The 228244-nt window shown below is 62.6% G+C and carries 209 protein-coding genes, 4 tRNA genes and 1 riboswitch (2 of these 214 running past the window's edge); of the genes, 73 read left to right on the top strand and 140 right to left on the bottom strand.

The window, feature by feature from the left end:
• Positions 1-598: the start of a DUF1553 domain-containing protein gene (locus tag OJ996_RS04780; RefSeq protein WP_264511736.1), read on the bottom strand. 2444 nt of this gene lie to the left of the window's left edge; the window shows 598 of its 3042 coding nt (coding positions 1-598); it begins with the start codon at positions 596-598; the stop codon falls past the left edge of the window.
• A gap of 69 nt (positions 599-667) precedes the next feature.
• Positions 668-1519 carry an SMP-30/gluconolactonase/LRE family protein gene (locus OJ996_RS04775; protein WP_264511734.1) on the bottom strand — a complete coding sequence of 284 codons (852 nt, stop codon included), beginning with the start codon at positions 1517-1519 and terminating at the stop codon, positions 668-670.
• A gap of 157 nt (positions 1520-1676) precedes the next feature.
• Here OJ996_RS04775 and OJ996_RS04770 point away from each other — a divergent pair, with 157 nt between their 5' ends.
• A complete protein-coding gene (locus OJ996_RS04770) occupies positions 1677-2681 on the top strand; it encodes an N-acetylmuramoyl-L-alanine amidase family protein (protein ID WP_264511732.1) in 1005 nt (334 codons plus the stop codon).
• Positions 2682-2698: 17 nt separating this feature from the next.
• Here OJ996_RS04770 and map read toward each other — a convergent pair whose 3' ends face one another.
• From map to OJ996_RS04635, 27 genes are all read right to left on the bottom strand, one after another.
• Positions 2699-3481: a type I methionyl aminopeptidase gene (gene map, locus OJ996_RS04765; RefSeq protein WP_264511730.1), complete on the bottom strand. Its 783-nt coding sequence runs from the start codon at positions 3479-3481 to the stop codon at positions 2699-2701.
• The gene (locus OJ996_RS04760; protein ID WP_264511728.1) at positions 3474-4127 is read right to left on the bottom strand and encodes an adenylate kinase family protein; all 654 of its coding nucleotides are present in this window, start codon (positions 4125-4127) and stop codon (positions 3474-3476) included. Before OJ996_RS04760 ends, map begins: the two co-directional genes overlap by 8 nt.
• Positions 4128-4150: 23 nt before the next feature.
• Positions 4151-5650, bottom strand: coding sequence for a preprotein translocase subunit SecY (gene secY, locus OJ996_RS04755; protein WP_264511726.1), 1500 nt, complete (start codon positions 5648-5650; stop codon positions 4151-4153).
• 101 nt (positions 5651-5751) lie between these two features.
• On the bottom strand, positions 5752-6204 hold the full coding sequence (gene rplO / locus OJ996_RS04750) for a 50S ribosomal protein L15 (protein WP_264511724.1): 453 nt from the start codon (positions 6202-6204) through the stop codon (positions 5752-5754).
• A 77-nt stretch (positions 6205-6281) separates the two neighbouring features.
• Positions 6282-6953, bottom strand: a complete 672-nt coding sequence (gene rpsE, locus OJ996_RS04745) for a 30S ribosomal protein S5 (RefSeq protein ID WP_345783761.1) — start codon at positions 6951-6953, stop codon at positions 6282-6284.
• 15 nt (positions 6954-6968) lie between these two features.
• Entirely contained in the window at positions 6969-7328 is a 360-nt protein-coding gene (gene rplR, locus OJ996_RS04740; RefSeq protein ID WP_264512187.1) for a 50S ribosomal protein L18, read from the bottom strand.
• A 17-nt stretch (positions 7329-7345) separates the two neighbouring features.
• Positions 7346-7885, bottom strand: coding sequence for a 50S ribosomal protein L6 (gene rplF, locus OJ996_RS04735; RefSeq protein ID WP_264511722.1), 540 nt, complete (start codon positions 7883-7885; stop codon positions 7346-7348).
• 27 nt (positions 7886-7912) lie between these two features.
• The gene (rpsH, locus tag OJ996_RS04730) at positions 7913-8311 is read right to left on the bottom strand and encodes a 30S ribosomal protein S8 (protein WP_264511720.1); all 399 of its coding nucleotides are present in this window, start codon (positions 8309-8311) and stop codon (positions 7913-7915) included.
• A gap of 27 nt (positions 8312-8338) precedes the next feature.
• Positions 8339-8920, bottom strand: coding sequence for a 50S ribosomal protein L5 (rplE, locus tag OJ996_RS04725; protein ID WP_264511718.1), 582 nt, complete (start codon positions 8918-8920; stop codon positions 8339-8341).
• 60 nt (positions 8921-8980) lie between these two features.
• Entirely contained in the window at positions 8981-9208 is a 228-nt protein-coding gene (gene rplX, locus OJ996_RS04720; protein ID WP_264511715.1) for a 50S ribosomal protein L24, read from the bottom strand.
• A 22-nt stretch (positions 9209-9230) separates the two neighbouring features.
• Positions 9231-9596, bottom strand: a complete 366-nt coding sequence (gene rplN / locus OJ996_RS04715; protein WP_264511713.1) for a 50S ribosomal protein L14 — start codon at positions 9594-9596, stop codon at positions 9231-9233.
• A gap of 50 nt (positions 9597-9646) precedes the next feature.
• Positions 9647-9916 (bottom strand): 30S ribosomal protein S17, encoded by a 270-nt coding sequence (gene rpsQ, locus OJ996_RS04710; protein WP_264511711.1) that lies wholly within the window; start codon positions 9914-9916, stop codon positions 9647-9649.
• A gap of 40 nt (positions 9917-9956) precedes the next feature.
• A complete protein-coding gene (gene rpmC / locus OJ996_RS04705) occupies positions 9957-10163 on the bottom strand; it encodes a 50S ribosomal protein L29 (RefSeq protein WP_264511709.1) in 207 nt (68 codons plus the stop codon).
• Positions 10164-10190: 27 nt separating this feature from the next.
• Positions 10191-10610, bottom strand: coding sequence for a 50S ribosomal protein L16 (rplP, locus tag OJ996_RS04700; RefSeq protein ID WP_169454389.1), 420 nt, complete (start codon positions 10608-10610; stop codon positions 10191-10193).
• Positions 10611-10655: 45 nt separating this feature from the next.
• Positions 10656-11375 carry a 30S ribosomal protein S3 gene (gene rpsC / locus OJ996_RS04695; protein WP_264511707.1) on the bottom strand — a complete coding sequence of 240 codons (720 nt, stop codon included), beginning with the start codon at positions 11373-11375 and terminating at the stop codon, positions 10656-10658.
• 24 nt (positions 11376-11399) lie between these two features.
• Positions 11400-11795: a 50S ribosomal protein L22 gene (gene rplV, locus OJ996_RS04690; RefSeq protein WP_264511704.1), complete on the bottom strand. Its 396-nt coding sequence runs from the start codon at positions 11793-11795 to the stop codon at positions 11400-11402.
• A gap of 38 nt (positions 11796-11833) precedes the next feature.
• Entirely contained in the window at positions 11834-12553 is a 720-nt protein-coding gene (locus tag OJ996_RS04685; protein WP_264511702.1) for an FtsB/FtsL family cell division protein, read from the bottom strand.
• Positions 12554-12580: 27 nt separating this feature from the next.
• Positions 12581-12850, bottom strand: a complete 270-nt coding sequence (gene rpsS / locus OJ996_RS04680) for a 30S ribosomal protein S19 (RefSeq protein WP_264511700.1) — start codon at positions 12848-12850, stop codon at positions 12581-12583.
• Positions 12851-12868: 18 nt separating this feature from the next.
• A complete protein-coding gene (rplB, locus tag OJ996_RS04675; protein ID WP_264511698.1) occupies positions 12869-13711 on the bottom strand; it encodes a 50S ribosomal protein L2 in 843 nt (280 codons plus the stop codon).
• Between the two features lie 40 nt (positions 13712-13751).
• Positions 13752-14036: a 50S ribosomal protein L23 gene (gene rplW, locus OJ996_RS04670; protein WP_264511696.1), complete on the bottom strand. Its 285-nt coding sequence runs from the start codon at positions 14034-14036 to the stop codon at positions 13752-13754.
• Between the two features lie 23 nt (positions 14037-14059).
• Complete coding sequence (rplD, locus tag OJ996_RS04665) at positions 14060-14668, bottom strand: 50S ribosomal protein L4 (RefSeq protein ID WP_264511694.1); 609 nt, start codon at positions 14666-14668, stop codon at positions 14060-14062.
• Between the two features lie 41 nt (positions 14669-14709).
• The gene (gene rplC, locus OJ996_RS04660) at positions 14710-15351 is read right to left on the bottom strand and encodes a 50S ribosomal protein L3 (RefSeq protein ID WP_264511693.1); all 642 of its coding nucleotides are present in this window, start codon (positions 15349-15351) and stop codon (positions 14710-14712) included.
• Positions 15352-15403: 52 nt separating this feature from the next.
• The gene (gene rpsJ, locus OJ996_RS04655; RefSeq protein WP_035611700.1) at positions 15404-15712 is read right to left on the bottom strand and encodes a 30S ribosomal protein S10; all 309 of its coding nucleotides are present in this window, start codon (positions 15710-15712) and stop codon (positions 15404-15406) included.
• A 35-nt stretch (positions 15713-15747) separates the two neighbouring features.
• Positions 15748-17895: an elongation factor G gene (fusA, locus tag OJ996_RS04650; RefSeq protein ID WP_264511690.1), complete on the bottom strand. Its 2148-nt coding sequence runs from the start codon at positions 17893-17895 to the stop codon at positions 15748-15750.
• A gap of 33 nt (positions 17896-17928) precedes the next feature.
• Positions 17929-18402, bottom strand: coding sequence for a 30S ribosomal protein S7 (gene rpsG, locus OJ996_RS04645; RefSeq protein WP_169454412.1), 474 nt, complete (start codon positions 18400-18402; stop codon positions 17929-17931).
• A 37-nt stretch (positions 18403-18439) separates the two neighbouring features.
• Entirely contained in the window at positions 18440-18853 is a 414-nt protein-coding gene (gene rpsL / locus OJ996_RS04640; protein WP_264511687.1) for a 30S ribosomal protein S12, read from the bottom strand.
• Between the two features lie 1210 nt (positions 18854-20063).
• A tRNA-Met gene (locus OJ996_RS04635) sits at positions 20064-20138 on the bottom strand.
• 120 nt (positions 20139-20258) lie between these two features.
• On the opposite strand from OJ996_RS04635, the gene OJ996_RS04630 reads away from it, so the two are divergent.
• From OJ996_RS04630 to OJ996_RS04620, 3 genes are read left to right on the top strand one after another with little or no spacing between them, the layout of a single operon-like run.
• Positions 20259-20765: a peroxiredoxin gene (locus OJ996_RS04630; protein WP_264511685.1), complete on the top strand. Its 507-nt coding sequence runs from the start codon at positions 20259-20261 to the stop codon at positions 20763-20765.
• Positions 20766-20825: 60 nt separating this feature from the next.
• The gene (locus OJ996_RS04625) at positions 20826-22904 is read left to right on the top strand and encodes a DUF3160 domain-containing protein (protein WP_264511683.1); all 2079 of its coding nucleotides are present in this window, start codon (positions 20826-20828) and stop codon (positions 22902-22904) included.
• Positions 22905-22964: 60 nt separating this feature from the next.
• Positions 22965-24335, top strand: a complete 1371-nt coding sequence (locus tag OJ996_RS04620; protein WP_264511681.1) for an MBL fold metallo-hydrolase — start codon at positions 22965-22967, stop codon at positions 24333-24335.
• 144 nt (positions 24336-24479) lie between these two features.
• Here OJ996_RS04620 and OJ996_RS04615 read toward each other — a convergent pair whose 3' ends face one another.
• Positions 24480-24656: a hypothetical protein gene (locus tag OJ996_RS04615; protein WP_264511679.1), complete on the bottom strand. Its 177-nt coding sequence runs from the start codon at positions 24654-24656 to the stop codon at positions 24480-24482.
• A 95-nt stretch (positions 24657-24751) separates the two neighbouring features.
• Entirely contained in the window at positions 24752-25267 is a 516-nt protein-coding gene (gene uraD, locus OJ996_RS04610; RefSeq protein ID WP_264511677.1) for a 2-oxo-4-hydroxy-4-carboxy-5-ureidoimidazoline decarboxylase, read from the bottom strand.
• 31 nt (positions 25268-25298) lie between these two features.
• Here uraD and pucL point away from each other — a divergent pair, with 31 nt between their 5' ends.
• A complete protein-coding gene (pucL, locus tag OJ996_RS04605; protein WP_264511675.1) occupies positions 25299-26144 on the top strand; it encodes a factor-independent urate hydroxylase in 846 nt (281 codons plus the stop codon).
• 155 nt (positions 26145-26299) lie between these two features.
• Positions 26300-27064 carry a xanthine dehydrogenase accessory protein XdhC gene (gene xdhC, locus OJ996_RS04600; protein WP_264511673.1) on the top strand — a complete coding sequence of 255 codons (765 nt, stop codon included), beginning with the start codon at positions 26300-26302 and terminating at the stop codon, positions 27062-27064.
• Between the two features lie 8 nt (positions 27065-27072).
• Here the strand turns inward: xdhC and OJ996_RS04595 are convergent, their stop codons facing one another.
• The 7 genes from OJ996_RS04595 to uraH all read right to left on the bottom strand — a co-directional run bounded on the left by OJ996_RS04595 (position 27073) and on the right by uraH (position 38086).
• Positions 27073-27855, bottom strand: coding sequence for a hypothetical protein (locus tag OJ996_RS04595; protein WP_264511670.1), 783 nt, complete (start codon positions 27853-27855; stop codon positions 27073-27075).
• A 32-nt stretch (positions 27856-27887) separates the two neighbouring features.
• A complete protein-coding gene (gene xdhB / locus OJ996_RS04590) occupies positions 27888-31592 on the bottom strand; it encodes a xanthine dehydrogenase molybdopterin binding subunit (protein ID WP_264511668.1) in 3705 nt (1234 codons plus the stop codon).
• Between the two features lie 45 nt (positions 31593-31637).
• A complete protein-coding gene (locus tag OJ996_RS04585; protein ID WP_264511666.1) occupies positions 31638-32897 on the bottom strand; it encodes a M20 family metallo-hydrolase in 1260 nt (419 codons plus the stop codon).
• Positions 32898-32964: 67 nt separating this feature from the next.
• On the bottom strand, positions 32965-33705 hold the full coding sequence (gene allE, locus OJ996_RS04580) for a (S)-ureidoglycine aminohydrolase (protein WP_264511665.1): 741 nt from the start codon (positions 33703-33705) through the stop codon (positions 32965-32967).
• Complete coding sequence (allB, locus tag OJ996_RS04575) at positions 33702-35066, bottom strand: allantoinase AllB (RefSeq protein WP_264511663.1); 1365 nt, start codon at positions 35064-35066, stop codon at positions 33702-33704. The genes allE and allB overlap by 4 nt, the downstream gene beginning before the upstream one ends.
• A 664-nt stretch (positions 35067-35730) precedes the next feature.
• Positions 35731-36834 carry a hydantoinase/carbamoylase family amidase gene (locus tag OJ996_RS04570; RefSeq protein WP_264511661.1) on the bottom strand — a complete coding sequence of 368 codons (1104 nt, stop codon included), beginning with the start codon at positions 36832-36834 and terminating at the stop codon, positions 35731-35733.
• Between the two features lie 922 nt (positions 36835-37756).
• On the bottom strand, positions 37757-38086 hold the full coding sequence (gene uraH, locus OJ996_RS04565) for a hydroxyisourate hydrolase (protein ID WP_264511659.1): 330 nt from the start codon (positions 38084-38086) through the stop codon (positions 37757-37759).
• Between the two features lie 155 nt (positions 38087-38241).
• On the opposite strand from uraH, the gene OJ996_RS26370 reads away from it, so the two are divergent.
• Both OJ996_RS26370 and OJ996_RS26365 read left to right on the top strand, forming a co-directional pair.
• Positions 38242-38730, top strand: coding sequence for a TIR domain-containing protein (locus tag OJ996_RS26370; protein ID WP_345783760.1), 489 nt, complete (start codon positions 38242-38244; stop codon positions 38728-38730).
• A gap of 4 nt (positions 38731-38734) precedes the next feature.
• A complete protein-coding gene (locus OJ996_RS26365; protein WP_345783759.1) occupies positions 38735-39247 on the top strand; it encodes an Nmad2 family putative nucleotide modification protein in 513 nt (170 codons plus the stop codon).
• Here OJ996_RS26365 and OJ996_RS04560 read toward each other — a convergent pair.
• From OJ996_RS04560 to OJ996_RS04550, 3 genes are read right to left on the bottom strand one after another with little or no spacing between them, the layout of a single operon-like run.
• Positions 39218-40219 (bottom strand): thymidylate synthase, encoded by a 1002-nt coding sequence (locus tag OJ996_RS04560; protein ID WP_264511657.1) that lies wholly within the window; start codon positions 40217-40219, stop codon positions 39218-39220. The genes OJ996_RS26365 and OJ996_RS04560 overlap by 30 nt on opposite strands.
• A gap of 1 nt (position 40220) precedes the next feature.
• On the bottom strand, positions 40221-41108 hold the full coding sequence (locus tag OJ996_RS04555; protein WP_264511655.1) for a nucleotide kinase domain-containing protein: 888 nt from the start codon (positions 41106-41108) through the stop codon (positions 40221-40223).
• On the bottom strand, positions 41098-41727 hold the full coding sequence (locus OJ996_RS04550; protein ID WP_264511653.1) for a hypothetical protein: 630 nt from the start codon (positions 41725-41727) through the stop codon (positions 41098-41100). Before OJ996_RS04550 ends, OJ996_RS04555 begins: the two co-directional genes overlap by 11 nt.
• Positions 41728-42141: 414 nt before the next feature.
• Between OJ996_RS04550 and OJ996_RS04545 the strand changes: the two genes are divergently transcribed.
• The 5 genes from OJ996_RS04545 to OJ996_RS04525 all read left to right on the top strand — a co-directional run bounded on the left by OJ996_RS04545 (position 42142) and on the right by OJ996_RS04525 (position 46351).
• Positions 42142-43968, top strand: a complete 1827-nt coding sequence (locus OJ996_RS04545; RefSeq protein ID WP_264511651.1) for an Hsp70 family protein — start codon at positions 42142-42144, stop codon at positions 43966-43968.
• A 321-nt stretch (positions 43969-44289) separates the two neighbouring features.
• Positions 44290-44364, top strand: a tRNA-Val gene (locus OJ996_RS04540).
• A 337-nt stretch (positions 44365-44701) separates the two neighbouring features.
• Positions 44702-45166 (top strand): hypothetical protein, encoded by a 465-nt coding sequence (locus OJ996_RS04535; protein ID WP_264511649.1) that lies wholly within the window; start codon positions 44702-44704, stop codon positions 45164-45166.
• A gap of 70 nt (positions 45167-45236) precedes the next feature.
• Positions 45237-45794: a hypothetical protein gene (locus OJ996_RS04530; RefSeq protein ID WP_264511647.1), complete on the top strand. Its 558-nt coding sequence runs from the start codon at positions 45237-45239 to the stop codon at positions 45792-45794.
• 11 nt (positions 45795-45805) lie between these two features.
• A complete protein-coding gene (locus tag OJ996_RS04525; protein WP_264511645.1) occupies positions 45806-46351 on the top strand; it encodes a hypothetical protein in 546 nt (181 codons plus the stop codon).
• Positions 46352-46415: 64 nt separating this feature from the next.
• Here the strand turns inward: OJ996_RS04525 and typA are convergent, their stop codons facing one another.
• On the bottom strand, positions 46416-48260 hold the full coding sequence (gene typA / locus OJ996_RS04520) for a translational GTPase TypA (protein ID WP_264511643.1): 1845 nt from the start codon (positions 48258-48260) through the stop codon (positions 46416-46418).
• A 353-nt stretch (positions 48261-48613) separates the two neighbouring features.
• Entirely contained in the window at positions 48614-49516 is a 903-nt protein-coding gene (locus OJ996_RS04515) for a DUF7452 domain-containing protein (protein WP_264511641.1), read from the bottom strand.
• 328 nt (positions 49517-49844) lie between these two features.
• On the opposite strand from OJ996_RS04515, the gene OJ996_RS04510 reads away from it, so the two are divergent.
• The 3 genes from OJ996_RS04510 to OJ996_RS04500 all read left to right on the top strand — a co-directional run bounded on the left by OJ996_RS04510 (position 49845) and on the right by OJ996_RS04500 (position 51872).
• Positions 49845-50507 (top strand): hypothetical protein, encoded by a 663-nt coding sequence (locus OJ996_RS04510; RefSeq protein WP_264511638.1) that lies wholly within the window; start codon positions 49845-49847, stop codon positions 50505-50507.
• Positions 50508-51110: 603 nt separating this feature from the next.
• Positions 51111-51233 (top strand): hypothetical protein, encoded by a 123-nt coding sequence (locus tag OJ996_RS04505; RefSeq protein WP_264511636.1) that lies wholly within the window; start codon positions 51111-51113, stop codon positions 51231-51233.
• A gap of 408 nt (positions 51234-51641) precedes the next feature.
• Positions 51642-51872 carry a hypothetical protein gene (locus OJ996_RS04500; protein WP_264511634.1) on the top strand — a complete coding sequence of 77 codons (231 nt, stop codon included), beginning with the start codon at positions 51642-51644 and terminating at the stop codon, positions 51870-51872.
• A gap of 60 nt (positions 51873-51932) precedes the next feature.
• Here the strand turns inward: OJ996_RS04500 and OJ996_RS04495 are convergent, their stop codons facing one another.
• Complete coding sequence (locus tag OJ996_RS04495; RefSeq protein ID WP_264511632.1) at positions 51933-52547, bottom strand: TetR/AcrR family transcriptional regulator; 615 nt, start codon at positions 52545-52547, stop codon at positions 51933-51935.
• Positions 52548-52627: 80 nt separating this feature from the next.
• Here OJ996_RS04495 and trxA point away from each other — a divergent pair, with 80 nt between their 5' ends.
• The 3 genes from trxA (at position 52628) to OJ996_RS04480 (ending at position 55103) form a co-directional block, all read left to right on the top strand.
• On the top strand, positions 52628-52945 hold the full coding sequence (gene trxA / locus OJ996_RS04490; RefSeq protein WP_264511630.1) for a thioredoxin: 318 nt from the start codon (positions 52628-52630) through the stop codon (positions 52943-52945).
• Between the two features lie 93 nt (positions 52946-53038).
• Complete coding sequence (locus OJ996_RS04485) at positions 53039-54244, top strand: MFS transporter (protein WP_264511628.1); 1206 nt, start codon at positions 53039-53041, stop codon at positions 54242-54244.
• A 52-nt stretch (positions 54245-54296) separates the two neighbouring features.
• Positions 54297-55103 carry a class I SAM-dependent methyltransferase gene (locus tag OJ996_RS04480; protein ID WP_264511626.1) on the top strand — a complete coding sequence of 269 codons (807 nt, stop codon included), beginning with the start codon at positions 54297-54299 and terminating at the stop codon, positions 55101-55103.
• Between the two features lie 6 nt (positions 55104-55109).
• Here OJ996_RS04480 and OJ996_RS04475 read toward each other — a convergent pair whose 3' ends face one another.
• From OJ996_RS04475 to OJ996_RS04445, 7 genes are read right to left on the bottom strand one after another with little or no spacing between them, the layout of a single operon-like run.
• Positions 55110-55553, bottom strand: a complete 444-nt coding sequence (locus OJ996_RS04475) for a DUF5069 domain-containing protein (RefSeq protein WP_264511624.1) — start codon at positions 55551-55553, stop codon at positions 55110-55112.
• An 11-nt stretch (positions 55554-55564) separates the two neighbouring features.
• Complete coding sequence (locus OJ996_RS04470) at positions 55565-56854, bottom strand: leucine-rich repeat-containing protein kinase family protein (RefSeq protein WP_264511622.1); 1290 nt, start codon at positions 56852-56854, stop codon at positions 55565-55567.
• A 1-nt stretch (position 56855) separates the two neighbouring features.
• Positions 56856-57302 carry a YiiD C-terminal domain-containing protein gene (locus OJ996_RS04465; protein ID WP_264511620.1) on the bottom strand — a complete coding sequence of 149 codons (447 nt, stop codon included), beginning with the start codon at positions 57300-57302 and terminating at the stop codon, positions 56856-56858.
• A complete protein-coding gene (gene rpiB / locus OJ996_RS04460; protein ID WP_264511618.1) occupies positions 57299-57727 on the bottom strand; it encodes a ribose 5-phosphate isomerase B in 429 nt (142 codons plus the stop codon). Before rpiB ends, OJ996_RS04465 begins: the two co-directional genes overlap by 4 nt.
• Positions 57724-58413 carry a histidine phosphatase family protein gene (locus OJ996_RS04455; protein WP_264511616.1) on the bottom strand — a complete coding sequence of 230 codons (690 nt, stop codon included), beginning with the start codon at positions 58411-58413 and terminating at the stop codon, positions 57724-57726. Before OJ996_RS04455 ends, rpiB begins: the two co-directional genes overlap by 4 nt.
• Positions 58414-58455: 42 nt before the next feature.
• Positions 58456-59085: an alpha/beta hydrolase gene (locus OJ996_RS04450; RefSeq protein ID WP_264511615.1), complete on the bottom strand. Its 630-nt coding sequence runs from the start codon at positions 59083-59085 to the stop codon at positions 58456-58458.
• Positions 59086-59092: 7 nt separating this feature from the next.
• Positions 59093-60055, bottom strand: coding sequence for a ring-cleaving dioxygenase (locus OJ996_RS04445; RefSeq protein ID WP_264511613.1), 963 nt, complete (start codon positions 60053-60055; stop codon positions 59093-59095).
• A 131-nt stretch (positions 60056-60186) separates the two neighbouring features.
• Here OJ996_RS04445 and OJ996_RS04440 point away from each other — a divergent pair, with 131 nt between their 5' ends.
• On the top strand, positions 60187-60609 hold the full coding sequence (locus OJ996_RS04440) for an organic hydroperoxide resistance protein (RefSeq protein WP_264511611.1): 423 nt from the start codon (positions 60187-60189) through the stop codon (positions 60607-60609).
• A gap of 74 nt (positions 60610-60683) precedes the next feature.
• On the opposite strand, the gene OJ996_RS04435 is transcribed toward OJ996_RS04440, so the two are convergent.
• From OJ996_RS04435 to OJ996_RS04410, 6 genes are all read right to left on the bottom strand, one after another.
• On the bottom strand, positions 60684-61130 hold the full coding sequence (locus OJ996_RS04435; protein WP_264511609.1) for a DUF5069 domain-containing protein: 447 nt from the start codon (positions 61128-61130) through the stop codon (positions 60684-60686).
• Positions 61131-61151: 21 nt separating this feature from the next.
• Positions 61152-62528 (bottom strand): efflux transporter outer membrane subunit, encoded by a 1377-nt coding sequence (locus OJ996_RS04430; protein ID WP_264511607.1) that lies wholly within the window; start codon positions 62526-62528, stop codon positions 61152-61154.
• 32 nt (positions 62529-62560) lie between these two features.
• Positions 62561-65725 carry an efflux RND transporter permease subunit gene (locus OJ996_RS04425; RefSeq protein WP_264511605.1) on the bottom strand — a complete coding sequence of 1055 codons (3165 nt, stop codon included), beginning with the start codon at positions 65723-65725 and terminating at the stop codon, positions 62561-62563.
• A 99-nt stretch (positions 65726-65824) separates the two neighbouring features.
• Complete coding sequence (locus OJ996_RS04420) at positions 65825-67045, bottom strand: efflux RND transporter periplasmic adaptor subunit (protein ID WP_264511604.1); 1221 nt, start codon at positions 67043-67045, stop codon at positions 65825-65827.
• Between the two features lie 48 nt (positions 67046-67093).
• Entirely contained in the window at positions 67094-67849 is a 756-nt protein-coding gene (locus tag OJ996_RS04415; RefSeq protein WP_264511602.1) for a glucose 1-dehydrogenase, read from the bottom strand.
• Positions 67850-68107: 258 nt separating this feature from the next.
• Positions 68108-68731: a TetR/AcrR family transcriptional regulator gene (locus tag OJ996_RS04410; RefSeq protein WP_264511599.1), complete on the bottom strand. Its 624-nt coding sequence runs from the start codon at positions 68729-68731 to the stop codon at positions 68108-68110.
• A gap of 132 nt (positions 68732-68863) precedes the next feature.
• Here OJ996_RS04410 and OJ996_RS04405 point away from each other — a divergent pair, with 132 nt between their 5' ends.
• Both OJ996_RS04405 and OJ996_RS04400 read left to right on the top strand, forming a co-directional pair.
• Complete coding sequence (locus tag OJ996_RS04405; RefSeq protein ID WP_264511597.1) at positions 68864-70066, top strand: M48 family metalloprotease; 1203 nt, start codon at positions 68864-68866, stop codon at positions 70064-70066.
• Positions 70063-75531 (top strand): WGR domain-containing protein, encoded by a 5469-nt coding sequence (locus OJ996_RS04400; RefSeq protein ID WP_264511595.1) that lies wholly within the window; start codon positions 70063-70065, stop codon positions 75529-75531. Before OJ996_RS04405 ends, OJ996_RS04400 begins: the two co-directional genes overlap by 4 nt.
• 218 nt (positions 75532-75749) lie before the next feature.
• On the opposite strand, the gene OJ996_RS04395 is transcribed toward OJ996_RS04400, so the two are convergent.
• Positions 75750-76673: a thioredoxin family protein gene (locus OJ996_RS04395; RefSeq protein ID WP_264511593.1), complete on the bottom strand. Its 924-nt coding sequence runs from the start codon at positions 76671-76673 to the stop codon at positions 75750-75752.
• Between the two features lie 145 nt (positions 76674-76818).
• A complete protein-coding gene (locus OJ996_RS04390; RefSeq protein WP_264511591.1) occupies positions 76819-79047 on the bottom strand; it encodes an InlB B-repeat-containing protein in 2229 nt (742 codons plus the stop codon).
• Positions 79048-79532: 485 nt separating this feature from the next.
• On the opposite strand from OJ996_RS04390, the gene ilvC reads away from it, so the two are divergent.
• Together ilvC and OJ996_RS04380 are read left to right on the top strand one after the other, a co-directional pair.
• On the top strand, positions 79533-80579 hold the full coding sequence (gene ilvC, locus OJ996_RS04385) for a ketol-acid reductoisomerase (protein ID WP_264511589.1): 1047 nt from the start codon (positions 79533-79535) through the stop codon (positions 80577-80579).
• 251 nt (positions 80580-80830) lie between these two features.
• Positions 80831-82417, top strand: a complete 1587-nt coding sequence (locus OJ996_RS04380) for an MFS transporter (protein ID WP_264511587.1) — start codon at positions 80831-80833, stop codon at positions 82415-82417.
• Positions 82418-82572: 155 nt separating this feature from the next.
• Here the strand turns inward: OJ996_RS04380 and OJ996_RS04375 are convergent, their stop codons facing one another.
• Both OJ996_RS04375 and OJ996_RS04370 read right to left on the bottom strand, forming a co-directional pair.
• Complete coding sequence (locus OJ996_RS04375) at positions 82573-83532, bottom strand: hypothetical protein (RefSeq protein WP_264511585.1); 960 nt, start codon at positions 83530-83532, stop codon at positions 82573-82575.
• Complete coding sequence (locus tag OJ996_RS04370; protein ID WP_264511582.1) at positions 83525-84073, bottom strand: RNA polymerase sigma factor; 549 nt, start codon at positions 84071-84073, stop codon at positions 83525-83527. The genes OJ996_RS04375 and OJ996_RS04370 overlap by 8 nt, the downstream gene beginning before the upstream one ends.
• 84 nt (positions 84074-84157) lie before the next feature.
• On the opposite strand from OJ996_RS04370, the gene OJ996_RS04365 reads away from it, so the two are divergent.
• Together OJ996_RS04365 and OJ996_RS04360 are read left to right on the top strand one after the other, a co-directional pair.
• Entirely contained in the window at positions 84158-85081 is a 924-nt protein-coding gene (locus tag OJ996_RS04365) for a DUF6807 domain-containing protein (protein WP_264511580.1), read from the top strand.
• Positions 85082-85116: 35 nt separating this feature from the next.
• A complete protein-coding gene (locus OJ996_RS04360; RefSeq protein WP_264511578.1) occupies positions 85117-86547 on the top strand; it encodes a Gfo/Idh/MocA family protein in 1431 nt (476 codons plus the stop codon).
• Between the two features lie 94 nt (positions 86548-86641).
• Here the strand turns inward: OJ996_RS04360 and OJ996_RS04355 are convergent, their stop codons facing one another.
• Both OJ996_RS04355 and OJ996_RS04350 read right to left on the bottom strand, forming a co-directional pair.
• Positions 86642-87304, bottom strand: a complete 663-nt coding sequence (locus OJ996_RS04355) for an HAD family hydrolase (RefSeq protein WP_264511576.1) — start codon at positions 87302-87304, stop codon at positions 86642-86644.
• Between the two features lie 63 nt (positions 87305-87367).
• Positions 87368-88072: a DUF1003 domain-containing protein gene (locus OJ996_RS04350; RefSeq protein ID WP_264511574.1), complete on the bottom strand. Its 705-nt coding sequence runs from the start codon at positions 88070-88072 to the stop codon at positions 87368-87370.
• Between the two features lie 120 nt (positions 88073-88192).
• Between OJ996_RS04350 and OJ996_RS04345 the strand changes: the two genes are divergently transcribed.
• The 3 genes from OJ996_RS04345 to aroE all read left to right on the top strand — a co-directional run bounded on the left by OJ996_RS04345 (position 88193) and on the right by aroE (position 94172).
• Positions 88193-89506 (top strand): glutamate--tRNA ligase, encoded by a 1314-nt coding sequence (locus tag OJ996_RS04345; RefSeq protein ID WP_264511572.1) that lies wholly within the window; start codon positions 88193-88195, stop codon positions 89504-89506.
• A 432-nt stretch (positions 89507-89938) separates the two neighbouring features.
• The gene (locus OJ996_RS04340) at positions 89939-93163 is read left to right on the top strand and encodes a PA14 domain-containing protein (protein WP_264511570.1); all 3225 of its coding nucleotides are present in this window, start codon (positions 89939-89941) and stop codon (positions 93161-93163) included.
• 112 nt (positions 93164-93275) lie between these two features.
• The gene (gene aroE / locus OJ996_RS04335) at positions 93276-94172 is read left to right on the top strand and encodes a shikimate dehydrogenase (protein WP_264511567.1); all 897 of its coding nucleotides are present in this window, start codon (positions 93276-93278) and stop codon (positions 94170-94172) included.
• Between the two features lie 6 nt (positions 94173-94178).
• Here the strand turns inward: aroE and OJ996_RS04330 are convergent, their stop codons facing one another.
• A complete protein-coding gene (locus tag OJ996_RS04330) occupies positions 94179-95288 on the bottom strand; it encodes a hypothetical protein (RefSeq protein ID WP_264511565.1) in 1110 nt (369 codons plus the stop codon).
• A gap of 10 nt (positions 95289-95298) precedes the next feature.
• Positions 95299-96423: a hypothetical protein gene (locus OJ996_RS04325; protein ID WP_264511563.1), complete on the bottom strand. Its 1125-nt coding sequence runs from the start codon at positions 96421-96423 to the stop codon at positions 95299-95301.
• Between the two features lie 114 nt (positions 96424-96537).
• Here OJ996_RS04325 and OJ996_RS04320 point away from each other — a divergent pair, with 114 nt between their 5' ends.
• Entirely contained in the window at positions 96538-97359 is an 822-nt protein-coding gene (locus OJ996_RS04320; protein ID WP_264511561.1) for an LOG family protein, read from the top strand.
• A gap of 4 nt (positions 97360-97363) precedes the next feature.
• On the opposite strand, the gene OJ996_RS04315 is transcribed toward OJ996_RS04320, so the two are convergent.
• Positions 97364-97957, bottom strand: a complete 594-nt coding sequence (locus OJ996_RS04315) for a GNAT family N-acetyltransferase (protein WP_264511559.1) — start codon at positions 97955-97957, stop codon at positions 97364-97366.
• Positions 97958-98039: 82 nt separating this feature from the next.
• Here OJ996_RS04315 and OJ996_RS04310 point away from each other — a divergent pair, with 82 nt between their 5' ends.
• Positions 98040-98783, top strand: coding sequence for a copper homeostasis protein CutC (locus OJ996_RS04310; protein ID WP_264511557.1), 744 nt, complete (start codon positions 98040-98042; stop codon positions 98781-98783).
• A gap of 1 nt (position 98784) precedes the next feature.
• Here the strand turns inward: OJ996_RS04310 and OJ996_RS04305 are convergent, their stop codons facing one another.
• Genes OJ996_RS04305 through OJ996_RS04290 form a run of 4 tightly spaced genes read right to left on the bottom strand, consistent with a single transcriptional unit; the run spans position 98785 to position 103902 of the window.
• Positions 98785-100062 carry an MFS transporter gene (locus OJ996_RS04305; RefSeq protein ID WP_264511555.1) on the bottom strand — a complete coding sequence of 426 codons (1278 nt, stop codon included), beginning with the start codon at positions 100060-100062 and terminating at the stop codon, positions 98785-98787.
• Between the two features lie 13 nt (positions 100063-100075).
• Positions 100076-101509 (bottom strand): aldehyde dehydrogenase family protein, encoded by a 1434-nt coding sequence (locus OJ996_RS04300; protein WP_264511553.1) that lies wholly within the window; start codon positions 101507-101509, stop codon positions 100076-100078.
• Positions 101510-101532: 23 nt separating this feature from the next.
• Positions 101533-102756, bottom strand: a complete 1224-nt coding sequence (gene phnA / locus OJ996_RS04295; protein ID WP_264511551.1) for a phosphonoacetate hydrolase — start codon at positions 102754-102756, stop codon at positions 101533-101535.
• Between the two features lie 3 nt (positions 102757-102759).
• Entirely contained in the window at positions 102760-103902 is a 1143-nt protein-coding gene (locus OJ996_RS04290) for a TIGR03364 family FAD-dependent oxidoreductase (protein WP_264511549.1), read from the bottom strand.
• 199 nt (positions 103903-104101) lie between these two features.
• On the opposite strand from OJ996_RS04290, the gene OJ996_RS04285 reads away from it, so the two are divergent.
• A complete protein-coding gene (locus tag OJ996_RS04285; protein WP_264511547.1) occupies positions 104102-105262 on the top strand; it encodes an AraC family transcriptional regulator in 1161 nt (386 codons plus the stop codon).
• A 10-nt stretch (positions 105263-105272) separates the two neighbouring features.
• Here the strand turns inward: OJ996_RS04285 and OJ996_RS04280 are convergent, their stop codons facing one another.
• Entirely contained in the window at positions 105273-107951 is a 2679-nt protein-coding gene (locus tag OJ996_RS04280) for a choice-of-anchor Q domain-containing protein (RefSeq protein WP_264511545.1), read from the bottom strand.
• A 223-nt stretch (positions 107952-108174) separates the two neighbouring features.
• On the opposite strand from OJ996_RS04280, the gene OJ996_RS04275 reads away from it, so the two are divergent.
• From OJ996_RS04275 to OJ996_RS04255, 5 genes are read left to right on the top strand one after another with little or no spacing between them, the layout of a single operon-like run.
• Entirely contained in the window at positions 108175-108792 is a 618-nt protein-coding gene (locus OJ996_RS04275) for a hypothetical protein (protein WP_264511543.1), read from the top strand.
• Positions 108793-108800: 8 nt separating this feature from the next.
• Entirely contained in the window at positions 108801-109130 is a 330-nt protein-coding gene (locus tag OJ996_RS04270; RefSeq protein WP_264511542.1) for a hypothetical protein, read from the top strand.
• Between the two features lie 33 nt (positions 109131-109163).
• The gene (locus OJ996_RS04265; RefSeq protein WP_264511540.1) at positions 109164-109847 is read left to right on the top strand and encodes a hypothetical protein; all 684 of its coding nucleotides are present in this window, start codon (positions 109164-109166) and stop codon (positions 109845-109847) included.
• Positions 109848-109858: 11 nt separating this feature from the next.
• Positions 109859-110794: a DUF6268 family outer membrane beta-barrel protein gene (locus tag OJ996_RS04260; RefSeq protein ID WP_264511538.1), complete on the top strand. Its 936-nt coding sequence runs from the start codon at positions 109859-109861 to the stop codon at positions 110792-110794.
• Positions 110795-110817: 23 nt separating this feature from the next.
• Positions 110818-111162 carry a carboxypeptidase-like regulatory domain-containing protein gene (locus OJ996_RS04255; RefSeq protein ID WP_264511536.1) on the top strand — a complete coding sequence of 115 codons (345 nt, stop codon included), beginning with the start codon at positions 110818-110820 and terminating at the stop codon, positions 111160-111162.
• Between the two features lie 2 nt (positions 111163-111164).
• Here the strand turns inward: OJ996_RS04255 and OJ996_RS04250 are convergent, their stop codons facing one another.
• Positions 111165-112214, bottom strand: a complete 1050-nt coding sequence (locus OJ996_RS04250; RefSeq protein WP_264511534.1) for a PA0069 family radical SAM protein — start codon at positions 112212-112214, stop codon at positions 111165-111167.
• A gap of 116 nt (positions 112215-112330) precedes the next feature.
• On the opposite strand from OJ996_RS04250, the gene OJ996_RS04245 reads away from it, so the two are divergent.
• The gene (locus tag OJ996_RS04245; RefSeq protein ID WP_264511532.1) at positions 112331-113623 is read left to right on the top strand and encodes an APC family permease; all 1293 of its coding nucleotides are present in this window, start codon (positions 112331-112333) and stop codon (positions 113621-113623) included.
• The gene (locus tag OJ996_RS04240; protein ID WP_264511530.1) at positions 113620-114717 is read left to right on the top strand and encodes a hypothetical protein; all 1098 of its coding nucleotides are present in this window, start codon (positions 113620-113622) and stop codon (positions 114715-114717) included. The genes OJ996_RS04245 and OJ996_RS04240 overlap by 4 nt, the downstream gene beginning before the upstream one ends.
• A gap of 6 nt (positions 114718-114723) precedes the next feature.
• On the opposite strand, the gene OJ996_RS04235 is transcribed toward OJ996_RS04240, so the two are convergent.
• The gene (locus OJ996_RS04235) at positions 114724-115755 is read right to left on the bottom strand and encodes a serine hydrolase (protein WP_264511529.1); all 1032 of its coding nucleotides are present in this window, start codon (positions 115753-115755) and stop codon (positions 114724-114726) included.
• A gap of 85 nt (positions 115756-115840) precedes the next feature.
• On the opposite strand from OJ996_RS04235, the gene OJ996_RS04230 reads away from it, so the two are divergent.
• Together OJ996_RS04230 and OJ996_RS04225 are read left to right on the top strand one after the other, a co-directional pair.
• Complete coding sequence (locus OJ996_RS04230; RefSeq protein ID WP_264511527.1) at positions 115841-117037, top strand: SHD1 domain-containing protein; 1197 nt, start codon at positions 115841-115843, stop codon at positions 117035-117037.
• A gap of 51 nt (positions 117038-117088) precedes the next feature.
• Positions 117089-118699, top strand: coding sequence for an ABC-F family ATP-binding cassette domain-containing protein (locus OJ996_RS04225; RefSeq protein ID WP_264511525.1), 1611 nt, complete (start codon positions 117089-117091; stop codon positions 118697-118699).
• 48 nt (positions 118700-118747) lie between these two features.
• On the opposite strand, the gene OJ996_RS04220 is transcribed toward OJ996_RS04225, so the two are convergent.
• From OJ996_RS04220 to OJ996_RS04170, 11 genes are all read right to left on the bottom strand, one after another.
• Positions 118748-121024 carry a hypothetical protein gene (locus OJ996_RS04220; protein WP_264511523.1) on the bottom strand — a complete coding sequence of 759 codons (2277 nt, stop codon included), beginning with the start codon at positions 121022-121024 and terminating at the stop codon, positions 118748-118750.
• 554 nt (positions 121025-121578) lie between these two features.
• Positions 121579-121962 carry a hypothetical protein gene (locus OJ996_RS04215; protein WP_264511521.1) on the bottom strand — a complete coding sequence of 128 codons (384 nt, stop codon included), beginning with the start codon at positions 121960-121962 and terminating at the stop codon, positions 121579-121581.
• Positions 121963-121967: 5 nt separating this feature from the next.
• Positions 121968-122270, bottom strand: coding sequence for a gamma-butyrobetaine hydroxylase-like domain-containing protein (locus OJ996_RS04210; RefSeq protein WP_264511500.1), 303 nt, complete (start codon positions 122268-122270; stop codon positions 121968-121970).
• Positions 122267-122947, bottom strand: coding sequence for a YggS family pyridoxal phosphate-dependent enzyme (locus tag OJ996_RS04205; protein ID WP_264511498.1), 681 nt, complete (start codon positions 122945-122947; stop codon positions 122267-122269). Before OJ996_RS04205 ends, OJ996_RS04210 begins: the two co-directional genes overlap by 4 nt.
• Entirely contained in the window at positions 122947-125187 is a 2241-nt protein-coding gene (locus OJ996_RS04200; RefSeq protein WP_264511496.1) for a carboxy terminal-processing peptidase, read from the bottom strand. Before OJ996_RS04200 ends, OJ996_RS04205 begins: the two co-directional genes overlap by 1 nt.
• Positions 125188-125271: 84 nt before the next feature.
• Positions 125272-126012 carry a PDZ domain-containing protein gene (locus OJ996_RS04195; RefSeq protein ID WP_264511494.1) on the bottom strand — a complete coding sequence of 247 codons (741 nt, stop codon included), beginning with the start codon at positions 126010-126012 and terminating at the stop codon, positions 125272-125274.
• 10 nt (positions 126013-126022) lie between these two features.
• Positions 126023-126586, bottom strand: a complete 564-nt coding sequence (locus tag OJ996_RS04190; RefSeq protein WP_264511491.1) for a polysaccharide biosynthesis/export family protein — start codon at positions 126584-126586, stop codon at positions 126023-126025.
• Positions 126587-126612: 26 nt separating this feature from the next.
• Positions 126613-128799 carry a GumC family protein gene (locus OJ996_RS04185; protein WP_264511489.1) on the bottom strand — a complete coding sequence of 729 codons (2187 nt, stop codon included), beginning with the start codon at positions 128797-128799 and terminating at the stop codon, positions 126613-126615.
• A gap of 145 nt (positions 128800-128944) precedes the next feature.
• Positions 128945-130180, bottom strand: a complete 1236-nt coding sequence (locus tag OJ996_RS04180) for an outer membrane beta-barrel protein (protein ID WP_264511487.1) — start codon at positions 130178-130180, stop codon at positions 128945-128947.
• Positions 130181-130227: 47 nt separating this feature from the next.
• A complete protein-coding gene (locus tag OJ996_RS04175) occupies positions 130228-130809 on the bottom strand; it encodes a hypothetical protein (protein ID WP_264511485.1) in 582 nt (193 codons plus the stop codon).
• Positions 130810-130847: 38 nt separating this feature from the next.
• A tRNA-Gly gene (locus tag OJ996_RS04170) sits at positions 130848-130921 on the bottom strand.
• A 167-nt stretch (positions 130922-131088) separates the two neighbouring features.
• Here OJ996_RS04170 and OJ996_RS04165 point away from each other — a divergent pair.
• Positions 131089-131162, top strand: a tRNA-Gly gene (locus OJ996_RS04165).
• A gap of 18 nt (positions 131163-131180) precedes the next feature.
• On the opposite strand, the gene OJ996_RS04160 is transcribed toward OJ996_RS04165, so the two are convergent.
• Genes OJ996_RS04160 through OJ996_RS04150 form a run of 3 tightly spaced genes read right to left on the bottom strand, consistent with a single transcriptional unit; the run spans position 131181 to position 133250 of the window.
• The gene (locus OJ996_RS04160) at positions 131181-131738 is read right to left on the bottom strand and encodes a DNA-3-methyladenine glycosylase (RefSeq protein ID WP_264511483.1); all 558 of its coding nucleotides are present in this window, start codon (positions 131736-131738) and stop codon (positions 131181-131183) included.
• A 4-nt stretch (positions 131739-131742) separates the two neighbouring features.
• Positions 131743-132498: a Nif3-like dinuclear metal center hexameric protein gene (locus OJ996_RS04155; protein ID WP_264511481.1), complete on the bottom strand. Its 756-nt coding sequence runs from the start codon at positions 132496-132498 to the stop codon at positions 131743-131745.
• A gap of 20 nt (positions 132499-132518) precedes the next feature.
• The gene (locus tag OJ996_RS04150; protein ID WP_264511479.1) at positions 132519-133250 is read right to left on the bottom strand and encodes an RluA family pseudouridine synthase; all 732 of its coding nucleotides are present in this window, start codon (positions 133248-133250) and stop codon (positions 132519-132521) included.
• Between the two features lie 108 nt (positions 133251-133358).
• Here OJ996_RS04150 and OJ996_RS04145 point away from each other — a divergent pair, with 108 nt between their 5' ends.
• Positions 133359-134672: a bifunctional UDP-3-O-[3-hydroxymyristoyl] N-acetylglucosamine deacetylase/3-hydroxyacyl-ACP dehydratase gene (locus tag OJ996_RS04145; RefSeq protein ID WP_264511477.1), complete on the top strand. Its 1314-nt coding sequence runs from the start codon at positions 133359-133361 to the stop codon at positions 134670-134672.
• A gap of 145 nt (positions 134673-134817) precedes the next feature.
• Here OJ996_RS04145 and OJ996_RS04140 read toward each other — a convergent pair whose 3' ends face one another.
• Positions 134818-135426: a class I SAM-dependent methyltransferase gene (locus OJ996_RS04140; RefSeq protein WP_264511475.1), complete on the bottom strand. Its 609-nt coding sequence runs from the start codon at positions 135424-135426 to the stop codon at positions 134818-134820.
• 129 nt (positions 135427-135555) lie between these two features.
• Between OJ996_RS04140 and OJ996_RS04135 the strand changes: the two genes are divergently transcribed.
• Together OJ996_RS04135 and OJ996_RS04130 are read left to right on the top strand one after the other, a co-directional pair.
• Positions 135556-136677, top strand: a complete 1122-nt coding sequence (locus tag OJ996_RS04135) for a phosphotransferase enzyme family protein (RefSeq protein WP_264511473.1) — start codon at positions 135556-135558, stop codon at positions 136675-136677.
• 143 nt (positions 136678-136820) lie between these two features.
• Positions 136821-138167: a PQQ-dependent sugar dehydrogenase gene (locus tag OJ996_RS04130; protein WP_264511471.1), complete on the top strand. Its 1347-nt coding sequence runs from the start codon at positions 136821-136823 to the stop codon at positions 138165-138167.
• Here the strand turns inward: OJ996_RS04130 and OJ996_RS04125 are convergent.
• A complete protein-coding gene (locus OJ996_RS04125) occupies positions 138161-138487 on the bottom strand; it encodes a DMT family transporter (protein ID WP_264511469.1) in 327 nt (108 codons plus the stop codon). The two genes, OJ996_RS04130 and OJ996_RS04125, sit on opposite strands and share 7 nt — an antisense overlap.
• A 22-nt stretch (positions 138488-138509) precedes the next feature.
• Positions 138510-138575: riboswitch (guanidine-III (ykkC-III) riboswitch) on the bottom strand.
• Between the two features lie 72 nt (positions 138576-138647).
• Entirely contained in the window at positions 138648-139196 is a 549-nt protein-coding gene (locus OJ996_RS04120; protein ID WP_264511467.1) for a fused DSP-PTPase phosphatase/NAD kinase-like protein, read from the bottom strand.
• 27 nt (positions 139197-139223) lie between these two features.
• Here OJ996_RS04120 and fdhD point away from each other — a divergent pair, with 27 nt between their 5' ends.
• Positions 139224-139988, top strand: a complete 765-nt coding sequence (gene fdhD, locus OJ996_RS04115) for a formate dehydrogenase accessory sulfurtransferase FdhD (RefSeq protein ID WP_264511465.1) — start codon at positions 139224-139226, stop codon at positions 139986-139988.
• A 48-nt stretch (positions 139989-140036) separates the two neighbouring features.
• Positions 140037-140798 (top strand): hypothetical protein, encoded by a 762-nt coding sequence (locus tag OJ996_RS04110; RefSeq protein ID WP_264511463.1) that lies wholly within the window; start codon positions 140037-140039, stop codon positions 140796-140798.
• Here the strand turns inward: OJ996_RS04110 and OJ996_RS04105 are convergent.
• Together OJ996_RS04105 and OJ996_RS04100 are read right to left on the bottom strand one after the other, a co-directional pair.
• The gene (locus OJ996_RS04105; RefSeq protein WP_264511461.1) at positions 140779-143019 is read right to left on the bottom strand and encodes an FdhF/YdeP family oxidoreductase; all 2241 of its coding nucleotides are present in this window, start codon (positions 143017-143019) and stop codon (positions 140779-140781) included. The two genes, OJ996_RS04110 and OJ996_RS04105, sit on opposite strands and share 20 nt — an antisense overlap.
• 60 nt (positions 143020-143079) lie before the next feature.
• On the bottom strand, positions 143080-144150 hold the full coding sequence (locus OJ996_RS04100) for an alpha/beta hydrolase family protein (protein ID WP_264511459.1): 1071 nt from the start codon (positions 144148-144150) through the stop codon (positions 143080-143082).
• 74 nt (positions 144151-144224) lie between these two features.
• Between OJ996_RS04100 and OJ996_RS04095 the strand changes: the two genes are divergently transcribed.
• Both OJ996_RS04095 and OJ996_RS04090 read left to right on the top strand, forming a co-directional pair.
• The gene (locus OJ996_RS04095) at positions 144225-146324 is read left to right on the top strand and encodes a prolyl oligopeptidase family serine peptidase (protein ID WP_264511457.1); all 2100 of its coding nucleotides are present in this window, start codon (positions 144225-144227) and stop codon (positions 146322-146324) included.
• A gap of 298 nt (positions 146325-146622) precedes the next feature.
• Positions 146623-151554, top strand: a complete 4932-nt coding sequence (locus tag OJ996_RS04090; RefSeq protein ID WP_264511455.1) for a beta strand repeat-containing protein — start codon at positions 146623-146625, stop codon at positions 151552-151554.
• 88 nt (positions 151555-151642) lie between these two features.
• On the opposite strand, the gene sigJ is transcribed toward OJ996_RS04090, so the two are convergent.
• The 6 genes from sigJ to OJ996_RS04060 all read right to left on the bottom strand — a co-directional run bounded on the left by sigJ (position 151643) and on the right by OJ996_RS04060 (position 157489).
• On the bottom strand, positions 151643-152509 hold the full coding sequence (gene sigJ, locus OJ996_RS04085) for an RNA polymerase sigma factor SigJ (protein ID WP_264511453.1): 867 nt from the start codon (positions 152507-152509) through the stop codon (positions 151643-151645).
• Complete coding sequence (locus OJ996_RS04080) at positions 152506-152964, bottom strand: carboxymuconolactone decarboxylase family protein (protein WP_264511451.1); 459 nt, start codon at positions 152962-152964, stop codon at positions 152506-152508. The genes sigJ and OJ996_RS04080 overlap by 4 nt, the downstream gene beginning before the upstream one ends.
• Before the next feature lie 78 nt (positions 152965-153042).
• Positions 153043-153717, bottom strand: a complete 675-nt coding sequence (locus OJ996_RS04075) for a GDSL-type esterase/lipase family protein (RefSeq protein ID WP_264511449.1) — start codon at positions 153715-153717, stop codon at positions 153043-153045.
• A gap of 50 nt (positions 153718-153767) precedes the next feature.
• Complete coding sequence (locus tag OJ996_RS04070; RefSeq protein WP_264511447.1) at positions 153768-155747, bottom strand: SH3 domain-containing protein; 1980 nt, start codon at positions 155745-155747, stop codon at positions 153768-153770.
• Between the two features lie 183 nt (positions 155748-155930).
• Positions 155931-156302, bottom strand: a complete 372-nt coding sequence (locus tag OJ996_RS04065) for a YciI family protein (protein ID WP_264511444.1) — start codon at positions 156300-156302, stop codon at positions 155931-155933.
• An 83-nt stretch (positions 156303-156385) separates the two neighbouring features.
• Positions 156386-157489 carry a Gfo/Idh/MocA family protein gene (locus tag OJ996_RS04060; protein WP_264511442.1) on the bottom strand — a complete coding sequence of 368 codons (1104 nt, stop codon included), beginning with the start codon at positions 157487-157489 and terminating at the stop codon, positions 156386-156388.
• 175 nt (positions 157490-157664) lie between these two features.
• Between OJ996_RS04060 and OJ996_RS04055 the strand changes: the two genes are divergently transcribed.
• Together OJ996_RS04055 and OJ996_RS04050 are read left to right on the top strand one after the other, a co-directional pair.
• Positions 157665-157886 (top strand): hypervirulence associated TUDOR domain-containing protein, encoded by a 222-nt coding sequence (locus OJ996_RS04055; protein WP_264511440.1) that lies wholly within the window; start codon positions 157665-157667, stop codon positions 157884-157886.
• Entirely contained in the window at positions 157883-158224 is a 342-nt protein-coding gene (locus tag OJ996_RS04050) for a DUF3140 domain-containing protein (RefSeq protein ID WP_264511438.1), read from the top strand. The genes OJ996_RS04055 and OJ996_RS04050 overlap by 4 nt, the downstream gene beginning before the upstream one ends.
• Positions 158225-158230: 6 nt before the next feature.
• On the opposite strand, the gene OJ996_RS04045 is transcribed toward OJ996_RS04050, so the two are convergent.
• Positions 158231-159112, bottom strand: coding sequence for a hypothetical protein (locus tag OJ996_RS04045; RefSeq protein WP_264511436.1), 882 nt, complete (start codon positions 159110-159112; stop codon positions 158231-158233).
• 131 nt (positions 159113-159243) lie between these two features.
• Here OJ996_RS04045 and OJ996_RS04040 point away from each other — a divergent pair, with 131 nt between their 5' ends.
• The gene (locus OJ996_RS04040) at positions 159244-159561 is read left to right on the top strand and encodes a DnaJ family domain-containing protein (RefSeq protein ID WP_264511434.1); all 318 of its coding nucleotides are present in this window, start codon (positions 159244-159246) and stop codon (positions 159559-159561) included.
• Here OJ996_RS04040 and OJ996_RS04035 read toward each other — a convergent pair.
• Positions 159558-159722, bottom strand: a complete 165-nt coding sequence (locus tag OJ996_RS04035; protein ID WP_264511431.1) for a DUF4250 domain-containing protein — start codon at positions 159720-159722, stop codon at positions 159558-159560. The genes OJ996_RS04040 and OJ996_RS04035 overlap by 4 nt on opposite strands.
• 128 nt (positions 159723-159850) lie before the next feature.
• On the opposite strand from OJ996_RS04035, the gene OJ996_RS04030 reads away from it, so the two are divergent.
• Both OJ996_RS04030 and OJ996_RS04025 read left to right on the top strand, forming a co-directional pair.
• Entirely contained in the window at positions 159851-160711 is an 861-nt protein-coding gene (locus OJ996_RS04030) for a hypothetical protein (protein ID WP_264511430.1), read from the top strand.
• A 95-nt stretch (positions 160712-160806) separates the two neighbouring features.
• A complete protein-coding gene (locus OJ996_RS04025) occupies positions 160807-161172 on the top strand; it encodes a hypothetical protein (RefSeq protein ID WP_264511428.1) in 366 nt (121 codons plus the stop codon).
• 16 nt (positions 161173-161188) lie between these two features.
• On the opposite strand, the gene OJ996_RS04020 is transcribed toward OJ996_RS04025, so the two are convergent.
• Entirely contained in the window at positions 161189-161671 is a 483-nt protein-coding gene (locus tag OJ996_RS04020; RefSeq protein WP_264511425.1) for a hypothetical protein, read from the bottom strand.
• A 294-nt stretch (positions 161672-161965) separates the two neighbouring features.
• On the opposite strand from OJ996_RS04020, the gene OJ996_RS04015 reads away from it, so the two are divergent.
• Both OJ996_RS04015 and OJ996_RS04010 read left to right on the top strand, forming a co-directional pair.
• The gene (locus tag OJ996_RS04015; protein ID WP_264511423.1) at positions 161966-162445 is read left to right on the top strand and encodes a hypothetical protein; all 480 of its coding nucleotides are present in this window, start codon (positions 161966-161968) and stop codon (positions 162443-162445) included.
• A gap of 76 nt (positions 162446-162521) precedes the next feature.
• Entirely contained in the window at positions 162522-163598 is a 1077-nt protein-coding gene (locus tag OJ996_RS04010) for a hypothetical protein (protein WP_264511422.1), read from the top strand.
• A gap of 25 nt (positions 163599-163623) precedes the next feature.
• Here OJ996_RS04010 and OJ996_RS04005 read toward each other — a convergent pair whose 3' ends face one another.
• Complete coding sequence (locus OJ996_RS04005; protein ID WP_264511419.1) at positions 163624-164730, bottom strand: glycoside hydrolase family 76 protein; 1107 nt, start codon at positions 164728-164730, stop codon at positions 163624-163626.
• A 27-nt stretch (positions 164731-164757) separates the two neighbouring features.
• Positions 164758-165486 carry a cysteine hydrolase family protein gene (locus OJ996_RS04000; protein WP_264511417.1) on the bottom strand — a complete coding sequence of 243 codons (729 nt, stop codon included), beginning with the start codon at positions 165484-165486 and terminating at the stop codon, positions 164758-164760.
• A gap of 164 nt (positions 165487-165650) precedes the next feature.
• Between OJ996_RS04000 and OJ996_RS03995 the strand changes: the two genes are divergently transcribed.
• The 3 genes from OJ996_RS03995 (at position 165651) to OJ996_RS03985 (ending at position 168070) form a co-directional block, all read left to right on the top strand.
• The gene (locus OJ996_RS03995) at positions 165651-166523 is read left to right on the top strand and encodes a hypothetical protein (protein ID WP_264511415.1); all 873 of its coding nucleotides are present in this window, start codon (positions 165651-165653) and stop codon (positions 166521-166523) included.
• Positions 166524-166575: 52 nt separating this feature from the next.
• Entirely contained in the window at positions 166576-167364 is a 789-nt protein-coding gene (gene trpC, locus OJ996_RS03990; RefSeq protein WP_264511413.1) for an indole-3-glycerol phosphate synthase TrpC, read from the top strand.
• Positions 167365-167503: 139 nt separating this feature from the next.
• A complete protein-coding gene (locus OJ996_RS03985) occupies positions 167504-168070 on the top strand; it encodes a hypothetical protein (protein WP_264511411.1) in 567 nt (188 codons plus the stop codon).
• A gap of 3 nt (positions 168071-168073) precedes the next feature.
• On the opposite strand, the gene OJ996_RS03980 is transcribed toward OJ996_RS03985, so the two are convergent.
• On the bottom strand, positions 168074-169651 hold the full coding sequence (locus tag OJ996_RS03980; RefSeq protein ID WP_264511409.1) for an RNA polymerase sigma factor: 1578 nt from the start codon (positions 169649-169651) through the stop codon (positions 168074-168076).
• Positions 169652-169797: 146 nt separating this feature from the next.
• Here OJ996_RS03980 and trpE point away from each other — a divergent pair, with 146 nt between their 5' ends.
• Together trpE and OJ996_RS03970 are read left to right on the top strand one after the other, a co-directional pair.
• Positions 169798-171312 carry an anthranilate synthase component I gene (gene trpE, locus OJ996_RS03975; RefSeq protein ID WP_264511407.1) on the top strand — a complete coding sequence of 505 codons (1515 nt, stop codon included), beginning with the start codon at positions 169798-169800 and terminating at the stop codon, positions 171310-171312.
• Between the two features lie 6 nt (positions 171313-171318).
• Positions 171319-171882 carry an anthranilate synthase component II gene (locus OJ996_RS03970; protein ID WP_264511404.1) on the top strand — a complete coding sequence of 188 codons (564 nt, stop codon included), beginning with the start codon at positions 171319-171321 and terminating at the stop codon, positions 171880-171882.
• 1 nt (position 171883) lies between these two features.
• Here OJ996_RS03970 and OJ996_RS03965 read toward each other — a convergent pair whose 3' ends face one another.
• Entirely contained in the window at positions 171884-172498 is a 615-nt protein-coding gene (locus OJ996_RS03965; RefSeq protein WP_264511402.1) for a CGNR zinc finger domain-containing protein, read from the bottom strand.
• Between the two features lie 60 nt (positions 172499-172558).
• Between OJ996_RS03965 and OJ996_RS03960 the strand changes: the two genes are divergently transcribed.
• From OJ996_RS03960 to OJ996_RS03945, 4 genes are all read left to right on the top strand, one after another.
• Positions 172559-173476: an alpha/beta fold hydrolase gene (locus tag OJ996_RS03960; RefSeq protein ID WP_264511399.1), complete on the top strand. Its 918-nt coding sequence runs from the start codon at positions 172559-172561 to the stop codon at positions 173474-173476.
• A gap of 80 nt (positions 173477-173556) precedes the next feature.
• Entirely contained in the window at positions 173557-174633 is a 1077-nt protein-coding gene (locus OJ996_RS03955; RefSeq protein ID WP_264511397.1) for a M42 family metallopeptidase, read from the top strand.
• A 3-nt stretch (positions 174634-174636) separates the two neighbouring features.
• Positions 174637-176643 (top strand): hypothetical protein, encoded by a 2007-nt coding sequence (locus tag OJ996_RS03950; RefSeq protein WP_264511395.1) that lies wholly within the window; start codon positions 174637-174639, stop codon positions 176641-176643.
• Positions 176640-177587: an AAA family ATPase gene (locus OJ996_RS03945; RefSeq protein WP_264511393.1), complete on the top strand. Its 948-nt coding sequence runs from the start codon at positions 176640-176642 to the stop codon at positions 177585-177587. Before OJ996_RS03950 ends, OJ996_RS03945 begins: the two co-directional genes overlap by 4 nt.
• On the opposite strand, the gene OJ996_RS03940 is transcribed toward OJ996_RS03945, so the two are convergent.
• The 4 genes from OJ996_RS03940 to OJ996_RS03925 all read right to left on the bottom strand — a co-directional run bounded on the left by OJ996_RS03940 (position 177588) and on the right by OJ996_RS03925 (position 184827).
• Positions 177588-179063, bottom strand: coding sequence for a DUF1501 domain-containing protein (locus tag OJ996_RS03940; RefSeq protein WP_264511391.1), 1476 nt, complete (start codon positions 179061-179063; stop codon positions 177588-177590).
• 13 nt (positions 179064-179076) lie between these two features.
• The gene (locus OJ996_RS03935) at positions 179077-181668 is read right to left on the bottom strand and encodes a DUF1800 family protein (RefSeq protein WP_264511389.1); all 2592 of its coding nucleotides are present in this window, start codon (positions 181666-181668) and stop codon (positions 179077-179079) included.
• A gap of 210 nt (positions 181669-181878) precedes the next feature.
• On the bottom strand, positions 181879-182808 hold the full coding sequence (locus tag OJ996_RS03930) for a ferritin-like domain-containing protein (RefSeq protein WP_264511386.1): 930 nt from the start codon (positions 182806-182808) through the stop codon (positions 181879-181881).
• 102 nt (positions 182809-182910) lie between these two features.
• Positions 182911-184827, bottom strand: a complete 1917-nt coding sequence (locus tag OJ996_RS03925) for a RecQ family ATP-dependent DNA helicase (protein ID WP_264511384.1) — start codon at positions 184825-184827, stop codon at positions 182911-182913.
• A gap of 75 nt (positions 184828-184902) precedes the next feature.
• Between OJ996_RS03925 and OJ996_RS03920 the strand changes: the two genes are divergently transcribed.
• Together OJ996_RS03920 and OJ996_RS03915 are read left to right on the top strand one after the other, a co-directional pair.
• The gene (locus tag OJ996_RS03920; protein ID WP_264511382.1) at positions 184903-185178 is read left to right on the top strand and encodes a hypothetical protein; all 276 of its coding nucleotides are present in this window, start codon (positions 184903-184905) and stop codon (positions 185176-185178) included.
• A 62-nt stretch (positions 185179-185240) separates the two neighbouring features.
• Positions 185241-185585, top strand: a complete 345-nt coding sequence (locus OJ996_RS03915; protein ID WP_264511380.1) for an SH3 domain-containing protein — start codon at positions 185241-185243, stop codon at positions 185583-185585.
• 79 nt (positions 185586-185664) lie between these two features.
• Here OJ996_RS03915 and OJ996_RS03910 read toward each other — a convergent pair whose 3' ends face one another.
• On the bottom strand, positions 185665-186504 hold the full coding sequence (locus OJ996_RS03910) for a DUF4394 domain-containing protein (protein ID WP_264511378.1): 840 nt from the start codon (positions 186502-186504) through the stop codon (positions 185665-185667).
• Positions 186505-186697: 193 nt separating this feature from the next.
• Between OJ996_RS03910 and OJ996_RS03905 the strand changes: the two genes are divergently transcribed.
• Together OJ996_RS03905 and OJ996_RS03900 are read left to right on the top strand one after the other, a co-directional pair.
• Complete coding sequence (locus OJ996_RS03905; protein ID WP_264511376.1) at positions 186698-187222, top strand: L,D-transpeptidase family protein; 525 nt, start codon at positions 186698-186700, stop codon at positions 187220-187222.
• A gap of 55 nt (positions 187223-187277) precedes the next feature.
• Positions 187278-188483: a hypothetical protein gene (locus tag OJ996_RS03900; RefSeq protein ID WP_264511374.1), complete on the top strand. Its 1206-nt coding sequence runs from the start codon at positions 187278-187280 to the stop codon at positions 188481-188483.
• 2 nt (positions 188484-188485) lie between these two features.
• Here OJ996_RS03900 and OJ996_RS03895 read toward each other — a convergent pair whose 3' ends face one another.
• Together OJ996_RS03895 and OJ996_RS03890 are read right to left on the bottom strand one after the other, a co-directional pair.
• The gene (locus OJ996_RS03895) at positions 188486-188641 is read right to left on the bottom strand and encodes a DUF3309 family protein (protein WP_264511371.1); all 156 of its coding nucleotides are present in this window, start codon (positions 188639-188641) and stop codon (positions 188486-188488) included.
• A gap of 59 nt (positions 188642-188700) precedes the next feature.
• Entirely contained in the window at positions 188701-188898 is a 198-nt protein-coding gene (locus tag OJ996_RS03890) for a CsbD family protein (protein WP_264511369.1), read from the bottom strand.
• Between the two features lie 308 nt (positions 188899-189206).
• Between OJ996_RS03890 and OJ996_RS03885 the strand changes: the two genes are divergently transcribed.
• Positions 189207-191342, top strand: a complete 2136-nt coding sequence (locus tag OJ996_RS03885) for a CHASE3 domain-containing protein (protein WP_264511367.1) — start codon at positions 189207-189209, stop codon at positions 191340-191342.
• Entirely contained in the window at positions 191329-192444 is a 1116-nt protein-coding gene (locus tag OJ996_RS03880; protein WP_264511365.1) for a hybrid sensor histidine kinase/response regulator, read from the top strand. The genes OJ996_RS03885 and OJ996_RS03880 overlap by 14 nt, the downstream gene beginning before the upstream one ends.
• 3 nt (positions 192445-192447) lie before the next feature.
• Here OJ996_RS03880 and OJ996_RS03875 read toward each other — a convergent pair whose 3' ends face one another.
• From OJ996_RS03875 to OJ996_RS03860, 4 genes are all read right to left on the bottom strand, one after another.
• Positions 192448-194421, bottom strand: coding sequence for an O-antigen ligase family protein (locus tag OJ996_RS03875; protein WP_264512185.1), 1974 nt, complete (start codon positions 194419-194421; stop codon positions 192448-192450).
• Between the two features lie 24 nt (positions 194422-194445).
• Entirely contained in the window at positions 194446-195852 is a 1407-nt protein-coding gene (locus tag OJ996_RS03870) for a sugar transferase (protein WP_264511363.1), read from the bottom strand.
• A gap of 257 nt (positions 195853-196109) precedes the next feature.
• Entirely contained in the window at positions 196110-197021 is a 912-nt protein-coding gene (locus OJ996_RS03865; RefSeq protein WP_264511361.1) for a glycosyltransferase, read from the bottom strand.
• A gap of 56 nt (positions 197022-197077) precedes the next feature.
• Positions 197078-197875, bottom strand: coding sequence for a glycosyltransferase family 2 protein (locus tag OJ996_RS03860; RefSeq protein ID WP_264511359.1), 798 nt, complete (start codon positions 197873-197875; stop codon positions 197078-197080).
• A gap of 84 nt (positions 197876-197959) precedes the next feature.
• Here OJ996_RS03860 and OJ996_RS03855 point away from each other — a divergent pair, with 84 nt between their 5' ends.
• A complete protein-coding gene (locus tag OJ996_RS03855; protein ID WP_264511357.1) occupies positions 197960-199207 on the top strand; it encodes a hypothetical protein in 1248 nt (415 codons plus the stop codon).
• Here the strand turns inward: OJ996_RS03855 and OJ996_RS03850 are convergent.
• The 10 genes from OJ996_RS03850 to OJ996_RS03800 form a co-directional block, all read right to left on the bottom strand.
• The gene (locus OJ996_RS03850; RefSeq protein WP_264511355.1) at positions 199204-200397 is read right to left on the bottom strand and encodes a glycosyltransferase; all 1194 of its coding nucleotides are present in this window, start codon (positions 200395-200397) and stop codon (positions 199204-199206) included. The genes OJ996_RS03855 and OJ996_RS03850 overlap by 4 nt on opposite strands.
• Positions 200394-201272 carry an alpha-1,2-fucosyltransferase gene (locus tag OJ996_RS03845; protein ID WP_264511353.1) on the bottom strand — a complete coding sequence of 293 codons (879 nt, stop codon included), beginning with the start codon at positions 201270-201272 and terminating at the stop codon, positions 200394-200396. The genes OJ996_RS03850 and OJ996_RS03845 overlap by 4 nt, the downstream gene beginning before the upstream one ends.
• Positions 201269-201901, bottom strand: a complete 633-nt coding sequence (locus OJ996_RS03840) for a class I SAM-dependent methyltransferase (protein ID WP_264511351.1) — start codon at positions 201899-201901, stop codon at positions 201269-201271. The genes OJ996_RS03845 and OJ996_RS03840 overlap by 4 nt, the downstream gene beginning before the upstream one ends.
• Positions 201902-201985: 84 nt before the next feature.
• Positions 201986-202750, bottom strand: coding sequence for an FkbM family methyltransferase (locus tag OJ996_RS03835; RefSeq protein ID WP_264511349.1), 765 nt, complete (start codon positions 202748-202750; stop codon positions 201986-201988).
• Positions 202751-202764: 14 nt separating this feature from the next.
• Positions 202765-203595 carry an FkbM family methyltransferase gene (locus tag OJ996_RS03830; RefSeq protein ID WP_264511347.1) on the bottom strand — a complete coding sequence of 277 codons (831 nt, stop codon included), beginning with the start codon at positions 203593-203595 and terminating at the stop codon, positions 202765-202767.
• Between the two features lie 12 nt (positions 203596-203607).
• On the bottom strand, positions 203608-204885 hold the full coding sequence (locus tag OJ996_RS03825; RefSeq protein WP_264511345.1) for a glycosyltransferase family 4 protein: 1278 nt from the start codon (positions 204883-204885) through the stop codon (positions 203608-203610).
• Positions 204886-204889: 4 nt separating this feature from the next.
• The gene (locus OJ996_RS26345) at positions 204890-205477 is read right to left on the bottom strand and encodes an acyltransferase (RefSeq protein ID WP_319800683.1); all 588 of its coding nucleotides are present in this window, start codon (positions 205475-205477) and stop codon (positions 204890-204892) included.
• A gap of 4 nt (positions 205478-205481) precedes the next feature.
• Positions 205482-206705: a glycosyltransferase gene (locus tag OJ996_RS03810; RefSeq protein ID WP_264511343.1), complete on the bottom strand. Its 1224-nt coding sequence runs from the start codon at positions 206703-206705 to the stop codon at positions 205482-205484.
• A gap of 16 nt (positions 206706-206721) precedes the next feature.
• The gene (locus OJ996_RS03805; protein ID WP_264511341.1) at positions 206722-207582 is read right to left on the bottom strand and encodes a hypothetical protein; all 861 of its coding nucleotides are present in this window, start codon (positions 207580-207582) and stop codon (positions 206722-206724) included.
• Positions 207557-209026: an MBOAT family O-acyltransferase gene (locus OJ996_RS03800; protein ID WP_264511339.1), complete on the bottom strand. Its 1470-nt coding sequence runs from the start codon at positions 209024-209026 to the stop codon at positions 207557-207559. Before OJ996_RS03800 ends, OJ996_RS03805 begins: the two co-directional genes overlap by 26 nt.
• A gap of 217 nt (positions 209027-209243) precedes the next feature.
• Here OJ996_RS03800 and OJ996_RS03795 point away from each other — a divergent pair, with 217 nt between their 5' ends.
• Positions 209244-212336 (top strand): GDSL-type esterase/lipase family protein, encoded by a 3093-nt coding sequence (locus tag OJ996_RS03795; RefSeq protein ID WP_264511337.1) that lies wholly within the window; start codon positions 209244-209246, stop codon positions 212334-212336.
• A 15-nt stretch (positions 212337-212351) separates the two neighbouring features.
• Here OJ996_RS03795 and OJ996_RS03790 read toward each other — a convergent pair whose 3' ends face one another.
• The 14 genes from OJ996_RS03790 to OJ996_RS03725 all read right to left on the bottom strand — a co-directional run.
• Entirely contained in the window at positions 212352-213431 is a 1080-nt protein-coding gene (locus tag OJ996_RS03790; RefSeq protein WP_264511335.1) for an acyltransferase family protein, read from the bottom strand.
• Positions 213432-213470: 39 nt separating this feature from the next.
• A complete protein-coding gene (locus OJ996_RS03785; RefSeq protein WP_264511332.1) occupies positions 213471-214628 on the bottom strand; it encodes an acyltransferase family protein in 1158 nt (385 codons plus the stop codon).
• Positions 214629-214726: 98 nt separating this feature from the next.
• On the bottom strand, positions 214727-215890 hold the full coding sequence (locus OJ996_RS03780; protein ID WP_264511330.1) for a glycosyltransferase family 4 protein: 1164 nt from the start codon (positions 215888-215890) through the stop codon (positions 214727-214729).
• Between the two features lie 6 nt (positions 215891-215896).
• Positions 215897-217054 (bottom strand): UDP-galactopyranose/dTDP-fucopyranose mutase family protein, encoded by a 1158-nt coding sequence (locus tag OJ996_RS03775; protein ID WP_264511327.1) that lies wholly within the window; start codon positions 217052-217054, stop codon positions 215897-215899.
• 137 nt (positions 217055-217191) lie between these two features.
• Positions 217192-218322: a glycosyltransferase family 4 protein gene (locus OJ996_RS03770; RefSeq protein WP_264511326.1), complete on the bottom strand. Its 1131-nt coding sequence runs from the start codon at positions 218320-218322 to the stop codon at positions 217192-217194.
• Positions 218319-219176, bottom strand: a complete 858-nt coding sequence (locus OJ996_RS03765) for a glycosyltransferase family 2 protein (RefSeq protein ID WP_264511324.1) — start codon at positions 219174-219176, stop codon at positions 218319-218321. The genes OJ996_RS03770 and OJ996_RS03765 overlap by 4 nt, the downstream gene beginning before the upstream one ends.
• Positions 219176-220387: a glycosyltransferase gene (locus OJ996_RS03760; RefSeq protein ID WP_264511322.1), complete on the bottom strand. Its 1212-nt coding sequence runs from the start codon at positions 220385-220387 to the stop codon at positions 219176-219178. Before OJ996_RS03760 ends, OJ996_RS03765 begins: the two co-directional genes overlap by 1 nt.
• Positions 220387-221004, bottom strand: coding sequence for a DapH/DapD/GlmU-related protein (locus tag OJ996_RS03755; protein WP_319800682.1), 618 nt, complete (start codon positions 221002-221004; stop codon positions 220387-220389). Before OJ996_RS03755 ends, OJ996_RS03760 begins: the two co-directional genes overlap by 1 nt.
• A 1-nt stretch (position 221005) precedes the next feature.
• Positions 221006-222160, bottom strand: coding sequence for a glycosyltransferase family 4 protein (locus OJ996_RS03750; RefSeq protein WP_264511320.1), 1155 nt, complete (start codon positions 222158-222160; stop codon positions 221006-221008).
• 8 nt (positions 222161-222168) lie between these two features.
• The gene (locus tag OJ996_RS03745) at positions 222169-223182 is read right to left on the bottom strand and encodes a putative sugar O-methyltransferase (protein ID WP_264511318.1); all 1014 of its coding nucleotides are present in this window, start codon (positions 223180-223182) and stop codon (positions 222169-222171) included.
• A 69-nt stretch (positions 223183-223251) separates the two neighbouring features.
• A complete protein-coding gene (locus OJ996_RS03740; RefSeq protein ID WP_264511316.1) occupies positions 223252-224391 on the bottom strand; it encodes a glycosyltransferase family 4 protein in 1140 nt (379 codons plus the stop codon).
• Positions 224392-224411: 20 nt separating this feature from the next.
• Entirely contained in the window at positions 224412-225569 is a 1158-nt protein-coding gene (locus OJ996_RS03735) for a glycosyltransferase family 4 protein (protein ID WP_264511314.1), read from the bottom strand.
• Between the two features lie 3 nt (positions 225570-225572).
• Complete coding sequence (locus OJ996_RS03730) at positions 225573-227099, bottom strand: lipopolysaccharide biosynthesis protein (RefSeq protein WP_264511312.1); 1527 nt, start codon at positions 227097-227099, stop codon at positions 225573-225575.
• A gap of 15 nt (positions 227100-227114) precedes the next feature.
• Positions 227115-228244, bottom strand: partial view of a glycosyltransferase family 4 protein gene (locus tag OJ996_RS03725; protein ID WP_264511309.1) — the 3' portion only. It continues 43 nt past the right edge of the window; the window shows 1130 of its 1173 coding nt (coding positions 44-1173); its start codon lies beyond the right edge, outside the window; its stop codon occupies positions 227115-227117.

Raw genomic sequence — 228244 nt, 5'->3', positions numbered from 1 at the left:
CCGCGGCCTTCGCCGCCGGGAAGTCCGTCGCCGCAGCACCTTGGAAGTTCGTGATCTCCTCCGTCGTCGGCGGCAGCCCGGTGAGATCCAGGCTGGCCCGCCGCAGCCAACGCAAGGGATCCGCCGCAGGAGAAGGTTTGAGCTGCTCCTGCTCCAAACGCGCGAGCACGAAGCGATCGAGTGTCTGGGTCCCCCAAGCGGCATCCTGCGGCTGCGGCACCGCCACGCTCTCCGGCAGCGGCTGGAAGGACCAATGCGGCTGATACTTCGCGCCCTCCTCGATCCAGCGCTTGATCAGAGCTTTCTCCGCGTTGGTGAGGCTGAGGTGCGATGAAGGCGGAGGCATGAGCTCCTCCGGATCCTGCGAAAGGATGCGCTGCCATGCCTCCGACTTACCCGGATCTCCCGGCACAATCGCGCTCGCAGTGGCACCCTCCGCCGTGTCCAGTCGCAGGTCCGCCTCGCGCTTCCCGCCATCCGGCCCGTGGCAGGCGAAGCACTTGTCCGAGAGAATCGGCCGGATCTCATACGCATACGAGACCTCGGCCTTGGCGGCAGAAGCGACAGCAAGCGCAGGAATGAGCAGAAATCGCGACATCAGGATCGCGATCTTTACCCTAGCAAAGCGCCAATCGTTTCACAACGACGGCAGATTCACCCAAAGCGGCTACCCGGCGAAGGCGTGGGCGGGGAGGCCCTTGATCCCCAAGCCGCGGATCACGAAAAGGCGACCGGCATCCTCCTCCACCACGCTCTTGTGCAGGCCGGTGGTCACGTAGAGATCGGCAAGATCCGGGCCGCCGAAGGCGCAGGAAGTCGTTTCCAAGCAGGGCAGATCGACCTTCCGCAGCTCCTCCCCACTCAGCGGGCTAAAGCAGGCGACACAGGCGCCGTGGCAGAAGGCGATCCAGAGATTGCCGTCCGCATCGATGGTCATGCCGTCCGGGGAAGCCTCGTGATGCGCGGTCGAAACAACACTGCGAAGATTCGTGAGATGGCCCGCCTCATAGTCGAAGGCGAGCACCTCCTTGCGCGGGGTATCGATGTAATAGACCGTGCGGCCGTCCGCGCTCCACACGATGCCGTTCGAATTCGTGACGGGACCGAAGACCTCGTGAATCGTCCGGTCGGGATCGAGGCGGTAGAGGCGGGCATCACCAGTCTTCTTCACCAGACTGATGGTGCCGGCGAAGAAGCGGCCGTCCGGAGAGCATTTGCCGTCGTTGAAGCGGTTGTCCGGCTTCTTGTCCGGCTCGGGATCGCCGATGGCGCTGAGCTTGCCATTGGCCTCATCGAGGAAATGGAACCCATTGTCCCCGGCGATGACCAGGCCGCCGGCCTCGCGCGGGACCACGGTGCCGACGCGCTCGCCGACCTCCCAAATCTTCTCCTCGCCGCTGGCGGGATCGAAGCGGATCACCCGGTGCGCCTCGATGTCCACATAGAGAAGAGTTCCATTCCACCACAGGGAGCCCTCGCCCCACTTCGCCCGATAATTGCCGACGGTTTCGATCACCATGGCCGGGAAACTACGGGAGGAGGAGCCCGCGAAAAGCCCAAAGGAGGTCAAGCAATTCATGGAAAACGGATTTGTCATGCGCCGCGGAAGGGCGTAGAAATCAGGCCCTATCGACCGGGGGCCGAACCCAAAGCAGCGCCCCCGCGCCTAACTTGTCATGTCGTCCCGACTCGCAAAAAGCCCCCTTATCCTCGCCGTCCTGCTCTGGTTCGGCGTGATCGCTCCCGTGTCCGCGCAGTGGGACACGAAGCCGATCAACGGTCGCGATTATGTCGCGGTGGACGGGATGAAGACTTTCTACGGCTTCGAATCCCTGAGCCGCTCCGGCAACGAGGTGGTGCTGGAGAACAAGAAGATCAAACTGAAGATGCGCGTGGGCGGGCAGGAGTGCCTGATGAACGGCGTGAAATTCGTCTTCAGCTACAAGGTGGAGGAGATGGGCGGGAAGGCATGGATCTCCCGCATCGATCTCGCGAAGCTGGTCGATCCCGTGCTACGCCCGAGCTACATCGACAATGCCGGGAACTTCAAAACGGTGATCATCGACGCCGGCCACGGCGGCAAGGATCCGGGAGCCACGAATGCGCTGGGCACGGAGGCGGTCTATAACCTGATGATCGCCGAGAAGCTCAAGGGCATGCTCGCGAAGCGCGGCTACAAGGTGATCATGACGCGGGAGACCAACCGCTACCTGACCCTGCAGGAGCGGGTGGACGTGGCGAACCGGGTGCGCGACAACGCGATCTTCATCTCGATCCATCACAATTCCGGCGGCAGTGCGGCGCGCGGGATCGAGACCTTCACCCTCTCGCCAATTGGTGTGGCGCACTACGGTCGCGGCCTGAACCAAAGCGATTTCCAAGAGCGTACGGGCAATAGCCATGACTCCGCGAATGTGGCGCTGGCCACTGCGGTGCACGGCTGCATGACCCGCCGGCTGGGCAAGAACACCTTCGACCGCGGCATCAAGCGCGCGCGTTTCAGCGTGCTGACCGGGGTACGTCACCCCTCCATCCTGGTGGAGTGCGGGTTCATGACGCACGGCTACGAGGCGCGCCTGATCCACACGGAAGCTTACCGCAATGCGGTGAGCACGGGCATCGCCGAGGCGATCGAACGTTACCGCGCCGCGGTGACGAAGAAGCCGGTGACAAAGCCCTGAAGCGACGCCTCGGAGTCTTAGAGACCCGGAACGCCGCGCGGGCGCCAGGTGAGCAGCTCTGGCTCGCCATCCGTGACGAGAACGGTGTGCTCGAAGTGCGCGGAAGGCTTCTTGTCCGTGGTGATGACGGTCCAGCCATCATCCAGGATCCGGATGGAAGCCGTGCCCGCATTCACCATCGGCTCGATGGCGAGGGTCATGCCCGGTTCGAGGATCGGGCTCTTGCCCTGCGGGCGGTAGTTCGGGACCTGCGGCTCCTCATGGAGATCGCGGCCGACGCCGTGACCGACGAACTCGCGGACCACGGTGAAACCGAGCGGGCGGACATGCTCTTCAACTGCGCCACACAGATCCGCGAGGCGTTCCCCGGCGCGGGCGTGATTGATCGCTGCGAAAAGGGACTCCTCCGTGGCGACAAGCAGGCGGCGGGTTTCCTCGGCAATCTCACCGACGGCCACCGTGATGGCATTGTCGCCGATGAAGCCGCTTTTCACCACGCCGACATCGAGCTTCACCACATCGCCGGGCTGGATCTTGCGGGGACCGCCGATGCCATGAACGATCTCCTCGTTCACCGAGATGCAGATCTGGCCGCGGAAGCCGCGGTAGCCGAGGAAGGCGCTCTTGCAGTCGCGCTCCTTCATCAGCTCCTTGGCAAGCTGGTCGATCTCCAAGGTGGTGCGCCCCGGCTCGACCGCCTTCACGAGTTCCATGAGGACCTCGCTGGCAGCCTGGCCCGCGACCCGCATCTTGCCGATCTCATGCGGGGTCTTGATCTTAATCTTATGCCGCCTAGCCATGGGACTTGAGGGATTTCACGAGTTCGAGAAGGCGCTTCGCTCCTTCATCGGGACCGCGGGTTGCATCGAAACGATGGAGCAGGCCTTCCTGCTCGTAGCGGGAGACGACGGGTAGCGTGTTCTCCTCGTACTCCGCAAGGCGGGAACGGAAATTCGTAGGGGTATCGTCGGCACGCGGAGCGGGAACGCCACCGCACTCCGGGCAGCGGTCGGCGCCGTTCAGGTCCTGCTTGCGACCGGACCAGCGGCACTCCGGACATTCGATCCGGTTGCCGAGACGGATGAGTAACTCGTCCAGCGGCACTTCCAGCAAGATCGCGGCATCGAGCTTCAGACTCTTGTCCGCCAGCCATGCCGAAAGGAAGTCGGTCTGGGTGATGCTGCGCGGGAATCCGTCCAGCACCCAGCCGCCCTTCTGACGGCCGAGCCATTCGCCCATGATCGAGCACATCAGCTCGTCGGACAGGTATTCGCCGCGCTCAAGGACGGGCGCGGCCTGCTTGCCCAGCTCCGTCCCCTGCTCGACCGCGGAGCGGAGCAGGGCACCGGTGCTGAGGTAGGCGAGTCCGAGATCCTCGGCCAAGCGGCGCCCCTGTGTCCCCTTGCCCGAGGCAGGGGGACCGAGAAGAACGAGTCGATGTGGCATGAGCTCCGGCGGGATGGGGCGAATCACTTGGCGATCCACGCCGCCGCCGCCACCACCACGATCAGGCCGATCACGGCCCAGAGGTAAACCAGCGCGGTGCTGGAAGCTGCATTCCCCGTCTGGGCAAGACGGTCGTAGCGACCCTTGATCTTACCCTTGCGCAGGAAGCCATCGTAGTGGCGCTGCAGCAGGTGGGTCTCCACCTGGCGCATGACGTCGAGCACCACGCCCACCAAGATCAGCAAGCTGGTGCCGCCGAAGAACTGCAGCACCATCGATCCGGGCGGCAGGCTCACCAAGTGACCGATGAAGGCCGGGAGCACGAAGATCAGGGTGAGGAAGATGGCACCCGCGAAGGTCAGGCGGGTCATCGTGAAGTCGAGGAAGTCCGCGGTGGGCTTGCCCGGGCGCACGCCGGGGACGTAGCCGCCGTTGCGCTTCAGGTCTTCCGAGATCTGGGACGGCTGGAACATGGTAGCCACCCAGAAGTAGGAGAAGAAGAAGATGAAGATACCGCCGAGGATGTAGTACCAAGTGCCGCCGGGGTTGAGCTGGGTCTGGAGCTTCACCGCCCAAGGAGCGCCCTTGAAGAACCAGGTGAGCATCATCGCGGGCAGCGAGAGGATCGCCGTGGCGAAGATGATCGGCATCACGCCGGCGTAGTTCACCTTCAGCGGGAGATACTGGGTCTGGCCGCCGAATTGCTTCCGGCCGACGACGCGCTTCGCATACTGGACCGCGATCCGGCGCTGGGCCTGGGTGATGGCGATGGTTCCAGCGATCACGAGCAGGAGCATCGCGATCATGACGACCAGCATGACCGAGCGGAACGGGCTGACGTCATCCCCGGTGACGAAGTGCTGCCAGGTCTGGACCAGCGCACCCGGCAGGGCCGAGATGATGTTCACCGTGATGATGATCGAGGTACCGTTACCGATACCGCGCTCCGTCATCTGGTCACCGATCCACATCAGCAGAAGGGTGCCGGCAACGAGGGTGATCACGATCAGCGCGAACCAAAGCGTGGAAGGATCCGGGACCAGCACGCCGAACTTCGATTCGTCATCGATACCCGGCATGTAGAAGAGGGTCTCCGGATTCGCCAGCGAGCGGGCCACGAAGAAGCTCTGCACCAGCGCGATCACGATCGTGATGTAGCGCGTGTACTGGGTGATCTTCTGGCGGCCGCCATCCTCACGGGCGAGGCGGGCCAGCTTCGGCACCACCGCGGTCATGAGCTGGACCATGATCGATGCCGAGATATACGGCATGATCCCGAGAGCAAAGATACCCGCCTGCTGGAGGCCACCACCGGCGAAGATGGTAAGCATGGCACCGAAGGCGTTACCGCCATCGCCCTGCTGCTTCGCGGCGTGTTCCATCCACTTCTCGATCACGCCGGCATCGACACCCGGGAGGGTGATGTGCACCCCGAGGCGCACGATGATGATCATGGCGAGGGTGAAGAGGATCCGGTCACGGAGTTCCGGCACCTTCCAAGTATTCGCAAAAGCGGAGATCATGGGTAATCGGGATGCAAAAAGCGACGGGTTTGTAAACGCGGAGAGGAAGCGTTCAAGCGCTTCCTCACCGGAGACCCGTCATGTGGGGATCAAACAGAGCATCAGGCTTCGGCTGCTTGGACGCTGCCGCCGGCCTTCTCAACCTTCTCCTTGGCGGAGGCGCTGAGGGTGCCCACGGCGAAGACCAGCTTCTTGGTCAGGTCGCCTTGGCCGAGCACCTTCACGACGTCGCAGGCGCGGTTGATGAGACCTGCCTTGCGAAGGGCCTCTTCGGTGACGGTGTCGCCGTCGTTGAAGGCCTTTTCGATCTGGGCGAGGTTCACCACTTCGACCTTGGTCTTGAAGTTGATGTTGTTGAAGCCGCGCTTGGGCAGACGGCGGTGAAGGGGCATCTGGCCACCTTCGAAACCGACGCGGGTGCCGCTGCCGGAACGTGCCTTCTGGCCCTTGTTGCCTTTGCAGGAGGTCTTGCCGTGGCCGGAGCTTTCGCCGCAGCCGAGGCGCTTGACCCGATGCTTGGCACCCTTGTTCGGGGCGAGAGTGTGAAGTTTCATTCTGCTAAAGAAATGGAGTGGTGGAAGAGCGGGCGACCGGAGGATTCATGCTCCGACCGCCCGGGATCCGGAATGGATTAGATCGCCTTTTCCTTCTTCTTGCCGCGGGATCCGAGGATCTGGTCGCGGGTGCGAAGCTGGGTAAGCGCCTTGAGCGTGGCCTTCACCACGTTCGAGTGGTTGGAGGAGCCCATGGACTTCGCGAGGATATCGCGGATGCCCACGGCTTCGCAGACGGCGCGAACGCCACCGCCGGCGATGATGCCCGTTCCCGGCGAGGCGGGCTTGAGGAGCACCTTGCCACCGCCGAACTCGGCGTAGATTTCGTGGGGGATGGTTCCTTCCACGATGTTCATCGGCTTGAGCGACTTCTTGGCGGACTCACCGGCCTTCTTGATGGCGTCGGCCACTTCGTTGGCCTTGCCGAAGCCGAGGCCGACCTTGCCCTCCTTGTCGCCAGCGACGACGAGTGCGGAGAAGCTGAAGCGACGGCCGCCCTTCACGACCTTGGCGCATCGGTTGATGAAGACAACCTTCTCGGCCAACTGAGGGCCGTCGGTCTCTTGTTGCTGACGGTCGTCGCGGCGGGGACCGCGGGGACCGCGGCCTTGGCCACCACCACCGTAGCCGCCACCACCACCGCGCTGGCCGTAGCCGCCGCGCTGTTGATAGCCGCCACCGCCTTGGTTCTGCTGCGGACCTTGCGGTTGCTGCGGGGCGGGGCTGGGAGTCGAATCTGGAGATACCATGACGATTGCGCTAAATTAGAATTGGAGGCCGGCTTCGCGGGCGGCGTCGGCCAGCGCCTTGATCTTGCCGTGGTAGAGGTGACCACCGCGGTCGAAGACCACGGCGCTGACATTGGCTGCCTTCGCTCGCTCGGCGACGAGCGCACCCACCTTCGCGGCGGATTCCACGTTGGAGGCGGCCTTCTCGATGCTCTTGTCGAGGGTCGAGGCGGAAACGAGGGTGCGACCGGCGGTATCGTCGATGACCTGGGCGTAGACGTGCTGGTTCGAGTAATGCACGGCGAGGCGGGGACGCTCGGCGGTTCCGGCGACCTTCTTGCGGATGCGCGCGTGAATGCGGCGGCGTCCTTCCTTGCGATTGATCTTGCTCATTATAGCGAAAGATTAAGGGGTTACTTGCCGACGCTCTTGCCTTCCTTGCGGCGGACGTGTTCTCCGACGTAGCGGACGCCCTTGCCCTTGTAGGGTTCCGGCGGGTAGTAGCCGCGGACATCGGCAGCGAACTGACCGACGAGCTGCTTGTCGATACCTTCCACCTTGATCTTGGTGTTTTCGTTCACGGTCACGGTGATACCGGCCGGGATCGGGTGAAGGATGGGGTGGGACTTGCCCAGGGACAGGTCGAGATCCTTGCCCTTGACGGCGGCACGGAGACCGACGCCTTGGATTTCAAGGTCCTTGACGAAGCCTTGGGAGACTCCGGTGATCATGTTGTTCACCAGGCTGCGCACGGTGCCGTGCAGAGCGCGGAGGGCGCGGGCTTCGCTGGCGCGGGCGACGATGACGCTCGTATCTTCCGCTTTGACGGAGATACCGGTGGGAAGCGCGAGATCGAGCTTACCCTTCGGGCCTTCGACAACGACGCTGCCGGCATCGACCTTCACACTGACCTTGGCGGGCAGGGAGATCGGCTTGAGACCAACTCGTGACATGGTAGTTTTCCTTTCTCGGGTTGGGGTTTACCAGACGTGAGCGATGACTTCGCCACCGAGCGAGCTACGCTTGGCAGTGGCTCCGGTCATGACACCCTTGGAGGTGGAGATGACGGCGATGCCCAGGCCGTTGAGGACACGGGGCATTTCGTTGGCGCCGCAGTAGACACGGCGGCCCGGCTTGGAAACGCGCTTCAGGTCGGTGAGCACGGGGCGGCCATCGACATAGCGGGCCTTGACCTTGAGCTCCGGGTGACCGGATTCGGAGATGACTTCGTAGCCCCAGATGTAGCCTTCTTCCTGCAGGATCTTGGCGATGTCAGCCTTGATGCGGGAGTAGGGAGCCTTGAACTGCTCGTTGCCAGCGCGGCAGCAGTTCTTGAAGCGGGTGAGGAAATCGGAAATGGGATCGGTGAGAACGGCCATGATGGTGGTTCTGTGGGAGTGTCAGGATCAGGCGGCAGCGCCTTCGGTTGCTTCCGCCTTCTTGATGTCGCGGAAGGGCAGTCCCAGCTCGGCGAGCAGGGCGCGGCCTTCGTCATCGGTTTTGGCCGAGGTGACGAAGATGACGTCGAAACCGATGTTGCGCTTGATCTGGTCGAGCTCGATTTCCGGGAAGATGGACTGGTCGGCGAAGCCAACGGCGTAGTTGCCGCGGCCGTCGAAGTTCTTCGGCGAGATCCCGCGGAAGTCGCGGATGTTCGGCGTGGTGATGTTGATGAAGCGGTGCAGGAACTCCCACATGCGGGCGCCGCGCAGGGTCACGCGCGCTCCGAGGGGCTCACCCTCGCGCAGCTTGAAGTTCGCAACGGCCTTCTTCGAGAAGGTGATCGACGGCTTCTGGCCGGTGATCTTGCCGATTTCCGCGACGGCATCGTCCACCGCGACCTTGCGGTCCGGGGACTTGCCCATGCAGGAGGTCACCACGATCTTTTCAAGCCGTGGGATCTGGTGAGGATTGGCGTAGCCGAGCTTCTCCTTGAGAGCCGGCGCCACCTTATCCGTGTAGTGCTTTTGCAGTACTGGTGTGCTCATTTGATTTCAGCGGGTCAGCGCTTTGGTTGTTGCGCTTAAGCGCGGGCAGAGGCCGTAGCCTCAGCCCAGTTTCTGGACATTGGAGATATGGACGGCGCCGTCCTGGGAGATCAAACCACCATCGGGGTTCTTCTCGGAGGGGCGGGTAGCCTTGATGACGGAGCGGGCGCCTTCGACGACGACCTTGCCCTTGGCGGCATCGACGGACACCACGGTGCCGGTCTTGCCTCTGGAACTGCCGGCGATGATCTTGACCTGATCGCCCTTCTTAACGTGAGTCTTCTTCATTTCAGGAATGAGGTGGGAAGGATCAGAGAACCTCGGGAGCGAGGGACACGATCTTCATGAACTGCTTTTCACGCAGCTCGCGGGCGACCGGTCCGAAGATACGGGTGCCCTTGGGGTTGTTGTCCTTGTCGATGATGACGATGGCATTGCCATCGAAACGGAGCACGGAGCCATCGGCACGGCGGATCGGGAAAGCGGTGCGCACGACCACGGCCTTCACGACGGAGCCCTTCTTGACCGAAGCGGTCGGGATCGAGTCGCGGATGTGGGCGGTGATGATGTCACCGATCCCGGCAGTGCGGGAGCGCTTGCCGAGAACACCGATCATCTTGGCGGAGCGGGCGCCGGTGTTGTCGGCGACCGTTACAAGGGATTCCATCTGGATCATGGCGGGAAAGGCGTAAGTGGTAAAAGGATCGGTAGAACCGGCGGGGAATCTTAGTGCGAGAGCACCTTCTCAAGGGCCCAGCGCTTCAGCTTGGACATCGGGCGGGTCTCGACGATGCGGACCTTGTCGCCGATCTGGGCTTCACCCTTCTCGTCGTGCACGTAGTACTTCTTGGAGCGCTTGACGATCTTGTTGAAGGTCGGGTGCGGGACGCGGGCGACGTGCTCGACCACGAGGGTCTTGCTCATCTTGTTGGAAGTGACGACGCCGACGCGGGTCTTGCGGACGTGCTTGGCGGTCTCCTGGGGCTGCTCGCTCATGGAAATGTTTCGCTAATGGTTGCTGCGGGTGCGGACGGGCTCAGGCCTGCTTGTTGCGGTGGCTGCTGAGCGCGGTTTGGACACGGGCGGCCTCGCGGCGGACCGTGCGGATGCGGGCGGAATTTTCAAGCGTCCCGGTAGCCTTCTGGAGGCGGAGGTTGAAGCCCTCTTCCTTGAGGTCGCGGAGCTTGGACTCGAGCTCCTTCACGGAGAGCTCCTTGGTGTCCTTGGACTTGGTCTTGGCCATGGCAGTAGATCTTTAGAAGGTGGTGCCTCAGGCGTGCGGGTTGCGGACGACGAAGCGGGTCGGAAGGCCGAGCTTGTAGGAAGCAAGGCGCATGGCCTCCTTGGCCTGCGACTCCGGCACGCCGGCAACTTCGAACAGCATGTTGCCGGGGCGGATCACGGCGACCCAGGCCTCGACGGCGCCCTTGCCCTTACCCATACGGGTTTCCGGCGGACGGGCGGTGATCGACTTGTGCGGGAAGATCCGGATCCAGACCTTACCTTTACGCTTGAGGAAGCGGTTGATCGCGATACGGCAGGCTTCGATCTGGCGGTTGGTCATCCAGCCGCGGTCGAGCGCTTGGAGACCGAAGTCACCGAAGGCAACGGTCGTTCCGCGTTGTGCATTGCCAGCCCGGCTGCCGCGGTGCGACTTCCGGAACTTCGTGCGTTTTGGCATCAAGGGCATGGCTCAGTCCTCCTTGGGGAAAATGGTTAAGTTGAAATGTTAGTCTTACTGGTTGCCACGCGGCGGACGCGGGCCACGGGGACCGCGGTTGTCGCGGTCGCGGCGGTCACCGCCACGTTCGGGGCGCGGGGAGCTGCCGTCGTCTTCCTTCTTGTTCACCCAGCACTTGATGCCGATGATGCCGTAAACGGTGCGGGCTTCGGCGAAGCCGTAGTCCAGCGGCACGCGCAGGGTCTGCAGCGGCACCTTGCCTTCGCGGTACCACTCGGAACGGGCGATGTCCGCACCGCCGAGGCGACCGGCGCAACGGATCCGGATGCCGTCGGCACCGAAGTCCATGGCGGTCTGCACGGCGCGCTTCATGGCGCGGCGGAACGAGATACGACGCTCGAGCTGCACGGCAACCTGCTCGCAGATGAGCTGGGCATCCAGCTCCGGCTTGCGAATCTCGACGATGTCGATCTTGACCTGGGCACCTTTGCAGATGTCGGAAAGCTCCTTGGTCATGCGCTCGATCTCCGAACCCTTGCGGCCGATGATCAGGCCCGGGCGGGAGGTGTGCAGGGTCACGCGGACGCTATTCCAAGCACGCTCGATGACCACGCGGGCCAAGGCGGCGAACTGCAGGCGCTGGCGCATGTAGCCGCGGATCTTCAGGTCCTCGTGGAGCTTCTCGGCGTAATCCTTGCCGGAGGCGAACCACTTGGAGCGCCAATCTTTGGAGACGGCGAGGCGGAAACCGATGGGGTTGACTTTCTGGCCCATGATAAGGTGCGGTGAGTGGTGGGATCAGGCGTCCTTGCTGGCTGCCTTCTTGGAAACGTTGATCTTCTTCGGCTTGGCACCGCCTTCGGGAGCCTCGGCCAGGGTGATGTAGATGTGGCTGGTGCGCTTCAGGATGCCGCCCGCCGAGCCCTTGGCACGGGGCGAGAAGCGCTTGAGCACCGGACCCGCTCCGATCACGGCTTCCTTCACGATCAGCGTCTCGGCGCTGAGGGAGAAGTTGTGCTCCGCATCGGCGATGGCCGTCTTGAGCGTCTTGTTGATGAGGGCGGCCGCCTTCTTCGGGGTGAAGGTAAGGATGTCGAGCGCGCTCGACACGGGAAGGCCCTGGATTTCACGGGCGACGTCGCGTGCCTTCTTCGGGGAGAGGCGGACGTATTTGCTGCTGCTCTTGACTTCCATGGATCTGGGTCGGTGAAAGGTTGCGGGAAAAGGGGCCGTCAGCGGCCGGGCTGTGTGATCAGAATGGCGGAATCGCCGAGGCGGACCGGGTCGGCTCCCGGGTCGAGTTCCTCGACAAAGGCACCGCACACGTTGCGGCGGACGTCGGCCACGATGGCGGAGCCGAATGGTTGTTCCCCACGGACGAGGCGGTAAGTGGTGCCGATACGCGCGCCCTGGTTCTCCCCGATGTTCAGGACGAGCAGGCCGCTTTGAGGATCGACGTTCATTACCTTGGCGTTACCGGCGGAACCGGTGGCCGCGGGGGCGGGCTTCTGCACCACTCCCAGCAGGGAGTCAAGCTCCCTGATAGCAGTTTCGACACGAAGCCGGGCTTCCGGGTCTGCGGCCACCGCCTGGCGGAGGTAGTCGGACACCACCGCGATCAGGCGGCTGGAAGCACCTTCGAGGTTCGAGACCCGGCTGCCGAGGATCTGGAGATCCGCGGTGGCCTGGACCAGACGCTCGTCGCCGCCATCGAGGAGGTCGCGGCCCAGCGCCTCGAGACGTTGCCGCACGCGGGCGAGTTGCTCGGAGGCTTCCTTCTCGGCGCGGTTGGCTTCGAGGATGCTTTTCTCGAGCGACTCGTTGCGCTGGCGGAGCGCCTCGATAGTCGATTGGAGCGCGGCCACATCCGCCTCCTGCGCGGCGCAGGTCCACGCCCCCGCGAACAACCCGGAGGCTGCGGCGGTAAGTGCGATGGAACGGCGGAGGCGCATGGCGGCGGAAAGGCGTGCGGACAATTCTTACTTCTTGCCGATACCGCCGTGAGCGCGGAACAGGCGGGTCGGGGCGAATTCACCCAGCTTGTGGCCGACCATGTTCTCGGTGACATACACCGGGACGAAGGTCTTGCCATTGTGCACGGCGAAGTTCAGGCCCACGAAGTCCGGGGTGACCATGGAGGCGCGGCTCCAGGTCTTGATCGGCTTCTTGTCGTTCGCGGCGATCGCCACGTCGATCTTGGTCAGAAGCTTTTGGTCGATGTACGGACCCTTCTTGAGAGAGCGAGGCATAGGTTCGTTAGGTAAAGATTAGCGCTTCTTGCTGTGGCGGCTTTCGACGATGAAGGTCGAGGTCTGCTTCTTCGGCTTGCGGGTCTTCTGGCCCTTCGCGTGGCCCCAGGGGCTGAGAAGGTGCTGGCGACCACCACCGGACTTCGACTTACCTTCACCACCACCGTTCGGGTGGTCGACGGGGTTCATGCACATGCCGCGGACGGTCGGGCGGACGCCCTGCCAGCGGGTGCGGCCGGCCTTGCCGGACACTTCGTTCATGTGGTCGCGGTTGCCCACGGTGCCGATCGTGCAGAAGCAGTTCTCGTTGAAGCGGCGGATCTCACCGGAAGGCATCTTGACCAGCGCCCAGCCGCCTTCGCGGTTGGAGAGCACGGCCTGCTGGCCAGCGGCGCGGGCGACCTTGCCGCCGTTGCCGGGGATCAGCTCGATGTTGTGGATCGCGGTGCCGAGCGGGACGCTCTTGAGCGGCATCGCGTTGCCCACCTTCGGGGCGGCCTTCTCGCCGGACACCACGGTGCCGCCGACTTCCAGGCCGGCAGGGGCGAGGATGTAGCTCTTCTGGCCGTCCTTGTATTGGATCAGCGCGATGCGGCAGGTGCGGTTCGGATCGTATTCGATGCCGACCACGGTCGCGGCCACGTCGTACTTGCCGCGCTTGAAGTCGATCAGGCGGTAGTGACGCTTGTGACCACCACCGATGTGGCGGGTCGTGATACGGCCGGTGTTGTTACGGCCGCCGCTCTTCTTGAGCGGGGTCAGAAGGCTCTTCTCCGGCTTGTGCTTGGTGATCTCGTCGAAGGACGGAAGCACCTTGTAGCGTTCGGACGGGGTATTCGGTGTGAACTCCTTGAGAGGCATGGCTCTGGTGAGGTTGGTTCGGGGTTAGCCGGTTGGAAAATCAGACGAGATCGAGGGACTCGCCGTCCTTCAGACGGACGATGGCCTTCTTCCAGTGGTTGGTGCGGCCCTCGTCGGCACGGCGCTTGCGCTTGGCCTTGCCGGCGTAGTTGGCGGTGCGGACAGCGGAGACCTTCTTGCCCAGCAGGGTTTCGACGGCACGCTTGATGTCGAGCTTGTTGGCCTTGCGATCCACTTCCAGGGTGACCTCGTTGTTGGTCTCCTGGAGCATGGTGGCCTTCTCGCTGAGGCGGACGTTCTTGATGACTTGGTAGATGTCTTTCATGGCGCGGGTTCAGCGATAAGGTTTCAGGCGGTGCGCTTGGCGAGGGTCTCGAGCGCGTCTTCGACGACGAGCACCGAGTTGGCGTGGAGCAGTTCCTCGACGTTCACGCTCTCGACGGTGACCAGCTGCGCCCAGCCGACGTTGCGGGCGGCGAGGTAGGTCTTGTCGTCGAAGCTCTTGGCCACGATCAGGACCTTCTTGGCCTCGACCTCGGCGGTCACGGCGGCGACGAAGGACTTGGTCTTGCCATCGGAGATGGAGAAGGAAGGCAGGGTCTTGATGGTCTCGCCGCGGACGAGATCACCCAGCACGCGGCGCAGGGCCAGCTTGCGGACGTTCTTCGGCACGTGCTTCGAGTAATCGCGGGGACGCGGACCGAAGACCACGCCACCACCCACGAAGATCGGGGCGCGCTTGTCGCCGTGACGGGCGTTACCGGTGCCCTTCTGCTTGTAGATCTTCTTGTTGTTACCGCGGACTTCGCCACGGGTCTTGGAGTTCGCGGAGCCGGTGCGGCGGTTGGCGCGGTAGGCGGTCACGAGATCGTGCACGGCCTGGCCACCCTTGTCGGCTTCGGCAAGCTGGATGTTCGCGCTCTGCGCGGCGTCAGCGGTGAAAGTTTTCGCGGGCATGACTGGGATGCGTTTGAGAGTTACGGTTCAGACGCTTGGCCTCAGGCGGCGGCGGTCTTCTTCTTGGCGGGGCGGACGGTGACGTAGCTGCCCTTGGCGCCGGGGACGGCACCGGAGATCAGGATCACGCCGTCATCCTTGCGCACGGCCACCACCTTGAGGTTCTGGACGGTGCGGGGCACGTCACCCATGTGTCCGGGCATCTTCTGGTTCTTCCAGACGCGGCCGGGAGTGGAGCGGCAACCGATGGCACCGGTCCGGCGGTGCATCATCGATCCGTGGGTCATCTTCAGACCACCGAAGCCGTGGCGCTTCACGGCGCCTTGGAAGCCGCGGCCCTTGCTGGTGCCGATCACGTCCACCCACTGGTCCACCGCGAAGGTGTCGAGACCGGTGTGCGTCTCCGGAGCAGCCTGGTCGGCGGGGAAGCGGAACTCCTGCACCAGATACTTGGCACCGGAGCCGTACTTCTTGAAGTGGCCGAGCGAAGGCTTGTCCGTGCGGGACTCCTTCTTGTCGTCGTAGCCGACCTGGACAGCGGAGTAGCCGTCCTTTTCGACGGTCTTGACCTGCAGGCAGGTGTTACCGCTCACCTCGATGACGGTGACGGGGATCATGGCCTGGCTCTTCTCATCGAAGAGGCGGGTCATACCGAGTTTTTTGCCGAGAAGTCCGAGAGACATGGTGGACAGGAATTAGAAAGTTGGAATTGGAGATCTGAGATCCTCAGGCGGCTCAGATGCGGATGGCGATGTCGACACCGGCGGGCAGGTTGAGCTTCTTGAGCTCATCGACGGTGCGGGCGGTGGGATCGACGATGTCGAGCACGCGCTTGTGGGTGCGGATCTCGAACTGCTCGGCGGACTTCTTGTTCACGTGCACGGAGCGGTTCACGGAGAACTTCTCGATGCGGGTCGGAAGCGGGATCGGGCCGGCCACCTTGGCGCCCGTGCGCTTGGCGGTTTCAACAATCTCCGCGGCGGAACGGTCGATGGCGCGGTGATCGAAAGCGCGCAGGCGGATGCGGATCTTCTGGTTTTCCATGGCGGTGGATTGGTTTGAGATGTTGGGTAAGGTGGTTAGTGGCCGCGGTCGGTGACGATCTCGGCGACGATGTTGCCCGGCACTTGTTCGAAGTGCGAGGGGGTCATCGAGTAGGAAGCCCGGCCGGACGAAAGCGTGCGGACGGCGGTGGAGTAGCCGAACATTTCCTTCAAGGGGACGTTCGCGCGGATGACGGCGAGCTTGCCCTTGCTTTCCATGTTCTGGATCTGGCCGCGGCGGCGGTTCAGGTCGCCCATCACATCGCCTTGGTAGTCGTCCGGAGTGGAGACTTCCACGGCCATGATCGGCTCAAGGAGGATGGACTTCGCCTTCTTGAAAGCATCCTTCATGGCGAAGATGGCCGCCATGGTGAATGCATTCTCGTTCGAGTCCACTTCGTGGAAGGAGCCGCCGAGCACATCGACATGCACGTCGATGACAGGGTAGCCGGCGATGATCCCGTTGGTCATGGCCTCCCGCACGCCCTTGAAGACGGCGTTGTGGAAGTCCTTCGGGATTTCGCCGCCCACGATCTTGTTCTCGATCGTCAGGCCCTTGCCCTTTTCGTTCGGGCGGACCGCCAGGCGCACGTGGCCGTATTGGCCGCGTCCACCGGATTGCTTGACCAGCTTGCCTTCGCCCGGGGCTTCGGCGGTGATGGTCTCGCGGTAGGCGATCTGCGGAGCGCCGGTATTGGCCTCCACCTTGAATTCGCGCTTCAGGCGGTCGACGATGATCTCCAAGTGGAGCTCGCCCATGCCCGAGATGATGGTCTGACCGGTCTCTTCGTCGGTCTTGACCTGGAAAGTGGGGTCTTCTTCCGAAAGCCGGGCCAGCGCATTCGCCAGCTTCTCTTGGTCGGCTTTGGTTTTCGGCTCGACCGCCATGGAGATGACGGGATCCGGGAAAGTGGGAGGTTCGAGAACGACGTCGTAGCCTTCTTTGGCCAGGGTGTCACCGGTGGTGACGTTTTTGATCCCGACCATCGCGGCGATGTCGCCGGCGTAACAGGCATCGATGTCTTTGTGCTCGTCGGCCTGGATCTGGATCAGGCGGCCGACTCGCTCGCTGCGGCGGGTGCGCGGGTTGTAGACCGTGTCGCCCTTCTTGATGACCCCCGAATAGACGCGGAAGAAGACCAGCTTGCCGACGAATTTGTCCGCCCAGAGCTTGAAGGCCAGCGAACAGAACTTCTCGTTGTCGCTGGTGTGGACTTCGATCTTCGTCTCCTCGTTGTCCGGGTCCATGCCGACAGCCGGCGGGATGTCCAGCGGGCTCGGCAGGTAATCGACGACGGCGTCGATGAGGTATTGGACGCCCTTGTTCTTGAAGGCGGAACCACCGGCGACGGGCACCAGCTTGTTTGCGATCGTGGCGCGGCGGATGGCCTGCTTCAGCTCCTCCTTGGTGATCGGCTCCTCCATCAGGAACTTCTCGCCGAGTTGGTCGTCCACATCGGCCACGGCGCTCAGCAGCTCCGCATAGGCGGACTCGGCGATCTCCTTCAGCTCGGCGCTCAGTTCGCGGACCTCGTAGGTCGAGCCGAACTTGTCGTCATCGTTGAAGTGGATCTCGTTCTGGTTCACCACGTCGATCTGGCCGCTGAGGTAGTCCTCGGCACCGATCGGGATCAGGATCCGCACGGCATTCGCGCCGAGCTTGTCCTTCACCTCGTGGAAGACGCTGTCGAAGTTCGCGCCGACACGGTCCATCTTGTTGACGAACACGATGCGCGGCACGTGATACTTCGTGGCCTGGCGCCAGACCGTCTCGGTCTGGGGCTGCACCCCGGCGACGCCGCAGAAAACGACGATCGCTCCATCGAGCACGCGCAGGGAGCGCTCGACCTCGGCCGTGAAGTCCACGTGGCCGGGGGTATCGATGATGTTGATGCGCTGCTCCTCTTTCGGGAAGAGCTTGGTCACGCCCTCCTCCTCGCGCTGGAACCACTTGGTGGTCACGGCGGCGGAAGTGATCGTGATACCGCGCTCCCGCTCCTGCTCCATCCAATCGGTCGTGGCGGCACCATCGTGCACCTCGCCGATCTTGTGGATCACACCCGTGTAGAACAGGATGCGCTCCGTGAGCGTGGTCTTCCCGGCGTCGATGTGCGCCGCAATCCCAATGTTCCGCGTCCGCTCAAGCGGATACGGACGATCAGGACTGTTGGGATTGGAAGACATGGCGGGATGGGACGAAACGCCCCTTTTGACAATTTACCAGCGGAAGTGGGCGAAGGCGCGGTTGGCCTGGGCCATCTTGTGCACGTCGTCGCGCTTGCGGACGGACGAGCCTTGGTTGTTGGCGGCGTCCTTCAGCTCGTTGGCCAGAGCCACGTGCATCGGGGTGCCCTTGCGGCCGCGGGCGTAACCGACGATCCAGCGCAGGGCCAGGGACTCGGAACGATCGGCGGCCACTTCAAGCGGCACCTGGTAGGTCGCGCCACCGACACGGCGGCTCTTCACTTCCACGCGGGGCTTGGCATTCTCGATCGCGCGGGTGACGACTTCGAGAGGATCAACGGTATCGACGCCTTCGCTCGCCTTATCGATGGCGGCGTAGACGATGCGTTCCGCGAGGGACCGCTTGCCGTCCTGCATCACCTTGGAAATCAGGTGACCCACGAGGGAGCTGTCGTAGCGGGAGTCCCGGCGGTCGGGCTTGTGGAAAGTGCGCTTGCGGCGTGACATGGTCGGAAAGGATTAGAATGAAGCTTTCGAAGCGGGATTACTTCTTCTTGCCACCCTTGGCAGGAGCAGCGGCCTGACCCGGCTTCGGACGCTTGGCGCCGTACTTCGAGCGGCTCTGGCGGCGCTTGTCCACGCCGAGGGTATCGAGCGAACCACGGACGATGTGGTAACGGACACCCGGAAGGTCTTTCACACGGCCGCCGCGCACCAGCACGATGGAGTGCTCCTGGAGGTTGTGGCCCTCACCGCCGATGTAGGCGATGACTTCGTAACCGTTGGTAAGGCGGACCTTTGCCACTTTCCGGAGAGCCGAGTTCGGCTTCTTCGGCGTGCGGGTCATGACCTGGAGGCAAACGCCGCGGCGTTGCGGGCAATTGGCCATGGCCGGAGACTTCGATTTCTCGATCGGAGTCTGCCGTCCTTTACGGACGAGCTGATTGATGGTCGGCATTGGATTCCTGCGTGGTTCGGTTTTCGCTCAAGGGCAGTACCGGGCAGGAAGCGAGCGATAAATCCCTCGCAGGAGCCTGTTATCCGGAGCTGCACCCGATAGTGTTTGGAGAATGAAGCCGCCCGCGTGGCATTTGTGCCGGGAACGGGTGGCGATGTGGGGCGGCGAATCTAGGGATCGCGACCAAGCTGGCAAGTCCTATTTCGAGAAAATTTTACGCCCCGAAAATCGTTCAGGAACCCTGATTTTTTAGAGAATTTCCAGCGATCCAATCGGCTCCGGGATCTGCTTCCAAGCCCCTCAAAGTCCCTCTCCTCAGATCCTTACGACTTCGTCCGTCCCTTCCGGCGGCCAAGCTTTCCCCACAAATCCGCCTCCCGGAGTCACGCGGGGGCCCCAACCACCAGAATCCGCCCGGAAAGAAAAATTCACCCTCCCCACCCGGAAAGCACGCCGATCCGGCCGCGACTGGGCGGGCCTTCTCATCTCGCTCATTTCCCTAGGGGGGTGAGTCGAGACGAGACGATCGGGTGCGCCTGCACCGTGAACCGGGCAGTGCAGCAGGATGCTTCAGACGGTCTCGTCTTGTTCATTTCCCTAGGGGGGGGAGACGAGATGAGAGGGATCGGCGTGGGAGGGGACGGAGCAGGTCGCGCAGAAGAGAGGAGAATCGATCCTCCACGTCCTTATCGCGCCATCGTCACTGCCCGCTACCCGCGATCTCTCCCATCCGCTCTGTCCCGTCCGTCCCACTCCCCTAGGGGGTTGGGACGGACGGGACAGAGCATGGGCACGGGAAAAGGGAGACACGTTCGTCATGGCGCGGCTGCTTTCGCCGTAACGCGGTTCACAGGGGAAGGCAGGAGGAGTGAGGAGAAGAGAGAGAAGAAGATATAATAGTTACTTACCACTCCCTCCCTGCCACCACTTCCGCTTTCACGCCACCCACCTTCTGCCGCCGCGCGACTCCCCGCTTCGTCCCGTCCGTCCCACTCCCCTAGGCTAGTGGGACGGACGGGACGGGGATCCTTGATCCGAGGTCAGGAAGCGATCTTCTCATCTCGTGTCACCCCCCTAGGGAAATGGACAAGACGAGACGGAAGCACCGCGCGATAGAAGACAGCCATCACCGCGGCTTCACGAAGTCCCGCGAAAACGCCTTCTGCGGGGATCGCCACTCCGGAACGCTCCGGCGGCGGGGAAAAAGATTTGGTAGCAGAGGGCGGATTTGAACCGCCGACCAAAGGCTTATGAGTCCTCTGCTCTACCCCTGAGCTACTCTGCCGTTACCAAATTTACTCCTGCCCTTGCGGGCGGGGCGAAGGCTCTAGCCCCGCCCGCCGCTTCTGTCCATTGAAAAATCGTTCCCTTGCGGTCGCGATTTCCGATGGCAACCTCAGGCCCCATGAATCCTTTGCGACTTCTCGCCGCCGCCGCCGGAATTGCCATCGCCTCTCTCTCCGCCGAGCCGATCGATACCGGTGCCGCCCTCCCCGCCGTGACCGCGAAGGATCAGGACGGCAAGGACGTGAAGCTGGCCGAGGACGGGGCCAAGGGCTGGACCCTCGTCTACTTCTACCCGAAGGCCGATACCCCCGGCTGCACCAAGCAGGCCTGCTCCCTGCGCGATGCCTACGCCACCATGACCGACAAGGGCGTGAAGATCTACGGAGCCAGCATGGACACCGTGGAAGCCCAGAAGGCCTTCAAGGACAAATACAAGCTCCCCTTCACCCTGCTCGCCGACAAGGAGGCGAAGGTCGCCGACGCCTTCGGTGTCCCGCACGCCGCCGGCTTCGCCAAGCGGCAGGCCTTCCTCTTCAAGGACGGCAAGCTCGTCTGGCGCGACCTCGAAGCCTCCACCGACCAGCAAGCCGCGGATGTGCTGAAGGAGCTGGAGAAGGCAGGCTGAGCCTTCAGATCTCCACCACCCTTCTTGCCCCACCCCAGCCCCTCATGATGTCATGTCATCATGAAGTGGATCCTCGGGCTATGCCTCTGCGCCAGCGTCTCCGCTCGCACGCCCGCGATGGAGCCCTCCCCGGAGGCAGTGGCCAAGCTGGAGGCGAATGGCTTCGTGATCCTCGATCAGCCGCTGCGCCAAGGCTTCTCCTCCTACATCGATTCCACCCGACCCGTCTTCATCACCAGCGATAGCTTGCTGATGGTCTGGGGCCGCGTCTTCGAGGAATCCATGTCGCGGGAGGAGCTGGCGATCATGGGCTCGCTGCGGAGAGGCCTGCCCGCGATGTGGCGGAATCTGCCCGCAGCACCGCTGGAAGAAACGCCCGCAGCCCGGGAGGGCCTGCGCCATGCCCGCCTGACCCTCGCCTGCGCGCAGCGCCTGCTCACCGGCCATCTCCCGGAAGGCCTGTCCCAGGAGGAAGCGGACGAAGTCATGGCCGAGGTGACACGCGTCGAGTCCTACCAAGGCCGGCGCGGGCCCGCATGGCTGGAGTCCGACAAGCTCACTCCGGAATACGTCGCCTATCCCCTTTTCGATCCCGGATCCTACGGCAACGGCAATCCAGCGATGCAGCGCTACTACCGCTGCCGCAAATGGCTGCAGGAGATGCAGATCGATTCGCACGAGGAAGCGCTTGCCTCGATGGTCGAGCACCTCGCCCTCGCCGTGGGGCGGACCGATCCCGCCCTCACACTCGCTTTCACTTGGCCGCCGGGCGACACGGAGCACCCCGGTTTCTTCGATAACTTCGATGGCCGCGACGCCCGGTTGATCCGCAGTCAGGATTGGAATCTCGAATCTGTCCGGTCCCACCTGAAGATCCGCGATCCCCGCTTGGGACGCTTCATGGAGGTGCAGGTCCCCTTCGGTAGCGACGCCGCCCGCGCCCTGCTCAAAACCGGGGAGGCCGGGCAAGCCCCGATGATCGTGGCCGCCGCGCTCGGCAATCCCCTCGCCACCGCGGCTTTGGATGAGCGCTTGCTGAAGCACGCCAAGCGCGAGGGCCGCCATCTGCCGGGTGCGTTTTTCCGCGCCCTGCAAGAACTCAATGTCGCCCCGGATCCCCGCTCGCCCACCTTTATGAAATCAGAGGCATGGCAGCGCAAGCAGCTCAATACTACCCTCGGCTCGTGGGCCGAATATCGCTACGCCCTCCAGCTCTCCAGCCGGGAGGACGCCATCTTCGCAGGTGAAGGCCGGGAGCAGCCGGGATTCGTGGAGCCCGTCCCGAAGTTCTTCCAAAAGCTGGGCGCCGCGGCAGAAGCCCGCGCCACCTACTACTCGGCCATCCCCGCTCTCAAGCTAGCCTCGGTAGACGCAGCCGCCTTCCGGCTCGAAGCGCTCCCGCAGGCCCTGCGCTCTCTGAAGGACGAGGCGGCCTACATCCCGGGCTTGAATGCGATCCAACCTCAGCAAGAGCTGCTCTCGCGTCTCTTCCCGGCCATCTTCGATCACAAGGATTTCTTGGGATTCGAAGGCTCCACCCAGAAGCTCTTCGATGATCTCGCCTCCCAACTCGAGGAGCTCCTGAAGCGCTACTGGGCGGATGATCCCCTCGCCGTGGCCACCCTGCAAAAGGAGGTCCTCGCTACCCCGGACGAGCTCGGCACCAGCCTGTGGAAACTCGCCATGCTGTCCATCCGCCTCGAAGCCATGGCCGAGCGCCAGCTCGCGGGCAGCCCGTGGACCGAGGAAGAAGAGATCTTCATCCAGTCCTACGGCTACGAGTTAGCGCGGATCATGTTCTACCAAGGCAATAGCTACTTGCACCCGGAGGACAATGCCCCGCGCATCGCTCGCTACGCCTCCACCGAGGACGGGATAGGGGTCGATGTTCTCCACGCCGCCACCGCCCGCCCGCGGCTCCTGCTCGTCCGCTACCCCGCTCCGGATGGCAAGGAAGTCCTCTGCCGAGGCGCTGTCTACGCCTATCGGGATGTCCCCCGCCCCGCCGTCCTGCCCCTGAAGACCTGGCAAGCGGAGTCCGAAAAGTCCCCGTGGCCCGCTTGGAGCGCCCCCATCGTCGGGGCCCACATCGCCGCGGAATCTGACCAAGCCCGGGCCCGCCTCTACAAATCCCGCTGAAAATCAGCATTCGACATTTCCGCCCCCGCCCCCATGGTCAGCGGGCCCACACGTTTGAGAATGCTGTTCCGTAGCCTTTGCCGCAGTGCCGAAATCGGCGCGAATTCCTACCTGCTCGACACCGGAAGCGCCCGGATCGTACTCGATGCCGGACTCCACCCGAAGCACGACGGCCTCGAAGGCCTGCCCCGCTACGACCAGCTTGAGGATGGCTCGATCGACTCGGTGGTGGTGACCCACGCGCATCTCGACCACATCGGCTCCCTGCCCGTACTGCTGAATCGCCAGCCACAGGCGAAGGCCTTCTTCTCGCCCGCCGCCGCGGAACTCGCCACGGCCATGCTCCACAATTCCGTGAACGTGATGCAGTCCAAGCGCGTCGAGCTGGGCATCGCGGAGTATCCCCTCTTCACCCACCGCGATCTGGACGAGCTGGAGCGCCACTTCGAGACCCGCGGGATCGAGCGCCCCTTCGACCTCGATCCGGAGGGCCACGTCCGCGCCACCTTCCACGATGCCGGCCACGTGCTCGGCTCCACCGGCATCACCATGCAGTGCAACGGGCACCGCGTGATGTACACCGGCGACGTGAATTTCGAGGACTCCACTCTGATCAAGGGCGCGATCTTCCCGGAAGATCATGTCGATGCCCTGATCATCGAGACCACCCGCGGGGATAGCGCCCGCCGCCCGGACTACACCCGGGAGGATGAGGAACTGCGCTTCGCGGAGGCCCTCTCCCGCGTGATCCAGCGCCGCGGCTCCGTGCTCGTCCCTGTCTTCGCCATGGGCAAGACGCAGGAAGTCCTGACCATGATCCACCGCTTCAAGAAGCGCGGGCTGATCCCGAAGAAGACCCCGGTCTTCATCGGCGGCCTGAGCACCAAGATGACGGTGATCTACGACAAGTATTCGAAGGGCCGCACCCGCCGCAGCGACGATAGCTTCCGCATCCTCGAAGACATGGAGCTGGAGGCCGGCACCAAGAAGCGCAAGGGCCCCATCCCCATGCAGCCCGGCGCCATCTACTGCCTCTCCAGCGGCATGATGAGCGAGAACACGGTCTCGAACCAATTCGCCCAAGCCGGCTTCCTGGAGAACGCGAAGAACGCGATCCACTTCGTGGGTTACGCCGATCCGGATTCTCCGGCAGGCCACATCCGCGTGGGCCAGCAGGGGGACAAGGTGGTGCTCGACTCCGCCAAGCCGCCCGTGGTGCGCCGCTGCGAGATGGAAATCTTCGACTTCAGCGGCCACGCCACCCGCGACGCGCTCTTGGAATACATCCTGAAGGTGAGGCCCAAGAAGGCCTTCCTGGTCCACGGCGATCCGAGGGCCAGCGCATGGTTCAAGGACCAGCTCCGCGAGAAGCTGCCCTCCACCGAGGCCATCATCCCCGAGCCCGGCGTCGATTACCGCATCGGCGAGTAATCAAGGAGAGGGTGCGTCTCGCGCCCCCCGGGAGCGCGAACTTCGCGAAGCGAAGAGGTCCGGCTGACTGCCTTCTTCCCAACCGGACAACTTTAGTCCGCCCGAGTAACTCTAGCAGCCCGCAATTCCCGCGCCCTAGGGGCATCAGGACTTCCGGCTCTCGCGTCGCGCCACCGCGCTTCGTTCACGGCTCTTCGGCAGCGCCGTGGTTGGCTCCGGCGCCACGGCACCGGCGGCACGTGGGCTTGTAGCCCTATTGCGGGAGAGAGAGTCCGACGATTCAAGATCGCCGAACCATGCGAGACAGATGCGTCTTTTCATGGGGGGGGGAGGGGTCAGCGAACCGTAGAATACGGGATATCACGCAGAGATCAAGTACGCGTTTCCGTGATCTCCCCGCACAGCCGTGTAGGGGCCTACTCCTCCACGGCATCGCCCAGCCGCAGCCGGGCGATGTGATGGATCTGCCGTAGCGCCTCGCCGATCTCCTCCCGCTCGCCATGCTCCAGCCGCGCCTCGAAGGATTGCAGGATCCCCGGCTTATCGGTGAGGCGCACGCAGATCACGAAGGGAAAGCCGAAGCGCTCGCGGTAGCGGGTATTCAGGTCGGTGAAGCGCGCGAATTCATCGTCGCTCAGGCGGTCCAGCCCCAGCCCGGCCTGCTCGCGCGCGGACTCCGCACCCAGCCCCCCGGCCCGCGCCAGCTTTCCCGCCAGATCCGGGTGCGCGCGGATCAGCTCCAGCTTCCTCCAATCGGTTGCCGTCTCCACCACCAGCCGCATCGCCGAGATCAGCTGGGCGCGGTCTTGGAACGGCCTTTGCTCAGCCACACGATCGGCTACCCAGGCGGAGTGCTCGTAGACCCCGCCGACATGCCCGACGAATTCCTCTTTCTCCATCGCATTCAGCGCGCTGATCGATAGCCTTTCCATTGCTCCTGAACCTTCCCAACTGTCTCTAACCGTGGCAACGCTCGAATCCAACCGTTACGGCAAGTTCCGTGTCCGCGTGATGAAAGTCATCCGCCACGATGACACCCGTCACGAGGTCTGCGAACTGGAGGCCGATGTCCTCCTGCAGGGCGAGCTCGATGGCTCCTACCTGAGCGATGACAACAGCTCGATCGTCCCCACGGACACGGTGAAGAATACGGTCCATTTCCTCGCCCACGATCATCTGGAAACCTGCCGGACCACTTTCGCCGAGGTCATCGGCGAGCACTTCCTCGGCAAGTATCCGCACCTCGCCGGAGTGGAGGTCGAGCTGCGCGAGCGGAAATGGGAACGCATGCTCATCGGCGGCCAGCCGCACCCGCACTCCTTCACCCATGCCGCGAATGGCGAACCATTCTCCCGCGGCTCCTTCACCCGCGGGCAAGCGCCGCTCCTCAGTTCCGGCATCCGCGGCCACCTGGTGATGAAGACCACGCAATCCGGATTCGAAGGCTACAACCTCTGCGAGCTCACTACCCTGCCGCCCACGAACGACCGCGTCTTCGCCACCCGCCTCACCGCGGAGTGGACCTTCGATCCCACCGCCACCGACTTCTGCAGTGCCGATGACGCCGTCCTCACTGCCGCCCACGAGATCTTCGCCACCACCTACAGCCCCTCCGTCCAGCGCACGCTCTACGAGATCGGAGCGCTGGCCATCGACCGCGCCCCCTCGCTCTCCCGCATCGAGCTCAAGATGCCAAACGTCCACTTCCTCGGCCTCGACCTCACCAAGCTCGGCCGCCCCGGCCAGAAGGCCGTCCTCCTCCCCACCGACGAACCCCACGGCGAGATCGAAGCCGTGATCACGCGCTAGGATATGCTTCGCCGCGACAACCAATGCCGAATGACCAATTCCCGAATGCCGAATGAAGTGTTGAGTAAGGGGAGGAGCACTCAAACCCCAGCCACACCTTCTTCTCACACGCCATTCGTCATTCGGAAATTCCGCATTCGTCATTCATCCCTTCCATGACCCCTTGGCAGGACATCCTCCGCTGCCAGGAATCCGGCACCGACCTGATCCTCGTCACCGTCGCCGCCGCCCGTGGTAGCGTCCCCGCGGATCCCGGTGCCAAGATGCTCGTCACCCGGGATGGCCGGCTCTCCGGCACCGTCGGCGGCGGCCGCATCGAGGCCAAGGCCCTCGACGAAGCCGCCCAACTACTAGACTCACCGGAGCTCACCCGCCTCTACCGCTGGAACCTCCAGCAGGACATCGGCATGACCTGCGGTGGCGAGATGACCCTGCTCTTCGAGCGCATCGCCGCGAAGCCGCCCTGGCACATCGCCATCTTCGGCGCCGGCCATGTCGTGCAGGCCCTCGTCCCTATCCTCATCCCCCTCTCCTGCCGCCTCGATGTCATCGATACCCGGCCCGACTGGCTCCAGCGACTGCCCGCCGCGCGCAATCTAGCCACCCACCACCTCGATACCTTCGAATCCGGCGTCGCCCTCCTCCACGAACGCTCCTTTGTCCTCTCCATCACCAAGGGCCACGGCACCGATGTCCCCGTCCTCCGCGAAGTTCTCACCCGCTTCCCCGCTATCCCCTTCCTCGGCGTCATCGGCAGCGCCTCGAAACGCGCCGCCCTCCTCCGCGACCTCCGCCAAGTCGGCATCACCGATGACTTGCTAGAAAAAGTCACCTGCCCCCTCGGCCTCCCCATCGGCGACAACGACCCACCCGAAATCGCCATCAGCATCGCTGCACAACTCTTGGAGAAGCGCGGCTAGTTGGATTACTAAGAGCTCGCAACATCGTTCCCCTGATCCGTTTCGCTTCGGCCGTCGGCCAATATCACTCCTCTGGATCTCGCGAACCCCGTCGCTGATTCAAGGATCTGCCCGATCCAGATCTGCGCGAAATAGAGAATCTCAGTCAATTCGTGAGCGGTGAGATCGATCGAATCACCCAAGACAAAGGATCTGGACCTGAGAGCAAGCGGCTGAGCCATAATTGCACCTCCCTCGGGCAATTCGATCTGATGGACGTGCCGAGCTTCAAGGGGAAATTCTATTTCTCCCGATGGCGTTGAGATGAACAGACGGATGGAAGCCCATTCAAGTTTCAGAGGCCCACTCTTCACGTCCTCACTTCCAACTCTCCCTAGCCTGTGAACGAAGCACGTTCGAATCGGATAAAAGGTCGCTAACGGTGAATCCAGCTCGGTGGTGATTCCGAACTCCTTGAATAGGCAGGCCAGCTTCTTATCTAGCCCCTTTCTCTCGAACTCCTTGAAAGTGACTTTCGAATTTGGCTCAGCGAATATTAGTGTGCAGTAGAAGATTCTATCAAGAAGAAGACAGAGATGTTCAACCAGCTCACGGAACGCGCTGCCTACGATCCATATTCTAAACTGAGACTTCCATTCCTCAACAACCGAATCAGGCACATCGGGAAGCAACTGGATCCGCGAATCGTTTAGCAGCCGATACTCCAAGCTACCCTTATTATCGGCTGCATTTACGCCTAAACCCAGAAAAACCACTGCCCTGCGGACGCCCGTCAGCGCATCGGCTTCCATCTTATCAAACCTGATTCTGGTAATGGGCCCTTTCACTCGCTGTATTTGGTTCTTACCGTAACCTGATCGGCAGCCCCCTTCACCGCCTCGCCCGTAGCCGGACTCCCCAGATCAAAGTCCCCCTCCCCACCAAACGCCCGCACCGCATCCCGGATCGCCTCCCTCACCGAGATTGCCAGCATGAACGGCGGTTCCCCCACCGCCTTGCTCCCGTGGATCGTCCGGTCCTGCGTCGCCCGCTTCAGCAGCGACACCCGCAGATCCTCCGGCGCATCGCTGATCGCGGGAATCGCATAGGTGCTCGCGCTATGGCTCAGCAGCACGCCCTTCTCACTCCACTTCAACTCCTCCCGCGTGAGCCAGCCCATCCCCTGCACGAAGCCCCCCTCGATCTGCCCGCGGTCCACCGCCGCATTCAGCGAGTCGCCTACGTCGTGCAGGATATCCACCCGCTTCACCGTGCTCATTCCCGTGAAGCCATCGATCTCCACCTCGCTCACCGCCGCACCGCAGGCGTAGTAATGGAAGGGCTTCCCCTTCCCCACGTTCCAATCCCACTTCAAATCCGGCGTCGCATAGAAGCCCGCCGCCGCGAGCTGCACGCGACGTTGGTAGGCCAGCATTGTCAGATCCCCGAAGGCCATCGAGTTCCCGCCACCATGCACCGATCCATCGGCAAAGCGGATCTCATCCTCCGCACACCCCAGCTTCTCCGCCGCCAGCGGCGATAAGCGCTCCCGGATCTGCCGGCAGGCGTCCGCCACCGCCATCCCGTTCAAGTCCGATCCCGAACTCGCCGCCGTCGCCGAGGTATTCGGCACCTTGTCCGTGCGCGTCTGCATCAGCCGGATCTGCTCCGCCGGCAAACCCAGCTCCCGCATCACCACGCCCAGGATCTTGGTATGCAGTCCCTGCCCCATCTCGGTGCCGCCGTGGTTCACCTGCACCGAGCCATCGGCATACGCCAGCAACAGCGCCCCGGCCTGGTTGTAGTAAGTCAGCGTGAAGCTGATCCCGAACTTCACCGGCGTGATCGCCATGCCGCGCTTGCGCTTCGGATGCGCCTCGTTCCACGCCTCGATTGCCGCCCGTCGACGTTCAAACTCCGAGCTCTCTAGTAGTTCATCCCAGATCCGGCACACCCGGTTATCCCCGATCTCCGCGCCGTAGTGCGTGGTGTTCGTCTCGCCGCTGCCGTGGTAGAAGTTCTTCCGTCGCACCTCTTCCGGCGGCAGTCCCAGCCGCAGCGCGATCCGCCCGATGATCTCCTCGATCACCAGCATACCCTGCGGACCGCCGAAGCCACGGAATGCCGTGTGCGAGGTCACGTTCGTCTTCGCTACCCGCCCCTCGAAATGAACGTTCGGAATGTAGTAAGCGTTGTCTAGGTGGAACAAGGCCCGGTCCGTCACCGGCAGCGAGAGATCCAGCGACCACCCGCCGTCCGACCACAGCTTCACCTCCGCCGCCTGCAACATCCCCGCATCATCATACCCCACCCGGTACTTCGCCAGGAAGGGATGCCGCTTGCCCGTGGTCGCCATGTCCTCGTCGCGATCAAGCTGCCAGCGCACCGGCCTGCCCGTCTTCAGCGCCGCCACCGCACACAGCGCCGCGATCGCATTCCCCTGCGTCTCCTTCCCGCCGAAGCCCCCGCCCATCCGCGGCGACTCCACCACCACCTTGTGCCGCGGCACATGCAGCGCCTCCGCCACGATCGTCTGGATCTCGGAGGGATGCTGCGTGGAGCTCGCCACATACATTCCGCCCTCCCCGTCCGCCTCCGCCCAAGCGGCCTGCGTCTCCAGATAGAAATGCTCCTGCCCGCCGAAGGCGAAAGTCCCCTCGATCATCCGCGCCGCAGCCCCCAGCCCGGTCTTCACGTCGCCACGTGCCAGCACATGCGGATCCGTATGGAAGGAGTCCGCCGCCAGCGCCGCCTCGATCCCGAGGATCGGCTTCAGTTCCTCGATCTCCACCACCACCTTCTCCGCCGCCAGTCGGCACTGCTCCAGCGAATCGCCCACCACCAGGGCCAGCGCCTGCCCGTGGAAAAGCACCTCATGCTCTGCCAGCAAGGGCTCATCATGCCGCGATGGCCCGCTGTTATTCGCCCCAGGCAAATCCTCCGCGACCAGCACCGCATGGATGCCCGGCATCCCGCGCGCCTCCGTCACATCCAAGCTTTTCAGAATCCCGCGCGCCACCTTCGACCTCACCGCCCAAACCTCCAGCATCGTCCTGCCCAGCGCGGTATCGTGCACATACTTCGCCGATCCGGTCACGTGCCCCTTCGCGCTCTCATGCGCCATCCCGCTGCCGCCCTCGAATGCCTCGTGCAGCTTCACCCGCTCCGTCGCCTCGTTCGCCACGAACTTCTCGAACAGCCCCTTCACCAGCGAAACCCGGTAGCCCGCCCCGCTGCGCACATCGCTCAAGGGCGTGAAGGCCTTTTCTAACAGGCCCTCGATCTCCGCCGTCAGCGCCAGCGGCTTCCCGATCAGCGCCGCCTCCACCGCCTTCGCCCGCACGGTTTTCTCCGCCACCCCGCCGAAGGCCAGCCGCGCCTCGCTCACCAAGCCCGCCTCATCCACCGCCACGCGAATCCCCGCCGCCACGATCGAGATGTCCATCTCCCGCCGCTTCGAGACCTTGTAGAATGCCACCCTCCCCTCCTGCTTCCGCGGAATCCGGATCGCCCGGATCAGCTCGTCCGCCCTCAGCACCGTCTTCCGATAGCTCACGAAGAACTCATCTAACAAAACCTCCCGCTCGCCTTCCGCCGATACCAGAATCACCGACGCATCCAGCGCCATCAGGATCGGCGCGCTATCCCCGATCGGCGATGCCGTCGCCAGATTCCCTCCCAGCGTCGCCCGATGCCGGATCTGCCGCGAGGCGAACCAGCGGAACATCTCGTCCAGCGCCGGATACTCTCCCGCCAGTGCCTCCTGGATATCCGTCATGCGCGCCGCGCCGCCGATCTCCCACGCATCTTGATAACGCCGGATCACCGCCAGCTCGCGCACGCCATCCAGTGAGATCAAAGCCTCCGGTCTCAGGTGCCGCTTGTTCATCAGCACCGCGATCTCCGTCGCACCCGCGAGGAACACCGCCCCCGGATACTGCTTCATAAAAGCCAGCGCATCCGCCACCCGCGACGGCCGCAGGAAGATCCCCGATCCCACCGTGCTCGATACCGGAGCCTCCGCCACCTCGCCCGCCTGCATCCACGCCTCCCATTCCTCACGCGTCTCGCGCTTCGCCAGAGCCTTCGTCATCGCCTCCCGGATCGGCCGATAGCCCGTGCACCGACAAAGGTTCCCGCACAGCTGATCCGCGATCGCCGCATCATCCGGCGTCTCCTTGCGATGCCACGCCTCGGTCATCGAAGCGATGAAGCCCGGCGTGCAATACCCACACTGCGAGCCCTGGCACTTCACCATCGCCGCCTGCACCGGGTGCAGCTCATCGCCCTTCCCGATCCCCTCCACCGTCCGGACCTCCCGTCCCGCGAAGGCCTGCACCAGCGCCAGACAAGAGTTCACCGCGCGCAGCTTGCCATCGCTCTCCACCAGCAGCACCGAGCAAGCCCCGCAGTCGCCCTCATTGCACCCGCACTTCGTGCCGGTCAGCCCCTGCCGACGCAGGAAGTCCAGCACCGTCTCATGCAGCGCCACACCGCCGACATCGAATGCCTTCCCGTTGACCCGCAAGATCTCCCGATTTCCCGACACGTCCGCTACTCTAGCAGCCACCCGGCCAAGATCACGCTCCAACTCTCACCTCGCGCTCAGCTCCTTCAAGCACCCCGCCAGCACCGTCACCCCCTTCGCAATCGCCTCGGGAGAGCTGTACTCATCCGGCCGGTGGCTATACCCCTTGTAGCACGGAATGAAGATCATCACCGTCGGACACACCCGCGCCATGAATAGCGAATCATGGTAAGCCCGGCTGATCATCCGCTGCTGCGTGCAGCCCGCCTTCGCCGCCTGCGCCTCCACCAGCGCCACCAGCGATGGGTCGCACAGCGCCGGCGGATCCTGATTGATCACCTGCCAATCCACCGTCACACCGCGCCGCTTGCAGATCGCATGCGTGCCATCGCCGATCCGCGCCAGCGCCTTGTCCCGCGCCTCCTTGTTCGTGTCGCGGAAGTCCACCTCCATCTTCACATCACAGGGGATGCTGTTGATCGCCCCCGGCTTCACCTCGACCAAGCCCGTCGTCCCCACCGTATCCGGGCTGCCGCTCTCCAGCGCCGCCTTCTCCACCAGCAGTGCAATCTCCGCCGCCGCCAAGAACGCATCCTTCCGCCCCGGCATCAGCACCGCCCCCGCATGACCACCCTGACCTTTCAGCAGCAAGCGAAACGCCGAAGGTGCCGCGATCTTCTCCACCACCCCGATATCGATCTCCGCCGCTTCTAACAGCGGACCCTGCTCGATGTGCAACTCCACGAACGCCTTGTAAGCTCCCGTCGAAAGCTTCACCGCCCCCAAGCTCCCCCGGCAGCCCGCCGCCTCCCGCAGCTCATCCAGCGAACGTCCCTCGGGATCGCGCAAGGCCTGCGCCTGCTCCGGCGAAGTCGTGCCCGCCATCAAGCGGCTACCCAGACACCCGATCCCGAAGCGCGTCGGCTCCTCGGACGTGAACATGATCAGCTCGATGCTCCGCTTCGGCACATGCCCGCCCTCCTTCAGCACCCGCATCGCTTCCAGCCCGCCCAGCACGCCCACCACCCCATCATACTTCCCCGCATTCGGGATCGCATCCGTATGCGAACCCGTCGCCACCGCCGGCAAACACGGCTCGCTCCCCTCCCAGCGGATGAACAAATTCCCCACCGGATCCTGCCGCACCAGAAAGCCCGCCTCCTTCGCCAGCACCGTCAGCCACTCCCGCGCCGATAGATCCTCCGGCGAGAAAATCACCCGCGTCACCGCCGGAGCCGGATGCACCGAAATCGCCGCCAACTCATCAATCTCCCGATCCAGCCGACTCACCCCTACCTTCATACCTCCCAAGCTGGCAGTACCCATGCCACCTTGAAAAGCCCGCCCTCAAATTCTCGCTTCTTCCACTGCTCACTCGGCACTTCCTGCTACCTCACGGCAGCCGATGCACATCCTTGTAGTAAAGGTAGCTCGCCGGCTCCTCCCCCATCGCCACGAACCACTGCGGGCAATACGGCCCCATCCAGATCGCATCCCCCGCACGCACCGGATAGTACTTCTCGTCCAGGCGATACACCCCCTGCCCGGAAAGCATCAGCAGCCCGTGCTCCATCACGTGCGTCTCCACGAAGGGCAGCGTCGCCCCCGGCTGATAGGTAAAGACGTTCATCGCCATGTCATAGCGCACATCCAGCGGCAGCAGCGTCTGCAGCCTCGCCTTTTCGTTCCCTAGGAAAGGCTCCGCCGGCACGTCCGAGACATGCCCGTTCACCGCTGGCGGCGCTTCCAGATTTTCCACCGGCTCGTACACCTTGCGGAAGAGCGTCACCCGTGTCCCCTCGCTGCCGTGCAGCGCCAGCACGTTCTCGCTCGGCACGAAGGCGAAGCCCCCATCCGCCAGCGTCACATCGCCGTCATCCCACACCACGCGGCAATCCCCCTCCTCCACATACAGCGCATGCTCGTGCTCGTCCGCCGGGAAGAGCGCCATGCCCCCGCCCTCGCCGAAGGCCACCAGCATCTGGCTGACCTCCGCACCCATCGCGGGCGATAGGATCACATACGCGATCGCCCCCTCCCATCCCGGGAAGGCGCTCGGCACATGGCCGTCCGGAGTGATCAGGGCGTGGCGGAGCTCCACTCGCGTGCGGGTCTGTCCAAAGAGGGGCGTCATAAATCGGGCGTCAGGAAGCGGCCGTGCGTGGCGGGCGATACGGGATTCCCCCGCAGCCAGGTGGCCTCCACCCGCCATGCGCAGCGCATCCCCACATAGGGCGATATCGGGTGCCGCGCCAGCAAGTCCTTTGTCTCGATCACGAACTCATCCGCCCGCAGCAGGCAGAAGTCCGCATCCATCCCCTCCGCGATCCGCCCCTTCAGCCCGTCCAGCCGGAACCGCCGCGCCGGATTCCCCGCGAACACCGCCGCCAGCATCTCCCAGCCCACCCCATTCGTCATTCGGGCTTCGTCATTCGTCACTCCCCCCCCCACCGCCTTCTCCACCACCAGCGGGAACCCATGCTGGCTCCCCGCGATCCCCCCCCACATCGAGAACACATCATCCCCCTCCTTCAGCTCCGGCGGCGAGGGCGAATGGTCCGAGCCGATCGTATCGATCATCCCCGCCCGCAGCATCCGCCACAGCCCCTCCACCGTCCCCGGCGAGCGCAACGGCGGCGCACACTTCGCCGCCGCCCCGATCCGCTCCGCCGCCCAGGTATCCAGCAGCAAGTAGTGCGGACACGTCTCCGCCGTCACATCGATCCCCTCCCGCTTCCCCGCCGCGATCAGCTCGATCCCTTCCGGCGCGCTCACATGCACCACATGCAGCGCACAGCCCGTATCCTTCGCACAGGACAGCGCCATCTCGATCGCCGCGATCTCCGCCGCCACCGGACGCGAGCCCAGCCAATCCGCCATCGTCCCCGGCCGCGGCGGCGGGAACTCCCGCTGGTGCGCCGCGATCACCGCCGGGCTCTCCGCATGCACCGCCACCGGCAGGTTGAATTCCGCCGCCACGTGCATCCCCTTCCGCAGGCAGGCCTCGTTCGCCGCCGAAAACTCATCGATCCCGCTCGCGCACAGGAAGGCCTTGAACCCCGCCACCCCGGACCGCGCCAGATCCGCCATCTTCGGCACGGATTCCGGCGTCAGCCCGCCCCACAGCGCGAAGTCCAGCCGGCTGTTCGCCTCCCCCGCCCGACGCTTCGCCATCAGGCTCGCCACATCCAGCACCGGCGGATGCGAGTTCAGCGGCATGTCGATGAAACAAGTCCCGCCCCCCGCCGCCAGCGAGGCCGACCCCGTCGCAAACCCCTCCCACTCCGTCCGCCCCGGCTCGTTGAAATGCACGTGCACATCCACCAGCCCCGGGAACATCACCCGCCCCGTCGCATCGATCTCCACCACCGCCTCCCCCCGCAAGCTCGCACCCAGCTCCGCGAAACTCCCCCCCGCGATTCCCACATCCATCACCCTCACCCCCTCCGGAGTCACCACCGAAGCATTGCGCAGAATCGTGTCGAACCGGCTCATGGACTATCAATGCAAGGGCTTCCTCACCCCCATGGGAAGCAGAAGAGCACACCCCGCACCGATTTTGGCAACGCGTCAGCCCCCCGGGAGCGCGGAGCCTCCGGCCCGCAGAAGCCACCCACAAATCAAGCAGCTCTCACACTCGCTCCAAACCCCACCACCCCGATCCTTCACCCCTCCTCGCCCTCAAAAAACTCGGCACCCTTCGCGCCTTCGCGGTCCCACCACCTCCCAAACCCAACGCGTCAGCGCCCGGGAGCGCGGCGCCTCCGGCCCGCAGAAGCCACCCACAAATCAAGCAGCTCTCACACTCGCTCCAAACCCCACCACCCCGATCCTTCACCCCTCCTCGCCCTCAAAAAACTCAGCACCCTTCGCGCCTTCGCGGTCCCACCACCTCCCAAACCCAACGCGTCAGCGCCCGGGAGCGCGGCGCCTCCGGCCCGCAGAAGCCACCCACAAATCAAGCAGCTCTCACGCTCGCTCCAAACCCCACCACCTCGATCCTTCACCCCTCCTACCCCTCAAAGAACTTGGCGCCCTTCGCGCCTTGGCGGTCCCACCACCTCTCAAACCCAATCTCCCCTCTGCGTTCCTCCGCGACCTCTGCGCCTCCGCGGTAGAAATATCCACCATCCACCATCCACCATCCACCATCCACCATCTACCATCTACCACTCCTCAAAAACCCCACCAACACCCTCAACCCCACAGCCACATCCTCCGGCGCCGCATACTCCTCCGGATGATGACTCAGCCCCCCGCGACACCGCACAAACACCATCCCTACCGGCATCGCCGTCGCCATCATCACCCCGTCGTGACCCGCCCCGCTCGGTAATTCCCGCCGACTCCCCGTCACCGCCTCCACCGCATCCAGCAGCGCCTCCCGCAGATCCGCATCGCAGGGCACCGCCCCGTTCTCCTGCACCATCTCCCAGCCCAGCTCCAGACCCCGGCTCTCCGCGATCCCTGCCAGGATTCCTAGCAGCTCCCCCAGCAGCGCCTCCCGCACCGCATCCACCGGATGCCGGAAATCCAGCGTGAACCGCACCTCCCCCGGAATCGCATTCGAGGCCCCCGGCCGGATGTCCATCTTCCCCACCGTCGCCACCAGCGGCGGCTGCCTCCGCCCCATCGCCTCCACCGCCAGCACGCATTCGCAGGCCCCCGCCAGCGCATCCCGGCGGATCTCCATCGGCGTCGTCCCCGCATGATCCGCCTGCCCCCGTAGCGAAAGCATCAGCCGGCTCTGCCCGCAGATCCCGCTCACCCCGCACACCGCCTCCCCCAACTCCTCCAGCACCCTACCCTGCTCGATGTGCACCTCCACATACCCCCGGCACTCCCCCGGCGCATAATGAAACTCCTCCACCCTCATCATCCCCGCCTCCCCCTGCTCTCCTGCCTTTTCACTGATCACTGCTAACTGATCACTCGGCACTCCGCCTTCCCCCTCTTCCCTGAAAACTGAACACTGAACACTAGCAAACTCCTCCGCACTCCGCACTCCGCACTCCAGCACTTCCCCCACCGAAATCCCATACGCATCCCGCATCTCCAGCACCTCCCGCGTCAGCTCCCCCACACAAGCCCGGCTCCCCAGATACGTCGCATGGAATCTCACCCCCTCCTCATCGGAGAACCCCAGCACATGCACCGGGAACCCCAGCGGACCCGTCACCTCCAGCGCCGCAATCGCCATCAAAACCCCCAGCGCCCCATCATACTTCCCCGCATCGATCACCGTATCCAAATGCGACCCCATCAAAAGCGGCCTCCCATCCAAGGAGGGGGTGCGTCCCTCGCCCCTATCCTCCACTCCAGATTCAGAGTTCAGCGTTCCAAGTTCAGAGTTCGAAGTTCCTCCCGCCTCTCCTGCCTTTCCACTGATCACTGCTGACTGTTCACTCGGCACTCCTCCCTCCTCGCCTTCCCTGCAAACTGAACACTGAACACTAGCAAACTCCTCCCCTCGCGCAGCGAGAATCCCCCTCACCGTCCCCCCAGCATCATAGGAGACAGTCATCCCCGCCTCCTCCATCCACCGCCCCACCACCCGCGACGCAGCCAGATTCGCCGGCGAATGGAAGGTTCGCGTCAAAGCCCCCGGCGTATCCGTCACCTCGCCCAGCGCCTCGATCCGCCCCAACAACCGCCCCAAAGCCTCCTCGAACGAAATCATCACCCCCTACCCTAACACCCCAATCCCTCCCGCCAAACCAAACCCAACCAAACCGCCATCCACGGGAAAACACACCCCACCAAAAACCCGCGGCTCCGCCCCCCCGGGAACGCGGATCTTCAGTCCGCTTGGACGGTCGAGCGAAGCACCGCTCACTCCCCATCACACCCTCGCCGTAGCGAAAGGACTCTCGTCCTTCCGGCTTCTCGCCTCCGCCCCAAACAACGCCCGCCCCAACCCTCCCTCCATTCAAGAATCCAGAATCCAGAATCCAGAGCTCAGAGCTAAAACTTCCTCTCTCTCCGCGCCCCTCCGCGACCTCTGCGCCTCCGCGGTAGACCCTCCCCTGAAAACTGAAAACTGCCCACTAGCAAACTTCTCCCACTGATCACTGCTCACTGATCACTCGGCACTCCCGCGCAGCGGAATTCTTCCTCTCCCCCTCCCCCCGGCGCAGCCGCACTCCGATTTGTGATAGAAGATTAGTGATTAGTGATCTCCCCCTCTAGCTCCCCCGATACGTCGAATACGCATACGGCGAAACCACCAGCGGCACGTGGTAGCTCTTCCCCTCCTCCACCCGGAACCGCACCGGCACCACATCCAGGAACGGCGACTTCGCCCCCAGCCCCGCGAAGTACGCCGCCACATGGAACTGCAGCTCATAGATCCCCGGCACCAGCGCCTCCCCCTCCAGCAGCGGCCCGTCGCAACGCCCGTCCACATTCGTCACCATCGAAGCCAGCACCACCCCCTCCTTCAAAAGCTGAATCCCCATCCCGTAAGCGGGACGACCGTGGGTGGTGTCGAGCACGTGGGTGGTTAGCTTACTCACTGATCCGAAAGTGGCGGAAGCCTCCAACCGGATCAAGCCTTACAACTGAGTCGTGGCTCATTTACAAAACGGTGAGAATGAAACCTCAGAAAGATAATATTGCCATCTAAGAGATCCCGCCTTTTTATCTCTGCGATCCGACACCCTCCCAAGGAATGAGTAATCGCCGTCATCTTTTCATAAGTCATCATCACGCCGACGACGCGTCAGTAGATGCACTCGTTAAATTAGTGTCTAAAAAGGGTTACGATGTAAGAAACAGCTCTATACGTGCAAAACCCGCCAACCAAGACCGACTAGCGCGAGGATTGGTTGATCCAGCAGTCATCAAACGACTGCTGAGAATGAAGATTTCGTGGGCGTCTACGGTTGTAGTTTTGATCGGAAAGGAAACTCATAAACGATCATGGGTAAACTGGGAGATCACCACAGCCCACGAGCAGGGTAAGCGAATTGTTGGGGTCTTTGAACGAGGGGGCACGCAGGCAGATGTTCCCCCAGCCTTTGAAGACTGTGCCGCCGCCTTGGTGAATTGGAATTCAGATTCGATACTAAACGCGATCGACGGCTCCGAGAACGTATTTGAGTCCCCAGAAGGCGGTCTTCGACCGCCGGTCAACGAGGGTGGCCACAGCGAATGTTGATACGATGCCAAGGGTATTTGTTTATGTCGTTGATCGAGATTTTGGATTTGCTCCAAACCCATTTCACGGAATTTGCACTTTAGCTACCTGCAAACCTATCCTTCGAGGCTCTGCCGCGATAGGAGACTGGGTCTTAGGAATGGGAGGGAAAAAACTTAATGCTACTGGCAGATGTATCTTTGGCATGAAGGTCACCACAAAGATTACTTTTAATGAATATTGGACAAATCCTGATTTCCTTTCAAAAAAGCCGGTCAGAAATGGATCGAAAACGATGTTACTAGGCGACAACATCTATCATCAAGACCTCCAGGGCGAATGGATTCAGGCAGACTCTCATCATAGTAATCTTGACGGGAGCCAGAATTCTCACAACACTAGGAACGATACCCAGAAAGACGCCGTCCTCATATCTACCCATTTCTTCTATTTCGGTTCTAATGCTGTCAAGATAGCGAAACCGAATTACAGGCATCTCGCAACAAGACTAAGGCGCCACACGTTTGAGCCAACATGAAAAAATGAAGCGCAATTGTTGATTGCCGCAGAGCTCTAGAGCTAAGCTCACTGAATCAATATCCTGTCTCCGCCTGCAGGCCTCGGCGGTTAAAATTGCCGCGTAATTAAACCATCCAGGCGAAACCCTCAAGCCTGACAACTTATTCAACAGATCTAGAGGCAAATTGCCGGGATCGATTATATCCTCCACCAAACTTGCAAGCCGCCCAACATACTTCTGCGTATCCGCGTAATTATCGTTGAATCTATCCGACTTAGACGGCATCGAGATTTTGCCAACATTCGTCGTCAAATCTAGATCACGACGATAGACATGAAGGCTGTCACTAACATGATTATAAGACCCAAGCCTTAAACCTAGCCAGCCAGCAAGGACCTCCTGAAGCATGGTGAATTGGATAACATTGTGGGGAAAGCCCAAATACACGTCATTACTTCGCATAATTTGAAGCCATTCCAAAGCCCCGTCTCGTATCTTTAACACAGACGACAAATTACAGGGGACGTCAGGCGAGGCGGGAGAGCCATCGTTGAGCGGCAAATCGGACTGCGGATCCCAAATTTGCAGAACAACCTGCCGAGACTGCGGATTGTTTGCCAAACTCTCAAAAGCAACAGCTAGTTGATCGACTGAGAAATGCTTCCTGAGCCTGTAGCCATAGGCACCGTGGTAAGACTCACCCTCTCCCGCAAACCGCGGGAGCGTAGAATTGAAATAGTTGAGAAAAGCAGAATCATTTCGACCTGCTAAAATCCAAACGATTTCTGCTATAGCAAAGGCCGGATTTATTGTGGGTTGACGTGAAACCACCCACCTTTCTCGCGGATCACTTACCGATATCGCGGTGTGAAGCAACTCTTTGAATTCGCCACCGCGCCCGCCCAACAACGGCTGACATCCCCGACTCAGCTCCGCAACAATCCTTAGCCAAACGTCGTCTGCCGTGGGACCATCGAATAAATTAAACATCTCACAATTGATTCTTGATTCTCTGATTTATGTTCCATTTCGGGGGATACCACGGGATGGGAGGTGGCCCCGTCATGCTAAAAGTTTGTTTGATCCGGGTTCTTCCAGCAATACCTAGCACCTCAGGATGCGCGACCCGAGAATATTTGCTTATTTCACAAAACAAGTTCTGACAGTCGATGAGTTGTAATTCTCTTCCCCCCAGGCTTTCAAAGTCGATTGATAATCTCCTAAACTCCTCATGCTGGAGCTCCACCATGATCTTGATGATTTCTTCAGTTGGGAGCCTGGACGAATTCTCAAAGCATTTGCTAATCCCATCGATCGCACCGGGGCCGGCACACACAAATTCTTTCTCAGAAAATCTCAGATGAGGGCTGTAATTGAGGTCAGTAACAAATTGATAAGCCAGAAAGTCCCCGATCGAAGGATAGGACTTAAGAAGATGGAAAGCCTCGACCATCTTTTCACAATCTTGTATCTTTCTTGGCAAGGAATCCTCCATCATCCTCTTCAGGAGATGGAGATGCATATCGTGCTTCTTCTTGAATTCTCCATTCCTACCACCTGAAGGCATGATGTATGCCGCAGAGTAGATTCGTTTACCTTCATTCATTGCGGAGTCGAGAACTTTCCCGTATCCTTGCGGAGTAAACGTTCTCAAGCTCACTTCGCCAAAGGCTTTGACTAACAACTCCCACGTTTCGACTTTATTGAATATCTTGAAGAGAATAGTACGCAGAAACACTTCATCTAGCGTTTGATCGCCGCTATAAATGACATTCCTAATAAGGAACTGACTCACCCTGTCGCTCGCCCTGTAAGCATTAGTAAATTTATAGGCTGCAAGAATTCTATCTTTAGTCCAAGGCGGGGCTTCACCCCTCAAACGTGCGAAAAAGATAGCTTGGCGGGCGCAAGCGAACTTCCAATACTTCTTGAGGACTCACCAGATGGTCCTTATTGTTTTCAAGTTCTGCAGCATACCACCGCCTATATCGAGAGTGCCATTTGGTAAGATGCGGCCTTAACCCTTGGTTGAGAAGATTAATCAACACCTGAACAAGTTCTCTTGTATCTTCCGACGAAGTTAGGTGATGCGCGGGAATCTGCTTAATTAGGTCTCGGACCGTTGAAAACACCTGATACCACGACTTATAAACATCTTCAATAACATCGTGGTCCTCGTCAAACGGCAATGCGATTTTTCGAGTCACGAGCTCGGCATACGCTGCGAATGCTATTTTTTGAGTATCCCTATTAATTTTTATGACCGCTTCCGGCAGCCCGCCAAATTTGATCGTGACAGAATCGATCTCCTGTTTGAGCGCAGATGATCGGCTCCGTGCCACAACCCAGAATATAAATCCCACGATCGCGAGTAAAATCAGTGCCCAATCAAGCCTCATTACTACTTGCCCGTTCTCTATACTCAATGAAACGAGAGAGGGATCCCTAACCTCGGTAACTTCCCCGATATCTTCTTGACTGGTTTGAGGGTCTGCCATCGAAACTTTATTATAGATTGTCTTTTGGTTAGAGGATCGCTATAAACTGATTGAAGTCAATCTTAATACCAAAGTTTCCTCTGAGTCCATATGAAATCATCGGGGCTTCAGGATTATTTTTTAAGATAAAAGAGTCCTTCCGCCATCTCTAGTCCCGACCTTCACTGTTAGATTGGAAGCTGAATTTTCCCATTTGCGGCCGGCAAGCCCTTCCCTCGTGCATCCCTTCCCCAGACCTGCCTATACTCCCTTCACCCCTCGCCGTCCCTTCCTCGAACTTTTCCAAAACCACAGACATTTCCTGACCTTTCTCCCAGCTATTGCCCCCCGATCGCCGAACCTTGAACCCTGAATCGCAACACCGAACAGATGCGGGCCATTGACCCACAAGAGCCCCCTACCCAGCATCCCCCGGTGAGCAGCGAACTGATCCTTGGCATCGACCTCGGCACCACCAATTCCGCCGTGGGCGCGGTGGAATTCGGCTTCCCGATCCTGCTCGCAGATGCCGAGGGCAAGCGCATCACCCCCAGCGCCGTCTGGTTCGGCAGCAGCCCCGGCCCCGCCGCAGAAGGAGAAAGCACCGGCAACATCGAAGTCGGCCGCAAGGCCCTGCGCCGCCGTTCCGCCGATCCCGGCCGCGTGATCACCAGCGTGAAGCGCCTGATGGGCCGCCGCCATGGCGAGGAGACCGAGTTCTGCGTCCCCATGGAGCGCGCCGCCGATGGCAGCGGCGGAGTCCGCGTGCTGGGCCGCAGCCCGGAGGAAGTCAGCGCGGAGATCCTGAAGGAGCTGAAGCGCATCGCCGAGATGCGCCTGGAGCGCCCGGCCACCAAGGCCGTGATCACCGTGCCTGCCTACTTCAATGACGCCCAGCGCGCCGCCACCAAGCGCGCCGGGGAACTCGCCGGGCTGGAAGTCGTCCGCATCCTCAGCGAGCCCACCGCCGCCGCCCTCGCCTACGGCCTCGACAAGCTGGCGGAGAAGTCCCGCGTGGCCGTCTACGACCTCGGCGGCGGCACCTTCGATCTTTCCATCTTGGAGATGCAGGACGGCGTCTTCCAAGTCCTCGCCACCCGCGGCGATACCCGCCTCGGCGGCGATGACATCGACCTGGCCCTCGCCCGCCACGTGGCCGCCACCGCCGGCATCGATTTCGAGGCCCTCCCCGCCGCCGCCCGCATCCGCCTGATCGAGGAAGCGGAGCGCGTGAAGTGCGCCCTCTCCGAGCGCGAGAGCGAGAGCTTCCGCGCCCCCTTCTACGATGGCTCTAGTAGCCTGGAAACCCTCGTGGACCGCGCCGCGCTGGAGCAGATCCTCCGCCCCCTCATCGCCCGCAGCCTCACCTGCTGCCGCCAGGCCCTGGCGGATGCCAATGCCAGCACGGAGGACCTGGATGCCGTGGTCCTCGTCGGCGGCAGCACCCGCATCCCCGCCGTCCGCCAGGCCGTCGCCACCCTCTTCGGCCGCGAGCCGGACCTCTCCCAGCACCCGGACGAAGCCGTCGCCCTCGGCGCCACCATCCAGGCCGGCGTCCTCGGCGGCTCCCTGCGCAAGATGGTGCTGCTCGATGTCACCCCGCTCAGCCTCGGCATCGAGACCTTCGGCGGCCTCATGAACGTCCTCATCCCGCGCAATACCACCATCCCCTGCAAGGCCGGCGAGATGTTCACCAATGCCGCCGCCGGCCAGGCCTCCATGCGCGTCCGCGTCCTGCAGGGCGAGCGCGAGATGGCCCGCGACAACTGGGAGCTCGGCAACTTCGAAGTTCCCTTCGACCCCGCCCCCAAGGGCCAGGCCCGCGTCGGTGTCCAGTTCCGCATCGATGAGAACGGCATCCTCGAAGTCCTCGCCCGCGACGTGAAGACCGGCCAGGACACCATCGTGGAGATCCGCAACTCCGCCGTGGACGTCGATGACGCCGCCGTAGAGCAGATGGTCGGCGAGTCCGTCGACCACGCCTTCGAGGACATGGCGGAGCGCATCTTCACCGAGGCCCGCATGAAGGCCGAGGAACTCCTCCCCGCCGTCGACCAAGCCCTCCTCGCCGCCGCCGACCTCGTCACCCCCGCCCAGCGCCAAGAGATCGAGTCCGCCGCCACCGCCGTCCGCACCGCCCTGGCCGATGGCCAGCCCAACCCCCTCAAAGCCGCCGTCCAGCGCCTCGATCAAGCCACCGAAACCCTCGCCGCCGCCCTAGTCGAACGCGCCATGGAAGAAGCCATGCTCAAACGCCTCTAAGTAGTCCGCTCACTCCGTGAGCGGACGAAGCAGTTCTCAATGCCCGCCACCAAGGGTACCTAGTCCCGGCCTTCAGACGGACGACCCCCCTAGTATCCACCCCCCACCCCCGCCTTTCCACTGCTCACTGCTCACTCGGCACCTGCCTTTCCTTCCAACTCAACACCGATCACTCGCCCCCTCCCCCCAACCGCGCGGCAGCGCGCACCCCGATTTGTGATTAGAAGATTAGTGATTAGTGATTTCTCTCCCCCCACCCCCCCACTTCTAGCTTGCCCGCCCCCTTCCTTCCACAGACAGTCCCCCCGTCCGCAGGCAAAAGCACGAGTAGCTCAGCGGTAGAGCGTCCCGCTTACACCGGGATGGTCGGCGGTTCGATCCCGTCCTCGTGTACCACCTCGCACGCCACGCCCATCCCAAGGCCAGCCCGGCACCCCGAGGTCCCCGCCCATCCCAACGCAAAGAGGACGGGTGAGAACCCTACGCGCAGCGCCTTAAGCGGTTCAACGCCCCAAGAGCTCCGCGCCCAAACCTCGCCCTCGGAAACTTGGCGAACTTCGCGTCTTGGCGTTTCCATTTCCCGCCTTTCCCTCTCTGCGTTCCTCCGCGACCTCCGTGTCTCCGCGGTAGCCGACTCCCGCTGATCACTGCTCACGGATCACCCGGCACTTCACCTCTCTCCCAGCGCAAGCTTGCGGCGTACCCCAAGCAGTGCTTCCCTCCCCGCCCCGACATGCATTTGCGTTTCACCGAAGACGAACTCGATACCCTCGTGGAGATGGTCAGCCTGGCCGCCGAAGTCGCCTCATGGAACGAGCGCCCCGGCTCCGAGGAAGGCGTCGCCGCCTACGAGGCGCTCGAGGAGAAGGTCCTGGAGAAGGCCAAGCACGCCGGCCAAGGCACCCACATCGCCTTCGACGAGGAGAAGCAGAAGCACCACCTGACCCCCGACTATCAGGACGGCTCCTTCTACCAGCAGTGCTACGACGAGTTCCGCAACGAGGTCTTCTGGGAAGAGCTCGTCATCCGCCTTGCCGACCGCGACCTCGCCCGTGCCATCGGCATGCCTGCGTGGACCAAACTCACCGAGGAAGAACGCCGCGCCCAAACCCAGGACATCGAGAAGCGCTACTGGGAGGAGTTCTCCAAGAACGGCATCGAACGCGTCGCCGTCATCTTCCCCCCGAGCGAGGGCTAAAATCCGTTTCGCGGCCGGCAAGCCACGCGCTTCTTGCCTTTATCTCCCGTTTATGAGAGATAGGGGGATCATGAAAGCCGGATTCATCGAACTGCTGGTCGATAGCATCGGTTGGGTGCTGCTGAAGGCGCTCGTATTCGCCATGGCGATACTTTCCGGCGCCGGCATCGGCGTGCTTTCCCTGATGGCCGGCACCGCCTTGGCCGAGGGCAGCTTCGGCTACGCGGGTGGCGGCGAAGTCGGGGTCCAAGGCGGGCTGATGTATGTCCTCGCCGTCCTGCCGATCATCGCTTTCGTCTTCTGGACCGGCATGTGGTTCATCCGCTCCGAGAACGTGGAGGCGAAGCATTGGAACATCCTCGCCACCCTGCAGGCCTTCATGATCACCGGCATCTTCATCATGGCGATCCCCGGTGGGATTCTCCCGAAGATCGTCGCCGCTGCCATCACCATCGCCTTCACGACCGCCATCCGCCGCGCGGTCCGGCGCTACGGAAAGTTTGAGGCAAATCGCGGCCGGAACCATCTGGAAGAGCTGCTCGCCGCCAATGTCGAGCGCCGCGCCGGTCTGGAGAAGAAGTTCGGCACCGTCAGCAGCAGCGCGGAGGATTTGGGGATTCCCATCTGAGCGGAGCCCCCATGAAGCTCGATTTCGCGGATAACTTCGCCGGAGCCGTCGCCGGAACCTTCGGCAACATCCTCGTCTTCCTCGGCGCGATCTGGATGGCGGTCACTACCGGGGCCACGGCCTTGGTCGCAGCGGATTGGGCGGGCGACGGTCTGCTCGACGAAACCGGGGCCGACAACCTCTTCGCGACCCCGCAGGTCCTGATCCTCGGTTGGATCCTCCCGAGTGTCCTGTTCCTCACGGCGGTTTACCTCCGCTTCAGCCGCATCGATGGCAGCGGCGCGATCCGCTGGGGCATCCTCGTCGGCCTCATCTCCTGCGCGATCGTCTGGAGCGCGGCGGACGAGATCGACAGCGGCTGGGTACCAATCGCCGTTGCGTGGACCTCTTTGGCCATCCTTCTCGCCATGATCGGCACCGGCCTCTGGTTCCTCCGCCACTGGCAGATAAGCCGCTGGGCCGGTGAGATGGCCATGTTGCACTCCGAGAACGCCGCCCGCCGCAGCGAGCTGGACCAAGAGGCCATGCCGCTTCAAGACGAAGGGCCGTCCCGATAACGGAACGGCCCTTGCGGGGAAGGCTATTGGGGAAGATGCCGGGTTTGGCGGGTTTTTCCCTTACTTAGCCGCGGTTGCTGCGATCCTCATAGGCGATGCCCTTGGCCGCGCGCTTGCGGGCGTTGGCATCGAGGAGGCGCTTGCGGAGACGGATGTTCTGCGGGGTCGCTTCGACCAGCTCGTCCGCGTCGATGTATTCGATCGCGCGCTCCAGCGAGAAGCGGATCGCCGGGGTGAGCTTGGAAGTCTTGTCCTTGCCGGAGGAGCGCATGTTATCGAGGTGCTTCTCCTTCACCGGGTTCACCGGCAGGTCGCCCACGCGCGGGTTCTCGCCCACCAGCATGCCTTCATAGACCGCATCGCCGGGGGCGACGAAGAGGATACCGCGCTCCTCGAGCATCTGCAGCGAGTACGGCGTGGCGGCACCGGAATCCATCGAGACCAGCGTACCGGTCGTGCGGTTCTGGATCTCGCCGGCGTGCGGGGCATACTCCTTGAAGAGGTGGCTCATGATACCGTGACCGGAGGTCAGGTTGACCAGTTCGGTCTCGAAGCCGATCAGGCCGCGGGTCGGGATGGAGGCTTGGATGAACACGCGGCCGCTGGCCTCGGTGTCCATGTGCTCCATCATGCCCTTGCGGTTCATGAGGATCTTCAGGATGCCTTGGGTATAGTCGCCCGGAGCTTCCACGTAGAGCGTTTCGAAGGGCTCGAGCACCTTACCTGCCTCGTCGCGACGGAAGATCACGACCGGGCGGGAAACAAGCACCTCGAAGCCTTCGCGGCGCATCTGCTCGACCAGCACCGCGATCTGCATCGCACCACGGGCAGAGACGTTGAAGACGCCCGAGGTATCGGTGTCCTCGACGGTGATGGAAATGTTCGTCTTCAGCTCGCGCATCAGGCGATCGCGGATGGCGCGGGAGGTCACGTGCTTGCCTTCCTTACCGGCGAGCGGACCGTCGTTGATGGAGAACTGCATCGACACCGTCGGCGGGTCGATCGCGACGAAGGGAAGCGGCTCTTGCTCGGAGCTACCGGCGAGAGTTTCGCCGATGTTCACGTTCTCGATACCAGCGGCGACGCCCACGATGCCGCCGGCGCTGCAGCCTTCGGAGTCCGTGGTGGCCAAGCCGGAGTAGGAGAAGGTCTTCATCACCTTCGACTGGGTCTTGGTGCCGTCCTCGCGAAGCAACCAGACGGTGTCGCCCTTCTTCACGCTGCCACCGAGGACCTTGCCGACGGCGACACGGCCGACGTAGTCGTCCCACTCGATGTTCGAGACGAGCATGAGGAAAGGTGCTTCCGGATCGGCCTTCGGGGCAGGGATGTGCTCGATGATCTTCTTGAGCAGCGGCACGCAGTCCTTCCGCTCGTCATCGGGATGATCCATGAAGTAGCCGTCGCGGGCCGAGCCGTAGCAGAAAGGAGCGTTGAACTGCTCCTCGTCGGCATCCAGGTCGAGCAGGAGCTCAAGAACCTGATCGTGCACCTTCATCGGCGTGGCCAGCGGGCGGTCGATCTTGTTGACCACCACGATTGGCTTGAGGCCTTCCTGCATCGCCTTGCGCAGCACGAAGCGGGTCTGGGCCTGCGGACCGCCGGAGGCGTCCACGACGAGCAGCACGCCATCCACCATCTTCATCACGCGCTCCACCTCCGCGCCGAAGTCGGCGTGGCCCGGGGTGTCCACGATATTGATCGTGTAGCCTTCCCAGTGAATGGAAGTGTTCTTGGCCTTGATGGTGATGCCCTTTTCCTTTTCGAGGTCCATGGAATCCATGGCGCGCTCTTGTTGGGCTTGATTGTCACGGTAGGTCCCGCCTGCTTGCAGGAGCTGGTCCACGAGCGTGGTTTTCCCGTGGTCAACGTGGGCGATAATGGCGAGATTGCGGACTTTCAGTGACATGGCGGCGTGAACCCCGGGGCAAGGGCGGCGGGGCCTATGGCCCCTTTTTCCCGGATTGGCAAGGGGGAAGCACGTGACGTTCCCGCCGCGGAGACGGAGACAATTACATTTCCCCATTTAGATTCGTATGAATTGCGCGGCAAATAATCAGGTCGGGGGCGCGGGCGATTTCCTCAAGTTGGCCCGTAATCGGGCCGAACGTCGTGAGAAGAACCATTTGCTTTCGACATGCCAAGACCTCGGGGCAGGCCAGCATGCATCCTGTATATCAATAGAGATCAACAAATTATGCTCGCAACTGAAGCCGTAGGGTAGATGCCTTAGCATCTGCCCTACGGAAAAACCCGGATGCCTCAGGGTGTCACGGTTGGAAAGGCGACGACCATGTAACCGCTGGTAACCGGCAGGTCATCTCCGTCTTGGACAAATATCCGCCACTTCCCATCCGAATAACGGACGCCAAGGATCTCATCAACGTTATTAGCTGCGGCGCCCTGCGAGAAGAAATGCTGCACAAAAAGCACGGCGTCCGGCTTGCCATCGGTAAGCGCGTTCGTGATCACCGTTTCACCGTTGGCGGTATTCGCGGTAACAGCCGCGTGACGAAAGGAGATCAGAGAGCCCCCTACCTTGAGCTTAGTAACGTCAAGAATGTTATAAGCTGCCGCTACGTGTGGTTCACCATTTTCTTGGAAAAGGGCCCAGCGGCTCGCGATCGAAGGATGTCGGGAGCCAGCGGGAATGAAGAACAGGCCGATGCTGTTCGGTTGGGCCACGCCGTTCAGGATTGGAACTGGGTTGCTCATGTGGGTGCAGAGCAAGTTCGCCTCCGGGTTGTTTTTCTGTGTCTGGAAAAATGCGAGGCCTCCGTCGAGGTTCTGAGGTGTTACGCTCGTTGTTTTGGAAGCCGGAGCAATCATCACATTAAAGCCAGCGTTCACCGAAATATCTTCGAAATCGCTGTTGAAGATCTGCCACCTTTGAGTGGCGTGATTGTAAAGGACGCTAACATTATGCGGATTGGAAACACCGACCGAGTACTGTGATACGATCAACCGGTGAGAGGGCTTTCCATTGAAGTCGGGGTGGTCAACAGTCAGTGAATGATCGGTTGTATTCGCTGCTGTAGAAATGAAGCGATAGACTCTTGGAGCGGCTGCCCCGTGGGACGAAGCGATAGTAAGAAGAACTACTGCTAGCGATGCCCGCATAGAGTTGGCTGGGAAAAACAGGCGAGGTAACTGAAGAGTTTTCATAAGACGCGGAGTCGACCGCGCCGATCTTTCTACGTGCGGGTCCCCGTCTGGATCAACAATCTTCTTTTTTGAAACCAACCATCAACCGGAAGCGGATAACAGAGGCTTGAAGCAAGGTTGGGTAATGGTACAGTTTGAATAAAGCGCCGATTCCAATCGCCCGCCGTACTAGGGGATCAGGTTTTTCCTGATCCTTTTTTGCGTCTGAGTCCGAACGAACTCGCGGTACGTGTCGTTTCCGAGCACACCGGACAGCCTATCCCGCACGCAGAGCGGCGTGGACACGGGGGCGCTAGACGGAACCGAACACTGGCCCCTGACCCAGCCGTTGAACAAGCTCGCTGCCGAGCTAGACCGCATAGGGATGGGGACTACCGCAGAAGGCGTCCGCGAAGTGTCCGCTGAACTACAAGACCCGGCTCGCTTCAAAGACTATCTGCCGATGGTCGAGTTTGTTCGGACGTTTGTTGAGCGCGAAATGGTTTCCGTGAAGTTCTTCGCGGTCCCTAGCGACCGGGTTCATTGGGTGGAGCTGTCGCCTGAATCTTTGGTCGGCGAAGACTTTAGCGTCCGATTCAAAGATGCGGCTTTGCGAGATGATCTTCGGCGCGCCCTGCGGTGCTTTGCGTTCCGTGAGGACACCGCATGCGTTTCTCATCTGGTCATGCTTTTCGAGTCCTGCGTCAAAGCGTTCGCGAAAGCTGCGGGCGCAGCTCCCGGCAAAAGTTGGAGAGCTACCTGCGAAGCATACGAAAAGAGTAGGGATGCCAATCCTAGCACTTTACCTGTTGGGACAGACAAAGACTTCATGAACGGGGCCTGCCGTTTGAATCGGTTGGTTGCTTTCCAGTGGCGGAATGACTTGGCTCACGGCAACAAGTCTTTCTACGCCACGAATGCGGAGACGCTTCTCCATCTGATTCCAGAGTTTGTGAAGCACCTTGCGTCACGACTCGACGAAGATGGGAACTGGTATTCCCCGCCGACTTAGACCTCGCCCTATCTGAACCTCGAAGCCCGTCCTTGCGGCGGGTTTCTTGCGTCTGCGTATCAGTGCTTTACACGTCAAACTATACCACTCAGCCCAACAAGGGATGAACAGGTTATCACTGCGCAAACGTGCCCACGCCGTCGCCGCTCTGGTCGAGGGTAACAGCCTTCGCAGCACGACCCGCATGACGGGCATCCATCGCACCACGTAGCCAAGCCTGCTTGAGCGGCTTGGCTACGCAGGCAGCGCCTGCCAAGATGACGCTTTCCGCAACTTGCCGTGCAAGCGCTTGGAGTGCGATGAGATTTGGTCGTTCGTCGGGGCCAAGGACAAGAACACAACCGATGAGAAGCGGGCTGAAGTATGGGGCGACGTTTGGACATGGGTTGCCCTGTGTGCCGATACCAGGCTGGTCCCATGCTGGCATGTCGGTAGCCGCGACGGCTACAGCGCGAAAGCTTTCATGAATGACCCTGCGGGCCGTCTCAAGCACCGCGTCCAACTCACCTCGGACGGCCACCACGCCTATTTGCAAGCAGCCGAGGAGCCTTCGGCACGAACATCGACTTCGCGCAGCTGGTCAAGATCTACGGGGATGGTACGATGCCAAAGAGCGGGCCGCTCAAATACAGCCCGCCACGTTTCACGACGGCCCGCAAGACGCCGGTGACCGGGACGCCGAACGATGACGGTGTGAATGCGGTATGGGGCCGCTTCGACCAGTGAGGCGAGGAAGTCCGATAAAGTGGCTACCGATGGTTGGACTTCAGTCAGGCACCTCAAGGCCTGAGAGGTTGTCGTTGATTGCCCGTAGATATCCCTAGACCTCATGGTCTTCCAAAGTGTGGCCCGCAGAACCTACGACTGCTTGCTTCCATGCGTCGCCAAACATGATGGAAAATCAGCCACCAAAAATCGCTCACGTTGTGCCGTTCCTCGTCTGCGGTCGGCAGGGTGTGTCCCGCCTTTTTCATGCAGATCGGACCCAACTCATCACGAGAATTTTATAACCGACCCGTCAGTCTTTGAGCAGCACGCCAACTGCACTCCCGCAGGCCATTTGACAAAGCAGGAAGCGGAGCGAAAAGGTTGTTAGCCTCCGGAGTCAGCCGTGGGCGAGACCCGAAGACTACAATGAAATTGAACTACCTCTTCGCTGCTGCCGCCCTTGCCTTCATCCCCGCTTGTGAGAAAAACGAGACGCCGGAGGTGAAGGAAAAGATCGACGACGCGCTGGACCGCCGTCCGAACGAGGAACTGAAGGACGCCGGTGAAGACATCAAGGACGCGGCCAAAGACGCAGGCAATGACGTGAAAGACGCGGCCAAGGACATCAAGGAAGACGTCAAGGACGCGACCGAGTGAACCCCTGAGATACGAAGCTTTTACCCACCGGCATCCCTAGCAGGTTGCCGGTGTTTTGCTTCAGGCGGGAAAGCGCAGGAGGGCGTGATCCGCCACGGCCCGGAGTTCCGCGGCGGAGCTTCCGCCCGCCGATTGCACCGCCAAACCGTGAATGACCGTGGCGAGATAGGCGGCGAGGGTGGAAACGTCCGTCGCCTCCACGAGTTCCCCTTCTCTTTTCGCGCGTTCGAGGCGCTCGCGAATCGCGAGTTGGGTGCTCGAGCGCATGGTGACGAGTTCCTCGCGAATCGCCTTGGCTTCGTCGCCACAAACCAGAGCACCTTGGATAGAAAGACAACCACCCGGGTTGCCGGGGTTGCTCAGCACATCCACCGCCCCGTCGAGCAAAGCTCTAGCCATCTGGTACGCAGTCGGCATTTCGAGGGCCCGGGTCACGTAGGAGGCGGGGCCGGCCGTGTAGCGCTGCATCGCCTTGCGGAAGAGGGATTCTTTGTTGCCGAAGGCCGAGTAGAGGCTGGGACGGTTGATGCCCATGGCGGCGGTGAGGTCGGCCATGGAAGCGCCCTCGTAGCCCTTCTCCCAGAACACCCGCAGCGCCTTCTCAAGGGCGAGGTCCGCGTCGAATTCGCGGGGCCGGCCCAAAGATGAAAGAGACTTGGTGCTTTCTGTACTCATCGGTAAAAAACTCGCTTGACGCAGCTTGTTTCCGGAGATACGTCTCTACCGTTCGTTACAAAAGTCCAGCTTTGACGACTATGAATACCATTGCACTGACGACGGAGACTTTCGATGCCGCGATCCAAGGGACGGGCCAGCCCGTTCTGGTGGACTTCTGGGCGGAGTGGTGCGGTCCCTGCAAGATGAGCGGCCCGGTCGTGGACGCGCTCGCCACCGAATGGCAGGGCAAGGCGCTGGTTGCGAAAGTGGATGTCGATGCCTCTCGCGATCTGGCCGTACGCTACGGGGTTCAAGCGATCCCGACCTTCATCGTCTTCAAGGACGGCAAGGCGGTGAAGGTCTTGCGCGGTGCGCAGGACAAGCGGATACTAGCCGAGGCCTTGGCGGCGGCGTAATCGCCGGACATTTCTGAGTATGTGGGATAGACATCGGTCCGCGCGGGATCACCTTGCGCGGGCCGATCTGTTGATACGGTGGTCACCCTCTGCATGAGCTCCTCTACTTCACGCGGCGCGTCCTTGCTGCCGATTTTCCTTCTCTCCGCCGCCGGCTTCACCGTTCTCACCACCGAGTTCATCATCGTGGGCCTGCTCCCGGCGATGGCCCGCGATCTACAAGTCAGTGTTCCCACGGCGGGCCTGTTGGTCACCCTGTTCGCCTTCACCGTGGCAGCGGTCGGGCCGCCGCTGACGGCGATCATGGGCCGCTTCGAGCGGAAGCAGCTTTTCGTGGCGACCCTGCTGCTCTTTGCCGTGTCGAACCTGCTTGCGGCTACCGCATCCAATTTCGCGGTGATGGCCTTCGCCCGGTTCATCCCCGCCTTGGCGTTGCCGGTATTCTGGGCCTTGGCCAGTGAAACGGCGGTGGAAATCATGGGGCCGGAGCGCGCCGGGAAGGCAATCTCGATGGTCTCGTTCGGCGTCGTAGCCGCCACCATCTTCGGCATCCCTATCGGAACCTTGGTCGCGGACGCCTTCGGCTGGCGAGTCGCCTTCGGATCGCTGGCGGTGCTGGCCTTGGCCAAGGCAGTGCTGCTGATGCGTTTCCTGCCGATCATGCGGATCGAAAAGGAAGCCATCCCGGTCATGGCCCAGATGGGGATCCTGCGCGACCGCTTCGTCGCCGGGAACGTGCTGCTCTCCCTGCTCGTCTTTGCGGGGATGTTCACCTCCTACACCTACTTGGCGGACATCCTTGAGAAGATCGGCAAGTTCGACGGGGCTACGATCGGCTGGATCCTGATGGGCTTCGGAACGATGGGCTTGATCGGAAACTGGCTCGGCGGAAAGCTGGTCGATCGCAGCGCGCTGGGAGCCTCGGTCTTCTTCTGCGTGCCGATCGCGCTGGCAATGGTCGCCCTCGTCCCAGCGCTTCATTCCTACCTGCTAACGGGACTGATCCTGGCCGTCTGGGGCACGGGACAAGCAGGGCTCTTCACAGCGGCGCATGTGCGCGTGATGAAATCCGCCTCCGCGAATCCCGGCTTGGGAGCCTCGCTGAACATCTCCGGTGCCAACATGGGGATCGGTCTCGGAGCCGTTGTGGGCGGACGCGTCATCGATGCCTACGGACTGGGATGGGTAGGATGGGCCGCGGCCGGGGTGCTTGCCCTGAGCGTGGGACTGGCGCTGCTGATGATGGTCAGCCCGAAGAAGGAGAGCGGCTTGGTGCCCTGCATGGATTGCGATTCCTGAAGGCTCACACAGGACGGCTTGCACTCCGGGGCGAGCGATCCAACTTGGGACCATGGATGCCGAGACAACCTTCGCCGGGAACATGGATCGCTTCACGGGCTTCGCCGGCCAGTACGACGAGCACCGGGCGGCCCCTCCGGCACGGATGGCCAGTCTCCTGATGGAGATTGCCCAAGCCGACGCCAGCGGGACGGTCGTGGACCTGGGCTGCGGGACCGGCCTTTCAAGCCGGTACTGGGTCGGCAAGATCTCCCACATCATCGGCATCGAACCGACCGACTCGATGCGGGCCGAGGCGGAGCGCCGCGGGGGCGAAGGCCTGCGCTACCAGCGCGGATTCTCCCACGACACGGGTCTGCCGGATGGCAGCGTGGATATCGTGACTTGCGCCCAAGCACTGCATTGGATGGATCCGCAGGGAACCTTCTCAGAAGCCGCCCGCATCTTGAAAGCTGGCGGAGTCTTCGCCGCTTGCGACTACGATTGGCCACCGGTCACCGGCATCTGGAAAGTCGACAAGGCCTATGCCGAATGCGACCGGCAGGGGCGCGCACTGGAGCGCGAACTGGGCCTCGCCGATGCCTTGGAGTTCTACGAGAAATCCGGTCACCTCACGAGGATGCATGCCAGCGGTGCCTTCCGCTGGGTGCGGGAGATCCTGCTCCACGACGAGGACGAGGGGGATGCCGAGCGTCTGGTCGGGCTGGCACTGAGCCAAGGAAGCGTACAGACGCTCCTTAAGGCCGGACTCAGCGAAGATGAAATCGGAATCACGCGGCTGCGCGAGAAGGCTGGCAGCCTGATGCCCGGCAAGAAGCGCTGGCTCTGGTCTTCACGCCTGCGAGTGGGAGTGGTGTAAGACGGCTCACGAGAAGCGCGGCGGGCGACCCTCATCCAGTTCGATGAAGTCGAACATGGTAAGCACCGATCCAGGCGGGAAGCCGGACTCTTCCAAGCGGAAGCGGACGCGCTCGGCATAAGCATCGCGCCAGCCGATCTTCATCATGAAGCCGTTCCAAACTTCGATCTCCTCCTCGTTCGGCTCACGGCCCTTCTCAAAGGCCCAAGCAAGGAGTTCCTCGTCACCACCACCCTTGAGCGTCTCTGCCACGAGCTCAGCATAGTCCACGTGGAGGAAGCGACAGCAACGCGCATCATAGCCCCGGGGAACACCCATGGCCTCAACCCAACCGGGAGGGAGTTCGCCACGGACATGGAGGCGGATCTTATCGAGCATCCTGCCGAATTGGACGATGCCCCCTACTGTATCGTAGGGACTGCGAAGGCAGGGGATGATGGTGGCTGGCATGGTATGACGGGTCAGGAAATCACGATCTCCCGGAAGAGCGGGCGCTCCGAGGGACGCGGTGAGAGACAACGTCCGGCAAGTTCCTGCAGGCCTCCCAGATCAGCATCGGCGGAGCGATCGGCGCGCGCAAGCAGCTCTTCCAACAGGCAGCCGAAGGCCCGAACCTCGATCCGCTCCAAATCCGGCGCAAGCCCGGGAGGATGAAAGGAAGCGGCACCGAAGTCCCCGAGCAGCGCATGGGAATGCCCATTCCAGAGAATGTTGTGCGCGTAGAGATCGCCGTGAATCAATCCCCTGCCATGTAGGGCGGCAGCAGCAGCCGCGATGGAGGCGGCAATGCCGCGGACCGACGAAGCCGTGAGCAAGAGATCGGGAGCGTAAACGTCCCGCGTGCAGGTCTGGAAATCAGGCGGAGCGGCCAACGAACGATACTCCGGGCCGATCCACTTCATCACAAGCGCATGCCTGCCCTCCGGATGATCCGCGATTCTCCCGAGCACGGGAATGAGATGCGGATGATCGCCTGCGGCAAGGCTCGCCGCCATCTCGTCGGCAGGGAAGCCGTCACTGGTGACCTCGCCCTTGAACACCTTCACGGCAGCAGGAAGTTCTTCACCAGCGCTTCTACGAAGGGCTTGATAGATCACCCCTGAAGCGCCCTCGCCCAACCTTTCCTGAAGCTCGATGTCGTTCCAGGAAAGGACTTCGGTTTCAAGCGACACGGGAGCGGCAGCCAGCGGATTGCCACTGATGGCGAGCCATGAGAGAAGGGGCAACTGGAAGAGCCAGGAAGGGAGGGAGTGGAAACAGTTCGCGGAAAGGCGAATCAACTCCAAGGCCGTGCAGAAGGCCATCTCCGCCGGGAGCTCCTCCAAGCGGTTGCCCGCGAGCATGAGCTTGCGAAGGCCTGTGCAGCGACCTATCGATCCGGGAAGACGCTCGATCCGGTTGTCCGTCAAGATCAGCCAACGGAGCGATGAAGGCAGCGAGTCCTCCTCGACCTTGGCGATGCGGTTTGACTTGAACCCGACCATCTCCAGCGAAGGGCACGAACCAAGGACCTCGGGGACATGCTCGAATTCGTTCGAAGAGCAGAAGAGAATCTTGAGCTTCGCCAGACGCGTTAGGTCGGCGGGCAGATCCGACAAGCGATTGCCTGTTAGATTAAGGATCTCAAGAGTGCGCGCGAGTTCGAAGATTTCCTCGGGAAAGGAGGTCAGCCCGCAGGAAAGGTCGAGACGGGTGGCCCCTGCCAATTCACCGGCACGAAGCCTTGAGAGCGTATCGGGAAGGTGGCTCATGTCAGCGGATGGCGACGTAAGTGCCATCGAACTCCACACAGACGTTTCCTTCTTCCTCAATGGTGACGGCAAGCTTGATGCGGGCCTTGCCAGTGCGCTCGTAGCTCTTCCGGAAGCGGGCCATGGCCTGCTCAGAAGGGCGATCGCAGAAAGCGCGGATCTTGCCGCGGACGGGGCGGTCGTAAGAAACCTTCGAGCTGCGGATCACGATATGGGCATCCTTGTCACCGAGCTCGAGCCAGAGCAGGCAATAGCCTGCAAGCGTGGCAATCGCCGCGAGGCTACCGCCGAAGGCGGTGCCGAGATGGTTATGATTCACATCCAGCGGCGCGGTGACGATGAGGCGGTCGTCATCATAAGACTCCACGCTAACCGCCATCGCCTTCGTCACCGGGATCTTCCCGTGAAGGAAGGTCTCGATGTCTTCCGGCAGCAGATGCGGCTTCATGCGTCGAGCTGTTGGATCCGCGCGACATGGCGACCGCCCTCGAAAGCGGTGGACAAGAAGATATCGACGATTTCCAAGGCCGTGGCGAAATCCATCATGCGCTCGCCGATGGAGAGCACGTTGGCATCATTGTGCATGCGGGTGAGCCGGGCAGACTCCGCATTCCAGCAGAGACCGCAGCGCACGCCCTTCACGCGATTCGCGGCGATCGCCTCGCCATTCCCGGAGCCGCCGAGCACGATCCCGCGCTCAAACTGCCCGGCGGCCACCGCCTCCGCGACGGGGCGGATGAAGACCGGGTAATCGACGGACTCGGTGGAATCCGTACCGAAATCCGCGACCTCATGACCGGAGGCACGGAGATGGGCGATGATCTCCTGCTTGTAGCGGAAGCCGGCGTGATCGGAACCGATGGCGATCTTCATGGATGGGAGTCGGATGCCCACCACTTCGAGAGACAGGCGCCCGCGATATCGGGGATGGCCATACCGGATTCGGAGTAGTGGGAGCTATCGTTGAAAAGCATGAGACGGGCCCGGACCGGGTCCTTGAAATCGATGATATTCAGCGCAGCGGGATCTTGGTCGAGATTATCCCGGTAGCGGCGGGGATCGAAGCCCAGAAGCGAACTCAGCAGGAGCCGGATGGTGGCCTTGTGCGAAACGACGATGACCGGCTTACCCTGATGGGCCTGGACGATATCCAGCAGCGCGGGAAGGGCGCGGGCGGTGACCGCGAGACCGCTCTCGCCACCGACCGGGGCGAAGGTGAAGGGATCGCGGTCCCATGCCGCGGCCTCCGCCGGGTAGGCCGCCTCCACTTCCTTGCGGGTGAGCTGCTCCCAGTGGCCGTGCGAGATCTCCCGCAGGCCATCCCGCGGGGTGACATTCATGGCATGCGGGGCCGCGAGGATGCGGGCGGTCTCCATGGTCCGGCCGAGCGGCGAGGCATACACCGCATCGACCGGAATCAGGCTGAGGCGCTCGGCCAAGCGGCCCACCTGGGTGCGGCCCTCATCGGAGAGCTCCACATCGGTGGAGCCGGCAAAGCGGTCTTCCGCGGTGAGCACGGTAGCGCCGTGGCGGATCAGGAAGATGCGTGTGACTGACATCGCCCGAAGCAAGCCACTTCCGCGGCCGGATGGCAACCGTGCTCACGTCCATCCCGCGAGGCGCGTGGAGAGCCAATCGATCTCCTCCGGGAAGATCGTGTGATCGTAGCCACGGAAGATTTGCGAGGTGAGGTCCGCACCGCTGGCCTTCAGCGTGGCGATGCTCTCCTCCACCAGTGGAAGCGGGATGTGGGCATCATGCGTGGCGCAGGCAACGAGGACCGGAACGCCGCCGAGATCGGCAGGGCTGCGCGTGAGCTTCGGCGGGCCGACAAGGGCACTGCTCATCCCGGCCACGAGGCCGTAGGCCCGGGGATGGCGCATGGCATATTCAAGCGCGAGACAGCCGCCCTGCGAGAACCCGGCGATGCCGATCTTCCCGTAAGGAATGCCAGCAGCATGGATCTCCGCGACCAAGCCCTCGACAAGGCCGATGGCATTCGAGAGCCAAGGCTCGTTCTCCTCCAGAGGCACGAAGAAGCGCTGCGGATACCAGCTATTCTGGGTCGCCTGCGGGGCGAAGACGGCAAGGTCCTGCACCGGAAAATGATCGGCGAGGCCGATGATGTCCTCGGCATCGGCTCCACGGCCGTGAAGAAGGATCAAGGCACCTTTCGCGGCCGCAGGCTGCGGGCCGAGATGCAAGGTGCGGGTGGAATCGTGAAGGTTCATGATCGGATCAGGTGAAGGATTTGGCGACTTCGACCGGAGGCAGGAGCTGCTCAATCTTGGCGCGGTGCGGTTCAAACTGGCGCGGGAGCTTCAAGGCGGTGCCGAGGGATGCCGCGGGTTCATCCACGGCAAAGCCGGGAGTCTCCGTGGCGATCTCGAAGAGGATGCCACCACGCTCGCGATAATAGATCGAGTGGAAGTAATCGCGATCCATCACGGGTGACACTTGGTAGCCGGATTCTTGCAGTTCGCTTTGCTTGGCCAGTTCCGTGGCATCATCCGGCACGCTCCACGCAATGTGGTGGATGGTGCCCGAGCCGCCGCTGCCGCGCTTCGCGGATGGAGCTTGGATCACGTCGGCATAGCGACCGGAGCCGCCGGGGCCGGCTTCGAAGCGGGCGCGGTCCCCTTCCCGCTTCACGAGGCGGAACTGCATCTCGATGGAAAGCAGCGCTTCCGTGGGAGCGGCAAAGGCGACGGTGAGTTCCGCGGTGTGGAGGCCGCGGATGGCATGCTCCGCGGGGATGCCGGAGCCGGTCCAGCCGCTGCGCGAGTCCTCCGCGACAGCGACGATCTCGACGGGGATTTCATCCGGGTCGACGAAGGCAAGGACCTCTTCACCGAAGCGGGTCTTGTGCTCGACCTTCACACCATGACGCGCGAGGCGCTCCTGCCACCAAGCGAGCGAGGCGGGCGGGGCGGAGAAGACGAGCGCGGTCGTCTGGCCGCTGCCGATGCGGCCGCGGGCCTCATGGCCGGGCCAGTAGAAGAAGGTGACGATGCTGCCCGGCGTGCCGTGCTCGTCTCCATAGTAGAGATGGTAGGCCGAAGGGTCGTCGAAGTTGACGGTCTTCTTCACCTGGCGCAGGCCGAGGAGGCCGGCATAGAAGTCGATATTCTTCTGGGGATCGCTGGCGATGGCCGTGACGTGGTGGATGCCGGTGATCTGTGCGGTAGCGGTTTGAGTCATGGCGTGAGACTAGCTGAAGACCGGCATTCCGGGAAATGCCCGCTTGATAGACTGAGCATGCAGCGGGCGCATGCCCGCGAGACAGTCTGGCCGCTTGCGCGGAAAGAAATCGGCGGTAAATCCGGGACGCGATGAACATTCTATACACGACCCAAGCCACCTCCACCGGCGGCCGCGAAGGAAGCTCCAAGTCCGCGGACGGCGTGCTCGCCGTGACGCTCTCCACACCGAAGGAACTCGGCGGCGCCGGTGGCCCGGGCACGAACCCGGAGCAGCTTTTCGCCGCCGGATATTCGGCCTGCTTCCTCGGCGCCTTCAAATTCGTGGCGGGCAAGGAGAAGATTCACGTACCGGCCGAAGCCAACGTGACCGCGAAGGTCGGCATCGGCCCGCGGGATGATGGCGGTGGCTTCGGATTGGAAGTGGAGCTGACCATCAGGGTTCCCGGACTGGATCCCGCCAAGGTACAGGAGCTGGTGGAGAAGGCCCACGTGGTCTGCCCCTACTCGAACGCGACAAAGGGCAACATCCCGGTGACGACGAAGATTGCTTGAGGATTTCAAAATGAAAGGGGCGCGGCCATCACGGCCGCGCCCCTTTCTTATTTCCTCCAACTACCCTGAAAACTTCAGGCGATGCCGCCGAAGCTGACGTAGTCATCAACATCGAGGTAATCCGCGATGGTGCGGATGTCCTCGCGGGTCTTGCTCAGCTTGCCCACGATTTCCAGGAACCATGAAAGGGTTTCCACATCGCTATCCACGGGGCGGGTTTCCTGAAAACGGCTCCATTGATCGATCTCCCATTGCTCGCGCGGCTTGGTGGCATTCGCTTCGATCCACTCGAGGATCTCGCCATCGCCCTTGCCGGTAGCCACCTCCGCCTTGAGCGCTTCCGGATCGATGCCGGTGAACTTGAAGAAGTGCTGATCGAGCGGGCAGGCGTAGTGATACTCTCCATTCTTGCCGGCGAGGGTGGCGCGGCACTTGTCGAGCAGGCGCGGCAGCAGGACATAGCGGCCGAGACGGGCGCGAACGCTACGGGGCGGACGGAGGGTGAGATCGGTCTGGTTCATACGTTTTTGTTAGAGCAAGGATCACCAACCGCCGCCGAGGGCCTTGTAGAGGCCTACGGTGTTGGTGAGGCGGGCGAGGCGGACCTGGATCAAGGACTGCCGCGCGGAGTAGAGCTCCTGGTGGGCATCCAGCACTTCGAAGTAACTGTCCACGCCCTGCGTGTAGCGGGCATTGGCGAGATCGAAGCGGCGCTGCTGAGCCTCGACGAGGCCTTCGATGGCGGCGATCTGGCTATTGATGCCGGTGCGGGCCACGAGGCCGTCCGAGACTTCACGGAAGCCGGTTTGAATGGCCTTCTCGTAGCGTGCGACCTCGATCTGCTTGCGGACCTGTGCGGCATCGAGGTTGGCCTTGTTGAATCCGCCATCGAAGATGGGCACGCTGATCTGCGGCGTGAAGGCCCATGCGCTGGAGCCGCTCTGGAATAGATCGCCGAGGCTGCGGCTCGCGGTGCCGGCGCTACCGGTGAGGGTGATGCGCGGGAAGAAGGCGGCACGGGCAGCTCCGATATCGGCATTCGCCGCGTGGAGTTCATGCTCGGACTCGAGGATGTCCGGGCGACGGACCAAGAGATCCGAGGGCACGCCGGAGCGGAGATCCGCCACGAGGCCCTGCTCCAGGCTGCGACCTGCGGGCAGGCCATCGATCGATGCGCCGGTCAGGAAGACGAGCGCATTGTGCGTGACCGCGAGTTGCTGGCGATAGGCCGCGAGATTCGCTTTCGCGGTCTGGACCTGGATCTCCACTGAACGGGCATCAAGCTCCGAGACATCGCCGGCATTCAGGCGTGTCTTGGTGAGGTCGTAGGTCTGGCTGACCGAGGCGAGGGTTTGCTCGGAGAGTTCGATTTGCTCCAGCAGAGCGCGCTCGGCGAAGTACTGGCTGGCCACCTCTGCCACGAGTGAGATCTGCACGCCGAGGCGCGCGGCATCACTGGCCAGATAGCGCTCGAGCGCAGCTTGATTCAGGCTGCGAACGCGACCGAAGAGGTCGAGCTCGTAGGACGTGACACCCACCGAGACGTCGTAGTTCCGGGACTCGACCGCCGTCCCCCCGGAGACGGTCGAGCCCGGTGTCCGCCGTCTTGAGCCGGTGGCGGACAAATCGACGGAAGGGAAGAGCGCGCTACGGGAGATGCCGTACTGAGCACGCGACTGCTCGACATTCAGCGCGGCGACGCGGAGGTCGCGATTGTTCTCCAGCGCGTTGCCGACCAGCTTCTTGAGCCGCGGATCGGTGAAGAAGGAGCGCCAGTCGAGCGAGGCGGAGACGGAGCCTCCGCCATGACCCGAGAAACTGACAGGAACGACTTCCACACCCGGCTTATCGAGCGTGGGCACGAAGGAGCAGGAGCTGAAGAGCGCTGCGGTGAGCAGGAAGAGACGGGAAGTTTTCATGCTTGGATCGGTTGGTGATTGCGATGCGCTGCTTAGTTCTCGATCGCAATCGGGGCAGGTTCGGGTTTGGGCTTGGCGCCGATGCGCTCCAGCAGGACGTAGAAGATCGGGGTGAAGAAGAGCCCGAAGATCGTGACACCGATCATGCCGGAGAAGACGGCGACGCCCATGGCCTGGCGCATCTCGGCACCGGCACCGCTGGCCGCGACCAGCGGATATACTCCCGCGATGAAGGCGATCGAGGTCATCAGGATCGGGCGCAGGCGCAGACGGGCTGCCTCCACGGCGGACTCGATGACGCCCTTCCCTTCCTCACGGAGCTTCACGGCGAACTCGACGATGAGGATCGCATTCTTCGCCGCGAGACCGATCAGCACGATGAGACCGATCTGGGTGAAGATATTGTTATCGCCATCGGTGAACCACACGCCTGCCATCGCCGAGAGCAGAGCCATCGGGACGATGAGCAGCACCGCGAAGGGCAGGCGGAAGCTTTCATACTGCGCGGCCAGCACGAGGAAGACGAGCAGGATGCTGAGCGGGAAGATCAGGACGCCCGTGTTCCCGGCTAGAATGCGCTGATAGGTGAGGTCGGTCCATTCCATGGCGACGCCTTTCGGCAGGGTTTCCTTCGCCACCTTTTCCATAAGCGCCTCGGCTTGGCCCGAACTGAAGCCGGGGGCGGGGCCGCCGTTGATCTCGGCAGCGGGGTAGCCGTTGTAGCGCATCGCGCGTTCGGGCCCGTAAGTTTCCTTCACGTCGAGCACCGAGCCTAGCGGGACCATTTGGCCCTTGTCGTTGCGGGTCTTCAAGCGGGCGATGTCCTCCGCGCTGGTGCGGAACTCCGAGTCCGCCTGAGCGACCACTTGGTAGGTGCGGCCGAAGCGGTTGAAGTCGTTCACATAAAGCGAGCCGAGATTCACCTGCATGGTCTCGAAGATATTGCCCAGCGGGATCCCCTGCTGCTTCGCCTTGGCGCGATCAACATCGGCTTCGAGCTGCGGGGTATTCACCGTGAAGCCCGAGAAGACGCCGGCGAGTCCGGGAGTCTGGTTCGCCTTCGCGATCAGAGCCTGGGTCGAGTTGTAGAGTTCGTCGTAACCGAGGCCGGCGCGGTCTTCCACGTAGAGTTTGAAGCCCCCGGTGGTGCCGAGGCCATTGACGGGCGGCGGCGGGAAGATGGCGACGAAAGCGCCTTGGATCCCGTTGAACTCTGCCTGCAACTGCGCGGCGATTTCCTTGCCCGACATGCCCTTGCCTTTCCGCTCCTCGAAGGACTTCAGACCGACGAAGGCGATGCCTGCGTTCGGGCTATTGGTGAAGCCGTTGATCGAGAGGCCGGGGAAGGCGATGGAGTCCGCGACTCCGGGATGCTTGAGCATGATCTCGCCCATCTTGCGCACGACTTCATCCGTGCGCTCCAGCGAGGCGCCATCGGGGAGCTGGGCGAAGGCGACGAGATACTGCTTGTCCTGCTCCGGCACGAAGCCGGAAGGAACCTTCTTGAAGGTCGTGTAGGTGAGGAAGACGAGGCCGCCATAGACGATCATCGCGATCGCACCGCGGCGGACCAAGCGGTTCACGCCATTCGAGTATTTGTTAGACGACCACTCGAAGAAGCGGTTGAAAGGACGGAAGAACCAGCCGAAGGCCTTGTCCATCGCCTTCGACAGCCAGTCCTTCGGTGCGTGGTGATCACGTAGGAGCAGGGCGCTGAGGGCCGGCGAGAGCGTGAGCGAGTTGAAGGCCGAGATGACCGTGGAGATCGCGATGGTGAGGGCGAACTGCTTGTAGAACTGGCCGCTCAAGCCGCTGATGAAGGCGGTAGGAATGAACACCGCGGAGAGCACGAGGGCGGTCGCCACGATGGGACCGGTCACTTCGCGCATCGCGCGTTTGGTGGCCTCGAATGGCGAATAGCCGAGCGCGATGTTTCGCTCGACGTTTTCAACTACCACGATGGCGTCATCAACCACGATACCGATGGCGAGCACCAACCCGAAGAGGGATAGCGCATTGATCGAGAAGCCGAGCATGCTCATCACCGCGAAGGTGCCGACGAGCGATACCGGAACGGCGGCGAGCGGAATGATCGAGGCGCGCCAGGTCTGCAGGAAAATGATGACCACGAGCACCACGAGCGCGATCGCCTCGAGCAAGGTGTGCACGACGGCCTTGATCGAGTGGCGGACGAAGACGGTGGGATCGTAGGCGATCTTGTAATCGAGGCCTTCCGGGAAGTCCTTCTTGAGCCTTTCCATCGTCTCGCGGACGGAGTCGGAGAGGGCGATCGAGTTTGAACCCGGGAGCTGGAAGATCGGGATGGCGACGGCGGTCTTGTTGCTCAGCAGCGAGCGCAGCGCGTACTCCGAGGCACCGAGTTCGATGCGCGCGACATCGCGCAGCAGGGTGCGTTCACCTCGTGCTCCGATCTTGAGAACGATCTCGCCGAACTCTTCCTCCGTGACGAGACGGCCCTTGGTATTGATGAGCAGCTCGGTATCGGTCGCGTTCGGGTTTGGCTGCTGCCCGACGGATCCCGCAGCGACCTGGATGTTTTGCTCTCGTATGGCATTGACGACATCGCCGGCGGTCATGCCGCGAGAGGCCACTTTATTCGGATCGAGCCAGATGCGCATCGCATAGTCGCCGGAGCCGAAGAGCTGGACCTGACCGACGCCGGGGAGGCGCGTGAGGACATCGCGCACTTGGAGCGTGGCGTAGTTGCGGACGAAGATGTCGTCGTAGCGTCCGTCCGGGGAGAGCAGGTGCACGACCATGGTGAGGTCGGGCGAGCTCTTCACGGTGGTCACGCCGATGCGCCGGACTTCCTCGGGCAATTTCGGAAGCGCTTGTGAGACTCGATTCTGCACCTGCACCTGGGCCATGTCCGGATCGGTGCCCAACTTGAAGGTGACCGTCAGGGTCATCACGCCATCGCTGGTGGCCTGCGAGAACATGTAGATCGAGTTCTCGACCCCGTTGATCGCTTGCTCGAGCGGAGTGGATACCGTCTCGGCGATCGTCTTCGGGTTCGCACCCGGATAACTGGCGCGGACCACGACGGTCGGCGGAATCACCTCGGGATATTCGCTCACCGGCAGGCGCCAGAGGGCGATCGCGCCGATGAGGAAGATGACGATGGATAGGACGCCCGCGAAGATGGGGCGTTTGATGAAGAAGTCGGAGAAATTCATAGGAGGGACTCGTTGGCGGCCGGAATCGGGACGAAGCGCCCCCGGCCGCCCGGAGCACAAGGCTCCGGGCAGTTGGAGTTAAGGGGTCCGGTGAATGGCTCAGTTCACCGCCACGGCGGGGTCCACGATCATGCCGGCGGTCACCCGCTGCAGACCGTTCACGATCACGCGGTCACCATTCTGGATGCCTTCGCGGATCACTCGCTTGCCGTTGAGCACGGGGCCGAGCTTCACGCTGCGGTAGTTCACCGTGTTATCGGCGGCCACGGTCAGCACGAACTTCTGGCTCTGGTTGGTGCCGATCGCGCGTTCGCTCACCATCAGCGTCGGTGCCGGAGCACTGACGGGCAGGCGCACGCGGGCGAAGAGTCCGGGGACCAGCTTCTCATCCGCATTCGGGAAGACCATGCGATACACCAGGGTGCCGGTGGAGGGATCCACGCGGTTGTCGGTGGACTCGATGTAGCCGCGGTGCGGGAAGCCGTCCTCATCACCGACCTGCATCTCGACCACCACCTTGCCGTCCTCGGCGGCGAACCCGCCTTCACGACGGATGCGATCGAAGGTCAGTGCGGTGGTTTCATCGGCGTCCGCATAGACATACACGTCGCCCACGGAGACCACGGTGGTCAGCAGGGTCGCGCCACCGGGAGTGCCGGAAACCAGGTTTCCGGCGGTCACGAGGGCGCGGCTGACCTTGCCGCGGATCGGCGAGCGCACGTTGGTGTGCTCCATGTCCAGCTTGGCCGAGGCCAAGGCGGCTTCGGCGGACTGGAGATCGGTGCGGGCCTCGGCGAGACGCGAGTTGCGCGTTTCGGATTCCTCGATCGAAACGGCGCGGGCCGAGACCAGGCTGGCGGTGCGCTTGGCCTCGCTTTCGGCGATGCCGACACGGACCTTCGCGCGCTCCACCGCGGCGACGGCGGAATCGAGTTGGGCCTGATAGTAGCGCGGGTCGATCACGAAGAGCACGTCACCCTTCTCAACGATCTGGCCGGCTTGCAGGCGGACTTCTTCGATGTGGCCGGAAACCCTCGGGCGGACCTCGACCGTTTCGCGGGCATCCACCCGGCCGAGGAGTTCGCGGTGATCGGTGACGGTCTGCTGTTCGACCGGGGCAACGGTCACTTGCGGCAAGTGCGCGGGCGCCGTTACCGCAGCCTCTTCCTTGGCCAAGGCCTTGGGCACGAAATGGAGCCCTGCCGCGGCGGCACCCACGCCCAGCAACATGATTGCCAGGCGGGCGTGGAACTTGGAAGCCGGAGGCTCCGGAGCGTCGGGGAGACGAAACTCCCCTTCTTGGTCTGTCGGGGTACTCATGGAGGTAGTTCGCTGAATGGTAAGTCTGTGAGGCGAAGGACGGGGTGCTCAGCGCATCCCGCCGGAGATGAAAAAGCTCTCTCCTGTGATCCACGACGATTCGGGACCGGCCAGGAAGACAGTGATTCCGGAGATATCTTCCGGTTTGCCGATGCGGCCGAGCGGGGTGATCGCCTCGATGCCCTTCTGCATGTCGCTGCCGATGAAGCCGGCACTCTGCGCACCCTCGGTATCGACCATGCCGGGATTGACCGAATTGACCCGGATCTTGCGGGGGCCAAGTTCGGCCGCCAGCACGCGGGTGACGGCATCCACCGCACCCTTGGTGGCGGTGTAGACCGTGCCGCCGGGGAAGCGGGCGGTGGAAACGGTAGAGCTGATGTTGATCACGCTGCCGCCTTCCTCCGGGAAGAGGGGCGAGGCTTCCTTCACTGCGAGAATGAGTCCGAGGACGTTCAGGTCGAACTGCCGGTGGAAGCTCTCCGGCGTGATCTGCTCGAGCGGGGCCCACTCATAGATGCCGGCGTTGTTCACGAGGATGTCGACGCGGCCGAACTCACGCTTGGTAGCGGCGAAGAGGCTGGCGACTTGATCCGGCTTGGAGAGATCGGCTTGGACGGCGACGGCGCGGCCGCCGGCGCCGGTGATTTCGGCGACGACGCGGTCGGCACCGTCACGGCTGGAGGCGTAATTGACCACCACGGAGGCGCCGGCGGCGGCGAGATCCTTGGCGATGGCGGCGCCGATGCCCTTGGAGGCTCCGGTGACGACGGCTACTTTTCCGATCAGTTGATTCGTGCTCATGGAGGAGGCGGTAGTTGACTGTTTGGTAAATATTTGAGGCAAAAAAAATGCGTGGAAGGACTCAAGGATGGCCGACCGGACCGAAGTAACGGGTCTTTAATGCCAATAAACTCCTTGTAGGGACGACGAGGGAGGACGTGACCAGCCGGAGGCGGACAAAAAGTCTGTAAATGTCTGTGCTTTTGCGGATGTTCATCGCTGAGAATCAAGGATTTGTAGTTGACTATTTAGTAAACAAACAAGGCAAAAAAAGGGAGGTCAGGAGCCCGTGCGGGCGGCATCGGCGGCAGGAACCCCAAGGAAATCCATGACGATCTGAGGGAGGATGCGGAGCGGATCCAAGCTGTTCTGAATGCGGGCCTCGGTGAGGCTGCCTTCGTAAAGCGTGTAGAGGGCTTTGGCCTTGATCAAGGGGTCCCCGGCGGCGACCAGACCGTCGGCTTGGGCATCGCGGATGGCGGATTCCAAGTAGCGAACCTTGCGGCAGAGGGTTTCCTGAACCTTCTGGCGGATCGGGTCGTTCTGGGTGCAGACTTCGGAACCCAGTGAGAAACAGGCGCAACCGATAATCTTGCCGTATTCTTGCTGCATCTCCTTCTGGCAGTCGTAGGCGGACTCCATCATGAGGCGGATGCGCTCAAGCGGCGGATTCGAGGCCGAGAACATCGCGTCGAACTTCGGCTTGATCTCGACCTGCCATAGTTCATCAAGGGCCGCGACCGCAAGATCCGACTTCGATTCGAAGAAGTAGTAGAAGCTACCCTTCTTCACGCCGGCTTTCTCGCAGATGGCGTCAATCGTCACGACCCCGTAGCTGTTCTCCCAGATCAAACTGAGAGCAGCGTCGAGCAGTCGTTGCTTGGCGTCACTTTTGCGTCCCACGCCGGAATAGATAGTTGACCGTTTGGTAAACAACAAGGGGAAAGTTCGAAAATCTTCGCCAAGGTCCGATTGGAGCTCGAGGCCGAAGAAGGATTGAGGGGCCAAGGAACGCCCGCTTGAATCCGCCGCAAGATGAGCCGGACCCTATCTCCCCTGCCGCAGCACCAAGCATTGGTGGACTGGATCCGGAGCAAGGAGCCCGAGGTCTGGGCCTGGCAGTCGGACGCCGAGCGACTGACGCAGGATGCGGAAGAAGTGCGTCTCTCCCTCTTGCGGGATTCCTACCGGATGGATGCGGAGGGCCACCCGGAACTCTTCGCCGAGATCCGGGCAGCGCAGGAAGCCTTGGGCCTTTCGGAGATCCAAGTGCACGCCTACCAAGCCCAAGGGCGGACCGATCCGAATGCCGCCATCTGTTATCTTCCCGGCGAGGCGCATCTCATCTTCACGGGGCCGATCCTGACCCTGCTCAGCGGGATGGAGCTCAGGGCGGTGATCGGTCATGAGCTCGCGCACTACCTTCTCTGGCAAATGGGAGACGGGGCTTACTACTTGGCGGACCGGATCCTGCACCAATCCGCGGCACACGCGCAGGCGGAACCAAGCCACATCCAGAGTGCGCGGCTATGGAGCCTGGCGACTGAACTCTTCGCCGACCGCGGCAGCTATCAGGCAACCGGCTGCTTGGAGACCGCCGTGGCGAGTCTGGTGAAAACCTCGACCGGCTTGGCCCATGTCAGCGGCAAGAGCTACCTCTCGCAGGCAGCGGAGATCTTCTCCAAGTCGAAGCCCAAGACCGAGCAACTGACCCATCCTGAAACCTTCATGCGGGCAAGGGCGCTGCAGCTCTGGGTCGAGGAAGGAGCCGATCTCGATGCCGCAGTGGCGCTGATGCTGGAAGAAGGCGAAGGGCTCGACGAACTCGACCTGACACAGCAAGTGCGCCTCACCGCCCTGACGCGGCGCTTCCTCGAACAACACCTGCGCCCGGCTTGGTTCCGCAGCGATGCGGTGCTGGCGCATGCACGGCTGTTCTTTCCCGATTTCAAGCCCGCGGAGGTGGCGGATGAAGCGCTACTCACCGAGCTGTTAGATCTCTCGAAGGCGCGGCGCGAGTACCTCTGTCAGGTGATGCTGGACTTCTGCGCGGTGGATCCGGACTTGGACGAGCTACCGGTCGCCGCCGGGATCGAACAGTCACGGGCGATGGAAAGCCTGGGTCACTTCGAAAAGCTGGCCACGAAGGAACTCAAAGTGAAAGCGAAGGACCTGAAGCGACTGAAAGAACAATCCGCAACGCTCCTCGCCCAAGCCGCAACGAATCCCACGCCATGAACGAGTCCGCATTCACCCGCTTCCTCGAACAAGGCGTCGCGCAAGGAGGCTTCGAGGCCGATGACGTGCTGGCCGCGGTGCTACCGCTGATGCGCGAGACGCTGGCGATTCATGAAGCCGACAGGGTGGCGCCGCTACGCGGCCTTTCAGACATCGTGCTCCATGAAGACCGCAGGTTGGGCTTCGTATCCGCAGAAGGAATCGAAGCCTCTAACAAGGCCCTGAAGGTTTACGAACTCCAAGCCCCGGTAGGCCGCGGCGTGGAGGTCATCGGCGAGCGGCGCTATGACTCGGACAACGAACAGCACCGGACGGAGGTCACGAATCTGGATGTCGCGGCGGTGGGTGCGGAGATCACGCGACCGATGTTCGTGCCGGGACACGTGGCCTGGGAACACGTGATCGGTCATCACGATGAACTCACCGACATCCACTCGCTGGGCCTGCTCCTGGCGAGCCTGACTTGCGGGCTCGACTTCACGGAACGCGACGAGCTGGAGCGCTTCGCCGATGCGCGGCAGAATCTCTTCTCGATCGCGCCGCGCCTGCACCCGGTGATCGCGGCGCTGATCACGGAGATGACGGAGCTGCACCGCGGCAAGCGCTCGCAGGATCTGGCCACGCTGATCCGGCAGCTCGAGAACTACCGCGAGCAACCGTTGGATACCGACGTGCTGAGCCTGCCGGGCCTCGAAACCGCCACGAAGGGCGGACGCCGGAAGATCATCCAGACGCACCTGCGCGACCGGTTGTTCGAGATCTCCCGCCGCAACCGGCTGATCTACTTCAAGAGCTCGCAGGGCTCGCTGAACCTGACGACCGCTAGCGTGCCGCTGGTGCTGGACTACCGGAACATCCAGCCGGAGCAGCTGCTCTACTGGCACGAGGGAGTGGCAGCCGAGCTGAGCGCCGGGCGCACGCTGCCGCTGCAGAAGTGGCTGCGGACCGAGGAGACCCCGTACCTGCCCGGACAACTGGACAAGCTGATCAGCGAGGCGAGGCGGAGCCGGGCCGAGTATGGTTTCTCGCAACTGCGGCTGGTGATCACCTTCCTGCGCTGGAACAATCTGCGCGAGGCACCGCAGGAGCGGATTCATTCCCCGCTGCTACTGCTGCCGGTGGAGCTGGTGAAGCGCAAGGGCGTGAAGGATCACTACACGCTGGAGCCGCAGGGCAACGAAGCGGAAGTGAACCCCGCGCTGCGCCACCATCTCAAGCAGCTCTACGATCTGGACCTACCGGCGACGGTCGATCTGCGCGAGACCACGCTGAAGGACTTCCATGAGAAGCTGCGGGCGCTGATCCAGAAGACGGAGCCGGGAGTGTCCCTGAGCTTGGTGGACAAGCCGAAGATCCAATTGATCCATCAGCGGGCGCGGCAGAGCCTGGACCAGTACCGCCGCCGGATGGCGCGGCACGCCAAGCGCGCGAAGCGGGCCGGGAGCATCGACTACAGCTACGACCGCAGCGACTTCCGGCCGCTGGGCCTACAGATGTTCCAAAGGCTGGTGCAGCCCTCTCCCCTGCCCCTGCGCGAACTGGCCGGAGCACCGCCACGGCCGCGGACGCCTTTCATGGTGCCACCTACGGAGGCGGGTGTGAGCGAGCGGACGATGTTCACGCTGGTGGAAGAGGCGGAAGGAAATCCCTACGCTTGGGAGTTCGACCTCTGCGCGATCACGCTGGCGAACTTCAACTACCGGAAGATGACGCTGGTGCGCGACTACGCGAACCTGATCGAGCACGACACGGCGAACGCGGCCTTCGACCGGATCTTCTCGATCGAGCCGAAGGCGGTGGAGATGGAAGCGCCGCCGCTGCTGCCGCCTTCCGACCAGCATCTCATCATCTCCGCGGATGCGACCCAGACGGGCGCGATCGCGAAGGCGCGGCGCGGCGACAGCCTGATCATCCAGGGCCCGCCGGGGACCGGCAAGTCACAGACGATCACCAACCTGATCGCGGACTATGCGGCACGCGGCAAGCGGGTGCTCTTCGTCTGCGAGAAGCGGGCGGCGATCGACGTGGTCTTCCACCGCCTGCGACAGCAGGGCCTGGACGAGCTGTGCTGCCTGATCCACGACTCGCAGACGGACAAGAAGGAGTTCATTCTGAACCTCAAGCAGACCTACGAGCAGTGGTTGGCCACGGGGAACGGTGGAAGCGAGGGCGATGCCAAGCGCCACGCGGCGCTGCGGGCCATGGAGGGCGAAATCACGGCGCTGGAGCGGTATCTCACGCAAATCGAAACCGCACCCGCAGGATCCGCGAGCAGCGCGAAGGAACTGCTGCACCGGCTGATCGAACTGCGCGGGACGCACGACGGGAGCGCCTGCCCCGAACTGAGCGCCGCGGAAGAAGAGCGGCTGCCCGGCTACGACGAATGGAAGCAGCACGGCGATGCGGTGATCCGACTGAGCGAGGTGCTGCACGATCTGGGAGCCTCTCCCGTATTTGCGAAGCACCCGCTGCGCTGGCTGGGCGAAGCGATCCTCCAGCGCGATACACCGCTGGACGGACTGGCCGAACGGATGGACGACTGCGAACGCCGGCTGGATGATCTGGACGACGCGCTGCAGCAGACCGGGCTGCCGGTGGAGCACTGGGACACGCTGGAAGAGATCGGGCAACTGCTCGGCTTCGCGCAGCGGCTGCTGCCGATCGCGGAGCGCGGGCTGCTCGACCTGTTAGACGGAAGCGGCCAGCGGTTCGCGGAGTTCACCAAGCTGGCGGCGGATTTCCGCAACAAGCGGCAGGAGCTCGAAGGCGCACGGGCGAAGACGGTGAACTGGCGCGACAAGCTGACGGCGGAGGACACGGCCAGTGCCCGGGCGCTGGAGCCGAATGTACGAGGCTTCCTGAAGTTCCTGAATCCGGCGTGGTGGCGCCTGCGCAAGGTGCTGGCGAGCCGCTACGATTTCTCCAAGCATGCGGTGGCGCCCTCATGGGAGCAGGTCCTTTCCGATCTGGCGGCGGAGCATGCGGCGGCGGCGGCCTATGCGGCGGTGGAATACCGCTGCTCGCAGGAATTCGCCACGCAGAATCCCGATGCGCTGCACGGGGACCTGGCACGCCTCGCTGATCCGGCGGCTGCGCCCGCGGTGGTCGCACTGCGGCAACAACTGCTATCCTCCGAACGCGGTGCGGCGCTGGTGAAGACGCTGGCAGCGCTGGCACCCGGATTCCAAGTGCTGGAGAAGGAACTACGCGAGCTGATCTACCGCGGCGAGGGTAACAGCCTGGCCATGCTGGCCGCGGCGATCCGGGAGATGCGCGAGGAGATGGATGCGCTGCCGGAGCTGCTCCCGGCGCTGCGCGAGCTGACGGGCACGCCTGAAGCGATGCGGCGCTCGGTCCGCGAGTTCTCCTTCACCGCGGAGCAACTGGAAGCCGCGTGCGCGCGGAAAAGTCTGGAGCAACTGTATCGCGAAGACCGGATGCTGCAGCACTTCGACTGCCATGTGCTGCAGCAGAAGCTCGACCGGCTAGCGGTGGCGCATCGCCAATGGCTGGAGCACAACGCCGGATGGATCCGCGCGCAGGTGCGCAAGCGGTTCGTGGAGCACGTGCAGATCTCCAACCAATCGGCCACGGTGCTGACGCCGGAGCAGAAGGTTTTCAAAAAGGCCTACAGCGCGGGACGGCGCGAGCTGGAGCACGAGTTCGGCAAGACGATGCGCTACAAATCGATCCGCGACCTGGCGGCGGGCGAGACCGGCGAAGTGGTGCGCGACCTGAAGCCGATCTGGCTGATGAGCCCGCTCTCCGTGTCCGATGCACTGCCGCTGGATGTGGCGCTGTTCGACGTGGTGATCTTCGACGAGGCGAGCCAGATCCCGGTGGAGGATGCGGTACCCGCGGCGTATCGCGCGCCGCAGGTGATCGTGGTGGGCGACGAGATGCAGCTCCCGCCGACGAGCTTCTTCAGCAGCAGTGGCGGTGATGGCGAGGACGAGATCACGGTGGAAGAGGAAGGCGAGTCGGTGAGCGTGCTGATGGATGCGGATAGCTTCCTGACCCAGTGCGCGAGGAACCTGCCGAGCACGCTGCTGGCCTGGCACTACCGCAGCCGCTACGAGTCCCTGATCAGCTTCAGCAATGCGGCCTTCTACGGCGGCGAGCTGTATACGATCCCGGACCGCCAGCTTTCCATCCACGAAAGCCGGGATCTGGTGGCGGAGACTCCGCTGGAGGCGGACGAACTGCTACCGGCAATCCTCTCCCGCCCGATCAGCTACCTGCGCTGCGGCAATGCGCCCTATGAAGACCGGCGCAATCCGACCGAGGCCGCGGTGGTGGCGCGTCTGGTGCGGGCGCTGCTGCTCTCCGAAAGCAAGCTGAGCATCGGCGTGGCAGCCTTCAGCGAGGCGCAGCAGAGCGAGATCGAATCCGCACTGGAGACTCTGGCAGAGGAGGACCCGAACTTCGGCACGCTGCTGGAGGCGGAGTATGTGCGCGAGGAAGACGACCAGTTCTGCGGGCTCTTCGTGAAGAATCTGGAGAACGTACAGGGCGACGAGCGGGACATCATCCTGATGTCGGTCTGCTACGCGCCGGACCCGAACGGGAAGATGCGGATGAACTTCGGCCCGATCAACCAGCGCGGCGGCGAGAAGCGGCTGAACGTGATCTTCAGCCGGGCGCGGCATCATATGGTGCTGGTGAGCAGCATCCGCCATGCGCAGATCACGAACGACTACAACGACGGTGCGCGGGCGCTGCGGAACTTCCTGCACTACGCGGAGAGCCTCTCGCGCGGCGAGCCCGCGGCGGCGCGGCAGGTGCTGGAGGGACTGAACCCGCTGAAGCGGAAATCGCTAGCGACGGAGAGCTGTGGCGGCCTGATCGCGGGTCAGATCGCGAGCGCGCTGCGCGGGCGCGGATGGACGGTGGACACGGGCGTGGGTCAGAGCCGCTTCCGCTGCGATGTGGCGGTGCGCGCCACGGGTGCCGACAAGCATCAACTGGCGGTGCTGGTGGAAGATGGCGGGAGCTCCGGGGTGCTGGAGCGATTCCACACCCGGCCGGGGATCCTGCGGGCCTTCGGCTGGCAGGTGGCGACGGTGGTGGCGAAGGACTGGTGGCACGATCCGGAAGCCGTGCTGGAACGGATCGAGCGGTTGCTGCGAAAGGAGATTCCGGAGTTGGTGGAGGAAGAGATCGAGAAGCTGCCTGCGGAGGAAGAAGTGAAGAAGCCGGAAGCGGTGATGCCCCAGGGTGCGGATGCTCCGGTGGAGGCCGTGGCTGCGGGTGAAGGAAGAAGGTTCGAGTTCACCGAAGGCAACTCGCGGAAGTTCTGGGCGGTGGCTCAGGAGGGTCCCTCGCTGGTAATCCGCTTCGGTAGGATCGGGACGAAGGGTCAGGCGCAGACGAAGACTTTTGCAGATGAGGCGCGGGCGCTGCGCGAGATGAACAAGCTGATCGCGGAGAAGACCGGGAAAGGGTATGTGGAGGTGGAGGGGTAATGAGCTTGGGGCTCTCGACGCTACAAGGGAGAGCCACCAAACGAGTGGAACGGCGCCCCCGGGGATGACGCGAGCAGCCGGAATGACGAAGTCATTCCTCTACTAGGGATGCCGTAGGCCGCGAGGGTGGGATCGTCCGCCTGAAGGCGGGACTACGCACCCTTGAGAGCGGGCGGCGAGGGTTGGCCCGGCCAAGCCAGGACGTCGCGCTACCGGGCTTACTTCGGAGGGAGACCGGCTTTCTCGCGCTCGAGGATGGCGATGAAGTCGGAGAGCTCCTTGGTGCGGGGGCCGTCCGGGCTCTCGGCAATGGCGCGCTTCAGGATGGCGATGGCCTCATCCTTCTTGCCGGCGGAGGCGAGGGTACCGGCGGCGTGCCCATAGACTTGCTGGCGGAGTTCGCCCTTGATGGTGCCATCGGCGAGAGTGGTTTCAACGTGCTTCATCGCTCCCTCGAGATCTTGCTTGGAGCGGAGTTCGCCGAGCTTGGCCATGAAGGTGGCGAAGGCCTCTTCATTCCCCTGACGGGCGGTGAAGCCGGTGGCATCGGCGGGGTCGGCCGCCTTGATCTCCGCAGCCAGCTCCGGGTAGTTGGAAACGAGCATGGAGTTATCGAGCCCCATGCCTTCCAGCGCCCCGATCAGGAGGCGGGCTTTCTCCACGCCGTCCTTGGAGGAGGCGGAGGCGATCGCTTGGTCGCGAGCGGACTTCTTCGCGAGGAGGGTATCGAGGTGAGGCAGGTATTTGTCCGGACCGCCGGGCTGGTAGCCGGTGGCGGCGAAGGGCTTGCCGCTGGCATCGCAGAGCAAAATGGTGGGATAGCCCTTGATGGGATACTTCTTGATCAGCGCGGCATTCTGCGTGGCGACCGCCTCGCTGACGCGAGACTCGTCCTTGGGGTAATCGAGCTCAAGCAGGACGAACTTGTCCTTGGCCGGGGCGAAGCCGGGTTGCTCGAAGACTTCCTTTCGGAGCTTGATGCACCAAGCGCACCAGTCCGAGCCGGTGAAATCGATGAGCAGGTCCTTCCCCTCCGCGGCAGCCCGCTTCTTCGCGGCCTCGTAGTCGGCGGTCCAATCCTCCCCCGCGGCGAAGGTGGAGCTGAGAAGAGCCGGGATGAGAAAAAGATGGCGGAGCCGCATGATGGAGGGAGACGTCCGATGCGGGGGATGGGTTTATTCGGCCGGAACAAGAGTTCGATCGCCCCCATAAAAACTCAGCGGCGAGGAGCCCGCCATGAACGGGGCATCCTCGCCGGAGTTTTCCCAAGGATGGGGTCCCATCCGTTTACTGGACCTTTACCCGCATGAAGGTCTTGGCATTTGCAGCGCTGGTGCCGGCGCTGCGGAAGGTCTTGTAGGTCCAGCCGGTCTGCGGCGCGGGGAGGCCGGAATGGATGGCGGCGGCATCGGCACCGGTGACCTCGCTGACCTGAATGAGGCTCCAATCTAAAATGTCCGTGGAGGCTTCCACCATGTAGGTCATGCCATCGACGAGGGAGGACCTCATGCGATTGCCATCCGGCGAGAAGACCGCGCCATTCCGGACGGCGATGGTGAAGGTGGCGACGCCCGGGGAGCCCGCGACCGTGGCGAGGGCGGAGGATGAGAGCCCGGCGGAAGAGCCGCTGACGGGGTTGCCATTCAGGGCGAACTCGAGGAGGTTCGAGATGCCATCGTGATCCGGGTCCGCGGCCGGGAGGGCATCGGAACCGGTGAGGTTGTTCGGCGGGGAGGAGGCCCAGTTCGCGAAGCCATTGACCGGGGTGGTGCCGCCGGGCTCGACGATGAAGACGAAGGCGCCGACCTGGCCTTCGATGGCGGAGCCCACGCCGCTGCGGCCGTGGAGGCTGCCGCTGACATTCCCGCCGCTATCCGAGGTGGCGCTGCCGATGAGGGTCATATTCGCCAGGACGGGCTGGGTGCCGGGGCTGCCATTGGTGACGGCCTTCACCCCATCCGGACCGGTGCTGCCGTAGACGAGGTAGCCGCCCGCGGCATTCCCATCCCAGGTGGCGCAGGCGTAGAGATGCACGGTCTGGCCGGCATTCAGCCCGCTGAGGGTGAAGACGTGCGGGTTGTTATTATTCCCGAAGGTGTAGAAGCCGGAGCGGGTGAGCGGCTCCCAGCTCTGATTATTATCGTACGAGCCGACGTGGCTGAAGGAGAAGCCGTAGCCGAGGCCGCCGATATCCGCAACGGAGGCCAGCGGGGTATCCGCCACGTAATTCGCATAGACCGGGGTCCAGCCATTCGCAATCGGGCCGCCGGTGACGGTGAAGTCGAGATAGAGGCGCGTGCGGTTGTCGAAGGTGACCTCGATGGTGTGATCCGAGGTGACCTCGATGAAGGTGTAGAAATCGGTGGGCGGGATGGCGACGCCATCGACGAGGATCTCCGCGACGTAGTAGCCCTCATCCGGGGTGATGGTGATATCGAGGCTTTCCCCGTGCGGGACGGAGCTGGAGCCGCCCGGGCTGACGGAGCCGCCGGGACCGGCGGTGGCTTCGACGTAATATGAATTCAGGCTGAAGGTGGCGGCGATGCTGTGGTTCGCCGTGACATTCGTGAAGGTGTAGGTGCCGAGCACGCCGACGGAGACGCCATCCACCTTCACATCCGCGATCTCGTAGCCGGCATCTGGCGTGATGGTGAAGGGTATGTTCACCCCGAGATTCGCGGCGACCGCGCCGGAGGGGCTGATGCTACCATTCGCGCCCGCGCTGGCATTGATGGTGAAGAGCGTGGTATTCGCGGCGAAGCTGGCGGCGATGGTGTGATTCGCCTGCACATCGGTGAAGGTGTAGGTGCCGACGGCGCCGACGGAGACGCCATCCACGAGGACATCCTGCACGTGGTGGCCGCTGGCGGCGGTGATGGTGAACTGCTGATTGGTCCCGGCGGTGACACCGACAGGGCCTGCGGGGGTGATGCTGCCATTCGCCCCGGCGCTGGCGGTGATCGTCTGCGTGGGGACGAAGAGGAAGGCACCGACCTGGCCCTCCGAATTCGTGCCGACGCCATCCCGGCCGTGGAGGCTGCCGGTGACGGTGCCGGTGGCATCCGCGGTGGCGGTGCCGATGAAGGTGAAATTCTCGATCGTGGGTGCGGTACCGGGGCTGCCGACGGTCTGGGCCTGCACGCCATTCGGGGCGTTGTCCCCGTAGACGACCCAACCGCCTGCGCCGTTCCCATCCCAAGCGGCGGTGGCGTAGAGGGCCACAGTCTGACCCTCGGTCAGGCCGGAGAGGGTGAAGCTGTGGTCATTCGCGAGGCGGCCGAAATTGTAGAAGCCCGAGCGGGTGAGCGGCTGGAGCGCGTTGCCGTTGTCGTAGGTGGCGACGTGGGCGAAGGTGAAATTGTAGCCGGAGCCGCCGACATTCGGGACATTGACCATGGTATCGCCGAGAAATGTCCCGGAAACCGTGGTCCATCCGCTGGTGGAAGCGCCGCCGTTGTTGATGAAATCGAGCTTCAGGACACCTGCGCTGAGGCGCGGGGCGAGGAGGCAGAGCACGGCGAAGAAGAGGCCGAGGATCAGGGAGGCGGGCTGAACTTTACATAAAGTTGCGCTACTCCGGCGAGGATTGCACTGGGTTCGGAGGACGGGGTTCACGATCTTGGTTTGGGTTCCTGGGTTAGGGGGTGCCGGATCCGGTTCCGGCTGGGATTTCGGGTGCAATATCCTTGCACCAATGGGTTCGAGGCGACTTCGAGTCCGGAAGAAGACAGGGGTTTGGGTCGACCTCCTGTGATGAGCGATGCAGGAAGGAACTCCGGACGGCAAGATCAAATTGCACAAAGTTGCATAAGATTATTTATTAAGTTGGATGATAGAATCGAAGAACTCGCTGCGGGGAAGGGCGGGAAAGCCGAGCAGGAAGCGGCTAGGCGTGGGATCGGGTGGCGAAGCGCGCGCTTGACCCTTCGTTATCAAGCGTCCAGCTTGTCCGCCCGCCGCAGCCAGGGGCTACGGCGTACACCAAAGAGAAATCCATCGCCATGGCCGCGAAGATCTACACGAACAAGGACGCGTCGCTCACGCCGCTCAAGAAGAAGACCCTGGCCGTGATCGGCTTCGGTTCGCAGGGCCACGCCCACGCGCTCAACCTCAAGGACAGCGGCCTGAAGGTCGTGATCGGCCTCTATAAGAAGTCGAAGTCCCGCGAGGTCGCCAAGAAGCTCGGCTTCGAAGTCATGGACACGGGTGATGCGGTCAAGGCCGCGGACGTGATCTTCATCGCCACGCCGGACACCGCGATCCCGGACATCTACGCGAAGGACATCGCGCCGAACCTGACGGCAGGCAAGACGCTGCTGTTCTCGCACGGTTTCGCCGTGATGTTCGGCGGCCTGAAGCTGCCGAAGGACATCGACGTGATCCTCGTGGCTCCGAAGGGCCCGGGCCACACGGTCCGCTCGCAATTCGTGGACGGCAAGGGTGTTCCCGGCCTGATCGCGGTGCAGCAGGATGCGACCGGCAAGGCCAAGGAGAAGGCTCTGGCATGGGCCCGCGGCATCGGTGCCACCCGTGCCGGCGTGTTCGAGACGAATTTCCGCGAGGAGACCGTGACCGACCTCTTCGGTGAGCAGACCGTGCTTTGCGGTGGTGCTTCCGCACTGGTGAAGGCGGGCTTCGAGGTGCTGGTGGAAGCCGGTTACCAGCCGGAGATGGCTTACTTCGAGTGCTTGCACGAGCTGAAGCTGATCGTGGACCTGATGAACGAGTCCGGCCTGGCCGGCATGCGTTTCTCGATCTCCGAGACCGCCGAGTGGGGCGACGTTTCCGTGGGACCGAAGATCATCGACGCTTCCGTGAAGAAGCGGATGGCCAAGCAGCTGAAGGACATCGAGAACGGCAAGTTCGCGAAGGACTGGATCGCCGAATACAAGAACGGCTACCCGCGCTTCAACAAGATCCGCAAGGAAGAGGCTGCCCACCAGATCGAGAAGGTCGGTGAGAAGCTCCGCTCCACGATGAGCTGGATCAAGCAGAAGAAGCTCAAGAAGGGTGCCGCCCAGGCGAGCTACATCTCCTCTTCCAAGTAAGAGGTTCGACCGATTTGAAGAGCCCGGTTTCCGATAGGGAGCCGGGCTTTTTGTTTTGCGGGGTGAGGTGCGGATTCAAAGAGGGGTTTTCGCAAGGCCTCCCCCCATGGGTAGGAAGCACCATGGTGGCTGGGATGATTGCGACATGGGCGAAAGGAATTCCGCGGCAAATCCGTTGTCCGCTGCCATTCCGGATGCTTGCCATGCCCCGGAGCGACCGTTAGACACGCCCTCTACTTCCCAAGAAATCCATGACGACTACACACAGCGATGAACCCATCGCACCCAACGCCAAGCGCCTGCTCTGGGCAGGCTTCATGGCCATCCTCGCCGCCGGGGTAGGCTTCTCAGTCCGGGGAGGTATCCTCGGCCAATGGGCAAACCAGTTCGGCTTCACAATGACCGAGCTGGGGACGATCACTGGAGGCGGCCTCGCGGGCTTCGGTTTGATCATCATCATCTTCAGCTTGTTCGCTGACAAGGTGGGCTACGGCAAGCTGATGATTCTAGCGCTGGTCCTCCATTTCGTCTCCGCGGTGCTGACCTTGGCAGCCCCGGCTTTCTTCGCCTCTGGCGGCAAGGAAGCGGCCTACTGGTGTCTTTTCTCCGCCATGTTTATCTTCGCGATTGGCAACGGCGTCTGCGAAGCGGTGGTGAATCCTCTGACCGCCACGCTCTTCCCCAAGCAGCAAACCCACTATCTGAACATCCTGCACGCCGGATGGCCTGCCGGTCTGGTGCTGGGTAGCGTGGCCTCCGCCGTGATGGCAGCCCGCACCGATGATGCGGGCAACGTGGTATCCGCCGCAGTTGACTGGCGGATCCAGATGAGCCTCTTCCTCATTCCCGTGATCATCTACGGGGTGATGATCCTAGGCCAGAAGTTCCCGAAATCCCACGCGGCGCAAGCGGGCGTGACTCTCGGAGAAATGGTCCGGACCATCTTCTTCCCGCTAATGATCGTGCTTCTGGTGATCCACGCGCTGGTCGGTTACGTGGAGCTGGGCACGGATTCCTGGATCAGCAAGATCACGGGATCGATCATGGCCAGCCCAACGAAGGGTCTGATCCTCTTCTCCTACACCTCGCTGTTGATGTTCGTCCTGCGCTTCTTCGCCGGACCGATCGTCCATCGCATCTCCCCGGTTGGCCTGCTGCTGGTGAGCGCGATCCTCGGCTTCATCGGACTGCAGCTTCTGGGCTCTGCGACCAGCGTGGCTCTCTGCGTGATTGCCGCCACGGTGTATGCCTGCGGCAAGACCTTCCTGTGGCCGACGATGCTGGCTGTCGTATCCGAACGCTTCCCGAAGGGTGGTGCCGTCGCGATCGGCATGATCGGCGGGGTGGGCATGCTTTCGGCAGGTCTGATCGGCGGCCCCGCCATTGGTTTCAAGCAAGACAACTTCGCTTCAAAGAACCTCCAGGAAACCTCGCAGCCGGCTTACGAGCGTTACAAGGCAGGCAAGGAGAACACATTCATGGGTTTCAAGACCGTGGGTCTGGATGGAGCGAAGGTCGGCGTGCTTGAGGACGGCGGCAAGGAGCTGGCCCGGGCCGACGAACTCTTGAAGCAACAGGGCAAGGACGACGCCAACCACAAGGCATTGGTTGAGTGGTGGGACGGCGCCAAGGCAACGGCTGAAACGGACAAGGCTGCCGTGACCGGTGCCGGGCTGTTCGGCGGCCGGATGGCGCTGAAACTCACTTCGATTGTGCCCGCGGTAATGGCGCTCCTTTACCTCGGCATGCTGATCTACTTCCGCTCGATCGGCGGTTACAAGGCGATCCAAATCACGGGTGAGCAGGCTTCCGGTGGCGTTAAAGGCCCGGTGGCCTGATCCGACTTAAGTTGAGTTTTGAATTCGAGCGGCGTGGCCTGAGGGTCACGCCGCTTTTGTTTGGGGTTTCCCCGCATCGGGCGTCCCCTCAGGACGCAGCGAGGCCGGGCGTGTGAAAGCCCGGCCCCGGAAGTCGGCAAACTGGAAGTTCCAGCCTAGAAGAGGTCAGCGACGTTCTTCTCCCCCATGAGGAGGAAGACCCATTCGTCATCGGCCCAGCGGGCAACGGACCACTTACCGTGCTTGCCGAAGGCGGGCTCGCCCTTCTCCGGAAGCTTGCAGCGGACATCGCAGCGCTTGAAAGCGACGAGATGCACGAGGTTGTCCTTCTGCCTGAAGCAAACCACGGCCCCGCGCTTGCCATCGATCTTGAGTTCGCGGCAGCCGTAACCATCCATGTTCTTCACCCCCGGCGGGAGACAAGAATTCGGGCACGGCAGCTTAGCGGACTTGAGATGCTCGAAGAGCGCGTGGTGATCCGGATTCTGAAGATCGAGGGTAAAGTCCGGCGTTTCGACCGCTGTGATGGCGCTCGACTCCACTTTGCCAATGCTGATCGGAACCGTTCCGCCATTCGTGCCCGGACCGGTTTCGGCGGGAAGGAGCGGCGCACGCGAAGGCGCGGAAGCATCATCACCCGGGGGCAGATTGACGACCACGGAAGACTTCGGCGGCTCGGAGAGCAGAAAAGCAAAGCCGATACCCGCGGCAGCGGCGAAGGGCATCGCGATCCGCCAAGGCAGGCGGCTCTTGCCCTTCTCCGCAGCAGCCGTGCGGTCCATCGCGGCGATGATCTCGGCCCGCAGGTTCTGCGGCGGCCGGATCGAGGCCATGGCCCCGATGACCGAGCAATCGAAGGTATCCGGATAGGCGGACGACTCGCCACGTTCCACGGCCAAGCCGGCAAGAATCTCCTCACGGAGCGAGGACGGAATGGCCACGGCATTCAGGGCCGTGGCAAATCCGGCATCGCTAGCGCGCTCTTGGGCGAGCCACTCCCCAAGCTCGCGATCCTTCGCGGCCCGGGCGAGAGCCTCGGCAAAATCGGGGTTCTCCGCATCCGCGCCATCCGGGCGAAAACAGCGGAGAATGAAGCGTGCTTCTTCCTTATCCATGGTGGGACTTCAGGGCCTCCGGTTGGAGTTGCAGAATGTTTTTCGGCGCGCTGGACGGTTCGGCGGTCATGCGGCGGCGGAGCATTTCCTTGGCCCGCGAGATGCGGGACATGACGGTGCCGATCGGCACGTCCAGGATTTCGGCGATTTCCTTGTAGCTGTGTTGCTGAAGGTAAAAGAGGGCGAGAGGGGAACGGAAGGTTTCGTCGAGCTCGCCGAGGAGTTCGAGCGCGCGCTGGCCATCCATCTGGCGCTCGGTGTCGTCATCCTCGGCACAGATGCGGCCCGCTACGGCTTCGGTGAGTTCCTCGTCGGAGTAGCGCTTCGACTTCCGGGCGTGGGCCAGGAACTCGCGGTGTAGGGTGGTGAAGAGCCAGGTCTTCGCCTTATCCCGTTCCTTGAGCTGGTGCCCTTTCTGCGCCCAGATGCAGAAGGTCTGCTGCACCAGGTCCGCGGCAGTATCGCCACTCTTGGACAGGGACATGCCGAAGCGATAAAGCGCCTCGTAGTGTGTATCGACGAGTGATTCGAATTCCGACATCAGTTGTATCTGGGAGGGGCACCCAAACGAGTTATTCCGCCATTTTTCATCGCGCAAATCGCGCTCCATGTCCAGTTTGCCGGGATGAGACCCACACTGGCCGCCCTGCTTTTACTCGCTTCCAGCGCCCTCGCCACGGGGGAATTTACGACCGAGGAAGCGGGGGGAAAGGTCACGGTGAAGCTGGATGGTAAGCTCTACACGGAATACCGGACCGACTCGAAGGTGCCCTATCTCCACCCGCTGAGCTCCGCCTCCGGAGCCTGCCTGACGCGGCATTGGCCGATGGAACCGGGCTTCAAAGAAGAGGAGGACCACCCTCACCACCGCGGTTTCTGGATGAGCCACGGGGCGGTGAACGGCCATGATTTCTGGGCTTGGACTACCAAGGAGAGCGACCCGAAGATCGAGCACAAGGGGCTGCGCGAACGGAAAAATGACGCCTTCACCGTGGAGCTGGCATGGACCGCGGCGGGCAAGACCCAGCTGACGGAAGAGCGGACCTATGCCTTCAAGGAGATCGACCCGAAAACCATGGCGATCACGGTGACTTCCAAACTCAAGGCTCCGGAGGCGGACGCCCTCTTCGGCGATACCAAAGAAGGGATGTTTGCGATCCGGGTGGACCGGACCCTGCGCCAGAAGGGCAAGGAAGCAAAGGGCGCGATCGCAGACTCGGAAGGTCGCAAGGACGGCGCGGTCTGGGGCAAGAAGTCGAACTGGGTGGCCTTCACCGGCCCGGACGAGAAGGGTGAGCCCGCGGTGATCGCGGTGCTGGATCACCCCTCGAATTTGCGCCACCCCACTTGGTGGCATGCACGCGACTATGGCCTGCTGGCGGCGAACCCTTTCGGCATCCACGACTTCGAAGGCAAGAAGGACAAACACACGGGCGACCATGTTCTCAAGAAAGGCGAGACCCTGGTGTTCCGTTATGAAGTGGTCCTCCACCACGGCGACCTTGAATCCGCGAAGCTCGCGGAGCGCTGGGCGGAGTTCGCGAAGTAAGCCCTTGCAGAGACTTTCCAAAACCCAAGACAGCCATGAACCGCCGCCGATTCCTCCATGCATCCACCCTCGCCGGGACCTGGTCCCTGCTGGCCCCTCACGCCCTCTCCCAAGGAGCCAACGGCGATCTGCGGGTGGCGGTGATCGGCCTGAACAGCCGGGGCATGGCCCACGTGGACGGCATTCTGAAGGCAAAGGGCGCGCGCTTGGTGGCCCTGTGCGATTGCGACTCCAAGGTGCTGGCCCGCGCGAAGGAGAAGGCGGAGAAGGGAGGCACCAAGCTGGAGACCTACGAGGACTATCGTAAATTGTGCGAGTCCAAGGAGATCGACGCTGTATGCATCGCCACGCCGAACCACACCCACGCGGTGATCGGCGTGACCGCCGCGGCCCACGGCAAGCACGTCTATGTGGAGAAGCCGGTATCCCACAACGTCTGGGAAGGCCGCATGCTGGCGGAAGCGCAGAAGAAGCACGGTGTGATGATCCAGCACGGCTTCCAGCGGCGCTCGGAGACCTGCTGGGCGGAGGCCTTCGAGTGGCTGGGCAGCGGCGAGCTGGGCAAGCTGAAGCTGGCCCGCGGATTCTGCTACAAGCCGCGCCCCGCGATCGGGAAGGTGGATGCGCCGAAGAAGGCACCGAGCGAGGTGAACTACGATCTTTGGTGCGGGCCGCGCGAGATGGCGGAGGTGAAGCGCAAGCAATTCCACTACGACTGGCACTGGCAGCTCGCCTATGGAAACGGCGACCTGGGCAACCAAGGTCCGCACCAACTCGACGTGTGCCGCTGGGCGCTGGGCGATCCCGCGATCCTGCCGCCGGTGGTGCTTTCTGCCGGCGACCGCTTCCTGCACAAGGACGACGGCGATTGCGCGAACACCCAGGTGGTCTTCCTCGGCTACGATCCGGCACCCATCATCTTCGAAGTGCGCGGACTGCCCAAGAAGGACGGCGACTACAAGTCGGGCATGGACGACTACAAGGGCCAAGGCATGGGCAACGTGATCGAGTACGAGGGCGGCTGGCTCGCGGGCGGTCACTCGGCGGGCTGCACCATCTTCGATCGCGATGGCAAGGAGCTGAAAAAATTCAAGGGCGGGCGCTCGCACTTCCAGAACTGGATCGATTCGATCCACGCCGGAAAACAGGATGCGACCCTGAGCGTGGAAAGCGGGCATCTGTCATCCGCGCTGGCGCATATCGGAAACATTTCGTGGGCCCTGGGAGAGAAGACCCCGGCGGCGAAGGTGCGGGAAGCCTTCGAGGATCCGCGTGCTGCAGACGCGATCGAGCGGATGGAAGTCCACCTGCGCGCAAACGGCGTGGACATCGAGAAGGAGGGCATCCGTCTCGGCAAGGTGCTGACGCGGGAAGGCTCCAAGGAGAGCTTCACCGGGGCGAACGCGGAGGCAGCGAATGCGCTGCTGAAGGGAAGCTACCGGAAGGACTTCGAGATCGTGGTATGAGGCGACTCTCTCCAATGTGAGCCCCCGGGTAGGCCTGTGGCAAACCCGGGGCTCTGTCCCTCAGCCCCTTCCGGACCAAGGAACACGGCGCGAACTACCAGAGTTCCCGTAGATAGGAGACATTGACCTCCGCGAGGGAGTCGACAATGCGATCCGGATTCTCGGGTGCCAAGGCATCGGCGGGATGGGTGGTGGTTACACCCAAGGCCTTCATCCCGGCGGCCTTGGCGGCGCGGAGGCCCACTTGGGCGTCCTCAATCACCACGCAGAAAAGCGGATCGGCACCCAGCTTGGCGGCGGCCTTCAGGAACACCTCGGGATCAGGCTTGCCGCGGGAAACATCCTCGGAGGCGGCGATGTCACCAAAGTAATCCGCAAGGCCGGTGAGTTCGAGCACACATTCGACATTCGCACGCGGGGTGGAGGTGCCTATGGCGCAGGGGATACCATTCGCCTTCAGATCCTGGAGCAGCGCCACCACGCCCGGAAGCGGCTCGATCCCCTCCGCGCGAAGGATCTCGCGGTAGAGGCCTTCCTTGCGATCACCGAGCTGTTGGATGCGCTCGCGATCCCCCTCCTCCGCCCAACCGAGAAAGGGCAGGATGCTCTCGTTCCGCTGGCCGAAGGTGGAATGAAAGGTTTCCTGGCTCAGCTCCTGTCCGAGCTCATCCGCCAGCGCGAACCATGAACGACCGTGGGCTTCGTGGGAGTCGATCACCACGCCATCGAAATCGAAGATCACTGCGGAAAGAGGCATACCGGGAAGCTGCGGGGAGATCGGGCACAGGGCAAGTGGAGGAATCGCCCGCGCTATCCGCGGTCAATCCTTCGACTCTTTCTCCCCCAAGATCCGCTGCAGCAGCTCGGTTTGGTACTGCTGGATCTCCATCAGGCGCTCGGAGTGATTGAGAAGGAGATGATCCATCTTCTCATGAAGGTGGCGGATCTCCAGCTCGGCCTTCAGGTTGACCTGGTAGTCCCGCATGGCCTCCTTGCGATCATGATCCTGCTGGCGGTTCTGGCTCATCATGATGATGGGGGCCTGGAGGGCGGCGATGCAGGAGAGCAGCAGATTGAGCAGGATGAAGGGATAGGGATCCACCGCCTTGCCCCCAAATAGCTGGAGCGCATTGAGGATGATCCAGACGGCAAGAAAGCCGCTAAAGAGTAGGATGAACCTCCAGCTCCCGCCGAAGCTCGCGATGCGGTCCGAGAGACGTTCACCGAAGGTGGCGGTACGATCCTCTTCCTCCTCAGTTTCCGGGCGCTCGGCGATCAGCTCGCGACCGCGGATGCTATCGATGACCTCGCGCTCGAGCTCGGTGAGCTCGCCGATCTCATTCTGCAGCGCGTCTTCGATGTAGGCGGAGCGGAGCTCATCGAGGGCGCTGCGGGACACCCAGCCCTCCGCGGGGAGATCCGGGTGGCGCTTTAGAATGAAGGTGCGGAGCAGCGGGCGGATGGCCGAAAGCGGGACGGCGAGATGATCCGGCGTTTCCTGACCGGTGATAGCGCACTTTTTCATGCGGGATCATCCTGAGCAGGCGGCAGGCCGGGTCAAGGCGGCGGCTGCGTAGGGATACGCGCCGGGAAAGCGCCACTCCGCCCTTGGCGAGCGGCGCGGGCCCCCTACAGTGCGCGTCCCATGTCCGTCCGCACGCGCTTCGCACCTTCCCCCACCGGCTACCTCCATGTCGGCGGGGCACGCACCGCACTGTTCAGCTACCTGTATGCCCGCAAGCACGGCGGGGCCTTTGTGCTGCGCGTGGAAGACACGGACGAAGCCCGGAACACCCAGGAAGCACGCGATGCAATTTTCTCCGGCATGAGCTGGCTGGGCCTCGACTGGGATGAAGGCGAGGGCAAGGGCGGCGACTACGGTCCCTACAACCAGAGCGAGCGCCTGCCGATCTACGACAAGTGGTTCGAGGTGCTGCGCGAGGGCGGCCGCGTCTACGAGGACGGCGGTGCCTGGCGCTTCCGCTTCGAGCGCAAGCCGGTGACGATGCACGACCTGGTCTGCGGTGAGGTGACGATCGACTACCGCGACGAGTCGAACACGCCGGACATGGTGATCCGGCGTTCCGATGGCTCGTACGTCTTCCACTTCGTGAACGTGGTGGACGATCTGGAGATGAAGATCAGCCACGTGATCCGCGGCGAGGACCACCTGATGAACACGCCGAAGCACCTGCAGCTTTTTGAAGCGCTGGGCGCACCGGCACCGCAGTATGCGCACATCCCGCTGATCCAGAATCCGAACGGCTCGAAGATGTCGAAGCGCGACGTGGGCGCGGCGGTGGGTGACTACCCGCGGCAGGGCTTCATTGCTGCCGGCGTGGTGAACTTCCTGGCGCTGCTCGGCTGGTCGCCGAAGTCCGACGAGGAACTCTTTACGATGGATGAACTGGTCGAGCGCTTCTCGCTGGAAGGCGTGAACCGTTCCCCTGCCCGTTTCGATCAGGAGAAGTGCGCGTGGTTCAACCAACAGCACCTGCTGAAGCTGGATGGCCCGGCTTTCGCCGAGCTTGCGAAGCCTTTCGTGGAGCAGGCCGGACTGCCGACCAATGGCGACTATCCGGCAGTAGCCGCGATGGTGCGCGAGAAGGTGCGCCTGCTCGCGGAGGTCCCGAATGCGATCGGCTTCCTGCTCCAAGATGACTTCGGCTTCGAACCGGAAGCGGTGGAAAAGGTGCGTGGCAATGCGGCGGCGAAGGATCTGCTGGCAGCTCTGGCCGGGGACTTCGAGGGCTTGGCCGATTGGTCCGCGGATGCGGCGAAGCATCAGATCGGTGAGACGGCGAAGGCAGCCGGAGCGAAGCCGGGACAACTGATGTTCCCGCTGCGCGTGGCACTCAGCGGCAAGTCAGGCGGCCCGGATCTCGGAGATATCCTCGGCACGCTGGGCAAGGAGCGCTGCGTGGCACGCCTCCGGGCCTTCGTTTCGAAGCTCAGTTAAGCGCATCACGATCGGGAGGCGGCTTGAAGCCGCATTCAGTTTGTCAGCATTCCGGTCGCTTGCTTCACAGGCGATTGCTGGTCAAACGCATTTGAGATCTGGCCGCCCGCTCGGGCGGCCTTTCTTCTTCTGATCCGCTGCCTTTTCATAAGTTCATCGCAATCAATTCTTAGCGATGGGATGGAAAGCTGTTATCGAGACTTTCCGGGAATCGGGCATATCGCCACGAAACGAGTCACCGCATCTTTTGGTTCATTCTATCAACCGATTTGGGGGACAAGCCAATCTGTCAGACACCTTCCGATGGCATGGTGAATTGATACCAAGACCGGTTTTGGCGCAGAGGTCGGGCCCTTGACGGAGGCACGGATCGCGAGTCGCTTACAGGGACCCGAATCCCAATCGGGTGAACCCAACCCAAACCAAAAACCCGTGAAAATAACTCAATCGTGGCGGAGCTATGGCCAGCTCCCGACAAGAGTCCTGCTATGCAGCATGGCTCTAACAACCGCCCAAGCGGCGCTCGTGGCGGACTGGACCGCCGATACTTATGTGGATGGCCAGAACTGGGTATCCAATACCGGCGGCATCGTGGCTACACCGGTGGGATTGCCCACCTCCTTCGCCGATGCCTTCCACACCCACAAGGGGGTGGAGACCGGCGGCAGCAACTACTTCACCGTAGCTGCGGCGAACAACCCGCTGGCGAATGCCACGGCGATGACGCTGGTGGTCGTCTTTGAACCGCAGGGCACCGGCAATACCGGGGGGTCCTGGTGGGAGAGCAGCGGCCTGCTCGGCATGGAACAGGGCGGCTCCGGCGGTGACTGGGGACTGGGCTGGAACAACGACCGCGTGGCGGCGGGAACGGGCGGACCGGACATCACGATGTTCTCGAAGGCCCGCGGTATCCCGGAACCGCAGATCGCGATCTTCACATGGAATGGCAGCACGCAGCGTCTCTTCGTGAACGGCAATCAAGTGGACTCCGACTACTTTGTCTCCCCGATTCCACGGGTAGGCGGGAAGTTTGCGATCGGAGCCATGACCGAGAACGGGAACGGGCCTTTCTTCGGGCGAATCGCCGAGGTGCGGATGTACAATACCGACGAATCCGCGAATGCGACCACGCTCTACAATTCCCTGCGGACGACCTACTTCGGCCCGCTGGAACTTGCCTCCTCTACCGTGACCACCACGGGTGGCTCCTTTGTGGTCAAGAACACGACCGGGTCCACCGCCGCAGCACAGACGCCGGGGTCCTACCGGCTGTTCATCGCTGGAGTGGAGGTGCCGGAGGCCAACATCAGCGTGAGCCAGGCGGCGGGACAGACGACCGTGTCCTACACCAGCACGCAGACGCTGAATACCGCCTATAACTTCGAGCTGACCGTGCCGCGCACGGCAAACACCGAGCAAACCTTCTTCGGTACCGCGAGCACCCCGCGCCTCCCGGCAAGCGTGCCTGGCACTGCAGGGAGCGTGGGCACTTGGGGCATCAGCGAAAGCCCCGGGGGCACCGGTGACATCGCAGGGGCCTTGGGCATCTTGACCGGAGCGACCCCACCGACCCCGGTCACTGGTAGTGCACCGGTCTTCAATCACCGGGACCCGGATACGAACAACATCACGCAGGTCGGCAACTTCAACAACGACCTGCCGATCCTGACGAATGCCGCCGGTGACCAAGAGTTCATCGTGGTGGGCAAGACGCAGGTTTCGATTCCGGCAGCGGGACTCTACACCTTCTCCGTGCATAGCGACGACGGCTTCGCCATGCGCGTCACGGGCGCGGGTGGCGGACGCTTCGTCTCGACCGGCGGCGAGGGCAACATCGATCTTGGCGACAGCCAGACGCTCTACCGCGACGGCGGCACCGGGGACTCGAACTCGCGCGGCGTGTATCAGTTCGACGCGGCAGGGACCTACAACATCGAGTATCTGGGCTGGGACGGCGGCGGCGGCGGCTTCTACGAGGTCGCATGGGCCCAAGGCGGATTCAGCACCGACCGCGATACCAATACCTGGTCGCTGGTCGGCACGCCGAGCAATCCGGCGGTGCCACCGTATCAAGAGCGGCACCTCGCCAACCTGCCCGGGCCGGCAGGAACGAACAATGGCTTCGGCGCGCGCGTCTATCGCGACGCGGGAGAATACGGCAGCACTTGGGATGCGAGCAACTTCCTGGCAGCGACGACACGCACCCCGGCCGATGGCATCACAACGGACGCCCAGATGCCCTACATGAACCATCGCGATCCGAACGATGGCGGTGGTGGCCTGATCCCGGGCGATCTCCCCTTCCCCGGCGATACCAACGTGGCGGAAGATCGTGTGGTGACCTCCGCGAAGGGGCGCATCAACATCACGACCGCGGGACCCTATACCTTCTGGGCGCAGGGTGACGATGGCTTCATGCTGCGGATCAAGGCCACCAACGGCGGATCCGACCCCAGCTTCTCCCGCGCCACGCAAGGTGACAACAACGGCGGCGACGGGAAGTTCGAGATGTCGAATCCCAACGAGCTGTTCTTTAACGGTGGCACGGGGAATTCAAACACCCGCGGGATCATCAATCTGGCAGTGGGCACCTATGATCTCGACTACATCCACCTGGAGCAGACCGGCGGTTACTACCACGAGCTGACGGCCGCGGCGGGCTCATGGCCGCACGGAACGAATCCGCCGAACGGCTTCCAACTGGTGGGCTTCGCTCCGGTGACTCCTACCGTGTTGGTTCCGGGAATCGCCGATCCGGGATGGACGGTGGAGACCGGTGAAGTCGGCTTCTACGATAACAACATCGCGGGTGCCGAACAGCGCATCAACGAAACCTTGGCCGATCCCACCGCGCCGGCCAACAAGACCAGCACTTGGGACAAACTCGACTTCTTCGATCCGCAGGACGGCTCGCAGAACGTGTATGCGGGAACCAATCCATGGCCCTTCAATACGCCCGATCCGGAGAATGACTTCTCGATCCGGGCCACGGGTATCGTGAACATCACCGAAGCGGGCACCTATCACTTCGGGTTCCAAGGAGACGATGGTGGCTACCTCTACATCTACGGACACAACGGCACGACCGATCCGGTGATCAGCGGCATCCTGGCCACGAACCTGCCGGCGAATGCCGTGATCGGACAAGCGCCGGGCAGCAGCGTGAACAACGCGATCCGCGTGGATACGCCGACGGGCAACAGCCGCACGATCATCAGCGTGCCGCTGAACGTCGGGCAGTACCGCATCCAGACCCTCGTCTTCGAGGTCGGGGGCGGATTCTACTGGGAAGTTTATGGAGCGAAGGGCCCGCTGGATCCGAGCGCGGTGCTGCCGCTGCTGGTGAAGGGCGGAAATAGCACCATCAACCAGAGCCCCGGATTACCGCTGGTGCAGCAGGGAGCGGCGACGCCTCCTGGTTTCGTCATCAGCAACCTGGTGGTGAGCAAGGGACCGCCGACGACCGCACAGTTCAACTTCGGTTCGCAGAACGGGGTGAACTATTCCGTGGAGGCATCGACCAACCTGTCCTCCTGGACGACGGTGGTGGCGAGCGTGACGGGAACCGGCACGAGCACTCCCGTCTCGGTGAATCTGTCGAGCTTCCCGGCGCTGAACGGACAGTCGAAGATTTTCCTTCGCGTTCGTCAGCCCTGAGGATTTGGCACCGTTGGAACAATAAACCAGCCGTCGTCGGGTTTGCCCGGCGGCGGCTTTTTCACGTCCGGTTGACGAGGGTGGATGGCGTCTTCATGGTTTGCGGCCACGGATGGACGACACGCTGTACACGCTAAAGGATCTCGTATCCCGCGAACACCTGGATGCCGGAAAGGAGAAGCCTGCCCGCCTGGCGGTAATCGGTTATCCGGTGGCGCATTCCTTGTCACCGCACATGCACCAGCCTGCGCTGGATGGGGCGGGGATCGACGCGCGCTACATCAAGCTGGAGGTAGAGCCGGACCAGGTGGGCCGGGCCTTCGCGCGAATGAAAGAGCTCGGTTTCATCGGCTGCAATGTGACGGTGCCGCACAAGTTCGAAGCGCTGGCGGCTTGCGAGACGCTGGATGGCGGTGCCGCGGAGATGGGCGCCGTGAATACGGTGGTATTCCAGGACGGCGAGGCGAAGGGCTACAACACGGATGGCTACGGATTTGAAGAGGCCGTGCGCGAGACCTTGGGGGTAGAGCTCCTCGGCGCTCGCGTGCTGATCGTGGGCGCGGGCGGGGGTGCCGGTGGCGCGATCGCGGTCCACTGCGCGCGGAAGGGCGTGGCGAAGCTGGTGCTGGTAAACCGGACTCTGGACAAGATCGAGGAGTTGGCCAGCAGGCTTCACCGGCACCACGGGGGAACCGAGATCCTCACGGCCGGCTTGGATCAGGGTGGCTTGGCAAAGCAGGCCAGGGAAATTGATCTGATCGTGAATACTTCGTCGCTGGGGCTGAAGGAGGGCGATGGCTCGCCGCTTCCTGCCGGGTGTTTCCGCGAAGGGCTGGCGGTCTACGATACGGTCTACCGGCCGGGCACAGCCTTTCAGGAAGCGGCACGCGCGGCGGGAGCCCGGGTCGGGACGGGCAAGGCGATGCTGCTTCACCAAGGGGTGAAAGCCTTCCAGATCTGGTTCCCGGGAGCGGATCCGGTTTCGGCGATGAGGGTCGGGCTGGGCTGATCGATCTTACTCGCCGGCCTTGATCGGGGTAGACGGAAGATCGAGCCAGTGGGTCGCGAGGAGTTCCTCGATCTTGAAGACGCGGGTTTCGTCGCCGCTGCGGCTCATCTTCACACGAAGACGGATCATGCCATCCGGATCGTTCTCGAAGGCTTTGCTCCCGAAGGGGGCAACTTTTTCCTGCCGGGCTTTGAAGGCGTCTTCGATGGCGCGGCCGAGGGCGCTGGCACGAACGACGCGAACTTCCGGAGAGGGATTGAGGGTCTCACCGGGGAAGCCGGGGCGCTGCCGGTAGAGCACCAGACCGATGCTTTCATCGTTGTGGCCACCGGCGCCGACGCGCTCGCGTGCGAGCAAACGGAACTCACCTTCTCCGGGTCCTTGGGCGGCGAGGAAAAGAGCCCAAGGCTCCGAGCTATAGCGGACCATCGCATCCCAATCGATTTTCCATTCACCCTTCTCCTCGAAGAAGACCGCTTCAAGGAGCTCGCCATTGCCGCGACGCCAGATGGATTCGATTGCGGGCCCCGCGGAAGTCTTGATCATCCCCTGATAAGGAAGGCTCAAATTCTCCTGAACCGGGAGGGCGGGGTTCAACTCATAGTACCGGGTCATCCGCGGAATGAGCTGCTCTGCACGGAGCACCTGCTGGGCACGCCCCGCGGCATCCGTCGAATTGAGGAAAGCCACGACGCGATCGGAGCACTCCTCCATGTGATCCTGAAGAAATTGGAGATCGTCGATCGAAGGCGCATCGCTCTTCTCCACATAATCGGGAGCAGGGGTGGGGGCGGCGGTGGAACCACGCTTGAGGAAAATGGCGGCGAAGGCAACGAGGGCCACCCAAGCCGCCACGAAATACATGAGCACGCGGGCCTTCTTGCGTGCATGTCGGCTGCGCTTGGCCTTGTGCTGATGGTGGTGCGAGGACTCCCCGTGCTTCCGCACCCTGCGAAGGACGCGCGCGGACGTGTCGGAATCGGCTTGGAGCTCCGCTCCTGTCACCGGATCATGACCGCACTCCGCGCAGGGTCCGCGGGTGTCCGGATCGGCAGGCGCCTTGAATAGCTTGCCGCAATGGCAGCAATGGAACCACGCACCGGGAATCTCGCTCACGGGCATCTTGCTAAGGGGAGACCCAGCCATTGTGAAGCAAGTCCGTGATCAGAAAGAAATTCGCGCCGTCCACCGTACGGCGGGTGATTTTCAGCGTCGCCCTCGAAGAGGCCCCTTCCGCAAGAATCAGGGAATCTTCATTGAGATTCCGGGTCAGGATCCGCGCCGCCTCCGACTCGATGGGAGCGAAAGCCCAGATACCGTGGTGGTCGCCCAGATCCGACAGTTGATACGAGCGGAAAGAGGACTCGGGAAAAGCGACCGTGAAATAGTTGGCGGGACTGATGTTGGCCCGCACGGTGGCGTCGACTGCCCCGGAGCCGGACTCCAGATCGGCAATGGTCAAATCCCCGCGACCCTCGCTCGCCTCCCAATCGATCCGTAGCTTGCCGGACTCGCGGACGAAGTAGAAGGCGAAGGGTCTGGCATCGCCCGCAGCGCCACGAATGAAGATCGCCGGCTGGGGAGAGGTTTCCTCGACTCCGGGTTCCAAGCCGACCGAGCGGGAGAAGGCAGGAGTCGCGCCCCAAGGCTGCCACGCCGACGTGAACCGGTCGGCAAGAGCGGAGGAATTGCGAATCAAGGGCAAGGCCTCGCCGGCATTCTTCGCGGCAGCATACCGCTCCAGCAGTTGCTGGGCTTCCACCGAGAGAGTCCCGAAGTTATCGAAGAGGTAATTTCGCTCGGCGGTGACAGGGTCCAAGGGCACCGGAGCCTCTGCAAGCTCCTGAGCCACCTCCTTGGGTTTCTCTCCCGCACGCCTGCTGGTGATCTTCCACCCGACGGCCAAGATGGCTAGAAGGCAGGAGCCTGCTGCCATCCATATCGTCCACTTATGGGCATCACGTTCTTTGTCCCGGCGTGAAGATACGCGGGGAACGGCAGGACCCACATCGCTGGTGGCCTTGAGACGCGCGGGCTGCGCCTCGGGCGGAGCCTCGAGACGGACCACGGGATCGTCGCTGTCGGAAGGCTCTGCGCGACCGCGATTGCTTCCGCCGATGTTGAACCCGATTTCGAGCCCATTGCCTCCCGCGACAGGGGAAGAAGAGGTGCCCCCGCCGATGACGCGGACTTCAAAACCTCCGCGTCCTCCTTCGCTTTCTTCGGGTTCTTTCCTCTTTTCCGGGAGCATGGCTGGGCGCGGAAAGTGGCACTGAAGCGAAGAGGCGGCAAGTCCCGGGTCCGGGGGCATGACGCGGGTTTGGGCGTGGCGCGAATCAACTTTGCGTGTTAGAGAACTTGGACAATGACGCCGCCCAATTGCCCGGATGTCCCCCAACCCGCTCCCGAACAGAAGGTTAGCGAGGAGGAAATCCGCGAGGAAGAGCGCTTCGAGTTGCAGACCTCGGATAGCGGCTTCCTCGCCGGTCCGCGGTCCCGGCTCCATGATCTAGGAACGATTTTCCGGGTAGGGGCGGACTTCCTCCGTGCATTCCGCACGCTTCATTTCGTGGGACCGGCTGTCACCGTGTTTGGCTCGGCCCGGATTCAACCGGGAACTGCCTACTATGAAATGGCGCGGGAAGTCGGCGCAGCCATTGCCAAGCTCGGTTTTACGGTGGTGACCGGCGGTGGCCCGGGCATCATGGAAGCGGCGAACAAAGGCGCTTTTGAAGCTGGCGGGAGATCGATCGGCGTGAACATCGAACTCCCCTTCGAGCAGCACCTGAACCCCTACGTGGACCGCTCGGTCACGATGCGCTATTTCTTCACGCGCAAGACGATCCTGATCAAATACTCCTATGCTTTCGTGGTGCTCCCCGGCGGGGCGGGAACTCTGGACGAAACCTTCGAGACGATGACCCTGATTCAGACGGGGAAGATCCGGAACTTCCCCATCGTGCTCATGGGGAAAGACTATTGGCAGCCCCTGATGGACTTCGTCTATCACATGGCCGATGCCGGCATGATCAGCCCCTCCGATCCCGATCTCATCTTCTTCACCGACGACGTGGAAGAAGCGATGGCGCACCTGCAACGCCACGCGGTCCGGCAATTCGGGCTGCGACGCCACAAGCTGCCCGATCCCAAGCCGGTGCTGGGCGAGAAGGGCGTCTCGGTATCCTGAGACGCTAGAGGAACAGCGGCGCGAGATCCGCAAGCCGGGCCGCGAGATCCGCACCGGCAGAGCCCTCCGGAATCGCATCGAGATCGCCGAGCTTCCATTGATAGACGGCATTGTAGCCGTCCCACTCGCCTTGTGCGCCGGTGGCCTGCATCCATCGGAGAGCCCCGACGTTTTCCGGCATGGTGTACCCGGTGAAGGTCTCGATCCCATGGCGGTAGGCGACGAGCCAGAGGATCGAAAGGAGAAGCGTCCCGACGCCGCGGCCTTGATCCCGATCCAGCACGGTGGCGGAGATCTCGGCATCCGCGGGCTTGTCCTTGGAGCGCCAGAAGCTGGCTGCCCCCAGCCCGGGAAAACCCTCACGGGTGGGATCGAAGACGGTCCAGATCGCGTGATTCGGGAGATCTCCAGTGAGCAGACGGTCCAGCATCGCATCGCCGATGACTTGGCCATCGCGAACCCAGAAGCGCTGGTAGCGGGCATCCGGGGAAAGCAAGCGGTAGCCCTCGGCCACATAAGCCCGATCACCGGGCGTGAGCGGACGGGCGACAACAGGCGTGCCATCGCGCAAGTGGAGTTCGAGCCGCTCCGGAATCATTGATGGAATTCAAGCGGATGCCGGCAGGCGAACGAAGCGAATTTCATGGCCGGGCTCGCGGGGATGATCGCAAGCTTGCCCCATGATTTTGGAGATCTGCGTGGATTCGCTCGATTCGGTGGCAGCTTGTGCCGACGGCGGGGCGGACCGCATCGAGCTATGCGCCTCCCTTACCGAAGGCGGCCTGACCCCCAGCGCCGGGATGCTGGTGCAGGCACGCGCGATGTTCTCCGGAGAAATCGCGATGATGATCCGCCCGCGCGGTGGCGATTTCGTTTACTCGGCGGAGGAACTGGCCGCCATGTGCGCGGACATCGAGCTGGCTCGCGAGCTCGGCGCGGATGCCCTCGTCTTCGGCTGCCTGCTGCCGGACGGCTCGATCGACCTCGCGGCGGCGGAAACCCTGTTAGATGCCTGTGGCGACACTCCGGCCGTCTTTCACCGCGCCTTCGACGTCTGCAAGGATCTGCCCGAGGCCCTCGGCCAACTGATCGAGCTCGGCTTTGAACGGGTGCTCACCAGCGGCGGCAAGCCGACGGTCATGGAAGGCCTCGACGTGATCGCCAGCCTGATGGAACAGGCGCTGGGACAAATCGATATCCTTCCCGGCGGAGGTGTAACCGTGGACCAGATCCAAGAAATCATCGCGCAGACCGGCGTGGACCAGATCCATCTCTCCGCGCGCAGCCTGCGGGAAAGCACCATGGAGTTCCGCAAGCCGGAGATCCCGATGGGCGCTACGCTGATTCTGGGCGAATACGAACGGAAAGTCGCGGACGCCGAACTGGTGACAAAGGCGCGGGGAATCCTGAACCCCTCCGCTTGATTCACTTCCGGCGCACTTCGGATCTCAAGGCCAAGGGCAGGAGCACAAGACAGGACAGAACCCCGAGGGCGATGAAGGTGACGAAGACCCCGTCCCAGCCCCAATGCTTCTTCACCGCGATGGGAAGGAAGCCCGCGAAGATCTGGGCGGTGGAGCCGATGCCATTGATGATTCCCGCAGCGGATGCCGCGCTCCCGGGACCACCGATATCCTGCGCAGCGGTGCCGGAAACGATCGCATCCGCGATGTAGAGGAAGAAGCCGATCAACATCAGCCCACCGACATTCCCCCACAGCCCCGATGAAGCGCTGAAGCCCCGGTAAGCAACCAAGGCGAAGACCATGCCGATCAAGGCGATGAACGCGAGGCGACAGCGGTTCTTCGCGAAGAAGCGGTCGGCAATGAAACCACCCCCTAGCAGCCCGATCACACCACCGATCTCGAATCCATTCGAAACATAGGCCGACTCGCTATCGCCGAGGTGAACCGCCGTGGCGAGATAGTAAGGCAACCACGCGAAGAAGGCGTAGCGCACGAACTTCAAGCCGGTGTAGCTGAAGCCTAGCATCAGCACGGCAGGCTCCCGGATCATGCGCCCGAATCCCTCGCGAGCCCCCCCCTCTCCTTCGCCACCCTCTTCCTGTTCGCCAAAAGAATAGCCGGCGTCCTCCGGCTTCGAGATCAGGAAAAGCCCTTGGATCACACCTACGACAAGCACCGTAATCCCGGTGAAAAGGAAGACCTGCCGCCATCCGTACTGCTCGAGGATGTAGCCGGCACAAAAGTTCGCCGCCAGACTGCCCAGAATATAGCAGGTCAGCCAGAACCCCATCACCCTGCCCCGCTTCGCATCGCTGACCCAGAGCGTGACCAGCTTGCAGCAGTTCGGCCAACCGGTGGACTGGAACAGCCCGTTCAGGGTGAGGGCGATCGCAAGGACCCCGACAAAGGGAAAGATCCCGAAAGCGATCGAGGCAATGGCCGACAACACCATGCCGACGCAAAGCCCGATGCGCGGACCGACACGATCGCCAAGCGCCCCGCTGAGAAACTGGCCGACGGCATAGCAAACGCCGTAGCCCGTCTGAACCGCCGCAATGAGGTCCTCCGAATAACCATCCTTCACCAAGGCATGGGTGGCCACCCCGAGGTGCTTGCGCGTGAAGTAGTAGAAAAAGTAAGCGAGATAGGTGAGGACGACGATCCGGGTCTGGAGCGAGAGCGGCGGAAACGTGGCGGCGAGCTTCCCGGGGTCTGGATTCGTCCGCTGTCTTTCCATCGTCGTGTTCACTCTACCAAGGCAGCGACCAGGTTTTCTCGTGAGTGAAGAATTTGATCGCCTCGATCACGCCTTCTTTCACCCCGAGGCCTGAATCCCGGGTCCCGCCGAAGGGGGTGAGTTCCAGCCTGTAACCAGGTACCTCGTTCACGTTCGTCGTGCCAGCCTTCAATTCCTTGCATGCCTTCAGGGCGAGCGAGAGGTCATTGGTGACGATGCCGCCACTCAGGCCGAAAGGCCCGGAATTGTAGTAGCGGATGGCATCATCGAGGTCCCGGATCGGGAGGATCGGCGCCAGGGGGCCGAAGCTCTCCAGCGCCACCATCTCCGCATCACGGGGCACATCCGCGATGATCGTGGGCTCCAGCAGGGCCCCTCTGCGTCCGCCACCGTGGAGGATCTTCGCACCCATTCCCACCGCGGCCTCCACCCGGCGCTGCAGTTCCATCGCGGAGGGCTCGTGAACGACCGTCCCCACCATGGTCGCCGGATCCTCGGGATCGCCACAGCCGTATTGCTCGCGTGTCAGCGCGACAAAGCGCTCGGTGAAAGCCTCAAGAATGCCGTCCTGGACAAGGATCCGCTTCACCGCGGTGCAACGCTGCCCCGAATTCCGGAACGAACCCTCCGCCGCAAGCTTGGCCGCCAGGTCGGGATCCGCATCGTTAAGGACGATCAGCGGTGAATTCCCCCCTAGTTCGAGACAAAGCCGCTTATATCCGCAGGTTCGCGCGATGTTCTTTCCGATCTCCACCGAGCCGGTAAAGGTAACGATCTCCACGCGGTCGTCCGTGATCATCGGCGTGACGATCCCCCCGATATCGCCCAGGAACAAACTGAGCATAGGGCCGGGTAATCCCGCCTCATACAGCACTTCGGCAAACTTGAGTGCCGTCAGCGGAGTCCGATCGGAGGGCTTCAGCAAGACCGGCGCCCCTGCGGCAATGGCCGGAGCCAGCTTGTGAACCACTTGGTTGAGCGGGTGATTGAAAGGCGTGATCGCCGCGACCAGCTGGACCGGATAGCGGGAGGTGAAGATCTTCCGCGAACGCCCGTTCGGGGTGATGTCACAGGAAAAGATCCGCCCGTCATCGCGCAGCGCCTCCATCGCGGCGAACTCCAGCACGTCCGAGCTACGGGTGGTTTCGTACTTCGCCTCGCGGATGGCGAGCCCGGTCTCGCGGGTGATGAGTGCCGCGAATTCATCGCGGCGCGAGGCAAGCAGGGCGGCCGCCTTGCGCAGGATATCGTGTCGATCCCGGCGCGTCAGCGCTTCCTTCGGGAAGCCAAGCGCGGCCGTGATCGCCTGGTCCAGATGCTCCGGCCCGATGAGCGCGGCCGAACCTGTTAGCGAGCCATCCCACGGATAATGCACCTCGAGCGTCCGCCCGGTGGCGACCGGCTGGCCCGCGATGTAGGAAGGAAGATGAAGCGGGGACCAGGACATGCAGGGACGATGCGCCGCGGATTTCAGACGTGGCAAGCGAAGTGAAAGACATCGAAGTTTCGCGGATCCCCCTCCGCCAAGCGCCGGAGCTCCGGCGTGAGCGGCTTCGACAGAACCAGCGGGACCATCTCCTCATAGCGACCTCCATGCGAGCGCAGCCCGCCTTCGAGCACGGAGAGATCGTGATGTTCCGGCGACTTGCCGACCACCACGTCACGACCGGAGAGAACCACCAGCTCGCCGATCCGATCGGGGGCAAGCTCGAGTTTTTCAACCGCCTGCTCGCGGGTCAGCACTTCGGTGATCCCCTCCTGTGCGAAGAGGTATTCGGCCACGGCATCGCGCATCGCGGGATCCTCCAAATGCACCATCACCAGCGAACCCAAGGCACCGTGATGAACCACATATGGATCGGTGATCGGGCAGATCACGCGGAGGGATTTTCCGAAGCGCTCATGCAACAGCGACTCCACGAAGATCACCTTCGGGTTGCCGCTGCTGTCGTTCTTCGCATTCATCCCGTGATCGGCGGTGAGGGCCACCGTGCACCCGGCATCGAGCAAGCGCCCGATCGCAGCGTCGATGGCAGCATGGAACTCGAGGATCTCCGGAGCCTCCGGGCCGAACTTGTGCTGCATGAAGTCGGTGGTGGAAAGGTAGAGGAAGTCCGCCCGCCCCTGCTCCGCCAGCGCGGCACCCGCTTCCAACACGTAGACCGAGGCATCCCCCGAGTAGATCTCCGGCCGCGGCTTGCCGATGATCTCCGTGGCGCGGTCGATCCCGTGCGTGGCGAGCCGCGCTTCGTCCACCTTCTCCGAGGAGAAGACGATGCCGCCGCGCTCGACCACGCCGTCACCCAGAACCGTGCGGAGCTTCTCCTTCGCGGTGATGAAGGCGACCTTCCGCCCGGCATCCGCAGCGGCTGTTAGAATGGTGCCGCAGCGGCGGAACTCCGGACCGTTCATCATCACCTCCTCGCCCGTCTCCGGATTCAGGAAGAAGTTCCCGCAGATCCCGTGGACCCGCGGCGGAACCCCGGTGACGATCGAGGTGTTGTTGACGTTCGTGAAGGAGGGCAAGGCTCCCCGCACCATCCCGCGGTAGCCATCGCGGGCCATACCGGCCAGCCGCGGCATGCACCCGCGCGCGATGGCACTGCTCAGGTATTCATCCGCACAGCCATCCAGGCAGATGACCGCGACGGGATTCGGAGGGAGGGCGTAGCTGCGACCGTTGACTTGGATCATGACTTAAACAGGAGCGATGCGGGTGGAAAAGTGACGGTCGGCCAGACCGAAGGACATGGTCATGCCGGAGCCGCTGGTACCGGTGGCGATCTGCACACCGGGCAAGACATCGGCACGGAACTCCACATCGCCGAAATGCTTGGCATAGATGCCGTGCCAGCGCTCGGCGATCCTCCAATCGGGAAAGTCGAAGAGCTTGCGCAGCTCGCGGAGCATCAGCTCGTCGATCTCCATCTTGTCGAAGATCTCGATATCACCGCCATATTCATGGGAGTCGCCGAGTACGATCGAGCCGAAGCGATCCTGCGAGGCCATCACATGGATGCCGTAGCGGTCCAGTTCCGGCATCTCCCGGGCCACGCGCGCCTTCACCGCTGCCAGCGAGGGACAGCCGTGGAAGCTCGAGTACTGCCGCAGCGTAAGACCGCTGGCGAGCATCGGGCCCAGCTTCCAGCCCCCAGGCTGAGGCACCGTGCGCATCATCTGGAGCTTGCAGGGCTTCAGCGGGCTGGCCGCGAAGACCTCGGGGAACAGCGTCTCGAAGTCGTGGCCCGAGCAGACGTAAGCTTCGTCAAAGGCATGCGACTCGCCGGACGCCGTGCGCAGCACGCCTTCCCCTACATGGCACACCGCGGTCTTCCACCTGAACTCCACCCCGTGGCGCTCCTTCAGGAAGGGCGGCAGTAGCGCCAGCGCCTCGCGCGGATCGAGATTGATCTCGCTGCCGCTCAGCATACCGGCCCTGGCGACGCCCCGGCGCACACCGGGCACATCGCTCTCCACCCGGGCGGGAGTTAGCATCGAGACTTGATAGGGCGTGCCCTTCATCGCCATGACGAACTCCTCTAGGACGGCGGCCTCATCCTCATGTGCCACCACATGCACACTTCCCGTGGCCCGCGCATAAGCCCCCGTGGCGGCAGTGAACTCCTGCCACAGCTCGCGGCTGCGCAGCGCGGTCTCGAAATGCTCCGAGGCTTGGCCAATCGGCCAGCACATCCCGAAGTTGCGCACGGAGGCGCCGCGCGCCTTGTCGCTGCGCTCGAAGACCGTGACCCGGCATCCGGCACGGGCCGCCGCCCACGCATGGGCGAGGCCGACGATGCCGGCCCCGACGATGGCCACCTGCGGTGCGCTGGTCTTCATGTGAACGGGAGAATGGATTGGACCTGTGAGAATGTCTTGCAAGCCTTCATTACAATTTTGTTTCTTTTGGGAAACAATTTGAATAGGGTGATTCTGGGCTCCTCGCCTTCGTCCGTCTATTGCAGAAAAAGTGGCGAGCCTGGCAAAAACACAAGGTCGCGACCTTGCAATCCCCGCCACGCGAGGGCGTGATGCAGGCATGAGCTGGCGCGTCGGAGTGCGGTTGGTGGACTGGGCCCAAGGATTCGGGAACCGGATCTACGGCGGCATTCTGGACTACCTGCGCGAAGGCCATTCCTTCGAGATGGAGTTCGTGCAACCGAGCGGCGGCGATCTGCACCCGGTAAGGATCGACGAGAACTGGCAAGGCGATGGCTTGCTCGTCTTCCGCTACACGCCGGCGGAAGCACAGGCATGGAAGAAACGGGGCATCAAGGTGGTGAACCTGAGCGTGGAACAAGCGGCGAAAGGTCCGCGATTCCCCCGCGTCACCTTGGACAACCGCGCGGCGGGGAGAATGGCTGCGGAGCATCTGCTAGGACTTGGCCTCCGGGATTTCGCCTACCTGCACGAGCCGAACCGCTGCTACTCCGCCGAGCGGCTGGAAGGCTACCGGCAGAGGCTCGCCGGGGAGGGCCATGAATGCCGGGTACTGGAGCTGCCGTCCTCCACCTTCGCCCCGAAGCTCCGAGCCCGGCAGAACGAGCGGATGGCATGGCGCCTGGTAAGCACCTTGCCGAAGCCTTGCGGCCTCTTCGCCAAGGATGACATCGCCGGTGTCATGGCCATCCGCGCGCTGAAGCAGGCGGGATATCGCGTGCCGGAGGACGTGCCGGTGATCGGCGTCAGCGATGACATCGTCTTCTGCCATGCGACCACCCCGGCCATGACGAGCATCCGCTTCCCCGGGAGGCAGTTCGGCCAGGCCGCGGCAGCTCTGTTAGAGAAGATGATGGGTGGCGAGAAGATCGATCCGGACACGCGCATCGAGATCGCTCCACCCGGAATCAGCGTCCGCGAATCAACCGGCCGGGTGGAGCTGGCGGATCCGGTGGTGACCCGGGCGATGAACTTCATCCGCCGGCAGCCGCTGCATCAACCTCTGGATACCGGGACTCTCTGCCGGGAGGCGGGAGCTTCCCGCGAGCAATTGCGTCAACGCTTTCACGCCACGCTCGGGCGCACGCCGAAGCAGGAGATCGATCGCACTCGCGCGGAAAAGGTTTCCGAGCTGCTGAAGCGGACGAGCTGGACTCTCGACTATCTGGCCGAACACTGTGGCTTCGCGGGCGGGGACGAGCTGTGCCGCTTCATCAAGCGGGTGACCGGCTCGACCCCGGGTGAAATCCGCAGAGGCTAACAAGCGTGCATCAATCCGGCGTGGCCACGCGGAAATAGGCATTCCCCACCCCGCTCATGTCCACCCACACCTCCACCTTCTGGTCGAAGGAATCGCTATCCGCAGGACTGATGCGAGTCCGGTAGCGCGAGGCGGGCCGCCATTCGCTGAGATCGGTGGAGTACTCGACCGTCTCCTCCGGCCCCGAGTAGAGTCCGCTGCGGCGGTAGGTGAGCACGAAATAGTTCCGACCCGTTTCCCGTGCGGTCGAGATCGACGGCAGGGCGGCACGCGCGGCGGCATCTACCGGGGCAGAAGGATCGATGCCGAAGAGATGCTTCAGGGAGTTCGGGATTCCCGACGCATTGGCATCGCCGTCCGGCTGGCTTGTGGCGCCTGCGAGTTGTTCCGGAGTGAAGTTTTGCACGCGCCAATCCTCGAAGGAGAAGCGCTGCAGCTCGAAGGCACCGACATCGGTTCTGTCACCCTCGTTCGCGGAGTGGACGTAGGGATAATCGAAGGTGCGGGCGAAGCCGCGCTGATCGGTCGTGAGACCGAAGGCCATGCCGCGGTCGATCGCGGGACTATCCGACAGCAGGGCGAGGGTGGGCGTGGGGCCGCCGTTGTTCCGCAGCGCGCCGAGACGAGGAACTGTCACACCGACCTGGTCGCCGTTTACGCCATCCGTGAAGTCCGGATTGTAGAAAAGCGTGCCGATCAAATTGTAGCCGCCGCTTACGAAGCCGGGCGCAGCGTGGAGACCGCTACCGCTGACATCGGAACGCTCGTTGCCGGAGACAATGCAGTTCCGCAGGGTGATCGCGGTGCCGGGGTAGTTGAGCCGCGCCCCGATACCCCCGCCTGCACGGCCGGCGTAGCCACGGGTGAGCGTACAGGCGGTGATCGTTACCTCACCCGAAGCCTGGATGCCTCCCCCAAACCCGCCGGTGGCCCGGTTGTTGTCGAAGGTGGAGTTCTCGATCGTGGAAGGAATCTCACCGATGATGGAGAGCCCGGCTCCACCGTTCGACGCGGTGTTGCCCGAGAAGGTGCAGCCCCTCATGATCAGGCCACCTGCCTTGCAGAAAAGACCACCGCCTTCCCCGCTCACGCTGCAGTCCCGGATGTGGCAGTTCTCAAGGGTCAGCGGGACGCTTGCATAAATGCCGCCGCCGCTGAAGTGGCTTCCTTTTGCAAGGGTCAGACCGGTGACGGTGCAGCGCTCGATGCCGCCAAGATGCAGGATCGGCAACTTCGTCGCCTCCGCGGCTTGGAGCGTCAGGTGCTTGGCACCGGGACCGAGGAGCTTGGTATGATCCAGAAGGGGCAGGGCCTTCGAGAGCACGATGGTCCGTTGTGGCTTCCCGGGACCGAAGACGCGGCTGTCGAAGCGGATGATGCGCTCGCCCTTCACCGTGCTGTTCACGTGGGTGATGGCTTCGCGTAGGGAGCAGTGGAGCTTGCCGGGCACGCCGTCGTCGCTGTCATCGGTCGTATTCACCACCACTTCGCTCGCGGTCTGCGGCATCTCCCACAGCTCCACCGCGCCGATGTCGCTGAAGTCGCCACCGGGTGCGGGCTCTTGCCAATGGGCCCGGACCCGACGCGGACCACCATGCTGGTCGGTGGCCAGATCGACGTCACCGATGCGGCTCTTGCCCTTGTCCACCACGTGCACGCTGTTGAGGGTGGGGGGATGGATCAAAGTACTACCACCATAGTAACCGAGCGGGGCGAGGAGAGGCTGGGCCACGCCCGTCACGTCGCCGGGGGCCGTGAAACGGGCATTGCCCGGGCTTCCCACCAAATTGTATCCGAGGGAAGTCAGGGAGCGCGCACCCACGAGGTCCACACCGTTTCCGTTTCCAGCCAGGATCGTGTTTCCTATCATCACCTTCCCACCGAAGAAGTAGGCGGATCCCGACTGATTTGCTGTGATCGTGCACCCGAGGAGGTAGAGGGTCCCGCCGCTCGCACCTAGGGCGGTTCCACTCCGCGGAGCCTTGTTTCCGGAGAAGGTGCAGTTTCTCACATCTGCCGTTCCACCGGTCAGGTACAAGCCTCCTCCATAGAGCTTGCCCGTATTCCCCACGAGCGAACTGTTTTCCAGCAGCAGGCTGCCGGATCCCAGCAGAATACCCCCGCCTCCCGCGTGCACCGTCTGCACGCTTCCATCCACGACGACATTATCGCGAATGACACACCGGCGGATCACCGTGTTGCCGTCTCCTCGCAAGGAAATCGCACCGCCCCCATATCCATCGCCCTCCTGCCGGTTCCCGATCAGCAGACAGTCTTCAATCAGCAGACTGCCACCGCTCTGTCGGGAGATTCCGCCTCCCTCGGATCGGATCCCGTCGGTGATCGTGAAACGGCTGATAGAGACTCCGCCGCTTCGGACCTCGAACACGCCGAACTTCGCCTCGATGCCTTCGCCACGCCGGACCTTGAGGGCGGTGGATCCCGGACCGCGGATCGAGACAGCCCGATTCACGACCAAGCTGCTCTGAAGGTTGATGGATCCTGTGACCGGCACTTCGATCACGTCGCCATTCGCTGCTGCCTCCAAAGCGGCGCGGAGACTTCCTTCACCGGAATCCGCATTGGAGGTCACGGTGATCGTGCCAGCTTGAACACCGGCCACGAGCACGGGGAGTAACGCTAGCCACACGAAGGGTGACCGCCATGAAGGAGGAGCAAGGGTTTTCATACAATGAATTTACGATGTAAATTCACAGTCCCGTGATCTTGAGAAGACCTTTTGTGTGAAAAATCGTTGAAGCCCACCTCTGGCAATGGAGTGCAGAACGCAGATTGAATTGTTCTTTTGAACACTTCATAACCTATTCATTAAGAGTTCTTGATGATTTTTCTGGAACGCTTTTTTGCGGCGGGGTAAAAGCACCTTGCTGTCCCGCATCCCGCCTCCGGCAATGCCACCCGCTCCCGAGCACACGCACCATATCAAGATCCGTAGCACCCAACTGGAAATGAACCCCGGCCCGGCCAATGGTCGCCAGGGAGAAGATGTCGAAGGCAAACTGCGCGCCGCGGAGGAACAGCTCCAGCAACTGGAACAGCAGCGCGAAGCCCTCGAACGCCAGAAGCGGGAAGTCGAAACCCTGAACGTCCGCAAGCGGGAGTTCATTTCGGCTCAAGCGGAGCTTACGGACAAGATGTCCGCCACCGTGACGCGGATCGACCGCGAGGTGATCGACATGCGTCAGGAGATCGAGGAGCTCGAGCAATGCCGCTCCTGCCTGGCCGCGCATCTCAACAAGCTGGAGAAGATCAATCCCGACGCTTGGACCCGCGACAACATGGGTACATCCGTCGAGCGCGCGATGGCGGTGGCGGAGCACGCCGACGACGAATTCTCGCAGGCCGCGGACTACTTCTCGCGGACCCGCAGTGCCAACATCTTCAACGGGGCCAAGGCTCGCCGGATCCTATCCGGAGACTTCGGCCGTCAATTCCGCAGCGGGCTTGCCTTCAACCTGCCGATACTCGTGCTCGGCGGGATTGCCCTGATCGTATACCTCGTGAAATGAACCTCGCCATGCGCCTCTCCCGAAGCCACGCCGACGATCCTGCCATGGACGAACTGCGCGCCCTTGAAGAGGAGGAGCGAAAGCTGCGCGAGAAGATCCAGAACGCGAGCGGCGTGCCGGAGCGCATCCTGCGCGAGGCGGAGGAACAGGCAGCCACCCTTCCTCCGCCGGACGACCTCGCCGACCGCCGGCGTCTACGCGAATTCGAGGAGAAGGCCAGCCGCACCCAGATCCGCAACGAGCGTCGCACCCAAGGCAAGAGCCTCCTCTTGCTCGTGCTCCTGCTCGCGGCCACGGTGGCCATGGCCTCTTGGGTAGTGAAGCTGTTCGTGGCTTGAGGCCCGGAGCGCGACGGTTTAAAGAATGCGGTCATGGGTCGCATCATCGTGTTCCTCGCATTGCTGCTTGGCACCTCGCCTTTTGCCACAGCAACGAGTTACTCCCCGCCCGAGCGGCGAGAAGTCCGTTCATCCAACCGCGAATACCTCCTCGTGGTGGATCCGTCGGGTGACCAGAAGGTTTATTGGGCGAGCGCCCCAACCAAGGAGCTGTGGAGCTTCAAAGCCCGGGTATGGCAGCAGCCCTTCTTACTCTCCAACGATGGCCAAACCGTGGCGGAACTCGAATGGCAGCACATTCAGGAGCCCGATCTGCAGACATCCAATTGCATCACTTTCCACGGATCGGACGGTTCACGAAGCGGCATTCCTTTCTCCAAGATCTGTCCCGATCCACCGAAAACGCAGGACTCGGGGATCATCGGTCCGATCGGAGACTTCTGGCGCACTTGGTATGACGACCTGGATATAACCGAGGACCAGCTCTTCATCCACACCACCACGGGAAAAATCGCGGGCTTCGACATCGGCACTCGGAAGCTAACGGGTATCTCCGAACAACCGGAGGAAGCGGAAACGGAGGATGCCGTCATCTCCAGAGGCTGGATCGCTGCGGCTGCACTGGTGCTTGTTACCTGTGTCGGGGTCTTCTTGGCAGGTCGTCGGAGACGCTCCCGACATTTCCCCTCTAGCCACGGGATGGGTACTAGGCTATGAAGGGCTGAACCATGATCCAAAGACCCGCTCTCCTCGCTCTAGCAGCGCTTTGCACCGCCGCCCATGCTGGCACGCTAACAACCACCAGCGCCCCCGTGACCGGTGCGACGGCAGAGAACGAAAGCCCTCTCCTCTTCCTCGATACCTTCCGCGTGAGCGCCTACGGGAACTTCGGCATGGAGTTCGACCGTAGCCAAGGCGAGCTGGATGCATGGCAGGCCGAAATGCAGACCTTCCTTAGCAAGCCGATCACCATCGCCGGTGATCTGGTGCTGCTTCCCACCTTCCGCTACGAGGGCACCTTCCTGCGCTACGATGGCACGCTGCCCGGCTTCCCCGTGAAGGATGAAGACCTGCACTCGCTGGAACTGCCTCTTTGGCTGCTGAACTACTCGCCACAATCGCCTTGGATCTACGGAGCTTGGATCAAACCCGCGCTCTCCACCGACTTCGACCACATCGACAGCGACGACATCTTCCTCGATGTCGCCGTGGGTGGTGGGTACAAGTTCAGCGACAAGTTCTACCTCGGAGGCGGCGTCGCCTTGTTCGATGCCTTCGGCGACGAATCCCTGGTCCCCGGCCCTGCCTTCTTCTGGGCCCCGCGGGAAGACATCCGGCTCCAGTTGTTAGGCCCCTCCTTCACGGCGGCTTGGGACATGTCGGAAGACTGGCGCCTCAGCTTCGACGTGCGCTCGGCCGGCGGTGTCTGGAACATCGACGACAACAACCAGTCTCGCACCCTCGACTTCACTTCCTATCGTGCGGGCCTCCACATCCATCGCCGCATCCAGGATACCTGGTGGGTGGAGGGCGGCGCGGGCATCACCTTCGGCAACGAGATCGAGCTGAAGACCCCCGATGGCCTGGGCCTCAACGAAGCCGTTCTGGGTGATCTGGACGAAGGCGTCTTCGGCTACCTAGCCGTGAAGAAAGAAGTCTGGTAAGCCGTATCGGGTTTCACCACCCGATGAAGAAGATCCTCCTGTCTCTCGTGATCGTCGCCGCGCTCCTCGGCGCGGCGGCCTTGAAGAGCGCTGAATCCAGAAGGATCACCGTGACCCTGCCGGATGGGAAACCGGCCGCAGGTGCGACGGTTGCGATCAGCATTGTCTCGGGCCCGGCGCTCGAGATCGGAACCACCGGGCCCGACGGAACCTTCGATATCCCTTGGAAAAGGTTCCGACGCGCCCGGAACGGAAGCTGGCACTCAATCATGGCGTGGCACCAGGACTCTGCTGGCAACGGCTACATCGGCCAGAATCACCAGAGGCCCCTGAGCTTCCCCATGGGCATCCAGCTCTACCGACGCTGATCTCAGAACAACTCCCCCTGCCCCGGCATCACCCGCCGGAAGGCCTCTGTGCTGAGCTGAGGCGGTCTCGTCGCCAAACCGAGACGCCGGCAACTCGCGTGGAAAAGCGCCCTGAGCTGCCCCACCGGTTCCCCGCTACCCCGCATGCGGGCACCCGGCACATTGCTATTCAGCTTCCCGCCATGCGTGCCGCGAATGCGCTTGAGGATCTTCTCCTTCCGCTCCGGAAAATGCCGGTCGAGCCACGAGGAAAACACCGGCGCCACCGCCCCCGGCAGGCGGACCGTGGTATAGAAGGCAAAGCTGCCTCCCGCCTCCTTCACCGCCTCCAGGATCGCCGGAAGCTCGCTGTCATTCAGCGCCGGGATCATCGGCGCGGCGCTCACCCCCACCGGGATCCCGTGATCTGCCAGCGCCCGGATCGCATCCAGCCGCGCCCGTGGCGAGGACGCCCGCGGCTCCAGGATCCTCGCAAGCTTCGGATCGAGACTCGTCACCGAGATGAACACACAGGTCGCCTGATGGCGCGCGAGCTCCCCGAGATGATCCACATCGCGCGCGATCAGCGCATTTTTCGTGATCAGCCCCACCGGCTGCCGGAACCGCACCATTACTTCCAGGCAACGCCGCGTGATCTCCAGCTTCCGCTCGATCGGCTGATAGCAATCGGTCACCCCGCTCATCGCGATCATCGCCGGCTTGTACGAGGGCTTCGCAAACGCCGCCTCCAGCAAGCGCGGCGCATTCTCCTTCACCACGATCTTCGACTCGAAATCGAGCCCCGCCGAGTAGCCCAGATACTCATGATAGGTCCGCGCGTAGCAGTACGAGCAGCCATGCTCGCAACCACGATACGGGTTCACGCTGTACTCAAAGGAGAGATCCTCGGAATCGTTCGAGTTCAGCACCGACTTCGAATCATCCCACAGGAAAGTCGTCTTCAGCGGGCGCGGGTCATCGTCCACCCACGCGTCCTCATCCGTGTGCAGGCAGAGCGCTTCGAAGCGATTGGCGGGAATTTCCTGCGCCCCCCGGCCGCGGTGCGGATCCATGCCCGCCATCATCCCCCGACCTTGGAAAGCCGCAATCTAATTTGTTCATTTGAACACTTATAATCCGTTCCAATCGGAATTTGCGGAAGCCCCCGATTTCGCGGATGTGTTAGGCCGTGTCCCAACCGACTCACGCCGGAGCCTTTGCAGCGACCGCCCTCGTGGTGGCCAGCATGGTCGGCGTCGGCGTGTTCACCTCGCTCGGCTTCCAGCTCTTCGACCTCAACTCCGGCCCGCAGATCCTTTTCCTCTGGGCTCTCGGCGGCCTCATCGCGCTCTGCGGCGCCTTCTGCTACGCGGAAGTCGCGGCCATGCTCCCCCGCTCCGGCGGTGAGTACCACTTCCTCCGCTCCATCTACCACCCCAGCCTCGGCTTCATGGCCGGAATGCTCTCCGCCTTCGCCGGCTTCTCCGCCCCCACCGCCATCACCGCGCTCGCCTTCGGCGAATACCTCCACAAGGCCATCGGCGGCATCCCCGTCCAACACGCTGCCGCCGGCGTGATCCTGCTCGGCACCGCAGCCCACGCAGTGAGCACGAAAACCAGCGCCCGCGTGCAAGTCGCCGCCACCGGCCTGAAGCTCCTCCTCATCCTCATCTTCATCGGCGCCGCATGGACGATGGAAGGCAAGGGCGACATCCGCTGGACCCCTGACTTCAAGATCGACAGCCTCGCCGTCCTCACCCCGGGCTTCGCCGTCGCCCTGCTCTACGTCACCTACTCTTACACCGGCTGGAATGCCGCCGTATATGGCCTGGAGGAATGGAACGACCCGCAGAAGACCGTGCGCCGCGCCCTGCTCTGGGGCACCGTGCTGGTTGCCGTCCTCTATGTCGGCCTCAATGCCTCCTTCCTCCACTCCGCACCCGTCGCCGACCTGAAAGGCCAGGAAGCGGTGGGCCACATCGCCGCCACCTCGCTCTTCGGGGGGGAAGCCGCCCGGATGGTCTCCGGCCTCTTCGCCCTCGGCCTCTTCGCCTCCGCCAGCGCCCTGCTCTGGGCCGGCCCGCGGGTGCTCGGTGCCATGGGGCGTAACATGCGCTCGCTCTCCTTCTTCGCCCCGCGCAAGGACGTCCCCCACCTCGCGCTCCTCTTCCAGATGATCGTCGCCCTCGTGCTCGTTTACGCCGCAGGCCTGCGCGATCTCATGGAAGCCACCCAGATCGGCCTCACCCTCTCCACCTCCCTCGTCGTGGCCGGAAGCATGGTGATGCGGATCCGCGCTCCCGAACTCCCGCGCCCGGTCAAGATCCCCTTCTATCCGCTTCCGCCCTTGATTTTCCTCACAATGGCGGGATTCGTCATCGTGTACTCCGCGATCCAGAATCCGAAGACCACCTTGGCCGGTGCCGGGGTCGCGATCTTCTTCGCGGTGGTCTGGTTCCCTCTCAAACTCTTTCGCCGATGAAACGATTGCTCCTCCTGCCTCTCTTCCTCGCCGCCGCCTGTGGACCGAAACAACCGGAACGCGGCCAAACGCAAACCCTTGCCCCAGCCGCCGAGGCCTTCGCACCGGTCGAAGGCCAGGCCAGCGCCAACGACATCGCCCGCTTCCTCGCCGGCCGTCCGGTGAGGCAGGGCGCGGTGCTCTCGCAGATGCAGCAGACCGCGAACTATCAGGACCACGCCAACGACATGGCGACCAAATGGCGGCTCTTCGCTTCCAAGCGCACCGCGGTGCAGCGCGAGTGGTCCGACATCAACGTCCGTCCGCTGGTCGGCAATCCGCGCGCCATCCTCTATCCCTTCGGCGGTCCGGACCTCATGTACGTCACCGCCCTCTTCCCGCAAGCCTCGAACTACGTCCTGTTAGGCCTGGAACCCGCCGGTGGCCTGCCCTACCTCGACAACGCCGATCCCGGCCAGGTGATGGGCTCGCTCAACCGTCTTAGCGTGGCCATGGATGCCCAGATGAAGACCGGCTACTTCATCACCAAGGACATGAAGAACGACCTCGCCGGCGGCCCCTTGCCCGGCGTCGCACCGATCATGCTCGCCAGCCTGGCCCTAATGGATGCCACCGTGGATAGCGTCGAGCCCATCAGCGCAGCAGGCCGTTCCGGTGTGGACATCCGCTTCCGCCTCCCCGGCGGTGGCGCCCGCCGCGCCATCTACGTTTCCGGCGATCTCTCGAATGGTGGCTTCAATGCCTCCTACCGCAGTTGGCTCTCCTCCTACAGCGGCGGCGTGGCCTACTTCAAGGCCGCCTCCTACCTCATGCACGACTCCGGCTTCTCCGGCGTCCGCGACTGGGTCCTCTCGAACACCAATGCCATTGTCCAGGACGACTCCGGCATCCCCTACCGCTACTACGATTCTAGTAAGTGGAACGTCCGCCTCTACGGCAACTACGACGCCCCCATCGCCCTCTTCGCGAAACACAATCAAGCCGACCTCCGCGCCGCCTACGACGCCATCGGTGGCGGCACCCCCGTCCCCTTCGGCTCCGGCTACCACTTCCGCCCGGATGACGCGAATCTCATGATCTCCACCCGGAAGTAAGCAAGCTCAGGCCAAGGCATCCAGGAAGGGCCCGTCTTTCCACGACGGCGCCCTGCCCAGCCGGGCCACCACCTTGTTCTCCGCGGGCCAGATAAACACCCGCCGCCCGGACGAACCGACGAGCGCCACCATCTCCGCAGGCTGGCGCCGGGAGATACAAGCGCTGTTCCAAAAGCCGCTGCCGCGCGGCGGATCCAGCGCATCCTCGATCTCGATCGGGAAGGCCCCGCCCTTCCTCGCATTCACGTTCCGCCAGATCCCACCGCCGAACATCGGGTTCACCGCGGAGGGCCGCGTCATCCGTGCGAACAGTGCCGCATCGAAGCCTTGCGTGGACTCCCCGCGCAGCAGCGCACCCACCGTGCGCCCCAGCCGCCACAGATCCTCCACGCTCATCTCCGCGCCGGTCGAAAGGAAGAAACGCCCCTTCCGGTCCGAGCGCCAATCCGGACTGCTCAGCCCGATCGGCCGCATCACCGCGCGATGCAGGAACTTCTCCAGCGTCTCCCCGCGCGCCACCAGCTTGCGATTCAGCAATTCGGCCAGCACCTCCCAGCAGGCCGGCCCATAGCGGAAGACACTTCCCGGTGAATCGACCACCCTCAGCGACACCGCATTCCGCCCCTTGTCCGTGGGGTTGCGATACAGCGCCGCCACCCCCGCCTCCAGACCCGCCGTCTGCTGGAGCAGCGCCAAGACGGTGATCCGCATTTTCGCCGCATCCCCGCGCCATTCATGGAGGGTCGAGGCCGCACTCTCGTTGTCCGCCAGCCAGCCCTCGCCCGCAGCCCGTGTCGCCGCCAGCGCCGCCAACACCTTCGTCAGGCTTAGCGAGGGCCCGCGCTCGTTCGTGCTCCACCCCGCCACTCTGCGCCCGCCGATCCACGCGCCCCAACCTTTTGCCCCGTGGCCTTTCGCGATCCGGTCCGCCCGCTCCAATGAGCCCGACGACCATGCCGTGCCGGAGGATCCTATCCCACCCGCACATCCTCCACATGCCAATCCAAGCAGGGAGAGAAAGCCGCGCCGATCCATCATGGCATCACCACTAGCCTACATTCCGGCAGGGGAAAGCCACAACTCGCGGGTTGTCTCCCTGCCGCAAATCTGCATCCTGCCTCCGATGAAGTTCCCTTTCCTCCCGGGATTTGCGGTCCTTGCCGCAGCCTGTTTGACGGCCTCCGCCCAAGAAACACGCACTTGGACCGACACCAAGGGCCGCAAGATCGAGGGAAGCTTGATCAAGCATGATCCCACCACTGCTTGGGTCAAACGCGCGGATGGCAGGGAAATCCAGATTCCCAAGACGACCCTCAGCGAGGCAGACCTGACATATCTCAAAAGCGCGCTACCCGCTTCTCCTGCGGCCACTTCCGCCCGCACCGGTAACTTTGCGACGGTAAAGCTCGACCCCTCGAAGTGGACCTCCAAGCCGGAGGGAGTCGATTTCGACGGGATCGTGTTCCAACAGAATCTCGCCTCGGAGCACTTCCTGATTCTCGCCTTGGGAGACGTGAAGCCCGACCTGCTCGCCGCCTATGCAAATGCCGCCGAGCGCTTGTGGGCGGACATCGCCACCGATCTTCCCTCTTTGTCCGAGGCCTTCGGGACCAAGAAGATGCCGATCATCCTGTTTGAGGATACCAAGCACGCCGAAATCTTCGGCTCATGGCACGACAAGCACGCCGAGAACAGCAATACCGCCTCACCCAACTACAAACTGAAAACCGCGGGCGTCACGTCATGCAAGATCGACTCCGAGTTCGCGGCGAAACATGGCCTCACCTTCAAGGCTCAAACCTTCCGGCTCGACACCAAGGACTTCCAGAGCAACCGCCCCACTTGGCCGACCCGCATTCATTTCCTGACCTCGACCCTTTTCCAAGTTGCCTCCGGCGACACTTACTTCCGCCTGATCGAGATGGGCTTCGCCTACCACCGGGAGAAGAAAATCTGCGGCAATATTGAAACCCAGATCGTCGTCCGCGGAACCACCGTGGAAAAGATCAAGAGCGCCCGCGACTGGGCGGCCCTTCCCAAGCGCCTTCTCAAAAGCGGCTCCCGCCCTGATTTTGCCAGCTTCTACGGAATCACCACGGACGAAGCCCAGCCCCGGGACCTTGGCTTCGCCTATGGCTTGATTTCCTTTATCCACGCGGACGCGGCACGTCTGGAGAAGTTCGACGAACTGCTCGCCAGAACCCGGAAAGGTGAGAACCTTTCAGAAGCTGAAGCGGTTGCAAAGGTCCTCGGCTTCGAGTCCTGCGCTGCGCTGGACACGGCTTGGGCCGATTTCATGGCGGGCAGCTCCTTCCAATAAAGCCGAGTTCCTGCGCTTGCCCGCAGCGCCCGGCTCCCCTACACCGGCCCCGTGCTCACGATCCACAAGCTGACCAAGACGCTCGGCGGCCGTACCCTCTTCCGCGATGCGGAACTCTCGATCAACTGGGGCGAGCGCATCGCCCTCGTCGGTCCGAACGGTGCCGGCAAGTCGACGCTCTTCCGCATGATCCTCGGCCAGGAGGACCTCGACGGCGGCACCATCGAGCGCGACGACTACGCCATCACCGGCTACCTCGCTCAGGAATCCGGCGACCCCGGCGACGAGACCGTGCTGGAGATCGCCATCGGCATCACCCCGGAGATGGTCGGCTACCTGCGCGCCATCCGCGAGCACGAGGCCGCGGGCACCACGGATCACCCCGACTACGCCCACGCCCAGGACCAGTTCAATCACCTCAACGGCTACCAGCTCGAACCGAAGGCGAAGAAGATCCTCGCCGGCCTCGGTTACAAGGAGAGCGATTTCCACAAGACCGCCCGCGAATTCTCCGGCGGCTGGATCATGCGCGCCTACCTCGCCCGCCTCCTCGTCCAGGAGCCGGACCTGCTGATGCTGGACGAGCCGACCAACCACCTCGACCTGCTCTCGCTCCTCTGGTTTCAGCGCTACCTGATGAACTACCCAGGCGCGATCCTCATGATCTCGCACGATCGCGACTTCATGGACGCCATCGTGGAGAACGTGATCGAGATCGATCCGGACGCTCAGGAACTCATCGCCTACACCGGCAACTACTCCAGCTACCTCGAACAGCGCGAGGCGCGCTACGAGCAGAAGGTCCAAGCCTACCGGAACCAGAACAAGGAGATCGAAGGCCACCAGGAGTTCATCGATCGCTTCCGCCAGGTCGGCTCGAAGGCCGCGCAGGTCCAGTCCCGCATCAAGTTCCTCGAAAAGATGGAGCGGATCGAGAAGCCGCGTGCCCCGCGCAAGCCCTTCAAGTTCGCCTTCCCGCAGCCGCCACGCTCGAACCAGAAGGTGATCGAGCTGCAAAAGGTGAGCCAGGCCTACGGCGAGCGCCAGATCTACAAGGACCTGGATCTCACCATCGAGCGCGGCGACAAAATCGTTCTCGTCGGCCCGAACGGTGCCGGTAAGTCCACCCTGCTCAAGATCCTCGCCGGCGTGCTGCCGATCAACGGCGGCAAGCGCGAGGTCGGCTACGCCACCAAGCTCGGCTACTACTCGCAGCACCGCTCGGAGACTCTCAACGAGGACAACACCGTGCTGGAGGAAGTGCTCGCGAGCTGCACCACCCTGCGCGAGGAAGACGCCCGCGCGATCCTCGGCTCCTTCCTCTTCCGCCGCACCGATGTGGAGAAGCGCTGCGGCGTGCTCTCCGGGGGTGAGAAGTCCCGCCTCAACTTGGTGAAGTTCCTCGTCGATCCGCCGAACCTCCTGCTGATGGACGAGCCCACCACTCACCTCGACATCCTCTCGATCGACTCGCTGGTGAACGCGCTTAAGGCCTACGAGGGCACGCTCGTCTTCATCTCGCACGACGTGCACTTCATCCGCCACCTCGCGGAGACCACGCTGCACATCAACAATGGCACCGTGACCCGCTACACCGGCGGCTACGACTACTTCCTCGAGAAGAGCGGTCTGAACGACGACCGCGGCGCGGTAACGGCCTGAGCATTCGCCCGGGCTCGCCCCGCACCACGATCTTCGATACGCCGCGGTTTACCGCGGCGTATTGTTATCCGGCATCATCTGCGGCGTCACGGAGGGCCAGGAAAGCTTCACCGTGCCTTCGCTGCCGCTCCACTCGAGCGTGTTTCCACGGAGCGTGCCGTTGCCGAGGTTCAGCGGCATCTCGGGTGCGGGATAGAAGCCGGGGAACCCGATCCCGAGTTGGCGCACGATGGTGGTGGAGCTCCCATCGTTATGGACCCGGACTTCCGTTTCGGTGAAGTCGCCGTCGCCGCTCAGTTGGAATTGGTCGATCCGCCCGACCCCGAAGTTGATGCTGCCGGAGTTTCGGATCCGCTTCGGCGCATAGGTTTCGTCGGCATTCGGATCGACCGAAGTCAGGGAGGAACCGCCCGACCACGTGAAGGTGGTCGCCGCATCCGGGGAATGGGTGCCGGAAGCCGAGACCGTTCCTTCGCAATCGGCCATGTTCGAGAAGAGCCTGCCTAGATACTGCACCGGCATTTCCGGGTTGCCGCGGGAGCCGCGGATGTCCGCGCGGAACTTCACGTTCATCACCATCTTCGCATTCAGGGACCCCTTCCCGCTGACTTCATAGGTGAAGGGCACCGTCCACTCCGTGATCGGCACCACGTTGCTGCGCCGGGTGAAGCCGCCCTTTCTCATGATCACCTCGATATTTCCCCGCGGTGGCGAGGAGGGCATGCGGATGGCGATGCCGTAGTAGGGTTCCCAGCGGACCACCTGCATCTTCTGCCCGCCCCATAGCACCTCGCGCAGCGACTCTCCGGGATCGTCGCCGAAGTCGCCTTCGATCAGGAACTTCGTATAGGGCTCTTTGAGATCCTTGTTCTCATGGAGCACGCGCATGATCGTGGGACACAGGATGTGTCCGGGCTTATCCGGGTGGTCATACCAGGTCAGCTTCGCGTTCGGCCGGCCTTGGTTCGGATACTCGGGGCTCGGGTCGTAGTCGAATTGGTAGGCACTCATCCACCAGCGCGTTGCCATCAGGGAGAAGGCGCGCTCCTTCGGCACGGAGACCGGCGGCTCCTGATTCATCCCGAGCAAACGGTCGAAGACTTTCAGGCAAGGCGTGCCGCTATAGGGCCCGGAGAGCCAGTCCCAGCTCGCATACGAGCCCGCGCCTGCAGCCGTGAAGCCCGCGGCCAGTTCCGCTCCGCCGCCATAGCACGCATCCACCACCACGATCGAGTTCGGTGAGAAGCGCATGCGCTTGCGGACGAACTCGGAGGTCACCGCGTAGAACGGCTTCTTCTCATCATCGACCGCGAAGTTGATCTCGTCGTTCTTGATCATCGCCGCATAGGGACCGTCACTCAGCGCATCAGTCGCATACTGCCGCGTCACCAGCGCGATCCCGATGCTGCCGTCCTTCTTCCGGTAGGGCACTCCGTGCGATTGCCAGAAGAGCGCGGCCATCGGCTTGGAAGCGGACCACTGCAGGATCTGATCGATCGTGGTGCTGGGGAAGGTCCTCACCGCATAGCTCCGCGTGGCCAGCCAGCTGCCGATCGTCGGCGCGGAGTTGGGGAAGCCGGTTTCCAGCGAGAAGGCGGTCACGGCGTTGTTGCTGTCCGGGAGATTGCGGCCCGTCTCCGTCGGTATTTTCGGCGGCGCAGGGGCAGGTGGGAAGGGCTCGGGAGAATGCGGTGCCTTCGCTACGGCAGTCGCCGCGCTTTGCATGGCAGGGCCGGTATAGCGACGTGGCGCCCGCATGAGCGTGGCCGTCGTGCCATCCTTGAAGCGGACCGAGACATTATCGGCAGGGGGCACTACTTCTGCGGAAGCGACCTTGGGATCCTGCAGCGCCCATGCGATCAAGTTCGCTTGCCACTGCGCCAGCGGCAGCGCGGACCACTCGCCCATCTTCGTCGATGCGGAGGTCAGAAATGCGATCTTGGCTCCCGAACTGATGCTATCCGCATAGGTCACGTAGCACAGATCCGGCCCGGAGAGCTCAACCGTGGGCAGCGTCGTCGAGATCCCGGTCTTCACCCTCGCGAACACCTTCCCGCTCGCCTGTGGTGGCAGCCGGAACATCAGCTTCGCCTCGCGCCCGTCAATCGCCGTGGCAATCATCGGCCGCCAAGAGGCGGAAGCCGAAAGGTCGCTGGTAATCTCGAGCACCGCATGACGCGAGCCCGCCGGGATTTCCGACTGCACCGTGAAATGCCCCAAGGCATCGAACCCCGCCCCGCGGTTCTCCGGAGCAGAAGTCGCAGGCAGAACCCTGCCGGCGAGACACAAGCTGAAAAGCGCAACAAGAGGGAGATGGATCTTCATGGGAGGCTCCTTGGTTTGTTCGTCAGGAGAACCGGGATCATGCCCATCCTCTCCTCCCGGTAAATGGACCGAAAGATCCAAGCCCCGCCCTCCACCGCGGCCTTCAACTACTACACCCATCGTAGCGGAATGACTTCGTCATTCCGGCTGTGCGCATCCACCCTTTACATCGCCATCCTCTCCCCAACCCCACCTCAAAAGCCTGGACTGCCCGCCTCCGCCCTCACCTCTAAAGCCCCAACGGGGCGACAAGGAGAAAGCCCAGGGTAAGGAGCATCGCGACGCAACCCTGGGTGACGCACCCCAAAAGTCCGGCTCTCTGAAGGAGGGCGAGGAGGATCCGCCTCATCCCCGCGCTTCGCCCTTCCTTGCTCCTCGCCGCATGCGATTCGACACCTACCATCTAACAACTCAAGCTCCTCCTCGTCCCCTTCGAGACGGTTCACACCAGCCCGGCACCGTGTACCGGGCAAGCACGCGATCCATCGCGTGATAGCGGAAGCTTCATGCTGTGCTCGCTCCGACTTCTCTCGGCATGCGCCTCAATCCCCCCTTCACGGCCACCCCATCGTCATCTGCGAATAGGTCAGCACGAACAGGAACAACGAAAGCAAAGTCCCCGACCCGAACAACAACCACCGCCCTCTCCCCAAGGGCTGTCCCCGCCGGAAAATCCCGCGCAAATACAACTCCGCCAAGGGCCCCAGCAAGAAACACAGGTTCGCACCCACCGCCACGAACACCGCGGACAGGACCGCGGTGAGAGCCGGCATCCCGTACTCCCCCGTCATCGCACTCAGAACAAGCAACCCCGGAACCGCCAGGATCGCATTGTAGAGCAATCTCAACCGCTCCCAGCCGACCACGATCTCCCGCATCGCCAATCTCTGGTCATCGGCCGGAAGGGCGGGACTGAGGGGCGGCGCATACGGGTCCATAGCTTCTAGGGGATGAGCGCCAGACGGCGCAGATAGTCGAAGGTATAAATGCCGGTCGAGTGCCCGTCTGCCCAAAAAAGTTGCAGGGCGTAGCCACCCACTCCCTCGAATCGCTGCAGCTCGAAACCGCGCCCTTCAATCTGCTGGACCGGCCGCAGCACCCGCCCCAGCGCGTCCGGCTCTCCTTGGCAGGCTGCGCAGGGACAAGCCCGCCGGAGCATGTCGAGCGCGAGGTAAATCTCCTCGCCATCGGCGAAGCGCAGCGCGAGTTCGGAGCCGACGACGGCGGCGTGGTCGAGGCGGATCATGCTGGGTAAGAACGATAACCGAAAAGAGCCGAGCCGACACGGACGATTGTCGAACCCTCGGCGATGGCCTCCTCGAAGTCCCCGCTCATGCCCATGCTCAAGCCGGGCAGGGCAAGACCGCTGGTAGTGCGGAGCTGGTCGCGGAGTTCACGGGTCGCCGCGAACCAGCGGCGCGAGTCTTCCTCCGGCGGGATCGACATCACTCCAAGTATTTCAAGGTGCTTCAACCCCGCAAGAGTCTCCGCTGCGGCAAGAAGCTCTTCCGGAGCGAAACCACCCTTCGACTCCTCTCCTGCAACATTCGCCTCCAGGTAGATGCGCGGGCGCTTGCCCTCTTCCCCGGCGATCCGGTCGAGATGCTCGGCAAGGCGCAGGGAATCGACACTGTGGATGCAGGGGAAATCCGCCAACACCTTGCGCGCCTTGTTCCGCTGCAAACCGCCGATGAAGTGCCATTCGATGTCCGCGGGCAGGGCCGCCACCTTCGGTGCCGCCTCTTGCTGACGGCTCTCCCCAAAGAGACGCTGGCCGGCGGCGTAAGCCTCCGCCACATCCTCCGTGGCGAAGGTCTTCGAGACTGCAAGCAACTCCACCTCACCCGGCGCACGCCCGGCCGACGATGATGCGTCGGCCATGCGCTGGTGGAGTTCGGTGAGACGTTCGGCGATTCCGGGCATTAGCGCTCGATCATCCCGGCCATGCGGGCATTCCGAGTGACATCGACGAGGTCGCCGAGAATCTGCACGCCCTCGCGCTTGTGCGGGTCGAGCGCGCTCGGCCATGGCGGGGTCTCATCCAATTCTGCGGTTTCGTCCTTGGCCTTGCGCATGTAACCTTCGGTTTCCGCGGAAGGATCGTACTTCTGGATATCCGCACCCTTCTCGACATCGTCGAGGGTGAGCTTGAAGAAGGTCATGTCCTTCTTGTCCGTGGTCTGGACTCCGGCGAAACGCTCCTTGCGCTCGGCATTGCGCTGCTGCTGCTGGGCGTCGATCTCATCGAGCTCCTTCTTCCGCTCGGCCATGTTGAGCGAAATGCTGTTCTCGCGGATACGTGCCTTCGCCTTGGTGACGTCCTCGATGATGTAGGAGAAGTCCTTCGAAGCGGAAACGCGCTTGGTGCTGAGATCCTTCAAGGTCTGCAGGAAGAGCTGCTCCTTCTTCATCGGGTTGAAGTCCGGGGCACGGCCGATCAGGTCGTGCTCCAGCGGATGATCAAGGAAAGCTTCGCCCACTTCGAGCGCATCGGTCAGGCTCGGCAGCACCACATCCGGAATCACGCCCATCTTCTGGGTCGAGGAACCGGAGGGGCGGTAGAACTTCTGGATCGTCACCTTCAGCGTGCCGGCTTTGTCGCGGGCCTTGAAGAAGGGCAGCATGCGGCTGATGTCCATCGGCTGCTGCACGGTGCCTTTGCCGAAGGTCGAGGACTCGCCCACGATCACGGCGCGGTTGTTGTCCTGCAGGGCACCGGCCAAGATTTCGCTGGCGGAGGCGCTGCTCTTGTCGGTGAGGACGATCATCGGGCCGTCATAGATCGGCTCCTTGCGGTCGGACTCCTTCACCTGGCGCTCGCCGAAGGTGTTCTTCACTTGCACCACCGGGCCGCGCGGCGTGAAGAAACCGGTCATGCGCCGGACTTCCTCGAGCGCACCGCCGCCGTTGTTGCGGAGATCCAGCATCAGACCGTCGATTCCCTCTTCCTTGAGGCGCTCCAGCAGGCGTTCGACATCCACGGAGCAACGAACCTTGCCTTCATCGAAATCGGCATAGAACGACGGCAGCGTGATGATCCCCAGCCGGGTGGCCTCACCGCTCGGGGCCTTCATGTCGATGATCTCCGCGCTGGCTTGCTCGTCTTTCAGCGCGACTTTCGCGCGGACGATATTGATCAGAACCGTCTCGCCCGGAGCACCACCGGCGGGCTCCGCCTTGAGACGCACCGGCGTGGCCTCTTGGCCGCGGATCAGATCGACCACCTTGTCGATCTTCATGAACATGATGTCCACCATCTCGCGCGGACCGTCGCCATCGGGGTCGACCGCCACGATGCGGTCGTTGAGCTTGAGCGTGCCCTGCTTGTCGGCAGGACCGCCGACCACGATGCCCATGATCTTGGTCGCACCGTCTTCCTCGCCTTGGAGCAATGCACCGATGCCCACGAGCTCGTTCTTCATCCCGTCGCGGAAGCGATCCATCTCGCGGGTGCTCATGTAGTCGGTGTGCGGATCGAAGGACCGCGCGACCGCACTGAGGAACATGGCGGCCACGTCCTCGTCATCGACATCCTGCACGACACTGTGGAGGAACCGCTCGTAGCGCAGCGCGATCTTCTCCTTGGGATCCTTGTCGGCCTTCAGCGGGTTCTCCTTGCCCTGCTTCGCCGCCATCTGGGCGATCATGTCGCGGCGCAGCGTCTCGGAAAGCACCGCCTCCTTGATCTGCTGGCGCCAGAGCTGCATCGCCTCCTCCTCGGTCTTCGGCCACGCGGCATCCTTGCGGCTGCGCTGAATCGACTCTTCCTTGGCGAAATCGAATTCGTTCGCGGCCAGCACGCGTTTGCCTTCCGCAACCCGCGCTTCCACACGCTTTTTAAAAGTCCCGTAGATGTCGATCGCCGCCGCCATGCTCTCCTTCTTCATCAGCATCTCGGCGAGATTGTCGCCATACTGCCGGTTGAAGCGGTCGATGTCCTCTTGGGTGAAGTAGGACTTGCCGGAATCCAGGTCGCGCAGGAAATCATCCAGGAACCGCTGGCTCATGTCGTTGAACTTGAGCCGCGCGAAATGGCTGTTCTGCAACATGATCGCCATCTGGCAACCGACTTCGTCAAAGTCCGCCTGTTGCGCGCATGCGGTGAGGGTCGAAGCCGTGAGACCAACCGCCATCGCGGCGCTGCGGATACGTGAGAATTTCATGGGTCGAGAGAACCGGGGCGTAACAATTTTTCTAGCGTCGCACGCAGGCGGGAATTGTCGATTTTTTAAACCCGGCCGGACCGCTCAGGGCAGCTTTTTGGCAGCCCGTTTGCGCTCCAGCCAATTGCGGAAAACTCCCTCCCGGGCTTTCTCCTCCGCCTGCTGGGGGTTCGGGATAGGCCGACCCATCCCATTGGCCCACAATAAGTCCTGACGCTCCAAAGCGCCCAAGGGCCGGATCCCCAAGACAAGGGAAACCTCCTTTACTTCGCCATTCCGTAGCACCCCCAGCTTCACGCTCTCCCGCGGCTTGTGCCGCCGCACGGCATTCGTGAACGCATCGGTCGCCCCCGGCCCGACCCACCGTAACTCGTTGAGTGATATGATCACATCGCCCACCTCCAGCCCCGCCTTGTCCGCCGGACTTTCCTCCTCTACCCCAATAACCTGCACCCCCGTCCGCGGCACCTTGTCCCCCGGCACCGCCACATTCAGCTCCAGCATCCGCACCCCGACGTATCCCTCCCCGTTATTCCGCTGATGATCCTCCACCACTAACTCGCGCAGCGCCTCGCGCAGAAGGATCTTCGTCTCGGCATCCGCCGCCGATTCATGCGCGGCGTAGAACAAATCCATCGCGCGGGCCGGATTCTTGCGACCCCACTCCAAGAGCTTGTCCTTCGATTCAACACGCTCGCGGAAATCATCGCTCGAAAGGGCTGCGACCCAGTCGCCGACCTTCGGCTCCTGACCGAAAGCAAAGGCCGGGATGGCCAGAGCGGCCATCCCGGCAAAGCAACGGATCGCGGAGCGTTCCCGGCGCATCAAAGCGAGGTCATTGGCCCAGCCAGTTCTTCTGCGGCACCGTGATGGTGTCGTTCGGCTCGACGAGGATGTTCATGAACTTGGTCTGGCGCAGGTCATATTCCTTGCGCTGGCCATTGCGGACGAGGCCGACCCGGCCCATGGCACCGAATTCATTCGGACCACCCGCCGCCTGCACCGCGTTGTAGAGCGTCAGGCCGCGGACATACTTCACCGGACCGGTATTGCGGACATAACCACCCACCGTAACCGTCAGTTCCTTCAGCGTTTCATCCGAAGACGAAAGCACTTGGATGGTCGGATGCGTGTAGATCTGGGCCGAGCGGTAAGCCGCCTCAATGCTGGATGCCAAACCTTCAGGCCGAAGACCGGCAGCGCGCACTGTGCCGATAAAGGGCAGACGGATGGTGCCCTGTTCCGACACGGGATAGGTGTTGTTCACGATCGTCATCTCCTCTTGGGGAACACCCGAGATCCGGATCTCGATGGCTTGCCCCGAGGCAATCGTCACTTGAGCCGATGCAGCCCCGGCGAACCCGAGCAGACACGCAATCAACAGAAAAATGCGGTTCATAGGATAAAGACTTTAAAGTGAAGTGATTAGTAGAGGTCTTGCTTGTCGTCCTTCTTAGCCGGGCGTGCTGCGCGCGGCTGCGGGGATGTAGGCGAGGCACTGGACTGGCTGCCGGACGGAATCGGCTGGGATTCCGCGGGAGCATAGTAGGTGTAGTAGCTGGTATAGTACTGATACTGGCTGTCGCTGCGGACATCCACGTTGTTCAGCACCACGCCGATGACGTGACCACCGACGTTCTCCACTGCCTGCTTCACGCGCAGGAGCATGTTGCGGGGAAGCTTGCGGTGCTGCACCACGATCATGGTGAGGTCCACTTCGCTCGCGAGCACGGACGCATCGCTCACGCCGAGGATGGGCGGGGAGTCGACCAACACCAGGTCGAAGCGCTGCTTCACGTCCTGGATGAGTTCCGACATGCGGCGTGAGTTCAAGATCCCTGCGGCATCCGCCGGCAGGATGCCGGAGGGCATGAAGTAGAGGTTATCCACCGGAGTCTGCAGGATCACATCTTCCAGCATCAGTTCGGTGGTCAGATAGTTGGTCAGACCGACCGAATTGTTGATGTCGAAGAAGGTGTGGAGACGCGGACGACGGAGGTCGGCGTCGATCATCAGGGTGGTGTAACCGCCCTGGGCACAGATGTAGGCGAGATTGACCAGAGTCGTCGACTTGCCTTCGCCTGCTCCACCGGAAACCACCGTGATGGCGTTGTCCTCGGGGTTCTTGCGGTTGAACTCGATGTTCGTGCGCAAGATGCGATAGGCCTCCGCATCCGGGCTCATGCCGCTCTGCTTGTAGAGCACGCCGACGTCCTTTGGAATCACGGCGAGCACCGGCACTTGCAGGTAGCGTTCGACGTCTTCGAGCGACTTCACCGAGGTATCGAGATACTCAAGGAAGAAGGCCACGCCCACACCGAAGATGAGCCCAACCACCGCGCCGAGGGCGAGGTTGAGGGTCACATTCGGGCTTACCGGAACTTGGGAAAGGGTCGGCTCTTCATGAATGATGATCGGATCTTCGAAGACCTTGCCAGCCATCTCGTCGTTGATCTGCTTCAGCTTGAGCTGCTCGAGAAGGCTTTGGGCGCTTTCAAAGTCGGCTTGAGCATCGCTGTACCCTTGGCCTTCAAGACCGGCTTTGATCGCCTCGTCTTTCTTCTGATTCATGCGCTGCTCGAGGCGGGCAAGCTGTTCCTTGGACAGTTCGAGTTTTGCCTTGAGCGTTTCGCGCAGATTTGCCGCGGCCTCCACCAAGTCCGCTTCCATGCCTTCAAGCACCTTCGCTTGCGAGATCATGCGCGGGTGACGGATGCCCAAGCCGGAGCTCTGGGCGGCGTCGTAGTTTCGCTTCGCCTCTTGGAACTGGGGGAGCAGGACGGGAATGATGTTGTCCGGCAGGCTAAGGCCTGCGGCATAGGCCATGAGTTGAGGGCCGTCGTACTTGAGCAGCGTTTCGATCTGGCTCTCCAACGCGATCTTCTCTTGTTCCAAGGCAGCGAAGCTACGCTGTGCGTCCTCGGCGCTGTCGTCCGCGGTATAACCGCCCCCGCCGCCTCCCCGGACTCCGGGAGTATGGCCTTCGGGAATGATCTTACCCTGACGGATGATCTGTGAAAGCAGCTTGCGCTTGTCTTCCACCACATCTTCCTGAGCAACAACGGCACGGCGAAGTTGATCCAAAGCCTCTTCGGCATACTCCGCCTGGATCTTGGTACGACGTTCGCGGTAGGCCTCGGACACCGCCTTGGCGATCGCTTGAGCATCTTTCGGATCATTGTAGCGGACCCGGATTTCGATCAACGAAGTGCCGCGAATGTTCTGGGCATCCACGATCCCACGGAGGGTGCGGCGGACGGAGTCGACATCGGATCCCCATCGGCCCACGAGATCGAGCCGTTCAATGGCGGTATCCAGGGTCTTCTGGGCGCGGATCACTTCGAACTCGGTCGGGAAGAAGGTCTGCCCGTTATCGAGGGAGAGGCGGCCGGAATCGGCTTGCCCTGGAAGGACCAAGCTACCTCCGGTCTTCGGTCGGACCTGCACGACCGCCTTACTTTCATACTTCTTCGGCATCACATAGGTGATGACCAGAGCTGTCATGAACACGAGAAGGAAGGTCAGGAGGATCACGCCGTAGCGGTTCTTGATGACCTGCCAGTAATCAATGGCGTGGAGATTGGCCTCCGACGAGTGGGACGATTGGTTCATTAGTCGCGATTGCTGGATGTCTTATTGTCACGGATCGCTCTCCATTCAAACGAAAACTCCCGCAATGGTAGACCACTGCGGGAGCTCGATGTTTAAAATGGACGAGTACTAAACTAGCTCGAAAGAGAAACGATGATGTCTCCGATCAGAACTCGGCACGAACACCGAGGTTGACGCGATTCCGGTCGTAGCTGCGGTTCGGCAGGTCGGAGCTGGAGTCGGTGTAGTTGTAGGACACGTTGCCGTAGAGGTTCTCGGTGAACTTCAGCGAGACGCCCACGTAGGCGTTGATGATGTCCTCGGAAGCGGAGGCAGCGACGGGTGCACTGGTAACCGCGTTACGACCGTCTTCGTAGTCGGTGGTGATGTAGTCAACACCACCGAAGATGGTGAGCGCCTGGGAGAGCTCGTATTCGCCTGTCACACCGATACGGAGCGTCTGGCGGGAATCGAATTCAACCAAAGGACCCGGGAAGACGTTCACGACGGTGTCGTAATCTTCGATCCCGTAGCGCAGGAAGGAGCGCACCATGAACTGCTCGTTCACGCGGGTGTTGAAGGCGAGTTCGGCGTAAGGATCGGTCGTCTCATCGGCACCGACGTCATCCACCTCGCGGAACTGAGCACCGATACGGGCGATCATGATCGTGTTCGGGGTGAAGCGGTGTTCCACACCACCAAGCAGGTAGTGGTTGGTGGAGTCGGAAGCGAGGCCGTCACCGGAGGTTTCCGAGTAGCGGTAGTCAGCCGTGAGCACGGTCTGCTCGGTGAGCTGATAGCGGAACTGGTTATAGACCGTCCATGTGAAGCGGTCGGCGTTCGGCACGGAGGAATCGTAATCCAGTCCCGACAGCGTGAAGCCGGTGTAGGTGCCCAGACGCTCGGACCAGCGGTAACCGACGGAGTTGTCGGTCTGCCAGTAGAGGTATTCACCCACTTGGCGGGAGGTGGCGTAGCCGTAGGAGTAATCCGGCTCCAATTCATAGGAGACGTGATTACGGCTGGAGAAACGGAGACGCTCGCTGAAGCGGTGCGTCAGGTTCACACCGGCACGGGCTTGGCCGTAGATGTCTTCGGAACCGAGAGCCTCGGGCTCGTCGAAGTAGTAGATCGCGCCAACACGGGCGTAGACGTCCAAGGTCGTCTGCGGGGTGATGGAAACGAAGGAGAGGCCGACGAAGGGATTGACGCTGACGGCATCGTCATTAGCACCCACTCCGGTGGCGGTGGGATTCACGTTGTCATCCCAAGTCAGGTTCACGCCCGCGGTCCACTTGAGGGGAATGCTCTCCTGAGCTTCGTCCTGGATGTGGTAAAGGCTGGCCTGAGCGGCACCGATGGCCGAAGCCGCGGCGAGCGTGGAAAGGAAGCTGCGTTTCATGAGGAAATATTAGAACGTTAGGAAACAGGAAGTATTTCGACTTCCAATCACAGTTCCTGATCAGGGATCACGACCGCATTGATGTCGGTGGCGATCGGCGGCACGATCACCGGCGGGATCGTCGGCGGCAGGCCGGGCGGCAGGATCGGCGGACCACCAGGGGTCGGACCGACGGGGCCTTGGCCCGGGAAATCAAGCGGATTGAAGGCCGGCTTCACGGCAACTTCCGGAGCTGCCTTGGAACCCTTGGCGCTGTAACCACCTTCGCCCTTGCTCGGGTCAATGCGGCTCATCACCGCTTGCACGTCGGCGAGAGCCTGCGGGGCCACGGCCACGGCGCACTGGGAAATCAAGCGCATCTTGTCGGGAGCGACGGTCGCGGCGGTCTCGACGATTGCAGCCACGGTCTTCGAATCGGCCTTGGAACCTTCGATGGCCGACTTAACGACCTCGCAGGAGCAATCGGGATTGGCGGCAACTTCCTTCTCGACGATCTGAAGAACTTGCTGGGGCTGGGCAGCCACTGCGTGCTTCACCGAGACGGAGAGCTTGAGGCAATCGACCTCAGCCATGGCGGGCAACATACCCAGCGCGGTGGCTGCCAGCGCGATTCGGAAGGTGGTTTTCATGTTTGGGAATCAGGTCGGGATAATCGGGTCCTATCAGATGGAGCGGGTAGCGGGAATCGAACCCGCATAGCTAGCTTGGAAGGCTAGAGCTTTACCACTAAGCTATACCCGCGAACTTGGGGCGAAGCTAACAGGCCGCCGGAAAATCCCGCAAGCTCTTTTTTGCGTGATTTCCCGAGCATTCGGGGACCCTTACGCGATCACGGGAGGCTGCATTTTGCAGGGATTTCGATTGCATCGCAAGCCCTTGAAAGCTAGTCCCCTTCCCACTCCCAAGCGGCGGGTGTAGTTCAATGGTAGAACGGCAGCTTCCCAAGCTGCATACGAGGGTTCGATTCCCTTCACCCGCTCCACCCCCTCCCACCTCCCAATCAACGACTTACATGAGGATTCCCTCCTTCATGGAAGCGCCATGGTAGTTCTTTAGCCCTCGAAATACCGATCCGCGGGCCGACTGCTATCCCTGCCGCCCGTCCCCTAACCAGCCCGGTCCGCTGCTCGCGAAGAAATGCTGAACCGTGCGCTGAACCGTCGATTCCCAGCGCGGCGGTGAGCTTGCCCGGTCCGCTGCAAAGCGAAAATAGGGCAGGCCTGCCCCGCCGCGCGATCATGAGATCAATGCCTTCCACCGGCTCCAAAGCGCGGAAGAGCACGAAACCCGACATGTCCGGGCCATGGGCGAGCACGTTGAAGAGCCAGTGCACGCCATAGTTCAGGTAAACGTAGGCCGTCCCGGGAGGATGCCCGGCCACGAAGCGCCGGGCTCCGGGCCGGAAGAAAGTGTGGCAGGCCTCGTCCCCCTCCGCCGCGTAGGCTTCCGTCTCCACCACACGGGCCGCGCAGCCGTGCCAACGGAAGACAGCCCCGATCAGATCGCGGGCGCAATCGACCGGATGGCGCTGGAAGAACTCGGGCCCGATCTCCTCCATGGGTTCAAAGTCCGGTCGGGCGGTCGATGAAGAACCACGGAATGTCGTGGTCTTCCGAAAGTCGCGCCGCCAGCGCCTTCACGCCGAAGGTCTCGGTGGCATAGTGGCCGCCATAGCACAAGTTCACCCCCAGCTCCTCCGCCAGCGGGTAGCTCCAGTGGGGTCCCTCCCCGGTGATGAAGGTATCGATCCCGGCGGAGATACAGCTAGCGACTTCCGCACCCGCACCACCGGTCACCAGACCTATCTTCCGTATTATCTCTGGACCTCCGGGGCAGAGATGCACCGGACCACCCACGGCCGCGGACAAATCCTCGATCAATTCACTGCGCACTATCTCGGTTTCCGCGATCAAGCCCAGGCGGAGGCCCTTCCACTCGAAGAAGGTTCCGCTTGGCTCCAATCCAAGGGCGCGGAGCAGGCGGATGTTGTTCCCCCATTCCGGATGCACGTCGAGCGGCAGATGGGAGGAGTAAATCGCCAACCCTCCTTGGATCGCCGTCTTGATCTTCTTATAATAGGCACGCGTGAGCGGTTGGGCACCCTGCCAGAACATCCCATGGTGCACGATCAGCAAATCGGCTCCCCCTGCAACCGCAGCCTCCACGATTGGCAGTGAAGCATCCACCGCCGCGGCGATCCGGGTCACGCTGCCTCCGTTCTCAAGCTGCAAGCCATTGACCGCTCCCGAATAGTCCGGGATCTCGGCAGTCCGGAGCCCGGCATCCAGGAAAGAAACGACATCTTGTAGAAGCGGCATGGCAGAATAGTCGGCGGGACTCAGCCGGAAGCAAAGCTGGCGAGATCGCCCGGCAAGGGCGAGTCCCATTCGAGCATTCGCCCCTGCCAGCCGATCGAGAGCTTGCAGGCATGCAGGGCATGGCGCGGCAAGATCAGCCGGGCAACCGATTCATCGGAAATCTGCCCGGCGAACTGCTCTAAATAGGGTGTGCCATCCGTACCGTAGATCTTATCGCCCACCAAGGGGTGTCCGGCATGCTCGATATGCACCCGGATCTGATGCATCCGCCCGGTTTCCGGGAAACAGCGGACCCGGGCGAAGCGGCCAAGCGCATTGGAGAAACGCTTCTCCACCTGGAAGCCGGTCACGCAGTCGCGACCCGCCGGGTCGACCGCTTGTCGCAGCCAGATCGCGCCCCCCGCCCGAATGATCGACGCCTCCACCCGCAGCGATTCCCACTCCGGCCAACCGTGAACCAAGGCCAGATACTCCTTCTTCACCGCCCGGTCCTGAAACTGGAGGGAGAAGTGTCGCGCCGCGGCGGCATTCTTCGCCACCAGCACCAGCCCGCTCGTCTCCCGGTCGAGCCGGGTCAGGATCGAGAGCCGGGCACCATTCGCCCGCTCGTAGAGAAGGAGTTCTTCCAGCCCCCCCAGCAAGGTCGGCTCCACCTTGCCATTGGCCGGATGCACGGCCAGCGGCGCGGGCTTGTCCACGACGATCCAGTCCTCGGACTCGTCGATCACCCGGAACTCGCAGACGGCGCGCACGGGATGAGTAGCGGGTAGCAAGTAACAGGTAGCGAGGGAAAAAGCCCGGCGGCGCGAGGCGATTTCCCCTTGATACTTGCTACCCGCTACTCGCTACTCCCTCCCGCCATGTCCGCCGACGCGCAGCACACTCTCGCCTCTCCTGCCACGCTTGAAGGAACCTCGCTCCACACGGGAGCCAAGGTCACCCTGACCCTGAAGCCCGCTGCCGTGGATCACGGCTTCAAATTCCGCCGCGTCGATCTGCCGGACCAGCCCTTCATCGATGCCGATGCCGACAAGGTGAAGACCGTCGAGCGCGCGACCACTCTCGCGGAAGGCTCCGTGAAGGTCCACACCGTGGAGCACGTGCTCTCCGCCCTGACCGGCATGGGCGTGGACAATGCCATCATCGAAATGGACGCGAACGAGCCGCCGATCGGCGATGGCTCGGCCCGTCCCTTCGTGGAACTGATCAAGAAGGCCGGGATCGCGCCACAGGATGCCCTGCGCAAGGTCTGGGAAATCCGCGAGCCGATCCACCAGGAGAGCGGCGACGGCACCCTGATCACCATCGTCCCGAGCAAGACCTTCCGCGTCTCGGTGACGAATGTCGGCCCGGACGGCCGCTTCACCCAGTATTTCTCCGCCGAGGTGAACCCGGAGACCTACGAGAAGGAAATCGCCCCGGCGCGCACCTTCGTTTACTACGAGGACGTGAAGCCCCTGCTCGACAAGGGCCTGATCAAGGGCGGCTCGCTGGAGAGCGCCATCGTGATCCGCGGCGAGCAGGTGATGACCAAGGAGCCACTGCGGTACACGAATGAATTCGCACGGCACAAGGCGCTCGACGTCATCGGCGACCTGATCCTCAGCGGCAAGCGCATCCTCGGCCACGTCATCGCCGTGAAGCCCGGCCACGGCCCGAACTCGAAACTGGCAGCCACGCTGAAGCGCGAATACGCCCGCGTGCGCTCGCTGGCCGCGCCCTTCCAGCTTCCCACCGGCGAGACCGTCCTGGACATCAATGACGTCCTCAAGATCCTGCCACACCGCTACCCCTTCCTGATGGTGGACCGCATCATCGACATGGTCGGCGATTTCAAGTGCACCGGCGTGAAGAACGTGACGGTGAACGAACCCTTCTTCCCCGGCCACTTCCCCGGCCACCCGATCATGCCGGGCGTGCTCCAGCTCGAAGCGATGGCGCAGGTCTCCAGCGTGCTGATGCTGCGCAAGCCGGAGAATGCCGGCAAGATCGGCTACTTCATGAGCGCGGACAACGTGAAGTGGCGCCGCCCGGTCCTGCCCGGCGACACGCTCTACATCGAGTCCGAAGTCATCAAGATCCGCGGCAGCATCGGCCAGACGAAGTGCCGCTGCTTGGTCAACGGCGAGGTGGCTTCGGAAGCGGAACTGAAGTTCGCGCTGGTGGGGCAGTGAGTGCCTTGGCTAAGGAGCGGGGACCTTGCTGTCCCCGGAAGGGTCCCTAGGAACTGCTTCGCCCGCGCGGTGCCAGCGACAGCAAGGTCGCTGCTCCTCATTCGCCCAAGCCCGATCCGCTTCTTGATTTCCGCGCGGTAGTTTCTCAGCAACCGTTAGAAAACACCCCCATCCGCCGATCCACCGACTTGTTCGGCGCATCGGGCAGTGGCCTTGCATGGGGATTCTTGATTTCCGCGAGCTTGGTGGCCCCGCATTCGATCAAGCAGGCCATGGCCAGCTCGTGCTCGCGGTCGAAGTAGGAGGTGATAACGAGCACCCCGCCGGGCTTGAGCGCCGCGAGGGCATTTCGGAAGAGCACGAGCCAAGTGGCGGGATCGTGCCAGTAGTTCTGGTGGCGGATGAAGACGAGGTCGAAGGGCGGGAGCTGCTTCATCCTGTCGGTGCGGGAGGCATCCCCGGCGCGGAAGTCGAGCTGCCAGCCAGGCGGGGCCGCGGGGAGCCAACGGGACTTCGCCTCCGCGATCTCCACGGGCCGCAGGTCGATCCCGAGATAGAACAACTCCAAGGCCAAGGGTGCCACCGCTGATAGAAGAACCCCGGACTCGTCGGCGCGACCGCAGGCGAGATTGAGCACCGCCGGAGCAGTCGGCGGCGTCCATGCGGCGCTGCGCAGGCCGAGGCCGAGCAGCTCGCGCAGGCGCTGGAGATCTTCGGCGATGCCGGGGTAAGTATAGGGGATGGCCGGATTCACCGCAGCGCCAGTGAGTTCCCCCGGAGGACGGAATTCAAGTTTGTGTTCCCGGCAAGTGCTTGTTACTTCCCTCGCTTTCCCCTCCCAAACCTGAGCCACATGGTCCCAAGCACGTCGCCCGTACGCCCCGTGGATGCCTCCTTGCAGGCATCGATCGCCCACATCGCCGATCAATTTGCGATCGAGGGGGAATTCGTCCACGGCGAGGAGATTGAAAGCGGACACATCAATTCGACCTACCGGGCGACCTTTGAAACGCCGAATGGCGGACGCCAGCGCTATATCCTGCAGCGGATCAACGAGCGAGTCTTCAAAGACCCCGTCGCCGTGATGCGGAATGTGGAATGCGTGACCCGGCATATCAACTGGAAGGTCCTGCGCGTGAAGAAGGACCTCGGCGGGCAGACGCTCAGCCTGTACCCCGGCCGGGGCGGTCGTTCTTGGGTGATCGGGCCGAACGGCGGCGTCTGGCGCTGCTACAACTCGATCGAGGGCTGCGTGACCTACGACATCATCGAGAACACACGGCAGGCCTACCAAGCGGCCCGTGCCTTCGGCTCCTTCCAGGACTTGGTCAGCGACCTGCCCGCGAGCGAGATCGAGGAAACCATCCCGGACTTCCACCACACCCGGAAGCGCTTCGAGCGGCTGATGCGGGTGGCGGATGCCGATCCGCACGGCCGGGCCGGAGCCGTGGGTGAGGAACTGGAGTTTGTGCGCCGCCGGGAGGACTCCGTGGATGTCGTGCTGGACCTGCTCTCAACCCACCAGATTCCGCGCCGGATTACCCACAACGACACGAAGATCAATAACGTGATGATCGACGCGGACAGCGACGAAGCGGTCTGCGTGATCGATCTGGACACGGTCATGCCGGGCGCCTCTCTCTACGACTTCGGCGATTTGATCCGGACCGCAACCACTCCCGCCGCGGAGGATGAGCAAGATCTCTCGAAGGTGGTCATGCAGATGCCCATGTTCGAGGCACTGGTGGACGGCTACATGGATGCCGCGAACTCCTTCCTGAACGACGCGGAGGTGGAGCACCTCGCCTTCAGTGGCAAGCTGATCACCATGGAGACCGGCATCCGTTTCCTCACCGATTTCTTGGAAGGCGACGGCTACTTCAAGATCCATCGCGAAGGCCACAATCTGGACCGCGCCCGCACCCAGTTCAAACTCGTGGCGGAGATCGAGCGGCAGCAGGAAGCCATGGAGAAATTCGTGCGCAAGGTGCGGCGCGGACGATGAAGTTTGCACATCGTACACGCGGGGAAGTGCAGGCTGCATGGCCAGCGCTCCAGACCGCGAGCTGAGGGCTGGCGAAATGTCTGAGGAATCAAGCACTTCAGTGCGAAGGCCCGCCTTGGTATGCCGCGGGCTAGAGCGCGCGCATGATTTCCTTCCGCAGCGCCTTCAAGTCCGCGTTTTCCCGCATCCTCTTCCGCAGAAGCCGGCCGGCCCGACACTTCAGACGTGTGCGCATGTTCAATCTGGCGCTTGCGGGAATGGCGATGCTGGCGATCGGAGGGCAAAGCGAGGCCGGGGAGCTGGCCACCACACCCTTCGAGCCCACGCCCATCAAAATCGCGGTGGACGACGTCCCAAAACCAACGCCGGACAATAGCCCCAGCAAGCGCCCGAAGATCGAGCCGGTGCCTGAAACCGCGACGCTCCAAGCCCCTGCGGGATTCAAAGTCACCCTGTTCGCCGAAGGAATGAAGCAGGCACGTTGGCTCGCGCTCACACCGGATGGCGACGTATTGCTGGCGCAGAGCCGGGAGGAGAAGATCTCGATCCTCCGGGACACGAATGGCGACGGCAGTGTGGACTCCACGACCACCTTTGCCGACAAGGGGAACGGCGTGAATGTTCCCTTTGGTATGGCCTTCGTGGATGGATACTTCCTGTTAGGAAACACCAACGAGGTGCGGCGTTATCCGTGGAAGAGCGGCCAACTCAAGCTGGACGGCACCGGCGAGCAAATCACCGAGTTGCCGGGAGGCGGCTACAACCAGCACTGGACCCGCAACGTGATCGCGGCCCCCAAGGGCGACTGGATCTACGTCTCCGTCGGCTCGCAATCGAACGTGGACGTGGAGGAAGACCCGCGCGCCGCCGTCCTCAGGATGCGTCCGGACGGAGCCGACCGCACCGTGTTCGCACGCGGCCTGCGTAACCCTGTCGGCTTGGCCATCCACCCGGCGAGCGGCGAGCTCTATGCAACGGTGAACGAACGCGATCGCTTGGGGGATGACTTGGTCCCCGATTATCTCACCAGCGTGAAAGAAGGCGGCTTCTACGGCTGGCCGTACGCCTACCTGAAACCGGAAAATCTCGATCCGCGGCGCATGAAGGATGGCAAGAGTGAGCGCCCCGATCTCGCGGAGAAGACGATCACCCCGGAAGTGCTGTTCCAAGCACACTCCGCCGCTCTTGGCGTATGCTTCTCCAGTGGCGACAAGTTTCCCGGGAAGTATCGCAAAGGGGCCTTCGTTGCCTTCCGAGGAAGCTGGAACAGGAATGCAGGCACGGGCTACAAGATCGTCTTCGTGCCTTTCGATCAGAACGGGAAGCCCCAAGGCCACTACGAAGACTTTGTAAAAGGATTCCTCATCGACGAATCGGAGCCGAGCACCTGGGGTCGCCCCGTCGGCGTGCTGATGCACACCGACGGCAGTCTGCTTTTCACCGAGGAAGAGAACGGTCGGATCTACCGGGTGAGTTACAGCGCTCAGTGACTGGTGCCGGTCATCTTGAGGCCGACGATCGCAACCAGCAGCAGGACCAGGAAGAAGGCGCGGGCGAGCGTGAAAGGCTCACCATGCAGGATCACCGCGGCCAGCGCTGCCCCCCCCGCACCGATTCCCACCCACACGGCATAGGCCGTACCCACGGGCAGATTACGGACCGCCGCGGCGAGTAGCCACATGCTCGCGATGAGCGTCACGACCACGAACAGCGAGGGCCACAAACGCGTGAAGCCGTGAGTCGATTTCAGTCCCGTGGCCCAACAAACTTCGAGCAGGCCGGCAATAATGACGAGTATCCAGGAATTCATGATGCACCTTGATTGAGGTTCAGGTGCGTCGTCTTTTCCTTAACCGGGTACGGCGCGTCTCGTCCGGGCGGCGGGAAAGAAGCACTGCCGGCAGAGTGAGTCAAGAGCCTCCTGATTGGAAAAAGGTCGTGAACCTACTTAGCTCGGCGCATGAGGCGGATCAGCCGGGGCGACCCGGCGGTGTCACCTCGGGCTTGGGGAGTGGCCTGGCATGGACCTCCCTTCGGATCTTCTCGATATCGACGGTCTGAAGGTACTTCCGGATGCCCGGGAAAATTCGCGCATGATGCCCGTGCTTCGGCTCCATCAGTTCCTCGATGGCCTTCTCCCGGGTCCAGTTCTGCACCACCATGCGATACATCGCCACCACCGCGCCGGTGCGATCCGAGCCGTGGTAGCAGTGAATGAGCACGGGCTTCTCCGCGGAGACGAGGATCCGGAGCGCCTTCACGATCTCCTCGTCCTTGATCTCACCGGCACGCATCGTGATCTGGTGGAACTTGAAGCGGGAGGCGACGTCGTTGTCCGGATGCCAGTCGCGCAAGGTAAGCACTTCGCCAATGCCCTGCTTTTCCAAGAGATGGAAATGGCTGTGGGTCGGCTGCGCGGAACGCCAGATCTTCGCATCCACCTGATGCAGGTTCCGCACGTTTGCACAGGCGCTGAGCAGCACGGCGGCGAGAATGGCAATCGGAGCTTTCCCTATCATGTTTCCGAGCATACCCACCAAGCGGGCATGGACAAGCAAGTCATGACACGCAACGCGGAGGGGCAGGAGGCTGCCGATCACGTGGTCGTGGAGGAACCGCTACAGATCACGGTGGATGGTCGTCCTGTTGCAGTGACCATGCGCACGCCCGGCCACGACGAGGAACTCGCACTCGGTTTTCTCCGCACCGAAGGCGTGATCACCGCGGCGGATCAGGTCCGCAAGATCGATCTCGAAGCGAAGGACAATCACGCGCTGGTCTTCTTGGCCGATGGGGTGGAAGTGAACTTCTCGCGGCTGACGCGCCATGTCTTCGGGGCATCCTCCTGCGGCCTCTGCGGAAAGGCCACGATCGAAGCGGTCCGGGAGCAATTACCGCCCTTGAGAGACCCAGCCAGTTTCCCGCGCGAGGCCCTGCTGCGTGCCCCGGAGCTCATGGCCCGGGAGCAATCCACCTTCGCGCGAACCGGCGGCCTGCATGCCGCCGGGATCTTCGGTAGCGATGGTACGATGCACATCGTACGTGAGGATATCGGCCGCCACAACGCCGTGGACAAGGTAACCGGCTGGGCCCTGCGCTCCGGGACGGATTTATCGCGGTGCTTCCTGCTCGTCTCGGGCCGCGTCTCTTTCGAGATCATGCAGAAGGCTTTGGCCGCAGGCATCCCCTTGGTCGCCGCCATTTCCGCTCCCTCGTCTCTCGCGATCGAGTTTGCGAAGGAATCGAACCAAGGCCTCGTCGGCTTCCTGAGACCGCCGGGCTTCAAGCTGTATGCAGGACGAATCGAGTGATCTCTCTTCCTTCTCGCCAATCGCGACCGGACAAACCATGATGTCTCCATGTGTTGCTTCAGCGGAAACGTCGATTATGTGCTCGGAACACGCATCCATGCCCGCATGCTCTCGCCGGGCAGGCAGGCGGTGGCCTATCAGATGGTCTTTTCCGCTGCGGACGACTTGGCGATGATCTTGCCCCTACCGGTGGCGAAAGACACGGGAGAGGATGCCGTGAATTTCATCGATCTTTCGGAGTATCCCAAGTTCTTCAACGACCTTCGCAGCGGATTTCCACGCACACTACTGCGCACCCGGCCCGTGCCAGCGGATGCCAACGGCCCATTCGCCGGTGACACCACCTTGGAGGTGAAGCGCGTCGGCGCCTTCGAGGCTTCTTACGTGCCGACGGTGAAGGACTTCACGCGCTTGGACGAACGCTTCCGCCTCGATCCGGAAGTTTGGAAATCGCTCCCCCAGTATGCCGACCACGGCTTTGCGGTCTTCAAGCTCCGCAAAGGCGAGCAAGAGGTGCATCCCATGGCCTTCAGCTTTCCCACCCGGCATCAAGGAGGCCTCTTCTTCCCCACCGTGCACATTCACGATGGTGAGGTCCACGCCGAGGAAGACTTTGATCATGCATTATACTGCCAAGTGCAGCACACCGGCCTCTTCGCCATGACCAAGTGGACCGAGAGCGAGAAGCTCGCCTCCACCTTCATGCAATCCCACAAGGCCAAGGGCCTCCTCGATCCCGGCGGCCACGTCTACCGCCTGCGCCTGAAAGGAAAGCTGAAGAACGAGGACATCATTCTCGGTGCGGCATGATGCTGATCTCAATGCTCTTGCTCGCCGGGGTATTGCTGCCCTCCGCGACATGGCCGACCGGCACGAGCACGTTCGCCTCCGGGAAGTAGGCCGCAGCCATCCCGCGCGGCATCTCGTAGGGAATCGCTCGGAAGCCTCGCAAATGGCGCTCGCCGTCGCGCCAATGGCTGGTCACGTCGATGCGCTCGCCGGGCTTGATTCCCCTCTCGGAAAGATCTTCCGGGCTCAGGAACACGATGTCGCGCATGCCGGAGATTCCCCGGTAACGATCGTTAAGTCCGTAGACCGTGGTATTGAACTGATCGTGGCTGCGAAGCGTCTGGAGCAGCAGCCGGCCGGGAGCGGCTTCGAAGGCATCCAGCGGTGCCTGCGAGAAGTTCGCCTTCCCGCTCGTGGTGTTCCACACCCGCGTCTTCGCCGCATTCGGCAGGTAGAAGCCACCCGCTTGGCGCACCCGCTCGTTGTAACTCTCGAATCCCGTGACCACCGCTTCGATCCAAGTACGGATCCTATCGTAGTCCTCCGCCAGCCAGCGCCAGCGCACATGCCCTACATCTCCCAGCACCGCCTCGGCAAGCCGCGCCACGATCTCCGGTTCGCTGAGCAGCACCTCCGAAGCCGGCGCCAGATTGCCCTGCGAGGACTGCACCACGCCCATCGAGTTCTCCGTGGTCACGAAACGCCCTCCATCCTGTTCGCTGCGGCCCAAGCACGGCAGGATCAGCGCACGCCGGCCATGGATGAGATGGCTGCGATTGAGCTTGGTGGAGACGTGGCAGGTGAGCCGGGTCTTGCGCAGGGCTTCCGCGGTGAAGGCGCTGTCCGGCGTCGCTTGGGCGAAGTTCCCGCCGAGCGCGAAGAACACTTTCCCGCTGCCTTCATGCATCGCCAGGATCGAGGCCACGGTATCGAGTCCATGCTCGCGCGGGATCTTCACGCCCGCCTGCTTCTCCAGCGCCGCGAGGAAACTCTCCGGCATCTTCTCGAAGATCCCCACCGTCCGGTCACCCTGCACGTTGCTGTGCCCGCGCACGGGACAAAGGCCCGCACCGGGGCGACCCACTGCCCCCAGCAGCAGGTGCAGGTTGGCGATTTCGCGGATCGTCGCCACCGCATTTCGATGCTGGGTCAGCCCCATCGCCCAGCACGTGATCAGCTTGCGCTCGCCACCAACCAGCGCCGCACCAAGCTCCTCCATCTCCGTACGGGAAATACCGGATAACCTCTCGATCTCCTCCCACGGCGTCCCCTCCACCAAACTACGATATTCACCGTAGCCGGATGCGTGCTCCGCGAGAAAATCCTCATCCGCGCCCCAAATCTCCAGCACCGCCTTCGACAAACCGCGGAACAAGGCGAGATCACCGTTCACCTTCACCTGCAGGTAGGTCGAGGCCAACGGGGTCGGCCTGCCGAGGATGCCGCGCACATGCTGAGGATGGGAAAAACCGAGCAAGCCCGCCTCCCGCAGAGGATTGATCGCCACCAGCTTCGCTCCCTTCGTCACCGCTGCCTCCAAGGTCGAGAGCATGCGCGGATGATTCGTACCGGGATTCTGCCCCACGCAGATGATCACCTCTGCCTCCAGAAAGTCATCCAGCGTCACCGTCCCCTTCCCAACCCCGATGGAGTCCTTCAGCGCCAGCCCGCTCGACTCGTGGCACATGTTCGAGCAGTCCGGGAGATTGTTTGTTCCGAAAGCCCGCGCGAAGAGCCCGTAAAGAAAAGCCGCCTCGTTGCTCGCCCGTCCCGAGGTATAAAAGATCGCCTCATCCGGCGAATCGAGCGCCCGCAGCTCATCCGCCAGGATCGCGAAAGCCTCGTCCCAGCTCACCGGCTCATAGTGGCTCGCGCCCTCCCGGAGCAGCATCGGTTCCGCCAAGCGCCCTTGCAGGTCATGCCAAGCGTCCGTCTGCGCCATCAGGTCCGCCACCGAATGCTCCGCGAAGAACTCCCGCCCGATCGTCTTCCGCATCGCCTCGGATGCCACCGCCTTCGCCCCGTTCTCGCAGAACTCCGCCACCGCGCGATCCCTATCCGGGTCCGGCCACGCACAACTCGGGCAATCGAATCCACCCACCTGATTCAGCTCCAGCAGCGCCTTCGTCCCCCGGCCCACCCCGTCCTTGCCGAAGACGTGCTTCAGCGAAGCCAGCACCGCCGGTATTCCCGCCGCACTCTCCTTCGGCCTGTGAAACTCGCCGGGCTCCTTCGCGCTCATCATGATCAAGCTAGCTGAGCGCTATCACGGTGCAAACAGGAAGCGCGTGGGCTGGCAATCCTACTTCATGCGCCCCACCACCCAATCCGCGATCAACTTCAAGGCTTCTTCATCCATCATCACCGGCGGCGGCAGCTTCACGTAGTTCTGGGGAAAGCCATCGGCATCCCGCACGAAGAGATGATTCAGCTCCGGCAGTACCCGCGCCGTGACATCGGTATTCCCTCCCGCCCTGAAGGCCGCTTCTTGCAAAGCGACTTGGCCAGGCTGCGCCTGTTGATCCCGCTCACCCGTCAGGATCAACACCGGGGTCATCACCCGGCGCATGGTGGCGGCCGGATCGTAGGTGAGGAAGAACCGCATCCACGGATCGGCCGCCATCATTCCCTCGATCTTCTGCGGGATCGCCGCGATCAGCGACTCGCGCTCACCGACGGAGAGATTCGCATCACGCTCGTAGCCATTCTTGATCTGGAACTGCAGCGCACTGCGCGGCGGCTCCGCCACTCCGGCGAGCAGCACGATCGCACGCAGGCCATGCTCTTTCTCCGCCACCATCGGCGCGATCACCGCGCCCTCGCTGTGGCCAATGACGCCGAGACGATCGCTCCGCACCTCAGGCTTGGAACGCAAGTAAGCCAAGCCAGCCCGGATGTCCTCCGCGAAATCGGCGCTCGTCGAACCCCTGAAATTACCTCCGGACGAGCCCGTGCCGCGGTCATCCATCCGTAGCACCGCGATCCCGCGCCGTCCCAGCACATCCGCCACTTGCCGGAAAGGGCGGAACCCTTCCAAGCCAATCGCCTCGTCGCGATCCTGCGCACCGGACCCCGTCACCGTGACCATCGCCGCCACCGGCTGGGCCCGGCTCGCCGATTTGGGCAGGGTCAGCGTCCCCGCCAAGACATGCCCGGCCGGGGTCAGCACCTTTACCTCCTCCGCCGTGTAGGGCGCGCCATCAGGAGCCGAATAATCCGAAGCAGCCGCTTGGATCGTCGTCAGCGTCGCCGCGGCAAGCAATAGGCCCAAGGCAATCGCACCCGAATTCCTGCCGCTTTGTCCGATCACGCCGCAGATCCTATGAAACTCGGCAAAGGCTTCAAGGATCGCCTTGCTCCGGACCCCTGCCATGCTCAGAAAAGCGGGGGAAACAGGCAAGAAGCTTCGTCTCCGCATCGCTTACACGCCACATGGCACGCCTCCGCATGAACACCCGTATCCCATCCCTCCTGAGCTGCATGATCCCTTCGCTAGGTCTGGCGGCCGCGATCCAGTATCCGGACACGCGCAAGGCCGATGTCATCGACGAGCTCCACGGCACCCCGGTCCCGGATCCCTACCGCTGGTTGGAGGACGACAATTCCCCGGAGACCAAGGCTTGGGTCACCGCTCAGAACAAGGTCACGGAGGACCTGCTCTCCAAGATCCCGCAGCGCGCCGAGATCCGGAAACGTCTCGCGGATCTCTGGAACTTCGAGCGCACCGGCGCTCCTCAGGAGTTCGGCGGCAAGTGGTTCTTCTCCCACAATACCGGCCTGCAGAACCAATCGGTGCTCAAGGTTTCCGACTCCATCGACGGTGAGGGCCGCCTCCTGCTCGATCCGAACACTCTGTCCGAGGACGGCACCGTCGCGCTGGCGAACTTCACCCCCAGCGAGGATGGCAAGCTGCTCGGCTACTCGATCTCCCGCGGCGGTAGCGATTGGAACGAGATCCTCGTCCGCGATGTCGCCACCGGCAAGGACACCGGCGATCACCTGAAGTGGGTCAAGTTCAGCGGCATCTCATGGGCCAAGGACGGCAGCGGCTTCTACTATAGCCGCTACGATGCGCCCGCCGAGGGCGCCGCCCTCACGCAGAAGAACGAATACCAGAAGCTTTGCTTCCACAAGATCGGCACCCCGCAGAGCGAGGACGTGCTGATCTATGAACGCAAGGACCAGGCGCGCTGGGGATTCGGCGGCGGCCTCACCGAGGACGGCAAATTCCTCGTCATCCACGTGACCGAAGGCACCGACCCGAAGAACCGCTTTTTCTACAAGGATGCGAAGCCGGAAGCCAAGGTGGTCGAGCTGCTGGCGGATGCCGATGCCAGCTACGACTTCGTGGGCAACGAGGGTGACCTCTTCTTCTTCCGCACCGACCTGAAAGCCCCGCGCCACCGCGTGATTGCCATCGACGTGAAGAAGCCGGAGCGGGAGAACTGGAAAGAGATCATCCCCGAATCCAAAGATCTCCTCCAAGGCGTGACCATGGTCGGCGGCAAGATCGCATGCGAATTCCTGAAGGATGCCCGCAGGGTGATCACTCTCTACAATCTGGACGGCAGCAAGCTGCGCGATGTGGAGCTGCCGGGCATCGGCAGCGCCGGAGGCTTCGACGGGCGCAAGGAAGACAAGGAAACCTTCTATTCCTTCACCAGCTACACCGATCCCGGCGCGATCTACCGCTACAATCTGGAGACCGGGGAGAGCAAACTCTGGAAGAAGCCCGAAGTCGGCTTCGACGGCCCGGCCTACGAAACCAAGCAGGTCTTTGTACCCAGCAAGGATGGCACCAAGGTGCCGGTCTTCATCACCCACAAGAAGGGCATCTCGCTCGATGGCAGCCACCGTGTCCTGCTCACCGGTTACGGTGGTTTCAATATCAGCCTCAGCCCCGGCTTCTCGATCGGCCGCGCGGTCTGGCTGGAGCGCGGTGGCATCCTGGCCGTGGCCAACCTCCGCGGCGGCGGCGAGTATGGCAGCGAGTGGCACCTCGCCGGCACGCGCCTGCGCAAGCAGAACGTCTTCGACGACTTCATCGCCGCCGGCGAATGGCTGGTGAAGGAGAAGTACACGCAGCCCTCCAAGCTCGCCATCCAGGGCGGCAGCAATGGCGGCCTGCTGGTCGGCGCCTGCATGACCCAGCGTCCCGATCTCTTCGGTGCGGCCCTCCCCGCCGTCGGCGTCATGGACATGCTCCGCTTCCACAAGTTCACCATCGGCTGGGCTTGGGAGAAGGACTACGGCAGCGCCGAAAATCCGGAGGAATTCAAGGCCTTGCTACGATACTCTCCGTACCACGTCCTGAAGTCCGGCACGCGCTACCCCGCCACCATGGTCACCACCGCGGATCACGATGACCGCGTGGTGCCCGCGCATAGCTTCAAGTTCGCCGCACGCCTGCAGGAGTGCCAGGCGAAGGACGGCCCGCCGGTGCTGATCCGCATCGATACCAGCGCGGGCCACGGCGCGGGCACCGCCCTTTCCAAGATGATCGACCGCACCGCGGATGAGTGGGCATTCCTGGAGGCTAATCTGTAGTTTACCACGTTAAGTTACAAAACCGCCTTATCCACATAAGGCATAAGATACCTACCCATATGGGGTGGCCGATTATCGGCCACCCCATTTTCTTTTGCGCAGAATCGAGATCGAATTGCATTTCAGTGCATTCCCGAAAGCACTGATTGCCAGCACCTTAAGCTGTCATACATCTGGACGAAATCGCCGATTCTTCATCACCTTGTCTCACTTTCACCTCGCTTAAGCCACCTTGCCTGCAATCGTGAAAGCCCCGTGCTCCAAACCCGAGATGCGCGGCGAACCCATCACAGAACCCATGAACCCCGAATCGACCCGCACCCGCTTGGGTGCACTGGCCGCGGCTACTGTTGTCGCGACTTCCGCTGCCCTCACGGCCAATGCCGCTACTTATGCGTGGCAGAACACCGGCACTAACAATAACTGGAGCACCGCCCCCGCCGATACCAATTGGTTCATCGATGCAGGCACCACCTTGTCTCCTTGGACCGATGCCAATGCGGCGGTCTTCTCCGGAGCCACCGGTGAAACCATCGCCCTCACCGGCACGCTTGCACCCGCATCCACCTCCGTGAGCGATGCCGGCACATGGATCATGAACGGCACCGGCGTGCTCGGCGGATCCGGCACCCTTTCCAAAAGCGGCACCGGCACCCTCACGCTCTCGAATACGACTGCGAACACCTTTTCCGGCGGCACCACGATCACCGGCGGCACTCTCGCCATCGGCACCGGCGGTACCGGTGCGAATACCGGCACCGTCTCTGCCCTCGGCACCGGCAGCGTCGCAATCAGCGGCGGCGGCACCCTGAAGCTGTGGATCCAGAACTCCACCGCCTTCACCTACGCGAATGCCCTCAACATCGATGGCGGCAATGTCCTTAGCGAAGACGGCACCAATACCATCTCCGGCCCCATCACGCTGGGTACCGGCGGCGCCACGCTGCGTTCGAAGTGGAATGGCAAGAACCTCATCGCCACCGGCGTCATCTCCGGATCGGCACCAGTCACCATCGCGCGCTCCGCGGACGGTGCCGGCCACGCAGACTCCACGGTGATTCTGACCAACTCGAACACCTACACCGGCGGCACCACGGTAAACTCTGCCCAGCTCCAGCTCGGCAATGCCGTGGCCACCGACAAGGGCACCACCGGCGTGATCCGCGGCACGCTCACCGTGAATAGCCCCGGTGCCGCCATCCTCGGCTTCACGAATGCCCTCGGCTATGGCGCGGGTGTTAAGGTCGATACCTTCAACATCAATGGCGCCACCGTGAACCACACGGCGAACGGCGACAACGGCTGGGGCATCACCTACAACTTCACTGGTGGCACCCTGCAAACCACCGGCACCGGTCGTTTCTCGTTCGGTGGAGGCACTTCCGTCAACACGGCCGCCGCGCTGGCCCCTGCTTCGATCAACGGCAGCGTCTTCATGCGCGACAGCAATCCGGGTAACATCGTGCCCTTCAATGTTGCAGACGGGCAGGCGTTCGTCGATCTCGCGCTGAATGCGAATCTCACGATCGGCACGGGTGGGGCGGGCGTTGGCATTTCGAAGTCCGGGCCCGGAACCATGCTCGTGAGCGGGGCGGGTAACACCTTCACCGGGCCAACAAGCGTCAATGCCGGCACGCTGGCACTCGGAGCCACCGGCTCCCTTGCGAGTTCCCCCATGAGTGTGGCCGGCGGCGGTGCTTTCCGTATCGATAGCGCGGGGAAAACGCTGCCATCCCTCACCGCGGCCAATGGTTCCACGCTGATCCTGCCAGCCGTCCCCGGCGGGACCACCACGGTGACCGGAGCTCTGCATCTCGATAACGGTGCTACCATCAATGTTGCGCCCCTGATCACCGGAGCCACGGTCAATGGCACGTACGATCTCGTCACCGCCGGAAGCATCACCGGCAGCGGGACGGTGATCGCCTCTCCTGCCAGCGCCTTCGGCCCGACCCGCGTGGCCGGCACCGCTTCGGTCAGCGGCAACAAGCTTCGTTTCACCGTCACCACTCCTGGTGCCAGCCTCATCTGGAACAATGCCACTGCCGCCGGAGCCGCCATCGGAACCTGGGACACGAATCTCAGCGCCAACTTCAACAACGGCGGCAGCAACGATGTCTTCAAGGCGCTCGACTCGGTCACCTTCAACGACAGCGTCGCCGCAGGCACGGCCAAGACCATCAACGTGGCAGGAAGCGTGGCCCCGGCCGCCATCACGGTGAACAACAGCAATGGCGACTACACCTTGACCGCACTGGCAGCGAATGCCGGGCAGCTTGACGGAATCGTCGCACTCGGCAAAAGCGGCTCCGCGTCGCTCACGCTGGGAGCCAACCTGATCTATGGCTCCGCGGGAGGATCGGTCGCACTCAGCGGCGGCACTTTGAACCTCGGCGGAAAGGTGCTGCCCAGCCAAGCGGCCTTCACGCTGCTGGGTAATGCCACTCTCTCCAATGGCACGCTGCCAGTGGGAGGAAGCTCCTCGCTCCAGCAGGGCACCATCTCCGGCGTCCTTACCGGCGCAGGCAGCTTCACGAAAACCACCGCGAATACCGTGCTGATCACCGGAGCCACCAACCTCACCGGTGTCGGCACCGTCAGCGAAGGAACCCTGCAGGTCGGCAATGGCAGCAACGCTGGCACCTTGGGCACGCCTACCGTCACGATCCTTCCCGGCGGCACGCTTGCCTTCAACCGGAACGACACCGCCGTGCCCGCGATCACCGCGATCTTCAATGGCACCGGTGCGTTGCTCTTTAACGGCACCAACAACGGCACCAACGGCCAATCGAGCTACGGTCTGAACGGCAACAGCAGCGCCTTCGCCGGCACGGTCCAAGTCAACAACAGCCGCCTCACGCTCGATAACGCGAACGACGCCGGCACCGCACCCATCACCACCGGCACCAATGGCCAGGTCTTCGTGACAGCCGGGACGATCCCGAACCCGATGACGATCTCCGGCACCGGCTGGGGTGAAGCCGCAGGACAACTCGGCGCGATCCGCGCACAAGGCGGCACCCTCACCGGACCAATCACCCTGGCGGGCGATAGCCGCATCAGCACCCACAACGGCAGCTCCACCATCTCCGGTGCGATCGGCGAGGCCGGCGGCGCGCGCAACCTCGAGATCGGCGGCACCAGCGTGGCTACCAACCTGACCCTCAGCGGTGCCAATACCTACACCGGCACCACCACCGTGACGAACGGCACGCTGAACCTGCGTGGCAGCTTGGCAAACACGGCGGTCACCATCGCCACCGGCTCCACCCTCAGCGGGAATGGCAGCATCGGCGGTTCGGTGGCCTTCGCCAGCGGAGCCACCAATCTCGGCGTGAATCTCGCGCTTCCCGGCACCCTCTCCGTGGCCGGTGCCGCCAGCTTCGGCGGCACCACCACGGTGGCGCTGACTCCGAATGCCGGCGTCACCCCGGGCGGCACCATCACGCTGATGACCTATGGCTCCGCCACCGGCACCCCGGCGAACTTCGCGATCCAGAACCCCGCCAATTATCGCCAGGCCATCTTCAATGTCGGTGCCACCGCGCTGACCGTGGATATCGGCTCGCGGGCCCTGACTTGGACCGGCACCGGCGGCCTTGCCTGGGATATCGCCACCACCACGAACTGGACCGCGACTCCCTCGGGAGCGAATGGCTTCTTCCAGGGCGATGCCGTGAGCTTCACCGACGCCGCGGGCGCTGCAAATGCGAACGTGACCACGGCGGCGGCCTTGCTGCCTTCCACCGTCACCATCAACAACAGCACCACGGTGCCCTACAGCATCACCGGCACCGGCAGCATCGGCGGCGGCGCCTCGCTGGTGAAGAACGGCAACGGCACCGCGACGCTCAACCTCGTGATGAGCTACAACGGCGGCACGACCGTGAACGGCGGCACGCTCATCTTCGATGCGAACGGCCAGCAAAACCGCCAGCCGGCAGGGGCTCAGCTCACCGTGAACAACGGTGCCATCCTCCAGTTCCAAGGCGCGAATGTGGGCGGCACCGCAGCGAACTCGCTGAATGCGACCGTGAATGCGGGCGGCACCTTCCGCATCGTCTCCGGCGCCAGCCCCGCCACGAGCCCGTCCATCAACAGCCACGCCCATGTCAACAACCTGAACTTGAACGGTGGCACCCTGGAGCTTCCTTATGCGGGCACCGGCGTACTCTACAACGCGGAGTCGCTTCAATTCAACGGCACGCTCACGGTCGGCGGCAGCACGCCTTCCGCCATCACCTCGTCCGCGGATGCCGCCACCCACGGCTTCGCCCTCTCCGGCGACCGGACCTTCCTGGTTCCGGATGTCACCGGCAATTCCAACTCCGATCTGGTGATCACCGCCGAGCTTGAAAACAGCGATGCCGGTAACGGTGCCCTGACCAAGACCGGAGCGGGTACGCTGGAGCTCAGTGCCGTGAATAGCTACAGCGCGGGCACCACCATCAGCGCGGGGACCCTGCTCATCAACGAGGCCCTCAGCGGTAGCGCCACCGGCACGGGCCCGGTGACCATCGCTGCAGGAGCCAGCCTCACCGGCACGGTCGGATCCACGGGCATCATCCGCACCGGTGCCCTCACGCTGGCGGGTAACTACCGCACCGACATCTCCGGCTTCGATTCGGATATCCTCGAAGTCACCGGCAATATCAACCTCACCGGTGCCACGCTGAACGTGTCGGGCGCCGTGACCGAGGAATACTACGTGATCGGCAGCTACACCGGCACGCGCACCGGGAACTTCGCCACGCTCAACGGCGTGCCTCCGGGCTACTCGGTGTTCTTCGACGAAGGCATCCCCACGAACAAGCTGATCATCCTCGGCATCGCCACCGGCTATCAGGACTGGCTCGCGGGCTTCCCCGGTCTGAGCAATACCGCGGCAGAGGCTGATCCCGACTTCGACGGGCTCGCCAACATCCTGGAGTATGTGCTCGGCGGCGATCCGCGGATCGGCAACGGCTCGGTGGCTCCCACGCAGCAGATCAACGGGGCGAACTTCGTGGTCAGCTTCTCGCGCAACGATGATTCGGAAGCGGATGCCAACCTGACCCTTGAGTGGAACACCGACCTCGGTGCCACCTGGAACCAGATCACCATCCCCGGCGCCACCGCGGGCAATGTGACGGTCGTCGAAAACGGCGCGAGTCCGGACACCATCACCGTGACTATCCCCCGCAACGGCAACACCCGCATGTATGCCCGCTTGAGAGCCACGGAGAACTAAGAATCCCGGTCCATCAGGATCTTCCCATCACCCCCGTCGGCTCCTCCGGCGGGGGTGTTTCTTTTCCACCCATCGCCTCTGCTCGCGGTTAAACACTCCCGACCCCGAAGATCCGCGCCAGCTTCTCCGGATTCCTATGCGCATACATCCGCCCGATCTTACCGTCCTGCGGCTCGAACAAGAGCAAGTCCGTGATCTGCCCGTCCAGAATGTAGATCAATCCGTCCAAGCCATTGTATCTCACCTCCCGCACCTCCGTCGGGATCAAATTCCGCCGCGTCAGGCTATCGTACATCCGCGAAATACGATCGTTGCCGTAGATTGGCAGCAGCGCCGCCCGCACGATACCGCCACCATCCGAGTAAAGGATCGCCTCCGGCAACAGCAGCTCCTTCAAGGCCGCCAGATCCCCGCCGCGCGCCGCTTGCAGGAAAGCCATTGCCAGCCTCTTCCCCTCGCCGGGATCCACCTGATGGCGTGGTGCCTCGGCGCGCAGATGCTTCCGCGCGCGCGACGCAAGCTGACGGCAGGCCGCCGCATCCTTGGAGAGGAAATTTCCAATCTCCTCGAAGGACTCCCCGAAGACATCGTGCAAGAGAAAGGCCGCCCGCTCCAGCGGACTCAGGCGCTCCATCGCATGCAGCATCGCATAGGACACGTCATCGCTGCTCGCATCCCCCGGCTCCTCCGCAATCGGTTCGGGCAGCCACGGCCCGACATAGGTCTCGCGCTTCACCCGCGCCGACTTGAGCTGGTCCAGGCACAGCCGCGTCACCGTCTTGCCGAGGAAAGAGCGCGGCGAATCGACCTCTGCCAAGGGCACACCCGCCCAGCGCAGCCAGGCCTCCTGCACAATGTCATCGGCATCGGCGGAACTGCCCAGCATGCGATAGGCAAGCGAGTGCAGGAAGGAGCGTTGTTCCTCGAAGATCGTGGCGGAGTTCTCCATCATCATGCGGCGGCAGCGGCCGCCACAGGGTGAACCGCCCGGAACGATATCGCCAGACGATTCCAGATGTTGATCGTACCGATCAGCAGGGTGATCTGCACCTGCTCCTGCTCGGTGAAATGGCGGGAAAATTCCGCATACGCTTCGTCCGGCACCTGGCTCTGCGCCACCAGCGTTACCGCCTCCGTCCATGCCAGCGCGGCCCGCTCCTTCTCCGTGAAGAGCGGCGACTCCCGCCAGACACAGAGCAGGTTCAACCGTTGCTCGCTCTCCCCGCTCTTGCGCAAGTCCTTCGAGTGCATGTCCACGCAGTAGGCGCAGCCGTTGATCTGCGAGGCCCTCAGCTTGATCAGTTCCCGCAGATTGTAGGGTAGCTCGTTGGTGGTCACATGCTTCTCGAGCGCAAGCATGGCTTGGAAGGAAGCGGGGTCGGCCGTGTAGTGATTGATTCGTGATTTCATCTTCTGGTGAGCCGTCGGCTCACCATCACGGACGACATAGCCCCGACGAACGTGACACGGGTGGCGAAGAAATTTTCTTCAGCGCGCTCCCGCCGGCACGCTCAGCAGCGGCGTGAGAATCTCCTTCCATACCTCATACCCCGCCGGGCTCATGTGCAGGCCGTCCTCCACGAAATACTTCGGGATCGGCTTGCCCGCTTCATCCAGATAGCGATCACAGGATCCCGCCACGTAGGTGATCCGCTCATCCTCCTGCGCCGCCTTCTGGAAACGCTCGTTCAGGTTTTGCTCCTCCTTGCGGATCGAGATCCGCGCCGGGCTCGGCCGCACCGCCAGCACCAGCAGCTTCGCCTTCGGCGCGCGTTGGAACAAGCGCGTCCGGAACTGCTTGAAGTCCGCCTCCACCTGGTCCGGAGACTTCTTGTCCCACAGGTCGTTCCCCCCGCAGTAGAAGACCACCAGCGACGGCTCGTAACGCAGCAGGCAGCGCTCGAGATAGTGATTCACATCCGAGATATGAGCACCGCCGAAGCCCCGGTTCAGCGCCTCGATCCCCGGAAAATACTTCGGGATGTCCAGCAGACGGATGCTCGAGCTACCAATGAAAACGATTCCACCCGTCGGCGGCGGAGTCTTCTCATCCGCGGCATCAAAGGCTTCGATCTCCTTCACAAAGCGGACCGGAGCCGGGTCCTGAACGGCTTGGACCACAGCTCCTAACAACAGGACGAGCACGGCGGCGATTCGTTTCATGCGCTCCACTCTACGCAAGACCGCGCCGGAATCCTATCCCGGATCGTGCCCTAGTTCTCCACGATCCGCAGCCCGGTAGGTGCGGATGGTGGCGAGCTGGCCCCCTGCAGCACGATCCCCGAGGTGGTATGCGTGCCGATCGAGGCCGAAGCCGAGATGTAGGAGAGGCTTGTCACCGACGCTTGTTCGGTGCGGAAAGCGTAGTTGTTCGCGATCGTCACCGGCGTCCCATTCGGCGGCGTGACCGTGGCCGAATAAGTCCGCGCCGTGACATTCACCGTCATCTGCACCCGGTAGGTCACCCCGGCTTGATAGCTCAGAACGTTGGCCGCCGCATAGCCGCCCCCGTTCCGGGCATCGAACACTCCCGTAGGCCCGAAGCGGACCACAGCCGCAAGATGGCTGAAAGCCGATGGCGTCGATGCCGAAAGCCCCGTGAGCGCATCGATGTTCGTCGCCGAGGGCCGCATGTTGAAGGAGATCGTGAAGGTCCCCGTCTGCGCGGGGATCGAGCGAACCTGCCAGCCGCCATTCGCCGTGTTCAAGTACTCCGAGGCCGGTGCCGCGGAGAAGTGCGCCGCATTGATCCAGCCAGTCAGTCCGTTGTCCGAATAGACCTGCCACCAGGTGATGCCATCCGCCACGACCGGACCACCCAGCACGGTGCCGTAAGAGCCCAAGGCCATCGTGCCAACCACCGTACCCGCAGAGGCCGCACTGGCCCGCAGCGGTGTCGCCGTGCTCGTAAGCATCCGCGTTCCGGCAGGGAAGGCAGGCGGTTCCGGATCGGGATCCGGATCTGGATCAGTCCCTCCGGACAGACCGTGATAGACCTTCAGCACATCGTCCCACAACGAGCGGTTGTAGGTGAAGCCACGGCTCGGCCCGTAGGACGGATAGTCCACCGTGTTCTGCGCTTTGCCCTTGGCATAGCCGATGTAGCCCTTCTCCGCCTTGTACCAAAGATCGGTATTCCCGATGTTCATCCGGGTCACCGCACCCTGCGCGATGCTACCGCTCTTATCCCAAAATCCGCTCGTGATCAGCGCGAGCTGATTGGTCAGGTGTGGACGATAACCGTCGAAGGCATAAACCCAGGAACTCCGCGCCCCGTTCGCATCGGTCGCATTGAACTCCTTCAGCATCCCGAGCACACCTTTGTTCGGCAGCGTGTCGGCACCGCTCACGATCTTGCCCGCACCATCGATGCCTGCACCGTTGTTCAGGCCGGCGTTCACATTGCGGCCATAGGTGTCGTTCACCAGCGCCTGATAAATCTTCATGTGGTCCGTCAGCGTGGACCCGTAATACTTATAAGTATCCACCGCCGCTTCGATCGTGCTGCCGGAGGGCGCCTTCGAGGTCGGATTCGCCGCCTTCCAATTGAAGGTCTCGCGGATGTTCGGCAGGTTGTTCGCGCCGAGTTCCGCCACGAAGGCCGCGTGATTGTAGTTCGTGAGAATCGCCTGTGTCGGAGCCGCTCCGCCGAAGTAGGCGAAACCGGTCAGCACCCCGCCGATCATCCCCTCCCGGTAGTTCGGGTTCCAATCGCGGTTCAGGTTGTCGTCGCCATCCAGCGCATACTCCTGAGCATCCGCCTTCACATACGGATTATTGTCGCAGGTGGTGAAGGCATTCGCGACCAGCGCCGCTTTCATGATCAGATCGATCCGCGTCTTCTCCCCCGCAGTGAGCTGGTCCCAGATTCGCGGCGTGTTCTTCACGATCACGAACATCCCCGTGGCATGCCGCTCGTGCTGGGCCGGATAGCCGCCGTTGCAGGTCGGTTCGTTCCCCGGCGTCAGCGTGTGCCGGATCTGCTCCAGCAGGCGCGCGTCACCGCTGGTATTCCCCGCATAGCTTGCCACCGCCAGCGTGATGTTGGCACCCCCGAACCACGCCCCGTTGGTGTGCGCCCCACCCGAGAAATCCCGGTTGAAGCTGATCAGCTGGCACGCCTTCGCCGCATCCACCGCGGCCTGCGATGGACTCGGCAAGGGATCTCCCGCGAAGGCCGAGGCGACCATCATCCCGAAAATTCCCATCAATCCCGGAACCGTATGGCGACGATTCGTTCCAAGTTGAAAAAGATACATGTCCCTTAAAGACAATCAAATGGGCATATTTTCAAGGAATAGTTTCCCCCGTTAGGCGCGGCATTCACGTAATAATAGGGCTTTTGCGCAGGGATAGCGATGCCGCGCCCATATCATTTAATCTTCCATACAGCCTCCGTCCGGCACCAGCGGCAGCAGCTCCACCGCCATGCCCGACTTCAGCGCCGGGAAGCGTTTCGCGATCGCCATCGCCTCATCCAGATCCGCACATTCCAACACCTCGAAGCCTCCCAGCACTTCCTTCGCTTCCGCGAAGGGCCCGTCTGTCACCACCACCTTTCCGCCGCTGTGGCGCAACGTGGTGGCCGTTTCCGCAGGCTGCAGCGCCGCAGCAAAGAGTGTCTGGCCTTTCTTCTCCAGCTCTTCATGCCAAGCACCGCACTCGCGATGAATCTCGTTCCGCTCCTCCTTGCCCAGCGCGGCAAAGATCGTCGGGTCGGCGTTGATAATCTTCATCAGGTATTTCATGTCCGTGGTATGGGGTTCACCCATGAGTCGAACGGCGGCCCACCGGATCGACATTCCCTGAAACTTTTTTCGGGCGCGATCCCTCAGTAGGCGAATTTCCCGAACTCGTGCGCCTTGCCGCTTTCCGCCGCCTCCATGATGCCGCGGATCACCTCGATATCCCGCTGTCCCATCTCGCCCGGCACCTTGCTCGGCTTGCCGCTCAGGATCGCCTCCACTTGCCCTTCGATCTGAAGCTGCTGCTGGAAGACGTGCTGGAAGTCCATCGCCCCTGCCGGAGTGCTACCTTTCTGGCCGCCGTAACCATAGGCCGGCTCGATCTGGATCAGACCCTTCTCCGCCTCCACCTTCACGTGGTTGCCATTCTTTCCGTAGCTGGCGAAGCCCTTCGCCTTTCGGCCGCCGGAGAATTCCAGCTCCCACTCCCAATGCTCCGGCACCTCGCTGAATTCCTTCTCGCGTTCGGTCCAGCTCTTCGCCGTCACCTTTAGCGGATGTTCCTGCGCCGAATAAAGCGCCGCCTGCACGCAGTACACCCCCAAGTCGTAGAGCGCGCCCGCAATCCCCAGTTCCTTGTCCACCCGCCACGCATTGTGCCGCGTGAAATCATTCATCCGTCCCGCATCCGAAACATCGATCGACTTCCACTCGCCGAACTCCTTCGTCTTGATCGCCTCCATCAGCTTCAGGTGAAAAGGATCCCAGTGAAGCCGATACCCGATCTGCAGGGTTCGACTCTTGTCCGCCGCCGTCTTGATCATGCGTGCACAGTCTTCCGGCGTCGGTGCCATCGGCTTCTCGCAGATCACATGCTTGCCCGCCTCCAGCGCCCGGATCGCATACTCCGCATGCAGCGCGGTAGGCGTGACCACATAGACGATATCGATGTCCTTGTTGTCCGCGATCTTCTCCAGCGTTTGGTAGTCATAAACGCTTCCGTCCGGGATCTCGTATTCCTTTTGCCAAGTCGGCACCTTGTCGGCCGAGCCGGTGATGATTCCCGCCAAGCGCGCGTTGCCGGTCTTCTTCAACGCCGGACCCAGTTGCTTCGTCGCGTAGTCGCCCAGTCCCAGCAGTGCCACCCCGAGCTTCTTTCCACCGCCTTCTTGGGCACGAAGATTCAGGAAAGGAGCGGCACTGGCAGCGGCACCGAGGCGGAGGGCATGGCGGCGGGTTATGGAGTTCATGGCCGGTCAAGGAAAAGCCGGAGCACCGCCCGTGCAAACGGAGTTTGGGATCGCTTCCGCCATCGCGCCCTGCAATCCCGCGATGCAGTTTGCCGCAGAGCCCCCTTATCGCAGACCTCGGAACCTTGGATCCACCTGCTCTCGGCGTTGGTATGCCCTTTGCGAGAAAACAGGCATGGCCAAGAAATCATTCCGCAAAGGCGATCGCGTCGAATGGGAAACATCCCACGGCAGGACCTCCGGCAAGGTGGAGAAAAAACTCACTTCACCCCGGAAGATCAAGGGCCACCAAGTGGCGGCCTCCACCGCAAATCCCGAGTACCTCGTCACCAGCGAGAAGACCGGCAAGCAAGCCGCCCACAAACCGGAGGCGCTCAAGAAGGCGAAATCGAAATGACCGCCACCGCCCAAAAGGAAACCGTGGCCGACTTCAAGAAAGCCGTGAACATGAGCACGGCCCGCTTGGAAAAGTGGCTCGCCACCGATGAGTCAAAGGCCGTCGGCTACAAGGGCTCCGGCGGCGAATCTGTCGGTCACCGCTCCGGTCGCCGCATCATCAAGCTCCTCGGCAAGAAACAGGACGATCTCACCGAGGGTGATCTGCGCCACATGCGCAAGGTCGTCGGCTACGTTCACCGCCACCTCGCCCAGCGCCCTTCCGGAGACGTTTCGGATACTCCTTGGCGCTACAGCCTCATGAACTGGGGCCACGACCCCTCAAGCAAGCGCAGCTAGCCCTCCCTACAGTTTGATGACCTTGTAGAAGCAGCGTTCCGGAAGGGTCAGGAACGACCCCACCGGCACCGTGATGTCTTCATCCAAACCCTCGTGAATCGAGACTTCTTCCCATTCCTCCAAGTCCTCGCTCTTCACAAGTTGGTAGATCGCACCCGGCTCGCCGAACCACTTCAATTCAAAACCGGTCATGGTCCGGTTGAACGCGAGCGGGATCTTCGGCACGTCCTCGATCACCTTGATGCTCGGAAGATCGAGGCTGAAGCGTAGCGTGTCGAATCCCGCCGCAATGCTCCCGCTTGCATCGGTGATCTGCGATAGATCGCTACCACCCCGGGGCAGGCTCTGCCCGTCCAGCAAGTCACAGGGACTCGTTGTGTCGTTCAGCACCAGATCCATGCGCCGGCCTGCATTCGCACCTGAGTAGGGAAAGGACGGGAAGCTCGCATTGTCGGTGGAGCTCAGCAGCACCGTGAAGGTATCCGGAGAACCACCGCCGTCCCACGAGAGGCTGTGAAGTGCATGAGTTCCATTCTTTTCGGAAACCGGTAGGGCGGCTTCCCAGGTTTGCGCGCCGATTTTCACCGACATCTTGAGATCGATGTTCCCGATGAACTCCGCCTTGAAGTGATACACCCCGGGCAGCATCTGCAATGCGGACAAGCCGTTGACCACGGGATTCGAGTCGTAGGAGAACGCGACTTCCACCGGATCGTTCACGGCCACGCCGGGATATGCGGCCGCGTTGTTCAGGGAGGTCACCTTGCCGGTCCCGCTCCACTTGACGGGATGCGCGGAAAGTGCGGCGGGGCAGAGGACGGCAGCAGCAACAAGAGAGGAGAGCTTCACGGGGGCAGGAGGTTTGTTACCACCGCGGAGGATGTCCATGCTTCTAACATGAATTTTCCGTGATGGTATGATGTAACTTCTCCGTCTGCCGGCGGCCGCCGGTTTCAAACAACTATCTAACAGGCCAAAGCAGCCTCGCACTTCCTCCGATTCTCGCTAAGCTCCCGCCAATGTCCCCTCTCGCCCAGCTCGGCGAAGCCCTGATCGATCAGGCCATTGCCTCCGGCGAGTTACGCCCGCCGCCCCCGGCCACCGTCCTCGATCTCGAGGTCTATTTCCGAACGCCGGAATCATGGCGCGCCGCCCATTCCATGCTGAAGGGCCACGGCTTCCTCCCGCCTGAAATGGAGCAGCTTAAACAGGCCGCCACTCTGGAGGAAGATCTCGCCGCCTGTGGCGATCCTGCCGAACGCATCCGCCTCCGCCGACAAATCGAGGAACTGCGCACCTCCTTCCGCCTTGCCCTCGAGCGCCTCCGCGAATCCTAGCGGAACTGGTTTTGCTCCTCGCGATAGTCGTAGCCCGCGGCCGCCAGCTTGGCCACCAGATCCTTGCGCTCCAGCCCATGGGTCTTCACCAGATCCTCGAGCGAATCGCAGTGATTCCTCAGTTCGGTATTCACCAGGCCCACCAGCAGATGGGGATCCATTTTCCGGAAGCTCGACAGGTCCACGCCGCGACGCTGCCAGCAGCAGCACCCGCCGCGCAAGCGGGACTTCCACCTCGGGTTTCCGGAATATCCTGTCCATTGCCCGGCCATGGCCATAACTCCCCTCCATGGTCCGCCTGAAAGTCTTTCTCCTGTTTCTCCTCGGATTCACCATGTCCGTATGCGCCCAAGGCCAAACGGAGCCCCCGGTCAGCCTCACCATCGGCGGCCGCAGCATCGTCGTGCCCGTGCCCGGTGACGACTTCGCCCGCTGCGACGGGATCAATCCGGATTGGGATAGCGCCATGACCTCCACCCTTCCCCCGACCAATCGCCTCCTCGCCCTCTTCGGCACCATCGCAGATCGAGATGCCATCCGCGATGGCAACAGCGTCGACTTCAGCCGCAATTTCAGCATCCAGACGATCCGCTCCGAGGAGAACCGCGAAATCGGCACCAAAACCTTTTCGCAGGTCGTCGGCGGCATCCGCAAGGAACTCGATCTCATGAAGGGAGGCTTCGATGCCGAGTACAAAAAGCTCGCGGAACAAGGTTCCGAAAAGCTCTCGAAGGATCTCGGCGTCGATACCTCCGTGGAGTTCACCCGCCCCGCCGTGCTCGGCTATTTCGAGGAGAGCGAGACCTCCTTGGGCTTCACCATTGCGATGAACGTCGGTGTGCAATCGGGCGAGCTTTCGGAGCAAAGCCGCGCCGTCGTCGCCGCCCTGATTCGCCCGGTCAATGGACGCATCACCCTTCTCTATTCAGCCGCCAACTACAAAGGCGAGTCCGACCGCGAGGAGGCGGAGCACAGCGTCAAGGCATGGGGCGACTCCATCACCGCCGCGAACCCGGTGGTCGAAGGCAGCTCCCTCTTCTCCGGCATCCCGAAGGCCGCTCTCATCCGAGCTTTGATCGGACTCGTGGCCGCCCTCGTCATGGTCCTCAAGAAGCGGCTCTCCGCAAAAAGCACCTCAGGCCCGGCCTGATCCTTCACGAATTCGATCCTCAGCTCTCGGAACGAAATGCTGACAATCCAGCATTTAGGCTTGCACCCCGGGCCTCTTAGTGCTGTTTTTCCAGCATGAAGACCGGACATCGCCGTCGCCTCGGCCTCGCCATCATCGTCGCCGCCGCCCTTACCCCCTGTTGCAGTTGGATCGGGGCCAACAACCATTCTCCCAACACCCTCCTCGTCGGCCCGCCCGGACCTCCGGCGAAGCTACCGACCCCGGAAATCAAGCCACCCGCCCCACAACCCAAGCCCGAGCCTCCGGCTGGTCCCGAGCACACCAGCGTTCCCACCGCCAAGCCGGTGCCGGGCAAGGACGGCTACGTCTTCAGCCCCTTCAACAACAAGCTGATCGACGTCAAAGACTTCAAGAGCGGCGCCCTCGTCTCCGATCCGCGCTTCCAGCTTTCGGAACGCAAGTTCTTCCGGGTGCCCTGACAAGCCCCCCTACCGCCTACTTCTCGCCGCTCTCCTTCTCCGGATTGAAACCGTAGTCCGTGACCAGATCCTCGTGCGTGTGGTTCACGAAGACGGAACTGCCGAAGGGATGGTGATCACCCAGCACCTTCTTGATTCCCCGCCGCCATAGCTCGATCATCCCCGCCGCCGCTTGGGCCGCCAGGATCACCGAGGATGGATTGGATTGGTGCAGGAAATGCGCCTCATGCTCCACCGAGGCCTCCTCGTTCTCGATGTGCCTCAGCAGCGTCTCGATCTTCGCCAAGCGCACCGCATCCGGCTCGCCCCGCTCCTGAGACTCCTCGAAATTACGCCGCAGCGCCTTTTCCTCGATCTTCAACGCCTCCAGGCGCTTCTGCAAATCATACCCTGCCGGCAAGCCGATCTCGGCGATCTCCTTCTCCAGCAGTTCCAGCTTCGCCTCCACCTCCTCGATCTTGGCAGCAAGGAGTCCGGCGGTTTGGGATTCGGAATTCATAGGATGCTCAATGGGAAGTTCCACCCCGTACCATAGCCCAAGCATCGCCTCGCACCACGTTTTTCTGCCCTCCGGCAGTCTTGGGGCGCAGCCAGCCCGCCCGAAAGCCGGACGACACTGCTTCCTGTCATTGGCGCGCCAGCGCGCTCACCCCCTTTCCCTGCGCCACATCAACCGGACAAAATCACATATCAAATAAACTTAGACATTAACCCCAAACTAACCCACCCTTACCCTCATCTCAATCCCCCTCTATCTTGACATAACATCTCGTTTTCATAGCCTTCAAGCGCTATGAAAAAAGCACCTCCCCTCCCTATCCTCCTCCTGATGTCCTCCATGGCTCTTCAGGCTGCCCCCGCCCCCAAGATCGCCGCCGCGGCCAAGATCACCAACCCCGGCAGCAGCGCGGAAGTCACCACGCTGACGATCGGCAACCCGTATAGCTACGTCGTCAACACCGCGAACGGCCATCTCGCGGCGAACTCCCTCGCCACCCTGACTTACACCATCAGCGTCACCTCACCGGAATCCACCAGCCCGGTCAGCATCAGCGGCAAGGTGAAGCTCAAGGCCACACTCCCCGCCTCCCAAGGCGGTGCCGCGGCCACCACCGAGCAAGCCGCCTCCGCGGCCGGTGCCCACACCTTCACCGGTAACTTCACCGTCCCCGAATCCCTGCCCGAGGGCATCGCCACCATCGACATCGTCCTCACCACCGGCAAATCCGGCGCCGTGAAGTTCAAGAAGACCTATCGCTTGAATCTCGACTGAGCGGCTCGAGCCCAGACCTGATTTGATCTCCGGCGGTGCTCTTGCCGCCGGGGAGTCCTTCCTCCCGACCCCGAAGGTGAAGCGAGTCCCGCAGCACCTCCCTTCGTACCGCATCGCCACCCTCGCCGCGATCTGGGCCGCTCTCGTCGCGTCATCGCCCGCCGACTCGAACCTCTTCCAGCCCGGCACCACGCTGCGGAACGTCGTCATCCCCCGCTACTCCTCCACCATGGAGCGGGAGGGCATCCTCCGTTTCTCCTGCATCCGGGTTCAGGAAAGCGGCGAGGTTCTCGCCGATCGCTTCGCCGCCGAGTTCGGTGAGGACGCCACTGGCAAGAGTTACCTCCGCGCCGGAGCCGCCATGATGCCGCGCAATCTCGACTCCATCTCCACCGCCGGAGGCACCGAGCTGAAGCTTAACGGAATCCATCTCGAAACCGAAGGGCTTGAGGGCGATCTCTCCGCCTTGAACTTCAGCTCCCGGGGCGGCTTCCGCCTCTCCTGCTCCCCCTCTACGCTCCCCGCTGCCGGACCGCTCGCCCCGCCCAATGCGCGCCGCCCGAAGTGGCCCTCGAAGCTCTCAGCCCTTCCCTGCTCCCGCGGTCCTCTGGTCGAACCGCGCGGCCCGGGCTCGCCTTTCTGGTTCGACGACCGCTTCGACCTCGGCTGGCAGTTTCACACTGGCGAATCGCTCGAGCCCGCCAGCGCCGCCCATGTCAGGATGCTCTCGAAGGGCTCCGGCAGTTTCCATCTCAAGGAAGGAATCTACTCGTCCCGCGGCGGTTGCCTCCTTCGCTTCTCGCTCGGCTGGATCGCCTGCGGCGACAAATTCGAAGTCACCTGGGGATTGGCACCCTCATCTCCCGGGGCCTCCGTCTCCAAGGTTATGCCCCCGGAGATCAAGCGCCTCCGCGCCGATGGCGGCTGCCACGTCCGCGCCATCGACAGTCGCGGCCGACGCTTCCTCATCATTTGCCAGGAAGTGAAATACTCTGGGAAAACCGGCCTTATCTCCCTCCAAGGCGGCTACCCCCGCATCCTCTCCGCCGAAGGCCAGCTCCACGCCTCGGAGAAGCACCAGTACCTCCGCATCAACGCCGCCGGACGACTCACCCTCGGCCCCGGCCACTGGGAGTCCGGAAACGAACTCTGAAGCGCGCCTCGACTTGGTTCAGCCCTCACTTCGCCGGCCCCTTCGCCTGATCCGCCACCTTCCAAAACTCTTTCCCCACCGGCGTGGTGTGATCCACCAGCAACCACAGCTCCCGCGCCAGCGAGCCTTGCGAAATCAGGTCGGGATACGGTGACTTCTTCCAATCCGCGTAGTGCTTCTCCGTGTTGCTGATCGCGCGCTTCAGGTAGACCTCCTGCCCGGTATGCCGGTAGAGCTCCAGATCCGCCTCCACCATCAGGTGCGCCCATTTGATGTGATCGCGATACGCCTTCTGTTGGCCATCCATCATCCCGTTCGCCGCCTTCCCCATCCGCAGCGCTTCATCTAGGTAAAAGGCCTCCTTTGTCCGCGTGTGCAGCGAGAGGAAGTTCCGCAGCATCAGCGCTGAATTGTAGGTCAGCTGGCCCTTGTTGATCTCGCCGGTCGCCACCTTGATGTTGTCCCAGAACAGGCCGTTCTCGCCCTGCAGGGTCTTCACCGTCCAGACCACGATCTTCTCGCCCAGAGCATTCCACTTCGCTGCTTCGGCATCCTTCTTGAAGCGCGCCAGCCGGAAGCAGCCGAGCGCCGCCGGTGCATTCACGCAGGTGTTCTTGTCACCGCCCTTATGCGCCTCGTGCCACCAGATCCCCCCGCCCACTTCCTCGTCCCAGCCGCTCACCACGAACTCCAGCGTCTCCTCGGCCCGTTTGAGATACTTTGATTCCTTCGTCAGCTCGTACGCCTCCAGGAAGGTCAGCACCATCCACGCGTTGTCGTCGTAGTACTTGTCGTTGCCGCCCTGGGTCCGCGCCGGCTCATAGCCCGGGATCTTCACCTTCACGTCCCAGTAGGCATCCATCGCCTCGAAGAAGTCCCCCATCACCCGGCGGTACTTCTTGTCGTGCCGTGCCGCGCTCACCAGTGAGGAAAACATCACCCCGCAGCCCCAGATCAGCTCCGGCTCCGTGCCTCCCGACTTGCCCATGTAGAGGCCGGACTTCCGATCCCAGAAATGCTCCTGGATATGCGCCGAGACCTCCTCGGCCTTCTCAAGATAAGGGGAGGTCTGGGCCGCGAGCGGTGATACCGCCGCGATCAGGGCTAGGCCGACGCGCAGGAGCTGCTTCATGGGAAGAGGAGTCGGCCCCTACAGACCCTATTCCGGCATCGCCGGTCCAGCCTCCGCTGCGAAACTTCCCACAATATTCCGGAAGTCGATCTCAGCCGAAGCCTGCTGCTCGATTCCCGTCCACAGCAGGAGTTGGTAGTAGGTGCTGCGCGTCTCGACCAGCACCTGATGGTAGATCAGCGTGTGCTCGCCCTTCTTCCCGCTGACGATCCGCCGGATCGCGCGATACCCGCCGACCTCCTCGGTCTCGGGATCGGAAACCTTCGCCTCCTTCAGCGCTTCGCTCAATCCCGTCGTCACGAACTTGTCGAAGTCCTCCAGACTCCCGGGATAACTGGCGCGACCGGTCGGTAGCACCATCCCGTAGCGCTCCTGCGCCTTGTTCCCGGCCGCGATGATCGCTGCGGGATGCAACTCCGGCAGGTAACTCCATGAGCCGGGAATCTTGATCGAGACCCGTCCGTCATTGCTGGAGATCTCACGCGGCATCCCCATCGTTTTCTCCTTGCCCAGCGTCGCTCCACCCACCGTCTCCGCCACAAGGTTCACCGCTCCGGCCAAGCTGCCGAAAAGTGCGATGATCGAAAGGATCGCCGTGATCGACCACCCCGTCGTCCGTAGCCGCGACGCCTTCACTACCGCGATGCAGGCAACTGCAAAGGCCACGCAGCCTACGCCAATCAGCACCAACAGCTCCACCAAGCGCCCGTAGGCCTCTCCCGTCTCCGGGGATACCGCCTCCGCTAGTACGTTCATCGGGCCTTGGACTACCCCTGCGCCCACCCTCCCACAAGAGAAATGCCACCCGGGATCGCGGAGGGTGAAATCGAGTCTTGCCAAATTAACTTTGTATCACAAAGTTAGATTCAGCCGACACAAACGCGGTCCTTTGCACCCCAAAACTTTGCCTCACAAAGCGTATGCAAGCAAGCCTCCTTTCCTCGCTCCAGATCCGCTTCGCCCTCTCCAAAGGCCACGGCGAAGAAATCCGGAAAGCCCTGACAAAAACAGACATCCTCTTGAAGCGCGGCCCACTCACTCTGCTCGGTCCGCTCGCGCCGGATGCCGCCCTCTGCGAGACCTACCGCCGCCGTGGCATGCTGGAGGGCTCCCCCACCGAATACCGCGCCCCCACCAAGGCCGTCGTCGTCCCCTTCACCGGCCTACCGAAGGCCTGCATCCGCAAGTGGCGGGAAAACGGCCACGAGGTGATCGATCTCACCCTGCCCGCCATCCGCCGTGCCCAGACCTCCTTGAGCTTGCTAGCCCTCGAGCACTGCAAGACGATCGTCATCGGCCACCGCGAGGACCCCGAGGCCATCGCCATCGCGGGCGAATGCCCCGCCTCCCGCATCATCGAGGATGCCGACCAGGCCATCGAGGTCCCCTTTGCACCCAAGTTCGGCCTCGTCTGCCAAACCTCCATCTCCAAGCGCCGGGCCGAAGCCGTGGCCGAAGCGCTGCGGCTACGCCATCCGGACAGCCGCATGGTCTTCCTCGATACGACCACCCCCGCCATGACGGAGCGGGAGCGGTCCGTGGACGGGCTCAGCCGCTGGGCGGAAGCGATCATCGTCGCCGGGGAGAGGAACGACTCCTCGGTCCGCGCCCTGATCGAAGCTGCCCGGCGGTTGGGCCTCGCCGCCGAAGCCGTCCCGAACGCGGGAGCCTTGGAACTGCGGGATTTCGCCCGCTACCGCCGCATCGGGATTAGCGCCGGGGAGTTCTCACCGGATGCCGTGGCGGAGGGCATCGCCGCCCGTCTCCAGACGGAAGTGGCGACCGCAGCCTAGGATTCGGCTTTGCGGAGCGGGCATTCCGTGGTTTCTCCTCCCCCGCCCGTCCATGTCCGACAAGCTCGCCGAGATCATCGCCACCAAGCGCCTGGAAGTCGAAGCCCTGATGCCGCGTGCCGCGCACATCCGTGCCGCCGCCCTTCAGCGCAATGAATTCCGGGGTTTCCGCGCCGCCCTCGACCGCGGCGGCGATCGCCTCGGTGTGATTGCGGAGGTGAAGAAGGCCTCGCCCTCCGTCGGCCTGATCGACCCGAATTTCGACCCTATCCGCCAGGCCAAGCGCTACCTCGACGGCGGCGCTTCCTGCCTCTCGATCCTCACCGACGAGAAGTACTTCCAAGGCTCCCTCAGCTACCTTTCGAAGATCTCCGAGTTCTCGGACGCCCCTCTGCTCCGCAAGGACTTCACCATCCATCCCGTGCAAATCCATGAGGCCGTGGTGGCCGGTGCGGATGCGATCCTCCTCATCGTGGCCGCGCTCGATGACGAGCTGATGAAGCGCCTCTACAACGAGGCCAAGGACCTTCAGCTCGACGTGCTGGTGGAAGTCCACGACCTGCCCGAGATGGAGCGCGCCATCGAGTTGGGTGCCGATCTCATCGGCATCAACAACCGCAACCTGAAGACCTTCGAGATCGACCTCGCCACCACCGAGACCCTCGCCGACGAAGTTTCCGACGACGTCATCCTCGTCTCCGAGTCCGGCCTGCGCAGCGTGGAAGATGTCCAGCGCGCCCTCGATGCCGGCGCGAACGCCGTCCTCATTGGCGAGTCTCTCATGCGCGCCCACAACCCTGCGGAAGAAATCGAGGCCTACCTCGAACTGCGGTCACTGTGACCAAGGCAGGGACCTTTCTCCGAAAGGTCAGGCAGGGGGCGGCCACCCTTCACAGCAAGTCCCCGATCACCCGACTGTCTCACCGCCGGAGCAGCCCGCGCTCCTTGCCGCGCCCTGGGAATCTTGCTACGAGTTCACCATGCGGTGGACCCTGACTTTCCTCCTCCCCTGCCTGCTCGCCACGGCCTCGGCCAAGGAACAACCGCTGGCCGCCTGTCCGGACAAGGCCATCGAGGCGGTCTATCGGATATCCAACGACGGAGGGGAAGCCGAAGAGATCATCTTCAAGGTCAAATCAACTGGGAAGAAGATCGCATCGTTCCCCTCCGGCGGTTTCGGCACGGAGGTCCCCGAATTGCTCTGGAGCTCGGATGGCAGGCTCGCTGCCGTCTCCATCCGCACCACACGGAACACCCGCAATCTCATGGTTTTCCACGTGACCGCGGATGAGGCGAAGCAGGTCCAGCTTCAGGATTTCACCCAGAATATCTATGGCCGCCTGGGCATCCTCCGGGGTACGGGCAGCTCGTCTAACAAGCCGCTCAGATGGCTCGCCGCGGACCGGCTGCTCATCTCCGCATGGGGCGCCCTCGAGAACGAAGATTGGTACGACTATGAGGTTGAACTGACGGTGATCCAAGATGCCGGGAACCGGGTAGGCTGGCTCGAAAAGATCACCGATGTCAAAAAGGAGAAGGAGGAGTAGCGGCTACTTCCCGCTACGGATAGCCTCGGTATCCATCATCTCCATCGCCTCGAAGATCTTGCCCATTCCGGTGATGTTCGAGGAGATGGCCTCCAGATTCCGCCGGGTGAGTTCCGGGAACTCCGCCGCGTTCGCCGCATTAGTATCGCGGATATCCTGGTAGCGAAGCCGCCGTTCCGAATCCAGTTGCTCGGCAAAGCGCTTCGACAACTCGGGAGAACTCGCGAAGGGATCTTGGGCCTTGTAGACCGCCCTCACTCCCACCAAGCCGATCAGTTCGAGCACCGAAGTGTTGCCCAGACTCAGCTTCCCGACCTTGTCGTGCAGCGCATCCTTGAAGGCAGCTTCATCGATCTTGCCCCGGCTCACCGCATCAAGGGCGAGGAAGACTTCGGCCAGCGCGGGCAGATTCTCTTCGGTCCGCGTGGCCACTCTCCCGAGATCCGTGATCCGTTCGGAGATCGCCTCTTCTCCCATGGCCTCGATCGTGGCCTGCTGCCCGGCATCGAGGCCTAGCTCTTTCGCCAGCAACTCGATCTCCTGCTTCACTCCGGCACCTAGCTTCTCCTTGAGCCCCTCCATGCTCCCGATCTGTCGCACCAATCTGGCACTCTGGCTGGCCAAGGATCGTGCTTGGCGGGCTTCCGATTCGCCATACTTCTCCGCCAGTGCGGCGAATTCGCCTTCGAGTCCGCTGCGCGGCGTCCGCTCGCTCTTCTCCGCCTTCCGTTTCGTTTCGGGTGCGGAGGGCAGAGCGGAGGAATGTGCGACGGGCGGGGTTCCGGAGTCGGTCTTGTGGGGATCCTGCCCCTGCTGGATCTGGATGGCCACGGGGATGGCTGCCGCAAGCAGCAGGACCCCGCCGATGGTGTATTTCTGTATGCTGGTCATGAGGTAAAGGGAGCTGAGGAAGGATCCCGGGGCCGCCGCACCCACGCCGACGGCTGAGACCGACTTCAGGATCGAGGCCGCCATGCCCCGGGGCGGGATGGTGAGAGCCTGCGCCGGTAGGGCGCGGGCAAGAATCGCCGCGGTGGTGGTGATCCCCTGTCGGGAGAAGGAGACGCGCATCTTCTCCAAGGAGCGGTTGAGCCGCATCCGGATCGCGTCCTCGCTCGCTCCCGTCCGGGAAGAAAGCTCCGGAAAACTCTGCCCGAGAAAGAAGCGGCCCACCACCAGATGACGCTCGCTCTCCGGCAAACGGTCGATCACCTCGTCCAAGCAGGCCAAGGCCTCCTCGTCGAGCTGAGCACCGGCAGCGGGTTCGGCTGCGACCGCACGTTCCCGGGCTTCGCGCCGCCGCTCGGAGCGCAGCATGTCGATGGCGCGGCAGCGGGTCGCGCGGTGGAGCCATACGGCCAGCGGGATTCGCTTCATGGATGTAGGCGGCTTGCGGACCAGTTTCAGGAAAACATCCTGCCCGATCTCCTGTGCGAGCTGCGGCTGGCCCGTGACCCGAAGCGCCACCGAATAGACCAGCGGCAGATGACGCTCCATCAGCAGGGCGAAGGCACGCTGGTCCTTCGCCTTCAGGAAGCGGTCGAGGAGCTGGAAGTCGTCGGTGGGCGGGGACGGATTCATCGGCGGAAATCGCGATCTCATCATGGAACCCGCTACCGCGCGATGAAGGCGAACAGGAATCTTCGGGAAAAAACGCCGGCCTCCCGCCGCGTGCGACCCGCCGCCGCCCCGGTCGCTCCGGACTTGCGCCCGGCCTCTTCCCGGGCATGCTCCCGCGCGTTGTGAATCCCATTCCGGTCGAACCGTCGTTCGAAGAATTCGCGAAGCTGGCTGCCCAGGGCAATGTGATCCCTGTCTACACCCAGCTTGCCGCGGACTTCGAGACGCCGCTGTCCGCGTACCTCAAGGTGCGCGACGCGCGTCATTCCTTCCTGCTCGAAAGCGCTGAAAGCACGGAGAAGGGCGGACGATGGTCGATCATCGGCAGCGGTCCGCGCCGGGTCATCGAGGCCCGCGGCAAGGATCTCAGCATCAAGGAAGGCTCGCACGTCGAACACGTGACGGTGGAAGACGACGTGCTGGCCGCGCTGCAGCGCCACATGGGCGGCTACAAGCCCGTCCTCCACGGGAATCTCCCGCCCTTCTGCGGCGGTCTGGTGGGCTATCTTTCTTATGACGCTGTCCGCCAGTTCGAGCCGACGGTACCAGCCGCGCCGAAGGACGAGCTCGGGATTCCGGACGCAGTCTTCATGCTGGCCGACACCTTGGTCGTCTTCGATCAACGCCTGCGCCGCTTGCAGATCATCGCGAACGCCTTCACCGGCGATCACGCCAGCCTGGAGGAAGCCTACGGCGCCGCGCGCGCAAAGGTGGCCGCGCTGGTGGAAATGCTGAACCGCCCGCTGCACGTGCCGGCCCTGAACGGCCTCGCGCCGGTGGAGCCGGAGCAGGCGGTGAGCAACACGACTCAAGAGGAGTTCGAGGAGATGGTGCGCAAGGGCAAGGAATACATCGCCGCGGGCGACGTGTTCCAGTTCGTGCCGAGCCAGCGTTTCGGCGCGGATTTCCACCGCTCGCCGGTGGATCTCTACCGCGCCCTGCGCCACGTGAATCCCTCGCCCTACATGTTCATCTTGGAACTGGGCGACTTCTCGCTGGTGGGCTCATCCCCGGAAGTTCACGTCCGCGCCATCGGTGGCCGGATCGATATCCGCCCGATCGCCGGCACCCGCTGGAGAGGCAAAACGCAGGCGGAAGACGATGCTCTGGCCGCCGAACTTCTCGCCGACCCGAAGGAACGCGCGGAGCACCTGATGCTGGTGGACCTCGCCCGCAACGACGTCGGCCGCATCGCCGAACACGGCAGCGTGAAGGTCGATGATTTCATGATCATCGAGCGTTACAGCCACGTGATGCACATCGTGTCCAACGTGACCGGCACTCTCGACAACAGCCACAGCTCCTACGATGTGCTGCGCGCCACCTTCCCCGCCGGAACCGTGAGCGGTGCACCGAAGATCCGGGCCATGCAGGTGATCAACGAGCTGGAGAAGAGCAAGCGCGGGGCCTACGCCGGTGCCGTCGGTTACTTCGGCTTCGACGGTGGCCACGACTCCTGCATCACGCTGCGGACCTGCCTATTGAAGGACAGCAAAGCATACGTGCAGGCCGGTGCCGGGGTCGTTGCGGACTCCGATCCGACCTACGAATACGTGGAAACCGTGAACAAGGCGAAGGCCCTGCTCCGCGCCATCGCCCTCGCCAAAACCTTGGAAGGATAAGCCGCCATGTTGCTGATCATCGATAATTACGACTCCTTCACCTACAACCTTGTCCAGTACTTCGGCGAGCTCGGGGCGGAGATGAAGATCGTGCGCAACGACGCGCTGACGGTGGAAGACGTGAAGGCGCTCAAACCGGAACGGATCTGCATCTCGCCGGGTCCCTGCACACCGAACGAAGCGGGCATCTCCTGCGAGCTGATCGAGAAGCTGGGAGCCAGCACCCCGATCCTAGGCGTCTGCCTCGGCCACCAGTCGATCGGACAGGTTTACGGCGGCGATGTCGTCCGGGCCGACCGTCTCATGCACGGCAAGACCTCGCCGATCCTCCATGAGGGCAAGAGCGTCTTCGCCGGGCTGCCGAGCCCCTTCGAGGCCACGCGCTATCACTCCCTGATCGTAAAACGCGAGACGCTCCCGGATTGCCTGGAGATCACCGCGTGGACCGCGGAGGGCGAGATCATGGGCCTGAAGCACAAAGAACACCCGGTGCACGGCGTCCAGTTCCACCCCGAGTCGATCCTGACCCAGGACGGAAAGCGGATTCTGGAAAACTTCCTCGGCTACTGATTCAGCTGCTCTTCTTCTTGGCCTGACGCTCGCGGAAGGCGGCAACCTTGTGGCGGTTGCCGCACGCCGCCGCGCTGCACCATTGGCGGCGGTGGTTCTTGGTCGTGTCGTAGAAGTAGAGCACGCAACCGTGACCCGCGCACTGGCGCAGGTAGTCGCGATTGCACTCCGTGAGGAAGCTCGCGATCTGGCGCGCAAGGATCGCCATGACCCGGTCCGAACCCTGCAGCCGGGATGAGGACCGGACCAACTCGAGGGATTCCGTCACCGCTTCGGAGAAGTGATCTTTCTCCAAGGCGGCATTCAGCGCCTTGAGGAAGCCTTTGCTCACCGGCTTGCCCGCCAGCATGCCGGCGATCTCCCGCGCCCAAGCCGAACGCAGTGCCACCACCGCCTCCAAGTCCCCCGCGGTGCCGACCTCGTCATCAAGGCTGGCCTGACGCAGCCACTCCCTCACATCCGCCCAAGACCGCAACTGGTCTTCCAGCTCCCCATGCGGGGCATAGAGCGTGTTCGCGAAATCCAAGGCGGGATGCTCCCCAAGGAAGACGAATTCCGGAACGGCGCTGCTCACCCCGGTAAAGTAACCTTCAAAATTAGTTTTGACAAGTTTCATTGGCGGCTGCACATAGTAACCGTCATTACAAATATTTGAAGGTTACAAAGAACATCATCTATGAAACTCGTATCCACACTCGCGACAGGCGCCCTCGCTCTCACCGCCGCCGCCAATCCTGAAGTCCGCTACGAGACGGTGGACTTGCCCGAAGCAAAGATCTTCTACCGCGAGGCCGGAGATCCCGCGAAGCCCGCCATCCTCCTTCTCCATGGATTCCCCAGCTCCAGCCACATGTTCCGGGACCTGATCCCCGAGCTCTCCGCCGACTTCCACGTGATCGCGCCGGATCTCCCCGGCTTCGGCTTTTCCAGCGCACCGGACCACAAGCAGTTCAGCTATACCTTCGACCATTTGGCCGGAGTGATGGGAGACTTCGTGGAGCGGCAGAAGCTGGAGAAGTTCTCGATCTACGTCTTCGATTACGGAGCGCCGGTCGGCTTCCGCCTAGCCCTCAAGTATCCGGACCGGATCACCGGGATCGTCACGCAGAACGGGAATGCCTACGTCGAGGGTCTTTCCGAGGAGGGTTGGCAACCGGTCCGCAACTACTGGGAAAAGCCGACCCAAGAAAACCGCGATGCCCTGCGCCAGATGCTGACGCTGGAGGCGACCCGTTGGCAGTACGTTCACGGTGTGAAGGATGAGAGCCTCGTCGCCCCCGAGTCCTACACGCTGGACCAAATGCTGCTCGATCGCCCCCAGAGCGCGGAGATCCAGCTCGACCTCTTCGGGGACTATCAGAACAACGTGAAGCTCTACCCAAAGTTCCAAGAGTTCTTCCGGACCCGGAAGGTCCCGACCCTCGCGGTCTGGGGTAAGAACGACCCCTTCTTCCTCCCACCCGGAGCCGAGGCTTATAAGCGCGATAACCCGGAGGCGAAGGTAGTCTTCTACAACACCGGCCACTTCGCACTGGAGACTCACGCGAAAGAGATTGGTGCGGAGATCCGGGCCTTTTTCGCCGGGCGGAAGTGAGCGGCAGACGCCCTATCTTTCACCCGACACCCCCTCACTCCCCGATTGCTCTCGGCACCGGGCCTGCTTGAATGCGGGGGATGACGCAAGACGACCGGGATTTCCTTTTCAAGCTGTTGCAGACCCCCAGCCCGACTGGATTTGAGATGCCGGGGCAGCGGGTCTGGGCGGAATACCTGAAACCGATCGCCGCGGAAGTGGCCTGCGACGCCTACGGCTCGACCTGGGCGACCCTGCCCGGAAAGTCCCAGAAGACCGTGATGCTCACCGCGCACGCGGACGAGATCGGCTACATGATCAAGTCGATCCAGCAGGACGGCTTCATCCGGATCAGCCAGATCGGCGGCAGCGACATCGCCACGGCACGCGGCCGCCGCTTGATCATCCAAGGCGACAAGGGCCCGGTGCGCGGCATCATTGGCAACACCGCCATCCACTTGCGCCGCGACAACCTCGGCGACGAAAAGGCGCCGCAGGTACACGAGCTCTGGGTGGATGTGGGCGCCTCGAATGCCAAGGAAGTGACGGCCATGGGTCTGCGCGTCGGTCACCCGGCTGTCTATGAAGACGGCCCGACCGAACTCGCCCACAAGCGCTTGGTCGGTCGTGCGATCGATAACCGGATCGGCGGCTACATCATCGCGCAAGTGATGAAGCGCATCGCCAAGAGCAAAAAGAAGCCCGCCTTCACCCTGATCTGCGCGAACATGGTGCAGGAAGAAATCGGCGGCAACGGCGCCATGATGGCGACCTATCGCCTGAATCCCGACGTCTGCATCTGCCTGGACGTGACCCACGCGACCGATACCCCGGGCATCGACAATTCCAAGTTCGGCAGCGTGAAGCTGGGCGGCGGCCCGACCATCAGCCACGGCACAGCCAATCACCCGCTGGTGGTCAAACGCCTGATCGAGACCGCCACCAAGGGCAAGATCCCCGTTCAGCACGAAGCCAGCAGCCGCTTTACCGGCACCGACACCGACAAGATCTTCCACCAGCGCGAAGGCGTGCCCAGCGGCTTGGTCTCCCTGCCTCTGCGCTGCATGCACTCCGTGGTGGAGACGGCGCACCTCGACGACGTCGAGCGGACCATCCAACTCTTGGCCGGTTTCGTCCTCTCCCTCATGCCGAACGACCGCTTCCACCAGAGCCTCTAACAGATGAAATCACCCGTGGTCATCGCGCTGCTGCTCGTCAGCGGCATCGCTCCGGCGGCTCAGCAGAGCCCGTCGGAGGCCGCGGTGATCTGGTTGCGCGAAGTCGCCACGGGAAAGGCCGAAGAAAAACCCGGCGAGAACACCGCTCTCTCGCCGGAGGCCACGGAGGAAGACGTCAGCGACATCCGCTCCAGTCTCGGCCAGCTCCGCAAGACCCTCCGCACGGAAGACCTCAAGGTGGTGGCGGACAAGCAGGACGGCGACCTCGCCGCAGTGCTCGTCTCGCAGATCACCGACTTCGACGCCAGCACGGTCCAGATCCATGCCATCGGCTTGGTGAAGAGCGCCGACAAATGGCTGCCCGCGCCGATGCCCTCGTCCTTCAACAGCACCGGCCTCAGCTTCCGCCCCGGCTTCCTCCAAAGGGTGAAGGACCTCGAAAGCTGGATGCTCCTCGCGCGCACCGAACAACTGGTCCGTCTCAAGAACGACGCCTTCGCTCTCCTCAACGAGGAGATGCGGAAGTTCAAAACTCCGGACGAACTGCACGAAGCCACCCCCGAGAAGCTCGCCGGTGACTTCATCTCCGCCGTGCAAGCCCGCGATCTTCCCGCAGTGCTCGCACTACTCGGCGGCCTCGAAGACCCCCGGCCTGCCGACTGGGATGACATCTACAAGGTCACCTCGCGGATGCTCCGCAAAAAGGAGATCACGCATCCGCAATGGCGTCTCATCGGTGCCCCCGAAGCCGCCCGCGCCATCGTCGCCGCCGAAAGCGGAATCGACGAACCGCTCGTCACCATCGTCGCCCTCGATCCCGCCGGAAACTACCGCGTTACCCCCAAGGCGCACATGATCGATCTCCCCTTCGTCCGCTCGAAGTCCGACACTTGGCGCATTCGCCTCACGCACGACCTGATGGCGCCCGAAACACGCCGGGCACCCGGCCAGTCGAACCGCGATATCGCCCAAGCGGAGGAGGACCGTAGACGGAAGGAAGAACAGGACGCCCTGCAAGAAGCGCCCTTCCTCGAAAAATTCCCCGAGAAACTTGCCACAGCTTCGGCCCCGCGTCGTGAGCAAACCGCGCGTGAAGCCGCCGCACAACTGCTCACCGCTTTCCGCGCGCCCTCGCTCACCCCGGTCTGCGCACGCATGGACCTGCACACCACGCCCGCCACCGCCCTGAACGCCCTCAGCCGTGCAGGCCGTCTCTGGCAGCGCATTCACCTGCCCTTCTCTGAAGCCACCCCGGTCCTGCTCGAAGTGCACGAGTCCGGCGACGATGCATGGGCACTGGTCCAGATGTTCTCCGCGCGAGATTCCGGCGACCCTTCGATCGAGTGCCTCTTCTTCAAGCGCAGCGCCGACGGCTGGCTCGCGAATCCCGGCTTCTCCGGCGAATCCGCACTGCCCTACACCACCGACGAACTCGCTATCTCGAAACTCCTGGAGCCTTCCCTAGCCGCGCGCGATGCCGAATGGTGGAACGGGCTGATCCAGAAGATCGGCGGCGTGGCGGCGGACTCCGCACCTGCGGAAGACGAAGCCCGCAAGATCGTGGAAGAATCCCGCAGGGCGGTCGCCGACGGCGATGCTCTCCGCTACTTCGCCCTCTCCGTTTGTCTCGATGACGAACGCGGTCCGCTCGACATGCTCAAGGCCTGCAGCAATGACCTGACCGGCAGGCAGGCCGGGGAGATCCTCGCAATCCACCGCGCCGGTCGCTGGACCGCCGTCAGCCTGCGCGTGCCGCCGATGGAGGGCGACGACTCCGCGGACTCCTACCCCATGGTGGTGCTCGCGACGACCGCCGAAGGAACGAGAATCCTGCCCGAGATCAACTTGTTCGATCCCCTGACCGACAATCGCGGCCTGCGCAACCGCACCGTGCTGGAGCGGGTGGGCACGCGCTTGCCCGAAGGTGCCCGGACCGAACTGGAGGGCATCTACGAGAAGCATCGTACTATTTCCGCCGCCGATCGCGGCTCCAAAGAATCCAAGGAATGAGCGACCTCACTGCCGCCCGACAAACCGCCCGCAGTCTCGAAGATGCCGTCCGCACCGTGGTGCGGGGCCAAGACACCGCACTCCGCAATATCCTGGCCTGCCTCGCCGGCGGCGGCCACGCCTTGGTCGAGGACGTTCCCGGAACCGGCAAAACCACACTGGCGAAGGCGATCGCCAAGTCGGTCGACGGCGCAGCCTTCAAGCGGGTTCAGTTCACCCCCGACCTTCTCCCCGGGGATATCCTCGGTGTTTCCATCTTTGATCCGCGCACGCAGGAGTTCCGCTTCCGGCCGGGACCGGTCTTCGCGGACATCCTGCTGGCCGATGAGATCAACCGCGCCTCACCCCGCACGCAATCCGCGCTGCTGGAAGCCATGGCCGAGCGCCAAGCCACCATCGATGGCGAGCGCCACGATCTGGACGGCCTCTTCTTCGTGATCGCCACCCAGAACCCGGTGGAATTCCGCGGCACCTATCCGCTGCCCGAGGCGCAGATGGACCGCTTCATGATCCAGAGCCGCCTCGGCTACGTCACCCCGGAAGAAGAGCGGGCCATCCTCTCGGACCAGATCGAGCAACACCCGGTCGACCTACTGCAGCCGGTGGTGAATCGCGACGATCTCGTGGGCCTGCTGGCAGCGACACGCACGGTCCGCATCAGCGACGAACTTCGCGGCTACATCGTGGACATCGTCTCCGCCACCCGCGGCCGCGACGACGTCCAGCTCGCAGCCAGCCCGCGCGCCTCCATCGCGCTCATGAAGATGGCACAGGCCCTCTCGCTCTTCGAGGAACGCGATTTCGTCGTGCCGGAAACCATCCAGACCGTCGCGGCGGATGTCATCGCGCACCGCATGGTCATCGCCCCGGAGGCGAAGCTCTCCGGCGTCACCGGTCGCCAGGTCATCACCGATATCCTCGCTTCGATTCCCGTCCCGGTGTGATCACCCGAAGAAGCCCAGCGGTCCGGTTGCTCCCGGGCTGAAGAAGTTCCCCACATTCGGCAGCACCAAGTGCAGGCTGGAGGGTGGCACACCGAGCCATAGCGCCAGCTCGCCGAAGTACTCGTCGCAGCTCGTGGTCGGGATCATCCGCCCGCGCCCCGTATCCAGTGCATTCAGCTCGCTGCCGATCTCCGGGTTGAGCGCTAGGCTCGGATACTGGCCGAAGATCTTCCGCCCATCCACGCTCCCGCCCATGATGAAGTGATTGCCACCCCAAGCATGATCGGAGCCGCGATCATTACTGGTGAGCGTCCGGCCGAAGTCCGAGGCGGTGAAGAGCGTGACCTGATCCTGGATCCCCAGCAGCACCAACTGGTTCCAGAAGGCACCGATCGCATCGTCCACATCCTTCAGCATTCCCTCCTGCTGCGACAGCGTCTCGCTATGGTGATCCCACCCGCCAAGGTTGACGAAGAAGGTCTGCCGCAGCGCTCCGATCGTGTTCCGTCCCATGATCGCCTTCGCCACCTGGTGAAGCTGCTGCCCCAGGCGGTTCGCATCGGTATCCTCCACCTCATTGTTCACGAGCCGGAACTTCACATCGCCCGGAAGCGTGCCGGAAGTCGCCTCGGCGTAGATCGCATACGCCTCTTGCGAATCCCGGCGCTTCTGCTGGAAGGTCTCCTGCAACAAGTGGCCATACTGCCGCGCGAGCATGCTATCGACCGCGTGGCTTGCGACGTTCGTGAAGGGACTCGAGCCGTAGTTCGCCGCGTATCCCGCAAGTGCCTGCGCACCACCCTCCGTGGCCGAGCTGCTCGGCTTCACCGCATACTCCGCACCGGTGATCCCGCTCTGGAAGACATTGCTCCCGTCCATCGAGATGTTCATCGAGACCAGCTGGCTGGGATTGATGTCCTTGATCAGATCCATCATCCGCCCGCCCCAGCCCACTCCCGACCGACTCTGCGGCACACTCGTCTGCCACTGCTCGATCTGATCCGAATGGGAATAAAGACCCAGCGGCAGACGCTTGGACGCATTCGCCACCTCGGTCCGGTTGAAGACCGGCTCGATCAAGGTGCCCACGTTCGCGACAAAGGCCGCATCACCCGCCTCGAAACGGGCCGCCAACTTCGGCATGGAAGGATGCACCGCGAAAGTCCGGCCGGGAGTATTGAGAGGATGGATCTCATGCAGGCCCGCGAGCGGCAGCGCCAGGTTGCCACGGCTGTTCTCGTACTCCGTGCGGGAGTTCCCGTGGGTTGAAGAAGGACCGCTGAAAGGCGACAGCATGTTGAAGCTGTCATTCCCCCCGCTCAGGAAGAGGCACACCAGCGCACGATACTCGCCGGGCCCCGGCGGTGCGGCATTCGCGATCGAACTCGCGAGACGCAGGTTCAGCAGGGTATTCAGCACGGGAATGGCGCTGACCGCGGAACAACTGGCCTGACCAAGAAAGCGACGACGGTTCATGGGATGAAGAGCTTCAATGTTGCACCGAGAATTCGGGGCTGCAGATGATCAGATACAGGGCGAGCTTCAGGCGTCCGTGGTGCCACTGCCATCCACCGTCGGCCGGCCCGACACGCGCCATCGCCTCCCGGATGATTTGGAAGGATTCCGGCTCGAGGGTTCCGCCTGTTAGAACAAGGTCGAGACGGCGCAGCAGCGGATCCGGATCGAGCGGCTGCACGTTCGGCTGGTCTTGGTTGATCGCGGATGCCGGGACGTTCATCAGCCACTCCTGATCGAGATTCAGCACGGCGGAGCGCTCCGGCTTCGAAGCGCCCAGGCCATACTCCGCATCCACCATCTGGTTCCAGAAGAAGTTCGGAGCAGTCACGCACGAGGCGGCATTCACGATCTGCAACTCCGGTGCCACTAGCCCGGCCGAAGCCAAAGGCCCCGGAGGCATATAGGTAGGCAGGTAGAAGTTGAAGACGCTCGGAGAGTTCAAGGGCTCCTGCACGTGATTCTCGTCGAGATTGGAAAGGTAGAACCACCCCGCCTGCGTGGAGGCATTGAAGGCACGCGCCACATTCACCGTCCGCAGGAATGGCTCGCGCAGCTTGCCGAAGGTAGGGTCGGACATCTTCGCCGGATCCCGCGCCTCGGGGTCCATCAGGATCGCCTTCACGGTTCGCCCCATGTCACCGCGCGGGGTCGCATTGAAGGCCGCGGCGACGCGGCCGATGTAGGCAGGCGATGGATTGGAAGTGACCAGACGCTGGATCAGAAGGCGCCCGATGAAAGGCCCCACGTTCGGATGATTGGAGAGATTCGCGATCGCCGCATCCACATCCGCCATCGTCGCAGTCCCGGTATTCCCTGCACTCGCCGTCCGCGCCGGAGTGGTTGCCCCCAACAGCAGCGTCTTAGGCCCGAGGTCGTGATGCTCGTCCCAACCCTTCATTGGGACCCTGAAGTCACCGTCCCAAGCGCCGAACTGAAGGGGCGAGCTATTCGCCATCGCCCCGAAGGACAGGCCCGTGAAGACCCGGGCGAACTCGGTGATATTCGCATTCGAGTAGGTCGGAATCGACTGCCCCTGAGCGTCCAGGATGTGACTACCATCCGGGTTCAGCATCCATAGGCCGATACTGAAGAGCTGCATGACCTCCCGCGCGTAGTTCTCGTCCGGGAAGGTCCGGTTAACCGGATCGGACTTCTTGTTCGCGAAGTGACTGAGATAGTGCCCCATGCAGGGATGCATCGAGACGTCCTTCAAGAGCGTCTGATAGTTCCCGAAACTGCCTTCCAGGAGCTTGTCGTAGTAGTGGGCCATGGCCGCCGGCTCTACCGCGAGGCGCTCCATCCGGTCGCTGATGACGAAGATCTGGCTGAGCGCAAAGGCCACGCGCTGCCGCAGCGGATCGGGCAGTTGCTCGGTGCTGGCATCCGGCCGCAGCTTCGGCAGGCCCATCGCCCGGCCCCACCACGCGTTCATCTTCGTGTTGTTCCAGAGCCGGGGATCCGGATCATTCTCCTCCAGTTCCGCCTGCCATTCCATCATCGGCGTCAGACGGCCGATCGGGCGGGTGAGTTGATCATCGATCCAGGCTTCGATGCCCATCGCCATCACCTCTTCCACGTTCTCGGGGATCTGGTCAGGATCGGCAGCCGAGTCCTGATCGGGGCCGAAGCCGGCTTGGATGAGAAAGCGCGCCGCCTCCTTGGCGGAGGGATGACTTGGAGCGGGCTCGGAGATCGAAACCGTCGCGCTATTCGCCACGCTCACACTGTAGCCCGTACCCGCCAGTGCCGTTAGTACGACGGTCTCCGTACTTTCGCCCGTCTGGGCATCCGCAAGCGGATGGATCTTCACGAACAGCTCCCGCTGCCCCGCGGCGAAGTTCGCGACGCCACCGGTAACCGAAGGCGTATAGTCCGATCCCGCCGTGGCCGTACCGCCCAATGAGAAATTCACCGCCAACGGCCTCAAGCCCCCGCTGCGCCGCAGAACCAGCACCGCGGGATCCGGCCAGCCTTCGGCGCAGGCGTCATCATAGCATGCTACACTGATGACATTCGCAGCCGTGAGCCCGGAGACGATCCGCTGCGAGTCCGTCTGGGAGTAGCGGCCCGTGCGGTTGCTCGAAGGATCGAAGCCGATCACCAGCTCTTCCCAGTCGCTCACACCATCCGCGTCGCTATCGATATCCGAAGGCTCAACCTTGAAGAAGGCCCGGCCGCTAACGACACCGAGGGTGCGCTGCAGCGGGACACCCGTCCCGGGAATGTTCTGCTCGAAGGCCGACCACGTCTGGAGGTTGGTGCTACTGCGAATCGCGTAGCGCTTCCCCGCCATCCCTTCCCACGCGAGCGTGAGCTGACCCCCGGCCCCGCTAACGATCTCCATCTTGGGACGCGAAACACCGCTAAAGGGATTCGTCCCTGCCGCGCTCTCCAAGCTATTGCTCCAGCCGTCGCCGTCGGCATCGCCACCGGCGGGCAGCCCGCTGGCACCGAAGACCATTTCCCATACATCGCTCTGCGAGTTCCCGTTGCTATCCAGTGCAGATGCGGAAACGGGAAGGAGGATGACGAAGGCGGCGAGTGGCGAGAGCCCGGTCTTCATTATGACACCGAGCCTGACTATCTTTATAGATAAAACAAGCCTATGCCGCGTCCTATTCTTTATAAGGACCAAATAGACTCGCCCGGAGATCGGAAATGGGCCGTCGAGTTACAGCATTCTGCACCGGAATCGCATTTTTCGCGCATAAAGCCGAGGCCTCGGGCACGGGCGGTGAATGTGTCGGCATCCACCCGCCCGCACCCTTTGCTCCTAGCGAATGGCCCCGTTGAGGCCAGCAGGGAAGAAGAGCCCGGCCGCGGCGTTCACACCGCCATAGACGATATTCAGCACCTGACGCGTGCTGCGGCTAAAGGCCACCGAGTTGGTATCGGCCGGAACGATGTTCGCCTCGCCCGCGACGAGGATCCCTTGATCGAGGGCCGGAGCGCCGCTCGGCTGGTTGTCGAGGGACGCACGCAGCGCGGAGATCGCATTCACCGTGTTCTGCACCTGCGTCCCCTGCTGGAAGAGAAGCGTGCGCACCATGCCGGCATGATACGCCTCCACCCCGAGGATACCGGCCGCCGCTTCCAGGAAAGCCTTGTTCGTGACTAGCGGGCTCGCACCTTTGTAAGCGGTGACGCCCACGTCTTCGAAGATGAAAGCACCTAACAGGAAGTTCAGCTCGTTTGCGAAGGGATCGAAGGGCCCGATGCCAAGCAGGGTGCCGAGCGCATTGAAGCTGTTCTGCAGATCGATCTGCGGACGCGCGACCTGATCGAAACGGGTCGAGCCAAGGGCGGCGCGCAGGAAGCGCACGTGATTCGCTTCATCTTCCGCAATTTCGGCGGCGTACTGCGCGATGGCCGGAGTAGTGAAGTTGACGGCGGGATTCGCCTTCACGACGACACTCCCCGCGGTGCCTGCACCGTCGACGCCGATGCCCATGGCTTCCAAGCCTTGGCCGGTGGTGCCCCGCAGGTAGTATTCCGCCTCAAGATATTCGAGATTCAGGGCGAAGTTCAACACGTCGGCATCGCGGCGGGCCTTCTTGTTTCCAAAGTAGAAGGGCGCTGCTGAAGCGGTGGGAGCGGCGGCCAGCGCGGCGGCACCTACACCGAGACCGACCGACCGCAAGAAGCCACGGCGACCGGAGATAAGTTCAGAAGGAAGATTCGAGGAGTCAGTGTTTGGTTTCATTGGTTGGGAGTCGCTCTCTTGCAACTCCACGTCCTAAGCCATGAATCACCACCCGCCCACTGAAGCCGGAAACCAAATCCCTATGCCCCCATCGCGGCTGCATCAGAGGGACTCGGCAATCATGAGCACTTCCGCAAAAGGCCGACTCTCCAGAAGACCGAAGGCCTCGTGCCTTCCCAGTCTCGCCCGCGTCACGGCCGGGCTGCTGATCCCGCAGAGGAAGCGCGCCAGTTGCCGCGGCGTCTTCAAGGCGGCATGTCGCTCGTCCCGCAGGTTACCGATGACAAGGAGGTCCTCATCCGAAGGTTGCTGCCGCTGCGTGCGCGGGATCGGCTCCGGCTTCAGGCCGCGACAGCGGTCGCAGTGCCCGCACGGCGCCGCCAGGGTTTCACCGAAGTGCCCCGTGACGAAGCCGGTGATGCAGCCCTTTTGCTCGGCGAGCTCCACCACTTCACGAAGACGCTCGAGATCCGCGTCCTCACGACGCCGGAACTTCTCGTCCAAGCGCCGCGCGAGCTCGTGCAGATCGCCCGGGTCCTTCTTGATGCGGTACCCTTGGCGAACTCCGGACTTCTTCAGCGCGATGTCGCCCGCTTCCTCTAGGTAGCCGAGAGCAGCGGTGATCCGCTGCGGATCCTCCCCGGTTTTCAAGGCCACCTCGGACACGTCGAAGGTGTACCAGCTCCGTCCTTCCGTCGCCGCGGCGAAGATCTTTCTCAGAAAACTCTTACGGCGTTCATCGTAGCCCGCCAGCGTCGCTTCCAAGCCGCGGAGCAAACGCACCTGCCAGGTCGACCAGAACACCTTCGTGGCCTCGATCAGCCTCTCTAGCTCCAGGTAGGTCAGCAGTGTGTTCACCACCAGCGGGCGGATGTCGTTCACCGCGGACAGCTCGTAGGTGGAGACATCGAACTCCGATCCGAGCCGCAGCACATGGTCCACCAGATGGCGCACCGCCGCCGGGGACGGCGTGTCGCCGTAGATGAAGTTCTCCAGCGTCACGAGGTCGTCGCCGCAGGCCAGCAACTCGCAGGTGGAGAGCTTGCCATCGCGACCGGCGCGCCCAGTCTCCTGCGTGTAGTTCTCCAGGCTCTTCGGCAGATTGTAGTGATACACCGCCCGGATGTCCGCCTTGTCGATCCCCATGCCGAAGGCGATGGTCGCGACAATCACCCGGGTCTTCCCGGACATGAACGCTTCCTGCGCATCGGCGCGGAACTCATCCGGCAGCCCGGCGTGGTAGGCTCGTGCCGCGAGACCGTTCTTCTGCAGGTAGGTCGCCACTTCTTCCGCGGTATGCTGGAGGGTCACATACACCACCGCCGCCCCTTCGCTTCCGCTGAGGCGCTGCAGTAGATGTTCCTTCCGCTCCGCCGCGCTGACCGGCGTGACCCGCAGGTCCAGATTCGCGCGATGGAAGCTGAGCTGGATGTGGTCCTCCCTCGCGATCCGGAAAGCCGCGCGGATATCCTTCGCCACGCCCGGAGTCGCCGTGGCCGTGAGACAAAGCACGCGCGGCACCTTCAGGTCGCGGCACAGTTTCGCCAGCTTCAGGTAGTCGGGCCGGAAGTTGTGGCCCCACTCGGAAATGCAGTGCGCCTCGTCGATCGCGACGAGGGCGATCTTCAGCTTCTTCAGCCGTGCGCGGAAGCCCTCGTTCGAAAGCCGCTCGGGGGCGACGTAGAGCAACTTGAGCGAGCCGTCGCCCAGCGAGCGGATCACCGCTTCGTAGTCCTCCCGCTCCAGGCTGGAATCGAGCCGTGCCGCCGCCACGCCCTTCTCGCGCAGGGCGTCCACCTGATCCTTCATCAGCGCGATCAGCGGCGAAACAACCAAGGTCACTCCCTCCAGCAGCAGCGCCGGGAGCTGATAGCAGAGCGACTTGCCACCACCCGTCGGGAACACGGCCAGCATCGACCGCCCTTCCATCAAGCCCTCCACTACCTCCCTCTGCCCGCCACGGAATCCGGAATGCCCGAAGCGGGAATTCAGTGTTTCATAGAGCAGGTCATCCGGCACGCCCCCGGAGATGCCGCCTCCCTCCTGAAAGCACAAGCCTGACAAGCGAACGCCGGAGCGCTAGGGAGTCACCGCATGATTGAGAAATGCTTGGCCTGCGGCATCGAGAAGGACAGCTCGGTCAAGGAGATCTATCCCTATCCGGACCAAGGCCTGATAGACGATCCCATCGATCCCTTCTTCACGATCGACTGCCAGGAGCTCCGCCCCGGGGAGGAGAGCGACTGGAGAGTGGTCCGGGTCTGCCATGAATGCTTTCACCGCATGGATCCGGACATGTGGATCAGCCGCGAGGGCTGGGAATCGCTGGAGCCGGTGACGCCCTTTGAGACGCTTCCGAAGCTCCCGTAGCGGGATTCCCGATGAAGTTCCCCGGTCTTGCCGCCGCGCCCGCTTGCTTCCATCATCCCGCCATGCCGCGCTTCATCGCTAACGCCGACTACGAGGAAAAGGATAGCAACCCGATCCGTCTGGAAGCGGGGAACGAAGTCACCGTCGGACCGGTGGACCGTGCTTGGCCCGGCTGGGTCTGGGCCGAAGATGATGACGGCAATGACGGCTATGTGCCGGAGGAAATTCTCGAGCCTTTGGGCGAAGGCCGCTTTGCCGCGATGGAAACCTTCGATCCCACCGTCCTGTCCATCAAGCGCGGCGACGAACTCGAATCCCTCAAGCAGATCCACGGCTGGCATTGGTGCAAAAGCGCCACCGGCCAGGAGGGTTGGGTCGCCGGGTATCTTCTGAAGCCTGCCGCCTGAAGCCGGACAGGTGATAAAAAGTGAAGCCGGGGCCCTCCCGCCCCGGCTTCGATCGCTACCAAGGAAATGGATCCGGCGATCACTCGGCGCTGGCCGCGGTCGCCACGCTGCCCATCGCCGTAAGGTCGAGGAGCGCCGCCGGACCGGCAATCGGTCCCACGAGGGTGGCGGCTCCGGTCGTCAGATTGACGGTGTAGAGCGAGGCACGCTTGGACTTTCCGAACTTCAGCTTCTTTTGCAGGCTGGCATAGGCAACCCCATTGCTACCCGCGATGTCGAAGCCGATGTTGTTCGTCACATTCAGCCCGAGCGCTCCCACGGTGTTGAGAACGCCGTCATTCGGCGGACTCTGGGTCACGAGGGTGTCTCGTCCCGCATCGATGTTAAAAAGCGTGGTGCTCAGGGGCGTGGGGCTCACGCTGTTGGTATAACCGCTACCCGAAATGTCCGGAGTGGCTCCGGCAGCCGCGTCGCCATTCGCATAGACAAGGTTGAGATCGGTGAAGGCAATTGCTCCGGTATCCGGATGAGCCCGGAGGTTCTGGCCCGTATTGCTGACGATGCGGATGCGATCGACCGTCGGATTGAAATCAAACCCGAAGCGGGTGCCGCTGAGGGCCGGGGTGAAAGGAGCGCTGCCGATCGCGGTAGCCGCTCCGGTTTCCGTATTGATGGTATAGAGGCGGCTGGTCTTGCCGAGCGCGTAGAGCTGCCCGGTGGCAGGGCGGCGATCAATGCCGAGTAAGGCCTCACCCTTGGGCAGGCCGGTGATCTTGATCACCTCCACACTCCCGGGATCGGAAGACGTGAAGAGGACGAGTTTGTTCTTCGGGCCGAGTCCGGCCAAGAGCTCCTGCGCGGTGGCGGGAGCGAGCGTCGCCGCAAGCAGGGCGAGGCTGAGGATCATCTTGGTTTTCATGGTTTCCTTGTGGGGTTGGGGTATTCGCTGTCGTTTCGCGCCCGGGGAGCTATTCCGGACATTTGCCATGCTAGCACCCGCGCGCGCTCCATCCATGGAAGCCGGACACCAAATCCCTATGGGGGCATTTCATCCCCGCCCGGGGGTTGACGCGCCGGGATTCGCGTGGAACAGGAAAGCGCCTCTGTCGCCTATGAAAAACCGCCTGTTCCGACTCGCCCTCTGCCTCCCGCCGCTGCTCCTCGCGAGCTGCACGACCATCCCCGAACTCGGCGGGATGATGGACCGCGGCGGCACCCGCAACCGCAGGATCGTGGTGAAGCTCGGCGAACAAAAGGCCTACCTCTACCAGCACAACGAACTCTCGGCTGTCTCCCCCATCTCCTCCGGACGGGAAGGAAAAGGCACCCCGACCGGGCGTTTCAGCGTGATCCAGAAGGACGCCGACCACCGCTCCAGTCTCTACGGGAACTACGTCCGCCACGGCAAGGTGGTGAAGGAGAACATCGACATCCGCAAGGGCGGCCGCCCCGCAGGCTCGAAGTTTGAGGGGGTGCCGATGCCCTATTTCCTTCGCTTCAGCGGCGCCTACGGCCTGCATGCGGGAAATGTCCCGGGCTATCCCGCTTCGAGCGGTTGCGTCCGGCTGCCGCAGCGGCACGCCAAGCGCTTCTACGACGCGGTGCGTCTCGGCACGCCGGTGATCGTCCAGCGCTGAGCAGGCAGGCTTTTTCCACTCGAAAATCACGGAAAAGCGGATATTGAATTATGCCGTGATATCCCTTCGCGGCATCCTCCTCTGCGCTCTCGCTTCGTCCCTTCCGACCTCTGCCTGGGCCCAAATCCGGACTTGGACCAACAGCGCCGGCCAGACCTTCCAAGCCCAGTTCGTGCGCTTGGACGGGAACAACGTGATCTTCTCCATGGAAGGAGGCCGAAGCTTCGTTTCATCGCTGTCCTCTCTCTGCGCCGCCGACCAAACCTCCATCAAGAATCAGGCCAACGCCATTGTCACGCCGGCAGAGTCGCCTGCCCCGGCGGTCGCGGCACCCGCCAAACCGCCCAACTTCGGCTACCCGTGGCCGACCGAGGTCCGCGTCGACGGTGCCTCCCAATCCCGCGTGGTGTCCGAGGACGCCAAGAAAGGCATCTACATCTACGAGAGCCCGCACTACCGCTTCACCTGCGATGTGAAGCTGAGCTCCGACGTGCTGCGGAATTTCGCGATGATGTTCGAGACCACGTGGAAATACATCTCCAGCCTGCCCCTCGGACTGGACGGCGGACTCCAGCGGCAGGGCCGCTATGACATCCTCCTCTTCGGCGACTCCGCCAACTACGTAAGAGCCGGAGGCTCACCCAATAGTGCCGCCTGCTTCGTCCCCTCGCGCGGACTCGTGATGGCTCCCGTCGAAAGTCTGGGCCTGATCAAGTCACCCCTCGGCTACAGCATCGACGTCACCAAAACCAATCACGTCCTCATCCACGAGCTCGCCCACCAGCTCACGCCATCCGCATACATGAACCCCTCCACCAACGGATGGTTCACGGAAGGCATCGCCGAGTATGCATGTACCACACCCTACAGCTGGGGCTACTTCCGCTGCGATCCCCATGGCAATGCCGCCATCGCCTACGCAACCGCCCGCGGCGAAAAAGGGAAAGGCGGCCGGGCGCTTGGGACAAAGATACAAGCACCTCGCCTTCAAACATTTATGCAACTCCCCTACCATCAGTTCAGTGGTCAGGCCGGCAACTTCAACTACGGTCTAGGACTTCTCCTGACCCACTATTTCTGCCACTTGGAAGGCGGCGGCCGGGCCGCCCGGCTCACCGCCTACCTCAAGGCGCTCCGCGCCGGAGAGCCGATCGAGAAGGCCCACGCCGCACTGCTCGCAGGCGGCAGCTTCCAAAAGCTGGAAGCCGAGTTCGCCGAAGCTTGGCGCAAGAAAGGCGTGGAGATCGTCTTTACCGACTAGGCTCAGATCCTCCCCATCAGGAGAAGAATGATCAGAATAATGACGATCAGTCCGAGGCCACCGCTCGGCGCATAGCCCCAGCTTTTGCTGTGGCCCCAAGTGGGCAGCGCTCCGATGAGCATGAGGATCAAGATGATCAGGAGTATGGTTCCAATCATGGCTTGGGTAGGTAGGGATGGAGAAGGAGGAGCCGCAAGCGACTCCTCCAAAGTTCAACTCAGCGGCAGTCGCAGAAGTCCTTGATCGCCTTTTCGACCTCTTCCTTGGTCTGGCCAGTGCGCTTTTGGATGCGACCGACAAGCTCGTCTTGTTTGCCCTCGACATAGTCGAGATCGTCATCGGTGAGCTGACCCCACTTTTGCTTCAACTTGCCCTTCGCGATGTTCCAATTGCCTTTGATTTCAAGAGAGTTCATGGGTTGCTTCGATTGAGGTTGTGGGAAGCACCGCCTTGTGCGGAACGCCCCTCCACCTGTCTATCAGGAGAAGTGCCACTCCACCCTCCTCACTCCAAAGCCCGTTCCAGCAAGGTTTCCAGCCCTTCGGGAATTGATCCCTCTTCAGGCCTGAATGCAGAGTGCATGGCGCCTTGCTGTTCTAAGCACGGTAGCTCGTTCCTCAATTCCGCGTAATGCCGTTTGAACGGATCTCAGGATGAGTGCTGACCTGTTATCCGGGACTTTTCCAAACAACCGGGTTTTACTCCGCCCAGCCCTGCTCGCCGATGCGCCGCTATCTTCGTGCCCGCTACCTCGTACCTGCATTCATCGCCTTGGTGATGATTGTATATGGGGCGGTGAATTCAGCGCGCAGCACCCGGGCGAACCTCGCGGAATTCTATGAGGTGGAACACAGCCGCCAAGTGATCGACCAAGTGCAGCGCTGTGTGGAATCGATGCTCGACCTTGAAACGGGCCACCGTGGTTATGTCATCACCGGCCAGTCGCGATTCCTCCAGCCTTACGAGCGAGCGCGCCTGACCTTGAATGACCAGATCAAGACGCTCGGGGAACTCACCCAAGACAGTCCCACCCAGAAGTCCCGGGTCGAGAATATCCGGGCAGCAGCAGCCGACAAACAGAGGGAACTCGCAAAGGGCATCGAGCTGATCAAGGCGGGCGATGCGGAAACGGCACGCGCGATCGTCGCCACCGGTGCTGGCAAAGAAATGATGGACCGTTTCCGGGAAGGAATCGACGCGATGCGCAGGGAGGAGTCCTTGTTACTCGCCAAGCGGCAGAAGGACTTGGGCCGGAGCTTCGGGGACACCAGCACGGTGGTGGTAATCACTTCGGTGATCGCCATCATGTCGGGAATCATCGGAGCGATCCTCTTGATCCTGTTCCTAAACGCGAGGGGGCGGCAGGAGCGACTGCTCTTCGAGCGCGAGAAAGCCATCCAATCGGACCGCGCGAAAACCGATTTCCTGGCGATGATGAGCCATGAGATCCGCACGCCGATGAACGCGATCCTCGGGTTCGGTGAACTGCTTCACGATCTGGCTGAGAAGCCTCAGGAGAAGCACTTCGCCAAAACGATCGTGAGCAGCGGGAATTCCCTACTGACCCTGATCAACGATATCCTCGACCTCTCGAAGATCGAGGCGGAGAAAATGGAGCTGCGGCCGGAGACGGTGGAGATGCGGCGGTTCGTGGACAATTTAGAAACTTTATTCACTTACCGCGCACAGGAGAAGGGCTTGGACTACCGCTTCGATCTGGATCCGGATGTCCCCGCCTTCCTCTCCTTCGACGCCCTGCGGCTACGGCAGGTGCTGCTCAACCTGATCGGCAACGCGGTGAAGTTCACCCATAGTGGTCATGTGCATGCAAAGCTACGCATGGAAGCGGTGAAAGGGATGGACCGGAAAACGCTTCACTTCGAAGTGAGGGACAGCGGTATCGGCATCGCGGGGGATCAAGTCGGGCAGATTTTCCGGCCCTTTTACCAGGTTGAATCCAAGCAGGGCCGCCGGTTTGAAGGGACCGGTCTGGGCCTCAGCATCAGTGAGCGACTGGTAAAGCTCATGGGGGGGCGATTGGAAGTGCAAAGCCATTTGGGCAAGGGGTCGATCTTCCGTGTTTCGGTGCCGGTCGAGGGTCGGACGGGGCCTGTGCCGGAGCGGCCCGCGGACACCAGCGAGAGGACGGCGGATTTCAACCGCTTGGCTCCCGCCAGGATCCTGGTCGTGGATGATGCGCCGCTGAACCGCGAGCTGATCCGGGGATACTTGCAGGGCACGCCGCATCAGGTGCTGGAGGCCGAGAATGGCGAGCAAGCGGTGGCTCTGTGTGAGCGCCACCCGCCGGATCTCATCCTGATGGATGCCCGCACGCCGGTAGCCGACGGGGCTTCCGCCCATGGCCTGCTCAAGTCGCAGGAGTCCACCCGGAAGATCCCGCTGATTGCCGTTACCTCCTCAGCCTTGGCGGGAGATCCAGAAGAGCTCAAAGGCCTCTTCGACGGCTTCGCGAGCAAACCGGTCAGCCGGGAGCGTCTTTACCTGGAGCTCACCAAGTTTCTCCCGGTGCGAACCACCGCTGCCACCGGCAAGCCCGTGCCGGAGGCGGCACCCGTGACGGATGCGGTGCACGCCGGAGAGTGGCCCGACTTGCAGCGTGAACTGGCGGACCTACGCGATTCGGTTCTACCCGGACTGATCGAACTGGTGCCAGCCCAAGCGACCCTCCGTTTCGCCAAGGAGCTGGCGGAACTGGCCGGGCTGCACGACTGCCCGCCGCTCGCTGAATATGCCTCGCAGCTCGAGCAAGCGGCCGCTCAGATGGATTTCGCCGAGGCCGGCCGCCTGCTGGCCCAACTTCCCGGATTGATCGACAGCTTCAGTCATGCCGACCTTTGATCCACTCCCGGGCCCGGCCAATTCGTCATTGATTCTCGTGGTCGATGACGAGCCGAAGAACATCCAGGTGGTGGGTCCGATGCTGCTCCGCCAAGGCCACGAGGTCATCGCCGCGGGTAGTGGCGAGGAGGCCTTGGCCAAGCTGCGGAGCACCACTCCCGATCTGGTGCTCATGGATGTGATGATGCCGGGGATGACCGGCTTCGACCTCTGCCGCCGGCTCCGCTCGCAACCCGAATGGCAGGATATACCGGTGATCTTCCTCTCCGCCGTGACGGACAAGAGCTTCATCATGGAGGCTCTGGCGGCCGGGGCGGTGGACTACGTGACCAAACCTTTTCACGGGCCCGAGTTACTCTCGCGCGTGCAGGTGCATCTGAACCTGCAAAGTACCCGCAAGCGCCTGGCGGAGGCGATCGACGAGCGCAACCGCGTGCTGGAAGTGGTGGCCCACGATCTCAAGAACCCTCTCGGTGCCGTCCGCTTCGCCAGCTCCATGCTTCAAGAGCAAAGCGCATCGATGGACCAGACCCATAGCGCGCTGGTGGCCAGCATCGGTGATGCAACCGACAGGGCGCTTGAGATCGTGGGCTCGCTCCTGCAGACACGGCAGATCGAGGAGGCGAAGGCGGAGATGGGCCTGACGTCACTTTGCCTCCGCGAGTATACGGAAGAAGCCATCAAGAGCTTCCTGCCCTTGGGGAAGCGCAAGAGCATCGCGATCAGCATGGAGAGCTCCGGAGAGCGCATTCCCGTGCAGGCGGACCGTCGGTCCTTGCTCTGCTCCCTGGAGAATCTGGTTTCGAACGCGATCAAGTTTTCGCCCCACGGCACCTTGGTAAGGATCAGCCTGCAGCGCGACGCGAAGTCCGGCGTCTTCCTGATCGACGATGAAGGCCCGGGGGTGGCCGAGGACGAGCGGGACCAGCTTTTCAAGAAGTTCACCCGTCTGAGCAGTCGCCCGACCGGGGGCGAGGTTTCAACCGGGCTAGGCCTGCACATCGTGCGCGAGCTGGTGGAGGCCATGGGCGGAAGCATCCGCTACGAAAGAGGCCCGCGCGGCGGAGCCTGCTTCGTGCTGCGGCTGCCGCTTGCGGAGTGAGCCTCAGTTCCCGGGCGGGGGCTCGGGCAGCACCTTGGCGCCTTCAAGGAAAGTAATCGTTTCCTCCAAGCCCTTTACCATCTCCGACTCTTCCTTGCCCCGGACCCAAGCCTCGGTGAGTTCGGCCGCTTCCTTGAAGAGCTGACGAGCCTTGAGAAAAGCCGCGAGCGCCTGGCCGGGCGGGCGTTCCTGCTTGGTCCACGCGCGGTACCAGCGACCGTAGAGGTGGCGGCCGTAGTAGAAGCGAGCCCGGAAGGTGCCTTCCATGCCTCCTTCGAGCTTCACGGCAGCCTCGTAATCTTCCTCGGCCTCATCGTCGCGTCCTAACGCGGAGAGCACGTTGGCACGGTTGACCGGCCACTCCGGATCGAAGGGATTGAGGGCCTTGGCCTGGCCGTAGAAATCCGCGGCTTGCGAGAGCCAGTCACGCGAGTCCGCTGCCAGCAAGCCCGGCCGCAACGCGGCATCGCGGGCGATGTGGCCCGCCATGCCTGAAAGCTCGGTGCCGGGCCAAGCGGCCAGCGCATTGTTCAGCTTCTCCGCTGCCAAACCCGGTGAAGTCCTCGCCAGCTGCTCCCTGCCGAACATCACAGGCCAAAGCTCACGGAAGGCTCCGGTAGCCCGCAGGCCAAACATGCCCAGGATGACGGCGAAAGGTAACAGGAAAACCATTGCCCCTCCCGCCCACAGCAGGGGCCGGGCGGCGTAGTCCACACGGTCCACCGCACGGCGGGGCAAGGCAAATCCGAGGGCCAAGCCCAAGTACATGGCCCCCGGAATGGTGTGGGTCACGAAACTGAAATTCGAGTGCACCAAGGTCCCCACCATCGCTGCCAGACCACCGCACATCATCGCATCGATCGCCCGGAGTGAGGGTGGCGAGGGGCTCTCCCCGATCATCAAACCGGCAGCGCCGCACAGGATGACGACCAGTACGGCCGCAGCGATCAGGCCGGCACCGACCCAGCCGTAGTCGACGGCCGCTTGCAGAAGCTCGTTGTGAACGAAGTCGTCGTTGGGAGGCTGGAGGCCGCTTTCCGAGGGTTTCCATGCGGCATATTTCTGCCAACCGAAGCTCCGGCTACCACCGCCGCTCACGGGGTGATCCATGGTGAGGTCGACGGCGGTGCCGTATCCGTGCAAGCGGGAGCGATTGTCAGCAAAGCGCTCAAGATTCCCGTCAGTAATCCCGCGGCGCTCTTGGAAATGCTTCATGGTAGGCACCGCAACCGCGGCGAGCACCAGCGGCATCGCAAGCGTGGCGATTCCCAAAACCACGCGCTTCTTCGACTTCTCGCGCCACGCGGCCAAGGCCGAGAGCGCAAGCAGGGTGCCCGCGGCGACGCAGAGCGAGAGCATGCCACCCCGCGAGCCGGAGAGGAAGATACAAGCGACACTCGCAAGCGCTCCAAGTGCCTGGAGGAGACGCTCGGCAAGGGAGTCCTTGGCCAAGAAAGCGCGCGCCGAGAGGAAGACGGCTGAAACCAGCGAGAAGTCCGCGAGGTGATTGTAATGCCCGAAGAGGCCGGAAGGGAAAGTTGCCGGGCGATGCTGGAAGGGCCATGCAACCGAGGGATCGCCCCGCTGCTGGAGAGCGAGCACCAAGTCCACGATTCCCAGAACGGCCAAGGCGGCCATCAAGAGACGCACTGCCGCCCCGGCGGGTGCGGCTAGCAAGGCCCAACAAAAGGACGCCATCATGCCCGCTACGAGCAGAGCATCCGAGCGGGCAAACTCGCGGACCGGACTTCCCCAGCAGCGCCACAGGACCCATCCCCAAGCCAAGGCGAGGAAGGTCAGCGCGATCCAAGTTCCCTTCCCTCGCTCCTTGAGACCGATCGCGCCACTACAAGCCGTGAGGAGCGCGGCGGCCAAGGCCGTCAACGCAGGGCCCCACGTGTAGTCGAGCGTTTGACCACCGAAGGCAACCGCCAAGGCAAGGGCGGAAGCGATAAAAAGACCCGAGACGAATTGCATCAGCACCGCGCGATATTCGATTCCTCAATTCGCCCCCCGACCGAGCAGAACGGCGGGAATCGTGCGAAAGAGAATCTTGATGTCGAGCCACAGCGACCAGTTGTCAATGTAGCGGAGATCCATCTCCACCCACTGTTCGAAGCTGGTGATCTTGTTACGCCCGCCTGCCTGCCACTCACAGGTGATGCCGGGCTTCACACTAAGACGGCGGCGGTGTTCCGATTTCTCGAAGGCGTCCACCTCATAGATCGGTAGAGGTCGCGGCCCCACCAAGCTCATGTGGCCTCGCAGGACATTGAGGAGCTGGGGCAACTCGTCGATGCTCAGTTTCCGCAAGAGCGCACCGAAAGCGAAGACGCGGGGATCGCGGTCGAGCTTGAAGACCGGTCCCTCCATATGGTTGCCGTGTTCTTCCTTCACCTTGGCAAGCTGGGCCTCGGCATCCGGCACCATGGTCCGAAACTTCCACATCCGGAAGGGCTTGCCATAGCGGCCGGCCCGGCGCTGGCGGAAGAAGACAGGGCCGCTGGGGCTGGTAATCTTGATGCCGATAATCGCGATCAACCACAGGGGTGAGGTGAAGAAGATCAAGAGGAAGGAGCCGACCATGTCGATCACCGCCTTGCAGGCCAGCTCCCAAGACAGCTCGGGAGTGGAGCGGAGGACCAGCATCGGCTTCTTGCCAATGACATCGAAGGTAGGCCGGGCAATCTGCGTACGAATGAAGGAGGCAACAATCCACGCCTCCACGCCCTGCAACTCGCAAGCCTCCACGCCTTCCGCGACCTTGCCGAACTCGGTGTCCCGGGCGGCGAAGATCACGCGCTCCACGGACTTCTCCTTGAGGAGGGCATACAGTTCGTCGACAGGGCGCTGGGCGAGATCGAAGCGGGCGACGATTTTCCACAGCCCGCTGACCTCCTCGTCCACCTCGCCGAGGAAGGCGTCGATCTCCTCGTCGGAGCCGGCAATAATGATCCGCTCCTTGGCATAGTCCCGCAGCTCCTGGCGGTGCAGGTAGGAGTGGAATGCGCGATCCCGGGCGAAAAGAATGAGGAGCGTGAGGGCCCCACCCACACCGAGGATCAAACGGCTGGCACCGGAGATCTGCGCGAAGACGACCATCATGCCGATCGCCAAGGCCATGAACAGCAGGGCCTTCACGAGCTGGCTGAAGGCCTGCAAAGGGGTCTTGGTCCGCGGGCGGCGGTAGAACTGGAAGAACTCGAGGGCGAGCGGGGTGAAGGGGACCACGATGTAGAGCACCCAACTCATCTGCGAGAGGCTCATCTCGCCATCATTGTAAGCGCCCAAGGTCTCGCGAATGGGGCCGCGGAAAAAGGAGGCCATCCAGAAGGCGAACCACACCAAGCCTGCGTCGAGCAGTTGGAGCAGTTGGATCGAGAACGCTTCTTTACGGCCGACAGGCATGAATCAAATTCCTACGCGAGGGCCTAGATGAAACCGGAAGCTCCCCGGCAAGGCAAGCCCAAGCTCCCGCCAGAGAAACACGCTTTCAGGGGATACCGCGCGAGTTCCCGAGGCTCTCCCATCGAGCAACGAAAGCGTCACCTGCCGATCAGGATGAAGGCAAAGATAGGGCCGACCGCTGGCCTTGGAGAGGGCCAAACGGCTCCTTCCACTACCCCATCGCCATCAGTTTGCCGCCAGACGGACGCCGGCGAGCGTCAGAAACTCCTTCTACCCAAACGGCCTGAGCGGGCATCCGCCAGTGCCAGGCGCCAAGTCCGCCAGCGGGACGAGGACCAGCCATCATGGAGGAGGGTGGCGAGGAGATGCAGGAATCCGATCGCCCAGCCCTGCCCGCGAGATCCCTCCCGGAACTTCAACCACACGGTATTCCTCACCTCGTAGTAGAATTTCCAATCCTCCAAGCCGGTTTCAAACCAGAAGTCTTTCGTCCCGATCTTCCAGCGGCGAAGGTTCTTCGCCGAGGGATGGTCGAGCACCGAGTCCCTGACCGCCTCGAAGCGGAAACCGGCGGCGGCGAGACGGCGGGGATACTCCTCATCCTCGCCGCGGATGAAGAGCTCGCCCAGAACGGGGCCGGCTCTCTCCCAAGCGGCACGGGGAACCAGGGCACCGGTCCATGAGGCGCGGCTTTCGACACAGGCGGGGCCCGGCCACTCGTCCGGATGACGGATGGTCTCCCATGCGCCCGATGCCGAGCGGACGGGGAGAGGCCATGAGTAGTGGCCTCCCGTCGGATCGACTTGGAGGCTGTGGCGGACGGTGTGAGCGTCGAAGCCGTCTTCTAACAGAGCGCCCAGAGCCCCGGAACGCGGCCAAGAATCGTCATCTAGAACCCAGACGGCGTCGGCACCGTGGGCAAACGCGTGATCCATGGCAACCTGCACCCCGCCGGCATTGCCGAGATTGTCGCCGGTATCCACGACGGTGAGGCGATCCCATGCCAAAGCGCGCAGGGCCTCCGGAGTGCCGTCGGTGGAGGCATTATCGCCCACTACCACCATGTCCGGCTGACGGGTCTGGGCCTGCAAGCGGCGGATGCACTCCAAGGCAGTGGCGCGCCGGTTGAAGCAGGCGAAGACGGTGGCGATGCAGGGGGAAGAGGGCATGGAAAGATCAATTCGAAGGATGCCGCCGCGGGGATCCCTTGGCAGGGCTCGCTCCGTTACAGGAGTTTTATGATTCCCTTCCACGCACGCGCTGTGATCCACAGGACGCCATCTACCAGTCCGTTCAGGTAGGGATCTTCAAACAGCGTCAGCCCGTATGCGCGGCGGATGGCGCGGGACTCCACGTGCTGGCGCTCAGCCTTGAGGATGGCTTCGAGATCACGCGTCCGGCCGAGATGCTTGGAAGAAGTGTTGCCACCATGCAGGCGGAAGTCCGCGACATCCAGCGGGATGCGATCGAAGTTCAGGCCCTGCGCATGGAGACGGGCATAGAACTCACCATCCATGACATAGCGGAAGTCCTCGCGCAGCCGATGCCCGGGATCGATCACGCTGGAGCGCCGGAGAAAGCACGCGGTCGAGCCGATGTAGCAGCAGTGGTGGACATGGACGAAGGGTGACCACGAAGGAACGCGGATGCTGCGAAGGAAGCTGCCGCCTTCATCCACGAAATCGTAGGCTCCGTAGAGGATGTCCGCTGTGGAATTCGCAGCCGCTTCCTTTACTCGCGAGAGGACGCCGGGCTTCAAGCGATCATCGGAATTGAGCCAGATCACCCACTCGCCCGTGGCGCGGTCGAAGCCTTTGTTGATGGCATCGGACATGCCCTTGTCCGGCTCCTGTGACCAAGCGAGATGCGGGAAGCGGGCCGCCACCGCAGCGCTGTCATCGGTCGAGCCGCCATCGATAACGAGATGCTCGACAGTGACCCCTTCCTGCCGGGCGACGCTCTCCAAGCAATCGGCAAGAAAGCGACCGTAGTTCAGGTTCGGGGTGATGACGGTGAAATCCATCGGCACTTAGTTCGTGCGGACGCGATCGCGTAAGGCAAGCCGCTTTGCGCTTTCCGACCCGGGTAAATTCAACTTCTCTCCGGCGTGCCCCGCCCCGCCGCTGCCGCTTGCGGATATCTTCTGGCCTTGCTCGCGCTCTGCGCCTGCACTTGGGCGCTGTGGCAGTGGCGTTTCATCCCTGCAACGGAGTCACCCGCGCTGACGCTGAACTACACTCCGGAAGGAATCTCGCGCTCGAGTTCCGGACCCGTGCAGCGACAGGAAGATGCCTTGTTACTTCCCGCAGGTGGAGAGATCCCGCAGGTGGAGTATCTGTGGACTCAAGCGCCCGCCACCCGACATGCGCATGTGGCCCTGAGAGTTTCCTGCCGCGGTGTGAAGCTGGGGAAGATGGCCTGGGACGACGCGCGCGTGATCCTGATCTGGCTCGATAGCAGCGGCAAGATGGTGCAGGGCCACCTGCCCCTGTGGTCCGGGCGCGGCGACCGCCCGATCTACTATCGCGATATGGTGGTGCCTCTCGCGCGTGCCGGCACTCTGCCGAAGCTGATTCTGGAGAACCGTGGCAGTAGCGGTGATTTCACGATCGAGTCGATTCAGGTCCAAGCCGTGAACTACCGCCCCGGATTTCTCTGGATGACGGTCTCCCTCGTAGCCGGCTGGCTGGGAGTGATCGCGTGGGGCCTGCGCCGATGGGTGGCTGAAAAGCCTGTGGGATCCCTACGGGTGCTGGCCGCAGGGGTGGTGTGGGGAGGGTTCGCCTGGGCTTACTGCTTGCCCGGGCCTTGGATCCCCTACCCCCCGATGGGCACGCCCTATCCGATTGAAGCCGTAGCAGCCCCTCCACCGCCGCCACCCGCTCCAGCACCGAAGCCCGCGAGTCCCGCTCCACTTGCTCAAGGCAATCCGGCGCCGGTAGTTCCTCCCGCACCTGCGCCAGCGCCCCCACCCATCGCGGCGGCGCTCGCCAAACCCGCGATCCCTGCCGAGCCCGTTTCCCCGGAGCGCTTGGACGGCGGGATGGCGCGCTGGCTCTTCAATCAGCTGCCCTACCTCAAGCGGCCGCTCCACCTGCTTGCATTCACAGGCCTAAGCGCCCTGCTGGCCTTGCTCACGGCAAGCCGCAGGGCTGTTTGGCCGGCGATCATTCTCGGTGGCGTTTCCGAGTTCTGCCAATGGAGCTTCGGATTTGGCTTCGATGGCAGCGATGTTCTCGACCTTGCCTTGGACACCGTCGCCGCATTCGCGGGTCTGATCCTGTGGAGGGCGAGCCTGAGCCTGTGGGCCAAGCGGCCATTCGCCCTCCCGAGAAAGACGGTATCCGGGGTCTAACAGGAAACCATTTCGATCAGATTACGGGCCACGGCGGCAGCGTGAAGGCGAGCGCTCCAATCGCGCGAGATTTGGTCAGGATCGCGCCGGCCGGCGGCCCACTCGGAGATCTCGCGGCACAGGCCTTTTACCAGACCATCGCCGCTCAAGGTTTCGGAAAGGCTGCCGGACTGTTCGCTGGCGAACCAAGCCATGCTGGGAGTCATGGCGGAATCCACTCCTACAATCGAAGCGCCGCTGCACAGGGCTTCTCCGGACGCAATGTGAAAGGACTCGTAGGCGGAACTACAGAAGGAGATCTTTGCCCTCGCCATGGCCGTGGAGAGCTGGTGGTTGGAGACGATGCCGGCCAGGCTGACCCGCACACGCAAGGACGATTCCAAATTCGCGTGCCACCGCGACAATGCGCTCCCCGGCTCGCCGAAGATCTCCGCCCGCCACTCCGGATGCTTGAGCAGAGCCTGCTCGAGGGCACGAGCTAGCAGGTCCGGCCGCTTCTGCCAGTGATCCGTCCAGCGCCCCACGGACACGATGAGGTTCTCCTTCGGAACCGCCTCCCGCCGGGTGAACCAAGCAGCAACCGGATAGGGCAACAGATGAAGCCTGGAGGAGAGATCCGGTCCCAATCGTCCGGCCAATTTCCGATAGCCTCCGAGCGCACGCGGTGAAGGCACGACGATCCGATCGGCCAATTCGAACTGCTGCGCGCGGGTCTTTTCAAAACCCGGAAGACGCAGGGTGTGACCATGAAGCATGCGGGCGGCGAACCACAACAAGCCGCCCCAACTACCCCCGTGGCGATGGCGGAAATACCATGACTCCGCCACCCAATCTCCCCAGGTGCCGAGCGGACCTGTGGTGCCCGTACCATCCTGGATCAGAACCAGCCTCAGCCCTGCCTCACGAATCGCGCGAAGGGTGCGAGTATGCTCGCCCTGGCTCCACGTATGGATCACGACGGCATCCGCTGACAGCCCCTTCCACCAACGTGGGTCGGATAGCTCCGAGGCAGTGGCGCGCACGAGGTCCGCGGCGTCATCGGGACGCGGCTCACCCGCCAGGATAGGCCGGCAATCCGCGCCCGCATCCTGCAAGCCGCGGCACAGGAGACCGGTATCCCGGGAGAAATACGCATCGTTCCCGCAGTAGTCCCGCGGCGCGCAGGTAAGCCAGCGGAGAGGTCGGCTCATGGCGGGGAGAGCAGGCCGGTTTCGACTATTTCCCAAGCGGGCAGGCGCTTCTCTGCGATGGGCGCCAACATCCCGCCCCGATACCAGAGGTCCGGCATAAGCACCCGCTGGCCCTGCTTCTTGCCGAGCCATGCAGCCCACCAGGAGTAGCTGCTGTTCGCGATGATATGGTGCTTGGCCCGGCTCATGAGATGCAAGTCATGGAGGGGGTCGCCTTGCGCTTCGGGGAGCGCGCAGACCTCGGCATCGTCGCCGCCCAGCTGATCGTGACACCAGGCGGGATCGTCCGAGAACAAGAAGAAGCGCGCACCGGCGATCTGCGAACGAAGGAGATCCATCGCCCTACGGTAGTACGCGAGGCTACAGACATCCACGTCGGGATTACCGACATAGTCGGTGCGGCGGACATGAACCGCCACGCTGGGAACGGGCTCCATGAGATCCGCAACGCGACGGGTAGCATCTTGCCAGGGGAGCCGGTCGGTGCGGAGTTCGTCACGCAGGACATCCTCAAATCCCGCGAAGTAGAGGTGCGTCTGGAAGTATCCCATGAGCACGACGGACGACGGGGCTTCGAGGAAGCGCGGGGCGAAGCGGAGGTCCACGGGCGATTCCTTCAATACCGGGAAGCCGGCAAGTTCCCAGTAGTGCCGCCCCGTGAGTCTCCGGAGCGCGCGGGCCATGAAGGGCGACCGTTGACGGATCTCCGCCTTCAAGCCCAAGCGCCGCAAGCAGGAGACCGACGCCCAGCCCGGAGGATCGAACCAAGATCCGTCCATGACCAAGGGAACGCCGTGCTTCTCCGCAAGAACGCGGCCGAGGGCATACTGGAAGAGATTGTTTCCCGTCCGGCCCAGCATGACGACGCGTATCACGGCGGGGGAGAAGGCGATTCGGGTATCATCAGTGCGATGAGTGACGCCGAGTGGAAAGGGAAGAGGCGCACGAAGAGTCCGGTCTCCAGTGCTATGAGCGCTTTCTCGCCGGCGATGCGTGAAACGAGCTCTCCGAAGACAGGCACCTTGCAGTGATCGTGGGCCCAGGCTTCGACACGGAGATTGCAATGGCGCTCGGCGAGATTGCGCAGATGGGAATGATCCCAGCCCTGGAGGTGACCCTCATTCACCGGCTCGGGTTCGCGGCGCAGCGCGCGCGGGCGGGGAAGAGCGCGGAGATTCGGCACTGCCAGCACGACGGCCTTGCGGGCGATCTGACCCAAACTGCGCAGCACTTCCTTCGGGCGGTCCACGTGTTCGAGCACATGGAAGCACGTGACCACGTCGAAGGACTTCCCACCGAACTGGTCGACCGGATCTTGAGGGGATGCCAGTTGTATTGTGTCGCCGTGGGTCTTGCTGATCGCCACGCACTCCGGATCGAGGTCGGTGCCCAAGGCGCGCATTCCCTTACCGGTCGCGAGTCGCAAGGTTTCGCCGCGGCCGCAACCGTAGTCGAGAAGCGAGAGTCCGGACAAGTCACCGAGATGGCGGTGAAGCAGATCCATCCCAACGCGCTTCCAATGATTCTCATGGAAGTGGTTGCGGTTACCCGCTTCATCGATGGTTTTGGGAAGATGCCTCACGATTGATCAAGGCGTGGAAACCAAGCGGGCGTAGATATCGCCGAAGTTCTGGCTTTCTCCAACAAACTCTTCCACCACACGAATCATGGCATCCGCGGAAAGCCATTGGGCGCGTGAGAGCCGCATGGATTCACCCCAGGAATAGTTGAACTCGTAAGAGCCCAGAGCTTCCAGCTTCCTGATACAGGAGACCGCATTCCCGGGGATCTCGGGGGTCCACTCGAAGGAGAATGCGGACAGGGGTTTGGAGAGACCGGCGAGGACTTCGCTCTCGAAACCTTCCACATCGATTTTCACGAAGCGCGGCTCGCCATGCTTCGCAACCAAGGCGTCCAGAGTGGTCACTCCGACCTCTTCCGTCCCGGTCCATGAAACCGCCGCGAAACGTCCGGACTGCCGGGTCTTCTCGACGAACTCGGGGGAGATGGTTGAGAGAACGTGCATTGGCGAAGTCCGCAGAGTTGCAGTGCCAGGCGAGGCCCCCGCCGCCATGGGTTCGATCGTGACTTGCGGGTCCGCGCCGAACTCGCGTTGCAGTTGCCTCACGCAGCGTGACTGAGGTTCGACGGCAATCACCCGGCAGCCCAGCGCCCGGAAGCAACGGACGCGGTTGCCCAAGTTCGCTCCAATGTCGAAGCATAGGTCACCCTGCGAGACAAACTGGCTGTAGAGTCCGCGGAAGTTTTCCACTTCCTCGCGCCGTCTCTGGCCGCGGGTCAGGACCCTGACCAAGAGCGGGGGCAGCAAGTTGCGGTAGATCCAAGCTTTCATGAAGCGACAGGAGCTCAGCGTGCGATCCCTAGTTTGCGGGCATGTTCGTCGCGCGCGATGCCGAGGACATTCCCGTAGAATTCATCGAGCCCCTCCACCCACTTCTTTCCCTCCAAGCGGTAGAGCTTGTATCCCTGCTCCCGAAGGAAGGCCCGTTCTGACAGGGGAGAGCCGACGAAGCCGCTTTCGAAGAGGACGGAGGGACGTGATTTCCCCAAGATGCCTGCCGCGCCCTTCATGACGAGAGTCTCGGCGCCTTCGGCATCGATCTTGATCAAGTCCACCCGATCCAAGTTCTCGCGCGCTGCCAGGGCGTCGACCGTATCCACGGGCACGGTGCGGACTTCCACCGACTCCCGCTCTTCCTGCGATAGCAAGCCGCTGCCGATGTAGTTGCTGTTGTTGGATTCGCAGACCATGAAATCCACGGTGCCTTCCGCGGCCGCCACGGCTTTCTGAAAGCCCTTGATATTGGAGAAGCCGTTCAACTTCACATTCTCGCAGGTCCGCTCGTAGGTCTCAGTGGTGGGCTCGAAGAAAAACACTTTACCCGAGGGGCCGACACGGCGCGCCGCATGCAAGGTGTAAACACCGACATTCGCTCCCACGTCCACGAAGACATCACCCGCCCCTAACAGGGAGAGGGCATCCCGCATCTCCGGCTCGTACTCAAGCCCGCCGACCGAACACCAGAGTCCTTTGCCGCGTTCGAGATTGGCAAGCATGCGGATGCCATGGGTGGCGACGATGGTATTCTTTACCCCTAGGAAGCGGCACGCACAGGACTTCAAGGTTGCCGGCCACAGGGAAGGCGAGGACAGGATGGCCTTCTGGATATCGTTCATGGTGGATGTCTGTTAGATAAATTCGGGTGAAGCGGCGATCTGCCGGTAGGCCGCGCTCACGACGGCGATCTTACTCTGCCATGATTGTTCCCGGGCGCGGGAGATAGCCCCCCCGGAGAGTTGCTCGAGCAACCCCTGCTCGGTGGCAATGCGGATGATCGCGTCGCGGAAGCCGCGGATGCTGGTGTCGGGATCGAGCATCGGCACCTTGATGCCGCACTCTTCCGTCACCGCCACTCCCATCCCGCAGGCGTCGTGACAAATCACCGGGAGAGCTTGGGAAAGCGCTTCGAGCACGACATGGGGCGTACCTTCCTTGAGCGAGCTATGAACCAGCACGTGGCCACGGGCCATCAGTTCCTGCGCCTCGGCATGTCCAACGCTGCCTGCCCAGTGCACCGAAGCAGCGATCCCGAGCGAAGCGGCCATGGCCTTGCATCTTTCCCGCCGGGGACCGTCCCCGATCACCTCCAGCTCCCAAGCCAGTCCGGCCGGGAGTGAAGCAAGGGCCTCGAGCAACAGGTGGAGCGCCTTGCGATCCTCGATGAGGCCGCACCACACCAGGCGCAGGGGCTCGCCGGTATGGAGGCACCTGATCGATGGCGAATCGACAGGGCTCGCACCTGTCTCGATCATCAGCTCGCCTGCGCAGCCCCAGAGATCTTCCACCATTTCCAGATCCTCCCGGGTAACGCACCAGATCTTCGCGGCTGCGCGGGCGGCACGGCGGCTGCGGCCGGGCAGGCGGCTCTGGATCAAATTCAGGAAGTTCCGTGTCAGGTGGCGATAGGCCCCGCCGCCGCCGAAGCCACCGATGTAGTGCCATGGCATCAGGGCAGCCCCGTTGATCGGCCCCCAGACGAAGGGAATCCCCATCTCCCGGAGGTAGCCAGGTTCCCGAAAGCCGATGATGGTGAGGTGATGCACCAGATCGAAGGCCTGCTCCGCATGCAAGCGGCGTGCAAGAGCCAGCACTTCGAGCTGCCATCTACGGTAAGCTTCGTAGTAAAAGAACCACATGCCCGGGAGGGCATGCAGATCGTGAATCTTGCGGGTGAGCCCCTCCGCCTGAATGTGATGGATCGAGAGGCCGGGCGGGAGCCCTTGCTCGCGTTTGTAGCGCTCGATGTCGCGGCCAATCGGGCCATCGGCGGCAAGATCGCCGCAAATGACCGTGACGTCGTGATCCTGCGCCAGGCCCGTGGCGTAGCGCCAGCCCACGGCAGCCTCTCCACCGCGGTAGGGTGAGCAGTAGTAGGCGGAGATGAGGACCCGAAGTCGGCGTGGCATGGCGTCAGGGCTTCCTCGGCTTCGTAGCCAGCTTGCGACGCGCCGCGATCGCCATGCGGTGAATCTCCAGTTCCGAGTCGTCGGCGAAACGCGGGCAAATGGTCCTGGCCGGATTCCCGCCGACCACCATGTAGGGCTCGACATCCTTGGTGACCACGGCTCCGGATGCCACCACCGCCCCTTCACCGATGGTTACGCCGCTCAGGATAATCGCGCCGTAGCCGATCCACACGTCATCCCCCACCACGACCTTCAGGTCCAACCCCTTCCAATCGTAATCGGGATCGCGGATCTGCATCGCGAGGCGCGTGGGCGTGCCGACATGCTGGAAGTGATGGTCGTAGCGCCCGACGAAAGCGACCATGTTCGCCATGATCACATTGTGGCCGATCTCCGCGTCGCACTCGATCTGGCTGTAGCGCCCGATGTAGCAGTTCTCCCCGATCGTGATCTTGTTAGGCGCCCACATGACCACCCGGCGGCCGGCGTGAAAGCCGCGGCCGATGGAGTGCTGGCGCCACGCGACATGGACAAGGAACCAGTCGCGGACACTCTTCAGCCCGCCGAGGATCTGGGGAGGAATTCGCTTCATCGGATCAATCCTTGGAAACCGACCGGAGGATTCCGGAGAAGTCGTTCAACCATCGCTCCGGGGATGCGTTCTCCAGAAGCCACTGGTGCCCTGCCCGGCCCATCTCCAGCCGCCCGTCCGCGCCGAGTTGCTCCATGCGCTCGATATCCGCCGCCAGACGCTCGGGATCGCCCGGCTCGTGAAGGAAACCGGTTACGCCTTCCTGCACCGTTTCAGTCAGGCCTCCCGATGCCGCGGCCACGACGGGGCGGGCAAAGTCATAGGCTTCATAAACGATCAGGCCGAGCGGTTCCCACCAGATGGAAGGAGCAATCAGTGCGCGACAGCCATGAAGCAAATCATCCTTCGGCTTCCCGGAGACGAAGCCCACACAGACCACCTTCTTCATGCGTGCAACCGCGGCGTGGATGCGCGCCTCTTCCGGCCCGGATCCCGCGATGACCAGCCGGGGACAAGCGGCACCGAGCCGTTTCTCCAGAATCTTCCAAGCTTCGAGCATGGTATAGATCCCCTTTTCGGGAACGAGCCGTCCCAGGAAAAGATAGTGACTCCCCATCCGCGCGGGCTCGGGAGTGGCGCGAGGCTTCCAGCAGTGACGCAAGGTCACCACCTTGTCCGCAGGGATGCCGGCGGAAATGAACTTCCCGCGCATGAACTCGGAAACGGCGATCCAGCGCTTCACCACGTCCAGGGTCCCGGAGCCGAGAAGGCGGGATTGATACATGGCGACCAAGAAGGTGCGGAGGAAGGATCGCTCCCACGCGCGGCCGAAGACTTCCGGCCAAGGATTGCCGCGCAGGCCACCGTCATGGACACGACCGTTCACCCACATGGTGCCGGAGGGGCTGAAGGGGCGGAAGTTGTGGATATACTGGACCACGGGCAGGCGGAGCTTCGCCGCCTCGTCATAGAGCCCGAGCGAGCCGACCGGGATGATGTTGTGGAAGAGCAGCAGGTCGGGCCGTGAATTCTCCACGGCAGCCCGCAAGCGATCCCGTGAACCCGGATTATCCCATACCCGCTGGGCCTGTCGCAGCCGGGTGGGCGCACCTTTGCGGGTCCATTCGCTGCTTTGGAAGCGCAGATCGTCCACCGTGAAGCCACGTCCGGAGAAGCGGGAGATCTCGTTCACCCACACTTCTTCCCCACCCGATTCCAAATACTGATTGAAGACCTGCAGGACGCGCGGATTCGCGAGTGCGGCTGCTGGGCTCGGGTTGGGTTCCACGGCGGCGAGCATCGGATCAATCGCCCGTGGCGTCGAGAAGAGTGCGCAGGGTGGAGGCGGCACTGGCCGGGTCCATGTGCACGCCATCCGTGAGGCGGATGGAATCGGGGGGAAGGGCCGCCGCAAGATTCCAGAACGGCAGGTCGCAGCGGCGGGATAGCTCCTCCGGCAGCATGAGGTGGGGGGTCCCCGGCACCGCCCCCGGAGGGAGGATCACGATCAAGATCCTGCTACCGGTGGCGGAAAGGCGTTTCAGGATACCGCTTAGCTCTTCAAGCAAGACCTCCTCGGCCTTGGAGAATGAGGGTGCCTGCCCCTCTACCACGGCGGGACGGGTGGCTACCGCGAAGGGTGGGGCCAAGGCGGCATCGACGCTGCCAAGCTTGCGCTCCATGAGGAGGGTGTAGGCCATGGAAGAGGGTCGGCCGGCCGCGCTCAAGTTCGGCAGCTCCACACCGGTGCGGAACCAGCGCTTCTCCAAGGCTGCAGCCAACTCGGTCTCCCCGGCCCCGATGGCACGGAACAGCGTGTTCCCTTCGATGATGATCCGTGCAGCGCGGGGCACCGTGCCCCGGTCCATCGCTCTCAGGATCTCGACGGCACTGCCACCATCGCAGCCGAGATTGCCCACCCCCTCCACGCCGCGGCTGCGATCCGGAAATCTGCCGGTGATGGAGGAGCCTAGCAGCAGGACCTCCGGGGTGCCGCGGATCCCGCTCTGCAAGCGGGCGACCGACGAGAAGAAGTTCGACTCGCTCTTGGTCGTGCGGCCGCCGGTCCACCGCAGCACGAAGGTCTGCGCGCCGAAGCAGGCGGCAAGGCCCAGTACCAGCGCAGGCCAGTAGGAAGGTCTAAAACTGGAAGTAGATGAAGCCACGCGGCGCACCGGGGTTTGTCACAAGAAGGAAGAGCATCAAAGCATGGATGCTGCCCTCCAACAGGGGATGGGCAAGTTTTCCGGGAAGCCCTGGCCGGTATTCTTTCAGCCAACCCCAGGCATGGTAGAGCAGCACCGGCGTCCCGTAGAACAGCAGCGCAAAGAGCGGGGGGCCTGAAATGGCCCGGCTCCCGCCCGAGACGCCCTCGAAGAAGGCGCGGATGTGAGCCATATCGGGCATCAGGAAGGTCAACCACAGCAAGGTGACCGCGTGAAAGGTGTAGAGCGTGCCAAATGCGGAGCGGAGAGGAGAGGCCGTGCTATCCTCGAGCTTGCCCCGGCGACGGGCGAGGAAGCGCTCCACCGCCAGCAGAAGGCCGTGAAGCGTGCCCCAGAGCGCGAACTTCCATTCCGCGCCGTGCCAAAGGCCGCCGAGAAACATCACCAGGAAGAGATTCACATAGGTGCGACCCTCTCCCTTCCGGTTTCCGCCGAGCGGGATGTAGAGATAGTCCCGCAGCCAAGCCGACAGCGACATGTGCCAACGCCGCCAGAATTCGGTGATACTGCGGGAGAGGTAGGGGAAATCGAAGTTCTCCGGGAAGCGGTAGCCGAACATCGCCGCCAGACCGATGGCGATGAGCGAGTAACCGCCGAAATCCGCGAAGATCTGGAGGCTGTAGGCATACAGCAGCGGCACTACAAAGAAGGGTCCGGAATGCGAGAGTTCCGTGGTGCCGATGGTCAGCAGCGCCGTCTGCTCCGAAAGATTGTCGGCCACGAAGACTTTGAGAAAGTAACCTAGGATCAGAGTCCGGATCACATGCTGCCAAGGGATGTCTTCCAAGCGCTTCGCGGCGATCTGAGGCCAGAATTGCTTCGCCTTGACGATGGGGCCCGCGACCAGCTGTGGGAAGAAGAGGAGATAGAAACCAATATCCCGCACTCCTTTTGCGAAACGTCCGCCGCGCGATAACATCGCATCGCCCTCGCGGGTAACTTCACCCCGGGCCACATCCACGATCATGCTGATGCCATGGAAAGTGTAGAAGGAGATGCCGATCGGTAGAGGGATGCCCTTCACCGCATCCACCCAAGACGGAGGCAGGAAGGGAATCATGCCGACAACGAAGGGCGCGTACTTGAAGACCGCGAGCAGGGCCAAATTCAAGATCACCGCGAGGCGGGTCCAGTACTTCACCCGCACCTCGTCACCCGCGACCTTGTGCAGGATGATCCGTGCGGTGGCGATGCTATTGCCCACACAGGAGATCGCCAGCAGCACGATGAGGCGTGGATCCTCCCAGCCGTAGAAGACCACGCTCGCCGCCAAGGCGAGTGTGACCTGCCATGCCTTACCATGGCGCCCGCGCGACCAAGGCGCGTAGTACAGCGCAAAGGTGACCGCTAGAAGGACGGCGAATTCCCAAGAGTTAAAGAGCATCGGGGGAGCTAAGCAAAAAAGGGATAGCCCGGTCCGGCAGACCGGGTGTAGGCATCGTGTGAAAGGGAGAAATCAAGCTCCGATAAACGCAAATTTACGCAGATTTCCGGGGGTCCAGCGGACACTGCGTCAGCATGGCTTGTCTATTTTCATTACGAAGAGCGAAGGATCGAGAGGCCGCTTGCACAAGAAAGAATGCGGTGGTTCTTTGTCGAGGATGGCGCCGGTTTTGTTCCCCAAGAAGCATTCCCGATTCGACCTTTCGGCAGTTCCGATTCTCACTTCTCTCCTCGGGGCGGTGGCGATGGGCGGGCCGGTGGTATGGAACGACGCGTCCCATACCAAAGTGGCCTGCACGGGTGCGAGCATCACGTGGGGCTACTGGGATGACCTGATCATGCAGGGCAAGTCCTACCCCGACCAGCTCCAACAGCTGTTAGGCCAAGGGTATACGGTTAGAAACTACGGGGTTAGTAGCATGACAGCGGGTCGCTACCCGAATTACGAGCACCGGGCTTACTATCACACGGGGGAGCAAGTGGGATGTGTCCAATGGAGGCCGAACATCGTGATCGCCGGGCTGGGGGTCAACGATTGCAACGCTCTATGGGCCGATCCCGTCCGCTACGAGCAAGGCTACCGGGAACTGGCGGCGGCATGGCGCTCGCCCGGCCAGAATCCCGACATCTGGATCTGGAACCGCTTTACTCCGGATTTCCGCGGGCCCGTGGGCGTAGCCGGTTTCCCCGGCAACGTTTTCGGCCCGAAGTATGTGTTCAACACCGACGACAATGGAATGGCCGCGAAGCGGGGTGCGGTGCAGAACCGGGTGGACAGCTTCGCGCCTGATCTGGGAGCAGGCACCATCGATGTCTACTCGCAGCTTGCGATTCATCCCGAGTGGTCGGGAGATGGGCTTCACGTGACGGGGGACGGGCTCAGGCGTTTGAGCGAGTTGGTCTACGTGAAAGCGTGGGAAGATCTGGCGAAATCCCGCACTCCCGTATTGGCCGAAGTCTGCCCCACCCCCGGCAGCGATTCCCCGCGGGATGAGACCAACTCGAACTACCCGTGGGTCGAGATCTACAATCCCTACCCGCAAGGCGTGTGCCTGGACGGTCTGGCTATCGACAAGGGGGCGGGGACGCCGCAGTTCGTGTTCGCGCAGTCGACGGTTTTGTTCCCCGGAGAGCGCCGGGTCATCTTCCTCTCCGGCAAGAATCTCACGCAGCCGACCAAGCCGATTCATGCGAATTTTTCGGTGACGGGATCCGAGGGCCAGATCCGCCTGCTCTCCAGAACCGGCACGGTGGTGGATACGATGGGCTGGCGGAATTGGTATGTGCAGGGCTCGCTGGGTCGGGCCGATGGATCGGAGATCCGGGCCGTGGGGATCTCCTCCCCGCACCGGCGTCTGGTCACTTCCACTCCTCATCCCAACTGGTTTCTACCAGGTTTCGATGATTCGTCGTGGACGACCGGGACCGGAGGAACCGGGTTCGAGTTCCCCGTGCGTCCAGAGGGTCAGTTTGGCATGAGATGGGAATGCAACGGCCTGAACTCCGGCTACTGGCAGGTATTGAACGGAGCCGGAGCCTGGACTTCCGGTGGAGGAGCGATCGAGGCTGATGGCCAAGGCCCTTCGCTCTCCCTAAAGGGCGGCCATTGGATCGAGGGAGTGGATTCCTCCTGGACCGTGGAAGCCCGGATCAAACTGAGAAGTCCCGCAGAGGGGACCAACGACGGATTCATGATCCGTGCAGGCACCCAAAACGTCGGAGGGGGCTACGGGATCCTGTGGATCGAACCGGGCCGTGTCCTTTTCGGAAACATCAAGTCCATCGCCAACACTCTCTCCACTGCCGCAAACGACGACGACTATCATGTCTTCCGCGTGGCCTATCACGCGCCGACCCGGCGCTTCTTCGTGTGGCGGGATGGCGTGCAGATCACTTGCCAGGAAGGTGGTCAAAAGAAGGATACATCCCGGTTCAACTGGCTCACTCTTGGTGCCCTCACCGGCACCCAGAACATGGCGGCGTCCCTCGATTATGTGAGCGTCGACAGGAACGGTGCGTTTGCCCCGGCTGGCCCGGCCTCGCATGTTCCCGTGGGGAATGAATCGCAACAAGCGCTGACCAATGATTCCATTGCTCCTCACGCCAACGGAAGCGCCTCCACCCTCGTGCGGATTCCTTTCCAGAACAATGTCACCGGAATCGCTGCGATCAAACTCGGGGTCCAGTTCGACGATGGATTCCGTGCTTGGATCAACGGAGCGCCGGTTGCTTCATGCAATGCACCGAGCTCCGGCCTGACCGCAACGCAAGCCCGTGACGATGCTCGCGGGATTGATACGGTGACTCTCGATCTGAGCGAGTACATCCCTATCCTGCAGCAGGGGACGAATGTTCTGGCCCTGCAAGCGCTCGACTCGAACGTCTCCGACGGGCGCTGCTTCATCCGGGGCACCCTCGACATTCGGCAAATCGCAGAGACGAGCGGGCGCTACTATTCCCCGGTGACCGCCGGACAGACGAATGGAGCAGGTGCCGTGCTCCCGGCACAAGGCTGGCTTCTGCAACCGGATTCACCGCCGACGGGTAGCCTGCCCCTGACACTGAGGGATGATACCGATGGCGATGGGAACTCGAATCTCCTCGAGCACATGCAGGGCACCAATCCGTCCGTTTATGATTCCGCCGGCCTCACGGTCGGGCCCGCTACGGTGAATTTCAAATGGCGAAACAATCCGGAAGTCGGTTGGCGGTTGATGGAGTGCGTGGACGGAGTGAATTGGAGACCCGCGCGCACACAGGGCGCGCCTACATCAACGCCCTCCGGCACATCAGGAATGCTGGATGTCTCTCAACCGGTATTGACCACGGTCGGAATCACGTTCCGTTTGGCAGCGGTCGAACAGCCTAGCTTGGAAAACTGGCGTCTCCAGTACTTCACCGCGACCGAGATCAATGCGGGAACTCTCGTCAATCCCGCTGCCGATCCGGATCAAGACGGACTCCCGAACTTCCTAGAGTTTGCGATCGCGAGTAATCCGAGATCGGGTGAGAAGGACTTCTACGGAACCGTGAATCCGGGAGGGATGATCGGGGTCCCCGACATTGGCACGGGACGAGGCACCCTCTGGTTTCTGGAACGAAGCGGAAATCTCCAGAACTGGCAGGGAGTGGCCAATCCGATACTAAACTGCAAGATCGACCCGCGATCCGGTCGATATCTGATTCTCGCAACGGCACCCGGACTGCAGAGCAAGGAATACATCCGCGCGAGATTCCTTCCAAGCAACTGAGGGCGCCAAAGCGATTTATCGTCCCCCGGAGATCAGCACCAGCAGACGGGGAAAGTAACCCCGGATGAGATGATGAGCGACCAAGGCCAAAACGAAGAATAGCACCGCAAGCCCGAAGAAATACGGCAGGTATCCGATCTTACCCTCCACCCGCGGATAGAGAAAGCGCGCGACGGCAAAGAATGGAACATTCGCGGCGAAAACGATAAAGGAGGCGCTCGAGTGGCGGGCCATGAACTCGGCAATGCGCGGGAAGGAACGATGGATGTAGCAGCCCGTGAGAAGGATGCCCATGGCGCCTACCGAGACGCCGCCGAAGCGGGATGGAGTCAGGTGCCAGATGGAATGCACCACTCCCAGCGAGAGGCACAGAAGGAGGCCCAGACCGAGGTTCGGGAATAGCTTTCCGAAGATTCCTTTGGGCAGATAGCTGAGCAACATCCCGATGCCAAAGTAGCCGAAAGAAGAAGGACGAGGGCAACCGCGCTCCATCCACTCCAAGGGGATCTCGGGAAGGATGATAAGAGAGATCGAAGGCACCAAGAGCCATGGGCCCAGCTTTCTCAGCAAAGGAGCAAGCAGGGAGGCGAGGATCAGGTCGCGGATGAACCAAAGTGGCCCGTTGGCCGGCATGAAGAAGATACCCGTGAGTTTCCCCAAAGCCGCGCCAGTCGTCAGGACCGGCTCACTGGAGAAGGAAGCTCCCGCCCGTAGCGCCACCCAGAGCATTGCCAGGCTTACTCCGTTCCAGAAGAGATAAGGGATCCCCAAGCCTTTGATCCTGCTCGAGACGAAACCGCCCGCGGAAGCACCCGGCTTCGCAAGAGAGCGTGCCGCGAAACAGCCTGCCAGGAAGAAGAAGAAAGGCACGCGCCCCCATAGCGACAGATTCCCCACGATCAGCCAGGGAGGGTTCCCGCCGATATCCGGGCCTCCGGCCATGGAGTAGGACTCCCCCGCATGGAATAGCACGATCAGGAATGCCGCGCACAGACGGGCGATGTCGATCGATGGATCCCGCTTCGCTGCAAGGGCAGCGGTAGAGGTCGACAGAGGCTTGGTGCCGTGGGTCGGCAATGTAACTGATGAACTCAAGGCCGGTGAAACCGCAAAAATGCGGAAAAGTCCCGCGGCTCAAGCAAAATGTCTTTTCAAGGAAAGACAGGGCTTCTCCAAGAGATGCCAGCTAAGCCAAGCGAGAAGGAAAGTCAGAGGCACCGCTACGGCTCCCGTAAGCAAGGCGGCTGGCCAGATCATGCCATTCCACGCCGGGAAGGACCCTTGGAAAATCCACTCTTTGCAGAGGAGGAGGACGGGGTAATGGAAGACGTAGAGAGCATAAGAAAGCTTCCCGGAAAGCCGGACGAAGGATGTGCACAAGACACCATGGAACAGCCCGCTGGATCTCTGGAGGATCAGAAGCAGGAAGATGGCGAATGCGAGATCCACGGCCGGAAAGCCCAGCAGATTCCCCAAATGCGAGGAACGTGTGCGCCCGACGACGAGAAACACCGAGGCCGCAATGCCCGCAAGAGGAAGGAGCCGTGGCAGCCAGCGGCCCCACGCAGGAGACTCCCGGTAGGATCGGTCCAATCCGTATACCAAGGCTCCCCACAACAATGCGTCAAAGCGCAAGTGGGATGCGTGATAGCCAAGATCCGGCGTCCAGTAGCCGGTTTTGATACTGAGGATACGAAGAGCCGCGACGAGAAGAATCCCGCAGACACAGAGGGGGATCAAGGCCCTCCGGAACGGAAGCAGGAACAAGGGCCAGATGAGATAGAAATGGATCTCGACGCAGAGGGACCAGAAATGCCCCAGGTTCCCGGGTGCGGACTCATGGGAGTAGTGGTAGTTCATGAAGCCCAGCCAGAACGAGCGGGCACCGGGACCATCGAGAGTCCTGTAGGATTCAAAACCTTCCCAAGGGATGGCCGGGAACACCACGAGGAAGAGCAGGAGTGATACGAGATAAAGGGGAAGGATCCTCAGCGAGCGGCGCAGGTAGAAGTGCCCGATCGAAGGGCTCCCGGGTGTTTCCAGAAGACTCTTGGTGATCAGGAAACCGGAGAGGAGGAAGAGAAGGTCCACGCCCGTCCATAGAGGGCGGGTGGCACGTTCGATCAACACGTCGACCTTGTGGGCCGGGGCCGGCAGCAGGAGAACGTGGTGCAAAAGCACCATGAGGATGGAGATACCGCGCACCCCATCCAGAACGGCAAGGGTCGGGCGCACTTCATGCGTGGCGGCCGATTGGGGCTCCGCCAGGGGAAGGGTTTTTTCGAGGTTCATCGGGGAGGGAGGAGACCTGTAGTTGTGCTCTAGGATTTCATGAATGGATCTGACGAATAGGACGAGAATAGGATCGAAGTGAATCAATATGACAGCACCTACGCCTCAAGGGAAGATCGGATCAGGTCTGCATAGTGGCGCGCCATGGCGCCGTCGGTGAATTTCCCGAGTGCACGCTCGCGCAGTGCCTGGCCTAGCTGGAGAGCCTCCGCCCGGTGCGATGCGATCCAAGCGAGCTTGGCCGCGAATTCTTCCGGGGTGGTGGCGTAAAGGGGATAGTCTTCGCCCAGTGCTTCGCGGTTGCCTTCCAAGGGAGTAATGACAATCGGCACTGCATGCATCATCGCCTCCAACAACGAGAGGTCGAAGACGACAACCACGGGCGTATGTAAGAATACGTCCGCTTCGGCGAGGCTGGCCCTCACTTCAGCTTGAGGCTTGAGGCCCGCGAAATCAATACGGTTGGTGATTCCGGCCGCCTCCGATTGAGCGAGCAGGGACTCGGTGAGCTCGGTTCTATTGCCGTAGTTCAACAAGGTCCAATCGACACCGCCTTCCGTCGCCAAGCGCAGCGCCTTCAGCATCTGGTCGAGACCTTTTTCCCGGACGTGGTGGGCCACGGAGATGATGCGGAGAGAGGAGGAAGCGGGACGGGAGGGAGGAGCTTCACAAACCGCGACTCCATTGTAGGTGATCGCGGCCTTGCGTTCGGCGATCTCCTTGAGATGCGGATTTTTCTCCGTGAAAAGATTCAAGGCTCCACGGCTCGGAAAGACGACCCGGTCGGTATCCCGGAAGTTGAAACCCACACACCACTCGATGAAGCGGGCCCGCCACCCGAAGTGGCCGGTTTCCTCCGCCAACTCGTGATGTCGCCCGCCCTTGCTATGCTCACTATGGATGGCGACAATGTTCTCCCCCGCTCCGATGCTGACCAAGGGCCATAGATAGTAGGGTGCGAAGCTGAGAATCACGAGACGATCATATCGTCGCGCGATCTGACGAAGCCTGAATGCCTGCCAAACGAAGAGCGGTGCTCCGTGCTTGGCACCGGTATCGAGGGCCGACAGGAAATCATCGAGGGACCCTCCTTCCTCCGGCAGAAGCTTCTCTGCCATCCCGCAGAGCAAGATGTGATCCACGGACAAGGGCTCCAAGGGCTTCCCCCAAGTGGCAGAAAGGTAGTTGTAGGCCACGCCCAAGCCGCCGCCTCCGCGGGAAGGCTTGCCCTTGCAAACGTAAACAACGGCGGTCTTCTTCATGGTCTGTTAGAGTGCCGATCGGGCAGGAAAGACCGGACGGCTCAGACCGGCAGCCGAAGCTTCCATCCACGTCCCCGCAAAGTCCAAAGCCTCGCCGATCACCTGGTGCATGTCCATGTAGCGGTAGGTGGCCAAGCGCCCCAAGAAGGAGACTCCGGGCTGCTCCCGGGCGAGGGCTGCATAGTTGGCAAGGAGCTCCTTGTCCGGAGCCAGGCGCTTGGGATAGTAGGGGATGTCTGTGGCTTCCGTTTCCTTGCTGTATTCCACGAATGCCAAGGTGGAGTCGTGTTTCTCCCAAGGCGCGAAGTGCTTGTGCTCGTGGACCCGGGTGTGGGCCAGCTTGGCATCGGGGTAATTCATCACCGCCACCCCTTGGAAGTCCCCCGTGGCTTCTTGTTTCTCCCAGAATACCGTGCGGTAAGAAAGACGCCCCAGACGGTGACCGAAGAACTCATCCAAGGGACCGGTGTAGAAGACGTGGTCGAACTCTCCGGCCATTGCGGGATCGAAAGAAGTCCCCAAGCGAACCTCGATGTTCTCGTGGGCGAGGATATTGGCGATGACGGCGGTATAGCCTTCGGCAGGAATTCCCTGCAGAGGGCTGTTGTAGTAGTTGTCGTCATAGTTGAAGCGGACCGGGAGCCGGGAGAGGATGGCGGCCGGCAGCTCCCGCGGCTCACATCCCCATTGCTTGCGGGTGTAGCCGTAGAAGAAGGCTTCGTATAGTTCGCGCCCGATGAATTTCAGCGCCTGTTCTTCGAAGTTGGCAGGCTCGCCGATGCTGCGCTCCGCCTTCGATTCGATGAACTCGCGCGCTTGCGACGGAGATAGCTTGGTGCCGAAGAACTGGTTGATCGTGTGCAGATTGACCGGCAGGGAGAAGATCCCCCGGTCGATGCTGGCCTTCACGCGGTTGATGAAGGGCCGGAACTCGCCGAAGCGATTCACGTAGTTCCAGACGTCGATACGATCGGTATGGAAGATATGCGGCCCGTAGCGGTGAACCATGATGCCGCTGGCTGCATCCCTTTCGGTATGACAGTTCCCGGCGATGTGATCCCGGGAATCGATCACAAGGCTCTTGATGCCGCCCAGATCCGCAAACTGGCGGGCGAGAACTGCTCCGGAGAATCCGGCTCCGACGATGAGAACGCGTTTGGCCATGATGATATCTTTCAAGCTTTGATGCTGCCCGCGAGGAACAAGGGATGATGCACAAGCCAAGTGAACCTGATGGATGAAGGGTGCATTTTCATCGGGGGATCTTGCGGAGGATGAACGAGGTGATCCGGACCGGGCGATCAGATCCGGGAGTTGGCTAACAGCCATCCCGCGACCTCCTCGCCGGAGCGTGTAACACACCAGCGCTCGGCAAGCTCGCGGGCTCCGTGACCCAGCTTCCGGCTCAATCCGGAATCGGCAAGCAGGCTGCCCATGTGCTTGGCGAGCGCCTCCGGATCCGAAGGATTGATCCGAAAGCCGCTCCTGCCCTCGATGGCGAGTGTCTCACACGCGCCGGCGGCGGTGCTGACAAGAACCGGCAGGCCGCATGATGCGGCCTCGTGCACGACAACGCCGTAGGTATCCCCATACGAGGGTAGTACGAAAGCACCGGCAACATGATACTCGGCAAGCAAATCCGTGCCCTCACGGAAGCCTGCCAAGCTGAGCCAAGGCGAACCCTCATCCGCAGGATCCGGCTTCCACGAACCACTGCCAACCAAGCGAATCTCGAAGCGATGCCCCTGCCCATGCAGGAGGCGGCCTGCGGCGACGAGGGTGTCCAAGCCCTTGGCTGCCTCCAGAACGCCGACGAAGAGAAAGCGAAACGGTTCCGCTCCCGGTCCCAGCGGCAAAGGAAAGCGGGAGGTATCGATGCCGTGCGGAGCGAGCACCGCCTCAGGGGCGCCGGACTTCACATAGGCCGTCCGAGCCTCCGGAGTCTTCGCGATCACACCGTCGAAGAGCCCCGCGATCAGCCGGTGATAGACGAGGTGACCTTTTGTGGCGGCATGCGGTGGAGGACATCTGCCGATATCGGTGGAGAGATAACGCGGGATTCCCCGCTTGCGGGCCCACAAGGCCGCCCGCAGGTTGAGCGGATTGCGTTCGTTGAGAATGAGGATGCCCGGTGAAAGCTTCTCCAGTGCCGCCGTAACGCCGGAGCCGCCGGGCATGAGGATCTTGTCGCGCGCTCCGGATCCCAAGAGACGTTGAACCCACTCGGGTGCAGGCTTGCCCGGGATGAACGAGAAGAGAGGATCGTCTTCCGCAATACCCATGCCGGCCCAAGGCCGATAAGTGGACTTGCTGCCAACAAGGACCAAGAAGCGCCAGCCACGGGCGCGCAGGGATCGCTCGACCGCACGATAGAAGTCGATGGCGTAAGGCTGCAGGGAGCCGGTGATAAAAACGCAGAGCCGCTCGCTCATGAAGGGGAGGAAGAAGGCTTCGAAAACTGGCGACCCAGAGCGGCAGCCAGCTGCTTGGCGAAGCGAATGAAGTAAGCTGGCCAACGCAAATAGGCCCGCCAGCCGAACGCTTCGCGGAGAAAGTTCCAGTAGGTGGGGAAATAAAGGATCGAGCCGATGCGAAAGGGCTCCTGCAGAAGAAGCCAGGCCGGCTTGCTGGTGCCGAACCGATCGAAGTAAGGGTTCGGCGGATTGGTGGCGCGGGCATCGCCATGAACTTCACAGGTGATTCCTGCACGCGTCGCCCTGAGGGAGTACACCGAATCTCCTCCGTAATGCGGCAGGTCACGGCCGGGAGGAAAACCAATCCGCCCGACGACATCTCGATGAACCGCGACGAGATTGCCGTTGATCAGTTCGACATCCTCGGTTTCTCCGGAGCCGGGACAAACCATCGCATCGCTACCACTCCTCGTGCCACTGTAGGTCAGCACCTCCGGATGAGCCGGATCATGGCAAATGCCGCCACAAATGCCTCGCGTTTCCAGAACCCGGGCGACCACCACATCGATGGCACCCGGCAGTGGCATGCAGTCGTCATTCAACCACACCATGACTTCCGCGTCTTGCTGGTGGGCGTGATACATGCCTTCCAAGATACCGCCTCCCCAGAAAAGGTTTCCATCCCCATCCACGATGCACACTTCGGGGAACTCGCCCTTCACCATCTCCCGCGTACCATCCGTGCAGGCATCGTCCACGAGACAGACAATTGCCTTACCGAAGATTCCCTGCTCCCGAAGACGCTGCAAACAAGCCCGCGTGGTCACGCGACGGTTGTGCACCGGAATGATAATCCAATGAGGCAGGGACATCAGACGGAAACGGGTTCAGGGGTTCCGGCTTCCAAGCCAAAGAGTGCAAGGATGGCAGCGGCGGCGCGCTCCGGATGCAGCTCCGTGCACCAGGATCGGCTGATCTTCTCGGGATCACGGCCACCTCTGTCCCAAATCTCCAACTCGGAACACAGCGCCTCCGTCAAGGAAGCGGGAGAAGCATCACGGGTCAGAGTACCGGACTCATGGCTGGCATGCCACTCCAGCGCGCAGAGGAAGGGAGAACTTGCACCGACGATCGAGCAGCCGGAGCAGATCGCTTCCGCGGAAGCATTGTGGCAGCCCTCGTAGGCGGCACTGACGAACATGACACGGGCGCGGCGATAGGCCTCCGAAACCAGGCTGTTAGGCTGAATCCCCTCGAGCACGATGCGGGAGCGCAGTTCTGGCAGCAGCGAGGCATGCCAGTCCCTCATGAAGTCAGGAGTCTGACCGAAGATGCGGAAGAGCGTGTTTACCCGACGCCGGGCGCTGCGCTCGAACACCTCCATAAGCAAGCTTGGGCGCTTCTGGGAGAAATCGTCCCAGCGGGCCACCGCGACCACCTCGTCATGCTTGGTTTGCGAGGGATCAAAGCCGAAGTGGAAATTCACCGGTACCGGGAGAAAGCGCACCTTGGAGGCGGCATCCTTGCCCGCAAGCCGACGGACAAAGCGCCGGTGACGCTCGGCTGACCCGGGGGTGGCGGCTGCAAAGTAGTTCCCGGTGCTCATCATCCGTGCACGCGGGAAATCGTGCTTCAGGATTCCGACCGTATAAAAATACGTGATTCGTAGTACCGTCCGGGTCAGCTTGCTGAGGAAGGGCATCTGCCACTGGTGATGCCAGGCACTGATCAGATGCCCATACCAATCGGAGAGGGGGGAAAAGACGCCGTTCGTGTCGGATACGGAAACCAAGCGAATCCCGGCGGCGACGATTGCATCGGAGATCGGTTGAAACTCCGGATCTCCCCAGCAGTAGAAGACCACCCCATCCAGACGGTGGCTGCGCCACCAATCGGCACTGGCGAGTTCCTCTGCGCTGGCGCGGAGCATCTGCGGCAAATCGCCATCGCGCACAGGGCCGAGTGTGACCGCCATGGACTCCACGCCCAAGGCACGGAAGCCGCGCGAAAGCAGCCCTGACTCGCGATCGAAGAAGCCTTGATCGCCGGGAAAATTCCGGGGTGTGCAGGTAAACCAGCGCATCACGATTCGGGTGCCAAGCCAGGACGAAGCCAGCGGCCGGCGAGCGGCCGGCTGGTGGCGGGGTTTCCGGTGGCGACATGTCCTGCCGGGATATCGGAAGTGACCACGGCTCCCGCGCCCACCACCGCGCCATCACCGATCGTCACGCCTTTCAAGACGATGGCCCGTGCCCCGATGAAGCATCCGCGGCCGATCCGGACAGGCTTGGAGGTTTCCAGCGGATTGAAGCCCCAGCTCCAACCCTGCCCCGGTAGGTGAAAATCATTGTCGATGATGAGGCAGTCAGCTCCGAGGATGGTCCCCTCCCCGATCACCAATTCCTGTGCCGCGCAGAGACAGGCTCCACTGCAACCGACACCCGCGTCCAGTTGGATACGGGCGCCGGGGGTGATCGCCCACAGCGAGGTCCTGGCACTCACCAAGGGGTTTACGGTCTTGCTGCCAAAGAGCTTCACCCCGTCGCCAATGAGAATCGACGACCCTCGGGCCAGCCGGAAGTAGGGTCGGCCCACAATCTCGACATCGTGCCCCAGCTTCACGCCAAGCAGTCGCGCCCAGGCCCGCCAAAGCACGCCTTGTAGACGGACGACTTTCATCTTCAGTTCACTGGGGCTCATCTCACTTGCCAACGAGTTCGAGATAGAGGTCACGGAATGCCGACGCAGCCCGCTCGGGATGGAAGTAGGTCCGATCCGAGGCCAAGCGTTGCTTCCCGAGGTCCCTCAATCGATCGGGAGAAGCCGTGGCGACTTCTTGCATGGCGGCGGCGATCTGCCCGGGAGTCAGAGGATCGATATGCAGGCCGTTTACGCCGTGAACGATGTAGTCGCGGAGTCCGCCATTCGTGGAGCCGAGCACCGGCAGGCCCATGACCCTCGCTTCCTTGACGACCGAAGGTCCGGTATCGGCACGGGTCGGCATGATCAAAGCCAGCGCGCCTGACATCTCGCGCTTGAGTTCGTCCCATTTGAGGTTGCCGAGCCATTCCACGCCGGGAAGCTGCCGGGCTTCGAGTTCCTCTCGCAGCGGTCCTTCACCCGCGAGCTTCAGCGTCCACTTACGATCGGGGCTCAGGGCGAGCGCATCAAAGAGAAGGTCCAAGCCCTTGCGCCATTCCAAGCCACCGGAGAAGAGAAAGTAGGGCCGATCAAACTGCGGCTGCCAATCGACCTCATAGAAGGAAGGATGAACGCCCCACTCAATCACGCGCACATCGCTGCCGGGCCAATAGTGCAGGGCAAGCTCTCGGGACCACGGTGATTCGCAGGCGAGAACCGCGGCATCCGGAACCCACCTGCCCTCGTAACGCCACTGGCGGCGCCAGAACCAGATATCCGTCAGGCCGCCGATCTCCGCATAGTGAGTCAGGTTTCCCTGGATGGAAAACACGGATGGCACATCCAGCCCGCGCAAGACCGATGGATAGAAACGCTCCGAGCCCCAGCAGTGAACCACCTGGGGCTGGACCTCCGCGACGATCTTCCTCAGACGGTGACGCGCTAGGGCATAACCGAGCAAGGTATCGCGAGCAGCTTTGATATGGGGACGGATGATGAAGCGTTGGTTCTCCCGCTTTTCATCGGCCGCCTCGGTGCCAGGCTCGCCGAGAGCGGCCCATGTGATATCGAGGTCACCGTGCTTCGCGAAAGCATTTGCCAAAGGAGGAAGCCAAGTGGCCCCCTGCCCTGCCCCGCGCCCCATCGCTCCCTGGCGCAAGGCAGGAAGCGGTGAATCGGCGAGGATCAAGACCTTCGTCTTATCTCCGGTTCCCATACGGTGGCTCACTGACCGGGCTTCAGACGGAAGATGTGAAACCAGCTCGGATCCAGCCCATACGCCTGAACACTAGGATCATCGTACTTGGGAACGAGCTTGGCTAGCTCGTAACCGTGCTTCTCGATGCAAGGACCGAAGGGTCTTCCATCCTCCACGCCGAGGAAGCGACCGCCGTCGTGTTTCGCATTCGGGCAAACCACCAGCCAAGGCACGCGGTGCTTCGCCAGCAGCGCCGCCCACCAATCGATCGCCTCGAGGCTGCACTCCGAGAAACTGTGGATATTCACGGCGACGTCCACCGGTGACGCTTCCAGGACGGAATCAATCTCATCCAGCAGTGCCACACGCGTCTTGCCCTCCACACCGCGGTGGCGCAGGTAGTACTCGCAGAGGAAACTGGATTCCGGAACGGCATCGGTGCAGATGTGCTGTTCGAGATTGGGCAGGGCTTCAGCCATGCGGTGGGCCAGGCGACCGTAACCTGCACCGATGTCCAAGACCTTCAGACCGGATCTACCGACAAGACCGATCTCGCGGTCGATGAGGTTGATCTCCAACACGGAGTCCAGGAGATCCCGCGACACCGGCCGCCCGTCCACCTCGAAAAGCCGGACTGCGAAGGCAGGGTCGTCGCTCAGCTTAGCAAGCAGACCGAGACGGTCGCGAGCCAAGGTGTAGTAGTAGGTGATCACATGGGCCAGGAGACCGTAGTTGAGGCCGCCGGATTGCCACACGTAGATGTCCGCGCCACGGAAGTTCCGCAGATCCTCTTCCGTCACGTGGCCCGGACTCCACACGATCGGGGTGGTTGCATTGCGGTCATGGGCGGCATAGCGCTCGCGGAGTTCCTTCAGTCGCGGATTGTCCGGCTTCAGGTAGTCGCTCTTCTCGCCGCTACGGACCGAGCCCCGCGCCAGGGTCTGATCCTTCTGCCAATCATACACGTGATCGTCCGGCAGCAGACGATGCCCGTGCTTCGGAAAGAAGCGGTAGAAGAAGTCCCAGATGGCTTGTTTCATGGAAAGGGTTTGCCTCAAGCGATGATCACTAGACACCAATCATGCGGTCAAAGTGGCCGCCCGGAGCATTCAGGCCAGCTCCAAGGATTGGAGCCCGGAGATAAAGTCGTGCTCGAACTTCGCAAAGGATAGATCCTCCAGAAGATTGCCAGGGGAAGGAGGGCCGTCCCTCAACTGGCGCTCATGACAAGCGAGGATCGCAGTCGCCGCCGCCGCGGGATCCCGGACCGGGACCACTTCACCGTTCACACCCGGCTGCACGCAGTCCTTCGCGCCGGTGTTCTCGGAAACCACCGCAGGCAGGCCGCAGGCGAGAGCCTCGGTCACGGTGCGGGCGAAGCCGTCCTCCAAGGAGAGCAGCGCGAAGACATGGCACTTCTTCAGATGCTCCGCGAGCCGGGCATGCGGCAGCGATTCCGTCCACTCGATCGGCACATCCGCATAGCGCGGCAAGATATCCTTCATGCTGCTCTCCACCTGATCGGTCAGCACCAGTACCGCATCGCGTTCCTTCCGGAGGATCCGGATTGCCTCCAACAAGTAGGGCATGCCCTTCCGCAAGGAAACGCTGCCGGTGCAAACCACCCGGATCGGCGACTCCGGAATCTCCAAGGTCGTGCGCGGCTGGAATACAGAGAGATCAACCGGGTAAGGAAGATGGAGGATCTGCTCGCGCTTGAAGCCGCGGGCGAGGAAGGAATCCGTAACGTAGCTGGCCGGACTCAGGATATAGTCCGTGTCATCCAACATGCGTTTACCCTGGCGGTTCCAGATGGGAGGGTAAGGGGGACGACGGATTCCCCAGCGGCGATGCTCCTCCTGCACCGTGTTCCAGAAGTTCTCCGGATGAGAATTGCCCGCATCGACAAAGGTCTTCCCCCCCCCCGAGCGAGCCTTCTTGAAGGACCGGTTCGCGTAGCCGTAGCTGGAGATGACGTGGTCCCCCGGTTTCACATCGAGACCCACCCAGCGATCGAAGAGAGGGTGGCTTGCAGCGCGCAGCCATTCCGCCGTGTAGCCGGGAAGAACCCTCCGCGTGCCCATGATGAAAAGACCGAAGAGCGGATTGAGGTAGGTGAGTTCCCCGGGGATGCCTTCCGTTCCCCTCCGGTTTCCGGAGAAGTAGCCTTTCAATAAACCGTGCCGGGCAAGGACCCTGGCATGGTCGTCGCAGACGGTGCGATGGGGAGCAGCAACGATGAAAGGCATGAACGAAAACTCGGGAAGGCTCAGGCTGTCGTGAACTCGCGATAGAGGGCGCGATGGGAATCGAGCATGCCTTGGCGGGTCATCTTCTTGGCAATGATCGAAGCACGGCCCGCAGCGGAGAATTTTTCGCGGAGTTCGGGTTGGGCAATCAACTTTTGCAAGGCGGCAGCCATGGCAACGGGATCGGAGGGCGGCACCAACAATCCGGTGACTCCCTCATCGATCACTTCAGGAATCCCTCCTGCGCGAGTCCCGACAGCAGGGCAGCCGCGGAAGATTGCTTCTTGAAGGGCGAGGCCCAGAGCTTCGTGAATGGAGGGTTGGACGTAGATGGCCGCCCTGCGCTGCAAGGCCGCCACATCATCGACCGCACCTAACAGGTGGATCCGACCCTCCAGACGAGCCGCGGCAATGATTCGTTCGATCTCCTGCCAGCAGCCGTCACCGGCATCGTGACCGGCAAGCACGAGCGACCAACCCGGACACTCCGCCGCGATCGATGCAAAGGCGGCTGCAAGGATGTGCTGACCCTTCCGGAAAGCGATGTGCCCGACATTGAGGATCTCCTGGCGGCGAATCTCGCTGGACGCGGGCTCGGACTCATTAAGCCGCGAATGGTAGAGGCGGCGCAGCCGGGACGAGAGGGGGAAGTAGCGTGCGGCAAGGAGCGTCCGATCATGCTCTGACACGGCGACTTCACAGGCCACGGCACGCATCTGCCGGAGCTTCCCCGCCCACGCGAAAGGAAAGGCGGCCATGCGCACCGGCAGGGGCCGAGAGCCGCCGAGGTATCCATTAAAGGTGTCGATCACGAGATGATCGGTCCAAAGACAGGTCACCCCCTCTCGGGAGCAGCGCTCGGGAAGAGACGCCACCGGCCAGCAGTTTCCCCAGCCATAGGCGCCGCCGGCATGAAAGTGAGCCATGCGGACTCCTGACTCATGCAGACACCGGGGAAGATCACTGGTGGAGAGATCATCAAAGGACAAGGGCAGATGGCCCGCCAAATGCGATGAAACCGGATGAGCCGCGAGTGCCGCCGGTTCATCAGGGCTCGCGAGGATGAATTCGAATTCGTTCGAGAGTCCTGCCACCACTTCCTCCACGATCACGCTTACTCCGCCACGAAGGCCGAGGGAATACTCCAAGCAAAGGGCAATCCGAGGGCGACCGGACATGATTCAATGGGTGCCGAAACGGATCAAGCCGGTGGAGATCAACCGCTGGAAGCCCCACGCGGCGAGCAGGGCGATCGCGATCGTGGCCGACCATTCCATCGGCTGGGGAAACCACCCGGTATCGGCCCTAAAAGTGGGAAGGAGGAACCAAACCACAGTCCCTGCAACAGCGCCCGCAGCAAGATCGCGGATGATACCTCCATAGACGTCGCGGCGCCGGTGATGGAGCAGGACCGGGGCATTCCAGAAGATGAAAGGAACCGAAGTCAGCAAGGTTCCGACCAAGCACCCTGCCAGGATACCGGATGGTCCCCACCAGCGGACGAAGAGAGCGGCCAGCGAGATCTGCAAACCCGCATCCAGGACACTGACCATCGCCAGTCCCCAAGTCCGCCGAGCCATGGTAAAGACGAAGAAGAATGGCTTGGTCAATTGTTGGACGAGCAAGGTGACCGCAAGCAGAAGATCGAAAAGCCGACCCACGTGCATATCCGGCGAGACGTAGATGCCGACAAAGGAGCGGTTGAACACAAGGAGCCCGATCCCGCAGAAGAATGCCACGGGGATGAACCAGCGCAACAGGCGGCGGCACTCGGCCACGATGTCCCCGTTCCGTCCCTCCAAGTGAAGCATGAGCCAGCGCGGCGTCTTCGCATCCACCGTGCGGGTGAGAAGCTGGCTCAGGACCGTGAACGACTTCACGCTCACCGCGAAAGCGGATACCGCGGCTACACCCAGAACGGAGGCGACGATCATCGACTGCGACGCAAAGGCAATCTGGGCCGCCATCGAGAGAATGAAAATGCTACCGCTGAAGCCGTAGAGCGCCTTGAGCTTTTCCTTCGAGAATAGCTTGGGGCGGAGATGGAATCGTTGGCCACCCGCACGAACCGAGAAATACCAATAGGCGACCGTCACCACGAGGGAGATGGCTACCGCGCCGACGTAGGCTTTCACGCCCCAGCCCATCCTGAGGAAGAAGTAGAAGATCGCGAAGTTTGTTAGACCCTGCAGGACGTTGGCCAGATGCATGTGATACAGGCGATTCTGGCAAAACAGGACTCCGGTGAGGCCTTGGAAGGGGTTCTTCAGCGCGCTCGCGAGGATCAAGGCCCGCCACAGCATCACGGCATCGTCATGCAAGTGTGCGGGGATCGAAAAGCTCGCCAGGATAATAGACTCGCAAATCAGTCCGATGAGAAGCATCGCGGCACCTTGGGCGGCAAGGACTGTCACGAGGACGGTCCACCACGAGTCGATCTCGTCCTGATCGCGGGACTGGAGCGGCTCGGCCAGGATCCGGCTTGCGGCAGACGAAACTCCGAAATCGATCAACAGGATCAGACCCAGCGTTTGGCCAAGGACATTCCAAAGGCCGAACTCGTCTTCCCCCATGAAACGGAACGCCAAGGGCACCGACAGAAGGCCGACAGCCATCGCCGTGAACAGGGCGAAGTAGCCGCTGACGGCGGTCAAGCGGCCGGGCGTGCCGATCAACTGGCGGAGCTTACTGGGAAGCGAACGGATCATCGGGGATGCCGTGGATTAGTTGCTTTTGGAGCCAGCGAGGTGAGCTACCGCATGGTAGGCCCCGGCAAAGGCGGCCGCCGTGGCGCTGCTTTCAAAACGTCTGCGGTCCTCTCGGTGGCCCTTTTCTCCTGTGGCCCGAAGTAGCTGGGGATCTCTCATCCATGCATCCATCGCTCGCGCGAGCGAGGCCGCATCTGGATGGTCGAGGAGCAGCGCGTTCTCGCCTTCGATCAAGTAGTCGGCTTGGCCACCTTGACGGGTAGTGATGATCGGGAGGCCGACCACGCGAGCCTCCTTCACCACGTTCGGATGGCTGTCTGCCCTTGTCGGCAATACGAGACAGGATGCCCGGCGGAGAACTTCCTGATACTCAGGCCAAGCCAGTGATCCCAACCACTCGACGCCGGGAATCCGCCGCGAGATCAAGGTCGCCCGCAACGGACCGTCTCCCGCAATACGGCAGACCCAGCGGCGATCGCTGAGAAGCTCGAGCGCATCCAAGAGCAGATCCAAGCCCTTCCCTTGCGACAAGGTGCCGGCAAACAAGAGATAGGGCGTTTCGAGGTCCGGGCTCGGTTCCAAGCCATAGAATGAAGGATGGACTCCGTAGGGAGCGAGAAAGGTTTTGGCCTCCCCCAAGCGACTTCGGACTTCCTTCTGCGTCCACTCCGACTCTACCAAGATTGCATCGGCCTGCTTCAGCCAGACCCGTTCAAAAGCTGCTTGGCGCTGCCACCATCTGCCTGTCGGCAGGAGATTCAGTTCATTCAGCGTTGCGAGGACTCCGTTGAGCGAAAGAACTGCCGGGCAGGAGAGAAAGCCTAGTACGGAGGGATAAGGCGACTCGCTTCCCCAGACGTGGACCAAGTCCGGGGCGGCAACACGGATTTCCGTCAGGAGCTTCCGGCGTGCGACGCGATATCCCAACCACGTATCGACGGAAACCGGGAAGGCGGGAAGCTCGATGAAACGATGCCGCCCGCGAGACGATTCCCTCCGAAGGGAAAGCCCGCGGACCAAGCTGATCCAAGTGATTTCAAGGTCTTCCCGGTTGGTCAGGGCTTCCGCACAAGAGGGCAGCCACGAAGCGGCCGAGCCGTCGGGGCGACCTGTGGCGCCGCGGTCCAACGAGGAGAGGACAGCGT

It is taken from the genome of Luteolibacter rhizosphaerae (assembly GCF_025950095.1).
Taxonomy (GTDB): domain Bacteria; phylum Verrucomicrobiota; class Verrucomicrobiia; order Verrucomicrobiales; family Akkermansiaceae; genus Haloferula; species Haloferula rhizosphaerae.
This window is presented reverse-complemented; position numbering and strand designations above follow the sequence as displayed.

Coding starts and splice junctions, on each gene's coding strand:
- OJ996_RS04775 (WP_264511734.1), bottom strand. CDS start 1,519: ATGGTGATCGAAACCGTCGGCAATTATCGGGCGAAGTGGGGCGAGGGC.
- OJ996_RS04770 (WP_264511732.1), top strand. CDS start 1,677: ATGTCGTCCCGACTCGCAAAAAGCCCCCTTATCCTCGCCGTCCTGCTC.
- map (WP_264511730.1), bottom strand. CDS start 3,481: ATGGCTAGGCGGCATAAGATTAAGATCAAGACCCCGCATGAGATCGGC.
- OJ996_RS04760 (WP_264511728.1), bottom strand. CDS start 4,127: ATGCCACATCGACTCGTTCTTCTCGGTCCCCCTGCCTCGGGCAAGGGG.
- secY (WP_264511726.1), bottom strand. CDS start 5,650: ATGATCTCCGCTTTTGCGAATACTTGGAAGGTGCCGGAACTCCGTGAC.
- rplO (WP_264511724.1), bottom strand. CDS start 6,204: ATGAAACTTCACACTCTCGCCCCGAACAAGGGTGCCAAGCATCGGGTC.
- rpsE (WP_345783761.1), bottom strand. CDS start 6,953: ATGGTATCTCCAGATTCGACTCCCAGCCCCGCCCCGCAGCAACCGCAA.
- rplF (WP_264511722.1), bottom strand. CDS start 7,885: ATGTCACGAGTTGGTCTCAAGCCGATCTCCCTGCCCGCCAAGGTCAGT.
- rpsH (WP_264511720.1), bottom strand. CDS start 8,311: ATGGCCGTTCTCACCGATCCCATTTCCGATTTCCTCACCCGCTTCAAG.
- rplE (WP_264511718.1), bottom strand. CDS start 8,920: ATGAGCACACCAGTACTGCAAAAGCACTACACGGATAAGGTGGCGCCG.
- rplX (WP_264511715.1), bottom strand. CDS start 9,208: ATGAAGAAGACTCACGTTAAGAAGGGCGATCAGGTCAAGATCATCGCC.
- rplN (WP_264511713.1), bottom strand. CDS start 9,596: ATGATCCAGATGGAATCCCTTGTAACGGTCGCCGACAACACCGGCGCC.
- rpsQ (WP_264511711.1), bottom strand. CDS start 9,916: ATGAGCGAGCAGCCCCAGGAGACCGCCAAGCACGTCCGCAAGACCCGC.
- rpmC (WP_264511709.1), bottom strand. CDS start 10,163: ATGGCCAAGACCAAGTCCAAGGACACCAAGGAGCTCTCCGTGAAGGAG.
- rplP (WP_169454389.1), bottom strand. CDS start 10,610: ATGCCCTTGATGCCAAAACGCACGAAGTTCCGGAAGTCGCACCGCGGC.
- rpsC (WP_264511707.1), bottom strand. CDS start 11,375: ATGGGCCAGAAAGTCAACCCCATCGGTTTCCGCCTCGCCGTCTCCAAA.
- rplV (WP_264511704.1), bottom strand. CDS start 11,795: ATGGAAGTCAAGAGCAGCAGCAAATACGTCCGCCTCTCCCCGAAGAAG.
- OJ996_RS04685 (WP_264511702.1), bottom strand. CDS start 12,553: ATGCGCCTCCGCCGTTCCATCGCACTTACCGCCGCAGCCTCCGGGTTG.
- rpsS (WP_264511700.1), bottom strand. CDS start 12,850: ATGCCTCGCTCTCTCAAGAAGGGTCCGTACATCGACCAAAAGCTTCTG.
- rplB (WP_264511698.1), bottom strand. CDS start 13,711: ATGCCTCTCAAGGAGTTCACACCGAATACCCCGTCCGAACGCTACAAG.
- rplW (WP_264511696.1), bottom strand. CDS start 14,036: ATGAAAGACATCTACCAAGTCATCAAGAACGTCCGCCTCAGCGAGAAG.
- rplD (WP_264511694.1), bottom strand. CDS start 14,668: ATGCCCGCGAAAACTTTCACCGCTGACGCCGCGCAGAGCGCGAACATC.
- rplC (WP_264511693.1), bottom strand. CDS start 15,351: ATGTCTCTCGGACTTCTCGGCAAAAAACTCGGTATGACCCGCCTCTTC.
- rpsJ (WP_035611700.1), bottom strand. CDS start 15,712: ATGGAAAACCAGAAGATCCGCATCCGCCTGCGCGCTTTCGATCACCGC.
- fusA (WP_264511690.1), bottom strand. CDS start 17,895: ATGTCTTCCAATCCCAACAGTCCTGATCGTCCGTATCCGCTTGAGCGG.
- rpsG (WP_169454412.1), bottom strand. CDS start 18,402: ATGTCACGCCGCAAGCGCACTTTCCACAAGCCCGACCGCCGGGACTCC.
- rpsL (WP_264511687.1), bottom strand. CDS start 18,853: ATGCCGACCATCAATCAGCTCGTCCGTAAAGGACGGCAGACTCCGATC.
- OJ996_RS04630 (WP_264511685.1), top strand. CDS start 20,259: ATGAATCCTTTGCGACTTCTCGCCGCCGCCGCCGGAATTGCCATCGCC.
- OJ996_RS04625 (WP_264511683.1), top strand. CDS start 20,826: ATGAAGTGGATCCTCGGGCTATGCCTCTGCGCCAGCGTCTCCGCTCGC.
- OJ996_RS04620 (WP_264511681.1), top strand. CDS start 22,965: ATGCTGTTCCGTAGCCTTTGCCGCAGTGCCGAAATCGGCGCGAATTCC.
- OJ996_RS04615 (WP_264511679.1), bottom strand. CDS start 24,656: ATGAAAAGACGCATCTGTCTCGCATGGTTCGGCGATCTTGAATCGTCG.
- uraD (WP_264511677.1), bottom strand. CDS start 25,267: ATGGAAAGGCTATCGATCAGCGCGCTGAATGCGATGGAGAAAGAGGAA.
- xdhC (WP_264511673.1), top strand. CDS start 26,300: ATGACCCCTTGGCAGGACATCCTCCGCTGCCAGGAATCCGGCACCGAC.
- OJ996_RS04595 (WP_264511670.1), bottom strand. CDS start 27,855: ATGGAAGCCGATGCGCTGACGGGCGTCCGCAGGGCAGTGGTTTTTCTG.
- OJ996_RS04585 (WP_264511666.1), bottom strand. CDS start 32,897: ATGGGTACTGCCAGCTTGGGAGGTATGAAGGTAGGGGTGAGTCGGCTG.
- allE (WP_264511665.1), bottom strand. CDS start 33,705: ATGACGCCCCTCTTTGGACAGACCCGCACGCGAGTGGAGCTCCGCCAC.
- allB (WP_264511663.1), bottom strand. CDS start 35,066: ATGAGCCGGTTCGACACGATTCTGCGCAATGCTTCGGTGGTGACTCCG.
- OJ996_RS04570 (WP_264511661.1), bottom strand. CDS start 36,834: ATGGGGTCGCATTTGGATACGGTGATCGATGCGGGGAAGTATGATGGG.
- OJ996_RS26370 (WP_345783760.1), top strand. CDS start 38,242: ATGAGTAATCGCCGTCATCTTTTCATAAGTCATCATCACGCCGACGAC.
- OJ996_RS26365 (WP_345783759.1), top strand. CDS start 38,735: ATGCCAAGGGTATTTGTTTATGTCGTTGATCGAGATTTTGGATTTGCT.
- OJ996_RS04560 (WP_264511657.1), bottom strand. CDS start 40,219: ATGTTTAATTTATTCGATGGTCCCACGGCAGACGACGTTTGGCTAAGG.
- OJ996_RS04550 (WP_264511653.1), bottom strand. CDS start 41,727: ATGGCAGACCCTCAAACCAGTCAAGAAGATATCGGGGAAGTTACCGAG.
- OJ996_RS04535 (WP_264511649.1), top strand. CDS start 44,702: ATGCATTTGCGTTTCACCGAAGACGAACTCGATACCCTCGTGGAGATG.
- OJ996_RS04530 (WP_264511647.1), top strand. CDS start 45,237: ATGAAAGCCGGATTCATCGAACTGCTGGTCGATAGCATCGGTTGGGTG.
- OJ996_RS04525 (WP_264511645.1), top strand. CDS start 45,806: ATGAAGCTCGATTTCGCGGATAACTTCGCCGGAGCCGTCGCCGGAACC.
- typA (WP_264511643.1), bottom strand. CDS start 48,260: ATGTCACTGAAAGTCCGCAATCTCGCCATTATCGCCCACGTTGACCAC.
- OJ996_RS04515 (WP_264511641.1), bottom strand. CDS start 49,516: ATGAAAACTCTTCAGTTACCTCGCCTGTTTTTCCCAGCCAACTCTATG.
- OJ996_RS04505 (WP_264511636.1), top strand. CDS start 51,111: ATGCCAAAGAGCGGGCCGCTCAAATACAGCCCGCCACGTTTCACGACG.
- OJ996_RS04500 (WP_264511634.1), top strand. CDS start 51,642: ATGAAATTGAACTACCTCTTCGCTGCTGCCGCCCTTGCCTTCATCCCC.
- OJ996_RS04495 (WP_264511632.1), bottom strand. CDS start 52,547: ATGAGTACAGAAAGCACCAAGTCTCTTTCATCTTTGGGCCGGCCCCGC.
- trxA (WP_264511630.1), top strand. CDS start 52,628: ATGAATACCATTGCACTGACGACGGAGACTTTCGATGCCGCGATCCAA.
- OJ996_RS04485 (WP_264511628.1), top strand. CDS start 53,039: ATGAGCTCCTCTACTTCACGCGGCGCGTCCTTGCTGCCGATTTTCCTT.
- OJ996_RS04480 (WP_264511626.1), top strand. CDS start 54,297: ATGGATGCCGAGACAACCTTCGCCGGGAACATGGATCGCTTCACGGGC.
- OJ996_RS04475 (WP_264511624.1), bottom strand. CDS start 55,553: ATGCCAGCCACCATCATCCCCTGCCTTCGCAGTCCCTACGATACAGTA.
- OJ996_RS04470 (WP_264511622.1), bottom strand. CDS start 56,854: ATGAGCCACCTTCCCGATACGCTCTCAAGGCTTCGTGCCGGTGAATTG.
- OJ996_RS04465 (WP_264511620.1), bottom strand. CDS start 57,302: ATGAAGCCGCATCTGCTGCCGGAAGACATCGAGACCTTCCTTCACGGG.
- rpiB (WP_264511618.1), bottom strand. CDS start 57,727: ATGAAGATCGCCATCGGTTCCGATCACGCCGGCTTCCGCTACAAGCAG.
- OJ996_RS04455 (WP_264511616.1), bottom strand. CDS start 58,413: ATGTCAGTCACACGCATCTTCCTGATCCGCCACGGCGCTACCGTGCTC.
- OJ996_RS04450 (WP_264511615.1), bottom strand. CDS start 59,085: ATGAACCTTCACGATTCCACCCGCACCTTGCATCTCGGCCCGCAGCCT.
- OJ996_RS04445 (WP_264511613.1), bottom strand. CDS start 60,055: ATGACTCAAACCGCTACCGCACAGATCACCGGCATCCACCACGTCACG.
- OJ996_RS04440 (WP_264511611.1), top strand. CDS start 60,187: ATGAACATTCTATACACGACCCAAGCCACCTCCACCGGCGGCCGCGAA.
- OJ996_RS04435 (WP_264511609.1), bottom strand. CDS start 61,130: ATGAACCAGACCGATCTCACCCTCCGTCCGCCCCGTAGCGTTCGCGCC.
- OJ996_RS04430 (WP_264511607.1), bottom strand. CDS start 62,528: ATGAAAACTTCCCGTCTCTTCCTGCTCACCGCAGCGCTCTTCAGCTCC.
- OJ996_RS04425 (WP_264511605.1), bottom strand. CDS start 65,725: ATGAATTTCTCCGACTTCTTCATCAAACGCCCCATCTTCGCGGGCGTC.
- OJ996_RS04420 (WP_264511604.1), bottom strand. CDS start 67,045: ATGAGTACCCCGACAGACCAAGAAGGGGAGTTTCGTCTCCCCGACGCT.
- OJ996_RS04415 (WP_264511602.1), bottom strand. CDS start 67,849: ATGAGCACGAATCAACTGATCGGAAAAGTAGCCGTCGTCACCGGAGCC.
- OJ996_RS04405 (WP_264511597.1), top strand. CDS start 68,864: ATGAGCCGGACCCTATCTCCCCTGCCGCAGCACCAAGCATTGGTGGAC.
- OJ996_RS04400 (WP_264511595.1), top strand. CDS start 70,063: ATGAACGAGTCCGCATTCACCCGCTTCCTCGAACAAGGCGTCGCGCAA.
- OJ996_RS04395 (WP_264511593.1), bottom strand. CDS start 76,673: ATGCGGCTCCGCCATCTTTTTCTCATCCCGGCTCTTCTCAGCTCCACC.
- ilvC (WP_264511589.1), top strand. CDS start 79,533: ATGGCCGCGAAGATCTACACGAACAAGGACGCGTCGCTCACGCCGCTC.
- OJ996_RS04380 (WP_264511587.1), top strand. CDS start 80,831: ATGACGACTACACACAGCGATGAACCCATCGCACCCAACGCCAAGCGC.
- OJ996_RS04375 (WP_264511585.1), bottom strand. CDS start 83,532: ATGGATAAGGAAGAAGCACGCTTCATTCTCCGCTGTTTTCGCCCGGAT.
- OJ996_RS04370 (WP_264511582.1), bottom strand. CDS start 84,073: ATGTCGGAATTCGAATCACTCGTCGATACACACTACGAGGCGCTTTAT.
- OJ996_RS04365 (WP_264511580.1), top strand. CDS start 84,158: ATGAGACCCACACTGGCCGCCCTGCTTTTACTCGCTTCCAGCGCCCTC.
- OJ996_RS04360 (WP_264511578.1), top strand. CDS start 85,117: ATGAACCGCCGCCGATTCCTCCATGCATCCACCCTCGCCGGGACCTGG.
- OJ996_RS04355 (WP_264511576.1), bottom strand. CDS start 87,304: ATGCCTCTTTCCGCAGTGATCTTCGATTTCGATGGCGTGGTGATCGAC.
- OJ996_RS04350 (WP_264511574.1), bottom strand. CDS start 88,072: ATGAAAAAGTGCGCTATCACCGGTCAGGAAACGCCGGATCATCTCGCC.
- OJ996_RS04345 (WP_264511572.1), top strand. CDS start 88,193: ATGTCCGTCCGCACGCGCTTCGCACCTTCCCCCACCGGCTACCTCCAT.
- aroE (WP_264511567.1), top strand. CDS start 93,276: ATGGACGACACGCTGTACACGCTAAAGGATCTCGTATCCCGCGAACAC.
- OJ996_RS04325 (WP_264511563.1), bottom strand. CDS start 96,423: ATGCTCCCGGAAAAGAGGAAAGAACCCGAAGAAAGCGAAGGAGGACGC.
- OJ996_RS04320 (WP_264511561.1), top strand. CDS start 96,538: ATGACGCCGCCCAATTGCCCGGATGTCCCCCAACCCGCTCCCGAACAG.
- OJ996_RS04315 (WP_264511559.1), bottom strand. CDS start 97,957: ATGATTCCGGAGCGGCTCGAACTCCACTTGCGCGATGGCACGCCTGTT.
- OJ996_RS04310 (WP_264511557.1), top strand. CDS start 98,040: ATGATTTTGGAGATCTGCGTGGATTCGCTCGATTCGGTGGCAGCTTGT.
- OJ996_RS04305 (WP_264511555.1), bottom strand. CDS start 100,062: ATGGAAAGACAGCGGACGAATCCAGACCCCGGGAAGCTCGCCGCCACG.
- OJ996_RS04300 (WP_264511553.1), bottom strand. CDS start 101,509: ATGTCCTGGTCCCCGCTTCATCTTCCTTCCTACATCGCGGGCCAGCCG.
- phnA (WP_264511551.1), bottom strand. CDS start 102,756: ATGATCCAAGTCAACGGTCGCAGCTACGCCCTCCCTCCGAATCCCGTC.
- OJ996_RS04290 (WP_264511549.1), bottom strand. CDS start 103,902: ATGAAGACCAGCGCACCGCAGGTGGCCATCGTCGGGGCCGGCATCGTC.
- OJ996_RS04285 (WP_264511547.1), top strand. CDS start 104,102: ATGAGCTGGCGCGTCGGAGTGCGGTTGGTGGACTGGGCCCAAGGATTC.
- OJ996_RS04280 (WP_264511545.1), bottom strand. CDS start 107,951: ATGAAAACCCTTGCTCCTCCTTCATGGCGGTCACCCTTCGTGTGGCTA.
- OJ996_RS04275 (WP_264511543.1), top strand. CDS start 108,175: ATGCCACCCGCTCCCGAGCACACGCACCATATCAAGATCCGTAGCACC.
- OJ996_RS04270 (WP_264511542.1), top strand. CDS start 108,801: ATGCGCCTCTCCCGAAGCCACGCCGACGATCCTGCCATGGACGAACTG.
- OJ996_RS04265 (WP_264511540.1), top strand. CDS start 109,164: ATGGGTCGCATCATCGTGTTCCTCGCATTGCTGCTTGGCACCTCGCCT.
- OJ996_RS04260 (WP_264511538.1), top strand. CDS start 109,859: ATGATCCAAAGACCCGCTCTCCTCGCTCTAGCAGCGCTTTGCACCGCC.
- OJ996_RS04255 (WP_264511536.1), top strand. CDS start 110,818: ATGAAGAAGATCCTCCTGTCTCTCGTGATCGTCGCCGCGCTCCTCGGC.
- OJ996_RS04250 (WP_264511534.1), bottom strand. CDS start 112,214: ATGGATCCGCACCGCGGCCGGGGGGCGCAGGAAATTCCCGCCAATCGC.
- OJ996_RS04240 (WP_264511530.1), top strand. CDS start 113,620: ATGAAACGATTGCTCCTCCTGCCTCTCTTCCTCGCCGCCGCCTGTGGA.
- OJ996_RS04235 (WP_264511529.1), bottom strand. CDS start 115,755: ATGATGGATCGGCGCGGCTTTCTCTCCCTGCTTGGATTGGCATGTGGA.
- OJ996_RS04230 (WP_264511527.1), top strand. CDS start 115,841: ATGAAGTTCCCTTTCCTCCCGGGATTTGCGGTCCTTGCCGCAGCCTGT.
- OJ996_RS04220 (WP_264511523.1), bottom strand. CDS start 121,024: ATGAAGATCCATCTCCCTCTTGTTGCGCTTTTCAGCTTGTGTCTCGCC.
- OJ996_RS04215 (WP_264511521.1), bottom strand. CDS start 121,962: ATGGACCCGTATGCGCCGCCCCTCAGTCCCGCCCTTCCGGCCGATGAC.
- OJ996_RS04210 (WP_264511500.1), bottom strand. CDS start 122,270: ATGATCCGCCTCGACCACGCCGCCGTCGTCGGCTCCGAACTCGCGCTG.
- OJ996_RS04205 (WP_264511498.1), bottom strand. CDS start 122,947: ATGCCCGGAATCGCCGAACGTCTCACCGAACTCCACCAGCGCATGGCC.
- OJ996_RS04200 (WP_264511496.1), bottom strand. CDS start 125,187: ATGAAATTCTCACGTATCCGCAGCGCCGCGATGGCGGTTGGTCTCACG.
- OJ996_RS04195 (WP_264511494.1), bottom strand. CDS start 126,012: ATGCGCCGGGAACGCTCCGCGATCCGTTGCTTTGCCGGGATGGCCGCT.
- OJ996_RS04190 (WP_264511491.1), bottom strand. CDS start 126,586: ATGAACCGCATTTTTCTGTTGATTGCGTGTCTGCTCGGGTTCGCCGGG.
- OJ996_RS04185 (WP_264511489.1), bottom strand. CDS start 128,799: ATGAACCAATCGTCCCACTCGTCGGAGGCCAATCTCCACGCCATTGAT.
- OJ996_RS04180 (WP_264511487.1), bottom strand. CDS start 130,180: ATGAAACGCAGCTTCCTTTCCACGCTCGCCGCGGCTTCGGCCATCGGT.
- OJ996_RS04175 (WP_264511485.1), bottom strand. CDS start 130,809: ATGAAAACCACCTTCCGAATCGCGCTGGCAGCCACCGCGCTGGGTATG.
- OJ996_RS04160 (WP_264511483.1), bottom strand. CDS start 131,738: ATGGAGGAGATCGGGCCCGAGTTCTTCCAGCGCCATCCGGTCGATTGC.
- OJ996_RS04155 (WP_264511481.1), bottom strand. CDS start 132,498: ATGCCGCTTCTACAAGATGTCGTTTCTTTCCTGGATGCCGGGCTCCGG.
- OJ996_RS04145 (WP_264511477.1), top strand. CDS start 133,359: ATGTCCGCCGACGCGCAGCACACTCTCGCCTCTCCTGCCACGCTTGAA.
- OJ996_RS04130 (WP_264511471.1), top strand. CDS start 136,821: ATGATTTCCTTCCGCAGCGCCTTCAAGTCCGCGTTTTCCCGCATCCTC.
- OJ996_RS04125 (WP_264511469.1), bottom strand. CDS start 138,487: ATGAATTCCTGGATACTCGTCATTATTGCCGGCCTGCTCGAAGTTTGT.
- OJ996_RS04120 (WP_264511467.1), bottom strand. CDS start 139,196: ATGATAGGGAAAGCTCCGATTGCCATTCTCGCCGCCGTGCTGCTCAGC.
- fdhD (WP_264511465.1), top strand. CDS start 139,224: ATGGACAAGCAAGTCATGACACGCAACGCGGAGGGGCAGGAGGCTGCC.
- OJ996_RS04110 (WP_264511463.1), top strand. CDS start 140,037: ATGTGTTGCTTCAGCGGAAACGTCGATTATGTGCTCGGAACACGCATC.
- OJ996_RS04105 (WP_264511461.1), bottom strand. CDS start 143,019: ATGAGCGCGAAGGAGCCCGGCGAGTTTCACAGGCCGAAGGAGAGTGCG.
- OJ996_RS04100 (WP_264511459.1), bottom strand. CDS start 144,150: ATGGCAGGGGTCCGGAGCAAGGCGATCCTTGAAGCCTTTGCCGAGTTT.
- OJ996_RS04095 (WP_264511457.1), top strand. CDS start 144,225: ATGAACACCCGTATCCCATCCCTCCTGAGCTGCATGATCCCTTCGCTA.
- OJ996_RS04090 (WP_264511455.1), top strand. CDS start 146,623: ATGAACCCCGAATCGACCCGCACCCGCTTGGGTGCACTGGCCGCGGCT.
- sigJ (WP_264511453.1), bottom strand. CDS start 152,509: ATGATGATGGAGAACTCCGCCACGATCTTCGAGGAACAACGCTCCTTC.
- OJ996_RS04080 (WP_264511451.1), bottom strand. CDS start 152,964: ATGAAATCACGAATCAATCACTACACGGCCGACCCCGCTTCCTTCCAA.
- OJ996_RS04075 (WP_264511449.1), bottom strand. CDS start 153,717: ATGAAACGAATCGCCGCCGTGCTCGTCCTGTTGTTAGGAGCTGTGGTC.
- OJ996_RS04070 (WP_264511447.1), bottom strand. CDS start 155,747: ATGATGGTCGCCTCGGCCTTCGCGGGAGATCCCTTGCCGAGTCCATCG.
- OJ996_RS04065 (WP_264511444.1), bottom strand. CDS start 156,302: ATGAAATACCTGATGAAGATTATCAACGCCGACCCGACGATCTTTGCC.
- OJ996_RS04060 (WP_264511442.1), bottom strand. CDS start 157,489: ATGAACTCCATAACCCGCCGCCATGCCCTCCGCCTCGGTGCCGCTGCC.
- OJ996_RS04055 (WP_264511440.1), top strand. CDS start 157,665: ATGGCCAAGAAATCATTCCGCAAAGGCGATCGCGTCGAATGGGAAACA.
- OJ996_RS04050 (WP_264511438.1), top strand. CDS start 157,883: ATGACCGCCACCGCCCAAAAGGAAACCGTGGCCGACTTCAAGAAAGCC.
- OJ996_RS04045 (WP_264511436.1), bottom strand. CDS start 159,112: ATGGACATCCTCCGCGGTGGTAACAAACCTCCTGCCCCCGTGAAGCTC.
- OJ996_RS04040 (WP_264511434.1), top strand. CDS start 159,244: ATGTCCCCTCTCGCCCAGCTCGGCGAAGCCCTGATCGATCAGGCCATT.
- OJ996_RS04035 (WP_264511431.1), bottom strand. CDS start 159,722: ATGGATCCCCATCTGCTGGTGGGCCTGGTGAATACCGAACTGAGGAAT.
- OJ996_RS04030 (WP_264511430.1), top strand. CDS start 159,851: ATGGTCCGCCTGAAAGTCTTTCTCCTGTTTCTCCTCGGATTCACCATG.
- OJ996_RS04025 (WP_264511428.1), top strand. CDS start 160,807: ATGAAGACCGGACATCGCCGTCGCCTCGGCCTCGCCATCATCGTCGCC.
- OJ996_RS04020 (WP_264511425.1), bottom strand. CDS start 161,671: ATGAATTCCGAATCCCAAACCGCCGGACTCCTTGCTGCCAAGATCGAG.
- OJ996_RS04015 (WP_264511423.1), top strand. CDS start 161,966: ATGAAAAAAGCACCTCCCCTCCCTATCCTCCTCCTGATGTCCTCCATG.
- OJ996_RS04005 (WP_264511419.1), bottom strand. CDS start 164,730: ATGAAGCAGCTCCTGCGCGTCGGCCTAGCCCTGATCGCGGCGGTATCA.
- OJ996_RS04000 (WP_264511417.1), bottom strand. CDS start 165,486: ATGAACGTACTAGCGGAGGCGGTATCCCCGGAGACGGGAGAGGCCTAC.
- OJ996_RS03995 (WP_264511415.1), top strand. CDS start 165,651: ATGCAAGCAAGCCTCCTTTCCTCGCTCCAGATCCGCTTCGCCCTCTCC.
- trpC (WP_264511413.1), top strand. CDS start 166,576: ATGTCCGACAAGCTCGCCGAGATCATCGCCACCAAGCGCCTGGAAGTC.
- OJ996_RS03985 (WP_264511411.1), top strand. CDS start 167,504: ATGCGGTGGACCCTGACTTTCCTCCTCCCCTGCCTGCTCGCCACGGCC.
- OJ996_RS03980 (WP_264511409.1), bottom strand. CDS start 169,651: ATGAATCCGTCCCCGCCCACCGACGACTTCCAGCTCCTCGACCGCTTC.
- trpE (WP_264511407.1), top strand. CDS start 169,798: ATGCTCCCGCGCGTTGTGAATCCCATTCCGGTCGAACCGTCGTTCGAA.
- OJ996_RS03970 (WP_264511404.1), top strand. CDS start 171,319: ATGTTGCTGATCATCGATAATTACGACTCCTTCACCTACAACCTTGTC.
- OJ996_RS03965 (WP_264511402.1), bottom strand. CDS start 172,498: ATGAAACTTGTCAAAACTAATTTTGAAGGTTACTTTACCGGGGTGAGC.
- OJ996_RS03960 (WP_264511399.1), top strand. CDS start 172,559: ATGAAACTCGTATCCACACTCGCGACAGGCGCCCTCGCTCTCACCGCC.
- OJ996_RS03955 (WP_264511397.1), top strand. CDS start 173,557: ATGACGCAAGACGACCGGGATTTCCTTTTCAAGCTGTTGCAGACCCCC.
- OJ996_RS03950 (WP_264511395.1), top strand. CDS start 174,637: ATGAAATCACCCGTGGTCATCGCGCTGCTGCTCGTCAGCGGCATCGCT.
- OJ996_RS03945 (WP_264511393.1), top strand. CDS start 176,640: ATGAGCGACCTCACTGCCGCCCGACAAACCGCCCGCAGTCTCGAAGAT.
- OJ996_RS03940 (WP_264511391.1), bottom strand. CDS start 179,063: ATGAACCGTCGTCGCTTTCTTGGTCAGGCCAGTTGTTCCGCGGTCAGC.
- OJ996_RS03935 (WP_264511389.1), bottom strand. CDS start 181,668: ATGAAGACCGGGCTCTCGCCACTCGCCGCCTTCGTCATCCTCCTTCCC.
- OJ996_RS03930 (WP_264511386.1), bottom strand. CDS start 182,808: ATGAAACCAAACACTGACTCCTCGAATCTTCCTTCTGAACTTATCTCC.
- OJ996_RS03920 (WP_264511382.1), top strand. CDS start 184,903: ATGATTGAGAAATGCTTGGCCTGCGGCATCGAGAAGGACAGCTCGGTC.
- OJ996_RS03915 (WP_264511380.1), top strand. CDS start 185,241: ATGCCGCGCTTCATCGCTAACGCCGACTACGAGGAAAAGGATAGCAAC.
- OJ996_RS03910 (WP_264511378.1), bottom strand. CDS start 186,504: ATGAAAACCAAGATGATCCTCAGCCTCGCCCTGCTTGCGGCGACGCTC.
- OJ996_RS03905 (WP_264511376.1), top strand. CDS start 186,698: ATGAAAAACCGCCTGTTCCGACTCGCCCTCTGCCTCCCGCCGCTGCTC.
- OJ996_RS03895 (WP_264511371.1), bottom strand. CDS start 188,641: ATGATTGGAACCATACTCCTGATCATCTTGATCCTCATGCTCATCGGA.
- OJ996_RS03890 (WP_264511369.1), bottom strand. CDS start 188,898: ATGAACTCTCTTGAAATCAAAGGCAATTGGAACATCGCGAAGGGCAAG.
- OJ996_RS03885 (WP_264511367.1), top strand. CDS start 189,207: ATGCGCCGCTATCTTCGTGCCCGCTACCTCGTACCTGCATTCATCGCC.
- OJ996_RS03880 (WP_264511365.1), top strand. CDS start 191,329: ATGCCGACCTTTGATCCACTCCCGGGCCCGGCCAATTCGTCATTGATT.
- OJ996_RS03875 (WP_264512185.1), bottom strand. CDS start 194,421: ATGCAATTCGTCTCGGGTCTTTTTATCGCTTCCGCCCTTGCCTTGGCG.
- OJ996_RS03870 (WP_264511363.1), bottom strand. CDS start 195,852: ATGCCTGTCGGCCGTAAAGAAGCGTTCTCGATCCAACTGCTCCAACTG.
- OJ996_RS03865 (WP_264511361.1), bottom strand. CDS start 197,021: ATGCCCTCTTCCCCCTGCATCGCCACCGTCTTCGCCTGCTTCAACCGG.
- OJ996_RS03860 (WP_264511359.1), bottom strand. CDS start 197,875: ATGGATTTCACCGTCATCACCCCGAACCTGAACTACGGTCGCTTTCTT.
- OJ996_RS03850 (WP_264511355.1), bottom strand. CDS start 200,397: ATGAGCCGACCTCTCCGCTGGCTTACCTGCGCGCCGCGGGACTACTGC.
- OJ996_RS03840 (WP_264511351.1), bottom strand. CDS start 201,901: ATGGATCTGCTTCACCGCCATCTCGGTGACTTGTCCGGACTCTCGCTT.
- OJ996_RS03835 (WP_264511349.1), bottom strand. CDS start 202,750: ATGAAAGCTTGGATCTACCGCAACTTGCTGCCCCCGCTCTTGGTCAGG.
- OJ996_RS03830 (WP_264511347.1), bottom strand. CDS start 203,595: ATGAACGATATCCAGAAGGCCATCCTGTCCTCGCCTTCCCTGTGGCCG.
- OJ996_RS03825 (WP_264511345.1), bottom strand. CDS start 204,885: ATGCCACGCCGACTTCGGGTCCTCATCTCCGCCTACTACTGCTCACCC.
- OJ996_RS26345 (WP_319800683.1), bottom strand. CDS start 205,477: ATGAAGCGAATTCCTCCCCAGATCCTCGGCGGGCTGAAGAGTGTCCGC.
- OJ996_RS03800 (WP_264511339.1), bottom strand. CDS start 209,026: ATGCTCTTTAACTCTTGGGAATTCGCCGTCCTTCTAGCGGTCACCTTT.
- OJ996_RS03795 (WP_264511337.1), top strand. CDS start 209,244: ATGGCGCCGGTTTTGTTCCCCAAGAAGCATTCCCGATTCGACCTTTCG.
- OJ996_RS03785 (WP_264511332.1), bottom strand. CDS start 214,628: ATGAACCTCGAAAAAACCCTTCCCCTGGCGGAGCCCCAATCGGCCGCC.
- OJ996_RS03780 (WP_264511330.1), bottom strand. CDS start 215,890: ATGAAGAAGACCGCCGTTGTTTACGTTTGCAAGGGCAAGCCTTCCCGC.
- OJ996_RS03775 (WP_264511327.1), bottom strand. CDS start 217,054: ATGGCCAAACGCGTTCTCATCGTCGGAGCCGGATTCTCCGGAGCAGTT.
- OJ996_RS03770 (WP_264511326.1), bottom strand. CDS start 218,322: ATGAGCGAGCGGCTCTGCGTTTTTATCACCGGCTCCCTGCAGCCTTAC.
- OJ996_RS03765 (WP_264511324.1), bottom strand. CDS start 219,176: ATGTCCCTGCCTCATTGGATTATCATTCCGGTGCACAACCGTCGCGTG.
- OJ996_RS03760 (WP_264511322.1), bottom strand. CDS start 220,387: ATGCGCTGGTTTACCTGCACACCCCGGAATTTTCCCGGCGATCAAGGC.
- OJ996_RS03755 (WP_319800682.1), bottom strand. CDS start 221,004: ATGAGCCCCAGTGAACTGAAGATGAAAGTCGTCCGTCTACAAGGCGTG.
- OJ996_RS03750 (WP_264511320.1), bottom strand. CDS start 222,160: ATGGGAACCGGAGATAAGACGAAGGTCTTGATCCTCGCCGATTCACCG.
- OJ996_RS03745 (WP_264511318.1), bottom strand. CDS start 223,182: ATGAAACAAGCCATCTGGGACTTCTTCTACCGCTTCTTTCCGAAGCAC.
- OJ996_RS03740 (WP_264511316.1), bottom strand. CDS start 224,391: ATGCCTTTCATCGTTGCTGCTCCCCATCGCACCGTCTGCGACGACCAT.
- OJ996_RS03735 (WP_264511314.1), bottom strand. CDS start 225,569: ATGTCCGGTCGCCCTCGGATTGCCCTTTGCTTGGAGTATTCCCTCGGC.
- OJ996_RS03730 (WP_264511312.1), bottom strand. CDS start 227,099: ATGATCCGTTCGCTTCCCAGTAAGCTCCGCCAGTTGATCGGCACGCCC.